This is a genomic window from Streptomyces sp. 3214.6, assembly GCF_900129855.1.
Taxonomy (GTDB): domain Bacteria; phylum Actinomycetota; class Actinomycetes; order Streptomycetales; family Streptomycetaceae; genus Streptomyces; species Streptomyces soliscabiei.
Window position 1 is genome coordinate 6,222,134 of sequence record NZ_LT670819.1, and the last position, 230,686, is coordinate 6,452,819.

The window sequence follows — 230,686 nt, forward strand, 5'->3', positions numbered from 1 at the left end:
TGAGCTGGCCACCAGGGGTGTACTCGTACAGCGTGCGGGTGTAGTCGGTGCCCGTCGGGACAGGGCCGCCGTACTCGCGGCGTTCGGTTACTCGGCCGCGGGCGTCGACGATCGTCATGAGGCCGGTGCCGCCCTCGGCCGCGGTGACGGCGGTTTGATCACCCTGTTCGTCGGTCTTGGTACGCCACTTCTCCTGGCCGTAGACCCGGAAGATGCCTTCGGTGGCACGGCCGGCCGCGTCGAAGACGGTTTCGGTGGAGGCGGGGACGGAGCCGGGGTAGGTGTTGGCCAGCGTGCCCGAGGGTGCGACGTCGTCATGAATCTGGCTGTTGGAGAGGTACGCCAGGCCGCGGTCGTCGTAGAGGGTTTCGGAGATCACCCGGCCGCCGTTCGGCGCGGGGACCTGCTTTTGGCGGGATCGCAGCAGGCTGTCGAAGATTTCGTAGGCGCTGTTGTAGGTCTTTCCGTCGTTCTTGAGAGCGTCGGTGCGGACCCAGGTCTCTTTGTCGTTGTTGACGCTGTAGGCGTAGACGATGCTGGCGGCGTCGCCGAGCGTGCGGGAGCGGTTGGGCTTCCAGACCGAGACCAGGCGGCCGAGTGCGTCGAAGGCCCACTCGGTGACGTTGCTGTTGGCGTCGGTGGTCTTGGTGGCCGTGCCCCAGGCCGGGTCCACCACGCTGGTGGTGGTGTAGAGCTTGGGGTCGGTGGTGGTCTTGGACGTCAGAGGACCGTAGCCGGTGTCGTCAGGGACGTAGGTGGTCTTGATCGTCTGGTTGAGGGCGTTGGTCGCCGTGGCAGGGCGGCCCAGCTTGTCGTAGGTGGCGCTGGACACCTGCTGGTAGACGGGAGTCTTGTCGACCGGGTCGTAACTTGCGACCCGGTAGGAGGCGGTGTTCTCCCCCTTGGTGGGGGCCGCCCCGACCGCCTGGCCGTCGTAGGCCGTCGTGACGTCGGAGACGACGTCGTCGGGTACCACCGGAGCGGCGGCGCAGCCGACGGCGTAGGTCTCGGTGCGCGACACGGTGTTCACCAGCCAAGCCGCGGTGTTGCGGGCGTAGCTGGTCCGCACGCATGATTCGTCGCCGGTCTTGGCGATGTCGCCGCTGTCCTCCACGCTGATCGGCATGCCGTAGGTGGTGTCATACGTGGTCTTCTGCTTGACCGTGCGCGTGCCGGTGGAAATCTTGGTGCGCGTGGCGGTCTCGCCGGCCTGGACGATCCAGGAGTCGGTGGTGCCCCAGCTGTAGGCGTGACTGCCGGTCTTGTACGACCAGGGGGTGTTGATGGTGCCGCTGAGTTCCTCGGCGCCGTTGTAGACGATGGTCTCGCGGACGAAGCCGGCGTACTGGCGGGCGTCGTCGACGGCGGTGCCGGCGGAGTCGGTGACCTTCTCCACGCGGGCGGTGCCGTCGAGTTCCTTCTCTCCGTTCAGGCCGCGCATGTACAGCGTGGACTTCTTGGAGCGCGGGCCTTCGGAGTCGCCGGAGGTCTGCACGACCTTGCCGTAGCCGCGCCACTGCGACCACGTGCGGTTGGACGACTTGGTCAGGCCCTCGTCGTCGGCGTAGGCCCAGCCGGCGCCGCCCTGGTAGTCGTAGTAGGTCTCCCCGGTGTCGCCGTGGCCGTAGGGGTCGTCCTGGAAGACGGAGGTGACCACGTACTTGTGGAACCAGTCGGTGACCGGGGTCGCGCCGGACTGGGACCACTTGACCGGGAAGCAGCGGCGGGTGTTCTTGTCGACGTTCGCCGGCATGCTCGAGCCCCAGATGCAGTCGGGGTCGGAGTAGTTGGCGGTGAGGGTGGAGCCGGTCTCGGACTTGATGGTGCGTACGCGCCACTTGATGTAGCGCAGGGTGTCCGGGCCGCTGCCCTCGACGTGGTTGGGCAACTGGATGCCACCGAAGACGACCGGCGGCATGGCGGCCGCGGTGGTGTTGGCCTTGCCGGTGTTCTGGATGGACTTCAGCCACAGGCTCGCCGAGGAGGCGTCACCAGTGTCGGGGAAGCTCTGGTCCAGGTGCCAGCTGTCGACGTTCCGGCGGGTGGTGCCGGTACCTGTCCACACCGAGGTGGTGACGTCGGTCAGGCGCTTGCGCGTGAAGAAGGACGGCCCGATCTGGGTGGCGCACTTGGTGCCGGACGCGCAGATCATGTCGAAGGGCACGTCGGGCCAGTCGGCCTTGGTGTCCTTGGTCAGGCTGGAACAGCCGCCGGAGGTGACGCAGCGCTCGGCGTAGGTGAAGTGGACCTGCTGGGCGGCGGGCTTGGCGTAGATCAGGTCGCTGCGCAGACCGTAGTCGATGCGGTTGAGGTAGCCGCCACGGATGTAGGCGGTCCCGTTGACAGTGGTGTTGGCGTTCTTCGAGTAGTAGTTCGTCTCCGGGGTGTACCAGTAGGTGGAGGCGTTGGCGTGGGGGTCCACGACGTAGTCCAGGTTCCAGCGCCAGGCCTGGTTGCAGGACGAGTCGGCGAAGCCGGTGGACTTGTAGCAGGGCTCGCCGGAGTCATCGCCGAAGACGGGTACGGTCCAAACCGAGTTGGTGACCGGGTCGTCGTCGGCGGTGGAGGTGGTGCCCTTGTCGCTCCAGCCGGGCAGGCGCTGCTTGCCGAAGAAGTACTGGACGCCGGACGCGTCCGTGACCTTCCAGTACTCGGTGTTGTCGTCGCCGTTGCCGGTGGCTCCGGTCAGGTGCTCGACGCGGGTGCCGTCCTCGTTCTTCAGCTTCCAGGCGCCGCCGGATGCCTGGGACAGGGCAGCGGTGTCGCAAGCCGCCTTGTCGGAGCAGGCGTTGACGAGTTCGACGGCCTTTCCGTTGAGGACCAGGGTGGCGTTGGCGTACTTCCAGCACAGGTCGCCCTTGCCGGACTGGCCGTCGTCCTTGCAGGAGCCGTACTTGCGCTCGATGTAGGACTCGGTGATCGAGAAGCCTTCGCCGACCACGGAAGTCTGGTTGTTCTCCCCGGCCGTGCGGCCGTCCACTGACGCGGAGTTGTAGGAGATGGACAGGTTCGGGGACGGGCCGGCCGTCGCCGGGGGCACCCGCAGGGGGTAGTTCCAGGTGAAGTCACCCGTGCTCCCGCCGGCTTCCCAGGTCGCGGTGGGGGACAGCGAGGTGGCGCTGTAGTCGCTGCCGCCGCCCGAGCTGTCTGCTGCCGCCGCCAGCAGCATCGGGGTGCCGGCCGCGAGAGTGCGTGCGGAGAGGGTTCCTGTCAGGGTCTGGGACTGCGCGTCGTTGTCCGCCCCCGCCAGGGGGGTCTGCGTGCGGCAGGACTTCTTCGACGGGGTGGTCAGCGCACACGCCGGGAGCGTCACCAGGTTCAGGCGGGGCCCGAAGTTGCCGCCGTAGACGTCGTTGAAGGAGGAGTAGTCCAAAGCGAGTCGGAGCGTGTCGCTGTCACCGGCGGCTGCGCCGGCGGAGTGGCCGGCGGCTCCCGCCGGGTCGACGGTGAGCAGGACGCCGTTGACGCCGGCCTCCTGTGCGGCGAGCCGTGAGTGGACGCTGAGCGCCACCTCCTCGGCCGGGCCGGTGGCCTTCGCCGTTGCCTTGCCCTTCGCCGGTTTGGCTGCCGCGGCGGCGGGCTCCTGGGCCAGCTCCACGCCGAGTCCGCCGACGGTGACCGGGGTCTTGCCGGTCGCCCCGACCTCGGCCGTGGCCTTGCCGGGCTTGGGCCAGGCCGCTTTCTCCGCGCGTTCGCGGGTCTTCTGGGAGGCGGGAAGGGCTTTGTCCTTGGGGGCTTTGGACGTGCCGGGCTTGAGCACGCCCACCTTGTCGGTCTTCGCGTCGGCCGGGTCCTCCAGCTGCTTACGGGCTGTCGAGGGCTGGGCCTGGGCGGCGAAGTCGTAGCCCGAGGGGACCACCACTTGCGGAAGGACGGAGAGAGCGGCCACGAGCGCGCCACGGCCGAGCCAGCGGCGTACGACCGCCCCTGACGCACGTGTGCGGAAGGGTCTTGAAGACAAGGTGATTCCCTGCGTTCGATTCGAAAACGGGCAGGAGCTCCGGAGGCAGCACTGATACCGGAGCGCACTTCTGAGCGATGCGAACAGCCCGGGTGGCCGGGCAACTGCCCGGCCACCCAAGAGGCTTACTGCTCGGTGTTCCAGCGGTCGGCGATCACAGCGGTGGACGTCGCGCCAGACCAGACGCGGACGCTGTCGACCGTTCCGGGGAAGTAGCGCGCGGCAGCGCCGTCGATCTTCGCCCGGCCGACCTCGAACGCCCCCGTCCCCTGCCACGGAGCGGGGAAGGACACGTCGTCGTCGTTGCCCATCCGTGCGCTGTTGACGTAGAGGCTGAGCGAGCCGAGCTTCGGGCCGCTGGACGTGTCGACTGTCGCCTGGGCGTCGTAGACGACCGTCAGCATGACGGGAGCGCCATTGAGTTCAGCAGTGCTGATGGCATCGGACTCGTTCTTCGTCCAGGTCGCACCGGTGCCGTCCTTGTCGGGGCGGCCGAAGGTCCAGCGTCCCCGGCTGCTGCCTGCCGGCTGCTCGTACCAGAGGCCCCAAGACGACTGCGTCGCTCCGGACTGCCCGAACACCTGCACCGCATACGACTTGGTGGTGTCGGTGAACTTGGCGGGGTCCAGCGTCACCCAGGCGGTCGCCGTGAACGAACCGGTGTCGTCCACGATCGGCCCGATCGCCGAGGCATAGGCGCTGGCGCCGTTCAGCTGCATCGTCTGCCTGGTGGTGCCGGTCTCACCGATGTCCGGGTCCGCGCCGGTCGTGATCTGGGCCAGCGTTGCCCCACTGAGGCTCAGAGTGCGGCCGAAGCCGCTGGTGTCCTTGACCGTGGTGCCGGTCGCGTTCACCGTGTCCGTGGCGCTCCACTTGGCGACGAGCGCCGGCGTCGGAGCGTCAGCATCGCCGTCACTGATGTCCTCGTCCTCCAGGCGGGCGTCCTGGACGACCTCTGCATCGGTGAGCACCCGGGACCAGACGTGTACCTCGTCGATGAGCGCGCCGGCGTATTCGACGTAGCCGGTGCTGTTGTGGAACCTGCCGATCTGGAGTGGCCCGGTCGCCGCCCATGGTGTGGTGAAGGCTACGGGAGCCCCCTGGGGTCGGCCGTTCACATACAGCTGCACGGTCTGACTCACGGCGTCGTAGACGCCGGTGAGGTGGGTCCACACGCCTGCCACGGGGGCGGTGAGGGAGGTGGAGCGGCTGGCGGTCGGAGCAGCCACGTCACTTTGGTAGCGGGAGAAGGCGAACCGTTTGCTGGTGGCCGAGTAGTGCAGTGCGAATCCCGACAGCGTGGTGGCCTGCTGCGAGATGATGGTCTGGCTGCGGGAGACGTCCGAGAGCCGAACCCAGGCGGAGAGGCTGAACGACTTGGTCGTGTCCACCACCGGTCCCGACGACTGGGCATAGCCAGCAGTGCCGTCGAGTTTCAGCGAAGCCGTTCCCGCACGACCCGGGCCGTCGTAGGAGGCTCCTGTACCCATGGACAGTGCGTGGGGTGTGGGAGCTGTCGTGGAGTCGTTGCCGTCGCCGTCGAAGTGCCACACGCCCGAGGGCTTCGCGCCGGGGTTGACGAGGAAGTTGTAGTAGCCGGTGACGGAGCTGTGGCCGGCGGCGTCAAAGCCCCAGACCTGGATGGTGTTCTCGCCGACCTGGTTCGGGGTGATGTTCGCTTTGCCGGCCGTGCCCTTCGCGACGGTGATCGGTGCGGACACCGGGCCGCTGTTCAGCCGCCACTTGTAGCTGACGACGTCGGACTGGACGCCGGCAGCGGTGGCATCCGCGTCAGCCGGCGTGAAGAGGAACGCGCCCGTCACGCCCACGCCGTCTGCGGTCAGCGTCGTGTCCGCAGGCTGGTAGCGCCCGTCCGAGCTGGACACCATCGGAGGCGGCGGAAGATCGGTGTCGACCCGGAAATAGCACCAAGCAGACCAGGCAGAGTCGAGAATCCCCGTCGCACCACGGTCGGTCATGTAGTAGGCCTGTGTCTTGACCCTCAGTCGGTAGTCCGTCTGCGGGGTCAGTGCGGGGGACGTGGCGTCGCGCACTGCGTTGTCCGCTACCCAGGCGCTGGGGGGAGAGTTCGCCGCCCAGGCACGGCTGGTGCCGTCCGCCTTCCAGATCTCGAACGCCGCACGCAGTTGTGCCTGTGATCCGTCCACTGACTGCACGGTGCCGTACACCTTCGGCGTGGTGTCGCCGGTGGCCTGCGGCACAGCGGAAGTCCCGCACGCCTTGCCGCTGGTGCCGTCCTGGACCTTCGCCTCGGTCGGCGCAGAGGGGTAGGAGACGTAGGTGACCGACAGCTTCGCGTCGTTGCGGAACCGCGCCCAGGCGGCCGCGTCGGACTCGTCGTGCGCGGTCAGCGAGAAGGTGATCTCAGCCTGCTTGTTCGCTGCGTAGGACGCGAGCGTGGTCGTCAGGTTCTCGTTGGTCTCCCCGCCGGAGACGTTGTCGCTGAAGCGGACCCAGTTCGCCGGCTGCGACGGACTGCACAGGGTGCCCCGCCCGTAGGCCACTTCCCGGTCGCCCATCAGGTCCACGCCGGCGGGCTTGGTCGACCAGGTGGTGCTGGAGGAGATGCCCTTGTCCACGCGGGTCAGGTCGTACAAGTGCGGAGTGCAGGTGAACGTCCACAGCTGGTACACCTCCATCGTCGCGTCCAGGATCTTCTTGCCGTGGATCGACGACAGCGGGTACTCGAAGTACATGCGTTGGGTGTACGGGGTGTTGGCGCAGAGGTAGCCGGCGTAGTTGGAGCAGCGCCCGACGCCCTTGTCCCCGTCGAACTCCCAGTACTTGGTGCCGTTGGAGGCCAGGGCCGTCCAGTCGCCCAGCGCGATGCCCTTGGTCGGCGGGTCGATGTACAGCGGGAAGACCGTGTCCTTGCCATGGAGCAGGGCCGGATCGGGCGTGATCTCCAGAGCGGTGCCGGTGACCTTGAGTGGAAGCGCAGCCGCCGCGTCACCGCTGCCGGGACCCTCTGACGGGGACGGCTCGCCCCCGGCGGCGGGCAGCGGGGCGGACTTCGTCGTCTCCGGCTCGCCTTCGGCCGCCGCCGGAGCGGTGCGGGCGAGTTGCGTCGTGACGCCTGCCGCGGCGGTGCTCGTTGCCGGAGTATCACCGGCTGAATCCCACATCCGCCCCGCCGGGCTCTCGAAGACCGGGCTGCCGTCGCCATCGCGCGCGACGAAACCGCCGTCGGCCGTCTGGGCGATGTCCAGGCCACCGCCGGAGACGGTCATCCTGATCGTCGCGAGCGCCGGGTTCTTCGCCGCCTCCGCTGTTTTGACCACGAGCACCGACGTGTAGCCCGAGCTCAGCGCCGTCAGCTTCAGATCGACGTCCGGGAAAACTTCGGCGTAGGTGGCGGCGGCGCCGTCGAGCTGGGGCTCAGGGAGCGCGGTCGGCCAGCCGAGCCTCAGCTCGTGCCCCCCCCCCGTCCTCCAGGGTGACCAGTCCGGCCCCGCTGCCGCCGCCCGAGAAGGTGAGGCCGGCCGTCGTGTTCTTCGCCCGCACCGAGCCGTCGGTCTTGCGCACGAGGGTGGTGTCGATGGGGGCCCAGGTGCCGTCGTCCTTGCGGGCACGTACCGGAGCCGCGTTGCTCTCCTGTGTAAAGGTGCCGTCCGGGTTGGCGAAGACCTGGGACGACTCGGTGGTCGCCGCATCCACGGCCACCCGCTCACCGGTCTTTGCCGCGAGAGCACTGGCCTTCGACTCCGGAGTTCCGTCAGCCGCTGCCGAGGCTGCCCCGTCATCGGCGAGGGCTGGAGTCGTCCCAGCCCCGATCATCGGTACCGCGCCCGCGAGAAGCGCGACGGCTATCGCCCAACTCCGCACTGCTTGGTGCCAGCCGTGCCGCCGTCTTCGCGTAAACACGTCCCCACCCGCCCCCTTAACTTTCTCTTACATAAGCTGTGAAGATCATGTGTCAATCGAACATGCTGGTCAATGGTGTCAGGTGTCACGTTTAAGTCCCTTCAACTCGGCACTGATGCCTGCCAGTTGAAGTCGGTCGGTGGCAGCGAAGAGGCCTGATTCTCGAGGCGTGAATCGATGGTCTCGGTCAGCCCAGCAGATGGCTGATGCCGCCCTGGCCATCCGTCCCGTTCCAGACGACGGCCGCGAGCCAGAATGGGTACCAGGCCGCGCGCTCCGGCAGGAAGCGTGCTCCGAAGAACCACGCGAGGGTCAGGGCGGCGGGGAACAGGCAGCAGCACCATCCGCGCACGCGGGGGGCGGGGACTGGGGCTGGGCGTTCGGGGTTCTCGGGCACCCTGGGCACGCTAGGCGGGGGCGGTGACCTGCACATGAGTACCGGTACCTACACGTCATCCCGGTCGGTTCCAGCGGGCGGCAGACCTGGTCGGCGATACTTGCCGGGTGAATCCGCCGCCAGATGGTCTGCCCGTCTACCGTGTCCTGACCGGCCCCGACGATGTGTCGTTCTGTCACCGCGTCAGCGACGCGCTTGCCCTGGGGTACCGCCTCCACGAAGGTCCGGCGGTGACGTTCAACGGCAGCCGCGTCATCGTTGCGCAAGCGCTGCTCTGGCCTGGTGGTCACGCACCGGGTGCCGTGGGCGAGTAGGTGGAGCGGGAGTTGTCGTCTTGTTCGGTTGAAAGGGCGCGGCTCCGCCCTGACCTTCGTTGGGTACGGTCCCGCCATGTCTGAATCAAGTGGATCATCAGGTCCCGCCCCCGTCACCGCCGATGACGTGCAGTACGCCGTCCGGCTGGCCGTCGCCGTGCTCCGGAGTGCGGAGGGGGCCGACTGGGACGCCAACGCAGGGTCGGTGGAGTGGAGTTGTTGGGAGACCGTCGAGCATCTCGCCGATGATCTGTTCGCCTATGCCGCTCAACTCGGGCCCGAGCAGCCGCCGTTGGACGCCGAGGTGCCGTTCGTCTGGAGTCGGAAGAAGCCAGGGGCGCCGGCGAACGTGATCTTTGCCGATCGTGCGGCCGGGCCGGGCGGGCTTGCGCAGGTGCTGGATGCCTGTGGGGCGATGCTGGCGGCCGTGGTGCGGACGGCGCCGGCGAGCGTGAGGGCTCATCATGTCTTCGGGGTTTCCGACCCCGAGGGCTTTGCCGCCATGGGGGTCGTCGAGACGCTGGTGCACCTGTACGACGTCGCCGAGGGGCTCGGGGTCGAGTGGGAGGAGCCGGATGCCGGGCTCTGTGACCGGGTGCTGGCCCGGCTGTTTCCCGATGCGCCGACCGGCACCGACCGGTGGCCCACGCTGCTGTGGGCCACCGGTCGGGGGGAGATCCCGGGGCATGCGCGTCTCACGCAGTGGCGGTGGTACGGCGTTCCCCGGGGTGAGCGGTAGGAGGCCTCAGCAGGCGCCCGGGCCCACTCCGTCGATCCTGCCGCCGAAGTCGCCCTGGTAGCGCGAGCGCCAGTCGCCGTTGAAGACGTCACGCTTCTCGACCGGCCCCCAGTTGATGAAGCAGGCGCGGGTGCCGGCGACGAAGGAGCCGACGTGGTCGTGGAGGTAGGGCGGCATGTCGCGGTAGCCGCTGCGGGCGGTCCACTCCCAGCTGCTGCCGCCGAAGTCCTCGCCGCTGTAGAAGCAGACCGAGCCGTCGGGACAGGACGGCGCCGCCGCGGCCGAGGCGTCCTGGGCCGGCAGGACGAGAGCGGTCAGGGCGAGGGCGGCGGCGCAGGACCAGGCGCGAAGTTTCATGAACGTCTCCGGAGGAGGAAATGGGCGTGCTCAGCGCCTCGGCGGACCGTCGTGGCCGCCTTCATACTTCCGGCCCGGCCCGCGACATGCCCGGGGTGAAGATCCACATCGCCGATGTGAGGGAAGTGGTCAGCTGATATGGAAAGTGGCTTGAATCAGTAAAGGAAGTCCCATACGTTCTCCCTCGCCCCTGCGGTACTGCATGGGCACATCAACTTCATATTCGTCAGAGGGAGCTCTGGGGAGAGCTCCAAGGGGGAGACAAGGGAATGACCAACCCTTGGTTCCGGCGGCTTCGTCGTACCCGGACGCTCGGTGTGCTGCTCGGCAGCGCCGTCGTCCTGGGCACGTTGCCCGCCGTCACCAGCGCGGCCGAGGCCGCCGACGCCGTAATCAGCAGCTCGGCCGGTACCACCGCCGAGGTGACCGCGTTCGCCGAGGCCGCCGCCACCGGCGAACCGGTGGAGATCGTGCCGCGGCGCACGGAGGACGAGCTCGTCTTCGCCAATCCGGACGGCTCGCTCACCAGTGAGACCAGTGTGCAGCCCCAGCGGGTGCACCGGGCGGACGGCAGTTGGGCCGCCGCCGATGCGACGCTGGAGCGGCGGGCCGACGGAACCGTAGGACCCAGGGCCGCCGTCGTCGACCTGGCCTTCGCGGCCGGCGGCTCGCAGGACTTCGTGACCCTGGGCGAGGACGGCAGGTCCTTCACCCTGCGCTGGCCGAAGCCGCTGCCCGAGCCCGTGCTGCGGGGCGACACCGCCGAGTACCGCGAGGTGCTGCCCGGCGTGGACCTGCTCGCCTCCGCCTCGGTCACCGGGTACGCCTACGTGCTGGAGGTGAAGACGCCCGAGGCAGCCCGCAACCCGGAACTCGCCCGGCTGCGGCTGCCCGTGCGGGTCGACGGGCTCGACCTCAAGGCCGCGGCGGACGGCGGGCTGGAAGCCGTCGACGCCTCCGGCGCGCGCCTCTTCGGCGGCCAGGCCCCCAAGATGTGGGACTCCGCGACCGCCGCCCAGCAGCTCCCGGCCGAGGCCGAGGCGGGTGCCGAGGCCGGTGCCGGTGTCGAGGCCGTGGCCGCCTCCGGGGCCGCCGCCCCCGTCCAGGACGCGCCCGGCGCGGCCGCGAAGGTCGCCGACATGGGCCTCGACGTGTCCGCCGACGCGGTCACCGTCGTTCCGGACCGCACCGTACTGACCGCCGCCGACACCGACTTCCCGGTCTATCTCGACCCGGAGGCCGGCATGTCCAAGAGCGAGTGGCTGTACGTCTCCAGCGCCCACCCGGGCACCGAGTTCCACAAGTTCAAGGACGACGAGGGCGTCGGCCGCTGCTCGTACAAGTCCATCGGCGGCACGTACTACGTGTGCAGCTCCTCGCCGTACACCAACCGCATGTACTTCCAGTTCTCCACCGAGGGATGGAAGAACCGCACCATCTCCAAGGCGGTCTTCGAGGTCTACGAGACGTTCTCCTTCTCCTGCCAGGCGAGCACCGTCAACCTGCATCTGGTGGACGAGGCCGGCGTCGACTCCGCCACCAACTGGAACAACAAGCCCAAGGACGGCGACCTGATGGTCGACCGCACGGTGGCCTACGGCCGCGGCAGCAGCTGCAGCCCCGACGCGCCCGCCAGCTGGGTCGACTTCCAGGACAGCAGCAAGGAGGACAACGAGAACCTCACCCCCACCGTCCGCAAGAAGGCCGCGGCCGGCGCCCCGATCGCCTTCTCGCTGCGCGCCGCCGACGAGGACGACGCGAACTCCTGGAAGCGGTTCCGCGGCGACAACGCCAAGCTGGTCGTCACCTACAACACCACCCCGGGCAAGCCGTACAACGAGCGGCTGAGCAACCCGGAGGAGAAGACCTGCACGACCGACAACACCAAGCGGCCGTGGATCCGTGACGACACCCCGACCATGGCGGTCAACGGCACCGACGCCGACTCCTACACCGACGGCACCGGCCAGAACCTCACCGCGACCTTCCGCGTCTGGGACCAGGTCGACGGCCGGCCCATGGTGTACGAAGGCAAGGACGGCCCGCAGAACGAGGGCGTGTTCGAGAAGGGCATCCCGATCAAGGAGCTGGCGCACGGCCACGGCTACAAGTGGCACGCCCAGACCTACGACGGCTCCACCGGCAAGCTGAAGGACTCCGGCTACTCGGACTGGTCCGACTGGTGCGAGTTCGTCGTCGACACCGAACGGCCCGACACCAAGCCGCTGGTGACGCCGGCGAACGGCGAGGCCGACCTCCCGGCGGGCGCCAAGCGGCACTTCACCGTCTCCGCCAACGGAAACTCCGACTCGGTCTTCAAGAACGACGTCGAGTACTACGAGTGGGACCTCGGCAACGACACCCCCGGCCGCCACGCCACGCCCGCGAGCCTGGGCGGCAACGCGACCATCGAGGTGGCGCCGTCCACGTTCGGCCCGAACGTGCTCTACGTGCGCAGCGTCGACCGGGCCGGCAACCGCGGCCCGCTGGAGAAGTACATCTTCACCGCCGACCGCGCCTGCGCCGACGCCCTCGCCGACTCGTGCGCGGCGGCCGTCTACGGCCTCGACCAGAGCACCGGCGGCACCGCGCCCGACGCCTCCGGCCACGACCGCACCCTGACCGTCAAGGGCGCCGACTGGGTCGCGGGCAACCACTCCGCCGACCAGCCCGCCGACAAGGCCCTGCGGTTCAACGGCAGCAGCGACTACGCCACCGCCGCCTCCGCCGTCCACACCGGGCAGGCGTTCACCGTGTCGGCATGGGTGCGGCCCACCTCGCTGAGCGAGAACATCGCGGTGATCGGCCAGTCCGGCGGCCAGGGCAACGGCTTCAACCTCTACTACTCGACGGCGTTCAAGCGCTGGATCTTCGGCCGGCACATCTCGGACACCGCCGACTCCGACATCATCCGCGCCATGGCGGCCAGTGAGAAGCCGGCCGTCGTCGGCAGGTGGACGCACCTGGCGGGCACCTACGACCCGGCCGCCCGGAAGTTCACCCTCTTCGTCGACGGCGAGGAGCAGGGCAGCGCCGCCGTCACCGACGTCTGGAACGCCACCAAGGGCCTGAACATCGGCCGCGCCCAGTACAAGGGCGAGTGGCACGACTTCTTCGCCGGTGACATCGACGACGTCCGCCTCGTGCCCGGCCTGCTCTCCGGCACGGAGATCTACCGGCTCGCGAACAGCTGATCACCCGGTGATCACCGGTTGATCAACCGGCTGATCACCGGCTGCACTTCGACGCTCCTGACCAGAGCGTCCGCCACATCACAAACGGGAGGAGCGCGCATGCGCTCAACACGGAGACATCACGCCCGAAGGTGGGCGAAACCCCTGGCCGCGACCGTGTCCGCGGCCCTGACCCTGACCCTGCTCCAGGCCGTCCCCGCCCTCGGCGACGACGACACCCGGGAGCAGCGGCGGCCCAAGACGCAGGACGTGGCCTCCACCCCCGTGGAGGAGGCCGACGGCCCGCGCACCCCGCTCAAGCACCTCACCGGATACGGCGTCACGCCCCGCCCGAAGGCCGCCTGGCCCGAGCCGGGCAGCGCCACCGTCACCCTGGGAGCGAGCGGGGCGAGCGGGGCGACCGCGGCGGTCCGCAAGGGGCTGCGCGCGGGCGGTCTCCCCGTCCGCCTCGCGGCTCCCAAGGCGGCCGCCTCGCGGGCCGCCGCGCCCACTCGGGCCAAGGTCGACGTCCTCGGTCACGCCGCCGCGCGCAAGGCCGGCATCGACGGCCTGCTGCTGAAGGTCACGCGCGCGGACGGCCGTACGACGGTCGGGGGCAAGGTCTCCGTCCAGGTCGACTACGCCTCCTTCGCCCAGGCCTACGGCGGCGACTGGGCGCAGCGGCTGCGGCTGGTGCAGCTGCCCGCCTGTGCGCTGACCACGCCGAACGCGGCCGCCTGTCAGGGCGTCACGCCGCTCGCCACCAGCAACGACGTGCGCGGACAGAAGCTCACCGCCGACGTCCCGGCGGCCGTCGCGGGCGCCAAGGCGCCGCTGCTCGCGGTGTCCGCGGCGCCCGCGGGCGGTTCCGGCTCCTACACCGCGACCTCGCTGGCGCCCTCGGCGTCCTGGCAGGTCGCGGCCCAGACCGGCGCCTTCACCTGGCAGTACCCGCTGCGCGTGCCGCCCGCCCTCGCGGGCCCCTCGCCGCAGCTGGGCCTGGCCTACAACTCGGCGTCCACGGACGGCCGTACGGCCTCCAGCAACAACCAGACCTCCTGGGTCGGCGAGGGCTTCGACCTCAGCGCCGGCTACATCGAGCGCGCCTACCGCTCCTGCACGGAGGACGGCCACGACGAGGCCGGCTCCCAGAAGTACGACCTGTGCTGGCACTCCGACAACGCCACCATGAACTTCGGCGGCCGGGCCGGCGAGCTGGTGAAGAAGTCGGCCAACGAGTGGCGGCTGAAACAGGACGACGGCACGAGGATCGAGCGGAGGACCGGCGGCTTCAACTCCGACGACAACAAGGAGTACTGGGTCGTCACCACCACCGACGGCACCCGCTACTACTTCGGCAAGGGCAAGCGGGAGTCCGAGGCCGCCGACGCCGAGAACACCGGCTCCTCCTGGGAGGTCCCGGTCTTCGGCGACGACAAGGACGAGCCCTGCCACAAGGACACCTTCAAGGAGTCCCGCTGCCAGCAGACCTGGCGCTGGAACCTGGACTACGTCGTCGACGTCCACGGCAACACGATGACGTACTACTACGGCACCGAGACCAACAAGTACGACTCGGTGCGCGGCGACAAGGTCGTCTCCTACGACCGCGGCGGCTGGCTCAAGCGCGTCGAGTACGGCGAGCAGCAGGGCAAGGAGAACACCACCGCCGCCCCCGCGCAGGTCGTCTTCACCACCGTCGAGCGCTGCACGGGCGCGGCGGCCGACTGCGAGCCGGGCGATCTGAAGGAGTCCACCGCCACGCGCTGGCCGGACGTGCCGTTCGAGCAGATCTGCACCTCCGACACCGAGTGCAAGGACCAGTGGTCGCCGACCTTCTTCAGCCGTAAGCGCCTGTCGAAGGTCACCACGCAGGTGCTGGGCGCCGACGGCAAGACGTACACGGACGTCGACGTGTGGGACCTGGCGCACAAGTACCAGAGCGCCGACACCACCCACTCCCCGGCGATGTGGCTGGAGTCCATCACCCACTCCGGCAAGGACGGCGCGAACAAGCTCCCGAAGCTGACCTTCTTCGAGCGGCAGGACGCCAACCGCGTCGACACGGGCGCCGACGACCGGCTGCCCATGTACAAGTGGCGCATCCGGGCGATCCAGTCGGAGACGGGCGGCACGATCTCGGTCAACTACAAGCCGAACGAGTGCACCCCGGCCAACCTGCCCACCCCCGAGACCAACACCAAGCGGTGCATGCCGTCCTTCTGGTCGAAGGAGGGCACGGTCGGCGAGAAGGAGGACTGGTTCCACAAGTTCGTCGTCGACACGGTGATCGAGGACGAGGTCACCGTCACCGGCCCCAACAAGGTCACCTCCTACGACTACTCCGGCGCGGCCTGGGCCTTCGACGACAGCGAGCTCGTCAAGACCAAGAACAAGACCTGGAACCAGTGGCGCGGATTCCGCTCCGTCACCATGAAGACCGGCGAGGCGGGCTCCAGGCAGCTGCGCACCGAGACCACCTACCTCCAGGGCATGGACGGCGACCGGGAGAAGGAGTCCGGCGGCACCAAGTCCGTCACGGTCACCGCCTCCGACGGCACCAAGGTCCGCGACGACGAACGCCACCAGGGCTTCCAGCTGGAGCAGCGCACCTTCGACGGCGCCGACGAGATCAACGCCACCGTCAGCACCCCCTGGAAATCGGCCCCGACGGCCACCGAGGGCAGCGACGAGGCGACCTACGCGGCGGTCAAGTCGACCAAGACCCGCACGGCCCTGGACGGCGGCAAGGTCCGCCGCGCCGCCATCGAGCACTTCTACGACTCCTACGGCATGCTGGAGCGCTCCTCGGACTCCGGCGACCTCGCCGACCCCGACGACGACACCTGCACCACGAACGCCTACAACCGCAACACCGACATCGGCCTGCTCACCCTGCTGAAGCGGGTGACGGTCGTCCCGGTGGCGTGCGACGACGGCCCGCCGTCCTACCAGGGCGAGGCGATCAGCGACGTCCGCACCTGGTACGACGACCCCGACACCTACGGCGCCACGCCCACCAAGGGCGACGTGGTCCGCAGCGAGAAGGTCAAGGGCTACACGGCCGACGGCACGCCCCAGTACGTGACGACGTCGACCGCGAAGTACGACGCCCACGGCCGGGTGACGGACTCCGCCGACCAGCAGGGCAACACCACGAAGACGGTGTACACGCCCACCCTCGGCGGCCCGGTCACCGGCATGAAGGTGACGGACCCGGCGGGCAACTCCACGACCTCCACGGTCGACCCGCGCTGGGGCCTGGTCACCGCGACCGTCGACGCCAACAAGCAGCGCACCGACCTGGAGTACGACGGCCTCGGCCGGCTGCTCAAGGTGTGGCTGCCGGGCCGCGCCAAGGCCTCTCAGACCCCGAGCCTGGAGTACGGCTACCTGGTCCGCAACAACGCGCCCGTCGTCACCACCACCAAGTCCCTGCTCCCCAACGGCTCGGTGGCCACCAGCCACCAGCTCAGCGACGGCCTGCTGCGGCCGCGCCAGACCCAGACGCCGGCGGCGAACTCGGGCCGGGTCGTCACGACCACCGAGTACGACAGCCGGGGCCTGGCCGTGAAGGAGATCGGCCCGTTCTACAACTCGGCGGCCGTCAGCACGAGCTTCGTGAACGTGGTGGACGCCTCCGAGGGCACCCCGCGCGAGACGGAGACCGTCTACGACGGCGCCGGCCGGCCCACGGACGAGATCTTCCGGGTCGCGGGCGCGGAGAAGTGGCGCACGAAGGCGTCGTACCACGGCGACCACACGACCGTGGATCCGCCGGCCGGTGAGACGCCGACCGCCACCTACAACAACGCGCAGGGACTGACGACCAGACTCCTGCAGTTCAAGGGGTCCTCGCCGACCGGTGACGCCGACACCACCACCTACGCCTACGACACGGCGGACCGCCTGACCGAGGTCAAGGACCAGTCCGGCAACGTCTGGTCGTACGAGTACGACGTGCGCGGTCGCCAGACGGTGGCCAAGGACCCGGACACCGGCACCACCCGCATGACGTACAACGACCTGGACCAGGTCCGCACGACGACGGACGCCCGCGGCACCGTCCTCACCTACGACTACGACAAGATCGGCCGCCAGCGCTCCCTGTACAACGGCTCGACGAAGCTGGCGAGTTGGGAGTACGACAGCGCGACGGTGGCCAACGGCAAGGGGCGGCTGGCCTCGGCGACCCGGTGGATCGGCGCCGACGCCTACACCACGTCCGTCGACTCCTACGACGTGGCGGGACGCCCCACGAAGTCCTCGGTCACCATCCCGGCCGCCGAGGGCAGGCTGGCGGGCACCTACTCCGTCACCGCCTCCTACAAGCCGGACGGCTCGCTGAACGACGTCGACCTGCCGGCCGCCGGCGACCTTCCCGCGGAGACCGTCACCACCGGCTACACCGCGACCGGCCTGCCGTCCTTCACCCTGGGCGACAAGACCGACTACGCCCGCGAGACCCGCTACTCCAACTACGGCGAGGTCCTCCAGCTGACCCTGGGCACCGCCAGCGCCGACAAGTACACCTGGCTGACCAACACCTACGAGGAGGGCACCCGGCGCCTGGAGCGCGCCCGCATCGACCGGGAGATCGTGAAGACCCCGGACGCGGACCTCACCTACGGGTACGACCCGTCCGGCGAGATCAGGAAGATCGCGGACACGCCGGAAGGCAAGACGGCCGATGTCCAGTGCTTCCGTTACGACTACCTGCGCCGGCTGACCGACGCCTGGAGCCAGACCGCCACCGACTGCGCCGCGTCCGGTGAGACGGCCACGATCGGCGGCCCGGCCCCCTATTGGCACTCGTACGCGTATGACGCCGCGGGCAACCGCACCGGCGAGACCCGCCACGCGACCGGAGCCACCGGTACGGCGGCCATCACCCAGACGACGTCCTTCACCCCCGGCGGCACGGACGCCAAGGGCGGGGTCCACGTCCACGCGCCCAAGTCCGCCGAGGCGCGCACGGTGACGTCCGCCAAGGAGGTCACGGCCGCCCAGTCCTTCGCCTACGACGAGTCCGGCAACACCGTCCGCCGGACGAAGGCGGCGACCGACCTGGCGCCGGCCGTCGACCAGAAGCTGGACTGGGACGACGAGGGCCATCTGGCCGCCGTCACCCCGTACACCTCCGGCGCCCTCGACGAGGCCCAGAAGACCGGCTTCGTCTATGACGCCGACGGGAGCCGGCTGCTCCGCAAGGAGAAGGGCGCGGTCACCCTCTATCTGGGCGACCAGGAGATCCGCCTCGACACGGCGAAGAACACCCTCACCGGCACCCGCTACTACTCGCACGGCGGGCAGCAGATCGCCGTGCGCACGGCGGCCGGGGTGACCTGGCTGGTCGGCGGGCAGAACGGCACGGCGGAGATCGCCGTCCGGGCGGCCGACTCGGCGATCGTCCAGCGCCGCACCCTCCCGTTCGGCGAGGTGCGCGGGGCGAGGCCGGCCACCGGGGCCTGGCCGGGCGACAAGGCCTTCGTGGGCGGCACCGCCGACGCCACCGGCCTGATCCATCTCGGGGCACGCGAGTACGACCCGGCGACCGGCCGGTTCGTGTCGGCCGACCCGGCGCTGAACTTCGACGACCCGCAGCACCTCAACGCCTACGCGTACGGGCGCAACAACCCGCTGGCCTTCCCGGACCCGACGGGCCTGTACTGGGGCGAGTCCTGGATCAGCCCGATCGGCCACGGCGTCCTCGACGTCGCCGGTCTGGTGCCCGGTTTCGGCGAGCCCGCCGACCTGCTCAACGGCCTCTGGTACACGGCCGAGGGCAACTACATCGACGCCGGTCTGTCGTTCGCCTCGGCCATCCCGATCGCGGGCTACGGCGCGAGCGCGGCCAAGGGCGCCCGGTACGTCAACAAGGCCGTGGACGCCGTCGACACCGCGACCGACGCGGCCAAGGCGGCCGACAAGGTCAAGGACGCCAAGAAGGTCGCCGACGACATCACCCCGCCGGCCACGCCGAAGCCCAAGCCGAAGCCCGAACCGGCCCCGCCGGCCAAGGCCAAGGAGGCGCCCGAGGTCAAGAAGGGCGACTCGGGCGGCAAGAAGGGCGACGGCGCGGGCGAGAAGGGCGGCACGACCGGCAAGGCCGACGACGCCGACGCGCCCGGTCCCTCCTGCAAGGTCGGCAACAGCTTCGTCCCGGGCACGACCGTCGTCATGGCGGACGGCACCGAGAAGCCGATCGAGGAGATCGAGCCCGGCGACGAGGTGCGGGCGGTGGACCCGGAGTCCGGCGCCGCGCAGGCCGAGCCCGTCACCGCCGCCATCACCGGCCACGGCGTGAAGAACCTGGTCGAGATCACCGTCGACGTCGACGGCGACCGCGGCGACGCCACGGCGAAGGTGACGGCGACGGACGGCCACCCGTTCTGGGTGCCCGAGCTGCACGAGTGGGTCGACGCCAAGGACCTGAAGCCGGGGCAGTCCCTCACCACCGACAAGGGGGCGCGGGTCGAGGTCGTGGCCGTCGTGAAGACGGTCCGTACCGCCACGGTGCACAACCTGACGGTCGCCGACATCCACACGTACCTGGTCCGGGCCGGCGCGGTGCCGGTGCTGGTGCACAACTGCGGGAACGCGGAGAGGGACCACGGGGTCCAGGGGGCGCATCCCAAGGACCACATCGGCAAGACCGACCAGGAGCTGGCCGACCGTGCCGCGCACGACCCGACGGCCGGCGGACGGGCCTCGTCCCTGAATGCCGGTGATGCCCAGGCCAACATCGACACGGCGGTGCAGGCCAACCTGAGCAAGATCAACGAATGGATCCGCAAGCAGTCCACGCCGGTGAGCGCGCGCAAGGAGTTCACCCATGACTTCGGCGCGACCGTGATCGGCAGGAAGGCGGACGCGAGCGGAGTCCATGACGCCACCAAACTCACCCTGGTGGTCATGAAGATCAACAAGGGAACCGGCGGACACAAGGGGGCCTGGGTGCTGTTCACTCTTAAGGCCAACTGACCGCCGTCGCCGCCGTGTCCCACCTCGTCGTTCATGAACCCAGGAGCTTCCAAGTGCCCACTGCCGAGGAGCAGTTCGCCGGTTTCCTGCTGTCGCTGGACCGTTTCCAGAAACAGCTTGCCGAGTTCATGCTCGGGAGGTTCCTGTCGTTCGACTTCAGCGGCGACCGCACGGACGACGAGACGGAGCTTCTCCCGCAGGTCCTGCTCGATGTCGTGGACGGGGTACCGCAGGTGACTCTCCATCACGGCATCACCTGGCTGGACCTGACCCGGGACCAGGAGCCCCACGAGTACCGGCTCGCCGTGATCCTCGCCTTCACCGGGGCGGGGATCACGGTGGAGGCGTTCGTCCGGCTCGACCTGGAGCGGGACATGGGCGAGTGGCCGGCCGGGGTGCATGTCCCCTATCGGGAGCGGGCCGAGGGGCTGGACCTCGACGAGGCGGTCGCCTACGTCGAGGCCCGGGTCGAGGAGATGTGCCGCAGGCACGAGGACGCGGCCCGGCTGGGCCTCGCCCGGCGCTGAGCCGAAACGACGCTGAGCCGAAACGACGCTGAGCCGAAACGACGCTGAGCCGAAACGACGCAGGGTCCTCCCGGGACATTCCGGGAGGGCCCTGTGCTTTGTGCCTGTGGTGATGGCTGTGCTGTGTCCTACCAGATCGCGTCGACCCACTCGGGGTGGTCGATGAACGGGTTGCGGTTGTGCTGGTAGGTGTCGTAGATGACCTGGTTGCGCTTCTCCTCGAAGGCGCTCGGCGGGTCCTCGTCGTTCCACTGCTTGAGGACGGAGAGCTTGCCGATGTACGGGGCGCTGCCGTTGTTGACCTTCTCGTTGGGCTCCAGGTCGGCGAAGCCGTCGCCGCCGTCGTAGCGGACCGCCATGTAGAGGATCATGCGGGCCACGTCGCCCTTGTCGGCGTCGCGCGGCTCGAAGGAGTCGGAGTCGGTGAGGCTGCCGCCGCCGCCCGAGACCGTGCTGCCGCCGTTGTCGAAGTCCTTGTTGCCGCGGATGCTGTTGACCGTCACGTCCGCGGGCCGCAGGTGGTGCAGGTCGGTGCCGGGACCGGTCACCTCGCCGAAGTCGCCGTGGGACTTGGCCCACACGTGCTCGCGGTTCCAGTCGCCGACGTCGCCGCCGTTGAGGGACTTGCTGCGCGAGACGCCGCTGTACAGCAGGATCACGTTGCTGCTGTTGTTCGGGTCCTGGTCGGTGACCTTCAGCGCGTTCCAGACGGCGGAGTACGAGATCTTCGAGACATTGGCGCTGATGATCGTGTGCAGGGACGATTTCAGGCTCGTACCCGTCTTGCCGACCGCGTTCTTGTAGTACGTCGAGTCGTACGCCGTGGTGGTCGCGGCGGCGGGGGTCGCCGTGAGCGCGGGCGCGGAGAGGCCGACCAGGACGGCAGTGGTGGCAAGCGCCACCGACTTCCATCGGCGTATGCGTGTCGCCAGCATGTGGGGTGTCCGATCTACGCGGGTTGACAGGAGGCGGCAATCGGGAGAGTGACATGCACATGCAGTCATGGCAATGAATCTGACATGTCCATCAGATGACGGGAACCGGCAAAACGCCCTTTGTCTACGCGAGTTGACGTGCGGAAACGGCCCCCGACAGGAGAGTCGGGGGCCGTTGGGGGCTGTGCGCGTCAGCTCACGTCGGAGGCGTCCAGCCGGTAGACGGTGGAGGTGTTGGAGGTGTTGGAGGTGTCGGCCTCGGAGGTCGAAGTCGAGCTGTACGCACTCTTCTTCACCGCCGTGCCGTTCTTCTGCACCCAGGTGGTGATCTCGGAGAGGAGGCTGTTGTTGCCGCCGCCGGGGCCGCCGCCGCTGCCGAGCTGGATGTAGTGCAGTTCGCCCTTCTTCACCAGTTCCTTCAGCTTGGCCAGCGTCATCGCGTTGTCGGAGCCGGTGAAGCCGAACATCGAGATGACGGGCTTGCCGGTGCTGAGGATCAGCTGGCCCGCGCTCTGCGAGTTGGACACCGCGATCAGCCACTTGGCGCCGTCCTGGTGCTTCTCCAGGTACGAGACGAGCCCGCTGTCGGCGCCGCCGCCCATGCCGGCACCGCCCATGCCGGCACCGCCGGGTGCGCCGCCGGCCCCGGTCCCGCCGGGGAACTCGCCGTTGCCGCCGCCCGGGGTCATCTGCCCGTTGCCGCCCCCGCCGGGGAACTCGCCGTTCGCCTGGCCGCCCTGCTGCGTACCGCCCTGCTGCGTACCGCCCTGCGGCGTACCGCCCTGCTGCGTACCGCCGGGCAGCTGTCCGCCGGAACCACCGTTGCCGCCGCCGAAGCCGCCCCGGCCGCCGCCTCCGCCGGGACCGCCCATGCCGCCTCCGGTGGAGGGGCCCGCGGTGGGGTTGGTGCCGCCCATCATGCCCGCGGAGGAGCCGAAGGCCGGCGAGGCGGCGTACGCCGTCGGACCCGCGAGGGCCGCCACGATCGCCGCGGCGACGGACACACCGAGCAGCCGGACCCTGGTGCCCGAGCTCGCGGACCGCAGGACGAACAGCCCCACGATCGCGAGGACCATCACCACCCCGACGGCCGGCCACAGCCAGGTGTTCCAGCCGGTGGCCCGGCGCAGCAGCACGATCGCCCAGACGCCCGTGACGGCCAGTCCCGCGGGCAGCACCCACGACCAGCGGGCGTCACCGCCGCGGAAGGCGCGCCACAGCATGACGCCGCCGCCACCGGCGAGCGCCGCGATGCCCGGGGCGAGCGCGGTCGTGTAGTACGGGTGCATGGTGCCCTCGGCCATGGCGAAGGTCAGGTAGTGCAGCACCAGCCAGCCGCCCCACAGGACCAGCGCCGCGCGGGTGACGTCGGTGCGCGGGGCGCGCCCGCACAGGACCAGGCCGGCGACGAGCGCGATGCCCGCGAAGGGGATCAGCCAGGAGATCTGGCCGCCGAGGATGTCGTTGAACATCCGGCCGATGCCCGCGGTCCCGGCGAAGGTACCGCCCCCGCCGCCCCCGCCGCCTCCGCCGTTGCCCTCGCCGCCGAGGACGCGGCCCAGGCCGTTGTAGCCCATGATCAGGTCCCAGGCGCTTCCGTCGGTCGAACCGCCGATGTAGGGGCGGTCGTCGGCGGGCACCAGGGACACGGCCGTCGCCCACCAGAAGCTGGAGACGGCCAGCGCCACGGCCGCGAGCAGCAGGTTGACGGCCTTCTTCCGCCACCCCAGCCTCGACGCGTACACGTAGACGGCGAAGACGGCGGGCAGGGCGATGTAGCCCTGGAGCATCTTGGTGTTGAAGGCGAGCCCGAAGCACACGGCGGAGCCGATGAGCGGCAGCAGCCTCTCGTCACGTGTGGCGCGCAGCGCGAGGGCCGCGCCCGCGACCATCAGCAGTACCAGGACGGTGTCCGGGTTGTTGTCGCGGTTGATGGCGACGGTGATCGGCGTCAGCGTGAGCACGAGCGCCGCGACGGCTGCCGCCGCATGCCCGAACACCCGCTTCACGGACGCGTGCAGGATCCAGATCGTGCCCAGCGCCGCCGCGACCTCCGGCGCCATCATCTGCCAGGTGCCGAAGCCGAAGATCCGGCAGGACAGGCCCATGATCATGAGCGCGAACGGCGGCTTGTCGACGGTGATGAAGTTCCCGGCGTCCAACGAGCCGAAGAACCACGCCTCCCAGCTCTTCGTGCCGCTGTAGACGGCGGCGCTGTAGAAGCTGTTGAGGCTCGAACCGGACAGGTTCCAGGAGTAGAGCACGCCGGCCAGGAGCATGATCGCGATCAGCGCGGGGAGCGACCAGCGCGGCGCCTTGTCCGGCGGGGGCGCCGTGGGGGCCGCCGTCGGCGGGGGCCAGTCGGGGGAGACGGTCGTCTGGGGATGCGGATCGGTGGCTGATGTCACTCGGGCATCGTGCAAAGCGGAAGTGGGTGCGCGCTGTGCCGTAGCTGGCGCTCAGCTGTGGAAACGCAAAAGGGATCCGCAAAGAGACCTGTACCCCGCGCCCGACGAGAGACCTCGGCGTATCGGGACTAGCCTGAAAAAAGGTCCTGTACCTGCCCCCGTACAGGAGGAAAGGCGATGCCCGAGCACAGGGTCGGCACACCGGAGAAGTTCGAGGCAGCCCGGCAGGAGCTGCTCGCCGAGGAGAAGGAACTCACCCGGCGGGGCGACGAGCTCGCGCGCAAGCGGAGGGAGCTTCCCTGGGTGCCGGTCGACAAGGACTACACCTTCGAGACCGAAGGCGGGACCAAGTCCCTCGGGGACCTCTTCGACGGGCGCTCGCAGCTGCTCGTCTACCACTTCATGTTCGGTCCGCCGTACGAGGCCGGATGCCCGGTCTGCTCCTCGATCGCGGACACCCTCGACCCCAACGCGGTCCATCTCAAGGCCCGTGACGTGACTCTGATCTGCTCTTCACGGGCGCCGGTCGACAAGCTCCTCGCCTACCGGCAGCGGATGGGCTGGAGCTTCGACTGGGTCTCCGCGGGCGGCGGCGACTTCCACCGCGACCTCGGCTTCACCTACTCCGAGGACGAGTTGAAGCCCTTCCTCGAGGGCGGGATCCCCCCGACGGTGAGTCAGATGGCGCAGGCGTGCGGCACGGACGTCCTCCAGTACGTCACCGAAGGTCCCGGTCTCAGCGCCTACGCGCTCTCGGAGGGCACCGTCTACCGGACGTACGTCACCACCGCCCGAGGCCTCGAGCCCGCCATGGCCTACTACGGCCTCCTCGACCGCACCCCGATGGGCCGCCACGAGGAGGGCGAGGACACCCACTGGCTGCGCCGCCACGACGAGTACGGAAGCTAGTGGCTCGTCTCGCATCGTTGACCAAGTAATCGACGTGCCGCCCGGCGGCCAGCAGACTATCTCGCCGAGCCGAAGAAGCTCCGCTACCGGCTGCTGCATGCAGCCGCTCGCATCACCCGGGGCGGTCGCCGCTTCCATCTGCGCATCTCCGCAACCTGGCCCTGGTGAAACGAGCTGACCAGCGCATTCGTAGGCCTCACAGCCCTGCTCCGGCCAGCCACCTGAAGCATGACAGCGCCCCTGCCCGCCCACCACCCGAGGAACCCTGGAGCACCCGACTTGCGCGTCGGGCCACGGCCATGCCCGCCGACGAAAAGCAACCGAACCACCACTGCACACCAGCTCAGACCCGCTCAGCCACTCGAAGCGAAACAGGGAGGCTAGGCGGATTTTTCGCCCGGCACCTTAGCGAGTTGCACACCACGCAGGCTGAGCAGCACCAACCCAGCGCACCCGCAGACGAGCGCGATGTCGGCGACGTTACCCACGAACGGGCCGTAGTCGATGAAGTCCACAACATGCCCGCGGCCCAGGCCGGGCTCGCGGAAGAGTCGGTCGCCCAGGTGGGATACCGCACCGCCGAGCAGCGCGCCCAGTACGAGCGCCCAGCCCGCCGAGGCCAGTCGGCGTGCGGTGTAGAGAATGCCGACCACTGCCGCTGCCGTTGCCAGGGTGAACACCCATGTCGCCTCGATGCCTATGGAGAACGCGGCACCAGGGTTGTACAGCAGTCGGAAGTAGATCAGAGGCGGGATCACGGCGACGCGCTCGCTGTCGGACAGCGCGGAGACCGCCCACAGTTTGGTGAGCTGGTCCGCGAGCAGGACTACCGCCGCCAGTATGAGCATCACGCCGTACAGTCGGCTTGAACCCCGCGCCAACCGCATCATCATGGCCTCCGTGCGTAGCGATATCCGAACCAAGATTCCCTGAGACTATCGGCCCCTTCGCCGTGGCAAGGTGCACGTTGCCGCCGTGGGGCAATCGGCTGAGCGCGTGGCTTGTCACGCAGCCTTGGCCGGGTATGCGGTCCACTGACGGATCGATGACTCGGGCGCGAAGCGGGTCTTCGGCTCGGCCCGGCTGTTCCGCCAGCGGATGTAGGCGGCGATGGCGGCGTTCTGCTCGTCGTGGGTGCGATGATCGGTGCCGTTCAGCGCGAAGTAGCGCAGGGCTGCGAACTCGGATTCGATCCAGTTCAGCCAGGATCCGTAGGTCGGCAGGAAGACCAGCTCGACGTCGTTGTCGGCGGCCCAGGCGCGTACCTCGGCGTGCCGGTGCGGGGAGAAGTTGTCGAGCACGATGTAGAGCTTCTCCCCAGGCCAGCGCTCTCGCAGGGCCTTGAGCAGGCCGAGGAACTCGCGCGCCGTTTGCGCTTGCGGATCCGGTAGTAGATCTGGCCGTCTCACTCTGTGAGCGGATCGCTACAGAACGCGAGACCCCCGCGACCGAGCGACCGGTCCGGGGGCGTGGCCATCAACGAACCCAACGGAGTTGACGACATGCGTCACCGTATCGCCCGGCTCTTCGAACCGCTGCTGCGACTTCTCCTTCCGGGAACCGGGCGCCGTCGCCGCGCGGTCACCGCGACGGCGCCCCTGTGCGCCTGCCCCACCTGCTCGTGCGCCGAGGACAACGCGATGGTCCGCCCCTACCTCGTCGCCCACGAGCGCCACGGCATCGGCCCGCGTGGCATCCACGGTGTGGAGGTGACCGCGTGATCGGGAGTCAGGACGGAGGGTTGCGGCTGTTGCCATGGGTCGGTCCGGAGGGCAAGCCGTGTTATCTCGTCGGTGACGGGATCGGGCGTCTCTCCCGGTTCGCCGACACGGTCGAGTTCGTGCAGCTCGGCATGGCGTGCGAACTCCTCGACCACGCCGCCGACATGCTCGCCGATCGCAAGGCCACTTCCGCGCAGTTGCATTTCCTGGTCGCCCGCATGGCCGAGGCGCTGCGGGATGTCCACCGCATCGCGGAGAGCAGGGGAGCCCGCCTTGCCTCGCCCGAGTACGACGATTCCGGTGTACGCGACGAGACCGACGGCGACGACATCCCCGTACCGGGGTCCTGAAGTCACGATTCACGCGGCGGATTGAGGCTCAGTCATGTCCGTGGCTCTGTGCTGTTACAAACGCACTCTCCAGAACGTGAGTACAACCTTCGTTCACCTGTGTGTGTCAACGAGGCATGACTCACCGGACCACAAGAAGCAGAAGACTGCTCGGCGCCGGGCTCACCGCCGGCGTCCTCATAACCGGCGTGGCCGCCGCCGCACCCGCCGCGGCCGCCGCCGCCCCGACGGTCAGCTGTACCTCCGCACGAGCGGGCCTGGCCGCCAAGTTGCAGAAGGACATCACCGCGGCGCTGGCGAACCGCGCGGGCACCGTCGCGGTCGGCCTCTACGACCGCACCACCAACACCACGTGCACCCTGCGCGCGACTTCGGCCTACGACTCCGCGAGCGTCGTCAAGGTCACCGTCCTCTCCGCGCTGCTGTGGGACGCCAAGAAGCACAACCGCTACCTGACCACCAGGGAGACCACGCTCGCCAAGGCCATGATCACGCAGTCGGACAACAACGCGACCACGACCCTGTGGAAGCAGCTCGGCATGACGAAGATCAAGGGCTTCCTCACCGCCGCCGGCATGACTCGGACCGTGCCGGGCGCGAACGGCTACTGGGGCCTGACCCAGATCAACGTCACCGACGAGCAGAAGCTGCTCAAGCTGATCACCGCCAAGAACACCGTGCTGAGCGACAACTCCCGCGCGTACATCCTCAAGCTGATGAACCAGGTCATCTCCTCGCAGCGCTGGGGTACGCCGGCCGGGGCGCCCTCGACCGTGACGGTGCACGTCAAGAACGGCTGGCTGCAGCGCTCCACGCACGGTTGGCGCGTGCACAGCGTCGGCACGTTCAATGGCGGCGGCCACGACTACATGATCACCGTGCTCACCCACGGCAACAGCACCATGAGCTACGGCGTCACCACCATCCAGAACGTGGCCAAGGCCATCCACAAGGACCTGGTGCCGACGACGACCGCGAACAGTGCGACCATCCAGCGGTACGTGCCGACGGACAGGCCCCAGGAGGCGATCCCGGCGGTGCCTTCGAGCGGCTGACGCTCTCCGCCGTCGACCGTCGGCCTTCGGCCTTCGACAGGCCGACGCTTTACGCGGCGGCCGCCTCCGCGTCACCGGCCCGTTCTACGGTGACGGCAATGCGCCTGCGAACCGTACTCGCCGCCCTCACCGCCGGCCTGGCGGCGGCCACCGCTCTGACCGCCGCCGGGCCTGCCCACGCCGCCCCTGCCACGAACACGGCCATCAACCAACGTGAAGACGGCCGCCGGACTGGCGGTGTCGGCCTGCGGAGCGCCGGTAAGACCGGGAGCGATCCCGGCACAGCGCGAAGAAACAGGAAGCCACGGATTCCCGACCGAACCCCGTGCCGCGTAGCGGCACAGCAACCAGTCAGGGAAGGCCAGAATCCTCGGGCTTCAGCCCGAGGAGCAAGTCAAAGCCGCGACGGCCGGATCCTGGACCGTCTCCCGGTGCCGTCGTCGCTGCTCGTCGCGCCCGCCGGCCGCGCCACGTCCAACCAGACCTTCGAGGGCCTGACCCTCCTGCCCGGCGGCCGCACGCTCCTCGCCTCCATGGAGTACGCGATAGCCGGGGACAGCGCGGGCATCGTCCGCTTCCAGACCTGGAACCGGACCAAGGGCGGCCGCTTCGAGCGCGGCGCCCAGTACGCGTACCGCACGGACTCCGGCCTCGGCGTCCCCGAGGTCCAGGCCACCCCCGACGGGCGCCTGCTGGTCCTGGAGCGCGGCTTCACCGCCGGCGTCGGCAACACGGTCCGCCTCTACCTGGCCGACCCGCGCCACGCGACGGACACGAGCGGCGTCGGGAACCTCACCGGCCAGGACGGCGTACGCCTGGTCAAGAAGACCCTGCTGACGGACCTGGTGACCTGCCCGTCACTGGGAGCGACCGCCAAGCAGCCCCAGCCGAACCCCCTGCTGGACAACATCGAGGGCATGGTGATCACGGGCCACGCCAAGAACCGCCTCAGGGTGCTCCTGGTCAGCGACGACAACCAGAACGCGGCACAGACGACCCGCTTCTACGACCTGCGTGTACGCGTCTGACCGACGCCCCCGTTTTGTTGCGGCGGGATGAAATCCGCCCCGTTCGGCGTTGGTGCCTTCCGGAAGATCAGCTCTGTTCGAAGTCGGAAGGAAGGCATCCGCGTGGCAGCGCAGCAGGGGGAGACATCGCGAGGCTGGGCACGCCGCCTGGCAGGCTACGCATGGCGTCACCCGACGGACGTCGTTCTCGCGCTCGGCTCCTCCCTGGCCGGCATGGCCGTCATGGCCCTGGTCCCGCTGGTCACCAAGGTGATCATCGACGACGTCATCGGCGATCACAGCCGTGACATGGCCCCCTGGGCGGGAGCCCTCCTCGGCGCCGCGCTCCTCGTCTACGTCCTCACCTACATCCGCCGCTACTACGGCGGCCGGCTCGCCCTCGACGTCCAGCACGACCTGCGGACCGAGATGTTCGAGACGATCACCCGGCTCGACGGCCGCCGCCAGGACGAGCTGTCCACCGGGCAGGTCGTGGGCCGCGCCACCAGCGACCTCCAGCTGATCCAGGGCCTGCTGTTCATGCTCCCGATGACGATCGGGAACCTGCTCCTCTTCCTGATCTCCCTGGTGATCATGGCGTGGCTGTCGCTGCCGCTGACCCTGGTCGCCCTCGCCGTGGCGCCCGCGCTGGCATACATCGCCAAGCGCAGCCGCACCAAGCTGCACCCGGCGACCTGGTACGCACAGGCGCAGGCGGCGGCGGTCGCGGGCGTGGTCGACGGCGCCGTCAGCGGCGTCCGCGTGGTGAAGGGCTTCGGGCAGGAGGACCAGGAGACGGGCAAACTGCGCGAGGTCGGCCGCCGGCTCTTCGCGGGCCGGCTGCGCACCATCCGACTCAACAGCGCGTACACCCCGGCCCTCCAGGCAGTCCCCGCGCTCGGCCAGGTCGCGATGCTGGCGCTGGGCGGCTGGCTGGCCGTGCGCGGGCACATCACCCTCGGCACGTTCGTCGCGTTCTCCACCTACCTCGCCCAGCTCGTCGGCCCGGTCCGGATGCTCGCCATGGTCCTCACGGTGGGCCAGCAGGCCCGCGCGGGCACCGAACGCGTCCTGGAGCTGATCGACACCGAGCCGTCGATGACGGACGGCGCCAAGGAACTCCCCGCCGACGCCCCCGCCACCGTCGAGTTCGACGACGTCTCCTTCGGCTACGACCCCGACCGCCCCGTCCTCGACGGTCTCACCTTCGAGATCCGCCCCGGCGAGACCCTCGCGGTCGTCGGCTCCTCCGGCTCCGGGAAATCGACGGTCTCCCTCCTCCTGCCCCGCTTCTACGACGTCACCCGGGGCGCCGTCCTCGTCGGCGGCCACGACGTCCGCGAGCTCACCCAGGACTCCCTGCGGGCCGCGATCGGCCTGGTCCCTGAGGACTCCTTCCTCTTCTCCGACACGGTCCGCGCCAACATCGCCTACGGCCGTCCCGACGCCACCCAGGACGAGATCGAGGCCGCCGCCCGCGCCGCCCAGGCCGACCGGTTCATCGCCGAACTGCCCGACGGCTACGACACGACGGTCGGCGAGCACGGCCTCACCCTCTCCGGCGGCCAGCGCCAGCGCGTCGCCCTCGCCCGCGCGATCCTCACCGACCCGCGCCTGCTGGTCCTCGACGACGCCACCTCCGCCGTGGACGCTGCCGTCGAGCACGAGATCCACGAGGCGCTCAGGCAGGTCATGCAGGGCCGCACGACCCTCCTCATCGCCCACCGCCGCTCCACCCTCAACCTCGCCGACCGCATCGCCGTCCTCGACGCGGGACGCCTCGCCGACCTCGGCACCCACGAGGAACTCCAGGAACGCTCCGCGCTCTACCGCCGCCTGCTCACCGACCCCGACGGCCTCGGCGGCGTGTCGCCCGGGCACGCCCAGCCGGTCGCGCCCGGCGAGGACACCTCCGTCCGCGACGAGCTGGACGCCGAGTTCGACGCCGAGCGCGGTGTGACGCCCCGGCTGTGGACCGGCGACCGCGAGCCGAAGGACACCGCCCTGTCCGGGATGCCCGCCACTCCCGAACTCCTCGCCCAGGTGGAGGCGCTGCCCCCAGCCGTCGACACCCCCGGCATCGACGAGGGGCGGGCCGTCCAGCCGGAGGAGTCGTACGGCCTGCGCAGGCTGCTGCGCGGCTTCGGCGCGCCGCTGCTGGTCAGCCTCGGCCTGGTCGCCGTCGACGCCGGGATGAGCCTGCTGCTGCCGGTGATGATCCGGCACGGCATCGACCAGGGGGTGACGAGGATGGCGCTGGGCGCCGTCTGGGCCGCCTCGCTGCTGGCGCTGCTCGCCGTGCTGGTGCAGTGGTTCGCGCAGACCGGTGAGATCCGGATGACCGGCCGCACCGGCGAACGCGTTCTGTACACCCTCCGCCTGAAGATCTTCGCCCAGCTGCAGCGGCTCGGACTCGACTACTACGAGCGGGAGTTGACCGGCCGGATCATGACCCGGATGACGACCGACGTCGACGCCCTGTCCACGTTCCTGCAGACGGGGCTGGTCACCGCCTTCGTCTCGGTCGTCACCTTCTTCGGCATCATGGTCGCGCTGCTGGTGATCGACGTACAGCTCGCGCTGGTCGTCTTCGCGACGCTCCCGCCGCTGGTCATCGCCACCTTCTTCTTCCGCCGGGCGAGCGTGAAGGCGTACGAGCTCGCCCGCGAGCGGGTGTCGTCGGTCAACGCCGACCTCCAGGAGTCGGTGTCCGGGCTCAGGATCGTGCAGGCCTTCCGGCGCGAGCGGGACGGCGGGGCGCGGTTCGCGGAGCGCAGCGACAGCTACCGCCAGGCCCGTATCAGGGGCCAGTGGCTGATCTCGGTCTACTTCCCGTTCGTGCAGCTGCTGTCGTCGGTCGCGGCGGCGGCGGTGCTGATCGCGGGCGCGGGCCGGATCGAGGCGGCGACGCTGACGACCGGCGCCCTGGTGGCGTATCTGCTGTACATCGACCTTTTCTTCGCGCCGGTCCAGCAGCTCTCCCAGGTCTTCGACGGCTACCAGCAGGCGACCGTCTCCCTGGGCCGCATCCAGGAGCTGCTCCAGGAGCCGACGTCCACGAAGTCCGCCGACGAACCGCTCGACGTCCTCTCGCTGCGCGGCGAGATCGCCTTCGAGGACGTGCACTTCAAGTACGGCGATGAGGAAGAGGCCCTGACCGGGATCGAGTTGAGCATCCCCGCGGGCCAGACGGTCGCGTTCGTCGGCGAGACCGGCGCCGGCAAGTCGACCCTCGTCAAGCTGGTGGCCCGGTTCTACGACCCCACCGGCGGCCGGGTCACGGTCGACGGCACGGATCTGCGTTCGCTCGACCTCACGTCGTACCGCCATCGTCTGGGCGTCGTACCGCAGGAGGCGTATCTCTTCCCCGGCACCGTCCGTGACGCCATCGCCTACGGTCGGCCCGAGGCCACGGACGCCGAGGTGGAGGCGGCGGCGCGGGCGGTCGGCGCGCACGAGATGATCGCGACGCTCGACGGCGGCTATCTGCACGAGGTCGCCGAGCGCGGCCGCAACCTCTCCGCCGGTCAGCGTCAGCTGATCGCGCTGGCCCGCGCGGAACTCGTCGACCCGGACGTCCTGCTCCTCGACGAGGCCACGGCCGCCCTGGACCTGGCGACGGAAGCCCAGGTCAATCAGGCCACGGACCGTCTCGCAGGCCGCCGTACGACCCTGGTGGTGGCCCACCGCCTGACCACCGCAGCCCGCGCGGACCGCGTCGTGGTCATGGACCACGGCCAGGTCGTGGAGGACGGCACCCACGACGAGCTGCTCGCCCTGGACGGGCGCTACGCCCGCCTGTGGCGGACCTTCGTCGGCGAGGTCGAGCCCGAGGAGCCGGTGGGCGCGTCCCGGTGACGACCGTGCAACCATCCGACACACGTCCTGCGTCCGTACATCTGTACGGCAATCGCGAGTGAGGCCGGGGGGACGCGGCCGTCGCGTACGGCGAACGTGGGAGGGGACGGGGACCGTGGGCAAAGGTGCGAGGAGTGCGGCGGCGCGGCGGCTGGGGGTGGGACTGGCCGTGCTGATCGCGGGCGTACTGCTGGCCGTCGTGGCGCCGGGGAGCGCCCAGGCGGCGCCGTCCACGACCTGCGCGGGCCACAAGGTGCGCACCCTGTCGTTCTCCACCGGCTCGGTGCTGGTCTACAGGAACAACAACCTGCTCTGCGCCGTCACCGTCCAGAAGCACCCCGGCACGGTGCGGCTGATGTCGGTGAGCGTGCAGGCGCGCGGCCATGTCGCCGTCACCAAGTCCTGGAAGCACACCCGTACCTCCCCCTCCGTGACCGTCTACGCGGGACACCGGTGTGTGCGGGTGACGGGTGCGGTGGGGGCCGGCAGATACAGCTCGGGCTGGCTCCTCTGCTGACGTTGATCCATCAAGTCCCTCTGGTGTGACGGGTGTTGTCGACGATAGTTTCCGGCGACGCACATCTGTCTCACAGGGAGGGTGCACGCGCATGCGCAAGGCGCTCAGATGGCTGCTGGCGCTCACCGTGCTCATAGGCACGTTGAGCACGGCGGGCGCGGCCACCGCCGCGGAGCCGGAGCCGGCCGACATCAAGGACCGGCTTCTCTCGATCCCCGGCATGAGCCTGATCCAGGAGAAGCCGTATCCCGGCTACCGCTACTTCGTCCTGAACTACACCCAGCCGGTCGACCACCGGCACCCGTCCAAGGGCGTTTTCCAGCAGCGGATCACGGTGCTGCACAAGGACGTCAGCCGCCCCACCGTCTTCTACACCGGCGGCTACAACGTCTCCACCACCCCCGGCCGCCGCGAGCCCACCCAGATCGTGGACGGCAACCAGGTCTCCATGGAGTACCGCTTCTTCAATCCCTCCCGCCCCGACCCGGCCGACTGGTCCAAGCTGGACATCTGGCAGGCGGCGAGCGACCAGCACCGCATCTTCCGGGCGCTGAAGAAGATCTACAGCAAGAACTGGATCTCCACCGGCGGCTCCAAGGGCGGCATGACGGCGACGTACTACGAGCGCTTCTACCCCAAGGACATGGACGGCGTGGTGGCCTATGTGGCCCCCAACGACGTCGTCAACGACGAGGACTCGGCGTACGACCGCTTCTTCGCCGGCGTCGGCACCAAGGAGTGCCGCGACCGTCTGAACGGCGTGCAGCGCGAGGCGCTGGTGCGCCGGGAGCCGCTGGAGAAGAAGTACGCGGCGTACGCGGCGGAGAACGGCTACACGTTCACCACCATCGGCACCCTGGACCGCGCCTACGAGGCCGTCGTCCTGGACTACGTCTGGGGCTTCTGGCAGTACAGCCTGCTGTCCGACTGCGACACGATCCCCGCGAACGCGGCGACGGCGACGGACGACGAGATCTGGACGTCGGTCGACACGATCTCCGGCTTCTCCGCCTACACCGACCAGGGCCTGGAGACTTACACCCCCTACTACTACCAGGCGGGCACCCAACTGGGCGCCCCCACCATCCACTTCCCGCACATCGAGAAGCAGTACATCCGCTACGGCTACCAGCCCCCGCGGAACTTCGTGCCGCGCTCGATCCCCATGAAGTTCCAGCCGTGGGCGATGCGTGACGTCGACACCTGGGTCCGGCACAACGCCCACCACATGCTCTTCGTCTACGGCCAGAACGACCCGTGGGGCGCGGAACGCTTCCGCCTGGGCAAGGGCGCGAAGGACTCCTACGTCTTCACGGCCCCCGGCCTGAACCACGGCGCGAACGTGGCGGCCCTGGTCGCGGACCAGAAGTCCCTGGCGACGTCCCGAATCCTGGACTGGGCAGGCGTCGCACCGTCGGCCGTGTCCCAGGCCAAGCCCCTCGCGAAGTTCGACGCAAAGCTGGACGTCCGGGACGTGGAACGGGAGCCGGCGCTTCGTCCGTGACCTCAGTGACGTGACCTCAGTGAGTGGGGCAGACCGGACCCACTGACTCGTTGGGGAGGTAGGCGGCGCGTTCCTGTGGGGTGAGATCGCGGTGGACGACTCGGCAGATCCTCTGGATGGCCTCGGAGGGTTTGGCGGCGGTGTCCGCGTCCCACAGACGCGCCGTCTTGTCGTCGCTTGCGGTGGCGACGGTGTGGCCGTCGGGGCTGAACGCCACCGCGTTCACCCAGTCGGCGTGGCCGTTGAGCGGGGCGCGGGTCCTGCCGGTGTGCGCGTCCCACACACGGGCGGTGAAATCGGTGCTGGCGGTGGCGATGAGGCGGCCGTCGCTGCTGAAGGCGACCCCGAAGACTTCGGCGGTGTGCCCTTCGAGGGTGGCGCGTGGCGTTCCGGTGTCCACGTCCCACAACCACGCTGTCTTGTCGTCGCTTGCGGTGGCGACGGTGTCGCTGTCGGGGCTGAAGGCCACCGCGTTCACCTCGTCGATGTGTCCCTTGAGGACGGTACGTGGCTTGCCGGTCTTCGCGTTCCACAGGCGAGCGGTCTTGTCGGCGCTCGCGGTGGCGATGGTGCGGCCGTCGGGGCTGAAAGCGACTCCGTACACGGTGTCGGTGTGCCCCTGGAGAGTGCGGCGGTAGGCACCTGTGTCCGCGTTCCACAGGCGCACGGTCGTGTCGTCGCTTGCGGTGGCGATGGTGTGGCCGTCGGGGCTGAAGGCGACCGCTTCCACCGCGGCGGAGTGTCCTTTGAGGGTGCGGCGATACGTGCCGGTGCTGGCGTTCCACAGGCGCACGGTCGTGTCGTCGCTTGCGGTGGCGATGGTATGGCCGTCGGGGCTGAAGGCGACCGCTTCCACCGCGGCGGAGTGTCCTTTGAGGGTGCGGCGATACGTGCCGGTGCTGGCGTTCCACAGGCGCACGGTCGTGTCGTCGCTTGCGGTGGCGATGGTATGGCCGTCGGGGCTGAAGGCCACCCCTCTCACCGCGCCGGTGTGCCCGGAGAGGATGGGCCCGGGCCGGGCGACGTTCGTGTCCCAAAGGCGTACGACCGTGTCACGGCCGGCTGTGGCGAGGATGCGGCCATTGGGGCTGAAGGCCACCGCAAAGACGCTGTCGGTGGCGCCGTTGAGGGCGTTCCGGGGCGTCCCGGTGGCCACGTCCCACAGCCGTACCGGGCGTTCGAGGCCGACGGTGGCCAGGGTGCGGTTGTCCGGGCTGAAGGCAACCCCGACGACCTGTTCGCCGTATCCGCTGAGAGCGATGCGGGGTTTGCCGGTCGCGTCCCAGAGCTGAGTGACGGAGTCGAATCCGACGGTGGCGATAGTGCGGCCGTTGGGGCTGAAGGCCACCGCGACCACCTGCGCAGTGTGTTTTCTGAGCACCTTGCGTGGCTTGTGGGTTTCCGCGTTCCACAGAATCGCCGTCGTGTCGTCGCTTGCGGTGGCGATGGTGTGGCCGTCGGGGCTGAAGGCGACCGCGTTGACGGCGGCGGTGTGCTTGTTGAGGACGGCGCCGGGTCTGCCGGTGTCGGCGTTCCAGAGTCGGATCGTCTTGTCGTCGCTTGCGGTGGCGATGGTGTGGCCGTCGGGGCTGAAGGCGACCGCGTTGACGGCGGCGGTGTGCTTGTTGAGGACGGCGCCGGGTCTGCCGGTGTCGGCGTTCCAGAGTCGGATCGTCCTGTCGTCGCTTGAGGTGGCGATCGTGCGGCCGTCGGGGCTGAAGGCCACGGACCACACCTTGCCGGAGTGTCCTTTGAGGATGCGGCGGAGCTTGCCGGTGCCCACATCCCACAGCCGTACGGTTTTGTCCGCGCCGGCACTGGCGAGGGTGCGGCCGTCTGGGCTGAACGCCACCCGGTACACATCGCGGGTGTGCCCCGACAGGCGCCGATGCGTCGACAGAAGCGCGGCCATGGTCCGCAGGTCTTCCACGGCCGCGGCGGTGTGATCGCTGCGATATGCCTGGATCGCCAGCAGCGACGCGAGATCGGAGTTCGTGCCGCTGACCTCGTTGGACTGCGCCGCCAGCTGCCGGGACAATGCCGCCTGCCGCGCCTCGTTCACCGACCGCCACTGCCACACCGCACCCCCCACCGCCAGCAACGCCAGCACCAGCAGCCCCCCGAGCACCGCGTTCAGTCGCCTGCTCCTTCGGATCACGGCCCGTTGCCGCTGTCGGCTGGCCGTGAGGAACTCCGCGATGTCGGACGGCAGATGGCGTCGCCGTGACCATTCCAGTCCCTCCGCGAGTGCCGTCCCGCTGAGCAGGTCCCCGGGATCCTTCTCCGTGGACCACCGGGCCTGCCGCTCGCGGATGTGTTCGAGCCACTCCTGGAAGCGGTGGTCCTGGTCGACCCATTCGCGCAGTGCGCCCCAGTCGCGGATGAGAGCCTCGTGGATCAGCTCGGCGACCGGTTCCCCGGGAGGAGCGCCGGGGTGTTGCGGCGCCCGAAGCGTCTGGGTGGTGATGATGCGATGACGCGCCAGCATGGCGATGACGTCGTCGACGGCCGCGTTCTCCCCGTCGGACGTGTCGCTCGGGTCGGCCGCCAGGTCGCGCAGTTCGTCGAGGGGGACCTGTGTGCGGACGGCCGTGATGTGGTGGCTGGGGTCGGCTGGGTGCACCAGGGAGGTCAGCGTCCGCCGGGCGATGGCCCGTTGCTCTGTGGACAGTTCGCTCAGGGCGCTGTCGCACCACGTCGTCACGCTTCCGCTGACCGCCCCGATGCGCCGGTACGCCTCGTGGGTCAGGTATCCGTCCTGCCGCCGCTGCCACAGCTGGCTGAGCGTCATCTCCAGCAGGGGCAGCACGGTGACAGGCGCCTCACGGGTGACGGCCGCTTCGGGCGTGATGTCCAGGACGTCGCCGATGATCCGCTCGGGCAGTCCCGGCTGGAAGCGGAGCCCCACGTCCAGGGCGGGCAGGACGATGATGTCGTGCAGGTCCTGCTGGCTCAGGGTGCCCGGCACGTTCAGGAGTCCCGGCATCGCGGCGTCCAGCAACCGAGGTGCCAGGGCCGCCAGTTGAGGATAGAAGTCGTCCCGCATGATCAGGATCACGGTGATCTTGGTGTACGCGTCGGCGGCCGAGGTGACCTCGTCGATGACGGCCAGGAGCTCTCGCAGCCGGCCGTTGCCGGTCTGGACGAGGAGCTCCTCGAACTGGTCGATGACCAGCAGGACGCGCTGGTAGGAGGCCTCGGCCGCCAGTCTGCGGTTGACCGCCGCCACGATCCCGTCCTCGCTCGCCCCCGGCAGCCCCGCCCGCTCGATCTCCGCCAGCATGTCCTGCCTCGGCCGGGTGAGAACAGGCAGCCACCGATCACTCCCCGCCACCTCCCCCTCCGCCAGCGCCCGCAGCACCCCCGCCTGGATCAGCGATGACTTGCCCGACCCCGACGGCCCCAGCAGCAGGGTCAGCCGGCGTTGCCGGGCGAGGTTCGTCACGACCTGCCGTACCGCCTCCGCCCGGCCCTGGAACCAGCGGGCGTGCTCCGCGGTGAACGGCTCGAGGCCCCGGTACGGGCACACGTCCTGCTCGGTCAGTTCCGGCAGGATCTCGCGGAGGACCTGGGTCGGCGTGACGTACGCGATGCCCTGCCCCCGCTCGAACTCGTCCGGCGCGGTGATCTCCGTGAGCATGCCGATGACCAGGCCGCTCACCTCGTCCAGGACGGGCCCGCCGCTGAAGCCGGTGGTGAGGTCGTTCGCGGCGGTCAGTTGCAGGTGCGGGCCCCTGCCGTCCGTGCCCGGCAGCAGGCCGCCGGTCACGGCGTAGCCGAAGTGGCCTTCCGGCGGGGCCTGCGCCGGGAACCCGTACGAGTGCACCCCATGGCCCCGGTGTCCCTCCGCCGAGCCCAGCGGCACCGGCCGCGCCCCGGCCGGCATACCGTCCCTCAGCCGGATGAACGCCACGTCCCCGGCCTCGGCGGCACGCCACAGGTCGACCGGGACGTCACCCTCGACGCGTCCCGCTGCCTCCAGATGGGGAAACGACAGCAGGGCCGCGGCCCCCGGTCCGCCGCCGGCGGCCTCGACGACATGCGCGCAGGTGACCAGGATCCCGTCGGCCACCAGGAACCCCGCCCCGGCCACCGACCCGTCCGGCCCGAGGATCCGGGCGACGGCGGTCAGCAGATCGGATGCGATCCCGCCCCCCGGCGGACCGTCCGGCGTCCGGTTCTCCGCGGCGCTCACGCGGAACCGTCGCTCTTCCAGCACATGGTCACCTTCAGATGGCAACCGGCCTGGTTCTTGGTGATTACGGCCCCCGCCTCCACCGCGAGATCGATGCCGAACTCGACGGTGATCTCGTCGGGGCGCGCCTTGCGCAACTGGTCGAGGGTGGCTCGGGCGGCCTGAGTGATCGGCTCCAGCGCCCCTTGCAGGGTCACCGGCAGCTCGCGCACCGCGTCGCCGACCCGGCCGGCCTTCACCGGCCCGTCCCACGCGGCGGCCGGCTGCTCGACCAGAACGGAGCCGCCGCCGTCCAGCGGAATCCGGGTCAGAGGAGTCACCATGCCACCAGCCTCCTCGGCACTGGCATATGCCGCATGCCGGGTGGGCTGTACGGGGGAGGCGGCGTCCCGACGGGGGCGCATGTCACACCGGTCGGGCGCACCCCACCGGGTTCGGGGCTCCGCCGAGTTGGACGTACAGGGCCGTGGACGGTGGGCAGTTCGCGCGGGTCGGTACCGCCTTCGTCACCTTGTACTGGGGGCTTCGCGTGCCCGAGCCGTCGCAGGCCGTCTCGCGGACCCGGCCCTGGCCCGCGCCGTACACGCAGTCGCCGACGATCGTGCGGGGGCCGCCGCCGGCGCCCGGGTCGCCGGGGTGGGGCGGCTGGAGGGTGCGCATACAGGCGTAGCCCGGCAGGATGGAGCCGGTGCCGGTCTCGGCGGGCTGTTCGCCGATGTGGAGGACGAAGTCCGTGGTCGGCGGGCAGGGCGGGCCCTCGGCGGCCGTCCCGTCGTGCCGGGCGACGACCCGCGCCGCCGCCCGTTCCCCGCCGCACGGCACCTCGGTGAAGCTGGTCGTCCCGAAGGAGCTGCACTCGCCGACGGCGAGGAAGAGCGGCCCGAAGCCGGAGACGGGGGCCAGCGAGGAGGGAGGCGTTCGTGCTGTCGTCGGCGCACGGTCCACAGCCCCGTCGTCCGAAGACAGGATCTGGCAACCCGTCAGGGCGAGGGCGGCGGTCAGCATCCAGCACGCCACCCCCACGGATTGGCTCCCGCGCATCGGCATCCCCCACCCGCCCCGGCGGACAGGGCCTGACCAGCGTGACCCGCGACGCCGGGCGCACGCCAGCCGCATGGAGGGCTTTGCGCGTGGTGCGGGGCGCACGCTCGGCGGTCGGCGTACGTCTAGTACGTCAGGCCGTGCCCGATCGGGTACAGCACCTGCGTCGGATCGTCCGCCCGCCGCACGGGCACCGGCAGCTTCCCGCGCGGCGCGACCGCTCCGGCGATCACCCGGGCGGCGGCCCGCAGTTCGACGTCGGTCCAGGAGTAGGCCGCCAAGTAGGCCTTCACGGAGGGGAGTTGAGCCACGTCGTACGGGTTGCGGATCGCCAGGCCGATCACCGGACGCCCGGTCGCCGCCAGTTGTTCCACCAGCGTGCGCTGCCCGCCGTCCGCCGTCACGTTGTACGTCGTCACCACCACGGCGTCGGCCGTACCCGCCGCCGTGACCGCCTGGGCGATCGTCTCGGGCGGCGGGGCCGTGCCCGTGGACAGGGCCGTCGCTGTGAAGCCCAGTTCGGTGAGGGCGGCGGCCAGAACGCCGGTGGGCGGGCCCGTGGTGCCGGTGGGGGAGGCCGGGTCGGCGCCGACGACCAGGACGCGGGGGTGGGTGCGGGGGGACAGGGGCAGCACCTGCCCCTCGTTGGCCAGCAGTGTCGTCGTCCGCTCCGCCATCCCGTCGGCCGCGGCGAGGTGCGCCCGCGTGCCGACCGTCCGTCCGACCTCGGCCGGGTCGACGTACGGCTCGTCGAAGAGCCCCAGCCGGGCCTTCAGCCGCAGGATCCGCAGGACCGACTCGTCGAGCCGCCGCTCGGTGAGTTCCCCGTCCTGGACGGCCTTCAGGACGGCGTTGAAGGCCACGTCCAGCCTGGGCGGGTTGAGGAGCTGGTCGACGCCCGCCTTGAGGGCGAGCACGGGCACCCGGTCGTCGCCGTACTTCGTGCGCACGCCCGCCATGTCGAGCGCGTCGGTGACCACGACCCCGTCGTAACCGAGCTTCTCGCGCAGGAGGCCGGTGACGATGGGACGGGACAGGGTGGCGGGGTCGCCGGAGGGGTCGAGGGAGGGGACCAGGATGTGGGCGGTCATGAGGGAGTCGACGTCGGCCGCGATCGCCGCCCGGAAGGGCACCGCGTCCAGCGTCTCCCACACCTTGCGCGTATGGGTGATGACGGGGAAGCCGGTGTGGCTGTCGACGGCCGTGTCCCCGTGCCCGGGGAAGTGCTTGGCGGTCGCCGCCACCCCCGCCGACCGGTAGCCCTCGATCTCCGCCGCGACCAGCGCGGCCACCGCGTCCGGGTCGGCGCCGAAGGAACGCACGCCGATGACCGGGTTGGCCGGGTTGACGTTGACGTCGGCGACGGGGGAGTAGTCCTGCCGGATGCCCATCGCCCGCAGCTCGCGGCCCGAGAGCCGCCCGAGCGTGCGGGCGTCGGCGCGCGAGCCGCCGGCCCCGATCGCCATCGCGCCCGGGAAGAGGGTGGCGGGCCTGCCCACCCGGCAGACGGCGCCGTGCTCCTGGTCGGTGGAGATCAGCACCGGCAGACCGCGCGGCTGCCCGAGCGAGGCCCGCTGGATGCCGTCGGAGAGCTCCGCGAGCTGCCGCGGGTCACGGATGTTGTGCGCCCACGTGAAGTAGATGATCCCGCCGAGCCGGTAGCGGGCCAGCAGCTCGGCGGCGGTGCGTACGCCCAGTTCGGTGCGGTTGGCGTCGACGTCGGCCTGGTCGGGGGCGGTAGCCGAGTGGCCGTACACCCGCGAGACGAAGACCTGGCCGACCTTCTCCTCCAGCGTCATCCCGGCGAGGAGGGCGCTCGGGTCACGGTCGCTCGCGGACGCCGCCGCGCCGACGGTGAAGGCGGCGGTGAAGGCGGCGGTGAAGGCGGTGGTGAAGGCGGTGGTGACACCTGCGGTGGCGGCGAGCACGGTGCGTCGGGAGGGCATGTGCGTTCCTTACCGGAGGCCGAAGGCCGGGAGGGGGGGTCCGGGAGGGGGTCCGGGTGGGGGTCCGGGTAGGGGTCCGGTGGCGCACGCTACCTGGAGCGGCGCCGCCATCGGCGCATTGGAGGGGGGGCGCGCCGATGACGGCTCGACTGCCGGTTCGCGGTGCGGCGGAGAGGGTGGGTCAGCGATCGCAGCCAGTGGCGAGGGCCGACACCGCACCGAGGTGACTCATCCGACAGCCTGCGAGTTGGACGAGCGGGCCTCGGACAGGGTTCCCGCTCACACCCGGATTTCCGGAAGTCGGTACGGGCGGGACGTGAGCGGACTTCCGGGACTCAGTGGGCCGACACCCGCGGCCACTGCTCGCGCAGCACCCGCACCGTCTCCGCGATCGCCGGCCGCCGCGCCGCGCCCGTGCGCCACAACGCGTACAGCCGCCGTACGGGAATCGGGTCGAGCGGCACCTCCACCACCCCGGGCGGCAGCGGGCCGCGCCCGAGCCGGGGGATGAGGGCGACGCCGAGGCCGGCGGCGACCAGGGCGACGAGGGTGGGGTTCTCCTCGGCGGTGTGGACGACGTCCGGCTCGTGCCCGGCCGCGCGCAGGGTGCGCATCAGCCAGTCGTTGCAGACCCGGCCGGGCGGCTGGCAGATCCAGCGCTCACCGCCCAACTCCTCCCGCCGTACCGCCGTACGCCCCGCGAAGGGGTGATTCTCGGGGACCAGCAGGTCGCACAGGTCGTCCCCGATCACGGCCTGCTCGACGCCCGCCGGGGCCGGCAGCGGGGCGATGTCCCAGTCGTGGGCGACGGCGAGGTCCACCGCGCCCTTCGCGACCAGGTCCACCGACAGGTGCGGGTCGACCTCGCTGAGCCGGGCGTCGAGGGCGGGGTGCGCGCGGGCCAGTTCGGCGAGGACGGACGGCAGCAGGCCGCGGGCCGCCGAGGGGAACGCCACCAGGGTCAGCCGCCCGGCCGGCACCCCGCGCCGCTCCTCCAGCTCGGTCTCCGCACGCTCCACGATCGCCAGCAACTCCTTTGCCGTGGCGGCGAGTTGGAGCGCCTCGTCGGTGAGCCGGATACCGCGCCCCTCCCGCTCCAGCAGCACCGTCCGGGTCTCCCGTTCCAGCTTGGCGATCTGCTGGGAGACCGCCGACGGGGTGTAGCCGAGGGCGGCGGCCGCGGCGCCGACCGTGCCGTGGACGGAGACGGCGTGCAGGGCGCGGAGGCGTTGGAGATCAAGCACCGCAGGTCCAATCGGTAGTGTCGCTTCATCCAACCATGCAGTAATCATCGCTGGTGCTTCACGGTCCGCACCAGTGATCCTCGACGTATGCGACCCGCCCACGTCCTTCTCGCCGTTCTCGTCGCCGCCGTCTGGGGCGTGAACTTCACCGTCGTCGAGATCGGCCTCGACCACTTCCCGCCGCTGCTCTTCTCGGCGCTGCGCTTCCTCACGGCGGCGCTGCCCGCGGTGTTCTTCGTGGGCCGCCCGAAGGTGGCCTGGAAGTGGATCGTGGCGGTGGGCCTGGTGCTGGGCGTGGCCAAGTTCGGGCTGCTGTTCGTCGGCATGGACGCGGGCATGCCGGCCGGACTGTCCTCCCTGGTCCTGCAGATACAGTCCGTCTTCACCGCCGTCATCGCCTTCGCCGTACTCGGCGAACGCCCCACCCCGGTCCGGGTGCTGGGCATGGCCGTGGCCCTCGCCGGCATCGCGGTGGCGGCCGTCGACGAGGGCGCCTCGGGTCCGCTCGGCGCGTTCGCGCTCGTCATCGCGGCGGCGGCCTGCTGGGGCGTGTCCAACGTCCTGACCCGCAAGGCGTCCCCGCCGGACTCCCTGAACTTCATGGTCTGGGTGAGCACGGTCCCGGTGCTGCCGCTGCTCACCCTCTCCCTCCTCACGGAGGGCCCGTCCAGGGACCTGGCCGCACTGCGCGGGCTCGACTGGCAGGGCGTCGGAACGGTCGTCTACGTCGCCTGGGTCACCACGGTCTTCGGCTTCGGCGCCTGGGGCCGGCTGCTGCACCGCCACCCGGCGTCCACGGTGGCCCCCTTCTCCCTCCTCGTGCCCGTCTTCGGCATGACGTCCGCCGCGCTGTTCCTCGACGAGTCGGTGAGCGGGCTGCGCTGGTGCGCGGCCGCGCTGCTGGTGGGCGGGGTCGCACTGACGGCACTGGCGCCGGCGAAGAGGGCTGTTCCCCCGGCGGTTCGCTTGCCTGTTCCCCCGGCCGTTCCCCCGTCTGTTCACCCACGGGACACCGCCCCGACCGTCGTCCATCCCGTGGACGTACCGGCAGCGGGGCGCACCGGCGCGGGATCATGAGGGGCATGGCCCTCGTCGACATCCCCGGTTCCAAGTCCATCACCGCCCGCGCCCTGTTCCTGGCCGCGGCCGCCGACGGCGTCACCACCCTCCAGCGCCCCCTCCGGTCCGACGACACCGAGGGGTTCGCCGAGGGCCTGACGCGGCTCGGCTACCGCGTCGGACGGACCCCGGGCGCCTGGCAGGTCGACGGCCGCCCGCAGGGGCCGGCGCTCGCCGAGGCCGACGTCTACTGCCGGGACGGCGCGACCACGGCCCGCTTCCTGCCGACCCTCGCCGCCGCCGGCCACGGCACCTACCGCTTCGACGCCTCCCCGCAGATGCGCCGCCGACCCCTCCTCCCGCTCACCCGCGCCCTGCGCGACCTGGGCGTGGACCTGCGGCACGAGGCGGCGGAGGGCCACCACCCGCTGACCGTGCGGGCGGCCGGAGTCGAGGGCGGCGAGGTGGTGCTGGACGCCGGCCAGTCCTCCCAGTACCTGACCGCCCTCCTCCTGCTCGGCCCGCTCACCCGCACCGGCCTGCGCATCACGGTCACCGACCTGGTCTCGGTCCCGTACGTCGAGATCACGATCGCGATGATGCGGGCGTTCGGGGCGGAGGTGGGCCGCGAGGGGAACACATACGTCGTCCCGCCGGGCGGCTACCGGGCCACGACCTACGCCATCGAGCCCGACGCGTCGACCGCGAGCTACTTCTTCGCGGCGGCCGCGGTGACCGGCGGCGAGGTGACCGTGCCGGGCCTCGGCGCGGGCGCGCTCCAGGGCGACCTGGGCTTCGTGGACGTCCTGCGGCGGATGGGCGCCCGGGTGGACGTCGGCGCCGACCGTACGACCGTGGCCGGGACCGGTGAACTCAACGGCGTCACCGTCAACATGCGGGACATCTCCGACACCATGCCCACCCTCGCCGCGATCGCCCCGTTCGCCTCCGGACCCGTACGCATCGAGGACGTGGCGAACACGCGCGTCAAGGAGTGCGACCGGCTGGAGGCCTGCGCGGAGAACCTGCGGCGGCTGGGCGTGGAGGTGGCCACGGGCGACGACTGGATCGAGATCCGCCCCGCCGCGGACGGCTCTCCCACGGGGGGCTCTCCTACGGACGGCTCTCCCACGGGCGCCGACATCAAGACCTACGGCGACCACCGCATCGTCATGTCCTTCGCGGTGACCGGTCTGCGTGTCCCCGGAATCTCGTTCGACGACCCCGGCTGTGTCCGTAAGACTTTCCCCGGTTTCCACGAGGCGTTCGCGGAGCTGAGGAAGGACTTGATCGGGTGACGTTCACACTGCGGGGGCCGGTCCTCGAGGGCACACTGGTCCGCCTGGAGCCGCTGGAGCGGCGGCACACGGCCGAACTGGCGGCGGCGGCAGAGGAGAACCGGGAGACGTACGGCTACACGCAGGTCCCCACGGCCGACGGGATCGTCCGCTACGTCGACGACAAGCTGGCCGCGGCGGCGGCCGGGCGGATCGTGCCCTACGCGCAGATCTCCCTCGCCTCCGGCCGCGTGGTCGGCACCACGGGCTACTGCGAGCCGCGCCGCTGGCGCTCCGACGACCGTCTCGACGCCGTCGAGATCGGCTTCACCTGGCTCGCCGCCTCCGCCCAGGGCACGGGTGTGAACGCGAACGCCAAGCTCCTGCTGTTCCGGCACGCCTTCGACACGTGGGGCGTCTCCCGCGTCGACCTCAAGACGGACGCCCGCAACACCCGCTCCCGGGCGGCCATAGAGAGCGTCGGCGCGCGCTTCGAGGGCGTCCTGCGCAACTGGTTCCACTCCTGGGCCCCGGGCGAGGACGGCCGCCTCCGCGACTCCGCGATCTTCTCGATCACGGCGGACGAATGGCCCGAGCGCCGGGCACGGCTGGAGGAACGGGTGGCGTCGAAAGCACGGCAAGTACAGCAAGTACAGCAGGCACAGCAGGCACAGCAGGCACCGAAAGCAGTGGGGTCATGACCACACGTTCCTTCCTCATCCTCCACGGCTGGCAGAACCACCGCCCCGAGGACCACTGGCAGCACTGGCTCGCCGACCGCCTCACCGAACTCGGCCACGACGTCGTCTACCCGCAGCTGCCCGACCCGGACGACCCCGGCCTACCGCAGTGGCTGGGCGAACTGGAGCGGCGGCTAAGGGAGTTGCCGGACGCCGACGACCGTGTGGTGGTCGCCCACAGCCTTTCCGTCCCCCTCTGGCTGCACGCCGTCGCGCGGAAGACACCGGGGGTCGGCGACGTGGACCGCGTCCTGCTGGTGGCTCCGCCGTCCGGCCCGGTGCTCGCCGGCTACCCCGAGGTCGCGGAGTTCGTGCCCCCGCCGCTCGACGCCCTCGAACTCCCCACCCCCACCCGGCTCGTCGCCGGCGACGACGACCCGTACTGCCCGGAAGGCGCCCAGACGGTCTACGGCGACCCGCTGGGCCTCACCGCCGAACTCCTCCCCGGCGCAGCCCACCTCGACCTGGACGCGGGCTACGGCCCCTGGCCCTCGGTGCTGGAGTGGTGCGCGGACGGGGAGGCGAAGTTCAGGTTGCGGTAGCTCGTGGGTGCTGCGCTCACGCGGAGTCGTTGAGGAGTCGTCCGAGATGCTCGCGTCCGCCGCCCAGCAGCTCCGGCAACGGCTGGGCGGCCTCGTACCACCGCTTCTCGTACTCCCAGCACAGCCAGCCGTCCCAGCCGTGCCGCGTCAGCACCTCCACGCACTCGGCGAGCGGCAGCACCCCGGCGCCGAGCGCCAGCGGGGTGGTGTCCTCGGCCGAGGCGATGTCCTTGACCTGCACGTACCCGAGATACGGCGAGAGCGCCGCGTACGTCTCCAGCGGCTGCTCGCCGCCCAGCCAGGTGTGCATGACGTCCCACAGCGCACCGACCTGCCGATGCCCGACCAGCCCGAGCACGCGCATCGCGTCCGCTCCGGTGCGGTGGGAGTCGTGGGTCTCCAGCAGGATGCGTACGCCGAGGTCGGCGGCGTACTCGGCGGCGGTGCCGAGCCGCCGGGCGGCGACGGCGTCCGCCTCGCCGGGGGCCTGCTCGTCGGTGCCGCCGGGGAAGACGCGGACGAAGGGCGCACCGACCGCCGCGGCGAGCTCCACGAGCGCCCGGATCTCCTCGATCACCGGCTCGTCGTCCCTCGGCGCGGCGACCCGGGCGTACCCCGCGAGCCCCAGCACCTCCACTCCCGCCGCTTTGAAGGCGGCGGCCACGTCGTCCCGCTCGTCCGGACTCAGCCCCGGGTGAACCGGTTCCTCCGGGTGGGCGCGCAGCTCCACGCCGTGGTAACCATGCGCGACCGCGAGCCGCAGCACCTCGGAAAGGGCCAGGCCGGGAACACCGAGAGTGGAGAAGGCGAACTTCATGCTGTCCACTGTCGCCCGTGTGGGGGGTGCGGGTCCAGTGGGGCCGGAGATCGCTGATTTGCGGTGCGGTGTTGACCACGCGATCCTGAGATCGCGGCCATATACAGACCAGTCGGGTCATTGCATGTGCTGCCTTCGGCGAGCACCGCCAGGATCCAGTCCGCTTACCTGTTGTGGCACACCCATGCGCCGCAACACCCGTGTGACCGATGTGCCGCGACAAAGCGAAGAGGATGGAGAGGCCATGAGTTTCGAAGGAGAGTTCACGTTCTGCATGCACAGCTCCGGCCTGCCGACACCCGCGCAGGCCCTGGAGTCCGCTGGGGAGGTACTCGAGTTCCTCGAGGAAGTGCACCACGCGGCGGAGGCGGCAGGGGGAATGGAGATCACGCTGGAAGCCCTGGAGGCGGCCGGATTCACCGGGTTCGGTGGGCTCGTCGCGGATGCGGCCGCTGTGACGGCCGCTGCCTATGCCGGGGCGGTCGCCGGGTGTCTCGTCGCGGCGACCGGATCCACGATCTTCGATCTGCTGTCGCAAACGGATCACAGCTCGGCTGTGGCTCAGGATGTGGTCGTCGCGGCCAACGACAAGGGCGTGGCCGTGCCCGACGGTTTCGCGGTCGCGTAACCCACCAGAGCCGACGCTTACGAGGCAGCCGCCTGAGGGCAGCCCTCTGTGGAGCAGCTGTCGACGACGCAGCCGTCAGCGCCGTCGCCGGGGAGTCGGCGGAGCGGTCAACTCGCCACGCATGCACGGAACCGGCGCAGCAGCTCCCGACCGGCCGGGCTCTGCGCGTCGAAGTCCTGGCGCCGCAGTTCCTCCGGAACGTCGCGCCCCCATATGCGGGCTCCGTTGCACTGGAAGCAGAACGCGACCTCGAAGAGCGGATCGGGACCGGGATCGTCGATGTCGTAGGCGCGAATACCCCAACCGGGCAGGAAACAGCGGTACTTCGCACTGTCCGGCAGCTCGGCCGCCAAGCCCAGGGCCTCCCGCGCCTCATCCTCGACCCAGACCTCGACGACCTCGCCGCTCAGCCCCCGCGAGCCGAGCTGCCCGGCGGGATCGCCGATCCGCACCACCTCCACGAGCTCGGCCCTCTCGTGCGTCAGGGGCAGTATCAACCTCTCGGCGCCCCCGTGGACCCCCGCACCATCAACTCCCCCCGCACGGTGGCGATCCCGCCGGGTGGTGGTTCCTCGCGGCCCATGGCGATGCGGCCGGCGCGGGCGCCCGCCTCGGCCAGCGGCAGCCGCACCGTCGTGAGGGAGGGCACCGCGTCGATGCTGAAGGGGAGGTCGTCGAAGCCCGCCACCGACACGTCGTCCGGGATCCGCATGCCCGCGTCCCGCAGCGCCGCGCACGCGCCCAGCGCGACGGAGTCGTTCGCGGCGACGACCGCCGTCAGGGACGGGTCCCGGCGCAGCAGTTCCAGCGTCGCCTCGTAGCCCGCCCGCCGGTCGTAGCGGCCGTGCACGGTCCAGCGCGGGTCCTCCTCGATGCCGGCCGCGGCCAGCGCCGCCCGGTGGCCCTCCAGCCGGTGCCGGGTCGTCGTCCGCTCCTCCGGGCCCGCGATGTAGCCGAGCCGTCGGTGGCCGAGCCCGATGAGGTGCTCGGTCAGCTCCCGTCCGCCGCCGCGGTTGTCGAAGGTCAGCGCGATCGCCGAGGTCTCCGGAGCCGGCGGCCGGCCGCACAGCACGATCCGCGTCCCCGCCTCGCCCAGCCTGCGCAGCTTCGCCGCCACGGCCGCCGCGTGCGGCTCGTTCTCCATGGCCCCGCCGGTCAGCACCACGGCCGCGGCCCGCTGCCGCTGCAACAGCGTCAGATAGGTCAGCTCACGCTCGGGTGAGCCCCCGGTGTTGCAGACCACCGCCAGCCGCTCGCCCCCGGCCCGGCCGCCCGGCCCTCCGATCTCCTGCTGGATCGCGCTCGCCATGATCCCGAAGAAGGGGTCGGCGATGTCGTTCACCAGGATGCCGACGAGGTCGGACGTCGCCGCCGCCAGCGCGCTCGCGGGCCCGTTCAGCACGTAGTCCAGCTCGTCGACCGCCCGCAGCACCCGTTCCCGGGTGGTTGCGGCGACGGGGTAGTTCCCGTTCAGCACGCGCGACACCGTCGCGGGCGAGACCTGCGCGCGGGCCGCCACGTCCGCCAGGGTCACCGTCATCTTCGTCGTCCTCCGGTCGCGCGTCTCGTCATATGTCACACGTTGTCGTACGTCGTCGTACGTCGTCGTACGCCCTGGTAGACAGCCGCCGTGACGGCGCGGTTCCGGGCGTGTCGAGCAGACCTTACGGCCCCGCACCCTTGCTGTTCGCCCCCTCGAACAACTCAGGATGGACACGGTCTTGTCCGGACCACTGGTCAGAGGCTAGCTTCTCCTTGGATAGAAAGCGCTTGCTGTAACGCTGATCAGGAAGAGGCGTACGCGGCGCGCACAACCGCGTACGAATAGCGCAGGCACGCTGCGCACGACGCCTACGAAGGGATCGACGTGACACGCAAGACGGTGCGAATCGCCATGAACGGCGTGACAGGGCGCATGGGCTACCGCCAGCACCTCGTCCGCTCCATCCTGGCCCTGCGCGAACAGGGCGGCCTCGACCTCGGCGACGGCACCGTGCTGTGGCCGGAACCGATCCTCGTCGGCCGCCGCGAGTACGCGCTGAAGGCGCTGGCCGAGCAGCACGGCCTGGACCCGCAGAACGTCTCCACCGACGTGGACGCGGTCCTCGCAGACCCGACCGTCGACATCTACTTCGACGCCCAGGTGACGTCCGCCCGCGAGGAGGCGATCAAGAAGGCGATCGCGGCGGGCAAGCACATCTACACCGAGAAGCCGACGGCCACGGGCCTCGACGGCGCCTTGGCGCTCGCCCGCCTCGCGAACGAGAAGGGCATCAAGCACGGCGTCGTCCAGGACAAGCTGTTCCTGCCGGGCCTGCTCAAGCTGAAGCGCCTCATCGACGGCGGCTTCTTCGGCCGGATCCTGTCCATCCGCGGCGAGTTCGGCTACTGGGTCTTCGAGGGCGACTGGCAGACCGCCCAGCGCCCGTCCTGGAACTACCGCGCCGAGGACGGCGGCGGCATCGTCGTCGACATGTTCCCGCACTGGGAGTACGTGCTCCACGAGCTGTTCGGCCGTGTGAAGTCCGTCCAGGCCCTCACCGCCACCCACATCCCGCAGCGCTGGGACGAGCAGGACAAGCCCTACGACGCCACCGCCGACGACGCCGCCTACGGCATCTTCGAGCTCGACGGCGGCGCGATCGCCCAGATCAACTCCTCCTGGGCGGTCCGCGTCAACCGCGACGAGCTGGTGGAGTTCCAGGTGGACGGCACGGAGGGCTCGGCGGTCGCCGGACTCCGCAACTGCCGTGTCCAGCACAGGTCCGCCACCCCCAAGCCGGTCTGGAACCCCGACATCCCCGCCACCGAGGTCTTCCGCGACCAGTGGCAGGAGGTCCCGGACAACCAGGACTTCGACAACGGCTTCAAGGCCCAGTGGGAGCTGTTCCTCAAGCACGTCTACGCCGACGCCCCCTACCACTGGGACCTCCTCGCCGGCGCCCGTGGCGTCCAGCTCGCCGAGCTGGGCCTGAGGTCCTCGGCGGAGGGCCGCCGCCTCGACGTCCCGGAGGTCACGCTGTGACGATCCGACTCCCGGACCTCACCGGGGCCCTGCGGTCGTACGAGCCCCGCACGGAACCCCTCGCCGTCACCACCGGCGCCCCCTTCACCTCCCGCACGGTCTTCTCCGCTGCGCACGTCGTGGCCGACCCGTTCGCGGACGTGTCGCCGGACTCCCCGGCCGCCGTCGACTGGGACGCCACCCTCGCCTTCCGCCGTCACCTGTGGTCCCACGGCCTCGGCGTCGCCGAGGCGATGGACACCGCCCAGCGCGGCATGGGCCTGGACTGGGCGGGCGCTGCCGAACTGATCCGCAGATCGGCCGCCGAGGCCAAGTCCGTCGGCGGACTCGTCGCCTGCGGCGTCGGCACCGACCAGCTCACCGCCCCGGCCTCCCTCGCCGAGGTCCGCGCCGCCTACGAGGAGCAGCTCGCCCTCGTGGAGGAGTCGGGCGCCAAGGCGATCCTGATGGCGTCCCGGGCCCTGGCGGCGGCCGCCGCCGGCCCCGAGGACTACCTGGACGTCTACGGCCACCTGCTGCGCCAGTCCGCCGAGCCGGTGATCCTGCACTGGCTGGGCCCGATGTTCGACCCGGCGCTGGAGGGCTACTGGGGGTCGTCGGACCTGGACGCGGCGACGGAGGTGTTCCTGGAGGTCATCGCGGCCCACCCCGACAAGGTGGAGGGCATCAAGGTCTCCCTGCTGGACGCCGGCCGCGAGATCGACATCCGCCGCAGGCTGCCGCAGGGCGTCCGCTGCTACACGGGCGACGACTTCAACTACCCCGAGCTGATCGCGGGCGACGAGAAGGGCTTCAGCCACGCCCTCCTCGGCATCTTCGACCCCCTGGGCCCCCTGGCGGCGGAGGCGGTGCGCGTCCTCGACACGGGAGACGTGGCGGGTTTCCGCTCGTTGCTGGACCCGACGGTCGACCTCTCCCGCCACCTCTTCCAGACCCCCACCCGCTTCTACAAGACGGGCGTGGTCTTCCTGGCCTGGCTGGCCGGCCACCAGTCCCACTTCACGATGGTCGGCGGCCTGCAGTCGGCCCGTTCCCTCCCGCACTTCGCCCGCGCGTACGAACTCGCCGAAGGTCTGGGCCTGTTCCCGGATCCGAAGCTGGCGGAGGAACGCATGAAGAACCTGCTGTCGCTGTACGGGGTGAACCAGTGAGCGCTCTCGGGGACCTGTCCCGCTTCTCCATCAACCAGATGACGGTCAAGCAGCTGTCGATGCCCGAACTGGCCGTCGCCTGCCGTGAGTTGGGCGTGACGAACGTCGGCCTGTGGCGTGAGCCGGTCCGGAGTCACGGTCTGGAGGCGACCGCGAAGCTGGTCCGCGACGCGGGCCTGACGGTGACAACGTTGTGCCGGGGCGGCTTCTTCACGGCCATCGACCCGGCCGAGCGGAAGGCGGCCCTGGCCGACAACCGCCGGGCCATCGACGAGGCCGCGACCCTCGGCACCGAGGTGCTGGTCCTGGTCTCCGGCGGCCTCCCGGCCGGCTCGAAGGACCTGCACGGCGCGCGGGAGCGCATCGCGGACGCCCTGGGGGAACTGGGCCCGTACGCGGAGCGGCACGGCGTCCGACTGGCCATCGAGCCCCTCCACCCGATGTACGCGTCCGACCGCTGCGTGGTCTCGACCCTCACCCAGGCCCTGGACCTCGCGGAACGCTTCCCGGCCCACCAGGTCGGCGTCGCGGTCGACACGTACCACATCTGGTGGGACGACCGGGCCCCCGCCCAGATCGCGCGGGCCGGCGCGTCTGGCCGCATCCACACCTTCCAACTCGCCGACTGGACGACCCCGTTGCCCGAGGGCGTCCTGAACGGTCGCGGCCAGATCGGCGACGGCGCGATCGACATGCGCGCATGGCAGGGCTACGTGGAGGCGGCCGGCTACACCGGCCCCATCGAGGTCGAACTCTTCAACGACGGGCTGTGGGCCCGCGACGGCCGCGAGGTCCTCGCGGAGACGGCGGCCCGGTTCCTGGAGCACACGGCGTAGGGCTCGGCGGCGGTGGCCGGAGAGGGGAGACGGGGGATGGCAGGCCGCCCTCTCTCCGGTCACCGAACGGCGCGGGGGACGAGCCGGCCAGGACCTGTCCGGTCGATCAAGTCGCAGGGGTCCCTCCTCTGGGGGTCGGGCCGCCCGCTCGTGGAGTGTGCGGGCCGCGCCGGCCGGTCAAGGAGGGGTGCCGGTCACCAGGAGGGGGGCTGCGACGGCTGTGCCGGGTGCTGTGCGTAGAAGGCGGTGCTGGGGGTCTGAGGTTGGACCGCCGACCGGCCCTGTTCGTCGTCACCGAGAATCATGTCCGGGTCGAACATGACGATCACAGCGGCGACCAGCAGGACCACGAGCGGGCCGGCCAGCATCACCAGGAGGAACGACAGCAGGCTGGTGGACGACTCGGAGACCCCGGCCTGGCCGGTGAGCTGGACGGAGACGGCGGCCATGCCGGTGTAGTGCATGCCGGTCACAGCCACCCCCATGACCAGGCTCGCGCACAGGCTGGACCACAGGGCGTGAATGGAGACGGCCGCCCACAGGGCCGCCGTCGCGGCGGCGACGGCGATCACGATGGACACGGCCACCGTCGTGGCGTCATAGCGCAGGGTGCCGTTGGTGTGGATGGCGGCCATGCCGAGGTAGTGCATCGCCGCGACTCCGAGCCCGGTGACCGTGCCCGCCACCGCCAGGTTCGCAGGAGTCCCGCCCCGGTAACCGACGAGGAACACGCCCACCGCGACCACGGCGATCGCGACCACGAGGCTGAGGAGGGTTCTGACGGTGTCGTAGCGGACCAGGGCGCCCTGGACGTTGAAGCCGATCATGGCGATGAAGTGCATGGTCCAGATGCCGCAGCCGATCGATATCGCGCCCAACGCCAGCCATCTCGCCCTGCGTTGCGGGTGGCGCAGTGAGCGTGTCGTGCACCGTAGGCCGAGGGCCGCGCCGAGGCAGGCCATCAGATAGGCGGCCACGGGGGTGGCCGCGCCGTAGTAGAAGTTGGAGACGGTGGCGGTCATGAAGTTTCCCCTTCGCATACGTGACGGCCGGCGGCACCGCGGACGCGGCGCAACGGCGCGGCGACACGGCACTCGGATCCGCCCGGCGGACGGGACCCGAGCGCGGCAGCGCCGCCGGGGATACGAGGGGACGGCAAGCCGCGTCAGGCCGGATCAAGCCATGTGGCCGAGTTGCATGTGATTCAAACACATAAGGCACACATAAAATCCACACTTCGCAATCTTCCGCCGAATCGATACACCGCCACTCTTCACCCCAAAACCCGGCCAGCACTGCCCGTGCCCCTGCAGTGGCGCCCGTCCGCAGGTCAGCTCGCCGTGGGTGCGGAGACAAGGTGAGCAGGTCTGGGGAACCTCTGAGACCGGGGCGGGGAAATTCAAGGCTCTGGCCGCGGTTCGATGTCGGCCTGCCCGTCGACGCAGTACTCGATCACCCGGACCAGCGCCGGCGGAGCCTTGACGGTTTGTCGGACCCGGGCGGCGCGCCTCCTCTCCTCGGCCGCTGGGGTGGAACCGCTGGCGCGTCGGTGCATCGCACGGCATCGCGCGCGGTCGGCCCGGGGATCCTCGGACGGTGATCCGTCCTGGCTGGTCCGCGCCCCGCCGTTTGTGTGTGCTTGTGCTGCTTCTCTGCCTCGCTCTGCCCGCGATGGGAAAGGCCGACGCTGCCGAGGAGGCCCCGACGGACTGCCGAGCCGACCAGCTCAAGACGGCCGAGGTCACGGCACTGGCTGAGTTCAAACACCGCGGCAACGACTGGAGCATGGTCACGAGCACCATGGACATCAGCGTGCCCGCCGCTTGGACTCACGCCTCCGACCTGCTCCTGGACACCCATGCGCCGGCTTATCGGTTGGCGCTGGCGTGCCTGGTGGGCAAACCCCTGCAAAATCAGATCGACTTCCGTGATTACGAGTTTCGGTCCAAGCCGGTGACGGTGAAGGCCGACGGCCGGAGGGTCAAGGTTCACTACGAGGCTGCCACGTGGGTCCAGTTCTCCTCCTCCGACGCTGTCGGCCCCTGGGTACTGACGGTGTCGAAGGAGAACTGGCGCATCGCGTTGCGTCCTTCTCCTGCCCTGACGGGCGCCGACTGGGACAAGGTGCAGGTCGACCTGGGCGGACGGGGCGCCCTGACGGCCACCCCTCGGCCGGCCTTCGGCGAACGTGGAACCAGACTGAACTGGCGGCACAAAGAGCCGGACCAGAATCCCACGGTCACTTTCCGCCCACCCACGTTGCAGTATTGGGACTTCATCACGACCTCGCCGGAGAAAACCTGGCAGGCCTGGGAGCCGTGGGGCATCTATAGCGCCACGGCAGCGTTCTGGTACGCCGCCTCAGGTGCGTTGTTGCTCGTCGCGGGTCGCCGGCTGAGGCGCAGTCTCGCCGATACGACGACGCCGGAAGAGTCGAGCGCGCTGCACTACCTGCGGTGGTGGGCGCTCCTTTTGATGTTCCTGGGCGTGCTCGGCTACATGGACGACAACGTCTACTTGTGGTTCCAGCGTCTGGTGGGCTGGCATCACGACTACGAATGGACGGTCGCGGTGTTCGTCCTGGCGTTCCTCGGGCCTGCGCTGTGTCTGTTCGGCAGCCGGTCGAAGCGCCTCCTCTTCAGCGTGGGCGGAGTCGTCCTGGGCCTGCTCGGCTGGTACGTGGTGTCGGAGATGTTCGACTTCACCTTGCTCCCCACAGCCGACCGGCTCTTGTCTACTCCGGGCTGGACCATGGCAGCCGTGGCGTGCACCGCACTGACGGCAGTGTGCTGGATCGGCCTGATCACAGCTGGGCAGCGGATACTGCTGATCAGAGAGACTCGGATCCCCACTCGCATGATGGTCGCCGCCGCCCTTGCAGCAGCGACGGCGACCGTCCTGTGGGCCTACCTCGCCTTTGACCGCTACTGGGAGCGAATCAGCTGGCTCGCCAACCCACGCTCGGCTGATTTTCAAAAGTTCCGAGGGGGAGAGCTCTCGTGGTGGTGGTTGACCTTCCCGACAAACGTTCTGGATCCGCTGCTGGTCGTCGTCAGCATCCTGGCGCCGCTGCCCGTGCTGGGCGTTCTGCGGGTCTGCCGGGTCGAACAGCACGAGCAGGGGGCGTTCACACCCGCGCCTGCGGAGAAGTTCCTGCTCGTGGCCCTCTTCGCCATCACCTTTGCACCTGACGCGTACTACTTCGGCTTCTCCGCATACGCGCTCACCCTGGTGCTGTGCCTGTGCACGGCCTGGGGAGTGCTCGTCCTGGGCTCGCACTTCTCCGTGCTGGAGCAGCCCTTCGCCGACAACGCCCCGCTGGGAAGGACGATCTCGCTGACCGACAGGGCCGACGTGCTGCGCCTGGCGCGCCGGTTCAGGGAACGCCAGACCCGCCTGAGTCAGCTCAGTACGTCGAACCTGGGCGAGCGTTCCGCCGAGCGGCAGTCGATCGAGGCCGAGATCGACCGAATGGACCAGGCCTTGCCGGCAGGAGTGAGACCCGCCGACCTTCCCTTCGCCTGTGGCCCGATGGCCACATGGTGGGGCAATGCTCGCAGGGGGGCCCTCAACGCGTGTCTCATCGGCCTGCCCGCGACCGGCCTGATGTACTGGGTCGACGTCGTGAAGGGCGACTCCTGGATGCTGTACGCGGAGAATGCAGCAGGGTTCGTCTGGATCGTGGGCGAGATCCTCACCTGGCAGGTCTGGTGGATCGTCGGGGGATTCTTCCTCGGGGCGCTGTGGCGGGATCTGCCGGGCCGTCACGGGCCGACGAAGGCGCTCTTCGTCACGCTCGCGTTCGCCATCCCGGCAACGGCCGATTTCCTCATCGTCCAAGCCATCGGCGGGACCGTGCCCCAGCTGATCGGCCAGATCGCCGCATTCGGCTCGGTGACGACGTGCACGGGCCTGATGATGGATCTGCAGACCTTCCAGAACGAGCGCCGCTACTGGCCGACCAATGCCAGTCTCGTCGCTTACGTCTACCAGATGCGCTTCGCCACGATCGCGTTCTTCATGGCACAGCTGCTTGCGCTCGTCACCCTCTGGAAGACGTTCGCAGACGTCAGCGCAAAAGGGCCCGGCCGGTAGCCGCCAATACCTTCTTGATTGGCCCCCAATGGGGTTCCCTGCCTCCGGGCCCGGTATGACTTTTGCCCCTGTCGAAGGCAGACAATGCCGTTGCCTTTGGGGGTTCAAGCGGGTGAAGCGGTGTGTCGATATCGCGGCTGGAGCGATTGGGGTCCGGGGTCCTGACTCGGTCGTGTCGGCCTGAGCCGGTGGATCGAGTGGTGGGTGAGGCAGGGTTTTCGGAGAAGCGCTCCGCAGCAACGGCATTGGGGTCCCCCCTCTGGGGGTGGGGGTGCCCCCTACGGGGGAGCGTGCCACACCCCGCGTCTGCGGCATGATCGGCCGGACAGGTCCTGGCTGTGCCGTCTCATGACATTGGTTCCTCGCTGTCACGCTCGGCGGGCAGAGGACGTGAGGCGATCCGCGAGCGCGATGACGAGGTCGCGCAGTTCAGCGGGGCGCTCGATGACGAACGGCCGGTCGAGTGCGGCGAGTACCGGAGGCAACCAGTCGAGGCGCTCCGCCCGCAGCTCGACGCGCAGCCAGGGCTCGGCCGCCGGGTCCTGGCCGGCCGCGGGCTCGTGCTCCTCCAGGCTCGCGACGCCGGCGGGGAGGTGCGCGCGGATCTGCTCGACTGTCCCGTGGATCCGCAAGGTCACCTCATGCCGGTACTCGGCTGTGGCGAACCCTGACAACACGCGCTGTGCCGGAGCGGGGCCGACGGGCGCTTCGAACGAGCCGGGCAGGGTCCTCGCGTCCGCGATGCGATCGAGCCGGAAGGTTCGGTCCTCGCCGACCTGGGCGTCCTTGCCCGTGACGTACCACCGGCCCGCATGGGCGACGATCCCGTACGCGTGCAGGGTGCGTTCGCTGCGCCGTCCGTCACGGCCGGTGTAGCGGATTGAGGCCGGCCGACGGTGGCGCACCGCATCGGCGATCGTGAGCAGGACCCCGGCGTCCGGGGTGTCGAACTCGCCGGGCTGATCCGTGAAGGCGAGAGCTTCCAGGAGGGTGTCGAGCCGGCCGGCGAGGTGCTTGGGCAGCACCCGTCGGATCTTCGCCGACGCCGTCTCGCTCGCCGTGCGCTGCGTCGTCGTCAGCCCTGCCCGGCGGCCCGCGACCAGGCCGAGCAGCACGGCCAGCGCCTCGTCGTCGCTGAGCATGAGCGGAGGCAAGCGGTACCCGGGGGCCAGCCGGTACCCGCCGTAGCGGCCGCGCACCGACTCCACAGGCACGTCGAGGTCGATCAGCTGGTCCACGTACCGGCGCACGGTGCGCCCCTCGACGCCGAGCCGGTCGGCGAGTTCGGCCACCGTTCGGGTGCCGCCCGACTGCAGCAGCTCCAGGAGTGTCAGCACGCGGCCGGTGGGTCGAGACATGTCCGCAGCCTAACGCGAATACTGGACCGATTCTGTCCACTATTTCTCCTAGCCTGCGCAGTGCACGCCTCCAGCACAGCCAAGGAGATTCCCATGGACTTCGTCTCGATCCGCATCATCACCAGCGACGTCGCACGCCTCGTCGACTTCTACGAGCGAGCCACAGGAGTGCGGGCGACGTGGGCCACCGAGGACTTCGCCGAACTCAGGACCGCGGGCGCGACCCTCGCGATCGCCGGCACCCGCACCGTCCCGCTGTTCGCCCCGGGCTCTGCCCGCCCGGCGGACAACCACAGCGTGATCACCGAGTTCCTCGTCGACGACGTGGACCGCGTTCACCAGAACCTGACCGGCTTCGTCACCGACTTCGTCACCGAGCCCACCACGATGCCCTGGGGCAACCGGTCGCTGCTGTTCCGCGACCCCGACGGCAACCTCGTCAACTTCTTCACCCCCGTCACCCCGGCGGCCATCGAAAAGTTCGCACGCTGACCAAGGTCCCGAGACGCCACAGCTAGCGCGCCACGCGGTAGCGGAGGTAGACGAATTTCGAGCCGAAGGTGCGGGTCTCGACGAGTTCGAGATCGACCCGGCGCTCGTTTCGGGCAAAGAACGGAATGCCGCCGCCGACCAGCACCGGGTGGACCATGACCCGGTACTCGTCGATCAGACCCGAGGCGGCCGCCTCGGCGGCGAGAGTCGCGCCGCCGATCGCGATCTCGCCCTCGCCCGGCTCGGCCCGCAACCGCTCGATCTCCTCCGCCAGGCCGCCGGAGGCCAGGCGGGCATTGCCCTGCACCGCCGACAGCGTGGTCGAGAACACCACCTTCGGGAGCGGCTTCCAGAGCGCGGTCCACTCGAGCTCTGCGGCGTCGAGCGACCGATCCTGCTCGGCGGTCTCCCAGTACAGCATCGTCTCGTACAGCCGCCGTCCCATCAGGTGGACGCCGACCTCTCGAATGTCGTCGATCCAGAAGCGAAAGACCTCCTCGTCGGGCGCCGACCAGTCGAAGCCGCCGTCCGGTCCGACGATGTAGCCGTCGAGCGAGACACTCATCGAATAGGTCACGCTGCGCATCAGAAGGCCTCCTCGATAACGGGCTTCGACGGTACGACTGCCGGACACCCCCGAACTCATCGCGACTCGCCGGATCCCCCGATCCCATCCTGGATACCGGCGTCCCCGCAGACACACCGGACGCCCCGCCGGTTCGCCTGCCCGGCGGGGCGTCCGCGCGCGGTGGGAGACTGCCCGTGGGCTCGGACAGCCCCTGGCGCATGGTCAGCCGGGGAGGCGTTCCATCAGCCAGACGTGCCGCCGGGCGCTCCGTCCAACTCGGGAGGACCGTCCTACACCTGGGGTTGCCGGCCGGAGCGGCTGTCTGCGGGAGTGCTGCGGTTGTAGGCGTGGTGGGGGCAGGTGCAGCGGTGCAGAAGCAGAATCCCGCTGCTGTGGGGGAGCGGAACGTCCTTGGTCTGGCGACAATCCTGGTGCACGTCGGCATAGCCGGGCTGCTGGGCCAGGGCGCATTCGGCGGACATGCTGTCCGTGCTCACCGGATGGTCCCGCCGCTGCTCGCCGCGTTGAGTGCGTGCGTGCGCTCCTGCACGGTCCGACGACGCTCATCGTCAGTTGCCCGGCGGATGCAAGCAGGGTCGGCGTCCCACTCGCGTCCGCCGGTCACCGGCCTGAGCTGCACAGCCGTCCCCACTCGGCCCATGACGTACCCGAGTTTGTCTGTCTCGGTGTCGACGACCAGGGTTCCCTGAGGCTCCGTCACTGCTGCCCTCCTCGCTGGAGCGCTTCGGTCAGTCGGGCAGCCACGTCGGACCCGACCCGCCCCAACTCGACGAGCCGCAGTTGAGGAGATGCGAGATCGACCCGCAGGGAGGGCAGGACGATCCCGACTTCGGTAAGCGCTGATCTCAGGGTCTCCATCGCCACGTACGGGTCGACGTCCTGTCGCTTCTTGGTCGCCATGAACGCGACGCTAGAAGCCGCGAGTGGCCTGCCGGTATGGTGTTTTCTCGATATTGCTCGACGAGTCGCCGGAATTGCTTGTGTTTGCTCCTTGGGTCAGCCAGACCCCATGGATCCGAGCCGGGCCCGCGGCCATGCTGTTGGATCTACACCCCTGAAACGGAAGGCGATCATGGCTCGTCAGCTACGTTTCACCGGCACAGACAGCAAGGTCGACGGCTGCCCCGCCCTGCACACGGACACCGACACCGGCGAGGTCATCGTGCAGGGCACGTCCGTCACCGACCCGGACGAACTCGCACAGCTCCAACACTTCGGTCCGGACGAGGCAGCGGTGGTCGTACCGCGCGAACTGCTCGTGAATTGGGGGCCGAAGGAGATGCAGCGGGTGCCCGAATTCGTCGACCGGGCCGCCTTCCGCCGTCTCTTCGAGACCTTCAAGCACACTGCCTGGCGTTTGGAGACGCGGCGCGGTTATGCGTCGGACCGACAGGACCCCGACTTTCAGGCGTTCCTGGCCACCGGCTCCTCTCCCTGCGACCCTGACGAACCCTGGTTCGTCAACATCAGGGCCCAGACGGACGCCGGCAAGCGCGTCGGTCGGGTGCGCGTCGCCGACCGTCCGCCCACCACCGAACAGCGGTTCTTGCTCGACTACGCCCGGCACAACGCGGCGGTCGGCGAGGACATCCGCTACCTGTGGCGCGAGGACGCCATTAACCTGCCCGCCGAAGATTTCTGGATCTTCGACTCGCGGTTGGTCGCGCTGCTGCACTTCGATGACGCCGACAACTTGCTGAACATCGAGCTGATCACCGAACCGGCCGGGGTCGTGCGGTACGCCATGGTGCGTGACGCGGCGATGCACCACTCCGTGCCGTTCGACCAGTTCGCCGCGCAGGTGGCCGACACCGAATGACGCGTGTGACCGGTGAGCACTGACTACCAGCAAGCCAGGGTGGCCCTGGGAGCGCGAATGCGTGAGCTGCGGTTCACGTGTCCTGGTGGTCGGCTCACCGGTCAGCAGCTGGCCCAGCGGCTCGGCTGGCCCGGCTCCAAGGTCAGCAAGCTGGAGAACGGCAAGCAGACCGCCACCCCCGAAGACCTCCAGGCGTGGGCCGACGCGACCGGCCAGCCGGGCGTGTACCCCGAGCTTGCCGCCCGGCTGGCGGGGTTCGAGTCGCACATCAGATCATGGCGTCGGGCCCTGGCGAACGGCTTCAAGCCGCTGCACGAGGGGCTGAGCGCTGAGATCGACCGCACCTCGGAGATGTGGGTGTGGGAAGAGTCGGTGATCGCCGGTTTGGTGCAGACACCCGAGTACGCGCGTCACGTCATCCAGCGATATGCGGAGCTGCTGGGCGGAGCCAGCGACATCGAGGCCGCCGTGCGCTCACGGGCGCAGCGGCAGGAGTGGCTGTACCGGCCTGGCCGCAAGCTGCACGTCCTGATGTGGGAGGCCGCGTTGCGGTCGCTGATTTGCCCGCCCTCGGTACTGGCCGCCCAGCTCGACCGCCTTACCGGCATGCTCGGTATGGACACGGTCGAGCTGGGCATCGTCCCATTCACGGCTTCCGTCAAGCTCGTGCCTGCCAACGGATTCTGGGTCCTTGACGACCGTCTGGTGGTCGCCGAGGACTGGCACGCCGAGATGTGGTTGGACGACGCCGACAACGTCGTCTTGTACAAGAAGGTCTGGCGCACCCTGCACGAGTCGGCCGTCTACGGGGCCGACGCTCACAACGTCATCAACGCGGCGCGGCGGTCACTGAGCCGGGATTAGAGGCTGCCGTCCTTGACCGCGCCGACGAACGCCGACCAGCCGCGCCCCGAGAAGACCACCGCCGGGCCGGGGACGGACTTGCTGTCACGGACGGGGACGCCGGCGCAGCCGCGGGCGACCTCAAGGCAGTCGCCTTGACCGCCGCCGCTGTAGCTGGACTTGTACCACCCGGTGAGGATGGACGAGTCGGAGACGGTGTGCTCACTGCTGACCATGTCCGTGTTCCTCCGCTGCCGACCTGACGAGGGCCAATGACTCCTGCTGCGACAACGCGTCGCTCAGCGCAAGAGCGTAGGCGGTCTGACTGGCGGCCACCAGCGCCGGGTCGTCCATCAAGTGGCCGGTGAGAAGGCCCTCGACATAGGCCACCGGGGCGGAGTCCTCGAAGCTCATGAGCGTGAGGTAGCTCTCCATGAGCGCGTGCGCCCCGACGCCGTACGGCAGCACATGCAGGCGCAGCCGTCCGGCCTCCGCCATGTCGGCGATCTTGTGTAGTTGTTCGGCCATGACCTGTGGCCCACCGACGCAGCGCCGCAGCACGGCCTCGTCGAGCAGCGTCCAGACGACCGGCTGCAACGACCCGTCGAGGATTCGGGCACGCTTTGTTCGAATGACAACTGCTTCGTCAAGTTCCTCCGCCGTGTGGTTCGGTCGGTACGCGCGGAACAACGCACGTGCGTAACCATCGGTCTGGAAGACGCCTGGAACCAATGAGAGCGCGAACTGCTGGATCAGCGTGGCCTGTTGCTCCAGCTCGGCCACGGCCGCGAAGTGGTCGGCGTACTTGGACTCCAGGTCCTCCAGCCAGCGGACGAAGAACCCGTCGGCGCCCAGCACCCGGTCGATCCGCTGTGCGTCAGCGGGCTTCGGGAGGCGCCTGCCCGCCTCGAAGTGACTGATCAACGTGGACGAGCACACGACCTGGTCGCCCAGTTCCTCCTGCGTGAGGCCAGCAGCCGTCCGCCGCAGCCTCAACTCCTCCCCGTACTTCTCCCGTTGCGTCCGAGGTGTTCGAGGCTTGGTCATGCTCACGGCTCCCAACTTGACGAGTGCGTTGTCAACCTCCGGGCACTAGCAGCGTAGCCATCGCCGACCGCACGCTGTGAGTGATTCACAACAGAGTGAAGTCGCCGCAGGTGAAAGGAAGACTGACGGTGAGACATCTGATCGCCCGGTTCCTCAAGTCGTTCAGGAGCCGGCCCCTCTGCCCGTGCTCGTGCGCCTACGCCGCCGGCCCGACGGGCTACGGGACGGGTGAGCGCCCGCCGCCTGTTGTGTCGCGTGACGTATCGCCTGACGTGTCGTCCGCTGTCCGGGGTATCGGCGTCGGCTCCCTGTTCTGGCCTCGCGTGGGGAGTGACGGGTGAGCGCCACGGAAAACGAGGGGTCGTCCGCTCGCCTGCTGCCCTGGACGAGCCCTGACGGCAAGCCCTGTTACGTCGTGGGCGACGGAACGGGGTACGTGTGGCGCATGGCGGACGACGTCGAGTGCGTGCAACTCGGCATGGCGGACGACCTCCTCGGCCACGCCGACGCCCTCCTCGCGGAGGACCGGGCGACCGGGGCCGAACTCCGCTACCTGGCTCGGCGTCTCGTCGAGTCTCTGAGGGACGTCAGGCGGGTGGCGGAGAGTCGGGGAGGGCGGCTCGCCCGGAGGAGTGAGGACGGGGCCTCCCTCCGCCGGGTGTGAGCGGATGAGCGGCCCCGGTGGCGTGAGGCGGGGGATCAGGCAGGGAGGCGGTCCAGGAGCCAGGTGCAGAGTTCCTCGGTGATGGCCGTGTGGGCGGTGGTCGTGGACGAGCAGAGGAATTCGTCCAACTCGCTTTCGTCCGGCGGGAGTTCGTCGATGTTGGTGTACAGGTCCGGCTGGCGTTCGACGTCGCGGACGGCGACCGCGCTCACCGACGGGACGAAGCACACCTCCCCGTGCCGCAGGTCCACCGTGCCGCCGAGCTTCCGCAGCGTCTCGGCGAGGATCTCGTACGTGTGCAGCGTGCCGCCGGGCGCGCCGTCCAGCTCCGGGAAACCGCTGGTCGTGATGGTCTTTTCCGCCTTGGGAAACCTCCGGTTGAGGTAGGCGACCGTCACGTCGTCGCCCTGGGCCTGGGTGTAGAAGGTGGTGCCGGGGTAGATGCGGTCGATGCGCAGCGCGACGTCGCCGGGCGGGACATCGGGCAGACCGATCCCGTCGCCGCGACCGTTGGCCACGGCGACCCTGAGCGGGATCTGCGGCCAGCCCCCGAGCCGCTCCAGTGCGGCCAGGAAGTCCGTGCGCTCCTTGGCGACCCCGATCTTCCCGGTCTCCTTGTCGTAGTGCCGCCACAGCATCTGGCGCGCGGCCGGGCTGTCCATCTGCTTCGCGAAGTCGTTCGGGAACGGGATGAAGTACGAGAACGCCTGCACGCCGACCGGGATGGAGGCCCCCCGGTGCGGGCTGTCGTAGGAGAAGTACAGGCCGGTCCGGTGGTCCATTCGCTGGGCCTCCATCCTGGCCAGCGTGTAGCGGGTGACGATGCCGCCCATGCTGAAGCCGCCGACCACCAGCCGGGCGCCGCCGAACTGCTCGGCGGCGGCCCGCACGATCGCGGCCTCGACCGCGTGCGCGTTGTCCAGGATGGACGCGCTGCGCTCCTCGAAGCCGAGCAGGATCACGTCCCTGCCGCGCCGCCGCAGCTCGGTGACGAACGGGAAGCCGCCCTCCAGTCCCTGGTAGAGCTTGTCGAGCTCGCTGCGGCCGAGATTGAAGCCGTCGGCCATGATCACGGGCCGGACGAGACGGCCGTTGTTGCCCTCGCCGGGGAACACCCAGGCGAAGCCGTTCGGCAGCGTCCATTCCTCGTGCTCCGGTACGTCGACCGGGTGGGCGGGTTCGACGGTCAGCGGGTCGCCGAGGGTGAACGCGCCGATGTTGGGTTCGGTCGTCTCGGACATGGTCGTACTCCTCGCGGAAGAAGTGGCAGAGACGACGTCAGCATGCGGGACGAACCGGGCGAACCGCCCCTACGGTCAGGGGTGTTCACCACAACTGATGGAATATGCGCAGAAATAGTTTGATGCGTCCGGCATGTGCCATTGGCCTGTTCTCTTCGCTTACCTGTTCCTCGCCGAGCCCATGCCGAATTCCCTCCGAAAAATATCCCGCGGATCGCGCAACCCTTACCGTCCTGTGGCTGTCGTACATGGCATCAGGACTTCTGGAGGGGGATCCGGGGGGATCGCGGGGGTTCTGGTACGGAGGGGAAAAGCCGAGGGGGCCTGGTCGACGGACCAGCCCCCTCGAAGCTTCTCCGGACGCCTCGACTCAGCAGTGCGAGAGCTGCTGCTTCCAGGTGCTCGGGCCCCCGGTGTCCAGGTACCAGTCGTTGACATAACCGGTGACGACCCCGGTGTCGACCTCCATCCAGTACCGGTAGCCGTGGCCGTCCGCGTCCGGGTCGCCCGTGGTCCAGCAACTGACGCCGAGTTCCTCGCCGTTGTGCCACTGCTGCCCGGGAAGCTTGGCGGCCCCGTAGCTGGGAGCGGTGCGGATGGCCAGGTAGGAACCGGCGTTGATGCCGGTGACGTACGCGCAATTGGTTCGGTCGCCCGAGATGTAGCACTGGTGGATCGCGGCGCTCGCCGAGCCCGCTCCGGCGAGGACGGTCGAGACCGTGGCGGCGAGCACGGCTCCCGTCGCGACCGCCGCACGCAGCCGCCGCTGCGACCGTGTGGATCGCGTCGGCCGGGTCGAGTCGTTCATGTGGGCGTCCTCCCCTGGGTGGGTGTGGGTGAGAGGGCCGGTGGCACGGTCAGCACGGCGGGAGGATCTGCTTCCAGGTACCGGGTCCGCCCGTGTCCAGGTACCAGTCGTTGACATAGCCCCAGGCGCGGGCGGTGGAGACGCGCATCCAGTACCGGTAGCCGTGGCCGTCCGCGTCCGGGTCGCCGGTGGTCCAGCACTCGACCTCCAGCCACTGCCCGTTGTCGTAGCGGGCCACCGCCGTCGAGCCGTAGCGCGGCTCGGTGCGCATCACGAGGGCCGAGCCCGGGTCGATGCCGATCACCTGGGCGCAGCGGGCCGGGTCGCCCTCCCCGGCTCCGGGACAGGGCCGCGGAGCGGCCTGGGCGGGCGAGGCCGCGAGGACGCCCGCGCCGGCGAGAAGGACGGTGGCCGCCCCCGCGACGGCCGCCGATCTGAGTCGGGAGTTCACTAGGCGTGACATCTGCATCGGTTCCTCCGTTCGATTGCCACGGTCACCGACCCTGGCAGCGAACGGCACGCCGCACATCCTGTGAAGTCTCAGGGTGCCGCGTGCGGCCGAGGCTTCCGCGGGTGCTGGGCCTGCGTCAGAAGAACACCCCGCACCGCAGCAGCACGTTCGCGTAGGGCCGCGCCTCACCCGTGCGCACCACCAGCCGCGCGCCCGCCGACAGCCTCTTCAGCTCCTCGTGCGAGACCAGGGCCAGCTCGGGGAAGTGCCCGTCCAGCAGCGCGGCCGCCGCCGGATTCGCCGCCCGGACCTCCGTCGCCGCCGTCGCGCCCTCGACGACCAGCTCGGCGAGCAGCCCCTCGACCACCTCCGCGAACGACGGCACCCCCGCCCGGAACGCGAGGTCCACAACCCGGGGACCGTCCGGTATCGGCATGCCGGCGTCGCACACCAGCACCCCGTCCCCGTGCCCCAACTCCGCAAGCGCACCGGAGAGCTGACGGTTGAGGATCCCGGCTTTCTTCACAGCGACTCACCTCCCTGGGGCTCTCCGGCCCCGCTGCCCGACTCCCGGCCCAGCGACGCCACCTCCTGCGCCGTCGGGAACGACTCCTGCGCGCCGCGCCGGGTCACGGCGACCGCCCCGACCCGCGCCGCGTACGCCGCCGCCTCGGCCAGGGACGCGCCCGCGCCCAGCTTCCACGCCAGCGCCGCCGTGAAGGAGTCACCCGCACCGGTCGTGTCCACGGCCGTCACCTTCACGGACGGCACCCGCACCACGCCCTCCGCCGAGGCCACCAGCGCGCCCTCCGCGCCCAGCGTGACGACCACCGACTTCGGTCCCTTCGCGAGCAGCACCCGCGCCCAGTCCTCCGGCCGGTCGCCGGCCTCCGCGTCCCCGAGGAGCACCTTCGCCTCGTGCTCGTTGACGATCAGCGGGTCGCAGGCCGCGAGCAGCACGGCGGGCAGCGGGCGCGGCGGAGAGGGGTTCAGCACGAAGCGACTGTCCGGCGACAGGCTCGCCGCCACTGCAACGACCGTCTCCAGGGGGATCTCCAGCTGCGCCGACACCACCCGGGAGGTCTGGAAGAGGCAGCCGGCGGCGCGTACGTCGTCCGGTGTCAGCCGGCCGTTCGCGCCCGGCGACACCACGATGCTGTTGTCGCCCGACGGGTCTACGGTGATCAGCGCGACGCCGGTCGGCGCCCCGCCCACCAGCACGCCCACCGTGTCGACACCGGCCGCCCGCTGCGAGTCGAGCAGCAGCCGGCCGTTCGCGTCGTCGCCGACCCGGGCCAGCAGGGCCGTTCGGGCCCCGAGGCGGGCGGCCGCGACGGCCTGGTTCGCGCCTTTGCCGCCGGGGTGGACGGCCAGGTCGGAGCCGAGGACGGTCTCCCCGGCCCCCGGCCGCCGCTCGACGCCGATCACCAGGTCGGCGTTGGCCGACCCTACGACCAGCAGGTCGTAGTCGTACATGAAGCAACTCCCCTGATAGGTGGCCCGGTACGTGGCCTGATACGTGCCTCGGGGCGGGCGCCCCCTCACCGAGGTGACCGCCCGCCCGTCCGCCGAACACCGGCCGACTGCCGGCCGAATGTCAGCCGCTGAACCCGGTCACGTTCTCCTTCGTGACCACCTTCACCGGCACCTTCACCGTCTGCTCGACCTTCTTGCCCTGCAGCGCCTTCAGCGCGTTGTCCACAGCGATCCTGCCCAGCTGGGACGGCTGCTGCGCCACGGACGCGTACAGCGTGCCCTGTTCAACGGCCTTGAGACCGTCGGGGGTTCCGTCGAAGCCGACGACCTGGACCGACTTGCCGGCCCTGGAGCCGAGCGCCTTGATCGCGCCGAGCGCCATCTCGTCGTTGGCGGCGATGACGCCCTGGACGTCCGGGTGGGCCTGGAGCAGGTTCGACATCACGTCGAGTCCCTTGGTGCGGTCGAAGTCGGCCGGCTGCTGGGCCACGACCTGGATGCCGGGGTAGGCCTTCAGCCCCTTGGCGAAACCTTCCGCCCGCTCCCGCGCGGCCGACGTGCCCGCCTGGCCCTGCAGGATCACGATCTTGCCGGCGCCGCCCAGCTTCTCGGCGACCGTCTTGGCGGCCAGCTCGCCGCCCGCCACGTTGTCGGAGGCGACGAGCGCGTCCACCGTGGCCTTGTTCACGCCCCGGTCGACCGCGATGACCGGGATCTTCGCCTTGTCGGCGGCCTTCACCGAGTTGCTCGCCGCATCCGAGTCCACCGGGTTGACGATGATGGAGTCGTAGCCGGAACTGGTGAAGTTCTGCAGCTGGTTGGCCTGCTGGGAGGCGTCGTTCTGCGCGTCGGTGACGGTCAGGTCCACGCCCAGCTTCTTCGCCTCGGCCTTCGCGCCCGACTGGATCTGCACGAAGAACGGGTTGTTGAGGGTGGACAGCGCGAGCCCGACCTTCGGGTTCGCGGTCGACGAGCTGCCGCTGTGCAGGAAGGAGGTCGCGCCGACGATCGCCACGGTGACCACGGCCGCGAGACCGTACGTCGCCGCCTGCTTCCCCTTGCCGCCGCCGATGCCGACCCCGGCGCCGGCCGCCGCCGGGCTCGCCCCCGCCTTGCGGCGCAGGGTGTCGAGCAGCACGGCCAGCGCGATGACGACACCGATGACGACCTGCTGCCAGAAAGCGGAGACGGACAGCAGGTTCAGGCCGTTGCGCAGCACCGCCAGGATCAGCGCGCCGATCAGGGTGCCCGACGCCTTGCCCGTACCCCCGGCGAGGGAGGCGCCGCCGATGACGACCGCGGCGATCGCGTCCAGCTCGTAGCCGTCGGCCGCCTGCGGCTGCGCGGAGGACAGCCGGGAGGCGAGCACGATGCCCGCCGCGGCGGCGAACACACCGGACAGCGCGTAGATCGCGAGCTTCTGCCGCTTCACCCGCAGACCGGACAGGCGGGCCGCCTCCTCGTTGCCGCCGATGGCGTACATCGAACGGCCGATGTACGTCCGGCCGAGCACGAACGCGGCGATCAGGCCCATGACGACCATGACCAGTACCGGCACCGGCAGCCAGCCGCCGAGCGTGTCGCCGAGGTGCGAGACGGAGTCGGGGAAGGCGATCGGCGAGCCCTCGGAGATCACCAGCGACAGACCGCGCCCCACCGACAGCATCGCGAGCGTCGCGATGAACGGCGGCAGCTTGCCGTAGGCGATGAGGAAACCGTTCACCAGACCGGCCGCGACACCGGTGGCGACGGCCAGGACCACCGCTATGACCACCGGCACGCCCTGCTGCGTGGCGCTCCACGCCAGCACGGTCGCCGACAGCGCCGCCACCGAGCCGACCGACAGGTCGATGCCCGCCGAGACGATCACGAAGGTCACGCCGAAGGCGAGGATGGCGGTCACGGCCGCCTGGACACCCACGTTGAGCAGGTTGTCCGTGGTCAGGAAGTCGCCCGACAGCGCCGACATGGCGATGACGAGGACGATCAGCGCGGTCAGCGCGCCGTTGTCGAGCAGCAGACGGCGGACCGCCGCGGCGCCGCCACCGGCGCCCGTCGTGCTCAGATGCGTGTCAGCGGCCACGGCCGGCCTCCACTTCAGTGATCGGAGGGGTGTCAGGGGAGTCAGGGGTGCTGGAGGTACTGGAGGTACTGGAGGTACTGGGCGTACTGGGGGTGCTCACGGCCAGGGCCATCACGGCGTCCTGGGTCGCGTCCTGCGCCGACAGCTCGCCGGCTATCCGGCCCTGCGCCATCACCAGCACCCGGTCGCTCATGCCGAGCACCTCGGGCAGATCGCTGGAGATCATCAGGACGGCGGCCCCGGCGGCCGTCAGCTCGTTGATCAGCTGGTAGATCTCGACCTTCGCGCCGACGTCGATGCCGCGGGTCGGCTCGTCGAGGATCAGCACCCTGGTGTCGGCCAGCAGCCACTTGCCGATGACGACCTTCTGCTGGTTGCCGCCGGACAGGGTGCGCACCTGCTGGCCGAGCCCGGCCATCCGCACGCCGAGCTGTTCGGCGATCCGCGCCGCCGCCTCGTGCTGGCCCCTGAGGTCGACGAGTCCGCCACGGGTCGCGGCCCGCATGGTCACGAGCCCGAGGTTCTCCTCGACCGACTGGTCGAGCACCAGCCCCTGGCCCTTGCGGTCCTCGGGCACGAGCCCGATCCCGGCGGCCATCGCGGCCGGCACGTCGTAGCCGGGCAGCCGGTCGCCCCCGACCCGCACGGCGCCCTGGTCGTACGGGTCCGCCCCGAAGACGGCCCGTACCACTTCGGTACGGCCCGCGCCGACGAGCCCGGCGATGCCGACGACCTCACCGGCGTGCACCTCGAAGCTGACGTCGTGGAAGACGCCGTCCCGGGTCAGCCCCTCGACGGACAGCAGCGCGGCCCCCGTCTCGGCGCGCTCCCTCGGGTACTGCTGCTCGATGGAGCGGCCCACCATGAGCCGGACGAGCTCGTCCTCGGGCGTCGAGGCGGGTACCTGGCCGACCGACTTCCCGTCCCGGATGACCGTGACCCGGTCGCCGAGGGCGGCGATCTCCTCCAGGTGATGCGTGATGAAGACGATGCCGACGCCGTCCTCGCGCAGCCTGCGCACGATGGCGAAGAGCTTCTCGACCTCCTCGGAGGTCAGCACGGCGGTCGGCTCGTCCATGATCAGCACGCGCGCGTTCAGGCTGAGCGCCTTGGCGATCTCGACCATCTGCAGCCAGGCGATGCCGAGTTCACGCACCCGCGCGCGGGGCGACACATTCACCCCGACCCGCTCCAGCAGGACGGCGGCGTCCGCCTCCATCGTCTTCCGGTCGATCATCCCGAAGCGGCGCGGCTGCCGTCCCAGGAAGATGTTCTCGGCGACCGTCAGATCGGGTACGAGGTTGAACTCCTGGTAGATGGTGGCGATCCCGAGGCGCTCGGAGTCCTGCGCGCCATGGATGCGCACCTCCTCGCCACCGGCCAGGATGCGCCCGGCGTCGGGCGTGTAGGCGCCGGAGAGCATCTTGATGAGGGTGCTCTTGCCCGCGCCGTTCTCACCGAGCAGCACATGCACCTCGCCCCGGCGCAGGTCGAAGTCGACGCCGTCGAGCGCGACCACCCCGGGGAAGGACTTGCGTATGCCTTCGATGCGCAGCAACTCGTCCGCGTTGCTCACGTCTGGCTCCTGTTCGTTACGGGGGACTCGCCGCACGACCGGCGTGCGACGAGACGGGCGGCGAAGGTCACGGACTGCGGGGGGCGTCCCTCGATGCGGTCGACCAGGGCCCGTACGGCGGCCCGGCCCAGCTCGCCCGTGGGCTGGGCGATGGCGGTGACCGGCGGATCGGTGTGCACGAACCACGGGATGTCGTCGAACGCGGCCAGCGCGAGATCCTGCGGAACCCGCAGCCCACGCGCGCGTACGGCGTCCAGCGCGCCCAGTGCCATCAGGTTGTCGGCCGCGAAGACGACCTCGGGCGGCTCGGGCAGGTCGAGGAAGCCCTCGGTGACCCGGCGTCCGCTCTCGGCCTGGAAGTCGCCCTGCCCTATGTAGGCGTCCGGGAGGGGAAGCCCGTACTCGGCCATGGCGGCCCGGAAGGCCTCCACGCGCTCGCTGCCGGTGGTGGTGGCGGCCGGGCCCGCGATGATGGCGAGCCTGCGGTGCCCGAGCCCGTGCAGATGCGCGACGAGATCCCGTATGGCAGCCCGTCCGTCGGCACGCACGACGGGCACGTCGACACCCGGGATCCACCGGTCGACGAACACCATCGGCGTCCCCCCGCGCGCGGCGTCCAGCATCAGCGGGGAGCCGCCGTCCGTGGGGGAGACCAGCAGGCCGTCGATCCGGCGGTCCAGCAGGGTCCGTACGTGATGGTCCTGAAGGTCGGGCCGCTCGTCGGCGTTGCCGATGATGACGCTGTAGCCGAGCGCGCGGGCCTCCTCCTCGACGGAGCGGGCCAGCTCGGTGAAGTAGGGGTTCATCACGTCGCTGATGACCAGACCGAGGGTGCGGGTCTGGTCGGTGCGCAGCGACCGGGCGACGGCGTTCGGGCGGTAGCCCAGCGTCTCGACGGCGGTCAGCACGCGCGTGCGTGCGTCCTCGCTGACCGACGGATGGTCGTTCAGGACGCGCGACACCGTGGCGACGGAGACCCCCGCCTCGGCAGCGACGTCCTTGATGCTCGCCATCGCCGCTCCACCTCCTCGTGGACTCGGTTCATGAACGTCGAGGAGTCGTGATCCCTCGTGGAATCGATTACATCGACGTGTATGGAGGATTGGAATCGATTACATGGGGGTTAATCAAGCCTCGGGCGTGGCTGAAACCGGATCGTGATGAACGCACCCGCGAAGCGATCTAGGCTTCCCCTGTCCGTCACGGGTGGCATGCCCGTGCCAATCAACAGGGGAGATTCAGTTATGCGCGTTGGGCGGATACTCGGTGCGTCCATGGGTGCGGCCGCCCTGGTCGGGACCTCGTTCGTGGCCGCCACCCCCGCAGCGGCGGCGGGCTGCACGGCCAAGGCCCTCGAGACCGTGATCATTCGGTCCACGACGAGCACCAGCGGCACGGCCCTCGCCCAGATCAACAAGGGTTCGAGCGCGCCGGCGTCCTGCCTGGACTACAACGGCACCACCACGTACGAGAAGTGCGGCATCGTCAGCAAGCGCTGGGTGAAGGTCACCAGGAGCGGTGTCACCGGCTATGTGGTCGGCACCTGCGTGATTCTCGACCAGGTCTGATCGGACTCCCGGCGCGGAGCCCTCCGGCGCGGAGCCTCCCGGCGCCGACAGGACCGGCCACGGGGTGGGCCTGTCGGTGCCGGGAGGTACCGTCGGATCATGACCGATCAGGCGGGGGCCTCCCAGGCGGGAGAACGGCGACTGGCCACCCTCGAAGGCGTGCTCGAACGCATCACGTACGCCAATGAGGACAACGGTTACACGGTCGCCCGGGTCGACACCGGCAGAGGCGCCGGCGACCTTCTCACGGTCGTCGGCGCGCTGCTCGGCGCGCAGGTGGGGGAGTCCCTGCGTATGGAGGGCCGCTGGGGTTCGCACCCCCAGTACGGCAAGCAGTTCACCGTCGAGAACTACACGACCGTGCTGCCCGCCACCGTCCAGGGCATTCGCCGCTACCTGGGATCCGGCCTGGTCAAGGGCATCGGCCCGGTCTTCGCCGACCGCATTACGCAGCACTTCGGCATGGACACCCTGAAGATCATCGAGGAGGAGCCGAAGCGCCTCATCGAGGTCCCCGGCCTCGGCCCGAAGCGCACCAAGAAGATCGCCGACGCCTGGGAGGAGCAGAAGGCGATCAAGGAGGTCATGCTCTTCCTCCAGACCGTCGAGGTGTCCACCTCCATCGCCGTGCGCATCTACAAGAAGTACGGCGACGCCTCGATCTCCGTGGTGAAGAACCAGCCCTACCGGCTGGCGGCCGACGTCTGGGGCATCGGGTTCCTCACCGCCGACAAGATCGCCCAGTCCGTCGGCATTCCGCACGACAGCGCCGAGCGCGTCAAGGCGGGCCTGCAGTACGCGCTGTCCCAGGCCACCGACCAGGGCCACTGCTATCTCCCCGAGGAGCGGCTGATCGCCGACGCGGTGAAGCTGCTGCAGGTCGACACCGGCCTCGTCATCGAGTGCCTGGCCGCCCTCGCGACGCCCCCGGAGGAGGGCGAGGACCCCGGAGTCGTCCGGGAGAAGGTCCCGGCACCGGACGGCGGGGAGCCTGTCACGGCCATCTATCTGGTCCCCTTCCACCGTGCCGAACTCTCCCTCTCCGCCCAGCTGGTGCGCCTTCTGCGCACCGGCGAGGACCGGATGCCGGCCTTCCGTGACGTGGCCTGGGACAAGGCGCTGGCCTGGCTGAAGACCCGTACGAAGGCCGAGCTCGCGCCCGAGCAGGAGGCCGCCGTCAAGCTGGCGCTGACCGAGAAGGTCGCCGTGCTCACCGGCGGCCCCGGCTGCGGCAAGTCCTTCACCGTGCGTTCGATCGTGGAGCTGGCCCGCGCGAGGAAGGCCAAGGTGGTGCTGGCTGCCCCCACCGGCCGCGCCGCCAAGCGCCTGGCCGAGCTGACCGGCGCGGAGGCCTCCACCGTGCACCGTCTGCTGGAGCTCAAGCCCGGCGGCGACGCGGCCTATGACCGCGACCGCCCGCTGGACGCCGACCTGGTGGTCGTCGACGAGGCGTCGATGCTGGACCTGCTGCTGGCCAACAAGCTGGTCAAGGCCGTGCCCCCGGGCGCGCACCTGCTCTTCGTGGGGGATGTGGACCAACTCCCCAGCGTCGGCGCGGGCGAGGTGCTGCGCGACCTGCTCGCTGACGACAGCCCCGTCCCGGCCGTGCGCCTCACGCGCGTGTTCCGTCAGGCCCAGCAGTCGGGCGTGGTGACCAACGCGCACCGGATCAACGCCGGGCAGCATCCGGTCACCGACGGCATGAAGGACTTCTTCCTGTTCGTCGAGGACGACACGGAGGAGGCGGGCCGCCTCACGGTGGATGTGGCGGCCCGCCGCATTCCGGCCAAGTTCGGCCTCGACCCGCGCCGGGACGTGCAGGTGCTGGCGCCCATGCACCGCGGTCCGGCGGGCGCCGGCGCCCTCAACGGCCTGCTCCAGCAGGCTGTCACGCCCGGCCGCCCCGACGTTCCCGAGAAACGGTTCGGCGGCCGGGTCTTCCGCGTCGGCGACAAGGTCACCCAGATCCGCAACAATTACGACAAGGGGAAGAACGGTGTCTTCAACGGCACCGTGGGCGTGGTCACCTCGCTCGATCCGGTCGACCAACGCCTCACGGTGCTGACCGACGAGGACGAGGAGGTTCCGTACGAGTTCGACGAACTGGACGAACTGGCCCACGCGTACGCGGTGACGATCCACCGTTCACAGGGAAGTGAATATCCCGCCGTGGTGATCCCCGTCACCACGGGAGCATGGATGATGCTCCAGCGGAACCTGTTGTATACGGCCGTCACCCGCGCGAAGAAGCTGGTCGTGCTCGTCGGGTCACGCAAGGCGATCGGCCAGGCGGTACGCACGGTGTCCGCGGGCCGTCGCTGCACGGCCCTGGACTTCCGGCTCGCCGGTCAATGACCGGCGACCACAAAAAATGATCGATCAAATGAGTCACAAAGGTCACAGGGCACTACCGCAACCGTGACCAAGGCGTCAGGATGGGCTAGTTGGCGGCACTGAGTGCCGCCGATAAGCCCAATGGTCGACCCCGAGTGCACTCTCCTGCGCCAAATGGGGGATGGTAGAGACAGTCAGGGCAACCTCGAAGAAGAGGCACAACGTCGGTGAGGGATGACGTGAGCGACAACTCTGTAGTACTGCGGTACGGCGACGGCGAGTACACCTACCCGGTGATCGACAGCACCGTCGGCGACAAGGGCTTCGACATCGGGAAGCTTCGCGCCCAGACCGGTCTGGTGACCCTGGACAGCGGCTACGGCAACACCGCCGCCTATAAATCCGCCATCACCTACCTTGACGGCGAACAGGGCATCCTCCGGTACCGCGGCTACCCGATCGAGCAGCTGGCCGAGAGTTCGACCTTCCTCGAGGTCGCCTACCTGCTGATCAACGGCGAGCTGCCGACCGTCGACGAGCTCTCCGTCTTCCAGGACGACATCACGCAGCACACCCTGCTGCACGAGGACGTCAAGAACTTCTACCGCGGCTTCCCGCGCGACGCGCACCCGATGGCGATGCTGTCGTCGGTCGTCTCGGCGCTGTCCACGTTCTACCAGGACAGCCACAACCCGTTCGACGAGAAGCAGCGCAACCTCTCCACGATCCGGCTGCTCGCCAAGCTTCCGACGATCGCGGCGTACGCCTACAAGAAGTCGATCGGTCACCCGTTCGTCTACCCGCGCAACGACCTCGGCTACGTCGAGAACTTCCTGCGCATGACGTTCTCGGTGCCGGCGCAGGAGTACGACCTCGACCCGGTCGTCGTCTCCGCGCTCGACAAGCTGCTGATCCTGCACGCGGACCACGAGCAGAACTGTTCGACGTCCACGGTCCGCCTGGTCGGCTCGTCGCAGGCGAACATGTTCGCGTCGATCTCGGCCGGCATCAACGCCCTGTGGGGCCCGCTGCACGGCGGCGCCAACCAGTCCGTCCTGGAGATGCTGGAGGGCATCCAGGCGAACGGCGGCGACGTCGACTCCTTCATCCGCAAGGTGAAGAACAAGGAAGAGGGCGTCCGCCTGATGGGCTTCGGCCACCGGGTGTACAAGTCCTTCGACCCGCGCGCGAAGATCATCAAGGCGGCGGCGCACGATGTCCTCTCGGCCCTCGGTAAGTCCGACGAGCTGCTGGACATCGCGCTGAAGCTGGAGGAGCACGCGCTCTCCGACGACTACTTCGTCTCGCGCAACCTCTACCCGAACGTCGACTTCTACACCGGTCTGATCTACCGGGCCATGGGCTTCCCGACCGAGATGTTCACGGTCCTCTTCGCCCTGGGCCGCCTCCCGGGCTGGATCGCCCAGTGGCACGAGATGATCAAGGAGCCCGGTTCCCGCATCGGCCGCCCGCGCCAGATCTACACCGGCGTGGTGGAGCGCGACTTCGTGCCGGTCGAGCAGCGCTGACACCTGCCGGTGGGGGCGCCGCGCCACGGGGTGCCCGTCACTTGGTTTTCCGACTGCCCGGGACCTGTGTCCCGGGCAGTCGCGTGTGTGGGTATCGGGGTATGTCTTCGGGTGCGGGTGGGTGGGGGCTGGTCGCGCAGTTCCCCGCGCCCCTGGGGTTGGGGCGGTCGGCCCGTCTTGAGGGTTCCTGGGTGCGGGCATACGGAAGGCGCCCCGGCGCCAGTCCCCCCACGGGCCGACGACCAGGGCGCCTTCCCATGTCCCGGTGCGGATTCCCCCCACGGGATCCGGCCGGGCGTTGTGAGGACAGCGCCTGAATTCGCTGTTTTCGTAACCGTCTTCGGTTGTCGTGCCTGTGGTGAGCAGAACGAGCAGAACTCGCCGTACCACCGCTGTGTGCGATCTGCCGGGACAGCGCACGCTGGGAGGGCCGCTCAAAGCTTCCCGGTGTACTGCCCCGGCAACGCATCTCTGAGGAAGTCCCCCAAGACATCCCCAGATGTCAGGTCACGCCCCCCAAGACGCTTCCTGACAACCGTCAACTTAGACCTTCGAGCCCCTTCGATGGTTACGTTCGCATCACTGTGATCTGTGTCTCTTGCATATGTCCGTTAAATGCGCAAGAGACCGGATGCAGCGATCGGGGCCCACGCGTAAGGATGATGCGCGAGCCTTGTGAAGAGCTTATGTGAGGCTCGCGCAGGACTCCAGGGGGTCTCTCCTAAAGGCGCGGTATTAGTCGTATGACTCGTTACTCGGCGGTTACTTGAAGGCGCGCAGCCGAAGGCTGTTCGTCACGACGAAAACCGACGAGAACGCCATCGCCGCCCCCGCGATCATCGGGTTCAGCAGCCCGGCCGCGGCCAGCGGCAGCGCGGCCACGTTGTAGCCGAACGCCCACACCAGGTTGCCCTTGATCGTCGTCAGGGTCCGCCGGGACAGCCGGATCGCGTCCGCGGCCACCCGCAGATCCCCGCGTACCAGGGTCAGGTCGCTCGCCTCGATCGCCGCGTCCGTGCCCGTCCCCATGGCCAGGCCCAGGTCGGCGGTGGCGAGCGCCGCCGCGTCGTTGACCCCGTCGCCGACCATCGCGACGACCCGGCCCTCGCCCTGCAGCTCCCGCACGACGTCGACCTTGTCCTCGGGCAGCACCTCGGCGATCACCCGGTCGATTCCGACGGCCTCGGCGACCGCTTCCGCGACCGCCCGGTTGTCCCCGGTCAGCAGCACCGGCGTGAGCCCCAGCGCCCGCAGCTCCCGCACCGCCTGCGCGCTGGTCTCCTTCACCGCGTCGGCGACCGCGAGCACCCCGCGCGCCTCGCCGTCCCACCCGACGAGGACGGCCGTACGACCGCCCCGCTCGGCCTCGTCCTTGGCGCGCGCCAACGCGTCCGGGACGGTCTCGAAGAGGCGCCCCACGGCGACCTCCCGGCCCGCCACCCGGCCCCGCACACCCCGCCCGGGCACGTTCTCGAACCGCTCGGCCGCGGGCAGCTCCCCGACCCGTTCCTCGGCGCCGGCCGCCACCGCCCGCGCGACCGGATGCTCGGAGGCGTGCTCCAGGCCGCCCGCGAGCCGCAGCAGCTCCTGCTCGTCGGTGCCGTCGACGACCGTCACGTCCTGGAGCGTCATGCGGCCCGTGGTGACGGTCCCGGTCTTGTCGAGGACGACCGTGTCGACGCGGCGCGTGGACTCCAGCACCTCGGGGCCCTTTATCAGGATGCCGAGCTGCGCGCCGCGGCCGGTGCCGACCATGAGCGCGGTCGGCGTGGCGAGCCCGAGCGCGCACGGGCAGGCGATGATCAGGACGGCGACGGCCGCGGTGAACGCGGCGGCCGTGTCACCGGTGGCGATGAGCCAGCCGCCGAAGGTGGCGAGCGCGATCAGCAGCACCACCGGCACGAAGATCCCGGAGATCCGGTCGGCCAGCCGCTGTACCTCGGCCTTCCCGGTCTGCGCCTCCTCGACCAGCTGCGCCATGCGCGCGAGCCGGGTGTCCGCGCCGATCCGGGCGGCCTCGACGACCAGCCGGCCGCCGGCGTTCACGGTGGCCCCGGTGACGGCGTCGCCCGGTCCGACGTCGACCGGCACCGACTCGCCGGTCAGCATGGAGGCGTCCACGGCGGACACGCCCTCCACGACCGTCCCGTCGGTGGCGATCTTCTCCCCGGGCCGCACCACGAACCGGTCCCCGACCGCCAGCCGGTCGACGGGGAACCGCACTTCCCGCCCGTCCCGCAGTACGGCCACGTCCTTCGCGCCCAGCTCCATCAGCGCCCGCAGGGCCGCCCCGGCGCGCCGCTTGGAGCGGGCCTCCAGGTAGCGGCCGAGCAGGATGAAGGCGGTGACGCCGGCGGCGACCTCCAGATAGATCGTCGACGCGCCGTCCGTGCGGGAGACCGTGAGCTCGAAGGGATGGCGCATGCCGGGCATGCCCGCGTCGCCGAAGAACAGCGCCCACAGCGACCAGCCGAGCGCGGCCAGCGTGCCGACGGAGACCAGCGTGTCCATGGTGGCCGCGCCGTGCCGCAGATTCGTCCAGGCGGCCTTGTGCAGCGGGCCGCCGCCCCAGACGACCGCGGGTGCGGCGAGCGTCAGCGAGAGCCACTGCCAGTTGTCGAACTGCAGCGACGGGATCATCGCGAGCAGCACGACGGGCGCGGCGAGCAGCACGGAGACGAGCAGCCGGTGCCGCAGGGAGGCGAGTTCGGGATCCTGCGGGGCGTCCTTCGGGTCCGGTTCCGGCGCGCGCACGGGCGCGGGCTCCTCGGCCGTGTAGCCGGTCTTCACGACGGTCGCGATCAGCTCGGCGACCTGGATCCCCGCCGGGTAGCTGACCTTGGCCTTCTCGGTCGCGTAGTTGACTGTCGCGGTGACGCCGTCCATGCGGTTGAGCTTCTTCTCGACGCGGGCCGCGCAGGAGGCGCAGGTCATCCCGCCGATGAGCAGTTCGACCTCGGAGGTCGAGGCCGCTATCGGCGTCTGAGCGGTGGCGGTGCTGGTCATGTCCGTACTCCAGGAAGCGGACCGGACCGTACGGAACCAGTATCAGCTGGTCGGCACGGCCCGGTGGGTGGAGGAAGGGGGGTGTCGAGGGTGCCTCAGGCCTGGCCGACCAGCTCGAAGCCGGCCTCGTCGACGGCGGCGCGGACGGCCTCCTCGTCGAGCGTGCCGACGGAGACGACCGTGACCTCGCCGGTCGAGGCGACGGCCTGCACCGAGGTGACCCCGGAGAGCTCGGAGAGCTCGCCGGAGACGGCGCCCTCGCAGTGGCCACAGCTCATGCCGCTCACCTTGTAGACGGTGGTGACGGAGCCCGGGGTGTCGGTGTGCGCGGTCATGTCGTTCTCCTCGTTGCGGCGCAGGCGGTAGCGGCAGGTGGGGCGGGTGGCGCCCGGAGGGGCCTCCCATCCGTCAACACTATACCCCTAGGGGGTATTTCCCTAGGAGGGTCGGCCGTGTCGACGAGCGCGACCGGCGACGATGTACCCGAACAACAGGGCGGAACCCGCGGACGAGAACGGCGATGGGAGCACAGATGCGAGCGGTGGTCTTCGAGCAATACGGTGAACCCGCCGAAGTACGTGACCTGCCCGACCCGCGACCGGCCCCCCACGGCGTGGTCGTGCGCGTGGAAGCCACCGGCCTGTGCCGCAGCGACTGGCACGGCTGGATGGGCCACGACCCGGACATCGCACTCCCGCACGTGCCGGGACACGAACTCGCCGGCGTGGTCGAGTCGGTCGGCGCTCGCGTCAGCCAGTGGCAGCCCGGTGACAGGGTCACCGCCCCCTTCGTGTGCGCCTGCGGAACCTGTGGAGCCTGCGCCGCCGGCGACCACCAGGTGTGCGAGCACCAGACCCAGCCCGGGTTCACGCACTGGGGCTCCTTCGCCCAGTACGTGGCCCTGGACCACGCCGACGTGAACCTCGTCGCGATCCCCGACGACCTGTCGTACGCCACCGCCGCCTCCCTCGGCTGCCGGTTCGCCACCGCGTTCCGGGCGGTCGTGCAGCAGGGCCGGGTCGCCGCGGGGGAGTGGGTGGCGGTGCACGGCTGCGGGGGTGTGGGCCTGTCGGCGGTGATGATCGCGGCGGCCTCGGGAGCACGGGTGATCGCCGTCGACGTCTCCCCGACGGCGCTGGACCTGGCGCGGAAGTTCGGCGCGGCCCAGTGCGTGGACGGGGCGCGGGTGCCGGACACGGCGGAGGCGGTCCGCGAGCTGACCGGAGGCGGCGCCCACCTCTCCCTCGACGCCCTCGGCTCCCCCGCCACCAGCGCCGCCTCGGTCAACGGCCTGCGCCGCCGGGGCCGGCACGTCCAGGTCGGCCTGCTCCCCTCGACGCACGGCACGACCCCCGTCCCGCTGGCCCGCGCCATCGCCCTGGAACTGGAGATCCTGGGCAGCCACGGCATGGCCGCGCACGCCTACCCGCGGATGCTGGAACTGGTCCGCACGGGGGTACTGCGCCCCGACCTCCTGGTGACGTCGACGATCACCCTGGACGCCGCCCCGGACGCCCTGGCGGCACTGGGGACGGCGCCCGGAGCGGGGGTGACGGTCGTCGAACCGTGGAGCTGAGGGCCGACCGCCGTCCCCGGGGCCTCCCGGTGGAGGTCAGTCGAAGCTGCGGCCCCGGTTGCCCGGCCGGGAGGCGACCCAGGCGCGGACGGTGTCGACGTACCAGAAGGGCTTGCCGCCCTCGACACGGTCGGGCGGGGGCAGCAGCCCGTGCTTGCGGTAGGACCGTACGGTGTCCGGCTGCACCCTGATGTGAGCCGCGATCTCCTTGTAGGACCAGAGCCTTCGGTCGGTCATGAGCTGCACCTCCCTGCGCGCGAAGGGGCGGCGGCCGGGAGGCCGCCCGGGGGAGCCCGGCGCGCGCTGGCGATCACCAAGCCTGTGCCCCGTGAACGACGCTCGGTGACGGTGAGGAAGCGGCTGTTGACCATGTGTAACGCAAGACCCGCGGATACGGGACATGTGTGACGAGAAAGGGGTTTTTGTGACACGAGTGACGCAAAGGCGTACGTGGTGCCCGTCGACAGGAGACGGGCCGGGCCCGCTGCGACAGGCCCGGCCCGACCCCGTTCCCCGCCGTCCCCCCGGAGCAGCCGGAGCAACCGGATCAACTGGCAGGACCCCAGCGTGTATTCAGCCGGCGCGCAGGGTCTTGGAAAAATGCGCACCCGGTCCGGACCAATCGTCGTGCGGGGCCGGCAGGACCAGACTCGTCGCCTCGCCGCTCACCCGGTCCGCCACCGGCGACGCCGCCGCGGGGAGCCGCCTGGCCTGCGTGAACTCCCTGGGCGTGCATCCCGTCATCGCCTTGAACTCACCGCTCAGATGCGCCTGGTCGTAGAAGCCGCAGAGCGCCGCGGTCTCCGCCGCGCTGTGCCCCTGCGCGAGCAGCCGACGGGCGCGTTGCAGTCGCAGCACGCGGGCCGCCGCCTTCGGGCCGAGCCCGATCTGCTCCCGGAAACGGCTCTCCAGCTGCCGTACGCTCCAGCCGACCTCCTCGGCCAGCCGCGGAACCGGCATCACGCCGTCCGTGCGCACCAGTAGCGACCAGGCCCGCGCCACCCGCTGCGAACCCGGCGTCCCGGCCTGCTGCCAGCGGCCGAACACCTCGTCGAGTAACGCGAACCGCCGCTCCCAACTCGGCAACGCGGCCAGCGCACCGGCGAGTTCACCGAGGGGCGAGCCCAAGGCGTGCGGCAACTCGTCAGGATCCACGGTGCGGTTGACGAGTTCGTGCTGCGGGGTGCCGAACAGCGTGAACGCGGCCCAGGGCGCGAGCAGCACCTCGATGCCCGACATCCGCCCCCCGTGCTCACCCACGGCCGGCGTGGTCGTCGGCCCGCAGTACACGGACACCAGCGTGTCCGGGGACCGCCCCGCGCGCGTGATGCGAACGGGTTCCCCGAACCCCAGCAGCAGGGTCGAGGCCCCGATCGGCGTCTCCAGCCGACGCCGGGGCCCGTTCATGGCAAGCCGGACCCCGCGATAACTCATCACCCCGGGCCGCAGCCGGGGATGGGGCAGGGCGAGGGCGAACTCCCAGGACCCGCCGGGCCCTTGTCCCGCCCGCACGTGCACGGCGCTGACAACCATGGGTCCCCATGCTAGGAGCGGCGAGCGCGGTTCCCCAGGGGCGCGGCGCCTACGGGGGCGGGGGCCTCGGTCGTGGCCCTCGCGCGCGTGGGTCTGCTCGGGGTCAGGGCTTTCGGATGGCCCGGTGTACGAAAGCGGGTGGCAGGTTCGGCCACACCACCTTTGAGCGCTCCAACCGGCCGAAACGGCAGGCCAGGTCGGCGGTGAGGTGACGGGCGGGCGGAGTCCAGGCCGCATGCAGATACGCGAAGGTGGTGAACCGGCCGCCGGGCGCGAGGACTTCGGTCACGGCGTCCAGGATGCGCCCGCGCTGTTCCCGGGGCATGACCGTCCACGGCAGCCCGGAGACCACCGCGTCGACCGGTTCGCCGACCGCGGCGGCCAGCTCGGCGGCCGAACCCCGCACCACGGTCAGCCGTGTGTCACGGCGGGTGTCCGACAGCCGTGCCGCGAGCACCGGGTTGAGCTCGATCGCGACGACTCGTGCGTCGGGCGCGAGCCGGGCGAGGATGGCGTCGGTGAACACCCCGGTTCCCGGGCCGAGTTCGGCGACGATCCGGGCCCGTTCCAGACCGATGCCTTCGGTCATCGCGTGCGCCAGCCGCCGTGAACTGGCCGCCACGGCCCCGGTCATGAGGGGCCGCCTGAGGAACTCGGTGGTGATCGACATGGCGGCCATGCTGGAAGTGCCGCGGGGAGCCGCGCGTCGTATCCCCGGCCGGTGCGTGTACGACCGCGGGAGGACCCCGTGACGCCCCGCAGGACGATGTGGGGGAGCGGGCCCCGGCCGTAGCGTGAGGTGGTGCATCGGCTGATGGAGACCCTGCCCCGCTTGCGCCGCGGCCACCCGTGGCTGACGGACCTCCTGCTGGTCGTGCTGGTGGCCGTGCCCCCGGTGATCCGCCCGCAGCCGGGCTGGCGGCCGGTCTGGGTGCAGGCCGGCGTGTACGTGGCTCTGGTGCTGCCCCTGCTGTGGCGCCGCCGTCGGCCGGTGCTCGTCGCGGCGCTGGTGACGGCGGCGTTCTGGGCGCAGTATCTCGGACAGGTGTGGGGACAGGAACCGGGACGGGGCGCCGTCGCCCTGGCCGCGGTCCTGGCCACCCTCACCGTGCGTGGTCTGCGCCGCGCCGCCGCGGCGACGGTGCTCTGCGCCGCTGTCTGCGTACTGCTGTGGATTCCCGCGTGGCAGCGGGACTACGGGGGCCCGGGCGCCCGCGGTGCCTGGCTCACCCCGCTCGCGGTGGGGCTTCTGCTGGCCGGGGCCTGGGTGTTCGGTGAGTACGTCCGGGCCCGGCGGGCCTATGTCGCCGAGTTCGAGCGGCGGGCCGCGCTCGCCGAGTCGGAGCGCATCGCCCTGGCCCGGGTCGCCGTCGCCGAGGAGCGGGCACGCATCGCCCGCGAGATCCACGACGTCCTCGCGCACAGCATGAGCGTGATGGTGTTGAACGCCGAGGGCGGCAGGCTGATGCGGCATGTCGACCCCGCCGTCGTCGACCGCACGCTCGGCGTCATCAGCGCGACCGGCCGTGAGGCCCTGGGCGAACTGCGTCGGCTGCTGGAGGTACTGCGCACACCCGACGCGGACGCCTCGGCCGACGGCCCCGGCCCCGGTTCCGGCCCCGGTCCAGGACGGGCCACCGATTCCATCGAGTCCGTCGGGTGCATCGAGTCCGACGGGTCCGGCGAGTCCCTCTCGGCCGATCTGCGGCGGCTGGTCGGGCGCCTCAACACGAGTGGTACGCGCGCCCGGCTGGACCTTCGCGGAGAGCGCGGCGGCCTTCCGGCGGATCTCACCGTGCAGACGTACCGCATCGTGCAGGAGGCCCTCACCAACGTCGTCAAACACGCGCCGCCGGACGCCATGATCCACATACGGGTGGACACCGGGACCCAGGGGCCCGGACGGCTGGTCCGCGTCCGGGTGGAGAACTCGGCCGGAGCCGGGCGAGGAGCCGCCGCCGCAGAGCACCCCGCGCCGCTGCTCTCCTCCGGTCACGGACTCACCGGCATGCGCGAACGCACCGCCCTGTACGGCGGGAGCGTCGACGCGGGGCCCACGCCCGACGGCGGCTACCGGGTCGCCGCCACCCTGCGCCCCACCGAGCCCGAGCCCACCACGGCGACCTCATGACCGACCCGACCCCGACCCCGACGCCTGCCCCGGCCTCCGCTCCGCCCTCGTCATCGTCCCGTGTGCTGATCTGCGACGACCAGGAGCTGATCCGGATGGGGCTGCGCATGGTCGTCGACAGCCAGCCCGACCTCACCGTGGTCGGCGAGGCCGCCGACGGCGACGCGGCGATCGCGGGCGTGGCCGCCCTGGAGCCGGACCTCGTCCTGATGGACGTACGCATGCCCGGTCTGGACGGGCTCGCCGCGACCGAGCACCTGTGCGCGCAGCCCCATGCGCCCCGGATCCTCGTCGTCACCACCTTCGACCTCGACGAGTACGCCTACGCGGCGTTGCGGGCCGGCGCGGGCGGCTTCCTCGTCAAGGACGCCCCCGCCGAGGAGATCCTGGTGACCGTCCGGGCGGTGCTGCGGGGCGATGTCATGGTGGCGCCCTCGCTCACCCGGCGCCTGGTCGAACGGTTCGTGCTGAACGCCCCCGCGTCCGTGCCCGCCCAGCGCAGCCGCCTGGCGGCGCTCACCGAGCGGGAACGAGAGGTCCTCGCCCTGGTCGCCCGGGGACTGGCCAACGGCGAGATCGCCGACCGCCTGTTCGTCGGGGAGACTACCGTCAAGACCCACCTCGGCCGCGTCCTGACCAAACTCGGCCTCCGCGACCGTGTCCACGCGGTGATCTTCGCCTACGAGAGCGGACTGGTACGGGTCGGGGACTGACCGGCGCCGGGGTCCAGCAGCCGGCGGATGCGCTCGTACTCGGCGGCCATCTCCGGTGTCGCGAGGAAGTCGTCGAGATCGGCGGAGACCTCGTAGTCGACATCCTCGATGGAACGGATCGCGAGTTCGTAGAGCTCACCGCGCAGGTTCTGCTCCAAGAAGCTCTTCCAATGCTCCAACGCGCTGATGACAGTGAGGATTTCGGTGTCCAGGCCGTCATCGACCAGGATGCCGTCATAGACCGTCGCCAGCTTGTCGTGCAGCTCGGCGGCGCTGATCGTCAGGACGTTTGCGCAGACGGCGGCGAGTGTGGCCCGGGCCTCATCGGTGAGTTCGTCCTCGGCCGCATCGCCGAGCAGCTCCGGCCGCACCAGACGAGTGACCGTCTCCTCTCCGAAGGCGCGCAGGCCGTCCTCGGTGGCTCCGACGATCAGCTGATGTATGTCTGCCTCGAGTTCGCTGTAGTTCACGCCCGCAGGCTAGAAGGCTCATGAAGATCTTGGGGTTCTGGCCCCGCCGCGTGAGCGGTGGGGCCAGACTCGTTTCGTGGTGATGGGGGAATGGGCCGGGGACACGGTCGGGCCGGATGTGTGGGAGACGTGCCGGGAGTTGATTCCGGCGGGGAGTGTGTTCGCGTTTCTGGCCGAGCACCGTGGTGCTCTGTTCCCGGCTCATATGTTCGCGGACATGTACCCGTCGGCGAATGGACGGCCGAGCATGCCGCCGCAGATCCTGGCTGCGGCGATCACGCTGCAGGCCCTGCACGGGCTGTCGGACTTCGAGACGGTGCAGGAGCTGCGGTGTGACCTGCGGTGGAAGGCCGCGTGCGGGCTGGGCCTGAACGACCTGGCGTTTGACCCGTCTCTGCTGGCCTACTTCCGCCGCCGTCTGGCCTGCTCGGCCCGGCCCAACCGCGTCTTCGAGGCCGTGCGCGAGGTGGTGAAGGCCACCGGTGTCCTGGGCGGCAAGCACCGGCGGGCCTTGGACTCGACGGTGCTGGACGACGCGGTGGCCACCCAGGACACCGTCACCCAGCTGATCGCCGCCGTCCGTGCGGTGATCCGCGAAGTCCCCGGCGCCGCCGAGGTCGCGGCCGTGCAGTGCACCGCGCACGACTACACCGATCCCGGCAAACCCCGCATCGCCTGGAACGACGAGCAGGCCCGCGCGGAACTCGTCGACGCCCTGGTCACCGATGTGCTGCGGCTGCTGGGCCACCTGCCCGACCAGCAGTTGGACGAGAAGGCCGCGAACGCCCTCGGCATCCTGGCGCTGGTCGCAGGACAAGACGTGGAGCCGGCCGAGGACTCCGACGGCCGCGACGGACGCTGGCGCATCAGCAAGGGGACCGCTCCGGGCCGCGTCGTGTCCACCGTCGACCCTGAAGCCCGCCACATCCACAAGACCCGCACCCACCAGCAGGACGGATACAAAGCCCACCTGGCCATCGAGCCCGAGACCGGCTTATACACGGCCGTGGCTCTGCGGCCCGGCGCCGGAGCCGAGCACCACGAGGCCACCGTCGGCCTGGATCTGCTGGCCGACGAGGAGAGTCCGGTGGACGCCTTCGGCGACACCGCCTACTCCGCCGGCGACATGCGCCAAGCCCTGCACCAGGCGGGGCACCGGCTGTTCTTCAAGCCCGCCCCACTGCGGCCCGCCGTCCCCGGCGGCTTCACCCTGGACGACTTCGCCATCGACACCGCCGCCTCCGCGGTCACCTGCCCCGCCGGGCATACGGTTGCCCTGTCGGGCCCCGGCGGACAGCACAACCAGCGCAAGGCGGCCTTCGGGAACCTGTGCACCGGATGCCCCCTCCGCGAGCGGTGCACCAAGGCCAAGGCCGGCCGCATCCTGACCATCCGCCCCCACCACGACCTGCAAGCGGCCGCCCGCCGCCAGGCCGCCACCGACCCGGACTGGCAAGCCGACTACCGCCGCTGGCGACCACCAGTCGAACGCGCCGTCGCCTGGCTCGTCCAGCACGGCAACCGCAGACTCCGCTACCGCGGAACCATCAACAACAACACCTGGCTTCACACCCGAGCCGCCGCCCTCAACCTCCGCCGACTGATCAACCTCGGACTCACCCACACTGGCGGCCGCTGGCGACTCACCCCGGCCACCACATAGCGAACAGGGGCTGCCCGGCCTCCGGCCGGACAGCCCCTCACCAAGATCTTCATGAGCCTTCTAGGGCCTGTCCTAAGCAGTCGGGGCCTGTCCGGTGGATCGGGCGTCGCTGCTTTTTTCGCGACCCGATCCGTCGGACAGGCCCCAGGTGGCTACGCCCCGCAGGAGCGGAGGAACGCCCGGGTCCGCTGGGCGATCGGCAACGGCTTGTCCGGCTCGCACGGGTACATGTCCTGCTCGACGATCGCGAACAGATCGACGTCCAGCTTCTGGGCCGCCTCCAGGACGGGCCCGAGGGCCGGCACGCCCGCTGGCGGCTCGCACATCACGCCCCGCGCCACCGCCGGCCCGAACGGCACCTGGTTCGCCCGCACGTCCGCGAGGATCTCCGGGTCGACCTGCTTGAGGTGCAGGTATCCGATCCGCTCCCCGTACGTCTCGATCAGCTTGACGCTGTCGCCGCCGCAGTACGCGTAGTGCCCGGTGTCCAGGCACAGCGAGACCAGGTCGGAGTCCGTGCCGTCCAGGAACCGGACGACGTTCTCCTCGCTGTCGATGTGGGTGTCGGCGTGCGGGTGGACGACGATCTGCAGCCCGTACCGCTCCCGCACCTCCTTGCCCAGCCGTTCGGTCAGCGAGGTCAGGTTGCGCCACTGCTCGGGCGTCAGCGTGTCCGGCTCCAGCACCTCACCGGTCTTGTCGTCCCGCCAGAAGGACGGGATGACGACGAGATGCCTGGCGCCCATGGCCTGGGCGAGCACGGCGTTGTCCGCGACGTGCGCCCAGGTCTTGTCCCAGACGGCCTCGCCGTGGTGCAGCCCGGTGAAGACCGTGCCCGCCGACACCTTCAGGCCACGCCTCGACGTCTCCTCGGTGAGGACTGCGGGATCGGTCGGCAGGTACCCGTAGGGGCCGAGCTCGATCCACTCGTAGCCGGACTGCGCGACCTCGTCGAGGAAGCGCTGCCAGGGAACCTGGGCGGGATCGTCCGGGAACCAGACGCCCCAGCTGTCGGGGGCCGAACCGACCCGGATACGGGAAAGTGAGGACTGAGGTGACAACGACGTCATGGGCGTCAGGGTGCGGTCTCCCCGAAGGGGGTGTCAAGGGCTGGTCCGAATGTCTGGACAAAACATTGACAGGGTCGGCCGACCGGGGCTACAAAGCCGTGAGAGCCGATACGGGGACGTGGGCCGGGACGCGCCACGAGCGGCGTCACGAGCGGCGTCATGAGCGGCGTCACGGGGACGAGCCGATACGAAGGGAACTCGATGGCGTACGACCTGATCACCATGGGGCGGATAGGAGTGGACCTCTATCCGTTGCAGACGGGCGTCCCACTCCCGCAGGTCACGTCCTTCGGGAAGTTCCTGGGGGGATCGGCCACCAACGTCGCCGTCGCCGCCGCGCGGCTCGGCCGGGACACGGCGGTGATCTCCCGTACCGGCGACGACCCCTTCGGCGTCTACCTGCACGAGGCGCTGCGCGGCTTCGGCGTCGACGACCGCTGGGTCACCTCGGTGCCCGGCCTGCCGACACCCGTCACCTTCTGCGAGGTCTTCCCGCCGGACGACTTCCCGCTGTACTTCTACCGGCAGCCCAAGGCGCCGGACCTGGAGATCGACGCCCATGAGCTCGACCTCGACGCGGTCCGCGAGACCCGCGTCTTCTGGGTCACCGGCACCGGCCTGAGCGAGGAGCCGAGCCGTACGGCGACCCTCGCCGCCCTCGCTCACCGGGCCAAGGCCGGCACCACGGTCTTCGACCTCGACTGGCGGCCGATGTTCTGGTCCGACCCGGACGCGGCCCGCCCGTTCTACACCGAGGCCCTGAAACACACCACCGTCGCCGTCGGCAACCTCGACGAGGTGGAGGTCGCCACCGGTGTGCGCGAGCCGCGGGCGGCGGCGCAGGCGCTGCTGGACGCGGGAGTCGAGCTCGCCGTCGTCAAGCAGGGACCCAAGGGCGTCCTGGCCGTCAACAGCAAGGGCGAGTCCGCCGAGGTCCCGCCGCTGCCGGTGACCGTCCTCAACGGCCTCGGCGCGGGTGACGCCTTCGGCGGCTCCCTCTGCCACGGCCTGCTGGCCGGCTGGGACCTGGAGAAGACCATGCGCCACGCCAACGCGGCCGGCGCCATCGTCGCCTCCCGGCTGGAGTGCTCCTCCGCGATGCCGACGCCCGTCGAGATCGAGGACGCGATCGCCGCCGGAGCGGTCCTGTGAAGCGGCGTCGTGGGGCCACGGACGAGATCGACGACACGGGGTGTGTGGGCATGACGGTGGGACCCCGCCGGAGCGACTTGCCGACGGTGGACGTCGCCGAGCTCGTCCGGCTGCGCACGCGGCACCCCGAGGCCATCGCCAAGGCGGCCGCCCGCCGCCCGCGCAGGCCGCTCGTGGGCGACTCCGGCCGGCTGATGATCGTCGCCGCCGACCACCCGGGGCGGGGCGCGCTCGGCGTCGGCGACCGCAAGCTGGCCATGGCCAACCGCGCCGACCTGCTCGAACGCCTGGTCCTCGCGCTGTCCCGCCCCGGCGTGGACGGCGTCCTCGCGACCGCCGACATCCTGGACGACCTGCTGCTCCTGGGCGCCCTCGACGGCAAGGTCGTCATGGGCTCGCTGAACCGGGGCGGCCTCCAGGGTTCCGTCTTCGAGCTGGACGACCGCTTCACCGGTCACCGCCCCGAGGACATCGAGCGCCTGAACTTCGACGCGGGCAAGCTGCTCCTGCGCATCGACTACGACGACCCGGGCTCCCTCACCACCCTGGAGTCCACGGCCCGCGCCATCGACGACATGGCCGCCCGTAAACTCCCCCTCTTCGTCGAGCCGTTCATCAGCCGGCGCACCCCCGACGGCAAGGTGCGCAACGACCTCAGCGCCGAGGCCGTCACCAGATCGATCGCGATCGCCTCGGGTCTGGGCGGCACCTCGGCCTACACCTGGCTGAAGCTCCCCGTCACCGACAACCCCGACGACATGGCCGAGGTCATGGAGACCTCCACGCTGCCCGCCGTCCTGCTGGGCGGCGAGGTCGGCGGCGACCAGGACGGCGCGTACGAGAAGTGGCGCGGCGCGCTGCAACTCCCCACCGTCCGGGGCCTGGTGGTCGGCCGCTCGCTGCTGTACCCGGCGGACGGGGACGTCGCCGCCGCCGTGGACACCGCCGTAGGACTGCTGTGAGGGCCGCATGAGCAACGACCTGTACGTGCCGAAGGGCACCACCGCCGACGCCGACCACGTCCTCGACATCGACCCGAAGCGGGCCGGCTGGACCTACAGCAGCCTGCGGATCATCGAGCTGGAGCCCGGGGGCACACACCTCTTCACCACCGGCGACAGCGAGTGGATCGTGCTTCCGCTGGAGGGCGGATGTACGGTGCAGACCGCGAATGAAGAGTTCCAACTCCTGGGCAGGGAAACGGTGTTCGCGTCGGTCACCGACTTCGCGTACGTTCCCCGCGACGCCCGGGTCACGATCGCCTCCGGCGCGGGAGGCCGCTTCGCCCTGGCAGGAGCGAAGTGCGAGCGACAACTCCCCGCCCGCTACGGCCCCGCGCCGGAGGTCCCCGTCGAAGAGCGCGGCAGCGGCACCCAGTTGCGCCAGGTGCGCAACTTCGCCTCCGCCGACGCCTTCGACTGCGACAAGCTGATCGCCGTCGAGGTGATCACCCCGGGCGGCAACTGGTCCTCGTACCCGCCGCACAAGCACGACGAGCACCGGCCGGGCGAGGAGGCCGAGCTCGAGGAGATCTACTACTTCGAGATCGACGGCCCGCACGGTTTCGGCTACCAGCGCGTGTCCCCCTCGCGCGAGGGCGGCGCCGACGTCCTCGCCGAGGTCCGCTCCGGCGACGCCGTCCTCGTCCCCGACGGCTGGCACGGCCCGTCGATCGCCCAGCCCGGGCACGCCATGTACTACCTGAACGTCATGGCCGGACCCGGCGAGAACCGGGAGTGGCGGATCTGCTTCCACCCGGACCACACGGAGGGTTACCGATGACCATCAGGCTTACGGTCGCCCAGGCGCTCGTCCGCTTCCTCGCCGTCCAGCACACGGAGCGCGACGGCGTACGGCAGCGGCTGATCGGCGCGACCTGGGGCATCTTCGGCCACGGCAACGTCGCGGGCCTCGGCCAGGCGCTGATCGAGTACGGCGACGACATGCCGTTCCACCAGGGCCGCAACGAGCAGTCGATGGTGCACGCGGCCGTCGGGTACGCCCGCCAGTCCAACCGCCTGTCCACGCACGCCGTGACGACGTCCATCGGCCCCGGCGCGACCAACCTGGTCACCGGCGCCGCCCTGGCCACCGTCAACCACCTGCCGGTCCTGCTCCTGCCCGGCGACATCTTCGCGACCCGCGTCGCCGACCCGGTCCTCCAGCAGCTGGAGGTCCCCTACGCGGGCGATGTGTCGGTCAATGACTCCCTGCGCCCGGTGTCGAGGTACTTCGACCGGATCACCCGGCCCGAGGCCCTGATCCCGGCCGCCCTGCAGGCCATGCGCGTCCTCACCGACCCCGTGGAGACGGGCGCGGTCACCCTGGCGATGCCCCAGGACGTCCAGGCCGAGGCGTACGACTGGCCCGAGGAGTTCTTCGCCGAGCGCACCTGGGCCGTACGACGTCCGGGCGCCGACCCCACCGAACTCGCCGAGGCGGTCCGGGCGATCAGGTCGGCCAGGCGTCCGCTCGTCGTCGCGGGCGGCGGCGTGCACCACAGCCGCGCCGAGGAGGCTCTCGCCGAGTTCGCCGAGGCAACCGGCATCCCGGTCGCGTCCACCCAGGCCGGCAAGGGCTCCCTGCGCTACGACCACCCGCAGGACGTGGGCGGCGTCGGTCACACCGGCACCGCCACCGCCGACGAACTCGCCCGCACCGCGGACCTGATCATCGGGGTGGGCACCCGCTACACCGACTTCACCACGGCGTCGGGCACCCTGTTCCAGGGCGACGGCGTCCGCTTCCTCAACCTCAACATCGCCTCCTTCGACGGCCACAAGCTCGGCGGTCTGCCCCTCGTGGCGGACGCCCGCAGCGGCCTGGGCGAGCTGACCGAGGCCCTCCAACTGCACGAGCACCGGGTCACGGACGCGTACGTCAGCGAGTACTCCGAGGACAAGGAGCGCTGGGAGCAGCGCGTCGACGCCTGCTACGAGGCCGACGAGCCCGACGTCCGTCCGACGCAGTCGCAGGTGCTCGGCGCGCTCGACGCCCTCGCCGACGAGTCCGACGTGATCATCAACGCGGCCGGTTCGCTCCCCGGCGACCTGCACAAACTCTGGCGGACGCGCTCCCGGGACCAGTACCACCTGGAGTACGGCTACTCCTGCATGGGGTACGAGATCCCGGCCGCGATCGGCGTGAAGCTGGCCGCTCCCGAGCGCAACGTCTGGGCGCTGGTCGGCGACGGCACCTATCTGATGATGCCGACGGAGATCGTGACGGCCGTGCAGGAGGGGATCGCGATCAAGATCCTGCTCGTGCAGAACCACGGCTACGCCTCGATCGGCGGGCTCTCGGAGTCCGTCGGCGGTGAGCGGTTCGGCACCGCGTACCGCTTCACCTCCGAGGACGGCACCTTCACGGGCGCGCCGCTCCCCGTCGACCTGGCCGCCAACGTGGCGAGCCTGGGCATGCGTGTGCTGCGCGCGAAGACCGTCCGCGAACTGCGCGAGGCCCTCGCCGAGGCACGCCACGCCGACACTCCCACTTGTGTCTACGTCGAGACCGAAACGGCCGACACTGTGTCGGGCCCGCCGCCGGCGCAGGCCTGGTGGGATGTACCTGTCGCCGAAACCGCGACCCGACCGTCCGCGGTGAAGGCACGAGAGCTGTACGAACGGCACGTCTCTACCCGACGCCACCATCTGTGAAGGAGTACTCGGTCATGACGAAGATCGTCAACCACTGGATCGGCGGCAAGCCCGTCGAGGGCGCGTCGGGTACCTACGGACCCGTCACCGACCCGGCGACCGGCGCGGTCACCACGAAGGTCGCGTTCGCGACCGTCGACGAGGTCGACGCGGCCGTGGCCGCCGCCAAGGACGCCTACGCCACCTGGGGCACGTCCTCGCTGGCCAAGCGCAGCACCATCCTGTTCAAGTTCCGGGCGCTGCTGGACGCCAACCGGGACGCGATCGCCGAGCTGATCACCGCCGAGCACGGCAAGGTGCACAGCGACGCGCTGGGCGAGGTCGCACGCGGCCTGGAGATCGTCGACCTGGCGTGCGGGATCACCGTGCAGCTGAAGGGCGAGCTGTCGACCGAGGTGGCCAGCCGCGTGGACGTCTCGTCCATCCGCCAGCCGCTGGGCGTCGTCGCCGGCATCACGCCGTTCAACTTCCCGGCGATGGTCCCGATGTGGATGTTCCCGATCGCCATCGCGTGCGGCAACACGTTCGTGCTGAAGCCGTCCGAGAAGGACCCGTCGGCCTCCCTCAAGCTCGCCGAGCTGCTGGCCGAGGCGGGTCTGCCCGACGGCGTGTTCAACGTCGTCAACGGCGACAAGGTGGCCGTCGACCGCCTGCTGGAGCACCCGGACGTCAAGGCGGTGTCCTTCGTCGGCTCGACCCCGATCGCCCGCTACATCCACACCACGGCCTCCGCGAACCACAAGCGGGTCCAGGCCCTCGGCGGCGCGAAGAACCACATGCTGGTCCTCCCGGACGCGGACCTGGACGCGGCCGCCGACGCCGCCGTGTCCGCCGCCTACGGCTCGGCGGGCGAGCGCTGCATGGCGATCTCCGCGGTCGTGGCGGTCGGCGCGATCGGCGACGAGCTGGTGGAGAAGATCCGCGAGCGCGCCGAGAAGATCAAGATCGGTCCGGGCAACGACCCGACGAGCGAGATGGGCCCGCTGATCACCGCCGTCCACCGCGACAAGGTGGCGTCGTACGTGACGGGCGCGGCGGCCGAGGGCGCCGAGGTCGTCCTCGACGGCACCGGCCACACGGTCGAGGGCTTCGAGGACGGCCACTGGATCGGCATCTCGCTCCTCGACAAGGTGCCGACGACCGCGAAGGCCTACCAGGACGAGATCTTCGGCCCGGTGCTGTGCGTGCTCCGCGTGGACACCTACGAAGAGGGCGTGGCGCTGATCAACAGCTCCCCCTTCGGCAACGGCACCGCGATCTTCACCCGGGACGGCGGCGCGGCCCGCCGCTTCCAGCTGGAGATCGAGGCCGGCATGGTCGGCGTGAACGTCCCGATCCCGGTCCCCGTCGGCTACCACAGCTTCGGCGGCTGGAAGGACTCGCTCTTCGGCGACCACCACATTTACGGCAACGACGGGACGCACTTCTACACCCGCGGCAAGGTCGTCACCACCCGCTGGCCCGACCCGGCCGACGCCCCCGCAGGCGTCGACCTGGGCTTCCCGCGCAACCACTGAGGCGGTACGGTGCCCTGCCTCTCCGAGGGGAGGCGGGGCACCGTCGTGTCTGTCGTCGCCGAGGGCGTCCTTGAACTTCCCCATCCGGGACTGGTCGATTGTCGCCCTGTGACCCGGCGACTCTAGCGGGCCACACTGACATGTCCGCGTCCTGCGCAGGTCCGGTACTGCGGTTGGAGTACGCAGACGGGGGCGCCTACGCCCCGGGGAGGGCCCGCGGTTCGGTCCCCGGTCGACAACTCCCCGACAGTTTCACCCCGTACCGTTGAAGCATGGATCTTCGACCGCCCCGTCTGCGAGGGCTGCTTCGGGGGCCCCGGAGGCTACTGGCCGCCGGGGCCGCCGTCGTCGTACTCGCCGGCGCCGGCACATGGACGGCGGCCGTCGCCTCCGACGACGCACCGCAGGTACACCGCGCCGACCGGCTGATGGCCGTGGACGGGGTGAAGCTGGACACCTCCTACTTCACCGCCGGCGGCTCGGGGCGCCGCCCCGCCGTCCTCCTCGGGCACGGCTTCGGCGGCAGCAAGGACGACGTCCGGCAGCAGGCCGAGAAGCTCGCCCGCGACGGATACGCGGTGCTGACCTGGTCCGCGCGCGGCTTCGGCGAGTCCACCGGCAAGATCGGCCTGAACGACCCGAAGGGCGAGGTCGCCGACGTCTCGAAGCTGATCGACTGGCTGGCCGAGCAGCCGCAGGTCCAGCTCGACAAGGCCGGCGACCCGCGCGTCGGTGTGGCCGGCGCCTCCTACGGCGGCGCGATCTCCCTGCTCGCCGCCGGGTACGACGCCCGCGTCGACGCCATCGCCCCCTCGATCACCTACTGGAACCTCGCGGACGCGCTGTTCCCCGACGGCGTCTTCAAGAAGCTGTGGGCCGGCATCTTCTTCAACACCGGCGGCGGCGCGACCCACTTCGAACCCGCGCTGGCCGCGATGTACGACCGGGTGGCCGAGTCCGGCGCCCCCGACGCCGCCGCCCGCAAGCTGCTCGAAGAGCGCTCCCCGTCGGCCGTCGCCGACCGCATCAAGGTCCCCACCCTCCTCATCCAGGGCCAGACCGACTCCCTCTTCACCCTCGCCCAGTCCGACGCCGCCGAGAAGGCGATCCGCGCGAACGGCGCGCCCGTCGACGTCGACTGGATAGCGGGCGGCCACGACGGCGGCGATCTGGAGGCGAGCCGCGTACAGAACCGGGTGCGGTCCTGGTTCGACCGGTATCTGAAGGACGACAAGTCCGCCGACACCGGCCCCGCGTTCCGCGTCACCCGCACCGGAGGAGTCGACTCCACCGACGGCGCCGCCCTGCTCAGGGGCGCGAGCGCGGACAGCTACCCCGGCCTGGAGAGCGGCGGGCGCACCTTCGAGCTGACCGGCCGCCGCGAGGAGCAGTCCTTCGCCAACCCGGCCGGCGCGAGCCCGCCCGCCGTCTCCGCCCTGCCCGGCCTCGGCGGCGGCGGCCTCTCCCAGCTGTCCTCCCTCGGCGTCGGCGTCTCCCTCGACTTCCCCGGCCAGTTCGCCGCCTTCGACTCCGCGCCGGTCACCGGCGACCTGCGCGTCACCGGCTCCCCGACGGTCACCGTCCACGTGAGGTCGACGTCCGACCAGGCCGTCCTCTTCGCCAAGGTCTACGACGTCGGCGCCGACGGCACCCAGCAGGTGCTGCCCTCCCAGCTCGTCGCCCCGGTCCGCGTCGAGGGCGCCAAGGCCGGCAAGGACGTCACGATCACGCTCCCGGCGATCGACCACAAGGTCGACGACGGCCACCGCCTGCGCCTGGTCCTCGCCTCCACCGACCTCGGCTACGCCTCCCCGGTGACCCCAGCGACGTACACCGTGTCCCTGAAGGGCGACCTCAAGGTCCCGACCGCCCCGGCCGTGACGACCGCGGCCGCCCCCCTCCCGTCCTGGGTGTGGTGGCTGCCCCTCGCGGGCGCGGCCGTAGCGCTGGCCCTGCTGCTGACGGCCCGCCGCCGCACCGCCATGCCCGCCCCCGACCCGGCGCTCGCCGAGGTCCCGCTGCAGATCACCGACCTGAGCAAGAAGTACGCGAACGGCGACCGCTACAGCGTCCGCGACCTCTCCTTCCGCGTCGAGAAGGGCCAGGTCCTCGGCCTGCTCGGCCCGAACGGCGCGGGCAAGACGACGACGCTGCGCATGCTGATGGGCCTCATCAAGCCCGACGACGGCGAGATCCGCGTCTTCGGCCACGCCATCCGCCCGGGCGCCCCCGTCCTGTCCCGCGTCGGCTCCTTCGTCGAGGGCGCCGGCTTCCTCCCGCACCTCACCGGCCGGGAGAACCTGGAGCTGTACTGGCAGGCCACCGGCCGCCCCGCCGAGGACGCCCACCTCGCGGAAGCCCTGGAGATCGCCGGCCTCGGCGACGCCCTCGCCCGCGCGGTGCGCACCTACTCCCAGGGCATGCGCCAGCGCCTGGCCATCGCCCAGGCCATGCTGGGCCTGCCGGACCTGCTCATCCTCGACGAACCGACCAACGGCCTCGACCCGCCGCAGATCCGCGAGATGCGCGAGGTGATGATCCGCTACGCGGCCGCCGGCCGCACGGTGATCGTCTCCAGCCATCTCCTGTCCGAGGTCGAGCAGTCCTGCACGCACCTCGTCGTCATGGACCGCGGCAAACTGGTCCAGGCCGGCCCGGTCGCCGAGATCGTCGGCTCCGGCGACACCCTCCTCGTCGGCACCGCCACCCCCGTGGACGAGCCGATCGTCGAGAAGATCGCAGCCCTGCCCGGCGTGGCCTCCGCGGCCCCCGCCGAGGAGGGCCTGCTGGTCCGCCTGGGCGCCGACGGCACCGCCCAGCGCCTGGTCGCCGAACTCGTCCGGCTCGACGTGCCGGTCACCTCGGTCGGCCCGCACCGCCGCCTGGAGGACGCCTTCCTCACCCTGATCGGAGGTTCCGCATGAGCACGCTCACCGAGGTCGCCTCCGGCTACCAGGCAGGCCGCACCCTGCCGCTGCGCGTCGAACTGGTCCGCCAGCTCAAGCGCCGCCGCACGCTGGTCATGGGCGGCATCCTCGCCGCCCTGCCGTTCGTCCTGCTCATCGCGTTCGCGATCGGCGGCGAGCCCGGCGGCCGCAACGGCCAGGTCACCCTGATGGACACGGCCACCGCGTCCGGCGCCAACTTCGCCGCGGTCAACCTGTTCGTGTCGGCGGGCTTCCTGCTCGTCATCCCGGTCGCCCTGTTCTGCGGGGACACGGTCGCCTCGGAGGCCGGCTGGTCCTCCCTGCGCTACCTCCTCGCCGCGCCCGTGCCCCGGGCCCGCCTGCTGTGGTCCAAGCTCGTCGTGGGCCTCGGCCTCAGCCTGGCCGCGATGGTGCTGCTGCCGGTCGTCGCCCTCGCCGTCGGCACCGCCGCCTACGGCTGGGGCCCACTGGAACTCCCCACGGGCGGCTCGCTCGACTCGGGCACGGCGGCCGGACGGCTCGTGGTCGTCGTCGGGTACGTCTTCGTCTCCCAACTGGTCACCGCGGGGCTGGCGTTCTGGCTCTCGACGAAGACCGACGCCCCCCTCGGCGCGGTCGGCGGCGCGGTCGGCCTGACCATCGTCGGCAACGTCCTGGACGCCGTCACGGCCCTCGGCGACTGGCGCGACTTCCTGCCCGCCCACTGGCAGTTCGCCTGGGCCGACGCCGTCCAGCCCACCCCCGAGTGGTCCGGCATGATCCAGGGCACCGCCGTCTCCGTAACGTACGCCCTGGTCCTGTTCGCCCTGGCCTTCCGCGGTTTCGCCCGCAAGGACGTCGTCTCCTAGGTCACCGGAGGATCACCCACCGGTCTCGAAGGCGGGCCTTCGTGCCCACTTCGAGACATATCCGAAACACCCCGTGGCGCACGTTCCGGCCCCCTGCCCCGTCACAGTCACAGTCACAGACGTCGACGGAAACAGGGGGCACAGGACATGAAGACGCACCGCACGCCACGACTGCTCGCGTTCACTGCGGCCGCCGCCCTGCTCCTCACCGGCTGCGGCGCGGGCGACTCCAGCGGCAGCAAGGCCTCGGACGGGGCGCGGGGCGGCAAGGCCTTCCCCGCGCCGAGCGCGCCCCGCGGCACCGAGGACGACGCGGCCGAGAACGACAAGGTCGACACCGACCACCTCTCCACCTTCGCCCTCGACGTCGACACGGCGTCCTACGGCTACGCCCGCCGCACCCTCGCCGACGGCCGCCGCCCCGACCCCTCGACCATCCGCCCCGAGGAGTTCGTCAACAGCTTCCGCCAGGACTACGAACGCCCCGACGGCAACGGGTTCTCGGTCACCGTCGACGGCGCCCGCACCGGCGACGACGACTGGTCCCTGGTCCGCGTAGGCCTCGCCACCCGCACCGCCAAGAAGCAGGGCGAACGCCCGCCCGCCGCCCTCACCTTCGTCATCGACGTCTCCGGCTCGATGGGCGAACCAGGCCGCCTGGACCTGGCCAAGTCCTCCCTGGACACGATGACCGACCGCCTGCGCGACGACGACTCCGTGGCGATCGTCACCTTCAGCGGCGAGGCCAGGACCGTCCTGCCCATGACCCGCCTCGGCGACCACGGCCGCGACCGCGTCCATGACGCCGTGGGCGGCCTGGAACCCGACGACTCCACCAACCTCGGCGCCGGCGTAGAGACCGGCTACGCCACCGCCGTCGAGGGGCTGCGCAAGGGCGCTACCAACCGCGTCGTCCTCATCTCCGACGCCCTCGCCAACACCGGGGACACCGACCCCGACGCCATCCTGGAACGCATCGACACCGCCCGCCGCGAACACGGCATCACCCTCTTCGGCGTCGGCGTCGGCAGCGACTACGGCGACGCCCTGATGGAACGCCTCGCAGACAAGGGCGACGGCCACACCGCCTACGTCGCCACCGAGGACGACGCGACCAAGGTCTTCTCCACCGACCTCCCGCAGAACGTCGACCTCACCGCCCGCGACGCCAAGGCCCAGGTCGCCTTCGACCCCGAGACGGTCGCCGACTTCCGCCTCGTCGGCTACGACGACCGCCGCGTCGCCGACGACGACTTCCGTAACGACCGCGTCGACGGCGGCGAGATCGGCCCCGGCCACACGGTCACCGCCCTCTACGCCGTCCGCACCAAGCCGGGCGCCGACGGCCACCTCGCCACCGCCACCGTCCGCTGGCTCGACCCCGACACCCGCACCCCGCACGAGACCACCGGCCAGCTGGAGACCGGCGCCCTGCACGACGACCTCGCCGACGCGTCCGCCCGCTTCCAGGTCACCGCCACCGCCGCCTACTTCGCCGACGCCCTGCGCGAGGGCGACCACCGCCTCCCGGACGCCCCCGGCCTGTCCGAACTCGCCGACCGCGCCGACGCGTTGGCCAGGAAAACCGAGGACAAGCAGGTGAGCGACCTCGCCGCCGCGATCGGCCGCGCACGCCGACTCGGCGTCTAGGGCCGCACCCACGACGACACGCGAAACGGCGGGCCGCCGGAGAACCGGTGACCCGCCGTCGCGGTACGTCAGGGGGTGGCTCAGTGGTTGCCCGCGCCGTTGCCCGCCAGGACCGAGATGTCGTCCAGGATGTGCGACAGCGGCTCGTCGCCCTTGGCCTGGGTGCTGTTCTCGACACACTGCTGGTTCTGCGGGGAGGACAGGACGTTGATGTCCTGGACGTTGATCGGGACGGCGCCGACGAGGCCCTGCAGGCCGATCTTGGCGGGCAGGCCGATGCACGGCTTGTTCAGCGAACCCTGGACTAGCGAGAGCTGCGGGCTCTTGTTGCCGAAGGTGGCCGAGTTGCCGAACTCCGACGAGGCGCCGTTGCCGCTGGCGGACGTGGTGCCGCTGTCGTCACCGATGGCGAGGGCCTGGGGCGCGCTCACCACCGCAAGACCGGCGACGGAGACGGCGAGGGCCGCGGTTGCCCACAGCTTCTTCATGTTCGTTCCCTTCGAAAAGGCGGACTCCGGGGGAGGAGCTGCGTGATCACCAACGCGCCGCCGCCGCCCGGGGTTGCGTGCTGTGCCCCGATCGGCCCAGCGCATGGCGTGCGACGGCGGCGCGCCCCTCACGCGCACGCGTACGAGCTCCCGCGCACCGCCACCGTGCTGCCCAGGACGGTCGGCGGGTCGTTCGGCACCGGGTCCGCCCCCTTCGCCACCAGCGGCCGGTCCTCGCGCACCTGCGCGAAGAGCGCGTCCGTGCGCTTCCGGTCCCAGACCAGCGCCGCGCCGATGCCCAGCTCGGGCGGGGTGAACCCGGAGATCGGCACGGTCGTGAACTCCGTCGCCGAGGCCGGCACCCTGCGCAGTACGGTCGCCAGCTTCACCAGCTCGGCGACCTTGAAGCCCTGGGGGCCCGACCCGAGCAGCGTGCGCACCAGGTGCCGCGTGCGCGCCGGGTCGGTGAGCAGCCTGCCCGCCTGGAGCCCCCGCAACGCCTGGACGAGGAACCGCTGCTGACGCTGGATCCGGCCCAGGTCGGCACTGTCGTCGACATGGCGCGAGCGGACGTACTGCAGAGCCTGCCCGCCGCGGAGCCGGTGCGTGCCGGGTGCGAGGTCGAGCTTGGTCGCGGAGTCCTTGAGCCGCCGCGGTGTGCACACCTCGACGCCGCCGGCCTCGTCCACGCTGTCGATGAACCGCCGGAAGTCCACCTGGACGAACCGGTCGATGCTCAGCTTGGTCATCGACTCGACGGTCCGGATCGCGAGCTCCGCGCCGCCCTCCTGATAGGCCGCGTTGATCTTCGCCGGATGGGCGGGCCGTTTCACGCCGCCCGCCCCGGCGCGGTACGGCGGGATCTCCGCGGCGGAGTCGCGGGGCACACCGATCACGCTGACGCGGTCCCGGCGGGCCGAGAGATGGACCAGCATCAGGACGTCCGAGCAGCCGCAGGGCTGACCGCCGGCGTGGAACTCGTGATGCTCGGCCGCGCTGGTGGTGTCCCGTTCGTCGGTGCCCATCAGCAGGATGTTCATCGCGCGCGGAGCGGGTTCCCGGCCGGGCAGCGCCGAACTGCCGAGCAGCCCGCCGGCGGCGGCCAGGACGATTCCGGGAATCGCCAGCCGACGTGGCCAAAGGTTTCTCTTCCTCGTCATCCGCCGCACGCTAGAACAGCGGGCCGCCGATGATTCGGCGGCCCGCTGTCCGGGCGGAGAAACCACCCCGGGGCTCAGGAAAAGAACCCGTTCAGCGCGTCGGCTCAGCGGTTGGCCGCACCGTTGCCCGCGAGCACGGCGATGTCGTCCAGGATGTGCGAAAGGGCCTCGTCGCCCTTGGCCTGGGTGGAGTTCTCGACGCACTGCTGGTTCTGCGGGGAGGACAGGACGTTGATGTCCTGGACGTTGATCGGGACGGCGCCGAGGAGGCCCTGCAGGCCCACCTTGGCGGGCAGGCCGATGCACGGCTTGTTGAAGGAGCCCTGGATGAGCGCCAACTGGGGGCTCATGTTGCCGTACGTGGCGGAGTTGCCGAACGCCTGGTACGCGCCGTTGCCGCTGGCCGAGGTGGTGCCGCTGTCGTTGCCGATGGCGAGCGCCGGGGCTGCTACGACGGCGGAGGCGCCTACGGCGGAAGCGGCGACCGCAGCGGTGGCCAGTACCTTCTTGATCACTTGTAAGTCCCTTCGTGAGAACCCCGTCCACCGGAGCGTGCTGATTAACTCCCTGCCCCCTGTCTGGTTGCCCCTTTTCACTCCGATGGCCTATTGAGGCGAACCCCCCTTCGGCCGGATGGGGAAAACCGATCGGGTGAAGGACCGCAACCAATCCGGGCGCGCCCGGTTGGTTCGGTGGCAGGCACATGGTCCTGGCCGGGAGCCAGGACAGGGAAAGGAATAGCGAAATGCTGAAGAAGGCAATGGCCGCGGCGGCGGTCGCCGCTTCCGTCGTCGGTATGTCCGCGGCGGTCGCCCCCCAGGCGCTTGCCATCGGGGATGACGCGGGCACCACCTCCGCCAGCGGCAACGGGGCGCACGAGGCGTTCGGGAACTCGGTGACCAAGGGCAACATGAGCCCGCAGGCCACCCTGGTCCAGGGTTCGCTGAACAAGCTGTGTGTCGGTCTGCCCCTCAAGGTGGGCGTGCAGGGCCTCGTCGGCGCCGTCCCGATCAACGTCCAGGACATCAACGTCCTGTCCTCCCCGCAGAACCAGCAGTGCGCCGAGAACTCCACCCAGGCCAAGGGTGACGAGCCGCTGTCGCACATCCTGGACGACATCTCCGCGCTCTCGGGCAACGGTGTGGCCAACCGCTGACGTTCGCCGCTGCTGTCCGTCGGACCGCCCGTTCGTTTCCGGCGGGCCGTCCGGCGGCGGTCTGTGCGGAGAAGCGTTTCTTCTCCAGTGGGCCTGACGCATCAATCATGTGAAGGCGTTCGAGTGAATTCCTCGGCGACGCGCGTTCCTGAGTTTCTTCGAATGTCTATCTCTCGTTTGCAGCCTGCGAGTCATGGTGCGAGCCGTTCCAGTCGTCTCGCTCAGTTTCGACCGTCATCCAGGCGTGACCGCAGAGAAGGGAAACTCATGAAGCAGAGCGCTGCTGTTGTCGCGGGTCTGATCCTGGCGCTGGGCGTGGCCGCTCCCGCCTTCGCCGACGCGGATGCCAACGGTGCCGCCATCGGCTCTCCCGGCGTGCTGTCGGGCAACGTCGTCCAGATCCCGATCCACATCCCGATCAACGTGTGCGGCAACTCGATCAACGCCATCGCGCTGCTGAACCCGACCGGTGGCAACGTCTGCATCAACGACTGACGACGCGACACACCAGCTGTACGGCTGGGGCGAGGGCCGGTCTTGGACGACTCCGTGTGGTCCGAGGCCGGCTCTTCCCACTTCTCCGAGCAGGAAGACAACGAGATTGCGACAGACCCTGAGCAGGGGAATGGTCGCGGCCGCAGCCGCGACGAGCGTTCTGTCCCTGTGCGGGGGCGGCTACGCCCTCGCCGACTCGCAGGCCGACGGCGCCGCCAAGGGTTCGCCCGGAGTCCTGTCGGGCGACACCGTCCAGGCGCCGGTGGACATCCCGGTGAACGTGTGCGGCAACTCGGTCGACGTCGTCGCCGCACTCGACCCCGCCTTCGGCAACACCTGCGCCAACCACTCCGGCGACCACAAACCCCGCCCCCACGAAACCCGGCACAACGACGACGCCCCGGCCCCCGCGACCCCCGGCCAGAGCGACCAGGCGCACGACGACTCCGGGTATAGGGACCAGGGGTATGGCGACTCCGGGTATGGGGACTCCGGGTATAGGGACTCCGGGTATAGGGACCAGGGGTACGGGGACTCCGGGTATGGCGACTCCGGGTACGGGGACTCCGGGTATGGCGACTCCGGGTACGGGGGCCACGGTCCGGGTGAGGACTGCGGGGGCTATGGCGATACCTGCGGCGGCGGGGGACACACGACTTCGCCGCCGGGCGGCGGTCACGTGACGCCCCCGCCCGGTGGCGGTCACCCGACCCCGCCTCCCGGCGGAGGGCACTCGTCTCCGCCTCCCGGCGGCGGTGGTGGTGCTCCGCCCGGTGGGGAGCACTCGTCCCCGTCTCCCGGCGGCGGCACGCACACCCCGCCGGAGTTGGCGCACACCGGCGGTGACAGTGCGGCTCTGCTGGGCGCCTCGGGTGTCAGCGCGTTGCTCATCGGGGGCGGCGCCGTCCTGTACCGGCGAGGCAGGGCAGCGTCCCGTCGCTGAACGTGCCGGGTGCCGGACGCCCTCGCGGCCGGCACCCGTGCGCCACCTCGCTCAGCCCCGTACGGCCTCCGTCGCCCCGTGCCGGCCCGGCGCCGGGATCGCGCCGCTCGGCACGCCCGTGCGCAGCCGGCGCCGGACGCCTCGGACAAGAGCGCCCGCGGTGAACGTCGCGCCGTGGACGAAACGCATCGCCGGGCCGAAGCCCGCCGCCGTCACCAGGCCGGCCATGAACAGGCCGGGGTGGGACGACTCGAAGTCCCGGCCCACCTCGGGGGAGCCGTCGGCCACCGTGGCCAGCGCGCCGCGCAGCTCGCCGGAGAGCAGTCCGAGCCGGTCGCGGGTCGCCTTGAAGCCGGTGGCCGCGATCACATGCTCGGTCTCGAAGGAGTCCGCTCCCGTCACCTCCAGCCGTACCCCGCCCGGCACGGCCCGCGCCCCTGTCACCTCGTGGTCGAGGCGCACCTCCACGGAGCCCTCGACCCGGTCCCGCACCCACCACGCGCCGGCCGGTCCGAGCGCCGTCGCCGCGATCCGCGCCCGGGTCGGCTCCGGGAGCCGGCGGTACAGGCCGGGCCGCTCGGCGTAGAACCAGTTGCGCCAGCCGGGGCCCAGACCGCTGTGCGGGGAGCGGGCCGACTGCCACCACGGGCGCTCCCAGGGCGGCGGCACATCGTTCCAGGACAGCCGGTCGGCGCGGGCCAACACCCTTACCCGGGTGTCCTGTTCGGCGAGCAGGGCGGCCGTCTCCAGGGCCGCCTGGCCGCCGCCGATCACCGTGACGTCCCGGCCGCGGAAGCGCCCGAGGTCGCCGTGGTGGCTGCTGTGCGTGACCAAGCCGGGGGTAAGGCCGCGCAGGGCGGCCGGGATCTCGACGAACGGCATCACACCGACGGCGAGGGCGACCGTCCGGGCCTGGACGCTCTCGCCGTCCTCGGTGACCGCCTCGAAGCCGCCCGGCACGGCGGTGATCCGGGTGACCGTGCGCTCGTCGACGTCCGGGACGGCGTTGCGGGCGAACCACAGGCCGTACTCGGCGAACATCTCGACCGGGATGGGCTCCCCGTGCCGGGCCGTGACGCCCTGGGTCTCGCAGTAGACGTCGAGTCGCCAGCGGGCCGCGGGGTCGGAGAGGTTGGAGGCCCATGGCTCGGACTTGAGGAACATCCCGCCCGGCATGTTGTCGCGCCAGGAGGCCATCGGCCGGCCGAAGACGCGCAGGCTCAGCCCGGCGGCCGCGGCGTGGGACGCGATGGACAGGCCGTACGGGCCCGCGCCCACCACCAGCAGGTCGTACATCAGCAACTGCTCGCTTTCTCGTCGTCGGTCGGTTCGATCGGTTCGGTCGTTTTGGCCAGGTCGGCCAGGTCGGCCAGGTCGGTCAGATCAGCCAGGTCGGTCAGGTCGGTCCGGGACGCCGGGGGCGGGGGTGCCTGGCGGATGACGCGGGGGCCCGCTCCGACCGTGCTCGGCGGGCCGAGCCGACGCGCCCGGTCGAGCAGTCGGCGGGCGACATGGGAGCCCCACAGGCCCCACATGGCCCGGCCCGGTGCGGTGTCGTCGGTCGCGTGCCAGGCCAGCTCGCGGCCGGCGCGCGCCGGCCGTAGCGCGGCCAGCGGCGCGTAGTTCTCCACCACGAACGACCGCCCCGGCAGCGGCGCCCCGGCGGGCAGCGGACGGTGCGTCAGATCCAGATGCTGGGCGCGTACGACGTCCAGCCCCGCGCCGTCGGCGAAGAGCCGGAACTGGGCGCCGGGGCGCGGGTTGAAGTCGAGCAGGTGGTAGTCGCCCGTCTGGCCGCAGCGGCGGAAGTCGAGGTCGAAGATGCCCCGGTAGCCGAGGTGGCCGGTGAGCCGCTCGGCCAGCGTCCGCACCTGCGGGTTCTCGGTCCACTCGCCCACCGCGGTGAGGCCCGCGCCGCGCGGCCAGGCGCACAGCTTGCGGCCCGGGCCGCCGCCGCCGACCGCGCCGGAGCGGTCGACGTACCCGTGGAAGAACCAGTCGCGGTCCGGCCCCGGCGGCAGGAAGGTCTGCAGCAGCAGCCGGCTGCCGGCGTCCTCGGTGCGCAGGAACAGATCGCGCGCCTCCTGTGGGGAGCGCACCACGACCGTGCTGCGCAGTCCCGAGTCGGCGGGCAGCAGCCAGGGGCGGCTCCACTTCGCCACCACCGGCAGGCCGAGCCGCCAGGCGGCGGAGGCGGCCTGCGTCGCGCTGTCGGGGACGACCGTGAGCGGGTGCGGCACGTCCGCCGCCGCGCACAGATCGGCCAGTTCGGCTTTGTCGGCGACCCGTTCGGGCACCGCGCCGGGCTGTTGCGGCAGCAGGTAGGCGGGCGCCAGCTCCGCGCGCAGTCGGCCCACCGCGACCGCGCCCGCGTCGTCCATGGGGATCAGGACGGCGGGCCGTTCGATGCGGGCGGCCACCCGCATCAGGACGGCGGCGATGTCGTCGGGGGTGGCGCCGGGTGGCGGCGGGGGATGCAACTCGCGGACGAAACGGGATGTGCGTACGGGGCTTCCCGTGGCGTCGGCGACCACGTGCACGTCGATTCCGGCTCTGCCGAGCGAGCGCACGGCACCCAGCGTTCCGTGGTGAAAGGGATTCCGGTCGATCCGCAGGAGAACGGCGGGGACGCGGGTGTCGAGCAGCGACTCGGGCATTTTTCTCCGGGTCCTTCGGTTCGGTTCGGTTCACCGATTCGGGCGATCGAGGCGCTCAAAAGCCCTAACGGGGGTGGCGAGATTCCTTTTCTTGTGACTTTCATATGACAGAGTGTCAGTAATGCGCGGGCAGTGCGCGTTACGCGAGAGTGGAGAAAGGAGCAGGCATGGCCCCACAGCAGCGACGCGCGCGCACCCGGCGGCTGGCCGTCGTCACGGCGGCGGTCGCGGCCTCGGCCGCCCTGGCGTCCGGACCTGGATTCGCCGCGGGCGCGGGGGTGGTGCGGGTCGCCGATCCTCCCGCTCCCACCCCGACCGTCCCGACCGTCCCGAACATCCCGGCGCCCGCGGTCGTCGCACCGGCGCCCGTGGCGTCCGACCCGGTCGTCCCCGTGCCGAGTACGACGCCTGCGGCCCAGGTCACCCCGGCCGTACCGGCCGCACCGGTGACGCCGGTGGCCCCGGCGTCCGTGTCCCCGCAGGCGTCGGCGTCCCCGGCGGAGACCTCCACCCCGGTCCCCACCGCCACCACCCTGCCCGCGAAGGTCACCCCCGCCTTCGGCGCCTACCTCGACTACGGAGCCCGGGGCGTGGCCCGTATCGCCCAGCTCAGCAACTGGCTGGGCGGCGCCGAGCTGCGCGTCGGCCACACCTACCTGCCGGGCGACCGCTGGCGCAACATCGAGGGCCAGCCCGGCTTCCTCGACGCGTGGGCGCGCTGGCGGCTGGCGAAGGACGACCGGATGTTCGTCCTCAACGTGCCCATGATGCAGCGCAACGAGGAGGGCGTGTCCGACACCGAGGTGGGCAGGCTGCTGCGGCTGGGCGCGGCCGGGGAGTTCGATCACCACTTCAGGACTCTCGCCGAACGGCTCGTCGCGCTGAAGGTGCCGGACACGGTGATCGTGCTCGGCTGGGAGATGAACGGCATCACGTACACCCATCGCTGCGGGCCGGACCCGGAGGCCTGGAAGAAGTACTGGAACAGGATCGTCTCCACGATGCGTTCGGTGCCGGGCCAGAAATTCAGGTTCGACTTCACGCCGAGCCGCGGCAAGGACGCCGTTCCCTGGACCCAGTGCTATCCGGGGGACGACACCGTCGACATCATCGGAATGGACTCGTACGACCAGCCGACCGGGCTTTCCTTCGACGAGCAGGTGAAAGAACCCTACGGGCTCCAGGAACACGTGGAATTCGCCAGAACCCACGGCAAGCCCATTTCCTATCCCGAATGGGGACTCTTCCGCAACGGTGACAACGCCGAATACATGCGGCGCATGCTCGCCTGGATGGACGAGCACAAACCGCTGTACAACACGCTGACCGACTACTGCCCGCACGGCGTCTGGCAGTGCCGGCAGAACCCGCAGTCGTCCGCGGTGTACCGCTCGCTCCTGTCCGGCCGCACCGACGACCCGACCACGACGACCCCGGTGCCCACGGACCCCACCACGCAACCGCCCACGACCGAACCCCCGGTGAACTGCGCGCCGATGGACCTCGGCGACTGGGTCGAGTACTGGCTCGGCGGCAAGCTCTGCGTCCGCCTGGACTGGTTCTCGCGCAGCCGGTGAACCGCGGTGCGGTGGCGGCCGGCCCACGTCAGGACCCGCCGCCACCGTCACGCTCCTTCCGCTGCTCCAGGCGGAGCAGCAGCTCCTTGCCCCGCCGCCGCGCGGCCACGTCGCAGACGACCGCCGACAGCAGCGGCGCGGTACGCCGACGGGCCAGCAGCAGCCGCTGGTTGACGACCGGCTCGGGCCGCCAGTGATGCTTGTACGGCTCGTTGCCGCGCAGCAGGCTCAGCGCGCCGCGGCCGCCGCCCCGGGTGTGCTCGGCGCAGGCGTCGAGCAGCATCACCGCCACGTCCGCCTTGCGTTCCCGCAGCCGTGGATGGGCGCCGTAGAGATAGCCCCCGGCCAGGCGGCGCGACAGCAGCGTCAGATCGACGGCCACCACGTCGTCGTCCAGCCGGAACTCGGTGACCACCGCGTCCCCGGAACGCACCATCGGGCCGACCGAGCGCACCAGGTGCTCACAGAAACGGGAGCGCAGGTGCTCGCCGGTCACCTTCCGGCCCTGCCACTGCAACTGGTGCAGTTCCAGGAGCCGGCGCAGCGCCGAGTCCACGTCCTCCGGGCAGACGACCCGACGCTCCACGCCCAGCGCGGTCAGCTTGCGCAGCTTGGCGCGCACCCGCTGGGCCTTCGCCGACGGCAGCCGGGCCACCAACTCGTCCATGGGGACGGCCGGCAGCTCCAGGCACACCGAGTCGCTCACCCGGCGCCGCGGACCGTGCCAGCGCTCGTAGACCTGCTCCACCGCGCCGCCCGGCCGCACCTCGCGGAAGTCGATCAGCGCGGTGCGGGCGGCCGTCGCGAGGCCCTCGGTGAGCGCGGCGACGGCCCGCTCGCCGTGTGCGTCGTCGACGAGGACGTCCCCGTAGTCGGAGATCGCCCCGCCGAGCGGCACCAGCGCCGGCAGCGGCCGACGGACGGCCGTCAGCGGGGCGGCGGCGACGAGGTCACCGCCGTCGCGGACCAGCAGCAGACGCAGTCGCCCGCGCCTGCCGTACGACAGCCACCACGAGTGCAGCCAGGCGTGACTCTGGAACGGTGTGGCCGTCGCGCACCTCTGGTACAGGCGCCCCCAGGCGGGCGCGAGGGCGGCGAAGGCCTGTTCGTCCGTGACGAGTTCGGTGGTGAACGTCGGTTTCACAGCGTTCCGTGTGCGTCGGCGGCGACGGCCGGGCCGGGGACGGCGGCAGGACGCGCGGCCTCCTCCTCCCGGGCCCGCTTCGGCCGCACCAGCAGCACCAGCCCGCCGAGCAAACCGCCCGCGCTCGCCCCCACCAGGGCCGTCACCGCCCAGGACGCCGAGGAGGGGGCGGTCGGCTCGACCGCCCGGGCGAACTGCTGGAGCTCGACGTTGGTGGTGGCCTGGGAGCTCTTCGCGTGCTGGGTCAGCGAGCGGGAGACCGCGTTGGCCATGTCGGCGGCCAGGTCGGGACGCGAGGAGGTCGCCGTGATCGAGACCATCGGGGCGTCCGGCGAGGTCGCGGTCTGCACGCTCTGCTGAAGCGTCTTCACCGGCACGCCCGCCCAGACCTGGGCGTCCCCGAGTACCGCGAGCTGGGTGGCGACCCGGCCGTAGGCCTGCGCGAAGCCGAGCGCGGACGCCGGGTCGGACTTCTCGGTGGGAACGGCGACGACATAGGCGGTGGCCGTGTACACGGGCGGCTCGACGGCCCCGTACGCGCCGCCGAGCAGGCCGCCGGCGACGGCGCCGGCCGCGAGCAGGGACCACGGCGGGAGCGTCCTGGCGCGGCGCAGGGCGGCAGGACGACGGGGGTTCTCGGTCATGGGGAACTGACTCCCTGGGGTGTCGGGGTAGTTGGGGAGAGCAGGGATGGTCCGGAAACGGTGGCCGCGTACACGTCCATGAGTCGGGCGGCGCTGCGGGTGATGTCGTAGTGGCGGGCCGCCTCGGGCGCGCTGCGCGGGCCGGCGGGACGCGCGCGTTCCTCGGTGAGCGCGCGGACGAACGCCTCGGCGCCGCCGCTCACCCGGCGGGCGCCCGCCGTCGCCCCGGCGGGCAGGTGTTCGATCGCGGGGCAGGAGGCGTAGAGCACGGGCAGCCCGCAGGCCAGCGCCTCCACGATCGCCAGGCCGAAGGTCTCCTCGGGGGAGGGGGAGACGAACAGGTCCATGGCGCAGATGAGGGAGGGCAGATCGGGGCCGGGGGTGCCGTCCGGGACGCTGGGGCGTTCGCCGGTGAACAGGACGCGGTCGGCGACCCCCGCCTCGTGCGCGGTGCGCCGCAGCACGTTCTCCTCGGGGCCGCCGCCGACCAGCAACAGCCAGTGGTCGGCGGGGAGCCGGGCGAGGGCATGGAGGACGACGTCGAAGCGTTTGGCGGCCGTGAGGCGTCCGATGCCGCCGATGACGCAGGCGTCGTCGGGCAGGCCGAGACGCCGGCGGGTGCGGTGCCGGGCTTCGGGGTCGAAGCGGAAGCGGGCCAGGTCGATGCCGTTGGGGACGACCTCGATCCGGGGGGCCGGGACGCCCCAGCTGCGCAGCCGGTCGGCGACGGTCGGGGAGACGGCGACCGTGGTGCGGCCCAGCCGCTCGCTGGCGAGGTAGAGCGCACGCACCCCGGAGGTCAGCTTCCGCCCCTCCAACTGCGAGGCGCCCAGGGAGTGTTCCGTGGCGACGACGGCGCGCACCCCCGCGAGCCGCGCCGCCAGCCGACCGTAGACGCAGGCCCGGTAGAGGTGGGTGTGGACGAGGTCGTAGCCGCCGGAGCGGATGAGCCGGACCAGCCGCGGCAGCGCGCCGAGGTCGCGGTTGCCGGCCATGCCGAGGTGCACGACCCGCACCCCGTCCGCGGTCAGCCCGTCGGCGACCGACCCCGGGTTCGTCAGCGTCACCACGTCGCAGTCGACCGGAAGGTGGCGCAGCAGCAACCGCAGTTGCTGCTCGGCGCCGCCGACGCCCAGCCCCGTGATGATGTGCAGCGCCTTCACCGCAGCTCCTCGACGGGACGCCGGCGCAACCGGTGCAGCCGGTACTTCAGCAGCAGGCGCAGCGCGTTGTCGTTCTCTCCGATGTGCACGCGGGGCAGGGCGTGCAGGCCGTTCAGCTTTCCGGGGTCGATCGCGCAGGCGTAGCTGTAACCGGCTTCCCGTACGGCGTCCATGGCGCGCCGGTCGATCGTCCCGTACGGGTAGCAGAAGCCGGCGATCTCGGTGCCGAGAAGTGCGGTGAGGGCGGCGCGGCTCTCGACGGTCTCCGCCTTGAGGGTGAGGTCGTCGGCCCGGGTGAGGTCGATGTGGGTGAGGCCGTGCGAGCCGATCTCGACGCCCTCGTAGGCCGCGCGGCAGATGCCGTCGGCGGTCAGCAGGGGCTTGCGCGGGCCCAGCGGGTCCCAGGCGTTGTCGCCGCCGAGCCGGCCGGGCAGCACGAAGAGGGTGGCGTTGCAGCGGTGGCGGCGCAGCACCGGCAGGGCGTCGGTGAGGAAGTCGGCGTAGCCGTCGTCGAAGGTGAGACCGACGAGATTCTGGCCCTTGCCCTCCGCGCGGGCGGCGAGGAGCCGGCTCATGGAGACGCCGCGCAGTCCGTGCCGGCGCAGCCACATCAGCTGCTTCTCCAGCCGTTCGGGGGTGACGGTGATCTGGTACGGGTCCTCGGGGCAGTCGTCGACGGAGTGGTACATCGCCACCCACGGGACGGAAGTGCGTCTGCTGGTGTCAGAAGCGGCCATGGGAGAGCCTTCGGGTCGCGGAACGTACGGAACGGAGGGCGGAGACGATGCCCTGGGCGCCCAGGGCACGGCCGAGCAGCAGATAGACGGCGGTCACGGTGAGCCCGCCGGCGGCGAGACCGGCGAGCGGGTCGGCGAACCGTGCGGCGGCGAAGCCCCCGGCCAGGGCCGCCGCCAGGGCCGCCGACACCGGCCGGCTCAGCTCGCGCAGCACGCCCGGGACACTGACCGGGACGCTGCGCGGACCCATCCCGGCCAGCAGCACCAGCGCGGAGACGGTGATGCCGGTCGCGTTGGCGGCGGCGATCCCGTACACGCCCCAGGCGTGGACGCTCAGCGCGCCGATCAGGGAGGTCACGGCGATCCCGGCGGCCATCGAGCCCACCGGGTACCAGGAGCCGCGGCCCGCCGAGAAGTAGGAGCGGACCAGGACGCCCACCAGGGTCTGGCCGAGCAGCCCGAGCGCGTACACGCGCATCACGCCGGCCGTCGCCGCCGTGTCCCGCGCGGTGAACGCGCCCCGCTGGAACAGCACCTCGACGATCTGCGGCGCGCACGCCACCACGGCGGCCGCGCCCAGCAGCACGATGCACGCGGCCAGCGCCAGGTCCCGCTCCACGCGGCCGCGGGCCCGCTCGGTGTCGCCCTCGGCCAGCGCCCGCGCGACCACCGGGAAGGTGACCGTGCACACCATCACCGACAGGATCATCGGCATCTGCGCGACCTTCTGCGCGTAGTTCAGGTGCGAGATGGCCCCGGCCGGGAGGTGCGAGGCGAGGAAGCGTTCGATGAGGACCTGGGACTGCCGGCACAGGGCGAACAGGAGCACGGTCGTCAGCAGCGCGGTGTCCAGCGGCCGCGGCTCCGCCTGCCCCGCGGCCCCCTCCCCGGCCGCCGCCCCGCCCGCCTCCGCGCCCACCGCCCGCTTCCTCAACTGCCCGAGCAGGGACGGCAGTTGTACGACGGCCATCAGCAGTCCGCCCACCGCGACCCCGACCGCCGCCGACCGCACCCCCCAGCGCCCGCCGAGCACGAACATCCCGGTGATGATGCCGACGTTGTAGGCCACGTAGATCGCCGCGGGCGCCAGGTACCTGCGGTGCGCGCGCAGGGCCGCGCTGCAGTACCCGGCGAGTCCGAAGCTCACCACGCAGGTCGCGGTGAGCCGGGTGCAGTCGACGGCGAGCGCGGGGTCGGGCAGGCCGGGCGCGAGGGCCCCGACCAGCTGCGGGGCGATGCCGATGAGCAGGGCGCCGACCGCGACGAACGCCAGCGACAGCCGGGGGAGCGTGTCGGCGACCAGCGCGCGGACCGGGTCGCCCGGGGCGCCCTGGGAACGGCGGGCCAACGCCATGCTGAACGCGGGGATCAGAGCGAACGCCAGCCCGTCCTCGATGAGCAGCGTGGCCGCGAACTCGGGCACGGTCCACGCGACGAGGAACGCGTCGGTGTCCCTGCCCGCCCCGAACAACCGGGCCAACGCCTGATCCCGCACCAGCCCGAGCAGCGCCCCGGCCACGGAGAGCACAGCGGTGACAAGAGCGGCCCTGGCGAGAAAACCCCGCGACGGCGAGGAAACATCGGCACCGCCCCCACCCACGGCCTCGCCCACGCTCCCGCCCACGACCTCGCCCATGTCGCCGCCCACGACCTCGCCCGCGTTCGGGTTCCCGAGTACCTTCGCGGCCGCTTCTTCGGCGGCCACACCGACCGGGCTTCCGATCGTCCGGGGGGCGGGTCGTGCCGGTGGGACGGGGGTGGGGTCGGCCGGGTGGGGGAGCCGGGGAGGCGTCGGGTTCATCGGGCGCGGGCCTCCTCGCGGGGGCTGCCGTCGGCGTCGGCGCCGACCAGCGCCCACCAGGCCGCCACCCCGAAGACGACCGCGGTCAGGACGGTGGAGGGGCCGCCGATGTCGGCGTACATGAAGTCGATCAGCTGCCAGATCAGCAGGCCGCAGGCGACGAGCGCGCAGTCGAGGCCGGGGCCGCAGCGCCGGACACGGAACCAGCCGCGCAGCCCGCACGCCAGCAGCGCCAGCCAGCCGCCCGCGAGGGCGAGCAGTCCGATCAGGCCCTGCTCGGCGAGGACCAGCAGGTACATGTTGTGCGGGGAGAGCAGCGGCTGCCGTACGAAGGCCGAGCCCGCGCCCTCGGTGTCGCTGCCGGAGGACAGCGCGAGGGAGGCGTGCGTGTCGCGGTGTTCGGGGAAGTCCTTCAACCCGACGCCGGTGAGCGGCTGTTCGCGCCACATGCCGACCGCCGCCGCCCACATCGTGTACCGGTCGGTGACCGACTGGTCGGGAGCGTTCGCGACCTGCGTGATGCTGCTGACGCGCTGCTGGAGCATCGCCGAGCCGACGCCGAAGCCGCCGACCAGGATCACGCCGGCCGCGACCGCGACCGCGCCCACCTTCAGCGCGCGCCGCAACCCGGCGAGGGCCAGCTGGATCGTGCAGGTCAGCGCGGTCGCGATCCACGCGCCCCGGCTGAAGGACAGCGCGAGCGGCGTCAGCAGCGCGAGCGCGCAGCCCGCGGCGATCGCCCGCTGCCGCGGCGAGGTCCGGCCGAGCGCCAGCCCGACCGCGCAGATCAGCCCGAACGACACGACGGTCGCCATGCCCATCACGTCCTGCGGTCCGAACGTGCCGACCGCCCGGATGTCCTCGCCCTGGTAGGAGGCGCCGGTCCCGGTGACGAACTGATGGACGCCGACCGCCCCCTGCCACCCCGCGAGCCCGACGAACGACCAGGCCAGCACCCGGAAGTCGGAGCGGTCACGGACGAGGAGGACGACGGCCGCGGGGACGAGCACGAAGATCTGCAGATAGCGGCCGAGCCCGGTGAGCCCCGCGCCCGCCGGGGTCGCGCCCAGCGCGGCGAGCGCGACCCCGACGACCGGCAGCCCGAGGATCACGGCGGCCCTCCGTGACAGGGGGCGCCGCCGCTGCCGCAGCAGCCGTACCGCGCAGAACAGCACGACCAGCGCGGACAGCGCGTCGGCCGGCCCGGCGCCGCCCTCGGCGCCGGGGGTGGGCGGCAGCCCGAGCAGGGCGACCACCACGATCAGGGGCAGGACCGGTGACAGGGCCCGGGCGCGCGGCGCGGACAGGGCGAGGGTCATCGGCGGGTCAGCTCCCGGTCGGTCGCACGAGGGAGGCCGCTGTGCGCAGCAGGATGCAGACGTCCTGCCACAGCGACCAGTTGTCGATGTACGCGTTGTCGAAGCGGGCCCGGTCCTCGATGGAGGTGTCGCCGCGCAGTCCGTGGACCTGGGCGAGACCGGTGATGCCGGTCTGCATCCGGTGGCGGGCCGCGTAGCCCGGGTAGGTCTGGCTGAACTGGCCGACGAAGAAGGGGCGTTCGGGTCGCGGCCCGACCAGGCTCATGTCGCCGCACAGGACGTTGAACAGCTGGAGCAGCTCGTCCAGCGAGGTCCGGCGCAGAAAGCGGCAGAAGGGGCTCATCTCCCGCTCGCCGGCCACGCTCCAGCGGGTCGCGGCCTCGTGCTCGTCGACCGGGCGGTGGGTGCGGAACTTCAGCAGCGTGAAGGGCCGGCCGTCCTTGCCGATGCGCTCCTGCCGGAACACGATCCCCGGCCCGTCCGTCAGCCGCAGCACCGCCGCGCACACCAGCAGCAGGGGGCTCACCAGCAGCAGCAGCGTCCCGGAGGCCGTGACGTCCAGCAGTCGCTTGCCGAGGCTGCCCCGGCGCCGGGCGCCCAGGTCGAGGCGGCGGCAGGAGAACCCGGCGAGCAGCTCACGGCTCGCGTACGGGGGGATGTCGGCGTCGACCTCCCACACCGTGCAGCCCGACTCGGCGAGCGCCCGCAGCAGCGGGCCCTGCTCGGTGCGCACGGCCGGGTGGACGCACAGGACGTCGCGGACGCCGTTTTGGATGAGGGCCCGCTGCACCTCCTGACCAGTGGTCAGCACCGGAAGTCCGTCGGCGCCGTCGGAGCGCTCGGCGACAATCCCCACCGGCCGTACCCCGCAGCGCGGGTGGCGCAGCACGGCGGCGGCGACGCGCTGCGCGGTCGTGGCGGGGCCGATGACGAGCGCGGCGTGCGGGCGGCGCAGCAGCGCCCGGCGGCGGCGCCGGTGGACGAGCGCGCGGCCGGCGCACGCGGCCACGGCCTGCGCCGTGCACCCGAGGAGCAGGGTGTGGGCCGAGAGCGCGTGCGCGGGGATCCACGCCGCGACGAACGCCCCCAGCGCCAGCCAGGCAACGGCGATCCGGCCGCAGACGGCGGGCAGTTCGTCCAGCACCCCCGTCACCGGGCGCGGACGCTGCGGGCGCAGCAGCATCGTGGCGGCGACCAGCAGGGCCACCAGTAACGGGCGGCGCTGCGCCCCGGTCAGTGCCAGGGCGCCCAGCGACGCGGCGAGGCCGTCGGCGAGCAGCAGCGGCAGCGGCGACACGGGCCGCGCGGAGGGCCGTCGGGTGGGGAACCGGAATCCCGCTGCGCTCTCCAGCCGCGGAATGACCGAGACAGGTGAGTATCCGGGCTGCGCGCCCGGGGAAGGGACGGTGCTTTCCGCAGTCACGAGTGGATGGACTCCCTGCACTCGGGGGGCGCGACGCGCGCCCCTTCCGTGGTCGTGAGCAGCTCTCGGTACACGTCCGCGACCGCCTCGGTGGTGCGCCGCACGTCGTGCGCGGCCAGGACGTGAGCGCGTCCCTGGTGGCCGAGCGACTCGCGCAGCAGCGGGTCGAGGAGCAGTGCGGCTACGGTGTCGGCCAGCGCCGCGGGGTTCTCGGCGGGCACCAGACAGCGGGTGGCGAGCGGGTCGGGCAGGCTCTCCCGGGCGCCGTCCACGTCGGTCACCACGACGGGCCGCCCGCAGGCGAGCGCCTCGAGCGGGGCGAGCGCCATGCCTTCCCAGCGCGAGGGCAGTACGACGAGGTCGGCGGCCTGGTACCAGGGCACGGCGTCGGCGACGGCGCCGGTGAACAGCACGGACTCCGGGGCGCGGGAGCGCAGTTGTTCCCCGTCCGGTCCGTCGCCGACCAGCACCAGCCGGGCGCCGGGCACCTTCCGTGCCACGTCCGCCCACGCCGCCAGCAGCACGTCCTGCCCCTTCTGCCGGCACAGCCGCCCCACGCACACCACCAGGGGTGCGGCCGGGGCGAGCAGCGGGAGGAGGCCGGCCCGTACGGTGTCGACGGGGGCCGGGTGGAAGCGCTCGGGGTCGATGCCGTTGGGGACGACGCTCCACCGCCCGGCGATCCGGGCGCGTTCCCCGGTCGCGCGCTCCGCCTCGCTCACACAGAGCAGCCGGTCGGCCCAACGGGCCCCGTACCGTTCCCAGGTGAGCGCGAGGGCCGCGGTGGGGCCGCCGACCGCCTCGAAGGACCAGGCGTGCGGCTGGAACACGGTCGGGATCCGCCCGCGCACCGCGAGCCGTCCGGCGAGTCCGGCCTTGGCGCTGTGCGCGTGCAGCAGATCGGGGCGTACCTCGTCGAGCAGGCGTCCGAGCCGCCGTACCTCACCGGGGAGCGAGGGTCCCGGGGCCCGCGTCGCCGCCCAGTGCCGTACGTTCGCGCCCAGCGCGCGCAGGTTCTCGGAGAGGGGGCTGTCGGGGCAGGCCACGGTGAGGTGCAGGCCGGCCGCGAGCTGGGCCCGGGCCAGGTCTGTGACGACCCGGGCGACCCCGCCGTCCACGGGCTGGGTGAGGTGCAGGACCCGGGGTCTGTCGTCGGGTTCTGGCTGGTGCATGGCGCGGTTTCCTCGCTCACGGTGGCGCTTGGGACGTGCGGGAACGCGCTTGGCTACTTCTTTCGTGTGTCGACGGCGACGAAGAGCGCCCCGGCCCACGCCGCGTCCCGGGTTGAAACGAGCCGAACGGCAAGCTGGTCACCGCCGCGCCGCAAACCCCGGCCGAGATCGAACACGTCGGAGTCGTAGCCGAGGGTGTTGACGTACGCCGGTACACGCGCCGCCGGAGCCGCCCCCGGCTCGCTGATCGTGGAGTTCAACACATCGTCAGATGGATTGACCGGGTTCGTGAGCGCGGTGGCCGCCCGTCCACCGGTCGAGAACATGAGCGAATCACCCGTTCGGTCGCGGTCGCCGTCGTACCCGACGATCCCGGCCCGGCCGCCCGCACCCGCGGGGATGTCGAGCCCGCGCAGCCGGATCTCCTTCGCGGCGGTGGTGCCGGAGGGGGAGCCGAGGGTGTCGAAGCCGTCCCACAGGGCCAGGTGCCGCAGCGGCTCCGCCGGGTTCTCGTACGCCACCACCAGCGTCCAGCCGCCCCAGGCGCCGGCCGCCGATCTGCCCATGGCCACGTTGATCTGAGCGACCGTGTACAGGCCCTGGCCGCTGTCGCGCACCAGGTCGGTGACGTCGGCGGAGGCCTGGAAGGCGTCGGCGCCCTGGGCCACGCGGTGGCCGACGACGGTGTCCGCGAGCACCGCCTTGTACTGTCCGCCCGGCTCGGCGATCAGCACGCGCGCGTTGTCCGCGGGCGGCTTCTGCTCGCCGACGCGCAGGTTGCCGCCCCAGTACAGCCGCGCGTACGACACCCGCGCGTCCCGGGGGAGACGGACCTCGGCGCTGGAGGAGTTGTAGGTGTTGGGGTCGTCGTCGACATCGACGTAGAACATGTCGAAGTCGCTGTTGACGGCTGCGGCGCCCTGGCGCACGGAGGGGCAGGAGGGCGCCGCCCCGGCGGCCGGCGTCGCGCGGCAGCTGATCGCGGTGTTGGCGGCGCGGACGATCCCGCCGTGCTGGGTCGCGCGGTAGCGCGGTGCGAAGGCGAGGCGCTCGGCCTCGGACGCGGGCGGCGCGCCGGCCGCGCGGGCGCTGCCCGGCGCACAGAGCGAGGTCAGGGCGAGGACGCCGGCCGTCGCGTGGCGCAGCAGCGGACCCAGGGAATTGCGCATGACCGGCGGTGCCCTCTCGTGCGATTTGCTGGCTATAGACGTGCATCGGGAGGGTCGCAACTCTAATCACTATCCGGATTAATCCATTGAAACCGGACATCCGTGTCGGAATTGTGAAGCGTGTTCGTTCGTGACATCACCCATTCGGCGGCACAACCCCCGTGTGCCCGGCGCGTTGACTTCAGCGCCGGGCATCCCCGCCCGGGTGTTTATTTTCAAAACCCCCCAAGGAGCACCTCTCCATGTCGCGTATCGCGAAGGGCCTGGTCCTGACCTCTGTTGCCGCCGCGGCCGTCGCCGGCGCCTCCGGCATCGCCACCGCCGACAGTGACGCGAACGGCGTCGCCGCGCACTCCCCGGGCGTGCTGTCCGGCAATGTCGTCCAGGTCCCGATCCACATCCCGATCAACGTGTGCGGCAACACGGTCAACGTCGCCGGGCTGCTGAACCCCGCCTTCGGCAACACCTGCATCAACGACTGACGTCACCTCCCTGCGGGGTCACGACACGTCTTCGCGCAGCGGCCGCTCCCCTGTCAGGGGGCGGCCGTTCGCGTTGCTGGAGGTGTTGCCCCGAATGGGCGGCCGGCGGCGCGACACGCTCAAGGGGCCTTGACAGGCCGTCTCACCAGGGACGATGCGGACGGCGCGGACCACGGATGATTACGTAGCGCGGTCGAGCGGTTGCGGAGTGCTATGGCTGTTTGCACCGTGGGCACGAGACCCGACGCAACCGAAAGGATTTCCCATGCGTCCCCTGCCCGTCCGGCGTATCGCTTCCACCGCACTGTGCGCCACCCTCGTCCTCGGCATCACCGCCCCCGCCGCCATCGCGGTCGACGGAGCCGCAGCCCGTGAGCGCACTGCCGCGGCATCCCGTACGCCCGTCGCCGGCGTCGACGCGCTGCTCGCCCAGGCCAAGGGCCTCGGTGATTTCGGCACCGTCCTCACCCCGGTCACCGACCTGCTCAACGCCGTCCTCAAGGCCGACGACGGTCAGCTCACCGCCGACCAGGCGACCAAGCTCGCCGAAGCGGTCAAGACGGCCGTAACCAAGATCACGGCAGCCGCCCCGGTGACTCCCGCCACGCCCGCCGACCCGGCCGCCGCCGACCCGGCCGCCGACCAGGCCGCCGCCGTCACGCCCGCCGACCCCGCGGCCGCGCTGCCCGCGGACCCGGCCGCCGCGGTCCCCGCCACGCCCGCCAAGCCGGCCACCCCGGTGACCCCGGCCACGCCCGCGAAGCCCGCCACCCCGGCCGCCGCGGCGACCCCCGCGACGCCGGACAAGCCCGCGGCCCCGGCCGCCGCGGCCACCCCCGCGACGCCCGACAAGCCGGCCACCCCGGCCGAGCCCGCGACCCCCGCCGAGCCCGCGACCCCGGCCAAGCCCGCCGCTCCGGCGCTCGCGGCCACCTCGGTGCTCGCGCCTCCCGCGCTCACCAGGATTCATGACCACAAGGCGAAGGCCGCTGCCGCCGACCCGGTGTCCGACGCCGTCACGGCTCTGCAGCAGGCCGTCGACGCCCTGCTCGAGGCCGCGACGTCCCTCGACGTCAGCCAGATCGTCTCGGCCGCCAGCGGCGTGGTGGGCGACCTGCTCGGTCTGCTCTCCGCGACCCTGTCCGGGGCCGGTCTGACGCTGCCGGCCGCGGCACCCGCGGCTCCGGAGACCCCGGCGGAGGCCGCCGCACCGGCGGCACCGGCGGCACCGGCGGCGCCGGTAGTGCCCGCGAGCTGACGGCCGTTTCCGCGACGTTCGCACCATGATTTCTGCACCCCGGCATTCCGCCGGGGTGCAGAAATTTTCTGCGTACACGGTTTCCGCGTCCGACGGTGCTCGTTAGGCACGACGTCAGAATTTCCCCTGGTGACTTGAGTTGCCGAGTTGCCGAAGAAAGGAATCCGATGAAGTCCCTGAAGGCTGCTGCTGTCGTTGCCGGATCCGTGGTTCTCGCCGGTGTCGCCGCACCCGCGTTCGCCGCCCCCGCCGACCTCACGCCCACCAGCCTCAACGGCGCCGTGGACACCCTCGGCAGGGGGCCGATCAACCTGGAGGACGCGCTGCCGCTCCAGCACCAGTCGGACGCGCTCGACACCGAGAACAAGGACTCCGTGCTCAGCACCGTCAAGGGTGCGGCCGGCGCCCTCAACGCGCACAACCCGCTCCTCGGCGGACTGCCGCTGCAGGGCTGAGACGCCCCTGAAGGCTCCCGTGCGAGGGCCGGTCCCGTCACCGACGGCACCGGCCCTCGGCGCTGTTCGAGGCGGGGCGAGCGGCCCGTCCCTCGTTCGTGTGGAGCAAGGGACCGGCGTCCTCCCATCGGGTGAGAACGCGTCAGGCAGGCCCACGGCGCGCCGATAAGGTCGCGCGGTGACCTCAACCCCAAGCGCAACCCGACCCTTCCGCGTGGCCGACCTGGGCACCCTCGTCGTGATGCCGTGGAGCGGCGAGGCCCCCGACGGCAGCGACATGCCCTACCTGCTGGCCTACTCCCTCGGGGACACCGAGGACGGCCCCGAGGGGACCGCCGTCGCCGTCGAGCGGCTGCTCACCGACAACGGCATGTCCGTCGGCGGGGACGTCGTCGACGGCACCGAACGGCCGAGCCTGCCGTTCAGCCTGCTCGTCGAGTCCGGCGCGGCCGTCCTGAACATGCCGGGCCTCAACGCCCAGTGCCTGCCGCCTCAGGAGTGGCTCGCCGCCGTCGACGAGCGCGGCTACGCCTACCTCGTCTTCACCACCCGCGCCTGGCCGGAGGCCACGCCCGGCCGGGCCGTCACCCCCGAGGCGCTGACCGCGTTCGCGGGCGCCGCGCAGACCCTGACGGCCGCGGCGCACATCGTCCTGCCCGCCCGCCGACTGCGCGGCTGATGAGCCGGCCGCGCCCGGCGCCCGCGGGGGCCGGCCGGGCGTACGCCCTGCTGCTCGTCCTCACCGGCGCGGCCGGGCTGCTGGCCGCCTGGGTCATCACTCTGGACGAGTTCAAGCTGCTGGAGGACCCCGGGTTCACGCCCGGGTGCAGCCTGAACCCCGTCGTGTCCTGCGGCAGCGTCATGCAGAGCGACCAGGCCTCGGTGTTCGGGTTCCCCAACCCGATGCTGGGCCTGGTGGCCTACGGGATCGTCGTGTGCGTCGGCATGAGCCTGCTGGCCCGTGCCGTCTTCCCCCGCTGGTACTGGCTGACCTTCACCGCGGGCTGCCTGTTCGGCGTCGGGTTCGTGTCCTGGCTGCAGTTCGAGTCGCTGTACCGGATCAACGCGCTGTGCCTGTGGTGCTGTCTGGCCTGGGTCGCCACGATCCTCATGTTTTGGTACGCCGTCTCCTTCGACGTACGCCACGGATTCCTGCCCGCCCCGGCCGGCGTGCGGATTTTCCTCGCCGAATTCACCTGGGTGCTCCCGCTGCTGCACATCGGAGTGATCGGCATGCTGATCCTCACCCGATGGTGGGATTTCTGGACGAGCTGATGATGCGGACGATTACGGCACGCGGGCGAATTGTGAACTGATGCCGTTTTACGGCTCGTTACCGGGTACGGAGCAACGCCTCGCGGACTCCCCGTCCCGCCGTACCCCCTGTCCCCCCCCCGTACCCCCGTCCTCCTTCGAAAGGGCCCGTACCGAGATGAAGTCGACCACCCGAGGAACCCTCGCCGCAGTGATCACGTGTGTGGCGGCTGCGGCCGGCGCCGCCGCCTCCGTGACCCCCGCCGCCGCCATCGGCACGGTCCCCGTCCCCGTACCGCTGGACGGCGTCGAGAAGTCCCTCGACGTGGAACTGCCCACGATCGGCGGTGAGATCCCCCTGCCCACGCCGGGGGCGCCCGAGGGGCCGCGCTTCGTCGAGGGCCGTCTCATCCCGGAGCGGGTGGTCCCGCGGCTGCCGGTCGCCGCCGGACTGCCCGGCGTGGGCCTGCGCGCACCCCTGCCGGAGGTCCTCGGGGACGAGTTCAACCACGTCGGCCTCGACGCCCCCACCTCCGACCTGCGCACACTCGGCCCCGGCCTGACCCTGGACGCCCCGCTCACCGCGCCCAACCCCGACCACCTCGGTCTGCCGGACCTGAAGCTGCCCGAGGCGGGCGTGGTCACTCCGGTGCTCCAGGCGGTGCCCGGCGCCGACGTCGGTCTGAGCAAGGGGCTGTAGCACCCGCCGACCGCCACGACCACGGGCCCGGACGCCGCCGTCCGGGCCCGTCGCCGTGCCCGGTCCGCGTCCTCCGGCGGACTGTTCGGACGGCGGCGGTGACCCGGCGGGCCGCCGGACGGTTACTCCCACGGAGAACCGAACCGGACGAGGAGCACACCATGGTCGTCAGCATCGACGGAGCAGCCGTGACCGCAGTGCCGGTGGGCGCGGGCGGAACCGGCCCGGCCCGCGCCGCCCGGCGACGGGACCTACTGCGCGGGCTGCTCGGCGGCGCCGTGGCCCTCGCGATCGCGCCCGTCGTCGCCTCCTCCCGGCCCCCCGGCCGGGCGGACGCCGGCTCCGCGGACTCCTCGTTCGACGAGACCTACCGGGGCCGGCACATCCGCGGGGTCCTCACCCCGACGGGACCGGCGGCCACGGCCGACGCCGAGTGGGAGGTCACCGTCGACGGCCGCCCGCTGCACCTCATGCGCCGCGCCGACGGCACCTGGCTGAGCATGGTCGACCACTACAGCTCCTACGCCACACCGCTGGCGGCGGCCCGCGCCGCCGTCGACGGGCTCGGGCCGGACGAGCGGCTGCGCACGGCGGGCCCGGTACACGATCACACACACATGGGGGGACACCATGGCCTACACGCGTAAGGACGTCAGCACCCTCACGAGCGCCGAGCGACGGCGCTTCGTGAAGGCGCTGCTGGAGATCAAACGGACAGGGGAGTACGACGAGTTCGTCCGCATGCACATCGACCACTACGTCTCGGACGGCGACGGCGGCCTGCGCACCGCCCACATGGCGCCCTCCTTCCTGCCCTGGCACCGCAGGTTCCTGCTGGACCTGGAGCAGGCGCTGCGCCGGGTCGACTCCTCGGTGACGGTGCCGTACTGGGACTGGACGCGCGACCGCACCGCGGCCTCCGCGCCCTGGACCGGGGACCTCCTCGGCGGCAACGGCCGGCGCTCCGACCACCAGGTGACGACCGGGCCGTTCGCCTACGCCACCGGCAACTGGACCCTCAAGGAGAACGTGACCGACGGGGAGTTCCTCACCCGGGACCTCGGCCGTGCGTCCGGTCCGATCGACCTGCCCACCAGGAGCGAAGTGGAGGGGGCGTTGCAGGACCCCGTCTACGACACCCCGCCCTGGGACTCGACGGCCGGCCGGGGCTTCCGCAACAAGATGGAGGGCTGGGGCGCCGGCTCGGGCAGCGGCGCCTGGCGCACCCACAACCGGGTGCACCGGTGGGTCGGCGGGGTCATGCTCGGCGGCGCCTCCGTCAACGACCCCGTGTTCTGGCTGCACCACGCCTTCGTCGACCTGCTGTGGACCCGCTGGCAGAGCCGCCACCGCGACCACCGCTATCTGCCCGCCGAACCGCCCGCGCCGGGCAGCCCCCAGTACCGCCGGGTCGTCGCCCGGCACGAGAAGCTGCCCCCGTGGGACGTGAGCCCGGACGAGCTGGAGGACGCGTCCCGGATCTACCGGTACGCGTGACCCCGCCACGGGGGAGAGCCCCGGCGCTCGAGGTGCCGGGGCTCTCCTGGTGGTGCGTACGGGAGACTGCTCAGTCGCCGTAGCCGTTGTCGCCGTGCTTGTCGCTGTCGTGGTGCTTGTCGTAGCCACCCTTGTCGTAGCCACCCTTGTCGTGGTCGCTGACGTTGGCGCAGGTGTTGCCGAAGGCCGGGTTCAGCAGGCCGGCGGCGCTGATGGTGTTGCCGCAGATGTTCACCGGCACGTGGATCGGAACCTGGACGACGTTGCCCGAAAGGACGCCCGGCGAGCCCACAGCCGCACCCTGCGCGTCCGCGTCCGCCATGGCCAGGCCGGCTCCGCTGATCACGACGGCGCTGGTGCCGAGGGCAACAGCGGCGATCTTCGCGATGCGAGACATCACGTTCTCCTTAGTGACTCGGTTCGCACGGCGGCAAGGGGCGCCACCGCACTCCCCGTTCAACGCCGCCGCCGTGAGCGGGTCACGGCATGTCCGTACGGATCACCCTTTTTGAACAGCAGGGACGTACAGACGGGTGGTTAGAGCGGTTGGAGGTGTGTCGTGACGAATTCGCTGAGGGTGGCGATGGACTGGAGGCTGTCCAGGCTCAGGTCCAGGGCGGCCACGTCGACGCCGTAGCGTTGGTCGATCGTGCCGAGCAGGGTCACACCGGCCAGCGAGGTGAGACCGATCTGCGGGCCGAACAGGTCGGTGTCGGCGGGGAGTTCGGCGACGACCGCCTCGTCCAGACGGGCGGCCTCGGCGATCAGCGAACGGAGCTCCTGTTCCACCGTCGCCCGGTCTCGGGTCTGCGTCACGCGTCGGCGTCCTCTCGGTCGGATACGTGCAGCCAGGCCGGCGGCGCCGGCAGGTCGCCGTGGAGGGTCCTGCCCAGGACCGCGGAATCGGCGTGGGCCGTATGGGTGTCGTCCGTGCGGCGCAGGCCCGCCTGGCGGAGCAGGATGCGCATCTCCAGGTTGGCGTCGGTCGGGCGCAGGGTCACCCGGAACTCCTCGGCGCCCGCCGCACGGGCCCGCTCCATCAGCCGGAACAGGAAGGCCGCCGCCGCGCCCCGGCCGGCGACCCGGCAGGACAGCGCGAGCAGCGGGATGGACCGGACGGCGGGGGCGGTGCGGTCGACGAGGGCGGCGCCGATGATGCCGTACGCGCCGAAACGGTCCGTCATGCGGGCCGTGTACAGCTCGTGTCCCGCCGAGGCGGCCAGCTCGCGCAGCCCGTCGGGGGTGAGGCCGGAGGAGTTCAGACGGTGGGTGCGGGCGGCGAGTTCCAGGGCGCGGGGGATCTCGTCGGGCGTGGCCAAGCCGACCGTGAGGCGCATGTCGCACCAGCGCAGGAACTCCTCGCGTGAGCCCTGGAAGCGCTCGCCCTCGGCCCGGCGGGTCTCCTCGGTGCGGTAGCGGTGCACGCGCTCACGGGACTCGGGGGTGACCTCCCGGCCCTCGAACGCGGCCGCCAGCGCGGGCACGTCCTCGGGGGCGAGGGTGCGCACACCCGGCAGCAGGGCCTCGACCTCGGCGCGCTCGTAGGGGGAGTCGTCGACCAGGACCAGGGCGTCCACCGCGATACCGAGGTCCTTCGCGATCCTGCGCAGCGACTCGCTCTTGTCCTGCCAGGACACCTGTGGGGCGAGGAAGCGCGCACGCAGCTCCGGTACGGCGTCCAGCCGGTCGAGCACCGACGGCGCGCTGCGGCTCGCGATGCTGCTGAGTACGCCGTGGGCGGCCAGCGCGTCGACCGCGGCGAGCATCCCGGGGCGGGGCGTGGGCAGCTCGTCGGTGGGGGACTCGACGGCGATCTCGTCCCACAGGGTGCCGTCGAGGTCCCATACGACGCACTTGACGCGGTCGGGGTCGAAGGCGGTCACCGGTCCCCCTCGGGCAGGAACAGCTTCATGGACAGGCTCGTGGGGTCGAAGCCGAACTTGCGGTAGACCGTGCGCATCGGGACGTTGCCCACATGCACCCGGCCGACGACCTCCGTGATGCCGTTCGTCAGGCAGAACTCCAGGCCCGCGGTGAGCAGGAGTTCCGCGACGTCACTGCGGTTGTCGACCGGGGAGACGGCCAGGGAGCGGAAGTTGGCGTAGCGGTCGCCGGTCATCGCGTTCTGGTTGATGCTCACCCAGCACCAGCCGACGGGCTCCTCGCCCGGACCGTGGGCGACGATCATGCCCTCCTTCGACTTCTCCATGGCCCGGCCCAGCCGGGACGCCCACCGCTCGGGGTCGTCGATGGCGTCCTCACCGAAGGAGACCCGGGCGATCTCGGCCTCGAACCGCCCGATGGCCGGCAGATCACGCTCGTCGGCCTGACGGATGACGTACGGCCGCGCCCGCTCGGCGAGAGCGGCCCGGTCGGCGTCGGACGGCGCGTGCCAGCCGGGGGTGCGAGGGGCGGGAGCGGCGGCGGGAGCGGCGCTGGGAGTGGGGGCGGGCGTCCTGACGGGGGCGGTGGGGGCGGGGGCCGGGGTCGAAGGCTGCTGGGCCGCCGGGGGCGTCGGTTCGTCCGCCGGGACCAGGCGGCCCGGGCGGAAGGGGCCCTTGCCGCAGTTCGGGCAGCCGTCGGCGCGCAGGGCGGCGACCGAGGTCCAGCGGGCGCCGGGGCCGACGCGCAGCCGCGCCTCGCACGCCACGCACGTGTACTCGCGCTGCCGGGTCCGCTTGTCGCCGGTGTAGAGGGGGCCGCTGAACTCGCCCTCGTGGGAGGGGGCCGTCGAGGTGGTGGTGAGGAGGTGCTGGAAGAAGCCGACCCCGCCGAGGATGCCGCTGCCCTCGTACTCGTTGAAGTTGCGGATGTAGCCGTTGGTGACCAGGCCGAGCGCCATGATCTCCCGCTGCACCTCCAGCATCTCGTCCGGGCTCTTGCCGCCGAAGGAGAAGAAGACGCTGTGCGCGGGGCCGGGCCGCAGGCCCTCCACGGCACGGGAGAGGAAGAGCCGGGCGCCCTCGGGGGTGTACGGCGGGTCGGTCATGGCCACGTCGTGCTGCTGGTGCAGTTCGGCGGGCAGCGGCAGCCGCAGGTCGTGCCGGACCGTCTCCACACGGGTGCCGAGACCGGCCGACACCTTCTGGATGTAGTGGAGGATCTCCGGCGAGATGTCCACGACGGTGACCCGCTCGACGATCGGGGCGCCCAGCACGTCGCCCACCACGGCGACGGCGAGGGAGACGAGGTCGTCGTCGCCGATCAGCAGCAGCGAGCCGCCCGGCAGCGCGCCCGCCGTGAGCAGCGCGAGCACCCGGCGCACCTTGGTCTCGGCCGTGCAGTGCGACTGGTCGATCGCCATGTCGGCGGCGGGGCCCGCCTCCATGAGCGCCCGCAGCCGCGGCACGGCCTCGTCCAGCACGTCGGGGACGACCAGCTCGCGCCCGTCACAGGTGCGGCAGGTGGCGTCGAGGGCGAGGTCCATGCCGAGCCGGGCGACGAGGTCCCGGCCGGTCTCCGTCAGCCGGGACGGACGCTCCTTGGTGACGAGGCCCCGGCGGCGCAGCTCGTTGCCCAGGGCCGCCACGATCGGGACGGGCAGGCCGGTCGCGCGGCTGAGGTCCTTCGTGGAGGCGGGAGCGAGGCGGCGCAGGGCGCGAAGGACCGACCGCACTCCGGGCGGGCCCTCCTGGAGCCGGACGGCGTCCGCGACTTCCGTGAGCACAGAATCGGCGGTGGTACTCCGAGGGTGCCGACGCGCGTTCGTCACAATGCTGCTCCAGGCAAGCTGATTGATGGATTCCGGGACTATCGAGTATACGGGCTGGTGGGGAGCCGTCCGGACCCGCTCGGGCGGCCGGGAAAGAGCGGGAATTCGGATGGAATTCCAGTGCATGAAAATAAATGCCGCGATATTCGTTCCGGAAGGCTTTTCCTAAAGGGTTTGCGTGCCGCGGTGCGGCCCGGATGCTACTCTGGGCACCACCGAGCGCCTATGTGAAAGGAGACGGGGGCAGCGGTTCGCCACCCCCGGTTCCCCATGACCAACTCCGCCAACCTCGCCACCGAGGGTATAAACGTCGACGATCTGTGCTCTTATGCCGTCGACGTATGGGTGAGCGACCACAGCATCCTGACCGACGAGGAGCGCCTCCTCCAGGTGCTGCGCACGGCCGCCGAAAAGGGAAACGCCACGGTGCTCGGTGAGGCGTCGCACGTTTTCCCGAACGGCGCTGTCACCGCGATTCTCCTGCTTTCCGCCTCGCACCTGAGCATTCACACCTGGCCCGAATTCAGCCTGGCCAACGTGGATCTGCTCGCCTACGGCCGGCTGAACGGCGAGCGCATGATGCAGAGCGTCGAACTCGGCCTGTCGCCCACGCGCATCAACGTGACGCGCATGCTGCGCGCCGTGCACTGACCGTTCCCTCCGCCAGTCCCCGGGCCGGTCTCGTGTTCTCCGTGCAAGTCTCGTGGGCGCGTCTCGGCGACGCCCACGAGGGCCTGCTGCGGCTGCTGGACCCCCGGGAGCGCGGCCGCCACGACGCGACCGTCCGCCCCGACGACCGGGCCCGCTTCCTGGTCGGCTGCGCCCTGAGCCGGCTGCTGCTGGGCGAACTGCTCGGCGTGGCCCCGGCGGACGTGCCCCTGCGGCGCGTGTGCCCGCGCTGCGGCGGGCCGCACGGGAAGGCCCGGCTGGACGCCGCGGACCCGCCCGCGCCCTACGACTTCTCCGTCACCCACAGCGGTGCGGTCATCGGCGTCGCCGTGTGCCGGGGCGGGCAGGTCGGCCTGGACGTCGAGGAGGACGGCACTCCCCTCGACGTCGACAGCGCGGCGCGGGCCGCTCTCTCCGACACCGAACTGGCCGCCCTGAACGCCCTGCCCCCGGCCGAGCGGCGGCCCGCCTTCCTGCGCGTCTGGACCCGAAAGGAAGCCGTCCTGAAGGCCCTCGGCGTGGGCCTCACCGTGTCGCCGCGCGAGCTGGAGGTGTCGGCGCCCGGCCTGCCACCGGCCGTGCTCACCTGGCCCGACCGGCCGGCCGTCGTCCGGCCCGAAGCGGGCCTCGCGGACCTGGTCGTCGCCGGGAGGCATCCCGCGGCGGTGGCCGTCACGGGGGCGGGCGCGAGCCGGGTGCGCGTCGAGCAGCGCGAGCGGTCCGGCCTGGTGGCCGGGTACGGCAGCTGACCCGCACGACGCCTCCGCCCTCGTGCGGGCCGCCGTCCTCACGCCGCGGCTACGGCGCCGTCCTCGGGACCCGTCGGCATCGTGCGCAGTCTGCCCACCGGGGACAGGATGATCGGGACGAGCATCGCCGCGGAGACCACGCCCGCGATCCACAGGGCGCCGTGCAGTCCCGCCACCGCCGCCAGCAGACCGCCCACGGGACCGCCCAGCGCACCGCCGCCGTACAGGAGCATGCGCATCGCCGCCGTCATCCGGCCCATCAGGGCCTGCGGGGTGATGGTCTGACGCAGGCTCACGATGAGGACGTTCGAGACGCTGCTGCCGAAGTACTCCAGGAAGAACGAGGCGACGAACAGGATCATCAGCATCCAGCGGGGACCCGTCGCCGCCGGGATCAGCAGCGGACCCAGGAAGATGATCGAGACCGACACCTGGTAGGCACGGCCCACCGTCAGCCGGCGCACCACCATCCCGGACACCAGCGCGCCCAGCAGACCCCCCACGGCCGCCGCGCCCATGACGAAGCCGACCGCGGCCGCCGACAGGTCCTTGTCGCGCACGGCGTACAGCAGGAACAGCGACTGCACCATCGTCAGCAGGAAGTTGCAGGAGCAGCCGACGAGCCCGATCGCGCGCAGCCAGCGGTTGCCGAACACCCAGCGCAGGCCCTCGGCGAGTTCGGCCCGCAGCGGCCGCTTCTCGCGAGGCGTCTCCGGGGCGGGCTCGGGGGTTCTGATGATCAGCAGGGAGAGCACCGACACCGCGTAGGAGAAGGCGTTGGCGGTCATCGCGAAGGGCGCCGAGAACGCGCTCACCAGCGTGCCGGCCACCCCCGGCCCGGCGATGTCCGCCGACGACAGCGTGGCGTTGAGCTTGGTGTTGGCCTCCAGCAGACTGCGCCGGTCCTTCACCAGCACCGGGACGTACGACATCCAGCTGACGTCGAAGAGCACCGACGCCACCCCGACGCCCAGCGCCAGCGCGTACAGCAGCGGCAGGGTCAGCAGGTCGACGTGGTAGAGGACCGGGACCAGGCCGATCAGCACCATCCGCACCAGGTTGGCGCCCAGCATCACCGGCCGCTTGCGCACCCGGTCCACCCACACGCCGAACAGCAGAGCCAGCCCCAGGAACGGCACCAGCTGCGTGAACCGCAGCAGCCCGAGCTGCTCGGCCCCCACGTCGAAGACCAGTACCGCGGTGAGCGGAAGCGCGAGGTTGGTGATCTGGGTGCCGTACAGGGAGAGCGCCTCGCCCGTCCAGAACACCATGAAGTCCCGGTGGTGCCAGAGCGAGCGGGGCGGACTGTCCGGCTCGGCCTCGGCGACCGTCTCGGCGTGGGTGCCGTGCTCCGTCATTCTGGCGTCGCCTCTCGTAGGGCCTGGTCGACGATGGCGCTGATGGCGGTCAGCCCGGGCTCCTGCCACACGGAGTGGTGGTCGCCGGGCACGGTGTGCTCGGTCAGCCTGCTCAGCCTGGGACGCCAGTCGAGCAGTCGCTCCTGAGACTCCGCGGCCTTGATCAGGATCGCGGGCCCGTCGTGGACCGACGCCACCGAATGCTGCCGCAGGGCCACGACATGCGTGCGGAAGAGGGCGTAGCGCTCCAGCAGGAACTCCGCGTCGAACTCCTCGGGCACGACCCCGTCGCGCTCCACCACCTCGAAGATCTCGGCCGGCTCCGCCCCCGGCCGCATGCCTGCCAGGGCGGTGTCGACGCCGGGCGCCCGGTCCCGGGTCACGCCGAGGAAGTCGTACAGGAAGTAGCGGGCGAGCTGGTCCTCGGGCGGCACCTGTTGGGTGCCGGGCAGTGCCGCGTCGACCATGACGAGCACGGGCACCTCTTCGCCCGCGGCGGCCAGCAGTCGCGCCATCTCGTAGGCGACGACCCCGCCGAGCGACCAGCCGAGCAGCAGGTACGGGCCGTGCGGGCGGGCCGCTCGCAGGGCGGCCGTGTGCAGCTCGGCCAGCTCCTGGATGGAGCGGGCGGGTTCGGAGACGCCGTCGAAGCCGGGTGCCTCGAAGCCGAACACGGGGCGTTCGGGGTCCAGTTGATGGGTCAGGCCCGCATAGCAGTAGGGCGAGCCGGAGACCGGATGGACGCAGTACAGAGGGGGCAGGCCACCCGCCGCGCGGAGGGGGACGATGCTGTTGACGGAGAGTTCGGTCACTGCTCCGGAGCTCCGTTCGTGGTCGGTGCCGACCGCGCGAGCCGCTGGTCGATCTCGGAGGCGATGCCGCTGACGGTGTTCCCGCCGTACAGCAGCCGGACGTTCACCCTGACCCCGAAGTGCTTGGTGAGCCGGGTGACGGCACGCATGGCCTGCAGCGAGTTGCCGCCGACCGCGAAGAAGCTGCTGTCCGCGCCGACCCGGGACACCGACAGCACGGTCGCGAAGACCTCGGCCACGGTCCGCTCGGTCGGCGTGACCGGCGCCGCATACGTCCCCTCGGGCTCGCCGACGGGCTCCGGCGGGGCCGGCAGCGCCTTGCGGTCGACCTTGCCGTTGGGCGTCAACGGCAGCTCGGCCAGGACGAGCACGGTGCTCGGCACCATGAAGCGCGGCAGGGACCGCGCGGCGTGCTCGCCGACCGCCTCCGGCGACACGGTCCGGCCCGCCGCGGCGACCACATGGGCGACCAGCCGCTGGTCGCCCGACCCGTCGGGGTGCGCGGTGACGACCGCCTCCCGGACCGTGTCGTGGGCGCGCAGGACGGCCTCGATCTCGCCGAGTTCGATGCGCAGCCCGCGCACCTTCACCTGGAAGTCGGACCTGCCCAGCAGCTCGATCAGACCGTCGGGGCCGTAGCGGGCCACATCGCCGGTCCGGTAGAGGCGCTCGTCCGTCACCTCGCCGCAGGACCAGGTGAAGAACCGCTCCGCGGTCTGCTCGGGCCGGCCGAGATAGTCCCGGGCGAGCCCGATGCCCGCCAGGTGCAGCTCGCCGGGCACACCGGGCGGCACCGGGCGGCGGGAGTCGTCGAGGATGTAGGTGCGCTGGTTGGCCATGGGACGCCCGTACGGGATGCTCGTCCAGCGCGGGTCGGTCTTCTCCACCTCGTAGATGGTGGAGTGGATGGACGACTCGGTGGCCCCGCCGAGGGCGATGAAGCGCACCCCGGGAGCGACCGCGCGGGTCCGGTCGGGCAGTGACACGGGGATCCAGTCGCCGCCCAGCAGCGCCAGCCGCAGGTCGTCGAGCGGCGGCGCGCCGACGCTGTCGAGGTGGGTGACGACCAGGTCCAGGAGAGCGGGCGCCGAGTTCCAGACGGTGACCTGGTGCGCGGCCAGCAGCTCCGCCCAGTGCTCGGGGTCCTTGGCCCGCTCCGGGTCCGGCAGGATCACGGTGCCGCCGGCGGCCGTCAGCCCCAGGAACTCGTAGACCGACATGTCGAAGCTGGGCGAGGACAGCGCGAGGACGCGGTCGCCGGAGCCCACGCCGAAACGGGAGTTGAGGTCCGCGATGTTGTTCATCACCCCGCGGTGGCGCAGGGCGATCGGCTTGGGGGCGCCGGTCGACCCGGAGGTGTGGATGACGTAGGCCAGGTCGTCCGGACCGGCGCCCCCCTGCGGGTTGTGAGCCGGGCGGGCGGCGAGGAGGGCCTCGTCGCGGTCGAGGAGCACCACGGGACCGCCCGGCGTGGTGTCCGGCAGGGGGAGGCCGGCGGCCGGGCCGCTGCGGCTGATCACCGCCGTGCAGGAGGTGCCGGTCATCATCGCGGCGAGCCGCTGCTCGGGGTAGTCGGGGTCGAGCGGCACATAGGCGCCGCCCGCCTTGAGCACGCCCAGGACGGCGACCAGCAGGTCCCAGGAGCGCTCCAGGCAGATGCCGACCCGCCGGTCGGGACCCACGCCCAGCTCGCGCAGATGGTGGGCGAGCCGGTTCGCCGCCTCGTTGACCTCGCGGTACGTCCACGTCCGGCGGCCGCTGTCGTCGCTGTCGCCGCCGCCGATGAGCGCGGGGGCGTTGGGCGACTCGGCGGCGTGGGCCTCGAACGCGGTGTGCAGGCACACGTCGTGCGGCAGGTCCGTGTCGGTGGCGTTCCAGTCGACGAGGACGCGCTGCAGCTCGGTCTCCGGGAGCAGACGCAAGCGGGAGACCGGACGGTCCGGGGCGGCCAGCCCGTCCGCCAGCAGGGTGCGGTAGCAGGCGAGCAGCCGGACCAGGGTGTCCTGGTCGAACAGGGCGGGCGGATACCGCAGTTCGGCGGTGCGCGGGCCGTCGTCGGGCTCGCCCGGTGGGTGCAGTACGAGCTCGAACTCGTCCGACTGCGCGGGGTCCGTGGCCGGTGTGCGGCCGGCGGCGGTGCCGCGGGCCAGCCCGGCGAGGGTGGACGCCGTGGTGACGACGCAGGCCAGACGGACCGCGCCCGTCGTGGGGGTCCGCGCGGCGAACGCGAACTCGGACTGGCCCGTCCAGCGGTGCAGCAGCGCGGTGAACGCGGCCAGGAGGACGTCGTCCGGGGCGGTGCGGGCCGAGCCGTCGAGCCGCACCCGGGCGGAACCGGTGCGGTCCGGAGTGGTTCCGGGCAGCCGGGGCCGATCCGTCGGCAGCAGGGCCGGGGGCGCCGAACGCGGAGCGGCCGAGGAGGAAGCCGGGGCGGAAGCCTGGGAGGAAACAGATGAAAGAGCGGGGGAGGAGCTGTGGGGGGAAGCGTTCAGGGTCAAGGCCTCTCTCCTGGGGCGAGGGCGGGGACGTCGGCCGTGGGGACGGCGGCTCCGAAGGGCAGCGGATGGATGTGGCACAGGGCGGCCACCTCGGCCCGCACCCGGTCGCGCACGGCCGGGTCGGTGCGGAACTCGGTGTCCGACAGCACGGTGGTGGCGCTGAGCACCTCGTGCAGGAGACCGGCGCAGACCCGCATCTCGGCGGGCCCCATGCCGCGCTGCGCCAGGACGTTCGTGCCGAGCCGCAGGCCGCCGGCGACCAGCGGGGGCTTGTCGTCGCCGGGGATGCGGTTGCGGTTCGTGAGGATTCCGCAGTCCTCAAGGGCTCGTTCGGCGACCACGCCGGTCATGCCGCGCCCGGCCATGTCCAGCAGCACCATGTGGTTGTCGGTGCCGCCGGTCAGGACCCGGTGGCCGAGCCCCGCCAGATCGCCGGCGAGGGCCGCGGCGTCGTCGACGACCAGCCGCATGGTCTCCTTGAACGCCGGTTCCGCCACCGCCTTCAGGGCGTGCGCCTTGGCGGCGATCGAGGCCGGGCTCGGGGTGCCCTGCGACTGGGGGAAGACCGCGCGCTGCATCAGCCGGTCGAGAGGGGTGCGGCCGTCCGGGCCCGGGGTGCGGTGCTCCCGTCCGATGAGGATCAGGCCCCCGCGCGGGCCGCCCAGCTGCTTGTAGGTGCTGGTGGTGGTGATGTGGGCGAGGTCGATGGGGCTGGGGTGTTCGCCGGCGGCCACCAGACCGGCGATGTGCGAGATGTCGGCGACCAGAAACGCCCCGACGGAGTCCGCGATCGCCCGGAACCTGACGAAGTCGAGCGTCCGTGGATAGGCGCTGGCCCCCGCGATGACCACGGTGGGGCGGTGGACCCGGGCCAGTTCGGCCGCCTGGTCGTAGTCGACGAACCCACGCTCGTCCAGGCCGTAGTGGACCGCCCGGTAGTGGCGCCCGGTCACCGAGGCCGAGGACCCGTGGGTGAGATGGCCCCCGGCGTCCAGGTCAAGGGCGAGCAGGGCGCCGCCCGGGGGCAGTAACGCGGCCAGCACGGCCTGGTTCGCCGAGGAGCAGGAGTGCGGCTGGACGTTGGCGTAGCGGGCGCCGAAGGCCTGCCGGGCCCGGTCGGCGGCCAGCCGCTCCACCCCGTCGAAGCGGCTCGCGCCGGGGTGGTAGCGGGCCCCCGGATAGCCCTCGGCCGTCACGTTCGACAGCGCGGCACCGCCCGTGGCCAGGACCGACGGGCTCGCGACGCTGGCGGACGCCACCATCGCCAGCGTCGCGGTCTGCTCCTCCACCTCCCGGTCGAGCAACCCGGCCAGCTCGGGATCGGTCCGGGTCAACAGCTCCGCGCCCCGCCGCAGCAGCAGAGCCTGCGCGGAGCCGGAGCCGGAGCCGGAGCCGGAGTCGGTGCCGGGGGCGGTGTTGGGGCCGTTCTGTTGACGGCCCGGGGCCGCGGTCGCGGCCCGCGGGGTCTCAAGCATGCGTACCCGCCGCCTTCTTGGCCTGCGTCAGCCCGTCGACGGCCGAGGCGATGGTGGCGACCGTGGCCCCGCCGTACAGCAGACGGACGTTGACCTTGACGCCGAAGTGCTTGTTCAGCCGACTCACCACCCGCATCGCCTGCAGCGAGTTGCCACCCAGCTCGAAGAAGCTGCCGTCCGCTCCGACCTGCTCCATGGACAGCACGGCGCCGAAGACCTCGGCCACCTTCTCCTCCGTGGCGGTCCCCGGGGCGACAAAACTCGCCGCGCCGTCCGTCGCGGACACCGGAGCGGGCAGCGCGCTCCGGTTGATCTTGCGGGCCGGGGTCAGCGGGAACTCCGCCAGCTCCACCCAGGCCGTGGGCACCATGTACTCGGGCATCGTGCGACCCAGGTGCTCGCGCAGCTCGGCCACGGTCGGCGAGGCGTCACCGAGCACCGTGTAGTAGGCGACGAGCTGCTTCTCCCCGCCGTCCTCCCGCAGCAGCACCAGAGCCATACGGATCTTCGGGTGCGTCAGCAGCCCCGACTCGATCTCGCCGAGCTCGATCCGCAGCCCGCGCAGCTTCACCTGGTTGTCCAGGCGGCCGATGAAGTCGATCTGCAGATCGCGCGTCCAACGCACCAGGTCACCCGTGCGGTACACCCGGCCCTCGCCCAGGAACGGGTCGGGGACGAACTTCTCGTCCGTCATCTCCGGCAGGTTCAGATAGCCGCGGGCCAGGCCCTCGTCGCCGCCGATCAGCAGCTCGCCCGGCACACCGACCGGCACCAGGTTGAAGTCCTTGTCGACCACGTAGTGCAGCCGGCTGAACTCGGGCCGGCCGATGGGCGGCGACGACAGCCACTCCTTGTGCTCGCACAGGTATTCGGTGGTCGCCACCGATGCCTCGGTCGGACCGTAGAGGTTCACGAACTTGCGGCCCGGCAGGTTCCACTTGTTGACCAGCTCGGCCGGCAGGGCCTCCGCACCGCCCATGATGTACTTCAGATCCGGGTACGGCCCCGCCTCGACCACGGAGAGGATCGCCGGCGACAGACCGGCGTACGTGACCCGCTGGTCCCGGATCAGCGCGCCCAGGGACTCAGGCGAGGAGGCGTCCTCCGGCGCCACCAGCACCATCGCCGAACCGCTGATCAGACCGGCGAAGATCTCACCCTGAGACATGTCGAAGGTCAGCGCCGGCAGCTGCAGCAGCCGGTCCTCGTGGGTCCACTCGCCGAAGCTGCGCCGGTAGGCCTCGATGAACATGCGCAGACCGCGCTGCTCGATCATCACGCCCTTGGGACGCCCGGTCGAGCCCGAGGTGTAGAGGACGTACACCAGCGACGTCGGCTCCGCCCACTCCTCCAGCGGCACGTCGTCCGACTGCGCCTCGATGACGTCCCAGTCGGCGTCGATCCGCAGGCTCTCCCAGCCGCAACTGTCCGGCAGATCGCCCAGCGCGGCCTGCCGCGTGATGACCAGCGGTGTTGCGGTGTCCCGCAGCATGTGGTCCAGCCGGGCGTTGGGGTGCGAGGGGTCGATGATCGTGTACGCGGCGCCGGACACCATCACGCCCAGGATCGCCACCAGGGCGTCCAGGTCGCGGTCCATTGCGATGGCCACGACCTGCTCGCGGCCCACGCCCCGGGAGCGGATGTACCGGGCGAGCTTCCCGGCCCGCCGCATCAGCTCGCCGTACGTCATCTCCACCCCGCGGCAGACCGCCGCGACCAGCTCCGGGTGCTCCTCGGCGATCCGCGCGATCGTCGCGTGGACCGGCTCCGTCGGGTACTCGAAGTCGGGGCCGCGTCCGACCGCGAGCAGTTCCTCGCGCTCGGCTCCGGACAGCAGCGGCAGCGCGGAGACCGGGGTGTCCGGGGCGTCCGCCGCGGCCGCGAGCACGGTCTCGAAGTGCCGGACCAGGGCCTCGACGCGCCAACGGTCGTACAGGTCGGTCGCGAACTCGACGATCAGCCGCAGCCGTTCGGCGCCCTCGACGAAGCTGAAGGACACATCGAACCGGGAGCGCGTCCCCGCCACCGTGATCGTCTCGGCCGTCAGGCCCGCCAGCTGGAACGCGTCGCCGGTGGTCGTCTCGCCGAGCAGCTGGCAGGCGATCTGGAACAGCGGGTTGCGGCCCGCGTCCCGGACCGGCTGCACCCGGTCCACGATACGGTCGAACGGCACGTCCTGGTTGTCGTACATGTCGAGGTTGGCGTCGGTGATGCGCTCCAGCAGCTCGGCGAAGGTGACCCCGCCGGACAGGTCGGACCGCAACACCGTCATGTTGATGAACAGGCCTACGACGTCCTCGAGTTCGGGGTCCGTACGGCCGAGCATGGGCACCCCGAGGGCGATGTCGTCCTGGCCGCTGTACCGGCTCAGCACGACGTTCAGTGCCGCGGCGACCACCATGTACAGGGACGCGCCCTGCTCCTGCGCCAAGGCACGTGCCTTGGTGAGCAGTTCGGTGGGGAAGTCGACTACGAAGGTCTCGCCGCTCTGGGTGGGCTCCGCGGGCCGCAGCCGGTCGGCGGGCAGTTCGAGCGCCTCCAGGCCGGCCAGCCGCTCCTGCCAGAACTTGAGCTCCTCCTCCCAGACACCGTCGGCCTGCTGCCGACGCTGCTCCTGGACGTGGTCGCCGTAGCCGACCGTCAGCTCCGGGAGCGCGGGCGTGCGGCCCGCCGTCAGGTCCCCGTAGGCCTGGGAGATCTCACGGCTGATCACACCGCCGGACCAGCCGTCGGTGACGATGTGATGGAAGCCGAGGCAGAGCACATGGTGGTCGGCGGCCAGCCGGAACAGCAGGAACCGGGAGAGGGGCCCCGCCGTCAGGTCGAACGGCGTGTCGGCCTCGGTCTGCAGCGCCTCGCGCAGCGCGCTCTCCGCGTCTTCGGGGTCCGGCCGGGAGAGGTCGCGAAGCGGCAGCGGCCGGTCCTGCGCCGGTGCGACGACCTGGTAGGGCACACCGTCCGCCGAGTGGAAGGTCACCCGCAGCTGCTCGTGGCGCGCCACCAGCACGTTGAGGGCCTGCTCCAGCGCGGGCACGTCCAGCGGACCGCGCAGCCGGTAGGCCTGGATGACGTTGTAGGTGGTCTCCCCGGGACTCATCTGGTCCAGGAACCACAACTGCTCCTGCCCGAAGGACAGTTGGATGCGTGACTCGTCGGGGAGCGAGGCGCTCATCGTCACAGGACTCCAATCGGCTGTACACGGTGGTGTTCCAACGGGGGCGTTACGGGGACGTCAGTGGTTCGGGGGCGGTGCAGTCGTGCGGGCGTCGGGCCTGAGGACGCTCTCCACGCGGCGCAGTCCTTCGGTCACCGCCTCGGGTGAGCGCGCGAAACAGATCCGGAAACCGTCGCTGGCGCCGAGGGTCTCGCCGGGCATCAGCAGAACGCCCAGGTCCAGCGCCCGGCGGCACATCGCCAGCGGCTCCTCCCCGGTCCGGAGCCAGAGCCAGGCGAACGGCGTGCCCTCCGGTTCCACGAGCTCCACCGCGTCCGCGTTGCGCCGGGCGAACTCCCTGACCAGGGACAACCCCTGCCCGGTGAGTTCGTGATAGGACCGCAGATGGCGCTCACGGTCGGCCAGCACCTCACGGGCCAGCGTCTCGCACAGCACCGAATTGGAGATGGTGGACAGGAACTTGCGCTCGGCACAGCCCGCCACCACGGACGGCGGACCGTACAGCCAGCCCACCCGCAGCCCCGGGAAGCCGTACACCTTGGACAGGCTGGACACGGAGATCACCCGGTCGCCGTCGAGCGCGGCGGAGCGGGACAGATCGAGCGCGTACTCCTCGTCGAGCAGCAGACGAGCGCCCGTGCGCGAGGCGAGGGCCACCAGGGCGCGCAGGTCCCGCTCGGCTATGCGCCGACCGGTCGGATTGCACGGGCTGTTGGCCACGATCAGCTTCACGTCGGGCCCGGCGACGGCCTCGGCGGCCTCGACGTCGAAGCTCAGATCCGGGCGGAACCCGACGAGATCGACCCGGCAGCCGAGCGCGGCCGGCACGTCCCAGGACTGCTGCCAGCCCGGCCGGAAACCGATCACCCGGTCCCCGGGGCTCAGCAGCGACGCGTACACGAGGTAGAGGGCCTGTTGGGCGCCCTGGGTGATGAGGACCGAGTCGGGCGACCCGCCGTAGAGTTCCGCCACCGCCTCGCGCAGCGCGCCCAGGCCGTGGTCGTGGCCGTAGTCCAGCTCCAGGCCGGCCGGCAGGGTGAGGTCGTCGAGGTGTCCGGGGAGCATGTTGCTGTCGCCGAGGTCGATGTCGAAGCGCCCCGCGGCGTCCTCGAACACCCACCGCTGCATCGGATAGTCGCGGGCGCGCTCGACGGAGACGGTCACAACGCCGCCCCGGCCGTCGCGGCTCTGGCCCCGGTCGCCGTCGCCAGCAGGCCGAGCCTGGCGCGCAGCGCGGGCGCGAAGGCGCCGACGGCCACCTGCTCGGCGTCTCCGGTCATGGTGACCCGGCCGTCCGCCCCGACGCTGATCTCCACACTGCCCCCCGGCATCCTGACCTCCACCCGCTCGTCGCACAGTCCGAGTTCACGCGCCGCGGAGGCCGCGGCACAGGCGCTGCTCCCGGACGCCGTCACATAACCGGCGCCCCGCTCGAAGACCTCCAGCTCCATGACGTTCCGGCCCGCCATGCGCGCGAACTGCACATTGGTGGCCTGGGGGAAACGGGGGTGCCGGGCGATCTTCGGTCCGAGCAGGCGGGCCAGCCGCGCAGTCGGGTCGTCCACCAGCACCACGGTATGCGGGTTGCCGTTGTACACACAGGTGACGATCAGCCGATCCCCGTCCACCGTCAGCGGCACGGACACCGCCCGGCCGCGGTACGGCGTGTCGTCCTCGTCGAGCAGCGGCAGATCGGCCGCGTCGAAGCTGGGGCGGCCCATGCCGACCTCCACGCGGCCCGCGGCGGCGTCGAGGATCCGCACCGGACACTCGCCCGCGGCCGTACGCAGCGTGAACTCCCGCCCGTCCGCCCAGCCGCCGGGCTCCTGCGCGGCCAGGTGCAGGGCGAACATCCGCAGTCCGTTGCCGCTGCGGCCGCAGTCGGAACCGTCGGAGTTGTACAGGGCGAGCGGCACCGGCGACCCGGCGCGGGGCTCCTCCAGCGGCCCGTACAGCACACCGTCCGCCCCGATCCCCCGGTGCCGGTCGCAGACCAGCCGGATCGTCTCGGGGCTGACGGTGAAATCGGTGTGGCGCGGATCGATCACCAGGTAGTCGTTGCCCGCCGCCTGGTACTTGAAGAAGTCGGTCACGGCTGGTCTCCCTCCGCTGCTGGGCGCGGCGGAGCGCCGGGGCGTCGCGTCATGACGGCCCCGGGGCTCCACGGCGTTCCGGTCTACTTCTCGGCGAGCGCGGCGGCGTCGTGCTCCTCGCCGTACCACTTCTCCGCCCACCGCGAGAACGCGACGATGACGATGTCCCGGTGGCCCGGGCCGCCGTCGGCGGAGAGCACGTCGGTGACGTCGTGGGAGAGCGCCCGGTCGTCCAGCAGGACCGCCTGACCCGGTTCGAGCGTGCCCGTCCAGAAGGGCTGGTCGGCCCCCTCGTGCCACAGGCGCGTGGTGCCGCCGGCCACGTTCACCTTGTTGAGGATCGCGATCATCACGAACTCGTGCCCGTCGTGGTGCACGCCCTCCGGGGTGAGCGGGCCCGGCTTGCCGCCGTCCGCACGGGTCCGGTTCTGGTGGACGTTGATCTGCCAGTCCTCGGACCGGTCGAGGCCGAGTTCGCGGATGCCCGCCTCGATAAGCGGCGTGAAGTCCACCTTGATCGGCTCGTAGACCCGGCGGATGCCGCCGCCGACCGAGTTGAACTTCTTGTACGTCGTGTAGTCCCGGTGCGCGAGCCGCTCGAACGACCACGCCTGGTCGCCCTGCGGGCTGAGCCGGTACTGGGAGAACCGTTTGAAGCGGGTGCCGTTGCCCATGTACTCGTCGACCGGGCAGTCGTCGTAGCTGGGCAGGATGTCGGGCGAGACATCCGGCAGGTCGATGATGACGAACCCTTCACTGCCGAGCGGCATGTTCTGTCCTCCAGACGGAGTGGATGGTGGGGCGTCAGGCGGCGGACGGCATGCGCTCGTCCAGGTATGCGGCGGAGGAGTTGAGCCGCCACAGGATGCCGCGCGCGATGGCGCGGCGCATGTGCGCCGATTCGGCGGCGGGCAGCACCACGTTGTGGAACCATCCCTGGGCGTGCTGGGAATCGATGGTGATGTGCAGCCGGTGGTAGGTGATGCCCACCTCCGGCAGCCCGAGGCGCTCCCAGGCGTGCACGACCTGGACGAACCGGTCCGGAGCCATCCACTCGGTCATCCCCAGGAAGCCCACGGCCTCCGGGTACAGCGAGCGGTAGCGGCACAGCATGACCGCGAGGTTCCCGTTGAGCAGCGAGGTGGCGGTGAGCGAGCGCTCCAGCTCCTCCTCCGAGATCTCGAAGACCTCGAAGATCTTGTTGAAGAGGGTGGTGTGGACCTCGGCGGGCTTGCCGTTGCCCATCTCGTCCCAGAAGTTGGAGGCGATCTCCAGCTTGGCCTCGCCGGCGGTGCCCACCTGCATCAGCGCCAGCAGGTCGTCGAAGCGGCCGTCGACCACCGACTCCTGCATCACGTAGTTGCGCAGGTCGCTCTCGGTCGCCGTGTTGCGGATGAACTCGTGGTAGTAGGGGTGCTTGTACACCCGGTGGCCACGCGCCATCTGCTTCAGCCAGGACAGGTACTCACGCGGGTCCGTGGGAGCCTCGTCGAGCAGGGCCGGATCGATGAGCCGGTCCTGGGCCTCGGCGGTGGCGGTCTCCAGCAGCCGGCCTATCTCATAGACGGCGACGGAACCCTCGGCGTTCTCACCCTGCGGGATCTTGGTGTGCAACTGGTAGATGCGGTCGAGCAGATACTGCTGCGCGTACAGGGCGCTTCGATCGCCCAGGGCAGCGGCTCTGTTGATGTCGGCGACCTCGCCCAGGACGCGGTCCCGCTCGCTGCCCGACAGGACGGAGTCGACCTTCCCGGGTGCGGAACCGAGCCATGCGCCGATCGTGTCCACCGTGGACAGGAACGGGTCACCGGTTGCCGCCCGACCCTTGGCGCTGCCGACTTGTGGCATGAGTTTCCCCTTGGATTCACTGGACGAATGAAGTTTCGTCATGAAGGCATTCACCGTCGTCCGGAAGGCAGCGGGCTCCCTTCCCCCTTTGTCACGCATGCCGTTCACGTGACGCCGGCCTGCCGATCACGCGAAGCGGGAGAGCGTTCGACGAGGCGGAAACACAAGGGCGCGAACCGGCCTTTCTTTCCGTCTCTTATGTGTCGCCCGAGCCCGGACGGGGCGGCAGGCCTCGGCTATTCTGCGGCGGCCTCACTGGATGAAGTCTGTATACCTTCTGGATGCCCGGAGGCCGTCGTGGACGGCACCATGACGAAGGGCGGGGAGGCCGCCGGTATGTGACGTTCTGTCACCCTTTGGTGGGGTTCAGAAAAAGTGCGGAGCGAATCATTCCGCCCACTTTTGGAGGGAGTTGTCATCACGGTGAATTACCATCGAGGCGAACGTGAAATACAGGAGAGGCTGGGCCGTTCGGCCGAGGCCGAACGATCGGCCAGAGTGATCCGGAAAGGTTTGACAGACATTTTAGCGGCCTTTATCGGAATGCAGACTCTGGCAGTGACAGGATCAACCGATTCCGACGGCCTCGTCTGGGTCTCAGTCCTGAGCGGTCCCCCAGGATTCGCCAGGGGCACCGGCCCCCATTCACTCTCCTTGGCCGCCGAACCGGAGCGGCTTCCATTGCCTCTGCGGCTGGAGGGCGGCTGGGCCGGTACGAGTTGGTCGGGAGGCGGTGGGGCTGGGGGCGGTCGCTCTGAGGTCGGTCCGCTTGAGGTCGGGTCCGGGGCCGGTCGGTCTGAGGTCGGTCGCTCTGAGGTCGGTCGCTCTGAGGTCGGTCGCTCTGAGGTCGGTCGGTCCCAGTTCAGTCCGCTGGAGATCAGGCCGTTCGAGATCGGCGTGCTCTTTCCCGACACGCGCAGGCGGCTGAGGCTCAGGGTCAACGGGATCGCCCGCCCCACCCGGCGAGGGCTCGCGATCGACACCGCCCAGGTCTTCACCAACTGCCCCGGCCGCCTGCGCCACCGCAGCGGTGAGGCCCGCCCTCCCCTCGCCTCCGGACCGACCGCCTCCGGCGAGTCGCTCAGCCCGGCCCAGCGGGCCTGGATCCGGGAAGCGGACACGTTCTTCATCGCCACGGCCTCGGACACGGGCGCGGCCGACGCCAGTCATCGGGGCGGGGAGCCCGGCTTCGTCGAGGTCGTGTCGCCGACCGAGCTGACCTGGGCGGAGTATCCGGGAAACTCGATGTTCATGACACTCGGCAACCTCGTCCTCAACCCGCGCGCCGGAGTGCTGTTCCTCGACGAGCGCAGCGGCGTGACGCTCCACCTCACCGGCACCGCCCGCGTCCGCCTCAAGGCCGCGCAGCCGACCGTCCACTTCACGATCACACGGGTCGTGCAGGTGGGAGAGGTGGGACAGGTGGGAAGGGTGGGGCGGGACTGAGGCCGGCCCGGCCGGTCGGCGGGCGACAGCCGACGGTCTGCCGACGCAAGGGCCGGCAGACCGTCGTTGACACATCGCTCAGGTCAGGGCGCGATGTCCCACTGCTGGCAGGTGTTGTCGAGCTGCTGCCACTGGCGGACCGCGGTCCCGTTGGCGGTGCCGCAGTTCGCGACGTCCAGCGTCATGCCGGTGTTGACGTTGGTGATGGTGTAGTGGCTGCCGACGTTGGTGACGTCCCACTGCTGGCAGCGGTTGCCGAGCGAGGCCCACAGCTGGACGGCCGTGCCGTTGCTCTGCCCGCAGTTCTTGTCGTCCAGGACCGTGCCGCTGTTGACGTTGGTGATGGTGTAGTGGCCGTTGCCCGCGGCGGCGAACTTCCACTGCTGGCAGGTGTTGCCGAGCGAGGCCCAGATGTCGATCGAAGTCCCGTTGGCCGTCCCACAGTTGACCGCGTCCAGGACCTTGCCGGAATTGGTGTTGGTCAGGCGGTAGGCGGTGCCGGCGACGGGGAAGGTGGCGGCCGGGGTCGCGTAGCCGACGGAGGTGATGTTGGCCTGCACGGCGTTGTCGGCGGCGTTGGTCGGGTAGCCGGAGGTCATGACGCCTTCGAAGAAGGATCCGTCGGATCCGTTGCTGTTGTCACCGCCGGTGCCGAGGACGATGGCGCCCTCCAGGTGCATGGGGGTGTATCCGCCGAGGTTGGGCAGGGCGCCGTCGTACCAGGTGGTCAGTGAGCCCGATTGCGCGTTGCCGCCCTTGATCGCGTAGGTCGTCGTGCCGTTGTTCTTCTCCATGGCGGTGACGTATTCGCTGGAGATGCCGGTGTTGGCCGAGTTGGCGCCGTTCGCTCCGAAGAACAGCCCGTTCTCCAGGTCCGCCTCGACCCAGGGACCGGATCCGGCACCGGAACACGAGAACCAGCACTCGGTGCCGAAGTTGATCGCGTCCATGTGACCGTTTCCGGTGTCGTTGCCGGACGTCTCGGCGTTGCCGTAGTCGAAGCAGCAACGGTTGTTCACGTGGTGGCCGCTGGTCACCATGTAGGCGCCCTCCGGATTGCTGCCGGTGGCGATGCCCGTGGTGCTGTTGTCGCGGTAGCCGACGCCGGCCGACACCCAGATGCCGTATGCCTTGTGGCCGCCGACCATGACCGGCAGGGCGTTCGCGATCGCGCCGACATCCTGGCCGCCGTTGCCGCCGGGCCCCTCGACGGTCAGGTCGTTGTGGTTCGGGCTCTGGTCGTAGACCTTGGTGATGATGCAGGTCGTGCCGGAGCAGAAGGAGTCCTGTGCCGCCGCGTTGGCGTAGCCGCCGGCGCTGAGCGTGCCGATGTCGGTGGTCGAGGCGTCCGAGGCACGCTTGACCTGGTAAAGACCGCCACTGTAGGAGGCGTAGAGCGCCCGGGTCGTGCTGTGCGCTGCGGCGCACGGCGTTCCGGCGGCGGCGTAGACGTCGCAGGGCAGGGACGAGGCCGCCTGCGCTGTGCCCGCGGTACCCACCAACCCGACCAGGATGCCGGCGAGAAGCGTGAGGACCGCGCCCACTGACAGCGGGAGCCCTCTCAGGTGTCTACGTATCACTGTGAACCTCTTCCGTCGTGCGTTCTTCTCGACCCCGGCGCCGTGTGCGCAGGGAGGCTGGGCAAGTGATGTGCGGTGCGCGGTGATGCGCGGACACGGGCGGCTGCTGCCAGGAGACGGAGTCGGGGGCGCTCGGCGCTGCCTCGGTATCGCTCGGCAGACATTTGTTAACGCTCACATGCGTGGGCGCTTGGGTGACGCCGCTAATCCGGAGCTGCGGGGAATCGGGTACGTGCGCTCGGCGGACGCTCTGTTCGAGCGCGGCAGCCGAACGCGAATGCGTCACCGCGCAGCGGTGACCGGTCCTGAGATGAAACGTCGTGCATGCGCCGATCTGACGCGGTAAAAGATGATCTTCTGCTATTGCGGCCCTGCCTTTTGTACGCTGGCCTCTGGGGATGGTCAACACGGTGGGACGGTCAAGACTGTGGAAACAAACGGTCCGCTTCCGCTTTCGAGACGTGTGACGCGGGGGGTTCCGGCGCCGTCCCCGACGGCGACTTCCTGAGCGGGGCACCCCGAGTTCCATGACTGACTGGGCCGGTGAAAGAGCCTGCGAGCCGTGGGCATCGACGTCTCTCGTCCCTCTTCAAATGTGTGCGCTAACAACCGCCGGCGGTGAGGTCGCTGAGGCCTGCTGGGTCGGCCGAGCGGTCGCACGGGGTCGACGGCGTTGACGGCGTCGACGGCGTCGGATGCGGCCAACGGGCCGTCTCTGCCTGACTTCGCATCAGGTATCAGGGTTCGACCAGGGTGTGCTCAGGGGCGTTCCCTGATGAGCCGGGCAGCCGGTGCGGAAGAGACTCGTGGTCGGGTCGGTCGATCACCGGTCCGACCACAACGATTACGGAGAGCCCATCGTGAACAGCTGTGCCCGTCGGACCCGTTGGACCACCCTGGCTGTCTGCGGCAGCCTGCTTTTGACCCTGGCCACGGGGGTGGCCGCGCCCGCCTCCGTCGCCGCTCCAGGCCCACCACACGCTGCCGCAACCGCGCCGTTGCCCGGGCTGGATCCGGTCGCGCTCAAGGCGGCCATCGGCGGCCTGCCCGATGCGGACGTCACCGGTGCGCTGCTCCGGATCACTGGTCGTGCGGGCCACTGGTCGGGCACATCGGGGGTGGGCAACCTGGAGACCGGTCAGGGCGTGCCGCCTGACGCGCACATCCGGATCGGCAGTATCTCCAAGGTGTTCACGGCCACGATCGTTCTCCAGCTCGCTGCCGAGCACCGGATCGATCTGGACGAGCCCGTCCAGCGGTACCTGCCGGGCGTCCTGCCCGCCGACCTGCCGCCCGTCACGATCGGCCGGCTGCTCAACCACACCAGCGGCCTTCCCCGCGGCGCCGACAGCCCGGACTTCGGCGACGGCAGTCCCGAATGGTTCGCCGCCAACCGCATGAAGAGCTTCACTCCGCAGCAGGTGATCGACTTGATGGCGGGCCAGCCGATGCAGTTCGCGCCGGGCACCGCGCAGCAGTACAACGGGATGAACTACTACGTTGCCGGCCTGCTGGTCGAGAAGATCACCGGGCACAGCTTCGCCCACGAGGTACGGTCCCGGATCACCCGGCCTCTCGCCCTGCACGACACCTATGTCCCCGACGCCGACGATCCGCGGCTGCCGAGCCCGCACTCCGACGGCTACCTGACGGTCAAGTCCTCGGACGGCACCACGCATCCGGTGGACGTCACCGAGCAGAGTCCCTGGCCCTGGGCCGAGGGCGGCATGATCTCCACCCCCGCCGACCTCGACCGTTTCATGACCGCACTCTTCCGTGGCCGCTTCCTACCGCCGGCCCAGCAGGCCGAGCTCTTCACGGTCCCCGACGTCCCCGGTTTCCACAGCAGCCAGTGCCGTACCGAGGCCGACGCCGGCCGGGCCTGTATGTCCATGGGGCTGACGCGGGTCAAGGCCTCCAACGGTGTCGTGGTCTGGGGCAAGACCGGCTCCCGCCCCGGCTACACCAGTGGTGTGTTCGCCACCCGCGACCTCTCCCGCAAGATCGTCTACTCCGTCAACCCCACCAACGTCAACGGCACCGAGATCCGCTACGTCCTGCAGATCGCCGCCGCCTCCTTCGGCACCGTGATCCCGGCCAAAAGCTGACCCGCGACGAACCGACCGCCCTCGACACCGGCCCCGGGGAACGACGTAACCCCACCCGCCCAGGTGGCCGAGCGGGCCGGGAACAGCATGCCGAGATGGGCATGGATCCTGTTGCTGTACCTTGTCGGCTCAGCCTCTACCCAGGGTGCGGCGCGGCGGCACTGGCCCTCGGTGGCTGACAACTGCGGCGTCCTATGCGCGTACCGCGGCAACCGCCTCATCGAAGGCCAACTCCATGTCGACCGTGCCGTTGCTGCGGACCCAGGTTTCCGTTGCGGCTTCGGAGCACGCCAAGGCGCAGGCGACGAGCGCGCGGGCCCGCAATTCGTTCATGGTGTCCGCCGTGGCGCCCAGTCGTCTGGCGATGTCCGGCAGCAGTAGCTCCGTCCACTGCTGACGTTTCTCCAGCTGACGCCCCCGGAGAGAGGGCGACGCGTGGAGCATGCCGGTGATCTTGAGGAAGTCCTCCGGTGTATAGGGAAGAGACTCGACGAGCGCCTTGAGGGCCGCCCGGAGTGCTTCCCACGGGGGCTCGTCTGCCGGACGGGCTTCCAGCGCGGCCCGCAGCGTCCGGCCGTTTTCGGCGTGGTCGCCGAGCACGATGTCTTCCTTCGTGCCGAAGTAGCGAAACAGCGAGCGCCGCGAGATGCCGATCTCGCCGGCGATCTGTTCCATGGTGGTGGCTTCGAAGCCGTGCTCGAGGAAGAGCCGCATCGCTGTGGCGGCGATCTCGGCCTGCACTGCCCGCCGGGTGCGCTGCCGTAGCCCGGACGGGCCGCCTTCGCGATCGTTCATGACCCCCAGCCTACCGCGTTGTGCACCCGGTACCCGTTTGGCACTGAGTGACAAGATAGGCTTACAGTGCCACATCTGAGTGCAGCCGCCGTCTCCCGGGAGTAGCCCATGAACGCCGTCGACTACCGCGGCCAGACCACCCTCATCACCGGTGCCAGCGCCGGCATCGGAGCAGAGTTCGCCCGCCAGATCGCCGCGCGTGGCTCACACGTCATCCTCGTCGCCCGGCGCCGGGAACGGCTCGACAAACTGGCCGCCGAACTCACCGCGGCTCACGGCGTCCAAGCCACGGCCATCCCTCTCGACCTCAGCCAGCCTGCGGCAGGCCAGACCCTCGCTGAGGAAGTGGCGCGGCGCGACCTGACCGTGACGAGCGTCGTGAACAACGCAGGCTTCGGCACCTTCGGCCCGTTCCACACCGAGGACCCGCAGCGCCTGCGGGAGGAGATCTCCGTCGACGTCGCAGGTGTGGTCGACATCAGCCGGGCGTTCATCGAGCCGCTGCGGACCGCCGGCACCGGGGTGCTGATCAATGTCGCGAGCATGGCCGCGTACGTTCCCACTCCGAACATGGCCGTCTACGCGGCAGCCAAGGCGTTCGTGCTGAGCTTCACCGAAGCCTTGTGGCAGGAGTCACTCGACACCGGGCTGCGCGTGCTCGCCCTGTCCCCCGGCGCGACCAGCACCGAGTTCTTCGACGTCATCGGCACGGACTCCGCGGACGGCGGCACCAAACGCCAGTCCCCCCAGGAGGTCGTGACGACGGCACTGCGGACGCTCGACCGTCGCACGCCACCACCGAGCGTCATCTCCGGCCGGCTCAACCGCATGATGGCGAGCCTGGGCCGGGCAGTCACCAGACGCCGCGCGGTCCTGCTCATGGGATCCATGACCGCCGCCCGCTAGAAACCGGCTTTTCGATCAGACAGGTCGCTGTTGCGGTCATGCTCAGCAGGGGGGATCTGACCGACGAGGAGTGGGCGGTGCTGGAGCCGCTGCTGCCGAAGAGCAACAACCGGTGCGGCCGGTGGCGGGACGATCTCGCAGTGAGCCGCGGGCACCACGATGTCCGCCGTCTCCACGGGCCGCCCGTCGTCGCTGTAGTACGTCCGCCGGGTGTGCGTCACGAGTGCTGCCTTCTGGACGCCCAGTAGCGAAGCCTCCTCGGCGGTCGCCTGCCGCGGCTCCGGCTGCTCCACGGCGTGACCGACGGTGATCCCGATCGCGGCCATGCGGTTCACGACGCCCGCTCCGGCGTGCGGCCCTCTCTCGGGGAGGACGACGAGAGTGCCGGCCGTGCGGTCGTACGGCTCCCAACTCGTCGACAGCTGCACGGGCCTGCCGTCCGTCAGGAACCCGTACGTCGTACGACGCACAGCTCGCCCTCGGGGATACCCAGCGCCGAAGTCCCCCGGGCGGGGCCCAACCCTGCCCGGCATGGCACCATGCCCCCTCCAGCACACAGTTCCATGGGGGGACACATGCGCACCCGCGCCACCATCACGCTCACCGCCGCCCTGCTCGCCACCCTCGCCGCCTGCTCCTCGTCCAGCGACGACAAAGCCGACACCCCGAAGACCAGCCCCACCACGGTCGCCGGGACGCCGAGCACCACCGCGACGCCGCCCGGCGCCACCGAACTGGAGCGCGTCGCGGACACGTACGTGAACCTCTACTTCGGAGGGGCTGGGGAGGGGGCGTACGCCTTCCTGTCGAAGCGCTGTCGCGCCAAGGCAGACCCGGCCACGTACGCGGCCACCGTGGAGCAGGCCGCGAAGGACCACGGGCCCGACCACCCGGCGACGGACGTGCACGTCACCGTCTCAGGGGACATGGGCCGCGTCTCGTACAAGGTGAAGGGCCTGCCGAAGTTCGACCAGCAGGGCCAGCCGTGGACGGTTGAGGGCGGCGCCTGGAAGTACGACGCCTGCTGACCCCGCGTCACCCCGGGCCCCGTCGACCGGCGTCGGCGGTGGCCCTGTCGTGCCCTGCGGATCGCGGCCTCAAGATCCTGCCGCACCAAAACCGCCGCCGATACGGGCTCTTCAGCGGCATGCTGGTGGCAACTGCTCCGCCCATCAATGTGGCTGGCCATTGCCCGAGGAGTTCGATCGCGCAACCGGGCGGCCGGCTCCGGCTCGCGCACTGGGTGGTCCGGAGCCCAGTCCAAGTCGCTGAGAGCGGTCCCCGTCTGGCGACGTGATGTCATCTGGTGATGTCAGGCCGTGGGGTATTCGTTCGGCAGAGGAGCGCGTACGAATTTGGTGCGTCGCTCGTCGCTCGCCCCCAGAGCACGGAAATTACTTCGGGCTTCCGTGAGGCTGAGCCGGCCGTTGGGACCGCCTCGCACCCGGTCGGCATCGTCGTCGTCCTGGCCGTCATCCTCCCAGAAGCACACGGGGCAGATCTCGAAGCAACCGCGCTCCTCGAGCGTCAGGAAGCCGCAGCAGGGGCAGGGGTACGGGCCGTCCTCGGCCTTCCCCTGGTTGTCGACGAACGGAGTGACCACCATGACATCCTGCCCTGCCGTGCCGTCAACCGCGAGCGAGTACACAGGCACTGCTCAGCCGGGCCACGAGCTTGGCAAGCCGTGACGATGGAGAAGGGGTTGCCCGAGGCCCAGCACGTTCTGGCACGACCTCTACGTCACGAACTGCTGAGTCCGTAAAGCCGGCGAGGGAAAGTCGCCCGCGCAACGGTTGTCTTTCAGGCAGGCTTGTCCAATGAGCCAACGAACGGCCTTCGAGGGGTTCCGTCTGAGCACGGAGGCGCAAATCAAGACGTTTTGTCATGACACGGTTGCCTCCTGGGTCGAACTGCACCCCGAAGCGTCTATTGATGAGCTTTTGCAACACTTGGCCGCTGATGCCGCTGCTGCCCGCGAGGCACACATGGGCTACACGATGGAGCGGCACGGCTTGACGAGAGACGAGGTCGCCGTACTTGGTGAAATCAGCTATCGCGACCAACCAACCTTGTAGGCCATCGTCTCGGAGGGCCCGCCTGACGGACTCGTAGCGCTGCCGGCCACGGGTGTCGTCCGCCGTCACTGCCGGTTTGTGACCCGCAAGACGCTCCTCGCCCTACCGCCGACCGCTCCGGAATCAACCGATCCGCTGCCGGCCGTGCCGGCTCACCCGGCCTACCAGCAGCCCACGTAACCCGAGGTGACTGGTCTATTGCGCCCAGCGTCCCAAGGTCGGCGCGGTGCCGATCAGGCACTCGATGTCGGTCGGGAAGCCAACGAGGGCGTAGGCGGTCAGACGCAGGTGGCCCTCAAGGCGGACCAGGTTGTCCTGCCTCTCGCCGACGAGGATGAGCGGCGGAAACCGCTCGCCTCTGATGAGCGCCTGGGCTGCGTCGACGAACGGTTCGTTGGGCACGTCGAACGCCCGCAGCCCTGCCTTGATGCGTGTGGCCGCGTAGGGCCGTGCCGAGGGCGAGACGCGCACCGTGCCGGGGCATCCCGCCCTGACGCGCATCCTGCGGCAGCACATCGAGGACGAGCAGCTCAAGCCCGGTGATCTGCTGTGCCAGGGGGACACGGGCGGCATTCTCGCCGGTTCGGTCATCCGCCGGGCTTGGCGCAGTGCGCCCGCCCAGGTGGCGGAGTGGGCCGGGAACAGCGTGCCCGTGCTGCCGGCCCCGCACGCCCGGTGCGTCGAGGGGCAGCTTCCTGACCTGAAAAGGCGACTGGAGGCGGCGGGTGACCTCCCCGAGCAGCCCGACGGGGGCTGAGTCTTCTCGCCTGGAACTTCGACACGTATTCGACTGGGTCACCCGCGAAAACCCGGTGACAGCCGGAGAGCCCCGGAACCTCCCCTTGATCGTCGGGGAGCGTCCGGGGCGTTGCCGTGTCACGCGAAACGTGCTCTGAGCAGCAAAAATGCCCTCCCGGAGGGAGGGCGGAGACTTGCGCCCCCGGCAGGACTCGAACCTGCGGCCAAGCGCTTAGAAGGCGCCTGCTCTATCCACTGAGCTACGGGGGCCGGGTGTGGTGGCCTCGTACGTGCTGCCCGGGTGTGGGCTGATCCGTGACGTTGCCGGGGACAAGGATAGGGCTCCCGGTTCCTTGTCCCGGTTGCTTCGCCTCCGTGGCTCAATGTGGAGGTTCGGTGAAGCGGTCCTGATAATCGCAGGCAGGTACGAATCGTGCATCGCTTTTGGCCTCCGCGGCCACGGGTGTTGTGTACTCGTTATGCCTGGGCTGCGCCTCTGTCCCAGTCGCGCCTTCCGTCCCTTGTGTCCTATCGGCGCGCAGACATGCCTATATGCTTCATAAATCCCCTAAAATTGGGCATTCTTCGCATGTGGTGACCTTGGACGTACGGCCTCAGCTGCTCGACGCACTCTCCGCCCTGCGCGACCGTGTCGCCGCCGCACGCTTCCCGCTGCCCCTCTCGGGGGCCCCACGCGCGCGTGCCAACCGCGACGAACTGCTCGCCCAGCTCGACGACTACTTGGTGCCCCGCCTCAGGCAGCCCGAAGCGCCACTGCTGGCCGTCGTGGGCGGCTCCACCGGCGCCGGCAAGTCGACCCTGGTCAACTCTCTGGTAGGACGGCGCGTCAGCGAGGCGGGCGTGCTGCGGCCGACGACACGGACACCGGTGCTCGTCTGCCATCCGGAGGACCATCACTGGTTCAGCGGCATGCGGGTGCTGCCCGGCCTCACGCGCGTGTGGGCGCCCCATCAGGAGTCGGCCGACGACCTGTTGCTCCCCGGCGAGGACGGCAGACGCGTGCTGCGCATCGAGACCGCCGACAGCCTTCCCCCGGGCCTCGCCCTCCTCGACGCACCCGACATCGACTCCCTCGTCGCCGACAACCGCGTCCTGGCCGCCGAGTTGATCTGCGCCGCCGACATCTGGGTGATGGTCACGACGGCCGCCCGCTACGCCGACGCCGTGCCCTGGCATCTGCTCCGCACCGCCAAGGAGTACGACGCCATGCTCGTGACCGTCCTGGACCGGGTGCCCCACCAGGTCGTCGGCGAGGTGTCCCGGCAGTACGGCGCCCTGCTCACCAAGGCCGGGCTGGGCGACGTACCGCGCTTCACGGTGCCCGAGCTGCCCGAGTCCGCCTGGGGCGGCGGGCTGCTCCCGGCGACCGCCGTCGCGTCGCTGCGGACCTGGCTCGTCCACCACGTCCAGGATCCCAACTCCCGACGCTACGCCCTGACCCGCACGGCACACGGCGTCCTCGACTCCCTCAAGGCCCGGCTGCCCGAGCTGGCCGGGGCCACCGCCGCCCAGTACGCGGCCGCGCTACGGCTCACGTCGGCCGTCGACGGGGCGTACGACAGCGAGTACACGCGCGTGCGGGGCCGTCTGCAGAGCGGCGCCGTGCTCGCCGGCGACGCGCTCAAACGCTGGCGGGCCTTCCCGCTGGACTGCACCGCCGCCGAACTCCTCGACGCCCTGGTGGAGAGCCTGGGTGCGCTCCTGCTGTGCGCCGTCACCGCCGCCGACGAGCGCGTCGACGAGGCCTGGCGGCGCGAACCGGCGGCGAACGCTCCCTCCCTGACCGACCGGGACACCTCGCCGGAGAACGCCGAGCACCGCATCGGCCTGGCGGTACGACGGTGGCGGCGCGAGCTGGAGGAGTACGCCGAGGACGAGGTGCGCGGCCTGGAACGCGGTGTCGCGCCCGATCCGGAGTCGGTCGCCGCCCTCGTCGCCACCGCCGTGCTGGGCGGACGCAGGGCGCGCTCCGCGGGCGAGGGGCTCGCCGAGCGGATCGGCGCCCATGGGGCGCTGCGGCTGCGCGACCGGGCCGGACGACTGCTCGCCGAGCATCTCGACCGCGTGATGCACAACGAACGAGAGCGCCGCCTCGCCCCCCTCGACGGACTCGACGTCCACCCCGAACCCCAGGCCGAACTAATCGCCGCGCTGTCCGTACTGCAGAAGGAGAGGTGACCGGTGACCGCCGTCACTGACCAGGACCACACGGACAACAGGGACCAGCAGCCACAGCAGGAGCACCAGGAACGCCAGAAACAGCAGGAACAGCACGCACCACAGGAGGAGAGGGAGAGCGGCACGCCGGGGGAGGAGAAAACGGTGTCGAAGGACGCCGTCGGAGCCTGGGACGACGGGCTCATCGCTCGCCGCGTGAACGAGGCCACCGCCGTGGACAGCAGGATCGGTGGCGGCGGCGGTGGCGGCGGCTTGGGCGGTGGCGTGAGCGGGGGCGCCGGCAGCGCCCTGCCCGCGCCCCCGCTCACGTACGACGGCCCCCTGCGCTCCCGGCTCGACGCGCTGCGCGAGCTCGTGGGGCTGTCCCGCGCCCGGGTCGACAGCACGACCCTCGCCGAGGCCGGCCGGGTCCTCGACGAGGCGGTGGCCCGGCGCAGGCTCTCCGGGCAGCACACCGTCGTGGCCCTCGCGGGCGCCACCGGGAGCGGCAAGTCGCAGCTGTTCAACGCCCTGGCCGGAGTGAACATCTCGGAGACGGGCGTACGCCGTCCGACCACCGCCGCGCCCATCGCGTGCAGCTGGAGCGACGGCGCGGCGACCCTCATCGACCGGCTCGGCATTCCGGGCCGGCTGCGCAGACGGCCGGTGCAGAGCCCGGAGGCGGAGGCGCAGTTGCGCGGGCTCGTGCTGATCGACCTGCCCGACCACGACTCGGCGGCCGTGCAGCACCGCGAGCAGGTCGACCGGGTGCTGAGGCTCGTCGACGCCGTCATCTGGGTCGTCGACCCGGAGAAGTACGCGGACGCCGTCCTCCACGAGCGCTATCTGCGGCCCATGGCAGGACACGCGGAGGTCATGTTCGTCGTCCTCAACCAGGTCGACCGGCTGCCCGGCGAGGCCGCCGAGCTGGTCCTCGACGACCTGCGACGCCTCCTCGACGAGGACGGCGTCGCGCTCGGTGAGTACGGCGAACCGGGCGCGACCGTGCTCGCCCTGTCCGCGCTCACCGGGGACGGGATCGGCGAACTGCGTGAGCTGCTCGGCCAGTTCGTGGCGGAGCGCGGCGCCGCGGCACGGCGAGTTTCGGCCGATCTGGAGGCCGCCGCGTGGCGCCTGCGGCCCGTCTACGCCACCGGTCGGCGCACCGGACTCAGCGAGGAGGCGCGGGAGGCGTTCGCCGACCGGCTCGCCGACGCCGTGGGCGCCACCGCGGCGGGCGAGGCCGCCGAACGCGCCTGGCTGCGCCATGCGGGCCGCGCGTGCGGGACGCCGTGGCTGCGGCTGTGGCGCTGGCAGCAGGACCGGCGCGAGCCTCCCACCGGACGGCTGTCGGTCCGTGCCCAGGCCGACGAGGAGGCCACGGCACGGCAGCGCGTCGAGCAGGCGGTGCGCACCGTGTCCGAGCGGGCCTCGGCGGGGCTGCCCGCGCCGTGGGCGCAGGCTGTGCGGGAGGCGGCCGTACGCGGGGCGCAGGGGCTGCCCGAGGCGCTGGACGAGCTGGCGGCGCGGGCCGGGTTGCCGCCGGGGCGGCCGCCGCGGCCGGGCTGGTGGCCGGTGGCGGTGCTGGCGCAGGCGTCCATGACCCTGCTCCAGGTCGTCGGGGGGCTGTGGCTGGTCGGACAGATCGTCGGGGTCATGGCGCCGAACCTCGGGGTTCCGGTGCTGCTGATGGTGGCGGGCATCATCGGCGGCCCGCTCGTCGAGTGGAGCTGCCGGATGGCGGCACGGGGACCGGCCCGGCGGTACGGGCAGGACGCGGAACGCCGGCTGCGGGAGGCGGCGGCCGGGTGCGGCCGGGCACGTGTGCTGGATCCCTTGGCCGCGGAGCTGCTGCGGTACCGGGAGGTACGGGAGCAGTACGGGCGGGTCACGGGTGCGGGCGCGGGGGCGGGGGCAGCGACGGGGGCGGCGACGGGGACGGGGGCGCGGTGAGCCGGAGAGCAGTGGGGGCGGATGTGGCAGGCATGGCTGGTGTGGCGGGTGTGGCGGGTGTGGCGATGAGTGGGGAGGCGGTTGTGGAAGTGGGGTGTGGCGGGAGGGGGCTGTGGGACGAGGGGTGATCCACAGGGAGGGGGGAGGGTGGTCACTCGTCCGGGTGGCGGAGTTTTCCACAGGCGGACGGTGATCCACAGGGCTCGGCGGGCTCGGCCCGAACGGAGGCAGTCTGGATTCACGGCGATCGCGGCGATCACGACCGTGACCGTCGCGACGGACGCAGCCGTACGGGACGGACCCGTGCGCGCATCCGGGCGGTACGACCGTCCGGCGAGGGAGGGGTTCGCATGAACGAGACGATGGTCTGCGCGGTCGGCAACGTGGCGACACGGCCGGTCTACCGGGACCTGGCGGCGGGCGCTTCGGCGAGGTTCCGGCTGGCGGTCACCTCGCGCTACTGGGACCGGGAGAAGAACACCTGGACCGACGGGCACACCAACTTCTTCACGGTGTGGGCCAACCGGCAGCTGGCCGCGAACACGATGGCCTCGCTGAACGTCGGCGACCCGGTGATCGTGCAGGGCAGGCTGAAGGTGCGCACGGAGCAGCGCGAGGGACAGCAGAACTGGACGTCGGCGGACATCGACGCAGTGGCGATCGGCCACGACATCGCGCGTGGCACGTCCGCGTTCCGGCGCTCGGGCCGCCCCGAGCCGATGGCCACGGGCGCACCGGCGCAGCCCGAACCCAACTGGGAGACCCCGGCAGCGACTTCCGCGGAACGGGTATCGGAGCGAGAGCGAGAGCGAGAGCGAGAGCCGGGCGGTTCGCCGCGACGCGAACCGGTGGGAGTGACCTGAGCAGACCGGCTGGTGACGGGGCGTCATCGACGCCTGGGAGCCGTCACTGACCGAACTACGGCTTATCGACGGATGCACTCCGAACGACCGAGTGGATTTGTCGATAGGCCGGGTTCGCGAAATCCCCCGTAGACGATCTTGGGGATAACGATTACGAGTCGGATCGGTGATCCGATGAGATGACCGGTAAGCGTGGTGCGCGGCGTCTCTAGGATGCCGGACGTGGTTCACGGGGCTTCTGATTCTGCTGGTGGGACCGTACCCCCCACATCAACGTGTCCTGCTCGAAGGGGAATTGCGTGATTTCTTCGTTCTCCGCGCCGTTCGCACGCGGGCGAGGGGTGGTCCGCCTCGCCGCGGCGACGTTGGTGTCCGGCCTCGTCGCCATGGGCGTGATCGCCGGCGCGGGCACGGCCGTCGCCACCGAGATGACACAGAGTCAGGGCGGAGCCACCGCGACCATAGGCGGCCTCAAGACATACGGCGCCGCCGTGATCCACGCCGAGACCGGGGACCAGGAGGTCCCGGCCGGTCTGTTCGAGATGTCCGTCGAGGGCGGCGGCACCCTGCAGACCTACTGCGTCGACCTCTACAACCCGACGCAGAAGGACGCCAAATACCACGAGACGCCATGGAGCGGCACCTCGCTGGGCGCCAACAAGGACGCGGGCCGCATCGGTTGGATCCTGCGGAACTCCTACCCCCAGGTCAACGACCTCGCCTCGCTCGCGGACAAGGCCGGCATCGACGGCGGCCTGACCGAGCAGGACGCGGCCGCCGGCACCCAGGTGGCCATCTGGCGCTACTCGGACGGCGCGGCCGTCGACGCCCTCGACCCGCAGGCCGAGCGGCTCGCGGACTACCTGCACAAGGCCGCCCGCGCCGTCCCGGAGCCCGCGGCATCGCTCACCCTCGACGCGCCCGCAGTCTCCGGCCACCCCGGCGAACTGCTCGGCCCGGTGACGGTGCACACCGACGCGAGCGGCGTGACGGTGACGCCGCCGCTGGACGCCGCCACCAGCGGGGTGCGGATCGTCGGCAAGGACGGCAAGGCGGTCACGTCCGTGACGGACGGCAGCCAGCTCTTCTTCGACGTGCCCGTCGACGCGGCCGCCGGCTCGGCCGAGCTGACCGTCCAGGCCTCGACCACCGTCCCCGTCGGACGGGCCTTCACCTCCGAGAACCGCAGCCAGACCCAGATCCTGGCCGGCTCCAGCGAGTCGACGGTATCGGCGACGGCGAGCGCGACCTGGGCCAAGCAGGGCGCCATACCGGCGCTTTCCGCGGCGAAGAACTGCGCCGGGAGCGGCGTGGACATCACCGCCGCCAACCAGGGCGACGCGGACTTCACCTTCGAGCTGATGGGCATCCGGCACACCATCCCGGCCGGAGCGTCCCAGAGGGTGACGATCCCGCTGCAGGAGGACCAGGCCTACGACTTCACGATCAACGGCCTGCAAGGCGTCGAGTACCGCTTCACCGGCGTCCTGGACTGCAGGACGCAGGCCGACGAGACCGCCGGCCTGACCACCCAGATCCTCAGTGAGCCGAGCCCGGCGACGGTCGGCGGCACGTCCGCCGCGAACGACACCGATCTCGCCGCGACGGGCGGCACCAGCGCCACCCCGCTCATCGCGGGCACCGCCATCGGCCTGGTCGTCATCGGCGGAGCGGCCCTGATCCTCGTGGGCCGAAAGGAGAACGGCGCGCGGGACTGACCGGACTTCCGCCCACCGGTCGGCCGATGCCGTTTCGTGATCGTCCGGGCCAGGTCCGGTCACATTGCGAGCCCAGCCTTGCTCACCACGGCCTCTCAGGGGCGGGTACTCGATCATGGGGAGCAAGCATGCGACGGCTCGGAACCACACTGTCGGCGCTCGCGTTGGCGGGCGCCGGGCTCGCGGGAACGGTGGGTACGGCGCAGGCCGCCACCACTGCGTCGGCCACCGCCGCGTCGACGCAGCCGGCGGTGTGTGAGACCGGGTGGGGAAGCCTCGAGAAGCACCTGTGGTCCGCGGACGACCACAAGCCCCCGCTGACGAACATCAGGACCGGGCAGCACGAGTGCTTCGACCGCATGGTCCTCGATTTCAAGGGCGGCTCGACCGGCTCGACCGGCTACCAGGTCAAGTACGTCGACAAACTGACGACGCCCGCCACGGGAGAGATCCCCATCGAGGGTGGGGCGATCCTGCAGATCGCCGTGGACCCGAACTACGACCCGGCCACCGGCACCAAGTCCTACCCCGGGCAGCACGGCCAACCGCTGCCCGGAGTGGACGTCACCGGCTACAAGACCTTCAGGGACACCCGCTACGCGGACGCCCTGGAGTCCGAGGCGCGGGTGGGAGTCGGCGTCCGGGCCCGGCTGCCGTTCCGGGTGACGCAGTCGGGCGATCACCTGATCGTCGACGTCGCCCACTCCTGGAACGCCACCTCGTAAGCCCGGCGCCTCGCCCCTGTACAAAGCCCGGCCGGGCTGCTCGCGAGACTCCCGGCCGGGGGGATCACTTGTGTGGGCCTGTGAGCGTCGCGCAGATGGCGAAAGCGGTGAGCGTCTGGTTTGTCTGGCTTGTGTTGACGGCCACGGCCCTCCACGTGTCCGGCCCCCCGGGACCATCCGGCCCCGCGCCATAGGACCCGGTCACTTCCAGAGCTGGGCTGATCGTTCCGAAGCCGCCGCCGGTGAGAGTGGTTCCTGCCGGGCAGGGGGCGTCAGCGCTGCCGAACGAATTGGGCGGCACTACGACGGCGGGCCCCTCAACCTGCTGCGTGGTGAAGCCGACTCCGCCTCCGCCTCCCCCTCCGCCTTCTCCGGCGGCTGCGACTCCAGCGCTCGCGGCGAGCAGGACGCCGACAGCGGCGCCAAGAGCGACGATCTTGGGCATGCGGAACATGTTGACTCCCTCACAGTGGGTCGCATGGTGGGTCGAGACTGCAAGAGAATCGTGTGCGCCCCGGCACCCAGCCGCTTGCCGGAAGACCTGTCCGAGTGACAGCCCTGTCCCGGTACAACTGCGGCCGACGCGTTCAACACGGCTCAAGGTCAGGAACTCGGTCGCGGGGTCGATCGTGGCGCCGCGAATGACCGCAGCTTCCCGAGCTGAGAACCCAGGCCACCGGAGCCAACGGGTACGTTGCGGGGATGCCGACGGAGTCCGTGCCAACCTGTCCCCAGTGCGGTGGCCCGTTGAAGGCCGGCGCGGTGGCGCTTTGTCGCCGCGAGGAGGACGACCGCCGCACCTGCCGGGTGGTCTGGGGCTGCTCCAACCAACACATCTGGTGGAAGTGGGCCGACCGGCCGACCGCCCCGCTGGAGCTCTGTCCCTACCCGGGGCTGATGGGCGGCTGACATCCGCGCCTGACATCAAGGACGCCGGACAGGGGTGTCCATCAGTAGCCTGTTGAAAGCCCAGGTCAGCCGTTGTCGGGCAATCGGGTTTCCCCCGAGGGGTGGCAGTCCGGCAAGATGGGGTGTATCTGCCCACTGCCTGATTTCAAGCTGCCGGACGGTTTCTCTTGGCTGAGTACATCTACACCATGCGCAAGACGCGCAAGGCACACGGCGACAAGGTCATCCTTGACGACGTAACGCTGAGCTTCCTGCCCGGCGCGAAGATCGGTGTGGTCGGGCCGAACGGCGCCGGTAAGTCCACCGTTCTCAAGATCATGGCGGGGCTCGAGCAGCCCTCCAACGGTGACGCGTTCCTGTCGCCCGGTTACACCGTCGGCATGCTGCTGCAGGAGCCGCCGCTCGACGAGTCCAAGACCGTGCTGCAGAACGTGCAGGACGGCGCCGCCGAGGTCATGGGCAAGCTGAAGCGGTTCAACGAGGTCGCCGAGCTGATGGCGACCGACTACTCGGACGCGCTGCTCGACGAGATGGGCAAGCTGCAGGAGGACCTGGACCACGCCAACGCGTGGGACCTGGACACCCAGCTGGAGCAGGCCATGGACGCCCTGGGCTGCCCGCCCGGCGACTGGCCTGTCACCAACCTCTCCGGTGGTGAGCGCCGCCGGGTCGCGCTGTGCAAGCTGCTGCTGGAGGCCCCCGACCTGCTGCTGCTCGACGAGCCCACCAACCACCTGGACGCCGAGTCCGTGCAGTGGCTGGAGCAGCACCTCGCCAAGTACCCCGGCACCGTCGTCGCCGTCACCCACGACCGGTACTTCCTCGACAACGTCGCCGAGTGGATCCTGGAGCTCGACCGCGGTCGCGCCCACCCCTACGAGGGCAACTACTCCACCTACCTCGACACCAAGGCGAGCCGTCTCAAGGTCGAGGGGCAGAAGGACGCCAAGCGTGCGAAGCGCCTGAAGGAAGAGCTCGAGTGGGTGCGGTCCAACGCCAAGGGGCGTCAGGCCAAGTCCAAGGCGCGTCTCGCTCGCTACGAGGAGATGGCCGCCGAGGCCGACAAGATGCGGAAGCTGGACTTCGAGGAGATCCAGATCCCGCCGGGTCCGCGGCTCGGCTCCATCGTCGTCGAGGTCGACAACCTCTCCAAGGCCTTCGGCGAGAAGGTCCTCATCGACGGTCTCTCCTTCACGCTCCCGCGCAACGGCATCGTCGGGGTCATCGGCCCGAACGGCGCCGGCAAGACCACCCTCTTCAAGATGATCCAGGGACTCGAGACTCCGGACTCGGGCTCGATCAAGGTCGGCGAGACCGTCAAGATCTCCTACGTCGACCAGAGCCGCGAGAACATCGACCCGAAGAAGACGCTGTGGGCCGTCGTCTCCGACGAGCTGGACTACATCAACGTCGGGCAGGTCGAGATGCCGTCCCGCGCGTACGTCTCGGCCTTCGGGTTCAAAGGGCCGGACCAGCAGAAGCCGGCCGGGGTGCTCTCCGGCGGTGAGCGCAACCGGCTGAACCTCGCGCTCACCCTCAAGCAGGGCGGCAACCTGCTGCTCCTCGACGAGCCGACCAACGACCTCGACGTCGAGACCCTCAGCAGCCTGGAGAACGCGCTGCTGGAGTTCCCGGGTGCGGCCGTGGTCGTCTCCCACGACCGGTGGTTCCTCGACCGGGTCGCCACGCACATCCTCGCCTACGAGGGTGATTCCAAGTGGTTCTGGTTCGAGGGCAACTTCGAGTCGTACGAGAAGAACAAGATCGAGCGACTGGGGCCGGACGCCGCGCGTCCGCACCGCGCCACCTACAAGAAGCTGACCCGGGGCTGATCGGTCTTGCGCCACCTCTACCGTTGCCCGCTGCGCTGGTCGGACATGGACGCGTACGGTCACGTCAACAACGCGGTCTTCATCCGCTACCTGGAAGAAGCCCGCATCGATTTCCTGTTCCGCCCGGAGAAGGACTTCAAGCAGGGGTCCGTGGTGGCGCGCCACGAGATCGACTACAAGCGGCAGCTCGTCCACCGGCACACACCCGTGGACATCGAGCTGTGGATCACGGAGATCAGGGCGGCGTCCTTCACGATCACCTACGAGGTGAAGGACGACGACCAGGTCTACGTCCGGGCCTCGACGGTGGTCGTGCCGTTCGACTTCGAGGCTGAGCGGCCGCGTCGGCTCACCGCCGAGGAGCGCGAGTTCCTCGCCGAGTACCAAGACGACGACAAGGATGCCGACAAGGAGGCCGTCGCCGCATGACGGTGCTCCACCTCGCCGACGAGGGGGAGGCGGCGGACCTCGCGGCCTTCCTCTCCCGGCTGCTCCACTACGACCGTGGAGCCGCGGTGCGCCTGCAGGCGGCCGGCACCGCGCTCGCCGTCTTCGGGCGTCCGCCGTCCTTCGAGGTGCTCGCGATCCGCGCCGTCCGGCTGGCCAAGCCGTACGAGAACGGCCTCGATGTCACGCTGGACGTGACGGTGTCGGCGGGTGAACTGCTGGAGTCCGTCGACGAGAGCGCCGCCACGGCCGCCGTCCCTGAGGCCGTCACCGGGCCGCCATGGGCCGGAGTGCTGCCACCGCGCGGCGGCTGGCGGCCCGAGCCGGGACTGCCCGCCCCGGACGCGCTGCGGGCGATGGTCGGGGCGGCCGTCGGCGAATTCCGGTCCCGTACCGAGGAGTTGGCGGACGAGCTGCGCACGCGCGCCGAACTCGACCGGATCGGCCGGGAGATCTGGTCCCGGACGGTCGGGGACACCGGTCTTCCCGTGCGGGCCGTGCACGCGGCCCAGTCGCTCGGATTCCTGCGGCCCTCGGCGAGCGCGGGCGACCTCGCGTTGCTCTCGCTCGGCGGCTGGCTGCGGCTGCGCACCCCGTACGGGTCGATCGCCGTACGGCGCACGGGACGGCTGGGGATGCTCGACGTCAGCGTCCGCTGACCCGGCCCCGGGCCGACCCCGGCAGACATCGGCCGAAACCGGGCCGCACCGGCCGAAACCGGCCCACGCACGCCGAGGCCGTCACTCCGGGGTGTTCACCATCGATGCCGCCGCGTACGTCAGGTAGTTCCACAGCGTCTGCTCGTGCTCCTCGGACAGGCCGATCTCGTCGACCGCGTCCCGCATGTGCTTCAGCCAGGCGTCGTGCGCGGCCCGGTCCACGACGAACGGGGCGTGACGCATGCGCAGGCGCGGATGGCCGCGGTTGTCGCTGTACGTCGTCGGACCGCCCCAGTACTGCATGAGGAACAGCGCGAACCGCTCCTCGGCCGGACCCAGGTCCTCCTCCGGGTACATGGGCCGCAGGATCGGGTCCTCGGCGACTCCCTGGTAGAAACGGTGGACCAGCCGGCGGAAGGTCTCCTCCCCACCGACCTGCTCGTAGAAGGTCTGCTCCTGAAGCGTGCCGCGCCGAATCTCTTTCACGTCTCCCATGGTCTCAGACGGGTGGACGGAGGACTGAAGGCTTAGGACCACGGGGCACGGCACGGCACGGCACGGCACTGCACTGCACTGCACTGCACTGCACTGCACCGCACCGCACTGCGCGGCCCGGTCCCACCACGTTCGCCTCGGGGCGGGTTCCGCCGCACAGTGGAGGCATGGGCGCCCACGTGGTGGACAGGGAACTGGAGGACCTCGCCGTCTCGGCGCGGGCCGCGCTGGTCCGTGAGATCGAGGCGAGCGGGGCGTTCGCGGCCGACCCGGGCTGGCGGGCGGCCTTCGCGACGGTCCCGCGCCACCTCTTCGTGCCGTACTACTACGTCAGCGGCGGCGGCGTCGTCGGCGGCTGCGACCGGCGCTGGGGCGAGAGCCCCGACCCGCGCACCAGGGAACGCTGGGTGCGCGGCGCCTACGAGGACGTGCCGCTGGCCACCCGGCTGCGCGACGGCGTGCTGCTCTCCTCCAGCAGCCAGCCCTCGCTGATGGCGCTGATGCTGGCCGAGCTGCGGGTCGAGGGCGGCGACCGGGTCCTGGAGATCGGGGCGGGGACGGGGTACAACGCGGCGCTGCTGGCGTACCGGCTCGGCGAGGAGAACGTCACCACCGTCGACCTCGACCCCGAGATCACCGAGTCCGCCCGCCGGCACCTCGCCGCCGCCGGATATCGGCCGACCGTCGTCACCGGGGACGGGGCGCGCGGAGTTCCCGAACGCGCCCCCTTCGATCGGATCATCGCGACCTGCACGTTGACGTCGATCCCGCGCGCCTGGCTCGCCCAGTGCACCCCCGGCGCCCTGATCCTGGCGCCGCTGGCCACCGGGCTGATCGCGCTGACCGTGCGGGACGCCGGATACGGCGAGGGGCGCTTCCTGCCCACCGCGGCCTACTTCGTGCCACTGCGCGGATCGGAGCGCCCCGAGCCGGAGCCGGTGGCGCTCGCCGGGGTGCCGCGCCGGGCCCGGGAGAACGAGCTGTTCCGCTTCCTGCTGACCCTGACCCGGGGCACCCTCGACCCCCAGGAGGCCTTCGCCCTGTGGGAGCGCGAGGGCAGGCCGGGACGGGAGCGCTACGGCATCACGGTCGCCGCCGAGCACGCGTGGGCGTGGTTGGACGAACCGGAGGGCCCGTACGCGTGGCCCCTGCCCGGTTCGTCGGCCCCCGGCCTCGTCGAGGTCTAGGTGTCCCGACCCGCAGCGTTGTTCACCCGCAGCGTTGTTCACGCGGCTGATCGGTGGCAGACCACCGGATGCCGGGAACGTGGCTCAGCCGCGGCGGATCGTGATCGTCGTCCAGGCGCCCACGTGCACCTGGTCGCCGTCCTGCAGCGGTACCGGTACGAACGGCTGGATCGGTTCTTCCGAGCCGTTGACCGTCGTGCCGTTCGTCGAGTTCTGGTCGACGACCGCCCAGCTGCCGTCCGGCTGCTGGACCAGCACCGCGTGCTGGTGCGAGACGCCCGGGTCCTCCGGCGGCACCGACAGGTCTATGTCGGGGGTCTCGCCGGTGGAGTGACGGCGGCGGCCGATGGTGATCTGGTTGCCGGTGAGCGTGCGCTGCTGCTCGGGCGAGTACGCGGGCAGGTTCAGGCCCGCGGCCTCGGGGCCCGAGCGGTGCATCATCGCCATGAAGTACGAGCGGTCCGGGCCGATGGTCGCCGTCCAGGTCGCCGGCTGCTGCGGGAACGCCGGACCGGGCGGGGGCGGGGCCTGTGTGGCGCCGGGCTGCGGGTAGCCGTAGCCACCGCCGCCCTGGGCGTTGCCGGGGCCACCGGGGCTTCTGGGGTCGCCCTGCCCGGGGCCGGTGTTCGACGGCGGGGAGATCACCCAGTCGTCGTCACCGCCGCCGAAGGGCTGACCGCCCTGCTGCGGACGGCCCGTCTCCTGCGGGTACCCGGACGGGGCCGACGGACCGGACGGCTGGAACGCCTGCGGAGCCTGAGGCCCACCCTGACCTCCGGGCCCACCCTGCCCTCCGGGACGCCCCTGACCCCCGGGGCCACCTTGACCCCCAGGACCCCCAGGACCTCCGGGGCCGCCGAAGCCTCCCTGGCCCGGGAAGCCGGGGCCGGCCGTGGGCGTGGGTCCGGGCGGCGGCGGAACCGGCCGCGACGGGTCGCCGCCGAAGCCGGACGGACCACCGGGCCCCCCGGGACCTCCAGGGCCACCGGGACCCGACGGGCCGGGGCCGGGCGGGCCCGGAGGGCGGCCACCGGGGCCGGACGGCTCGCGCCCGAACGGGTCGCCGGACGGACCCGAAGGCTCGCGTCCGAAGGGGTCGGAGGACTGCCCGTTCTGCTCACGCCGGTAGGGATCCCCGGGCGGGCCGGGGGGACGGCCACCAGGACCGGAGGGCGGCCCGAAGGGGTCGCCGCCCGGACCCGCCGGACCGGAAGGGTCACGTCCGAAGGCACCCGGCGGGGGACCGCCGGGCCTGCCCTGGCCACCAGGACCGCCCTGGCCACCAGGACCGCCCTGCCCGCCAGGACCCCCGGTCCGCCCCGACGGGTCGCCGCCGAACGGCGGGCCCGACGGGATCGGCTCGGCGGGACGATTCACCTGTGACGGACGGGAGCTCTGGTAATCGAACGCATCACTGCCCCCGTACGACGGAGGCGGCGGCTGGAAGCGCGCGTCAGGACCGCCGCCACCCCCGGGCCCGGGGCCGAAGCCCTGCCCCGTACCAGGACCGGCACCCGGACCCGGCGCGGGCGGGCGCGGTGCGGCCGGGGTGTACGAGGTCGCCGTGTTGGTCAGGAAGTTCCACCGGCACTCCTCGCAGAACGGCGCACCGCCCTCACGGGGCGTACGGCACTGCGGGCAGAGCTCGGGCTCGTGGTCCGGTACGGAGGACAGGTGCCGTCCGCCGGGCGGGCCGGGCTGGCCGCCCTGGCCGGGGCCCTGCGGGGGCGGCGGGAAGCCGTAGCCGCCGCCGGCGGTGGGGGGCGGCGGGGGAGGGGGCGGAGGTACGGCACCGGCCATGCGGTGACCGCAGACCTCGCACCAGTCGTCGGAACCCGACTGGTGTCCGTTCGGGCAGGTCGGCATGTCGGCGCGTCCCCCTCTCTGCTTCGGTGTCCCAAAAGCGCTTTCAGGTCACTTCTTTACACGAACAGTCTTTGTGGACCGGGTCTCGAGCGTCATCTCGTCGGCGTCCGCGACCTTCGCCTTCAGTCGCACAGTACCTGTCGTGGCATCGACCACGTCCACCACCTTCGCAAGCAGTTTCGCAGTATCCGCGTTCCCCGAGACGCTCGCGAGCTGAACGGCCCGGCCCAGTTTGGCCGTTGCTCCATCCATATCGCCCGCTTTGCGCAGGTCGAGCCCCTGTTGGATGACCTGTGCCAGTTCGGCCTGGCCCGTGTAGTGGGCGACCTGCGGGTTGATCGAAGTGGAGGCGGCCATGTCGTCGGTCCACACGGCCCGTACGAGACCCTGCGCGCCCAGGTTCTGGACGCCGCCGTCGGACTGCGGAATGACCAGGGACACCCGTGCGGCCAGCATCTCCTGGCCGATGTTCGCCGTCGGGACCTCGACGCACACGTGGTAGTCGCGGGACTCGTCGCCCCAGGATCCGGTGGGGTAGTCGCCCGCGCGCGGGCCCGCCTCTGTGCGGCGTCCGGTCAGTTCCTCGACCGTCGGCGCGACCTGCTTGACGAACTTGATGGTGGTGCCGACCGGGGTCCACAGCCGCAGGGCGACGTCCGCGACCTCCTTGCCCATCGCCGTCTCCATCATCTGCGTGAAGTCGGCGGCGAGGCCGGCCGGGTCGGCGACGATGTCGGCGGTGCCGAGCAGCGCGGAGGCGATCCCTGTGACTTCTTTCACTTCCCAGTCGGTGCCCACGCCACGGGCGTCACAGGTGAAACGTCCGGCGCAGTCGTCGAGGGCGGCCTTGAGGTCCTGCGGCGCCTCGTGCTCGTTGCGGCCGTCGGTGAGCAGGATGCCGTGCCGGATGGCGACGTCGGCGGTGGACAGCAGCCGGTCGGCCAGGCGCAGCCAGGTGCCGATCGCCGTGCCGCCGCCCGCGCTGAGCCGGCGCAGCGCCTGCTTGGCCTGCTCGCGGGTGGTCGCGTCGGCCACCGCCAGCCGCCCGCCGCCCGGGTAGACCTCCTTGGCGACGTGCGTTCCGCCGATCACCGCGAAGTGCACGCCGTCGCGCAGCGTGTCGACGGCGGCGGCGGTGGCGTCGCGGGCGTTGCGCATCTTGGCCGGCGGGTAGTCCATCGAGCCGGAACAGTCCACCATGATCGCCACGGCGGCGGACGGGCCCTGGCCCGGCGAGTAGAGGTGCGGCGCGGCGACCGCGCTGCCCACCGTGCCGCCGCCGGTGGCGGTCACCGTGACGATCGCGTTGACCTCGCGCCCGCCCTCCGGCAAATACTCGTTCTGATAGACGTCCATCGAGAACTGCGGCACGTTCGACTTCGAGAAAATGGCCATGCCTGCTCAAATCCCCCTCGGAAACCCCACCCTCGTGGAGTGATGTCTGGATACGGACCGGTCCCCACCGGTCCGTAGCGTGCTTCCCCGTGTTGCCTGTGTTTTCCCGTGTTTCCGGTTTGCGGCCCTCAGGCCGATCCTGCCCCCTGTGCGGGGGCGGGGAACGGCACGACGGCCACTGTTACGTTGTCGTGGCCCCCGCCGTCCAGGGCGTGACCGACGAGAACGCGTGCGCTGTGCAGGGGGCGTACGGAGGCGTCCGGCGGGACGACCTCGGCCATCTCCTCCGCCGCCTCGGCGTAGTTCCACAGGCCGTCCGTGCAGACCACCACCACACCGGGCCGGTCGGGTTTGAAGGACGCGGTGTGCGGCTCCAGTTCGTAGGCGTCAGCGCCGAGCCAGCCGGTGATCGCGTGGGCGCGCTCGTCGGCGTAGGCCTCCGCCTCGCTCATCAGTCCCGCGGCGACCATCTGCGCGGCCCAGGAGTCGTCCTCGGTGAGCCGGGCGGGCGGCGAGGTGCGGTCTTCCGGGACCCAGTAGGCGCGGCTGTCGCCGACCCAGCCGACGACCAGCAGCCCGGGCGTGACGACCGACCCGACCAGGGTGCAGGCGGGGGCGTTCTGGTGCGGGGCGTGCTCGCGGGCGGTGGCAGGCTCGTCGGCCAGTGCGTTGACCGCGTACGAGGCGGCGACGATCGCCTCGTGCATGGCCTGCTGCGGGTGCGTGCCCTGTGGCAGGGCCGCGAGCAGCGACTGGCTGGCCGCCTTCGACGCGGCGAGGGAGGCGTCGTCGGGGCGGGTCGCGGAGGACACGCCGTCACAGACGATCGCGACGAGCGCGGGGGAGCCGTCGGGCAGGGCGGTGCGGCCGAGACCGAAGGCGTCCTCGTTGCGGTGGTGGCGCAGTCCGCGGTCGCTGACGGCGGCCAGCGGGCCCGACTCCAACTCCATGTGGTCGCGTTCGCGGGGCTGGGCGTGCCCGCAGTTCTCGCAGTACCCGTCGTCGTCGACGCGGCCCGCGCGGCAGGCCACGCACACCTTGGAGGTCTCGGCCACCGCGGCGGCCTCGGCGGCCACCCGGGGGTCCGGCGCCTGAAGGGCGTACTCGTCCGGCTCCGAGGGTCGATCGAACCGCACCCCGGAGACACCGCCGGCACCGCTGCCACCGCCCGCGCCGGAGTCACCACCGACGCCGGGCACGGCACCGACGCCGGGCACGGCACCGACGCCAGGCACGCCGCCCACGCCGGGGACGGTGCTCACACCGGTGCCCGACACGGTCGTACCGCTCACCGGGGTCCCCTCCGCGGGAGCCGGCTCGGTCGAGCCGTTCATCGTGAGGGTCGGATGGTCGTCCGGTCCGGGCGGCACGGTGGACAGGTCGTATCCGCACGCACCGCAGAAACGGTCAGCCGCGTCGAGCGGCTCCGCGCAGCTCGGACACGTCGGCAGGGCGGCCTGCCGGGGCATCTGCGACATCAACTACACCCACGTCCGGGGGCGGTAACGATTGGCACGTTCCACCAGGTCGATCCTCTCCTCGCCGCCGGTCGCCAGCCGGGCCAGCGTGCGGTACGAGCGCTCCAGGCCGAAGCGCAGCCCCCGCTCGTCCAGTTCGCTGCCGAGCAGCGCCCGCCGGGCGTCCGGTCCCGCGCCCCGGCCACCGGAGAGTATCCAGTCGAGGGCACAGCCGAGGACTTCGGCGGACAACTGCTCGCGCCGCTTCGGATCCAGACCGTACGCGTCCAGCGCCTCGACCTGGGCCGCGGCGGCGGTGAGGTCCTCCAGGAAGGGTACGTCGGAGGCGAGCGCCGTCCGCTGCCGGAGCCGGGCGCGCACGGCCGCCACCCGGGCCGCCGTGTAGTGGATGGAGGACTCCGGCACCGACTCCAGCGTCCGTACGGCGCTCTTGCGGTCCCCGGCGGCGAGCTGGACGCGCGCCAGGCCGAACGCGGAGCTCACATAGCTGGGGTCGGTCGACCACACCAGGCGGTAGTACTCGGCGGCGTTGTCGAGCTGGCCCAGCACCTCCGCGCACAGGCCGAGCGCCAGCTTGGGCGCGGGTTCGCCGGGGAAGGCGTCGTAGATCGCGTCGAAGGCGAGCGCGGCGCCCTCGTGATCGCCGGTGACCAGCGAGGCCACGCCCCGGTACCAGACCACCCGCCAGTCGTCGGGCCGTTCGTCCTCCAGTTTCTGAAGGGACATGAGGGCGGCCTGGTGGTCGTCGTTCTCCAGCCAGGCGCGGATCTGCCGCAGCCGGGTCTCGACCGACGGCGCCGGCGCGGCGGTGAGCGCCGTGATCAGCTCGCCGGGCGCGGACGTCAACAGGCCTGCGAGGAAGCCCGCGTTGGGGTCGGAGGGGTCGACGTGCGGGACGGGCAGCGCGAGGGCCGCGGCGGGCGCCGGGACGGTCTTCACCAGGCCGCCGGGAACGACACCGGACCCACCGCCGGACGACACCGGGACACCGCCGGTACCCGTACCTGTGCCCGCACCCAGGCCCGTACCGGCCGTCGGCAGCGCGCCGCCGGGGGTGCCCGCGAAGGCGAGGGCAGGGACGGCCCCGCCGGACGGCGCAAGCGCACCCCCCGAACCCCCCGAACCACCGGCACCACCGGTCCCGCCCGTGCCGCCGCCGAGGGCCGTCGTGGCTCCCGAACTCCCGAACAACCGCCCGGACTTGACCGCGACCCGGGCCCCCAGCCGGGACACCTCGCCGTCCAGCTTCGGGAACAGCTCGGTGTCCGTGACCTTGATCTCGGGTCCGAACAGGGTCGACAGCGCGGGCCGCGCCCGGCCGCTCTGCAGCGAGACGACCTCGCGCAGCACGCCCGTCAGCTGCTCCGCCATCTCCTGCGCCGAGGCGAACCTGCGGGCCGGGTCGGGGTCGGTGGCGCGGACGAGAAGCCGGTAGAAGGACTCGTACTGGCGGAAGACCTCGATGTTGTCGGGGTCGGGCAGGGAGTCGACGAAGACGGTCGTGTAGCCCTGGAAGTCGAACGTCAGGACGGCGAGCGTACGGCCCACCGTGTACAGGTCGGACGCGACGGACGGGCCGACCTCCGCGACCTCCGGGGCCTGGTAGCCGACCGTGCCGTAGATGGCCGACTCGTCGTCGTCCATGCGCCGGACCGCGCCCATGTCGATCAGCTTGAGCTCGTCCTGGCTCTGGATCGCGTTGTCGACCTTGAAGTCGCAGTACAGCAGGTTGCGGCTGTGCAGGTGGCCGAGCGCCTCGAGCGCCTCGATGCCGAACGCGCAGGCCTGCTCGACGGGGAGCGGATCCCGCTTGCCCTGCGGTGTGCGGCGGTCGTTGGCGATCTCCTTCAGGGACTTGCCGCCGATGTACTCCATGACGATGTAGCCATCGAGCGAGCCGGTGCGCTGGTCGAGGTGCTCGACGAAGCTGTAGATCCGCACGATGCTGGCGTGCTCGATCTCGGAGAGGAAGCGCCGCTCGGAGATGGCCGCGGCCATCGCGTCCTGGTCACCGGTGTCCAGGAGACCCTTCAGGACGACCCACCGGTCGCCCACCGGGCGGTCGATGGCCAGGTAGATCCAGCCGAGACCGCCGTGCGCGAGGCAGCCCACGACCTCGTACTGGCCGTGCACGACGTCGCCGGCCTTCAGCTTCGGCACGAAGGAGTACGGCTGACCGCACTTGGTGCAGAAGCCCTCCGTGCGCCCCTTCTGCTCGCCGCGCGAACGCCCCACCGGCGCGCCGCAGTCGGAGCGCGAGCAGAACCGCTTGCGCTCGGGCACCTCGGGGTTGTCGAGGACCATCGCGCGCGGGTCGGGACGCGGCACCTGCGGCACCGAGACCAGGCCGGCGCCGAGCCGGGCCCGCCCGGAGGAGCCGGCCGCGGAGCCGGAGGAGCGCACCGACACCGAGCGGCCCGTCGACTTGCCCGACAGCGAGCGCGACAGCCGCCCCGACACCGAGCGCCGCGACTTCGCCGACTGCGACGACGTACGGGAACTGCGGGAACTGCGGGCGCTGTGCGCGCCGGAGCGTGAACTCCCGCTGTCCGACGAGCCCTTGCCGCCCGCGGTCACCCCGGTCGGCGGTGAGCCGACCATGCCGCTCTTGGAGACGACCGGGGCCAGACCGCAGGTGTCGCAGTACAGCTCACCGCCGCCCACGTCCTCGTACGACCCCTCGCAGCCCGGCCGCTGACACGACTGCCCTGCCTGACTCATGGCTACTGCTCCCCCCTACGGTCCTCGAAGCCGCCCTGATCCGGCACGCGCGGGGCGGCCAGCAGTTCGGCGGCGGCCTGCTGGTAGCGCAGGACGGCCTGTCCGGCGACGCGCAGATCGCAGGGCGCGCTCCACAGCATGCGGCGCGCCGCGTCGTAGCGCTCGATGAGGAACGGGTCTTCGGCGAGCCCGTGCCGGGCGACCTTCGCCTTGTACGCGTCGAGGCGGCCGCGCAGCTCCGCGCGGACCGCCAGCGGCTGGGTGACCGCGGTCAACGACTCGCGGGCACGCAGCAGTTCGTCCTCGGCCTTCTGCTCCAGGGTCTCCAGGAGCGGCGACAGACGGTGCCACTGGGCCTGCCTGCGGTACTCGGCGGCCGTCGCGAGCTGCTCCTGGAGCACGGTCGGCGGGCCGCTGACCACCGGCACCTCGGTCGCGGCGATCTTCGCGAGCACCTCGCCGCGCGCGGTGCGCGCCTCGGCGAGTGTGCGGTCGGCGCGGCTGAGGATGTCCCGCAGCTTCACCAGCCGCTGCTCGGCGTCCTGACGGACCGTCAGGACAGCGTCGATCTCCCGGCGTACGTCCTCCAGGGCGCGCGCCTCACGGTCGTACACCGTGGTGTCGGGACGGCCACCGCCCGGTGCCGAACTGCCCTGCGCGCGCACCCAGTACGCGAGCGGGTCCGACACCACCTGCTCGCGCAGGGCGGTCAGCGTGTGCGTGATGCGTTCCAGGTCGTCGCCCGCCGGGTGCTCGCCCGGGCGCACACCCACGGAGTGGGCGAGCCGGCGGGTGCGCTGGAGCTCCGCGGCCAGTAAATCTATCCGCGCGGGCAGCGCCGACCACACCGCGTCGGCGGCGACGACCATGTCCAGCGACGAGGCGTACAGCTCGTTCATGCGGTCGACGAGGGTGGTGAGGGAGAAGCTCTGGCTGAGCTTGCCCGAGCCGTGCAGCGTCGGCGCGCCGGCCAGGGCGGCGGCCGACCCGGCCAGCGGCCCGGCGACCGATCCCGCGATCGATCCGGCGACGGTGACGGACTCCCCGCGCAGCAGCTCCGTCAGCTCCGCCAGGTCCTCACGGCTGGACCAGCGGCGGCGCGAACGGATCTCGCGGGCGCCGCGCAGCGCGTCCGTGTACGCGTCGAAGTACGCCCACAGCAGCGTGATCGACGCCTCCGCGGACGCCCAGCGCTCCTTGGTGACGCCGGTGAGTTCGGCGCCCTCCAGCAGCCTGCGGCCCGCGTGGTCCTGCAGGGCGAGAAGCGAGGTCTCGATCGCCTCGTGCTCCGCGCCGAGCCGCGCCAGCGCACGGTCGACCTCGTCCCGGTCCATCACCGGCCCGGGGGGTCCCGTGACGCCCATCGATCACCTCTCGCTGCCTTGTCGGTTCTACGCTCGGTACTCTGCCTGCCCGTCGGTCCGTCAACTCGTGCGCAGGTACTGCGGCGGCGTGGGCGGCTTCGACGTCGTCGCGTCAGTGCCCAGTGTCGCCGACAGCCACTTGTCGTACGAGGCCTGCCAGCCGCTCGCGCGGTACTCCACCAGGATCTGGTTGACCCGGCGTACCAGATCGCTCGCGTCCTTCTTCATCGCCACGCCGTAGTACTCGACGGTGAATGGCGCGCCCTTGAGCTCGACTGTTGGGTCCTGGGCCGCCTGACTGGCCGCGAGCGCGCCGTCGGTGACGACCGCGTCGACCTCGCCGAGCTGCAACCGGACCAGACAGTCGAGCTGGTTGGGGACGGTGGTGGCGATGTCGACGGTGGCGGGCAGCCGGCTCGCCTTCTTGTCGTCATCGAGCTTGGTGTTGGCCGTCGAACCGGTCGCCGTGCAGATCCTCTTCTTCGCCAGCGTGTCGTTGTAGCCGGTGATCGTCGAGGACTTGGGGGCGAGGACCTGCTGGCCCGTCTTGAAGTACGGCGCGGAGAACGCGACGTCGGAGAGACGGCCGCAGGAGATCGTCATCGTGCGCACGACCATGTCGACCCGGCCCTCCTGGATGGCCGGGATGCGCTGATTGGTCGGGATGGCCTTGAACTGGACGGCTTCCGGGTCGCCGAGGATGTCCTGGGCGATCCGGTGGACCAGGTCGATGTCGAAGCCCTCCAGCTCCGCGCCGGTGTTGTTGGGGTCGCGGTAGCCCCAGCGGTAGCTGTTCTGGTCGACGCCGACGATCAGCTTGCGCTTCTCGCCCTGCCGGGCCTTGATCGCGGCGATCGTCGGCCCGTCCGCGCTCGACGGCGCCAGCGTCTGCTTCTCGGGAGCCGTGCAGGCCGCGTCGGCCACCGGGCTGCCCTCGGCGGCGCCCCGGCCGCCCCGCCCCGCACTGGCGTCGCCGTGGGAGTGCGCCCACGGCAGCAGCAGCACGAAGGCCAGCGCGAGGGCGCAGACGGCCGCCATGGCCCCCACGCCGCCCCAGCCCTTCAGGCCGTCCCGCATACGTTGCGCACGCATCGCCACGCCCCCTTTCACCGGTACTCCGACAGCCTGCGGCCGATGCCGAGGACCGCGCCCGCGGCGCCCAGCACGGCGAGCACGGCGGCGCCGACCGCCAGGCCGGTCATCGCGTCCAGACCGTCCCCGGCCGCCTGCTGGAACTCGACCTGCTCGTGCGCCAGCGCGTCCGCGAGGTTCTGGTCGACGTTGTCGAAGCAGGCACCGGTCGCGTCCTTGCCGCCTATGACCAGGGCCAGCGCCTGCTCGTAGTTGCCGTTGTCGTCCTGCGAGCGGGCCGCGGTGTGGCGCTTCTTCCACTCCGCCATGTTGCTCTCGGCCGAGGCGACCGGCTTCTCGCCCGACTGGTCGTCGGCGAGCTTCGCCGCCAGGGTGAGGCCCTTGCCGAGGGCGGTCATGTCGGTGGCGAAGTCGTGGTCGTACTTGTCGAGCGTGACCTCTGCGCCGTCGGCCGACACCTTCACCGTCTCGGCGCCGCGGGCCACCAGCGTCAGGTTCTCGTTGCCGCGCGCCTTGAGGGAGGCGATCCGGGCGTCGTGCAGGACGTTCAGCGAACGGACGCCGTTGTCGTAGGAGTCGTTCAGACCCGCGCGGGCCACGCTGTGGCCGACGACCAGCCAGAGCAGGACGACAGCGGTGGCCCCCGACGCGGCGACCAGGCCGTGGTTCAGGACCCGGTTCGTGCGGCGGTAGTTGCGGTGCTGCGCCCAGGCGAGACCGGCCAGCGCGAGGACGCCCAGCGCGATCGCCGCCCACGGGTAGGGGGTGGCGTGGCCGTAGTCGTCCTGGAGGCGCTGGTTCTCCTTCTTGTAGAGATCCTCGGCCGCCGGGAGCATGTCCTGCTGCATCTTCTGGTTGGCGTACCGCAGATAGGCGCCGCCGACCGGGAAGCCCTGCCGGTTGTACGTCCGCGCGCGCTCCACCAGGCCCTTGTACTCGGGCAGCAGCTTGTTCAGCTTGGTGATGACCGCCGTGGAGGGGGAGCCGGGGTCGGCGTTGTTGGCCGCGGTGACGAGCTTGGAGGCGGCCTTGTCGATGTCGTCCTCGTAGCGCTGCCGGGACGCCGCCGTCTCCTGGCCGCCCGCCAGGAAGCCGCTGGAGGCGGCCGTGTTGGCGTCGGCGAGGGAGCGGTAGATGTCGGCGGCGGCCGCGCTGAGCGGCTGGCTCTTGTGCAGCACGTCGTCGGCGGCGGCTTCGCGGTCGGTCGTCTGCCAGGCCGTCACGGCGCCGAAGGCGAGGACGAGGAGCGCGAGGAAGGCGCCGATGATGCGCAGTCGGCCCGGCTCCGTGGTCGCCGCGGCGCGCGCCTTGTCGACGCCCTCGGCGAATGCCGTACGGCGTGTCGGCGGTGGTGTCGTACTGGTCGGCGGGTTCGCCAGGCTTGCCACTGTTTGACCTCCCCCATGGTCAGCTCCCGCCGGTAAGTATCGCTGGCGGGAGGTGTTGTGCGCACCGGCCTTCACTGGATCTTGATCAGATCGCAGTCACCCCTGTTCATGAATACGTCGTGGGCGCACATTCGGTTCCCTGGGGGCGGCAGGGCCGGGCCGCTCGAAGTAGGCCCGCACCGACCGCTGCACCTGAACCCCGGCGCCGAGTCGGTCGAGACCCAGCAGGGCCGCCCCCAGCACGGGACGTGCGCGCACCACGTTCGGCACCGCCTTCGGCGCCCTGGCCGCGAGCAGTTCCCGCACCCGGTCGTCCAGTTGCTCGTGGCCCGCCGTCAGGACTCCTCCGCCCAGCAGCACCGGCGTTTCCTCCTCCAGGAGCTCCAGACGGGTCAGCGCCACCGTCGCCATGGTGACCACCTCCTCCGCCAGGCGGTCGACGAGCGAGCGGGCCACGGAGTCGCCCGCGGTCGCCGTCGCGAACAGCACCGGGGTCAGTTCGTGGCGGCGGGACGGCGGGATGTGCTCCAGGTGCAGGGACTCGATCAGTGCGTACATGGACGGCAGGCCGAAGTGGGCCGGGAGCGTGCGGGCCAGGGCCGTGGGGGCGCCCCTGCCGTCCTCCGCGCGTGCCCCGTGCCAGACGGCCTCCTCGGCCAGGCCCCAGCCGCCGCCCCAGTCGCCGGAAAGGCGGCCCAGCGCCGGGAAGCGGGCGGTGCGGCCGTCGGGGCGCATGCCCACGCAGTTGATACCGGCGCCGCAGACGACGGCCACGCCCAGGGGGTCGGCCACGCCCGCCCGCAGGATCGCGAAGGTGTCGTTGCGCACGTCCACGGACCCGCCCCACGCGCGCGCGTGCAGGGCGGCCGCCAACTGTTCCTCCTCGACCGGCAGGTCGGCGTTGGCCAGGCAGGCGGAGACATGGGTCGCCGTGTTGACGCCGGCTGTCCGGTACGCGCGCGTGACGGTGTCGGCCAGGGCGTCGACGGCCGTCTCCACGCCCACCGCGGGCGGGCGGAAGCCGCCGCCGCGGGCCGTGCCGAGGACCTCTCCGTCGGCCGCCACGACCGCTACGTCGGTCTTGCTGTTGCCCGCGTCGATGGCGAGCACACTTGCCGTCAGGCCCACGCGAGGTGCTCCCGGTTGTGTGCGATCAGTCGGTCGGTCAGCTGCTCGGCGTACTCGTACTGGGCGACCAGCGGGTGGGAGAGAAGCGCCTTGAAGACGCGGTTGCGGCCGCCGTGCAGGGCCGCGTCCAGGGCCAGGTCCTCATAGGCCGTCACGTTCGCCATCAGGCCCGCGAACAGGGGGTCCACCGGCGTTACGGGGAGGGGGGAGGCGCCCTTGGGGCCCACCGCCGCCTGGACCTCGATCACCGCGTCGTCCGGGAGGAAGGGCAGCGTGCCGTTGTTGCGGGTGTTGACCACCTGGTACGGGCTGCCGGAGCCGGTGAGCAGGGCCGCCGCCAGATCCACGGCCGCCTCCGAGTAGTACGCGCCGCCGCGCTTCGCCAGCAGCGCCGGCTTCTCGGCCAGCGCCGGGTCGGCGTACAGCGCCAGCAACTCGCGTTCCATCGCCGCCACTTCGGCCGCCCGCGACGGCTTGGTGCGCAGTTCCCGTACGACCTCGTCGTGCGCGTAGTAGTAGCGCAGGTAGTACGACGGGACCACGCCGAGGCGGTCCAGGACCTCGCGGGGCAGCCGCAGGTCGGCGGCGATCGCGTCGGCGTGGGTGGTCAGGAGGTCCGGCAGGACGTTCTCGCCCTCGGGGCCGTCCAGGCGGACCCCCGTCTCCCAGGTGAGGTGGTTGAGGCCCACGTGGTCCAGGTGGAGGTCGGCCGGGGTGACGTCGAGCAGTCCGGCGAACTTGCGCTGCAGGCCGATCGCCACGTTGCACAGGCCGACCGCCTTGTGGCCGGCCCCCAGCAGGGCCCGGGTGACGATGCCGACCGGGTTGGTGAAGTCGATGATCCAGGCGTGCGGGTTGGCGCGCCGGACGCGTTCGGCGATGTCCAGGACCACGGGGACGGTGCGCAGCGCCTTCGCCAGGCCGCCCGCGCCGGTCGTCTCCTGTCCTACGCAGCCGCACTCCAGGGGCCAGGTCTCGTCCTGCTCGCGGGCCGCCTGGCCGCCGATACGGAGTTGCAGCAGGACGGCGTCGGCGCCCTCGACGGCCGCGTCCAGGTCGGACGTCGTGACGATCCGGCCGGGGTGGCCCTGGCGGGCGAAGACGCGGCGGGCCAGCCCGCCCACCAGCTCCAGGCGTTCCGCCGCCGGGTCGACGAGGACCAGCTCCTCGACGGGGAGCGTGTCGCGTAGGCGTGCGAAGCCGTCGATCAGTTCGGGTGTGTAGGTCGAGCCGCCGCCGACCACGGTGAGTTTCATGCCTTGTTAACCCTTCACTCCGGTGAGGGTGACACCTTCGACGAACGCCTTCTGGGCGAAGAAGAACACGAGGATCACGGGGGCCATGACCAGCACGGTGGCCGCCATGGTGAGGTTCCAGTCGGTGTGGTGCGCGCCCTTGAAGGACTCCAGGCCGTAGGACAGGGTCCAGGCGGCCGGGTTCTCCGAGGTGTAGATCTGCGGGCCGAAGTAGTCGTTCCAGGCGGCGAAGAACTGGAAGAGCGCGATCGCCGCGATGCCGGGCTTGGCCATCGGCAGGACCACCTTCAGCAGGGTGCGCAGGTCACCGCAGCCGTCCACCTTCGCCGCGTCCACGTACTCGTCGGGGATCGTCATCAGGAACTGGCGCAACAGGAAGATCGAGAACGCGTCGCCGAACGCCAGCGGGATGATCATCGGCCACAGGGTGCCCGACAGGTCCAGCTGCTTCGCCCAGAAGAGGTACATCGGGATGACGACCACCTGGGGAGGCAGCATCATCATCGAGATCACCAGCATCAGCGTCAGATTGCGGCCCCGGAAGCGGAACTTGGCGAGCGCGTACGCGACGGGGACCGAGGACACGACGGTAAGGACTGTTCCCAGTCCGGCGTAGATCAGCGTGTTCTTCCACCAGGTCAGGAAACCGGGGGTGTCGAAGACCTTCCGGTAGTTGGCCCATTCCCAGGTGTGCGGGATCAGATCCCGGCTGAGCGCCTGCGAGTCGCTCATCAGGGAGGTCAGGAAGACGAACACGAAGGGGAGCGTGAAGAACAGGGCCGCCGCGACGCCGAGGGAGTGGACCGCGATCCATTCCAGGAGCGCCTTGCGGCGGGCCGTGCGCTCGGCGGGCGAGGCGGGCGCCTTCGACTCCACCTGCCCCGGTACTCGGGCCGTGCGCCGGGTCGCGCCCCGGGCCGTGTCGTGGGGCATGTCGTGGGCCGTGTCCTGGGCCATGTCAGTCACCTGCCTGGATGAGACCGCCCCGGCGCCGCATCAACAGCGCGGTGAACGCCATCGACAGGGCGAACAGGACCAGGGCGACGACACAGGCTGAGCCGTAGTCGAAGCGCTGGAAGCCGAGGTTGTAGACGAGTTGGGGGAGGGTGAGCGTGGAGTGCTCGGGATAGCCGGGCTCGAACAGGGTGCCCGCGCCCTGGATCACGCCCGAGGCGACCTTTCCCGCGACGAGCGGCTGCGTGTAGCACTGCATCGCCGCGATCACCCCGGTGACGACCGCGAACATGATGATCGGCGAGATGTTGGGAAGGGTGACGAACCGGAACCGCTGCCACGCCGACGCGCCGTCCAGCTCCGCCGCCTCGTACTGCTCTTTGGGCACGTCGAGCAGCGCGGCCATGAAGATGACCATCAGGTCGCCCACGCCCCACAGGAACATCAGCGTGAGGGCCGGCTTGGACCAGTTCGGGTCGTTGAACCAGGCCGGCGCCGGGATGCCGATCTTCTCCAGGATCGAGTTGACCGGGCCCGTACCGGGGTTGAGGAGGAACGCGAACGCCATCGTCGCGGCGACCGGCGGGGCGAGGTAGGGCAGGTAGAACAGGGTCCGGAAGACACCCGTACCCGTCTTGATCTTCGTGATCAGCATGCCGATCCCGAGTCCGAACAGGACCCGCAGGGTCACCATGATCACGACGAGCCAGAGGGTGTTGCGCAGGGCCGGCCAGAAGAACGGATAGTGCTCGAAGACGTACGTCCAGTTCTTCGTGCCGCTCCACGTCGGCGGCCGGAAGCCGTCGTAGTGCATGAACGAGAAGTAGACCGTCGAGATCATCGGGTACGCGAAGAAGACCGCGAAGCCGATCAGCCAGGGGGAGAGGAAGGCGAGGGTGCGCAGCGTCGAGCGACGGTGCTTCGCCCGCAACGTGTGGGTGGCCGCCATCGCTACTTCGCCTGCGCGATGTCCGTGTCGATCTGCGCGGCCGCCTTCTTCAGGCCCGCCTGCAGGTCGGTGACCTTGCCGCTCTCGTAGTCGTAGCCGAGCTGCTGGACGGTGGCGAGGTAGACGCCGCCGTTGATCGAGGCCGGGGAGGTGGTCGAGTTCGGGTTGGCGGCGATGTCGAGGAAGGTCTTGAAGCGCGGGTCGTACTTCAGGTCGGGGGACTTCAGGGCGGCCAGCGTGGAGGGCACGTTGTGGATGGCGTTGGAGAAGGCGACCACCGCGGACGTGTCGGTGGTCATGTACTTCACCAGTTCCCAGGCCGCGTTCTGCTTCTTGCTGGTGGCGGCGATGCCGGCGATGGTGCCGGTGATGTAGCCCTTGCCGTACTGGGCCGCCTGGTCGTCAGGGACGGGCAGCGGGGCGACGCCGATCTCGAAGTCCGGCTTGGCGTCCAGGGCCATGCCCAGGCGCCACTCGCCGTCGAGCTGCATGGCGACCTGGCCGGTCTGGAAGGGATGCTTCGGGCCCCACTCGTCGCCGAGTGTCGACCGGAAGGTCTCCAGCTTCTTGAAGCCGCCGAGCTCGTCGACGAGCTTCTTCTGGAGGGTGAAGGCGGCTGCCACGGCCGGGTCGGTGGCGATGGTCGACTTGCCCGCCGTGTCGAAGTACGTCGGGGAGAACTGGCCGAGGTAGTGCTCGGTGGTGGTCTCCCAGCCGTGGTAGTCCGGCATGAAGCCGAGCTGCTTGAACGTGTTCCCCTTGGGGATCGTCAGCTTCTTGGCGTCGGCCTCGAACTCGGTCCAGGTCCTGGGCGGGGAGGTGATGCCCGCCTTCTTGAACGCCGTCTTGTTGTAGTACAGGCCGTACGCGTCGCCCAGCAGGGGGACGGCACAGCGGTTGCCGTCGTACTGGGTGTACTGGTTCATCGCCTTCGGGAAGGTCGTGGACGGGTCGATGTCCGCCTTCTTGAAGTACGGGTTGAGGTCGATCAGGGCGCCCGACGAGCAGAACTTGCCGACGTTGTTGGTGGTGAACGACGAGATCACGTCCGGCGCCTTGCTGCCGCCCGCGCGCAGCGCCTGGTTGATCTTGTCGTCGGTCATGTTGCCGACGACGTTCACATGGATGTTGGGGTGCGTCTTCTCGAAGCCCGAGATCAGCGACTGGACGGCCTTGACCTCGTTCGGCGCGCTCCAGGCGTGCCAGAAGGTAAGGGTTGTTTCCTTTGACGCGTCGTCGTCGGCGCCGGCCGCGGACTGGCCGGTGCAGGCGGTGGTGCTCAGCAGGAGGGCCGTGGAGGCGGTGAGGGCAAAAGCCGCCTTTCGGACGACTTCGGATATGCGTGTGGGCATGGCGGAGCCTTCCAGGGACAGGGCAGGGCAGGACAGGGTGAGGTGTGAGGTGGGTGTGACGTCAGGTGACGTGCGGGGGCGAAGGGGAGGTGCGGGAGCGGGTGCTGCTAGCGCGAGGTGTCGAAGACCTCGTCGCGGGTGGCGGCCAGCGCGCTCTCCAGCGCGCCGCGCAGGACGGGCTGTTCGGTGACGTCGCCCATGACCAGCTTCGGCCGGGACGCGGCCAGCTCCTCCAGCTCGGCCTGGACGAGGGCGCGCAGTGTCTCGCCGCCGGCGGTCAGGCTGGCGCCGCTGAGGACGACGAGTTCGGGGTCGAGTACGGAGACGAGCGAGGCGAGACCGGTCGCGAGCCGGGTCGCGTACGTCTGGAGCAGCAGCCGGTTCAGGACCGTGTCCTCGGCGGCGGCCCGCTCGACGAGCCCGGCTGCGACCTCGGCGTACGGTCCGGACGGGATGCCGGTCATGCCGAGCTCCCGGGCGAGCTGGGGGATGGCCTGCGAGCCCGCCAGTTCCTGGTAGCCGCCGCTGTTGGCTTTGGTCACCTGCCGGACCAGGGGTGCGCCGGGAACCGGCAGGAAACCCACCTCGCCCGCGCCGCCGGTCCAGCCACGGTGCAGCCGGCCGCCGAGGACGAGGGCCGCGCCGAGACCGCCCTCGTTCCACAGCAGGACGAAGTCCTCGTGGTCGCGGGCCGCGCCGAGCCGTTGTTCGGCGACGGCGGCGAGGTTGACGTCGTTCTCGTACTCGACCGGCATCGGCAGGGCTGCGGCGAGGTCGTCGAGCAGCGTCGGGGAGTGCCAGCCGGGCAGGTGGGAGGCGTAGCGCAGACGGCCGGTGGTGGGGTCGAAGGCGCCGGGGGTGGCGACGACGAGCCGCCGTACGTCGTCCCGGGTGAGGTGTGCGGCCTTCACCGCGCCGTCGAGGGCGTCGGTGACCTGCCGTACGACGGCCCCCGCGGTCTTGCGGCCGGGCGTGGGCACCTCGTACGTGCCCACGGTGCGGCCGGTGACGTCGGCGACGGCGGCGAGGACGCGTTCGGGGGTGACGTCCAGACCGGCGGCGTACGCGGCGGCCGGGTTGACCTCGTACAGCTGGGCGTTGGGGCCCGGGCGTCCCTCGGTGGTGCCGGTGGCCAGAACCAGTCCCGCCGCCTCCAGGCGGGCCAGGAGCTGTGAGGCGGTGGGCTTGGACAGGCCGGTGAGCTTGCCGATGCGGGTGCGCGACAGGGGGCCGTGCGCCAGCAGGAGGTCGAGGGCGGCGCGGTCGTTCATGGCGCGCAGGACGCGCGGCGTGCCCGGCGTACCGGCGGTTCCTGCCATGGGTCGACACCTGCCTTTCTGAACTGCACAGCTTTTCAGTGACGCGGGACACAAGTCCACTTCCGGTCACTGTTAGGAAAGTTTCCTATCGGCTGGCAGGAACGTAAGCCCGGCACGAAGGGGGCGTCAAGGCGCGAAACGGCAAACGCCCCCGAGGCAACAGAGTCGTTACCTCGGGGGCGTGCGGCGGATGCTGGCGTGCGTTGCCTCTTACTTCGCCTGAGGCGTCGTCGCCCGCTGCGGAGTGATCGGTGTCGCCGCCGCGTGCTGCGGGGAGTCCGCGTTGGAGAACACGGACGGCGCCGCGACCGCCTCCGTGGGGTCGGCCGGGTCCGCCGTGAGGGGGACGGTCTCGCCGCCCACGATGCGGATGTCGGCCGCGTCGAAGGCGCGCTTGACGCGCCAGCGCAGCTCCCGCTCGACCGAGAGGGCCTTGCCCGGCATCGTCTTCGCGGAGACGCGGACCACCATCGAGTCCAGCAGGACGCTGTCCAGACCGAGGACCTCGATCGGGCTCCACAGGAGCTCGTTCCAGGGCTCTTCCTTGCTCATCTTCTCGGCGACCTCGTCCAGCGTGGCCTTGACCCGGTCGAGGTCCTCCGACGCCTTGACGGTGACGTCGACGCCGGCCGTCGCCCAGCCCTGCGACAGATTGCCGATCCGCTTGACCTCGCCGTTGCGGACGTACCAGATCTCACCGTTGGCGCCGCGCAGCTTGGTCACGCGCAGGCCCACCTCTATGACCTCGCCGGTGGCCACGCCCGCGTCGATCTGGTCACCGACGCCGTACTGGTCCTCAAGGATCATGAAGACGCCGGAGAGGAAGTCCGTGACCAGGTTGCGCGCGCCGAATCCGATCGCCACGCCCGCGACACCCGCGGAGGCCAGCAGCGGGGCGAGGTTGATCTCGAATGTGGCCAGAACCATCAGTGCGGCCGTGCCGAGGATCAGGAAACTCGCCACCGAACGCAGCACCGAGCCGATCGCCTGCGAGCGCTGACGACGCCGCTCGGTGTTGACCAGCAGCCCGCCCAGCGCCGTCCCGTCGACCGACGCCACGGTGCGGTTCATCCGGTCGATCAGCTTGGTGATCGCCCGCTGCACCACCACTCTCAGCACCACGGCGATGGCGAGGATCAGCAGGACCCTCAGGCCGATCGCCAGCCACGTCGACCAGTTCTGCTCGACCCAGCTGGCCGCGTTCGTCGCGCTCTCCTGGGCGTCCTGAAGGGACGGGACCGTCACCGTGGTCGGCGACTCCGAGGGAGTCGGCGACGGCGAGGCGTCGGCGGCCAGTAGGACGGCGGGCAAGGACACGGCAGGTACCTCCAGGTGCTGCACTGCTCCATCCGGTGTGGCGGTCAAGGGCGACACGCGCTGCAAGGTCACGGAAAGGTCACCGGAAAGGCAGAACCACCACACTAACGGGGCATTGTGAGTGGTTCGGCGAGATACGTGAAGGAGAGACGGTCCTCACCTGCGCTTGAACCGGCCATGATCCTGGGGAGAAAACAGGGTGTGGTCGAAAACACTCCCAGCCCGTTACCGGGACATGGTGGCGCGTCCACCAGCCCAGAGGAGAGACTGACTGCAGATCGTCCCGGCGCGAGCCACGCGCCGCCGACGCCCAAGGAGGCATCCGTGCCGCATGTCCTGGTCCTCAACGCGTCGTACGAGCCGCTCGGCGTCGTACCGCTCCGCCGCGCGCTCATCCTCGTCCTGGAGAACAAGGCAGTCTCCCTGGAGGAATCCGGCGCCTTCATGCACAGCGCGACCGTCACAGTCCCCGCACCCAGCGTGGTCCGGCTCAAGCGATTCGTCCGGGTTCCCTATCGGGGGCCCGTACCTCTCACCCGTCGGGCGCTGTTCGCCCGGGACGGGGGCCGGTGCATGTACTGCGGTGGCGTCGCAACCAGCGTCGACCACGTCATCCCGCGCAGCCGCGGGGGCAAACACGTGTGGGACAACGTCGTGGCGTCCTGCCGCCGCTGCAACCACGTCAAGGCCGACCGGCACCTCGTCGAGATCGGCTGGCGGCTGCGCCACAAACCCGCTCCCCCCTCCGGCCTCGCCTGGCGCATCATCGGCACGGGCCATAGGGACCCGCGCTGGCTGCCGTACTTGCAGCCGTACGGCGCGGACGACGCCCTGGCCCGGATCGACGGCATCTCCGCCTAGCGATCCGGGCTTTTGCATGCCCCGTGGCGCCGCCCACAGACCGGCACAGCCACGGGGCCCTTCGGGACGGACCGGTCGCGCAGCGGGGGAGACTATCGGGGAGCGCCGCCTCAGCCGAACCAGCTCACCTTCAGTCAGCCACCGGCGACCTCGCGGTGCGCCGCGCGGACGATGTCACCGGCCTCGCGGATGGCACGGTCGCGTACGTCGGGGTCCGGATCGCTGACGGCCTGCTCGGCGGCGTGCAGGCGGCGAGCGGTCTCGGGGTACCTCTCGATCTCGACGACGACGCCCCACTCCGTCTCGCGCGGGACCGGCTGCCGCTCCCCGCGCGGGTCGCTGACCTCCACTCGGAGAGTCTCGGCGGTGGCGGTGAGGCGCACGCGGATGAGCCGGTCGCGCAGGCTGCCGTGCAACAGGGCGTGCGCCTGGCCTGCGCAGCAGCGTCAGGGTCCGGTGCTTGTCCCAGGCCGTCGCACACGGCGCGCTCCCGGCGCCGGTGAAGACGATCCCGGACGTCTCCAGGAGCCCTTGGCGCCGTCCGTCGCCGCCCCATCCGCCGTGCAGGGCGGGAAAGACGAGATCGGCCCGGCGCAGCAGTGAGAGCACCCGGCCGGTGGCGACGGCGTCGGCCGTCAGCTTGCGCCGCGCGTCTTCGTCGAGCTCCTCGGGCGACAGCTCCGCCCCCGTGCGCGGGAGGCCCGTCCGGTCGCGGACCGGGCCGGTCGGCACGGGGCCGGTCGCGGCCGGATCGATCACCAGGACCTCGTGGCCGAGCTCGATCAGCGCTCCTGCCACGGCGAGCCCGGAGTCCAGCGACATGCCGCGCTCCGCACTCTCCCCGCCGGACAGCACGGTGATCTTCATGATCGGATTCTGACCCGGCCCGCGCGCCCGGAACCGGAGATCATCCCGGTGTGCCAATGGAGGGCAGCAAGGAATGCGGTGAAGTTGAATGACGTCAAGACATCTGTCGGACGTCTGCCATCGCGCTCACTGGGTAGGCCTGCGGTAGCCGACGCAGTACCACGCCATGATCCATCAGGAGGTCCCCGTGATCGCACCGGCCCACTCCAAACGCCCGGCGGAGCCTTCCGCCGATGCACCCGTCGCCCTCGCCGACCCCCACCTGTGCGCGTTCAGCGCCGAAGGGACGTGCGTGGAACCCCCGCTGACCAGCGAGCCTCCGCTGCCCGACGCCGAGCCCCTGACCAGTGAGCCGCCGCTCGGCGTCGTGGACTCCGACTCCACGAGGCCGTAGCGATGACCGCGCCACCCGGAGAGGAACTCGCCCGGCTCGCCGCGCTGCACGGCGTCGGCACGTCCTACCAGCCCTCCCCGGACCGTACGGTCACGGCCTCGGCCGCCGCCGTCACCCGCGCCCTGGCCGCCCTCGGCGTCGGCGCGGACACCCCGCAGGCCGTCCGAGCCGCGCTCGCCGCCCGGGAACGGGAACTGCGCGAGCGACTGCTGCCGCCGACGGTGGTGTGCTGGAGCGGCAGCCCGTGCGAGGCGCTCACCGCCCTCCCCGAGGGCAGCCGACTCGACGTCGAGACCGAGCAGGGCGAGAGCCACCACGCGATCGGCCACGCGATCGGCCAAGCGATCGACCACGCGATCGATCAACTCCCGCTCGGGGTCCACCAGTTGACGGTCACCGCACCCGACGGGCGGACCGGCGGCGCCCACCTCGTCGTCGCCCCGCCCCGCCTGCCCACGCCCGCGCCCACGGGACGCTCGTACGGACTCCTCGTCCAGCTGTACTCCCTCCTCTCCCGCCGCTCCTGGGGCATGGGCGACCTCGGCGACCTCGGCGAGCTGACCGCCTGGGCCGGACGGGCGCTCGGCGCCGGGTTCGTGCAGGTCAACCCGTTGCACGCGGCCGTGCCCGGCGCCCCGACCGACCCCTCGCCCTACCGGCCCTCCTCGCGCCGCTTCCCCGATCCGGTGCACTTGCGCGTCGAGGACGTCCCCGAGTACGCGTACCTCGTCCAGGAGCAGGCCGACCGGATGGGATCGCTGTCCGAGCGCGCCGGGCGGTTGCGGGAAACCGTGCTGGAAAAAGGGGAGTTGATCGACCGGGACGCCGTGTGGGAGCTCAAGCGGGAGGCCCTGGAACTTCTCGCCCGAATGCCGCTCGGGCCCGGCCGGCGCGCCGCCTACTGCGACTTCCTCGCCGAGCAGGGCCAGGCCCTGGAGGACCACGCCACCTGGTGCGCTCTCGCCGAGGTGCACGGACCGCGGTGGCGGCAGTGGCCGTCCGGTCTGCGTGACCCGCGCTCCGCCGAGACGGACCGCGCCCGCGGGGAGTTGATGGACCGCGTCGACTTCCACTCCCGTCTCGCCTGGCTCACCGACACCCAGCTCACCGCCGTCCAGCGCGCCGCGCGCGAGGCGGGCATGCCCGTCGGGATCGTCCACGACCTGGCGGTCGGCGTGCATCCCGAGGGCGCCGACGCGTGGGCGCAGCAGGAGTACTTCGCGGCCGGGATGTCGGTCGGCGCCCCGCCGGACGCCTTCAACGCCCGCGGCCAGGACTGGGGCCTGCCGCCCTGGCGCCCCGACCGGCTGGCCGCGTCCGGCTACGCCCCCTACCGGCGACTGCTCAGGGCCCTCTTCCGCTACGCCGGGGCCCTGCGCATCGATCACGTCATGGGCCTGTTCCGCCTCTGGTGGGTCCCGCAGGGCGAACCGCCCACGGAGGGCACATACGTCCGTTACGACGCCGAGGCCATGCTCGCCGTCCTGGTGCTGGAGGCCTCGCGGGCCGGTTCGGTGGTGATCGGCGAGGACCTCGGCACCGTCGAGCCGGGCGTCCGGGAGGCGCTGCGTGAACGCGGGGTGCTCGGCACGTCCGTCCTGTGGTTCGAGCGGGACTGGGACGGCGACGGACGCCCGCTGCCCCCCGACCGCTGGCGCGCCGACTGCCTGGCGACCGCCACCACCCACGACCTGCCGTCCACCGCCGCCCGCCTCACCGGCGAGCACGTCGAACTCCGCGACCGGCTGGGCCTGTTGACCCGGCCCCTGGAGGAAGAGCGCGCCGAGGCGGCCAATGACACGGCGGAGTGGCTGGCCCTGCTCACCCGCCTCGGACTGCTGGCCGGCACCGGCGGCGGCAGCGACCGCGCCTCGGAGGAGGCCCAGGTCCAGGCCGTCCACCGGTTCCTGGCGAGCACCCCCGCCCGCATGATCGGCGTCTGGCTCCCGGACGGCGTCGGCGACCGCCGCCCGCAGAACCTCCCCGGCACCTGGGACCAGTACCCGAACTGGCGTCTGCCGATCGCGGACGCGGACGGCCGTCCCGTCACCCTGGAACAGCTCGCGGCCTCGCCGCGACTGCGGGCGCTGATCGACGTCCTGCGGGGGTAGGACCACGCGTCGGGCGCCGCCCAGCACACGGCGCCGCGGCCGAGGACTCATCGGTCATGTCCGGTCCGGCCGCGTCTGGTCAGCAGGGCCAGCGCCGCCAACAGCACGCACCCTGCGGCTTCGACAGCGAGGGTGGGCTTGACCAGGTTCGCGTCGAGAGTCTCCTGGAACCCGAAGAGACCGGCGGTGAGGCTGACGATCAGGGCCGCCAGGGTGCCGGCCGTGAAGAGCGCTCCCAGCGTCGCGAGGACGGGCAGGAGGCGCGTGGGTGTGATCAGCAGCGACAGCGCGAGCAGCCCGGCCCCGATCGCGTTGAGCAGGAACAGCGGGCCGATCATGTCCAGATGGCGGTAGCCGTCGTACCAGAGGCGCAGGTGGATCGCGCCCATGGCCGCGACCGTTCCCGCCGCGGCCGACCGGAGGGCGACGAGCGCGATCGTGCGCTCAGTAGCCATTGCCGTTGGTCGTGTTGGTGCCGTGGCCCGTCGAGGCGGTGCCGCCCACGGTGAGCTCGGTCTTCATGCCGAGGTCCTTGTGGCCGTCGACGGGGCAGTAGACCTGGAACCGGCCGTTCTTCAGCGAGACGGTGAGGTTCGCCGACTCTCCGGGCGCCAGCGTCCGCGTCCGCTGTTCCGTCCCGGAACCCTCGATCTCCATGGCGTGGTCGTGATGGCCGTCGTTGTGGACGACGAACGTGTACGTGCCCGCCTTCAACGTCCTCGTGGACAGCTCCATCCTGAAGTCGACCAGCTTCACGGTCACCCGGCCGGCCGCCGGCTTGCCACTCTGGTCCGGGGCCGACGGTGACGAGCCACCCCCGCCTCCGCCTCCGCCCCCGCACGCCACGAGGAGGCCCGCCAGTGCCCCGGCGGCCAGCCCGGGCCCGGCGGTCCTGCGCACGAATGTCATGAGCGTCGTCGCCATGTCTCGGCCCTCCGTGAGAAATCGTTCCTGACCAGACATACGGACGGACCACGCCAGGAGATTGCCCACAAGGAAGTCGGAGAATGGGGATATGGTCCCGCGGGGAACGGGGGGAATCCGTTCGGCGAGGTTCGCCGTATCCACTGGTATGCGGAGATTGGGCCTACCACTCGGCCGGCTCTCGGACGAGGCGCTGCTCGCGGGAATGGCGACCGGTGCCCCGGAGATCGCCCTCGCGTTCGTCCGCCGGTTCCAGCGGATGGTCTTCGGCATCGCGGTCGCGGTCGTCGACGACCCCCAGCTCGCCGAGGACATCGCCCAGCAGGCCTTCGAAAGGGCGTGGCGTCATGCGCAGGTCTACGACTCCCGGCGTGGATCGGTGAAGACCTGGCTGGCGACCATCACGCACAACCTGGCGATCGACGCCGTCCGGGCGCGCAAGGCGACCCCGGTGGCCCCCGAGGACCTCGACGCCCTGCTCGGCATCGTGACCCGGACGCCCGAACAGTCGGCACTGGCCGACGAGACGGCGTCCCGGATCAGGGCCGCGGTGGCGGACCTGCCGCGCCAGCAGGCGCGCGCCGTGGTCATGGCCGGGATCTACGGGATGACCGCACGACAGATCTCCGAGTTCGAGGGGATCCCCCTGGGCACGGCGAAGACACGGATCAGGACGGCGATGGGAAAACTACGGACGGTTCTGGGACCCGAGCGAGCCGATCATGACTGACAGGGACTGCGCGTGGCTGAGGGCCGTCGCCGACGAGCTGGCGTTGGGCATCCTCCCCGGTCAGGAGCGCGCCGAGGCGATCGCCCACCTGGACCGCTGCCCCGTCTGCCGGGAGCACGTGGAGCAGCTGACGCTCGTCGGAGACGGACTGCTCTCCCTCCTTCCGGACAGCGAGCCGCCCGTCGGCTTCGAGACCCGGGTGACGGAACGGCTGGGCCTGAACCGGCCGGCGCGCCGACGGCGACCACGGGCCGGCGTGGCGGTCGCGGCCGCCGCCGCGATCGCCCTCGGGTTCGGCTTCGGCGGCTGGGCCGTCGGTACGGCCATCGAGGGAGCGTCGGCTCCCTCCTCGCGGAGTTCGCAGCCGCCCGGCTCGGAGCACGGCCTGGTCGCGGCGTCCTTGCTGACCCCCGACCACCGCCCGGTCGGCCGGATCTTCGCCTACACCGAATCCCCGGGCTGGGTCTACATGTCGGTCCACCTCGGCCGGGCCGAGGGCGGGTCCCGGGCCACGGGCTCGGGCGACGGATATCCGGAGGCCGTGAAGGTCAGCTGCCGACTGGAGCGTACGGACGGCACCTCGGTCCGCATCGGGGAGTTCTCCCTCGACGACGCCGGCCAGGGTTACTGGGGAGCCCCCATGCGTGTCGACCCGGGCACGGTGTCGGGCGCCCGGCTGCTGGCCGCGGACGGCTCCGTGGTGGCCACGGCCCACTTCACGGGCGCGTGATCGCGGCCCCGGCCCTCATACGGCACCCCGGGCGCGCGCCCTCCGACACCGTTCGCTAACTTGGGCACCGTGGACAAGAAGAACGCCCTGCGCGCCGGCGCCCTGGCCGCCGGTACGACGCTGATGATGCTGCTCATGTCGTCCCCCGCCCTCGCGCTGACCCGCGACGACGGCGACGACCCCGGCCCGGGTCTGAGCGTCGGCGAGACGCTGGGCCTCTACGTCCTGGCCCCGATCGCGATCTTCGCGGCGATCGCCGGACTGGTGTGGGTCCTCGACCGGTCGAAGGACCGGGCCGACACCACCAGCTCCAACATCGCCGTCAAGGCCAAGGAGCAGGCCAAGGCCTAGACCTAGGCCAAGGCCTAGACCTGAGTCTGGGCTCGACTTCTCTCCGAGGGCGTCGGCCTCACTCCCGTACGCGCATGCCGTACGTGGTTGAGGCCTGTGCCCTCGGCGTGTTCCCGGGGGCGGGGGCCGGCCAGGCGCGGCTGCGGTAATTCCGTCGACAGGGCGCGAGCCCGGCTGGCAGGCTGCCGCACATGACCTACGGAATCGAGTTCCTCACCGCTCGGTGAGCGCCCAGGAAGAGCGCGCCGCACGTGCCGCGCTCCGCCTCCCGCCCGCCCTGTACGACCACGCCCTGCACCTGGTGCACGAGTCCCCGGACGGCCTCCCGTCCGGCCGCGGCTTCGACCTCCCCGACGTTCCCGACTCGCCCGCCCCGTCCGGCGAGGACAAGGCGCCGCTGTCCCGCCGGGAAGCGGCGGCCGTCATCGCGGAGGCGTTGCACCCCCTGCCGGACGACCCGGCCGCCCTGCACCGCCGTTTCGCGGAACTCGGCGTGTGGAGCTGTCACCGGTACCTGATCCGGTCCACCGTCGCCGACCTGCCGCTCACCGCCGACCAGCACGCCGCCGCCCGCACCCTGGCCAGACGGCTGACCCGGACCGGCACCACCGTGCCCGCCGTCACCGTGGGCCTCGCCCTCCTCACCCGCCTCGGCGAGCCCGAGGACGTCCCGTATCTGTTCACCCTCGGCCTGCTCCGGTCGCTCCACGGCCCGGCGGTCCAGGCCCTCGACACGCTCGACCGGCGGTCCGCCGCCGTCGTCGACCTCGTGGTCTCCACCCGCCGCGCCGAACTGCGGTCGCTCGTCCGCGCCCTGGCGGTGGGGGACGGGCAGGCCGTCCGCAGGGAGCTGGTGGCCTTCCCCGCCGAACCCCGTCACCTCGGCCCCGCGACCGCCCGCCGTGTCGCGGAAGCCGCCCTGCTGCCCGACCTGCTCGCCGAACACCCCGCCGACACGGCCCTGCTCGCCCGGGCGGGCCGCCTCCTCGTCCGGATGACGTCCGCCCGCGACGAACCGACCGAGCTCCTCGCCTACCGCGACGCGACAGGCGTGTACGAAACCGTCGTCAGCCGGGCCGGTCTCCTGCCCCCGACCCTTGAACACCACGCCATGCTTCTTTCCCTCGCCCTCGGCCTGAGCAGCGGAACCGGAGCGCTGCTCGACTGGCCCACCGGCTCCGGTCGCCGCGAGACACTCCTCGCCTCCCTCGGCCGACTGCTGGCCGAGCCCTCCTGGACCCGCCCGACCGACCTCGCCACGCATGCCACGCACGCCACGCACGACGCGCTCGAGACGGGCGCGGCGGCCCGACGGTTGTGGGCCGGCTGGATCCGCCGTACCGGGCGGCGGCCCTTCAGCCGCCCGGCCGGCGGCAGGCTGCGCATCGAGGTCGTGGCCGGCGACCCCGTGGACCGCGAACCCGTCGAGACCCGCATCCTCCTCGACGGACGTCCGCTCGTCCCGGCCGTCTTCCCGCACGGCCCCGCGCACAGCCCCGAGCGTCTCCTGGACGACGGTCTGCTGCGGGCCGGTCCCGAGCCCCGCCGGGTGCAGCTCGCGGAGGCCTCCTGCACCGAGGGATGCTGTGGCGCGCTCCACGTCACCATCCGCCGCGACGGCGACCAGGTGGTGTGGGAGAACTGGCAGCGACCGGCCCTGCCGGGCGCCCGTGGGCCCGCGCCCGAACTGCCCGCGCGACGGTTCGACGCCGCCGCCTACGACGCGGAGATCGCCCGCGCCGAAGCGGACCGGGAGTGGTCCTGGCCGGCCCGCACCGTGGCCCGGCTGATCAAGGCGGGCCTGGCCGAACGGCCGGAGCTGCTCGCCCGGTGGGACGCGCGCCCGGGTTGGACCGGCAGCGGCTTCCTCGACCCGGACACGGCCGTGGTGACCTTCTGGTACGCGCCGGGACTCGGCACCGGGAAAGCGGACGGCGACGCGCTCCAGTTCCGCTGGATCGTCCCGGACGACGGCGCCCCACCCGAGGCACAGGCGGCCGCCGCCCTGCACCGGCTGGCCGAGGAGGACCCGAGGACCTACGCCCGCTTCAGCGGCGGCACCCGCGAACGCGCCGAACAACTCGGCTACCCCTGGCCGCCGGAAGACGGGATATGACAGGCGCTGAGGGCGCCCGGTGCGACACCGGGCGCCCTCAGACTCAGACTCGCGGAAGCGGTCAGCGCGCGTCCGCCGCCTGGGCCCGCAGCGCCCGCTCCACGCCCGAGCGGGACTCGGAGACCAGGCGGCGCAGGGCCGCGTTCGGCTCGGCCGAGGCCAGCCAGGCGTCCGTCTTGTCCAGAGTCTCCTGGGAGACCTGGACCGTCGGATAGAGGCCGATCGCGATCTGCTGCGCGATCTCGTGCGAACGGGTGTCCCAGATGCCCTTGACGACCTCGAAGTACGTGTCGGCGTAGGGCGCGAGCAGCTCACGCTGGTCGGTCTGGACGAAGCCGCCGATGACGGCCTCCTGCACGGCGTTCGGCAGCTTGTCGGAGTCGACGACCGACGCCCACGCCTCCGCCTTGGCCTCCGGGGTCGGCCGGGCGGCCCGGGCGGTCGCCGCGTGACGCTCACCGGCGGCCGTCTTGTCGCGCTCGTACTCGCCGGCGATCTCCGCCTCGTCGAACCGGCCGACCGCCGCGAGACGCTGCACGAACGCCCAGCGCAGCTCGGTGTCGACGGCCAGGCCCTCGACCGTCTGCGAGCCGTCCAGCAGGGCCTCCAGGAGGTCCAGCTGCTCCGGGGTGCGGGCCGTGGCCGCGAACGCCCGCGCCCACGCCAGCTGGTGGTCGCTGCCGGCCGCCGCGGACCGCAGGTGGGCCAGCGTGGCGTCCGTCCAGCGGGTCAGCAGGGCCTCGCGGGCGCTCGGGTCGGCGTACAGGTCGACGGCGAGCTTGACCTGCCGCTGCAGCGACTGCACGACGCCGATGTCGGACTCCTTGCCGATGCCGGACAGCACCAGGGACAGGTAGTCGTGAGTGGGCAGTTCGGCGTCCCGGGTCATGTCCCAGGCCGACGCCCAGCACAGGGCACGCGGCAGCGACGACTCGAAGTCCCCGAGGTGCTCGGTCACGAACGCGAGGGACTGCTCGTCCAGGCGGACCTTGGCGTACGACAGGTCGTCGTCGTTGAGCAGGACGACGTTCGGACGGCGCTTGCCGACCAGCTGCGGGACGGCCGTCAGCTCGCCGTCGACGTCCAGCTCCACGCGCTCGTCGCGCACCAGCTTGCCGCTGTCGTCGTCGAGGTCGTACAGGCCGACCGCGATGCGGTGCGGGCGCAGCGTAGGCTCGCCCTTCGCGCCGACGGGGAGCGCGGGGGCCTCCTGGCGGATGGCGAAGGAGGTGATGACGCCGTGGGCGTCCGTCTCGATCTCCGGGCGCAGGATGTTGATGCCGGCGGTCTGCAGCCACTTCTGCGACCAGGTGCCGAGGTCGCGGCCGGAGGTCTCCTCCAGGGCGCCCAGCAGGTCGGACAGGCGGGTGTTGCCGAAGGCGTGCCGCTTGAAGTAGGCCTGCACGCCCGCGAAGAACTCGTCCATGCCGACGTACGCCACGAGCTGCTTCAGGACGGACGCGCCCTTGGCGTAGGTGATGCCGTCGAAGTTGACCAGGACGTCGTCCAGGTCGCGGATCTCGGCCATGATCGGGTGGGTGGACGGCAGTTGGTCCTGCCGGTACGCCCACGTCTTCATGGAGTTGGCGAACGTGGTCCACGAGTGCGGCCAGCGCGACTGCGGGGAGTACGCCTGGCAGGCGATGGACGTGTAGGTGGCGAACGACTCGTTCAGCCACAGGTCGTTCCACCACTCCATGGTGACCAGGTCGCCGAACCACATGTGGGCCAGCTCGTGCAGGATCGTCTCCGCGCGCAGCTCGTACGACGCGTCGGTCACCTTGGAGCGGAACACGTACTGGTCGCGGATGGTGACCGCACCCGCGTTCTCCATCGCGCCCGCGTTGAACTCCGGCACGAACAGCTGGTCGTACTTCTTGAACGGGTAGGCGTAGTCGAACTTCTCCTGGAACCAGTCGAAGCCCTGCCGGGTGACCTCGAAGATCGCGTCCGAGTCGAGGAACTCGGCGAGGGAGGGCCGGCAGTAGATGCCCAGCGGCACCGACTGCCCGTTCTTCTCGTACACGCTGTGGACGCTGTGGTACGGGCCGACGATGAGCGCGGTGATGTAGGTGGAGATCCGCGGGGTCGGCTCGAACACCCAGACGTCGTCCTTGGGTTCCGGCGTCGGCGAGTTGGAGATGACGGTCCAGCCGGTGGGGGCCTTCACCGTGAACTGGAAGGTCGCCTTCAGGTCCGGCTGCTCGAAGGACGCGAACACGCGACGGGCGTCCGGCACCTCGAACTGCGTGTACAAATAGGCCTGTTCGTCGACAGGGTCGACGAAGCGGTGCAGGCCCTCGCCGGTGTTGGTGTAGGCGCAGTCGGCGACCACGCGCAGGACGTTACGGCCTTCCAGCAGTCCGGAGAGCGCGATCCGGGAGTCCTTGAAGACGTCTTCCGGCTCCAGCGCGTCCCCGTTCAGCGTCACCTCGTGGACGGTCGGGGCCACCAGGTCGATGAAGGACTCGGCGCCGTTCTCTGCCACGTCGAAACGCACCGTGGTCACGGACCGATAGGTACCGCCCTCCTGCGCGCCGGACAGGTCGAGATCGATCTCGTACGAGTCAACGGTGAGCAGCTTCGCCCGCTGCTGCGCCTCTTCGCGAGTCAGGTTTGTGCCAGGCACGCGGTCATCTCCTCGATTTGTGTCGGTTGCGCCATCCTTCCATGGCATCCGCGGGGAACGCGATGTCCGTTTACCGCCGGTGGGCGGGGCCCGCGCGCGCGACGGTGGACCCATGACGACCTACCTCGCACGACCCATAGCCCCGACGGTCCTGAAGGAACTGCGCACCGCCGACGACGCCGGCCGGCCCACCGCCGCGTTCACCGACGAGGAGGGCGGCGCGCCCCTGCGCTGCTGCCTGCGCCACAGCAGCCCCGGCGAGCGCATCGCGCTCGTCTCGTACGCGCCGCTGCGTCGCTGGGCCGCGGAGACGGGCGCCTGCCCCGGGCCCTACGACGAGCAGGGCCCCGTCTTCGTCCACGCCGAGGAGTGCGCGGGACCCGAGCTGGACGGTCACCCGTTCGCGAACGCCCACCGGACCGTTCGCCGCTACTCGGCCGACGGCCACATCCTGGGCGGCGAGCTGGTCGAGGCCGCCGACGGCTTCGACGCCGCCTTCCGAAACGCGTTCGACGACCCGGCCGTGGCGTTCGTCCACGTCCGGGCCGTCGAGTACGGCTGCTTCCTCTACGAGGTCAGTCCTTGAGCGAGGTCAGCCCTTGAGCGTGGTCAGCCCTTGAGCTCGGCCGCCACCAGCTCCGCGATCTGCACCGCGTTCAGCGCGGCGCCCTTGCGGAGGTTGTCGTTGGAGATGAACAGGGCGAGGCCGTGGTCGACGGTCTCGTCCTGGCGGATGCGGCCGACGTAGGACGGGTCCTGGCCGGCGGCCTGGAGGGGGGTCGGGATGTCGGAGAGGGCGACGCCCGGGGCACCCGCCAGAAGCTCCGTCGCCCGCTCCACCGACAGGGGACGCGCGAAACGGGCGTTGACCTGGAGGGAGTGGCCGGAGAACACCGGGACCCGCACACAGGTGCCGGAGACCTTGAGGCCGGGGATCTCCAGGATCTTGCGGGACTCGTTGCGCAGCTTCTGCTCCTCGTCGGTCTCGTGTCGACCGTCGTCGACGATCGAGCCGGCCAGCGGGATCACGTTGAAGGCGATGGGACGCTTGTAGACGCCGGGCTCGGGGAAGTCGACCGCGCCGCCGTCGTGCGTCAGCTTGTCCGCGTCGGCGACGACCTTCTGCGCCTGGCCGTGCAGCTCCGCCACGCCCGCGACACCCGAGCCCGACACCGCCTGGTACGTCGCGACGACCAGCGCCTCCAGGCCGGCCTCCGCGTGCAGCGGCTTCAGGACCGGCATCGCGGCCATCGTCGTGCAGTTCGGGTTGGCGATGATGCCCTTGGGGCGGTCCGCGACCGCGTGCGGGTTCACCTCGGAGACGACCAGCGGGACCTGCGGGTCCTTGCGCCAGGCCGACGAGTTGTCGATCACGACCGCGCCCTGCGAGGCGACCTTCTCGGCCAGCGCCTTCGAGGTCGCGCCGCCCGCGGAGAACAGGACGATGTCCAGGCCCGAGTAGTCGGCCGTCGCCGCGTCCTCGACCGTCACGCCGTCCAGGGTCGAGCCGGCGGAGCGGGCCGACGCGAACAGACGCAGCTCGGTGACCGGGAAGGCGCGCTCCTTGAGGATCCTGCGCATGACCGTGCCGACCTGACCGGTGGCTCCGACGATTCCGACCCTCACGGCGACTCCTCTGTGTCTCTTGCGTGGCTCTTTACGTGCATGTTGCCTGGCCGAGGCTTTTCCATCATGCGGCCGACCCCGGCCCGCCTGTCCAATTTTTTGTCCCGCATGCCCGAGGAATGGGACGCGACGGGCGACAGTGTGACGTACGCCTCCACACGATTCCCCGGCGTCCCGCCGAACGTTTCCGCGCCCTGCGGCGTCGTAGATACAGCGTCGGGAGGGGAGGGGTGGCTTTGCTGCGTGGAAGGGCCCGCCGCGCCCAGGGGAACGGGGTCGTGCACGGCGACGATCCTCTGGACGCGGCGCAGGAGCGCCGGGTGCGGGCGGTGCTCGCGCTGGGCGGGGTTCCGCAGTCGGACCTGCCGGACGGGGTACAGCAGGTACGTCTGCGGCTGCTGGAGCGCGCCGCGAAGGGCTACGAGGCCCCGCGCGACGTCTCCGCGTGGGCGGCGGTCGTCGCCTCCAACCTCGCCATGGACTGGCACCGCGCCAAGCGCCGCCAGGAGCGGCTGGGGGAGCGGCTGGCCTCACTGCGCCAGCACGAGCACCCCTCCGGCGAGGACACCAGCGTGCTCTCCCTCGCCGTCGCCAAGGGCCTGGACGACCTGCCCGACGCCCAGCGTCAGGTCGTCGTCCTGCGCTTCTACGCCGACCTGCCGGTGCGCTCGATAGCCCAGGAGCTGGGAGTTCCGGAGGGCACGGTCAAGAGCCGCCTGCACACGGCGGTACGGGCCCTGCGCGCCCGCCTGCACGAGGACGAGGTGGTGTGACGTGACCGCGGAACACGAGGACCGCGCCGGAGACGAGAGCGGCGGCGCCGGGCCGGACGCGCTGATGGCGGCGATCACCGACGAGCGGCTGTCCGAGGAGAGTCTCGCGGACGCCGCGTTCATGGCGGAGTACCGCTCGGCGACCGCCGACCTCGCGGTGCTGCGCGAGCAGCTCGGCCTGGTCGCCGGCACCCTGGTCGCGGACACCCCGACGGAACCGTCCCGGGAGCCGGCGGCCGAGCAGCCCCCCGCACCCGTACGGCGACTGCCCGCACCGCGCCGGCGCCGCCCTCTGGCCCTGCGCGCCGTGGGCGTCGCCGCCGCCGGTGCGCTGGTCCTCGGGGCCGGCTGGGTGGTCGTCCAGGTCGGGCACGGGGTGAACGGCGGCGCCGACGACAAGGCCTCCGCCGGCGACGCCTCCGCCGCCGAGGCCGACGGCGGCGACGCGGGCGCCAAGGCGTCCTCGGGCGCCGGCAGCCCCCTGCGCGACCCCGGTTATCTCGCCTGCGCCCGGCTCGTCGTGGAGGGCGACGTGACGGACGTCCGCCGGCTGCCCGGCACGGCCCGCGAACGCGTCACCCTGCGTGTCACGCACGCGTACAAGCCCGCCAAGAGCGCACCCCAGGTCGGCTTCGTCGTGGAGGAGGGCATGGATCCGCTGCTCGACAAGGGCGACCACGTCCTGGTCGCGCTGGCGAAGGGGGCCGACACCCCCGAGGTCTGGGCGGTCGGCGAATCCGAGATCGCCACCGAGCGGGAGGCACTCACCGAGACACTCCCCGACACGGCGGGCGTCGCCTGCGAATAGGACCTGTCCTGCGCCGCGAACGAACGAAGGGCGGGCGCCCGGATGGACGCCCGCCCCTGGTGCTCGGCTCAACGTGTTACGGCGTGACCTTCTCGATCGTCACCTTGCCGAGGCCCGCGACGGTGCCCCGCGCGTTGACCAGCTGGACCTGGCCGAACAGCACCCGGCCCGCCGGCGGGACGGACGCGGCGGTGACGGTCGCGGCGACCGTCGTCGAGGCGCCCGTGGCCAGCTTCACCGGCGTCGACTCGTCGACGGTGACGGTGCCGAGCGTGGGCGACAGGAACGCGTCCACGTAGTCGTACGCCGTCGTGCCGGCCGGGACCGAGTAGCCCGCGACCTCGATGGTGTACGTGCCGGCGGCGGGCGACGGGATGGAGACCGCCTCCTCCGCGTCACCGTCGGCCTGCTGCGCGACCTGGTTGCCGTTCGCGTCGTAGACCGTCAGGTCCAGGTCGGCGGAGGCGTCGGAGACGTTGCCGATGGAGACGTCCAGCGACTTGGCGCCGGCCGGGACCTCGACCGTGGTGGTCTGGGTCGCGCCGTTGGCGATGGTCGGGCGGGCCGTCTTGGACGAGCCGAGCGGGCCGCCGGCCGGCTTGCCGTCGAAGGCGGCGAAGTTGTTCTTCACCTTCCACGAGGCGGCGGTCGGGGCGCCGACCTTCGCCTCGGGCACGGTCACGGTCTCCGGGTCGAAGGCCACGCCGTAGACGGTGGCGTCCAGCTTGTACGGGTTGTCGAGCAGCGGCGAGGTGCGACGCGACTCGACCTCGATCTCCCAGACCCCGGCCTGCGGGTTCTGGTACGAACGGGCGTCGGGCCGGCACCCGTTGGTGTTGGGGTAGTTGCTGTAGCAGTAGATCGTGGAGGTGTCCTCGACCGCGACGCCGTAGGGGTGGATCGAGATGAAACGGGTCTGGCTCTTGTCCTTCAGCCCGCCGATCGCGACCTCGAAGGACTTGGCGCCCTCCGGCACGGTCAGGAAGTACGACTGGAAGCTGTTGCGCTGCACGGTGTTCGACACGTGGAACGTGTGCTTCACCGGCGTCGAGACGACGACCGTGTTGAGGATCTGCTTGTCGAGGCCCTCGGTCTTCGGGTCGTCGACCTCCAGGATGGCGCTGGCGATGCCCGCGGCCTTCGGCTGGGCCTGGATCCTGACCGTCACCGGCTTGTTCAGCGGCAGCTTCACCTCGTCGGAGCCGAGGATCCTGAAGGTCCCGGCCGCGTTGTTCTCGAGGTGCAGCTTGTGACGGACCGCCTTGTCGGCGCCGGACGTACGGGTGATGGTGACGTCGTACGTCTTCTTCTGCCCGGCCTTCAGGCCGCTCTCGCGGTCGTAGATGCCGGTGCCGAAGCCCGGGGTCTTCAGCGCCTGGTCGAGCGCGGTGTCGACCGGGGCCTTCACCGTGTAGTCGGACGTCACGGCGTCGCGGGCGGCGGCGCCCTTCCTGATGGACTTCCAGGCGTCCACGATGTTGATGGCGCCCGAGCCCTCCTCGTAGGCCTGCAGACCCTTGATGTGGTCGGCGGTCGAGGTCAGCGCCGTGCGCAGGATCGCCGGGGTGAGCGCGACCCTGGCCTGCTTGGCGGCGGAGATGAGCAGCGCCGAGGCGCCCGCGGCCTGCGGGGAGGCCATCGAGGTGCCCTGCAGCATGGAGTAGCCGGCCGGCAGCGGGTAGCCCGCGTCGGCGACCGGGGCGCCCGGCAGCCAGGTCTGGGTGGTGTTGATCGCGGCGCCGGGGGCGACGAGGGTCGGCGTGAAGCCGCCGTCCTCACGCGGGCCGCGCGAGGAGAACGGCAGCAGCGCGTACTTCTTCGTCACCTGCGAGCCGTAGTTGGAGGCCCAGGTCTCCTTGGAGATGGCCGCGCCGACCGAGATCACCTTGTCGGCAAGACCGGGGTCGCCGATGGTGTTCGCGCCGGGGCCCTCGTTGCCCGCGGAGATCACGAGCTGGACGCCGTAGGTGTCGATGAGGCGCGTGTACAGCTCGGCGCGCGCGTTGTTGCCGTCGTTCAGACCCGGCAGACCGCCGATCGACATGTTGACGATGTCGACGCCACGGTTGACGACCAGGTCGATCATGCCCTCGGTGAGGGCGACGTTGGTGCAGCCCGCGCCGAAGATGCAGGCACGGGAGGAGACGATCTTCGCGCCGGGCGCGGCGCCGTTCATCTTTCCGCCGAACAGGCCGTTCGCGGCGGTGATGCCGGCGACGTGCGTGCCGTGCTCGCTGGCGATGAGACCGATGTTGGCGAAGTCGGCCTTCTTGCCGACCCAGTCGCCGCCGAACGGGTCCATCGGCACGTCCTTGCGGATCTGCACGACGAACGGCTGCCGCTCGGCGACGTCGGTCGCCGGGTTGTCGGTGCCGAAGTACCCGATCTGGTAGCCGTCCTTGTACGGCTTCATCGCGGTGTCGTCGGTGAAGTCGCCGTTGTTGTTCACGTCGACGGTGACCGTGCCGGCCGCGGCGTCGTACAGGACGCCCCACGCGTCGGTGGTGTCGCCGTCGCGGTTGACGTCGCCCTTGGCGTCGCCGCCCGCGGTGGCGGACTCCCGGAAGAGGTTGATCTGGTACGAGCCGGCTTTCGCCGTCCAGGTGCGGCCCCCGAAGGTGAAGCTGGGCCCGGAGACCGAGGTTGTCATCGGGCGCCACGAGGCGTCGCCGTCGAGGATCGGGTCGGTGGACGTCACCCAGTCGACGATCTTGCGCTCGCCGGTGGTGGTCTTCTGCAGCGCGGGGTGCGCCAGGTCCACACCGGAGTCGAGGATGCCGATGGTGACACCGCGGCCGTCCGCCTTCGGGTTCTTCTTCACGAAGTCGACGGCGCCCGTCTCGAAGGACGGGTTGTACGGGTTCTTGGCGGGGGTGTTCTTGTTCGGCGCCGCGTAGGTCTTCGTCTTCGACGCGGACCGCGCGGACTTGGCGCCCGTCGAGGCCTTCGCGTCCGGCGTCGGGTCGTCGAGGACGATGTCCTGCTTCAGGTCGATGGCGTGCACCGAGGTCAGCTTCGCCGCGGCGGCGATCGTCGAGTCGGCCTTGGCCGTCGGGACGGTGGCGCGGACGTAGCCGACCTTGTCGTAGGACTCGCCGACCGAGCCGCCCTTGACCGCGTCCAGCTCCTTGGCGACCTGCTCGGTCTGGCCGGGGGCGGTCGCGATCATCAGCGTGACGTTCTTGTCGCCGGCGGCCTTCGCCTCGGCGAGCAGGGTGGCGTCGTCGGAGCCGAGCTTTTCGGGGGCGGACTTCACGCCCGGGTCGGCCGAGACCGGGGCCTGGCCGACGTCGCCGGCGAAAGCCATGGGTATCGGCCCGGCCGCGGACAGCGCGGCCACGAGGCCCGCGGCCACGGCTATGCGGGCCACGCGTCTTGTGCCCGATATCGGTTCACGCTGGGGGGTGAGGGTCATCGGCATCCCTTGTAGGTAAAGGAACGAGCAGCACACGACCAGGACGTTCCTGCCTGATCACGGCCGTCCGGAACACGGTCCCGGATGACCGCAAAGCTTTACCCAAGGGACTGGTGTTTGGGGAGAGTTGACCGAATCGATATGGATGTATGGGGAAAACCCTCTACGCGTCACCGGTGGGGAATCTTCGTGGAGGGTGTGGGCGGGATGTGGGCGATATTGCCCGTCCTGATCCGCGTCGAACGGCTAACGTCCCTGTATGCGCAAGAAGTTGAGGGTGGCGGCCTACGCCGTCTGTGTCCGCGACGGCCAGGTTCTGCTCGCCCGCTCACCGGCCCCCGACGGCACCCGCGAGTGGGTGCTGCCCGGCGGCGGCATGGAGCACGGTGAGGATCCCCTCGACACCGTCGTGCGTGAACTGGACGAGGAGACCGGTTACCGCGTCGAGGTGACCGGCCTCCTCGGCATGGACTCCTCCCGCCGTGTCTTGCGCCGCGAGGGTCTGCGCGGCCCCCGGGACCACCACGGTCTGCGCATCGTCTATGAGGGTCGGATCATCGGCGGCGAACTGCGCTACGAGGTGAACGGCTCCACCGACCTCGCCGCCTGGCACGACCTGGACGCGGTCGCGGACCTCGCCCGGGTGCGCCTGGTCGACGTGGCGCTCAGGCTGTGGCGCGAGCGCCCGGTGGACGGACGGGTGTCCGTGCCGCCGCAGGCGTGACGGTCGCGGCGCCCGCGACCGGCCGACGGGTGACCTGCGCGTCACACAGCATGCGCGGACATGTGACGTCGTGTTCATCCGTACGAAATGTCCGTACCGCCTCATATCGGCTAACCCGCACTTCACGGGGATGGCTTGATATCGGTGCAAGGCGGGTGATCGTGTGCGCAGGGGAAACGGACTGCGGGTGCTCTCGGTGTACGAGGGGTTCTTCTCCGGAGGGGCCCGGATCGTGCACAGCGATGTGGTGCTGGGACTGCGTGAGGGCGGCCAGCACCATCGGGTGCTGAGCGTCCACGGCGAGGTGCATCGCGAGGCCACCCGTCAGCGGATGGAGGACGACGCCTGCTACCGCAAGCTGACGGCGGCCGACGTGGGCGTGACGTCCCTCGGGCGTACGTTCGGAACGGCGGGTCTGGATCCGGCCGTCTTCACCGGTCCCGAGCTGGCCGATACCGCCAGGGCGACGGCCGACGCGGACGTCATCCTCTCCCTCAAGGAGCAGCCCCTCGCCCTCCTGCGTCAGGCGGGCCTGCCGCGGCGCCCGGTCGTGGTCTGTCTGCACCGCTCCGACCCCGAGAACCAGGGCCGCGCCCTCGACGACCTCAAGGCCGCGATCGCCGACGGCACCGTCGCGGCCGCCGTGTGCTGCGCGGAGTCGACCCGGGCCGCGTACGAGGCGGCCGGCGTCCCGTCCGCCCTGCTCCACGTGATCCCCAACGGCGTCGACCTGATCCGCTTCCGCCCGGACGCGGCCCGACGCCTCGCGGTCCGCACCTCCCTGGACATCCCGGTCGCTGCCCCGGTCGTCGTCTTCGCGGCCCGCTACGACGGCATGAAGAACGTCCCCCTGTTCCTGGCCGCGGCCAGGGCGTGGCTGGCCGCCGTGCCGGACGGACACGTCCTGATGTGCGGGGCCGGCATGACGGCGGCGAACCCGGGCCTGGACGCGGACATCGCGACGGCGTTCGGCGACGAGGACCACGGGCGGCTGCACCGGCTCGGCGTACGCCAGGACATGGAGGCGGTCTACGCGGCCGCCGACGTCGTCGCGCTCACCTCCGCCTGGGGCGAGGCGGCCCCGCTGTGTCTCATCGAGGGCATGATGTGCGGGGCCGTCCCGGTGGCCACGGACGTCGGCGACAGCGCGGCGATCGTCGCGGGCCACGGCCTCGTGACCCCGCCGGCCCCGGACGCCATCGCGGCGGCCTGGACGGAGGCGGTGGCGAACCGTTCCGTCTACACCCCGGCCCTCACCGCGAGCCGCGAGCGCTTCAGCCGGACGAGAATGATCGCTTCCTACGCGGCCCTGATCGACCGCGTCTACGCGGGAGCCCCCCTCAGCCTCACCTCCCCGGAGGACAACCCGAACTACGGCTGACTACCGGGGCAGTACCACGACGTACGCGGCGGGGTCCCTGTCGTTCGAGGCCATCAGGGCCGTGCGGACCACCGCCGCCTGCTGCTCCATCGAGTGCCTCAGCTTCTTCGGCGTGATGTACACGACCGTGATGCCCAGGCGCTCCAGGTGCTCGCGCTTGCGTGCGTACTCCGACCACAGGGCGTCCTCGTCCTGGCGCGGCGCCCGCGTGTCCAGCTCCACCGCGACCGCCTGTTCCGGCCAGTACGCGTCCAGGCCGCCCAGGTGGGGGCCGCCGGGCAGCCGGAGGTCGACGTTCCACACCGGGTCGGGGAGGCCGTACTCGCGCACCATCGTGTAGAGGCGGTTCTCCGCGATCGCGCGGCCCTCCGCGAGCAGGGAGTCCACCGCGTCCACCACGTGCGGTCGGCTCAGCAGCTTCGCGTCGTTCAACTCCCGTACCACCGAAGCAGGTTCGCAGTGGCCGCCGCGCACCGCCTCCGACAGCAGCCGGCGAACCACCCCCGCGTCCGTCAGCTGTGCCACCGCGTCGGCCAGCGCGCGCGGCACCGGCGCCACCTGGACGCCCGTGGCCAACTCGCACGCCGGCAGGTCCGCCGTGCGGATGACGTGCGCGCAGCCCGTCGAGCGCAGTCGGCGCCGGCGCGGGACCAGGACGTCGATGTGCTCCAGGGACAGCAGCGGCGGAGCCGCCGACAGACCGTGCAGGTTCAGGGCCGCCAGACCCGTGATCATCGCCTCCTGGTACACCGGCCGGTGCGGTTCCCCGGCGCCCGGCTGGGCCGGCACGGCGGGCGCCGACGCCTCGCGGCCCGCGTACATCAGCACCGCGTGCAGCCGCTCCTCGCTGGTCGGCGGGCCCGGGTGGAGCAGGTACACGCCGGGGAGGAGCTGCTGCCAGGGGCCGTCGGGGCGGCACTGCTCGTTGGCCTCGGCCTGCGAGACGCCCTGCGCGCGGAGCTGGGCCGCCGTCGAGACGCGGCGGTGGACGTCCGACAGATGGCGGACGGGGCGGGGGGACGCCGAGGGAAGGTGGGGGAGCGGGGTGTTGGGGTTCATGCAACGGGGATTCCGCGCCCGGCCGGCGTCCTAACCGCTGTTACACGCCCGTCGACAAACCCGGACAAGCTCACCCTAAAGGACGGGTGTTCGGGTGCCGATTAGGGACCGAAAACCCCTGGTCCCGAATGGGCGGGCCAGGGGTTACGGTTCCGATTGACTGAATTCCGTAACGGTGACCGTCGACGGAATTCATGGCCAACGATTCAGTCGGCCTGAGCCCCCGTCCCGGGCTCCGCCTCCGCCCCGGCCTCCGCCGCACACGCCTGCGCCCGCAGCGACCGCGCCAGATCGTCCTGCGCCTCCAGCACCAGCCGCCGCAGCGCCGGGGCCGCCGACTCGTGCGCCGCCAGCCACGCGTCCGCCGCCTCCAGCGTCGCGGGGGAGTCCTGCAGCGACGGGAACAGGCCCTTGACGACGTTCATCGCGATCTGGATCGAGCGCTCCGACCAGATGCGCCCGATCGACGCGAAGTACTTCTGCGCGTACGGCGCGAGCAGCTCCCGCTGCGAGGGCTGGGCGAACCCCGCGATCGTCGCCTCCACCAGCGCGTTGGACAGCGCGTCCGACTCCACCAGCTGGGCCCAGGCCTGCGCCTTGACCGCCGCCGAGGGGCGGGCGGCGAGGCAGCGCACCTGGTGCCGCTTGCCGGACGCCGTGTCGTCGCGGGCCAGTTCGGCCGTCAGCGCCTTCTCGTCGGCGAACCCGTGCGCGACCAGCGGCTCCAGGAACACCCAGCGCAGCTCCTGGTCGACGTCCAGCCCCTCGATGGCGGCCGTGCCGTCCAGCAGGCCCTGGAGCAGGTCGAAGCCGGCCGGGTCCTGCGCCGTCTGCGCGTAGAAACGCGCCCACGCCAGCTGGTGCTCGCTGCCCGGCTCGGCGGCGTACAGCTCACGCTCGGCGCCCTCGGAGAGCAGGGAGCCGCCGCGCAGCCGCCAGTCCGGCGCCGCGTAGTGCACCAGCGCCGAGTCCGCCCACGCGTGCAGCATCTGCAGCACCCCGATGTCGGACTCGCGCCCCGCGAACCGCAGCACCAGGTCGACGAAGTCCTGCGCGGGCAGCAGCGCGTCCCGGGTCAGGTTCCACAGCGCCGACCAGCACAGGGCGCGGGCCAGCGGGTCGGTCATCGAGCCCAGGTGCTCCCGCAGCGTGGCCAGCGAGGTCGCGTCGAACCGGATCTTGCAGTACGTCAGGTCGTCGTCGTTGACCAGCACCAGCTCCGGGGCCGCCTCGCCCACCAGCTCCGTCACGACCGTACGCGGCCCGTCGACGTCCGTCTCGGCGCGCGCATACCGCACCAGAGCGCCCTCCTGGAGGCGGTACAGGCCGATCGCCACCCGGTGCGGGCGCAGCTCCGGGTGCGACTCCGCCGCCTCCTGGACCACCGCCAGCTCGCTCACGCGGCCCTCCGGGTCCAGCAGCACCTGCGGGGTCAGCGCGTTCACGCCCGCCGTCTGCAGCCAGGACCGCGCCCAGGCGCCCATGTCCCGGCCGCTGGTCTCGCCGAGCACCGACAGCAGATCGCCGAGGCGCGTGTTTCCGTACGCGTGCCGCTTGAAGTAGCGGCGGGCGCCTTCCAGGAACGCGTCCTGCCCGACGTACGCCACCAGCTGCTTCAGGACCGACGCACCCTTGGCGTAGGTGATGCCGTCGAAGTTGAGCTTGGCGTCCTGCAGGTCGCGGATGTCGGCGGTGACGGGGTGGGTCGAGGGGAGCTGGTCGGCGCGGTAGGCCCAGGCCTTGCGGCGGTTGGCGAAGGTGATCCACCCGTCGCTGAAGCGGGTCGCGCCGACGAGGGCGAACGCGCCCATGAAGTCCGCGAAGGACTCCTTCAGCCACAGGTCGTCCCACCACTCCATGGTGACCAGGTCGCCGAACCACATGTGGGCCATCTCGTGCAGGATGACGTTCGCCCGCGCCTCGTACGACGCCCGCGTCACCTTGCCCCGGAAGATGTACTCCTCCCGGAAGGTCACCAGCCCCGGGTTCTCCATCGCGCCGAGGTTGTACTCGGGGACGAACGCCTGGTCGTACTTCCCGAAGGGGTACGGGTAGTCGAAGTGGTCGTGGAAGAAGTCCAGGCCCTGCCTGGTGATCAGGAACACGTCCTCGGCCTCGAAGTACGGCGCCAGACCCTTGCGGCACATCGCGCCGAGGGGGATCTCCAGGGTCGTACCGTCCGCGAGGACACGGCTGTAGGAGTCCGTCACGTAGTGGTAGGGGCCGGCCACGACACAGGTGATGTACGTGGAGATCGGCTTCGTCTCCGCGAACCGCCACACCCCGTCCGCGCGCTCGCCGACGCCGTTGCTCCACACCGTCCACTCCTGCGGCGCGCGCACCTCGAACCGGAACGGGGCCTTGAGGTCGGGCTGTTCGAAGTTCGCGAAGACCCGGCGGGCGTCGGCCGGCTCGTACTGCGTGTACAGGTACACCTCGCCGTCCTCCGGGTCGACGAAGCGGTGCAGGCCCTCGCCGGTGCGGGAGTAGGCGCACTGCGCGTCGACGACCAGCTCGTTCTCCGCCGCGAGGTCCTCCAGGAGGATCCGGACGCCGTCGAAGACCTCGCCGGGGTCGAGATCACGGCCGTTGAGGGAGACGGACGTCACACTCGGCGCGATCAGGTCCGCGAAACTCGACGCGCCGGGCTCGTTGCAGCGGAAGCGGATCGTGGTGACCGACCGGAACGTGCCCGGCTCGCCGTTCCCGTCGGCGATCGCCGAACGCACGTCGAGGGACACGTCGTACCCGTCGACGGACAGCAGGGCGGCCCGCTCCCGGGCCTCGTCGCGGGACAGGTTCTCACCGGGCACGGGCGGTACTCCCTCGTTAGCGGCCTCAAGGCTGTGGACAGGAGCGATCCTGCCACGCGCTCCTGACCTCGGGCAGCAGGGAATGCGCGGCACGGACGGCGGTGTTGTGCATGGGAAGCCCTTTTCTTGCGGATCTCTTGAGGAGAGACATGTCCGAGAAGACCCCCGTCGACTTCTGGTTCGACCCGCTGTGCCCCTGGGCCTGGATGACCTCCCGGTGGGTTCTGGAAGTGGAGAAGGTCCGTGACATCGAGGTGCGCTGGCACATCATGAGCCTCGCCGTCCTCAATGAGAACAAGCTCGACGAGCTGCCCGAGGAGTACCGGGAGATGCTCGAGGTCAAGGCGTGGCAGCCGGTCCGCGTGGTCACCGCCGCCTGGCAGAAGCACGGCGCCGACGTCCTCGGCCCGCTCTACACCGCGCTCGGCACCCGCATCCACAACGGGGGCGAGGGCCCCACCCTGTCGGCCATCGCCGGCGCGCTCGCCGACGTCGGCCTGCCCGCCGACCTGATCGACTACGCCGAGCAGAAGGACTTCGAGTTCGACGCCGAGCTGCGCGCCTCGCACAAGGAGGGCATCGACAAGGTCGGCCAGGACGTCGGCACCCCGGTCATCGCCGTGCCCGGCGCCGACGGCGAGCAGATCGCCTTCTTCGGCCCCGTCGTCACCCCCGCCCCCAAGGGCGAGGAGGCCGCCCGCCTCTGGGACGGCACCCTCGCGGTCGCCTCGGTCCCCGGCTTCTACGAGATCAAGCGCACCCGCACCAAGGGCCCCGACTTCAGCAACCTGTAACACCGGCCCGCGGGGCCGTCTCACGGCCGGCGCAGCAGTCCCCGCTCCATGGCCACCACCACCGCCCGGGTCCGGTCGTTCACGTCCAGCTTGGCGAACAGACGCAGCAGGTGCGTCTTGACGGTGGCCTCGGAGATGACGAGGCGTCGGCCGATCTCGGCGTTGGTCAGCCCGTCGGCGACCCCGCCGAGGACGTCGGTCTCCCGGGCGGTCAGCGCCTCCTGCACCGGGCGCCGCATCCGGGCGACCAGCTTCTCCGCCACCCGGGGTGCGAGCACCGTCTCTCCGCGCGCCGCCGCCCGGATCGCGTCGACGAGCTGCTCGCGCGTGGTGTCCTTCAGCAGGTAGCCGATGGCGCCGGCCTCCACCCCGCGCTCGATGTCCGCGTCCGTGTCGTACGTCGTCAGGATCAGCACCCGGGTGCGGGGGTGCCGGGCGACGATCTCGGTCGTCGTCGTGACCCCGTCGAGGACCGGCATCCTCAGGTCGACGAGGGCCACGTCCGGGGCGTGCCGCTCGACGAGGTCGAGGGCGGCCCGGCCGTCGCCCGCCTCGCCGACGACCTCGATGCCGTCCTCGCCGGCCAGCAGGGCGATCACCCCGGCCCGCATGACGGTGTGGTCGTCGACCACCACGACCCGCAGTGCTGCCGCGTCGCCGCTCATACCGGAATCACCGCCAGGATCCTCGTGCCGTCCCCGATCGAACTGGTCACCGTCAGCCTCCCGCCCAGTTCCGCCAGTCGCTTGCGCATTCCGTCCAGCCCGAAACCCACCGCGTCCCCCACCACGAACCCGGTGCCGTCGTCGGTGATCTCCAGTTCCACCCCGTACGGCCGTTGGGCCAGCACCAGCCCCACGGTCGACGCGCGGGCGTGCTTGCGCACGTTGGCCAGCGACTCCTGGGCGCAGCGCAGCAGCGCGATCCGGGTCCGCTGGTCGCAGTCGAGGTCGGCCAGGTCGGCCGCCACGGTGAGCCCGGTGTCCTCCGCGAACCGGTCCAGGACCCGGCGGAGCGTCCGGGCCAGGGACGCCGACCCGTCCGGGGGGTGGCCCGAGCCGACCAGCTCCCGTGCCTCCGCCAGGTTCTCCCGGGCCGTCGACTCGATCGAGCGCAGCTGGCGCGCGGCGCGGCCGGGGTCCACCACGAGCTCCGTGCGCGCGGCCTCCGCGAGGACCACGATCGAGGCGAAGCCCTGCGCGAGGGTGTCGTGGATCTCCCGCGCCAGCCGCTCCCGCTCGTCCGCCGCGCCCTGCCGCTGGTGCGCCTCGGACAGCTGGGCCTGCGTCTGCTCCAACTCCTCGATCAGCCGGGCCCGTTCGGCGCTCTGCTCGACCACCGAGTGCGCCCACAGCCCGATCAGCACCCCCACCGCGACGACGATCAGAGTGGACACGGCCGTCTCGCCCAGGAACTCCGCCGTCCAGCCCTGCTGGAGCCAACTCCCCAGCAGGGTCGAGGCGGTGGCGAGCCCGAGGAACCCCATGGAGATTCTCGGGGTCCGCCCGAACATCCAGTAGTGCGGCAGCGTCACCATGAACAGCGCCGCGTAGCTGGTGCGCAGATACGCCAGCCCGCCGAGCGCGAGCACCAGCACCGTGAGGTAACCGTGCGGCCGGACGACGGGGTTGCCCGGGAAGCGGTCCAGCAGCGCGTAGCTCAGCACCACACAGCCCAGCAGCGCCAGCGCCTCGTACATGCCCCCGCCGGGCCTGCGCTGCGCGACGATCCCGGCGGCCATCGCGGCGAACAGCACCCAGCAGATCGTGTTCCAGCGGCGCAGCGAGGTGGCCCAGAAGGTGTCGGCGGAGGGCCCGGCGAGAACGGTCATACCGATCAACGTACGTCGACCACGGGCCGGTCGGGGGGCAGTTGGGCCTGCGGAGCGGCCGCCTGGCGGACCGGCGGCCGCGACGGCCACCAGCTGCGCTCGCCCAGCAGCAGCATCGCCGACGGCAGGATCAGGATGCGCACGACGAAGGCGTCCAGCAGGACGGCCGCCGCGAGCACGAACCCGATCTGCTTCATCTCGATGATGTGCAGGAAGACGAAGCTGACGAACACGGTCGTCATCACGACCGCCGCACTGGTCACCACGCTCGCCGACCGGCGGACCCCGTCGAGGACGGCCTGCCGGGTCGGGGTCCCGGCCAGCACGGCCTCCCTGATCCGGCTCACCACGAACACCTGGTAGTCCATGGACAGCCCGAAGAGGATCACGAACAGGAACAGCGGCACCCGCGAACCGATCGAGCCGGTGGAGTGGAAGTCCAGCGGCCCCTCGGCCCAGGTGTGCTGGAACACGAGCACCAGCAGCCCGAGCGCGGCCGCCGCCGACAGCAGATTCAGCGCGACGCCGATCAGACCGAGGGCGACGGAACGGAACGCGTACAGCGTCATCAGGAAGGTCACCAGCAGCAACGCCCCGAGAACGAGCGGGAGTTTGCTGTTCTGGTGCGCCGGATAGTCGGTGTACCGGGCGACGTCACCGCTCACGCCGTACTCCGCGCCGGTGATCCGGCCGACGGTCGCGGGCAGGTAGTCGTCGCGCAGATGGTCGAGGGAGTCGTGGGCCTGGTCGGAGTCGCCCAGGTAGGGCACGTGCAGTTCCAGGGTGCTGATCCGGTGGTCGGCGGAGGTGCGCAGTTCGTGGGCGCCGGTGAACAGGGGGTCGGCCTGCGCACGCCGGGCCAGCTGCCGCAGGGCTTCGCCGACCGCCCCGGTCTGCGCGGCCTCGGCGCGTACGACGACCTGGTGGGTGACCCGGTGCTCCGGGAACGCCGCGTTGAGCCGGTCGTACACCCGCATCGCGGGGATCTCACGGGAGTGGGTGTCCCGGCTCATCTCCGTGAGGTGCAGTCCGGCCAGCGGGACGACGAGCGCGAGCAGGGCGAGGACGGAGACGCAGAGGGTGGCGAGCGGGTGCCGGGAGGCGGGAGCCAGCAGCGCCGTCCAGACCCGGCCGCCGCCCTCGCCGCGGGTGCGGCGGGCGGGCTTGCCCCGCTCGGCCCGGCGGGCCGCCCTGCGCTCGGCCCGCCGTCCCAGCACGGTCAGCAGGGCGGGCAGCGCCGTCAGGGAGCTGGCCATCGCGACCAGGACGACCACGACGGTGCCGGTGGCCAGCGAGGAGAAGATCACGTCCGAGGCCAGATACAGGGTGGCCGTCGAGGCGACGACCGCGAACCCGGAGACCACCACCGCCCGGCCCGAGGTGGCCGCGGCCAGCTCCACCAGCGCCTCGGAGCTCAACCGCCCCCCGCTGCGGGCCCGTTCCTCACGCTCGCGCTTCAGATAGAAGAGCGTGTAGTCGACGCCGACGGCGAGTCCGATCATCAGGATGACGTTGGTGCCGACGCCGGTGTCGGGGGAGAGGTGCGAGGCCACCATCGACAGTCCGACGGCCGCCGCGATCGAGGACAGCGCGAGCAGCAGCGGCACGGCGGCCATGGTGAGCGAGCCGAACACGACCAGCAGGGTCAGCAGCGTGACCGGCAGGGTGATCTTCTCGGAGAGCGCGAGATCGTCCCCGCGCTGCTCGTCGACTCCCTTGCTGATGGAGGGACTTCCGGTCTCCTGGAGCAGGAGTTCCGGGTGGGCCCGCTGGACGGCCCCCGTCTGCGCGGTGAGCGCGTCGACCTTGTCCTTGGCGTCCCGCTCCTCGCCCTTCAGGGCCACCTCGACCATGAGGATCCGTCCGTCGGCGGACCGGACCGGCGCGGCGACCTCGGCGACCTCGGGCAGCCGTTCCATGCGCGCGGTGAGCTCGCGGACGGCCGTCTGCGCGGCGGACGCGTCAAGGGCCCCGGACCGCGCCGAGACCAGCACCTGCTCGGTGGACCTGCGTTCCAGTTTCCCCTCGGCCGCCATGGCCTCGGCCCGCCCGGCCTCGCCGACCCGGTAGTCGGCTGTCCTCGCGCTGTTCATCCCGACGGCACTGCCGACCGCCAGACACAGCGCCACGAACACCAGCCAGCCGACGATCGCCCGCCAGGGGTGCCGCGCGCTGGAACGCGCCATGCGCACAGTGAGTGAGTTCATGCCCAAAAGCCTGGTTGACCAGGGCAGTTGCCGGACAGAGGTACCCGGTTGAACTTCCCGTCCACCGATCGGTGGACGGGAAGCTGGGGGAAAACCCCCCGGGGGGAAGGGGGAAACCCCCTGCCGAGCCCGGCTAGGCGGCCACGGAGGTGTAGTGTGCCGCGTCGCCCTCGATCGAGTAGCTCTCCTTGCCGTCGATGCCGACCGGGATGTCGCCGGCGACCGTCACCCGGTGCAGCCGACGGGGGCGGCCGTCGTAGTTGTCGACCGCGTAGTGCTGGGTGATGCGGTTGTCGAACAGGACCAGCTGGTTCTCCGACCAGCGGTGGCGCAGGATGTTCTCCGGCCGGGTGACGTACGACTGGAGCAGGTCGAGGATCCTGCGGGACTCGGCCACCGACAGGCCCACGATGCGCTGCGCGAACCCGCCGATGAACAGGCCGCGTTCGCCGGTCAGCGGGTGCACGCGGACCACCGGGTGGACCGTGCGGTACTTGATCGAGGTGAACTGGGCGCGCGCGGCGGCCTGCTCCTCGTCGACCGTCTCCTGCGGCACGGCGTAGTCGTAGTCGTTGGTGTGCTCGGCCCACAGGGTGTCGGCGAGCTGCCTGAGCGGCTCCGGCAGCTGGCGGTAGGCGGCTGCCGAGCTGGTGATCAGGGTCTCGCCGCCGTACGGCGGGAGGACCAGGCTGCGCAGGGTGCTGGCCTGCGGCGGGTTGAGGACGAAGGTGACGTCTGTGTGCCAGTGGTTGGCGGCGCGGCCGCGCTCGCTGTCGACGGGGAGCACGTTCGGGGCGCCGTCGACGGCCGGCACGGTCGGGTGGGCGGTGGTGAGGTCGCCGAAGTGGCGGACGAAGGCCTGCTGGCCCGCGTCGTCCAGGTTCACGTCGTCGAAGACCAACGCCTTGTGGACGTTGAGCGCCTCGCGCAGGGCGGTGTAGGTCTCTTCGTCGAGGGGCTTGGCGATGTCGACGCCCGAGACCTGGGCGCCGATGTTCGCGGTGACCTTGCGGATCTCGATGCTCATGGCAGGGGCCTTTCGGAGGAGGATCAGAAGAGGGCGGGTGCGGGAGCGGTCACGTACTGGTTGGCGGGGCGCGGGAGGCCGTATCTCTCGCGGAGGGTCGTGCGGGGGCGGTCGTCGTACTCCGCGCGCAGCAGGCCGCGGGCGCGCAGGAGCGGGACGACGTGGTCGACGAAGGCGTCGAGGCCGGAGGGCAGGACGGCGGGCATGATGTTGAAGCCGTCGGCGGCGCCCTGGGTGAACCAGGCCTGGATCTTGTCGGCGACCTGCTCGGGCGTGCCCGCGAAGGTGAGGTGCCCGCGCCCGCCGCCGAGCCGCCCGATCAGCTGCCGCACGGTGAGCCGTTCGCGCCGGGCGAGCTCCACCACGAGGGTGTAGCGGCTCTTGGCGCCCTCGATGGCGTCCTCGGAGGGCAGTTCGGCCGGCAGTTCGCCGTCCAACTCCAGGGAGCCGTCCGGAAGTTGAAGCAGCCGCTCCAGGTTGGCGACCCCGTGGCGGTGCACGATGTGGTCCTCCAGCAGCTGCTCGGCGGCCCGTGCCTCGGCCTCCGTGGAGCCGAGCACCGGGACGATGCCGGGCAGCACCTTGAGGTGCTCGGGATCGCGGCCGGCCGCTGCCGTACGTGCCTTGAGGTCGGCGTAGAAGGCCTGCGCGTCGGCGAGCGTCTGCTGCGCGGTGAACACCGCCTCCGCGTACCGGGCGGCGAACGCCTTGCCGTCCTCGGACGATCCCGCCTGCACCAGCAGCGGGTAACCCTGCGGTGAGCGGGGGACGTTGAGGGCGCCCTCGACGCTGAAGTACGTCCCCCGGTGCCGGGGCGGATGGATCTTGCCGTCGTCGCCCCAGACCCCGGACGCCTTGTCCGCGACGATCGCGTCGTCCTCCCAGCTGTCCCACAGCTTCAGCGCCACGTCGAGGAACTCGGCGGCCCGGGCGTACCGCTCGGCGTGCGCGGGCTCGGCGTCCAGACCGAAGTTGCGGGCGGCCTCCGCCCCCGCCGTGGTGACGATGTTCCAGCCCGCCCGGCCACCGCTGATGATGTCGAGGGAGGCGAACTTACGGGCCAGGTTGTAGGGCGAGTTGTAGGAGGTCGACGCGGTGGCGATGAGACCGATGTGCCGGGTCGCCGTCGCCAGCGCGGTGAGCAGGGTGAGCGGCTCCAGGGCGCCGGCGGGGCGCTGCGCGAGGTTGCCCCACAGCTGCGGGCCGTCGGCGAGGAAGAGCGAGTCGAAGGTGCCGCGCTCGGCGATCCGGGCCAGGTGGACGTAGTGGTCCAGCTCGACATGCGCGTACGGATCGCTCTCCGGGAGCCGCCAGGACGCCTCGTGGTGGCCGGTGTTCATGAGGAAGGCGTTGAGATGGAGTTGCCGGGTCATATCAGGGTCCTTCGGAGGGTCCTTGGAGTGTTTTCCGCATGAGGGGAGCCGGCGTTCACCCGACGTCCTCCGTCACGCCCAACGCGCCGAGCAGCCGCAGGCGGTACTCGCCGAGCAGCGGATCCCGGTACGAGCGCGGGTGCGGCCGGTCGACGGCGAGGTCGAGGCCGATCCGCCCCTGCTCGAGGACGAGCACCCGGTCCGCGAGCACGATCGCCTCGTCCACGTCGTGCGTGACGAGCAGCACCGAGGGCCGATGCCGCTCCCACAGCTCGCGCAGCAGCCCATGCATCTTGATCCGGGTCAGCGCGTCCAGCGCCCCGAACGGCTCGTCGGCGAGGAGGAGTTCGGGTTCGCGAACCAGCGAGCGGGCGAGCGCGGCACGCTGCGCCTCGCCGCCGGACAGCTCTCCCGGCCAGGCCCGCTCACGGCCCGCGAGCCCCACCTCGGCGAGGGCCGCACGTCCCTTCTGCTCGGCGTCCCTGCCGTCCAGCCCGAGCAGTACGTTGTCCAGCACCCGCCGCCAGGGCAGCAGCCGGGAGTCCTGGAAGACGACCGACACCCGCTCCGGCGCGGTGAGCGCACCGCTGCCGACGACCTCGTGGTCGAGGTGGGCGACGGCCCGCAGCAGGGTGCTCTTGCCGGACCCGCTGTGCCCGAGGAGCGCCACGAACTGTCCGTCGGGGATGTCGAGGTCGATGCCGTCGAGGACCGTCCGTCCGCCGAACGACCGGGTCAGGCCGCGCAGTTGGACGGCGGCGGGGCGGGTCAGCTGCTCAGTGTGCGGCGCCATGACAGTGCCCTCCTTTCGATGAGACGGACCGCGCTGTCGGAGACGAGACCGAAGACGCCGTAGATGAGGAGGCCGACGAGGATGACGTCCGACTGGCCGTAGTTCTGGGCCTGGAACATCAGATAGCCGAGGCCGCTGGTGGCGTTGATCTGCTCCAGGACCACCAGTCCCAGCCAGGAGCCGGTCACTCCGAGCCGGAGTCCCACGAAGAATCCGGGCAGGGCGCCCGGGATCACGATCTGCCGGATGAACCGGACCTTCGACAGGCCCTGCACCTCGGCGAGTTCGACGAACCGGTGGTCGATGCCGGACAGCGCGGCATGGGTGTTGAGGTAGATCGGGATGTAGACGACGATGGCGATGATCGCGATCTTGAAGGTCTCGCCGATGCCCAGCCAGAGGATGAACAGCGGGATCAGGCCGAGCGTCGGGATCGCCCGGTTGAGCTGCACCGTTCCGTCGATCAGTGCCTCCCCCGTCCGGGTCAGCCCGGACGCCAGCGCGAGTGCCACCCCGGCGACCAGACCGATCGCGAAGCCGTAACCGGCTCGCTCCAGCGAGGTGAGGACGTCGGTGGGCAGCGTCCCGTCGGTCCACAGATGGACGCCGGTCCGCACCACCGTCCAGGGGGCGGGGACCGCCCCGGTGTCCAGCCGGCCGGCGGCCGACGCGGCGGCCCACACCGCGATCAGCAGCAGGGGTCCGGCGAGGCGGGCGGCGGGCAGCCGTTTGCCGGGGGCGAGCCCGCGGCGCCGGCGGCGAGGGGCGCGGGGGCTGTCGTCGGCGGTGACGACGGGGACGGCTGTGCTCACGTTCGCGCTCGCGCTCGCGTTCGCGCTCGTGTCCGTGTCCGTGTCCGTGGTCGTGGTCGTGGTCATGACGGTCACCTCCTGTACTCGGCCGCCACGGACTTCGCGGCGATGCCCTCGAAGCGGTGGTCGAAGAGCGAGGAGACGTCGAACTTCTTCACGAAGCCGCCCTCCGCCAGCAGATCCGCGGTCTCCTGCTCCCATGCGATCGCCTCGTCCCAACTCGGCGGGAACAGTGGCTTGTTGGCGAGGGCGGTGATCGACCTGGCCTGGTCGAGGGTCAGGTTCTGGGTCTTGACGTAGAACTCCTCGTTCCAGACGTCCGGGTTCTCGAACTGCCACACCTGGCCCTGCGCCCACTGCGGGATGTACGCGGCGACCGCGGCCGCCTTCGCCCTGTCGTTCAGCACGGACACCGGCGCCCACAGCAGGTTGAGCAGGTCGACGACGTCGGTGGTGATCGCGTGGGCGCCCTTGGGCCCGTACTGCTTGAGATAGGCCGGGGCCTGTTGGTTGGCGAGCGGGGCGATGTCGACCTGGCCCGACTGCAGGGCGGTGAGGAACTGGTTGCTGGTCAGCGGCACCAGCTTCACGTCGTCGTACTTCAGGCCCGCCTTCTTCAGTGCCCGCAGCAGGACGACACCCTGCGCCTGCCCCTGCGAGAACGCCAGCTTCTTGCCCCGGAAGTCCGCGACGGTGTGGATGTCACTGCCGGGCTTGGTGGCGAAGAGATAGTTCGGCTTGCGCGTGATGTTGATCGCGACGATCTTCGCGTCGAACCCCTGGTAATGCGCCTGGATCGGCGGAATACCCGCGTTGTTGGCGAGGTCCAGGGACTTCGAGCGGAAGGCGTTGATGACATCGGGACCGGCCCCGATGTTCACCCAGCTCGACACCGTGAACGGCAGCTCGGGCAGTTTCGCCAGCTTGAACTGCAATTGCTGGACGTTCTGGTAGGAGGCGACCTTCAGGCTGGTGCCGGCCGGCACCTTGGCGGCGAGCGGCGCGGCCGAGGCGCCCTCGTCACCGGTGGCGGCACTGCTCTCGGCGCAGCCGCTGAGCCCCGCGGCACCCGCGGCGGCGCCGAGCAGAGAAGCGAGGAAGAGACGCCGGTCATAGGACGAAGGCATGGGAGGACCCCCAAGGGAAAGCGGCGAAAAAGGCAGGCGGAATTCCGGGCACGACAGGGCCCGAGAAAACGAATTCACGAGGAATTCACACAGGGAAAGGCGCGAGAAGCGGGAGATGCAGGAGAAGGGGCGCGCTCCCGGCGCACCGGGGCGTCAGCAACAGAGAGTGCGACAGCTCATGGAACGATGTTCCTGTTCTCGTGCAGGGCCTGTCAACATTCGGAGTTTCTGAATTAACTCGGCTCAGGTGAGACGCCCGGCGACGAGGTCAGCGGATCCCGGTAGAGCACGTCCAGCGCCACCGCCCCGCCCGCCACGGCGAGCACGGACTCCGGGAAACTGCTCCGCGAGACCGCGGCGGAACGCCCCGCCCCGACCTCCTCCCGCAGCGCGGCCAGGCAGTCCTCCCGGAACAGCACCCCCACCTCGGCGACGACGACCCGCTCCGGATTGAGCACGTCCAGCAGCAGCCCGGCCGCCCGCCCCACCATCCGCGCCCGCTCCCGCAACAGCCGTACGGCCACCGGGTTCCCGGCGTCCGCCGCGGCGAGGACATGCATCGGGTTCACCCCGTCGATCACCCCCGCCTCGCGGGCCCGCCGGCACAGCGTCCGCTCGCTCAACTCCGCCTGGAGGCAGCCGACCCGACCGCAGTCGCAGCGCTCCGTGCCGCCGGCCAACGGCAGATGCGCGATCGCGCCCGCCTGCGAACGCGGCCCGTGATGCACCTCGTCATGGGTGGCGAACGCCGCGTCGACCACGTTCCCCACGAACAACTGCAGCACACTGCGGCTGCCGCGCGCCCGCCCGAACAACCGCTCCGCGTTGACCAACGCCCGCGCGTGCCCGTCCACATGGACCGGCAGCCCGGTGCGCGCACCGACCGCCTCCCGCACCGGCACGTCCCGCCAGCCCAGCAGCGGATGCTCGACCACGACCCCCGAATCCCGGTCCACCCAGCCGCCCACGGCGACCCCCACCCCGAGGGCCCGGCAGCCCGGAGCCTCGCCCAGCAGCGCACCGAGGCCGTCGCAGGCCCGCGCCAGCACCGCACCCGGATCGAGACCGCGATGCTTCAGCTCCCGCCGCGCCACCACCCGTCCCCGCAGATCAAGCAGCGCGACGGTCGTGTACGGCACCGCCACATGCACCCCGCCCACCAGGAACCGCGAGTCGTCCAGATCCACCGGAAGGTGCGGCCGGCCCACCCCGTTGCGGCGCAGGGGCACGGCCGCCTCCCGGATCAGGCCGAGTGCGGTGAGGCGGGCGCAGTGCTCGGTGACCGAGGCGGGGGACAGCCCGGTCAGCCGGGCGATGGTGGAGCGCGCGACCGGCCCGTGCTCCAGCACGGACCGCAGGATCACGCTGGCGCTGGTGCGTCGCCGGTCACTGTCGGCGAGCCGGGGGACGGAGGAGGCAGGCAGGAGTGGTGCCGCGGTACGGGGCATGGGGAACTTCCTCGGAAGTCGGGAGCCGGTCCGACACTGCGCCGTCTGTGGAGCGCGGCGCGCCGGATGATCGGCTCCGCCCGCCTCACACCGGAGGGCGACAGGCGGCAGCGCCCACGCGCCGCAGGTCGACATGGCGACGCGACGAGAAGTTCAGGGCCTGGGCCTGGGCAACCATGGCTCGAAGCTAGCAAAGCGGACCAGCGCTGCCCAGACGGCGACCGACGGGCGAGACGGCCGCCGCTCGATCGTGCTCGATTGGCGAAACCCTACAGAGCCCGCTCACGGCGCTTCCGTATCCCGAGCCACCCCACCTCAGTGACCAGGGTCACCTCGAACCGCGTGTAACTTCCACGCTTTGTCCGGAGCCCACCAAGCTACCGAACGCCCGTTTGTCGACTACTGACGGTGAGCGGCCGCATGCCCCTGGGATAGCGTCACCGTGTCCCGCTCCACCCCGACCCCGCGGAGTCCCCATGAGCAGCACCGCCGCCGCACCCGGCCGCCCCGGGCAGGTCCTCGCCGACCTGCTCCCCGCCTCCCGTGTCCGGGACATCGCACTCGTCCTCGGCGGCGCCGCGCTCACCGGCCTTGCCGCCCAGATCGCGGTCCCGGTGCCCGGCACCCCGGTCGCCGTCACCGGCCAGACCTTCGCCGCGCTGCTCGTCGGCACGTCCCTCGGCGCCCGCCGCGGGTTCTCCGCCCTCGCCGTCTACGCGCTGGCCGGTCTCGCCGGCGTGCCCTGGTTCGCCGACGGCGCCTCCGGCGTCTCCGTCTCCTTCGGCTACATCCTCGGCATGATCCTCGCGTCCGCCGCCGTGGGCGCCCTCGCCCGCCGCGGTGCCGACCGCTCCATGCTGCGCACGGCCGGCGCGATGCTGCTGGGCGAGGCGATCATCTACGCCGTCGGCGTCCCGTACCTGGCCTACGCCGCCGGCCTCTCCGCCTCCGCCGCGATCGCGGCCGGCCTCACGCCGTTCCTGATCGGCGACGCGATCAAGGCGATCCTGGCGATGGGTCTGCTGCCGACGGCCTGGAAGCTCGTCAAGCGGTGACGGACTTCAACGGATCTCGGCCCGGCTGTTCCTGAAGATGACGGCCGGTCGACCTGGCGCATGGCCCGGTCGACCGGCCGTCATCTTCTTCGTCCTGCCCCTACCTCCTCGTTTCCTCGGGGGCGGGCTCAGCTCTCCGGCCGCCGCCGGGACCACCACAGGCCGGCAGTGCCCGCCGCGAGCAGCATTGCTCCGGCCGCGCCGAGTGGCAGCAGATCCCGTCCGACGCCGGTCTTCGGCAGCTCGTCGCCGCCGGGAGCCACGGGCGTGTTGTCGGTGCCGAGGAGCAGCGGGGTGGCGGGCGCGTTCGGCGACGGGTTCGTCGTACCGAACGGCACCGGGCCCTGCTGCCAGAACGTCTTCTTCCCGTCACTGCTCTGGACGGGCAGACAGATCTTCCCGGACTTGCTCAGATCGAAGGTCGCGTCGACGGCGTACGACTTCGACGCCCCGGCCGCGAGATTGTCGATGGGGCAGGAGAAACCGCTGTTGGATCCTTTCGGGAGATCTTTCTCCGCTATCGCGGAACATCCCTGAACGCTTTTGACCGTGAGCCCGTCGAACCCGACGACCAAAAGCCTTATCTGTCCGCTGTCCTTGGTCCCCTCGTTCTTCACCGTGGCAGTGATCGCCGTTTTCCTGGAACTGTTGTCGACCGAGATCCGCTCCGGTAGCAGTGTCGTCGTCTTCACGCCCGCAGGCGCCTCGTCGACGGGCTTTCCCCCCTTGCTGCTGCCGGGTCCCTGGTCGTCCGCCCCGGCAGGGAGGGAAAGGATCAACACTGCCGAGAAAGATGCCATGACCAGCGAGCCGGCGATGGTTGTCGCACGACGAGAACTCATGTTCGCCCCCCTTGGCTGCGCCTGAATTCGCAGTACTTGAAGAGGTACCACAAGATTTCTCCACACTATGCTGGTACGGCACTAAGTGTGACTATTGTGTTTCAGGGGCCGGGCAATGCAGAGCAGTCGAGGGGGTGCAGCGGATTGCCGGGAAATTCGGGAAACACAGGGAATCCGGAGAACTCGGGGAACGGCGGTTTTCCGGGGTTGCTGGTGACGGGGCGCTATCGGCTGGTCGAGAGTATCGGCCAGGGGGGAATGGGGCGGGTGTGGCGAGCCGCCGACGAGGTGCTCGACCGGCAGGTCGCGGTGAAGGAAATGCGTATCGACGGGCTCGACCCGGAGGACACCCGCACCCGCCGTGAACGCACCCTGCGCGAGGCCAGGGCCACCGCCCGCATCGACCATCCCAACGTGGTGCGCGTCTACGACGTCGTGGACGAGGGGGAACGCCTCTGGATCGTCATGGAGTTGGTCGCCGGCCGTTCCCTGGAGCGGATCATGGCGGAGGAAGGACCACTGAGCCCGGCCGAGACCGCCCGCATCGGCCTCGGCCTGGTCACGGCCCTGCGCCAGGTCCACGCGAGGGGGGTCCTGCACCGCGACATCAAACCGGGCAACGTCCTGGTGGAGGAAGGGGGGAGCAGGGAGCGGGGCGGACGGCGCATCGTCCTCACCGACTTCGGTATCGCCGCGATCCAGGACGCGAAGGCGTTGACCATGGTCGGCATGCTGGTCGGCTCCCCCGACTACATGGCTCCCGAGCGCATCTCGGGCCGCCCGCAGGGCCCGCCGTCCGACGTGTGGTCCCTGGGCGCCACGCTCTGCGCCGCCCTGGCCGGCCACTCGCCCTTCTCCCGCGACACCACGCTGGCGACCCTGCACGCCGTCCTCTACGAGGAGCCCCAACTCCCCTCCAACGCGGGCCCGTTGCGCGACATTCTCGCCTCCCTCCTGGAAAAGGAACCCACGGTCCGCGCGGCCCTCACCGATCTGGAGTCGACCCTCGCCCCCATCGCCCACCCCCCTCCCACACCGACACTGACGGTGGACGGAGCGGAAACGGAGGGGCGGGACAGGCGGGAGCAGGCGCAGGGGCTACAGGCGCCCGGTGGTGAGGGCGCTGAGAGGATCCACGGCGCTGAGGGAGAGCCACCGACCCGCGCACTCCTGAACACCGCCAGGCCGCCCGACCCCCGTGACCCCAGGCGACCGGAACCCAGGCGACCGGAACCCGGGCAACCCGATGCGGAGCGACCTGAGGACGCGCGTCCCGGGCCTGAGAGGGCCGGGGGTGCGGCCTCATCAGCACCGCCCGAACCGCCCATCGCATCCACTCCTCCCACTCCTCCGACTCCTCCCACTCATCTCGCTCCTCCCGCCCTTCCCGAGCCCTCCGAAGCGTCCACCGAGGCGGCCTCGGAGCTGCGTTCGGAGTCCGGCTCGGAGCCCCCGTCTCCCAGCCCGTCGCCTTCGCCTTCGCCGTCGCCGTCGCCTCCGCCGTCACCGCGCCCGCGCCCGGGGGTCTCCCTCGTCCGAGCCGACGCGCTGACCGAAAGCAGGCCGGGACCGGACGGCGCCCCCGCCCGGCAGGCCGACCCCGTGCCGCGCGCCCACCCGCACACGGATCCGCACGCACAAGTCCGTCCGGACGCGGAGACCCGGCGGCGCGCGATACCGCCGGACGGTGAACTGCCCGGCCCGCCCGTCCCGTCCGGGGCCCGGCGACGCAGGGGCAGCCGCCGCCCGGGTCACCGTGCGCCGTTCCTCACCGGCCGCCGTACCGGTGTGCTGGCCGCCGTCGGGGTTGTTGTCGTGGGCGCGGTCGTCGCGATCGTGCTGACGTCGGCCCCCGGCTCGCACGACGTCGGCGACCAGGCCGGCGGCTCCTCGCCGATTCCGTCCCCCGCCACAGCGACGGCCACCACCACCCCTACGTCCACCCCCTCGACCCCTTCAACCCCTTCGACCCCTTTGTCCTCGCCGACGGTCGAGGGGACCTTCAGGCCGCCGAGCCTGCCGCCGGGCGCGCATCAGGAGGCCGGCGGGTTCGCCTGGGCGACGCCCAGGGGCTGGCGGCGGGACGTCAAGACGGGCGCCGAGGTGCACTACACGTCCCCCGACGGCACCCAGGAACTCGTCGCCAAGTCCTCCCTGGCCCGCGGCGACCTCATGGACACCTGGCGGACCTCCGAACACAACGCCCACCAGGGTCAGGACTACCGCAAGATCCGTCTGGAGGAGACGACGTTCCGAGGCAGGCCGGCGGTCGTCTGGGAGTACACCTTCACCCTCCAGGGCACCCCCTGGCACGCCCGGCTCCTCGGCTTCGACGACAGCGGGAAGTCGTACCAGATCAACACCTGGTACCAGCCCGAGGCCGAGACGACGGCCCTGAAGACGTACGAGAAGGTCAAGGACAGCTTCACCGTGAGGTGACCGCTCCACTGTCATGTGACGGCGCGGGCAGGGGAGAAGCGCGAAAGGGGCCCGCTGCAGCGGACCCCTTTCACATCGGCTCCCGAGAACTACTCGACCTTGCCCTCGACCTTGTTTTTGGCCTGGGCCTGGGCCTGTGCCATGGCCTCGCCCGCGCCGACGGCGGAGGACCGCCGTCCTTGCCGCCCGTCCCACTCCTTCACGAAGGCGATGAGGACCACGACCGCCGCGACGAGCAACGACAGCAGCACGGTCGTCCGCCCGCTGCTCTCCCCCTCCGTGTCGGTCAGCATGTAACCGAGCACGAAGACGATCAGTGCGGCCGTCGCCCAGGTCAGGTACGGGTACAGCCACATCTTCACGACCAGCTTCTCCGGCGCCTCGGCCTGGATGATCTTCCGCATCCGCAGCTGCGAGAAGCAGATCACGAGCCAGACGAACAGGGCCACGGCCCCGCTGGAGTTCACGAGGAACAGGAAGACCGAGTCCGGGAACCGGTAGTTGAAGAAGACGGCGACGAACCCGAACACCACGGAGGCGACGATCGCCGCGAGGGGAACGCCACGGTTCGTCGTCCGGGCGAAGACCTTCGGCGCGTCGCCCCGCTCACCGAGCGAGAAGGCCATGCGGGAGGCCGTGTAGAGGCCGGAGTTGAGACAGGACAGCACGGACGTCAGCACGATGAAGTTCATGATCTGACCGGCGTGCGCTATCCCGAGGGAGTCGAGGGCGGCGACGTAGGAGCCCTGCTCCTTGATGGACGCGTCGTCCCAGGGCAGCAGCGTGACGACGACGAAGATCGACCCGAGGTAGAAGACGCCGATCCGCCAGATGATGCTGTTCGTGGACTTGGTCACGGCCCGCTGCGGGTTCTCGGACTCGCCGGCCGCGAGGGTGGCGATCTCGCTGCCCATGAAGGAGAAGACGACGAGCAGCACGCCGGTGAGGATGGCGCCGGGCCCGTTGGGCAGGAAGCCGCCGTGGTCCGTGAGGTTGCCGAGACCGGCCTTGTCGCTGTCGACACCGGGCAGCACGCCGAAGACGGCGAGACCGCCGATGACGATGAACGCGCCGATCGCGACGACCTTGATCCCGGCGAACCAGAACTCGAACTCGCCGTAGGACCCGACGGAGACGAGGTTGGTGGCGGTCAGCACCACCATCACGATGAGCGCCCACCCCCACTGCGGGACGGCGGGGATCCACCCTTCGAGGATCTTGGCGCCGGCCGTGGCCTCCACGGCGAGCACGACGACCCAGAAGAACCAGTACAGCCAGCCGATGGAGAATCCGGCCCAGCGTCCGAGCGCTCGGTCGGCGTGCGCGGAGAACGAACCGGAGGTCGGATTGGCCGCGGACATCTCCCCGAGCATCCGCATCACCAGCACCACGAGCGTGCCGACGAGGGCGTAGGAGAGGAGGATGCCGGGTCCGGCGGTGGCGATTCCGGAACTGGAACCGACGAACAGTCCGGCGCCGATGACGCCGCCGATGGCGATCATCGACAGATGCCGGTTCTTGAGCCCTGCCTGAAGTCCGGGACCGGGTTCTCCGGGACCTCCGGGGCCGCGGTCGGCCTGGGTGAGGGTCGGCTGCGAAGTCATGGGGAGGGTCTTCCTTTGCGCCGCGTGGAGGGAAACGGGGGAAACAGCGGAATACGGGGGAAGCAGCGGAATCAGGTGAATCGTGGGGGCGGGGGGCGTACGAGAGGGTGGGGGGGCGTACGAGCCGGTCCAGTGAATCTGAGGTGAATGGATTCGGGAACCTTTGATTCCGTATCGTTACCTGAGGTTTTCCTGAGCTTCTGTAGCAGTGCTCACAGTTTTCGGACGCGGCACCCGGCGCTGCTACCCCGCGACACCCGTGTCACACTCATCCCATGCGCGTGTATCTCGGCTCGGACCATGCCGGCTTCGAACTCAAGAACCACCTCGTCGAATGGCTCAAGGCGGCGGGTCACGACCCGGTCGACTGCGGCCCGCACATCTACGACGCCCAGGACGACTACCCGCCCTTCTGCCTCCGCGCCGCGGAGAAGACGGCCGCGGACCCCGACTCCCTCGGCATCGTGATCGGCGGCTCCGGCAACGGCGAGCAGATCGCGGCGAACAAGGTGAAGGGCGTCCGTGCCGCCCTCGCCTGGAGCGAGGAGACCGCGTCCCTCGGCCGCCAGCACAACAACGCCAACGTCGTCGCGGTCGGCGCCCGCATGCACACCCAGGACGAGGCGACGAAGTTCGTCGAGACCTTCCTGGCCACCCCGTTCTCCGAGGACGAACGGCACATCCGCCGCATCGACATGCTCGCGGACTACGAGACGACGGGTGACCTGCCGGCCATTCCCGCGCACCACCCGCAGCAGGACTGACCGCCCCCCGCGGGCTGGAAGGAACACGCGCCGTGCCAGAGGGGCACACGATCCACCGGCTGGCGTCGGACTACGCCGACCGCTTCTCCGGCACGGCATCGCGCGTGACCAGCCCCCAGGGCAAGTTCTCCGACGCTGCCGAACTCCTCAGCGGAGCGGAACTCACCCGCACCGAGGCCCACGGCAAGCACCTCTTCCTCGGCTTCCGCGACACCGACTGGGTCCACATCCACCTCGGACTCTTCGGCAAGGTCGCCTTCGGTGACGCACCGGCGCCCCCGCCGACGGACACGGTCCGACTACGCCTCGCCAACGCCACGTCGTACGTCGATCTGCGCGGCCCGACGACCTGCGCGCTCATCACGGACGCCGAGAAGCAGGCGATACACGACCGTCTGGGCCCCGACCCCTTGCGCGAGGACGCCGAACCGCGGAGGGCGTACCAGCGGATCTCCCGCAGCCGTACGACGATCGCCGCCCTCCTCCTGGACCAGAAGATCATCGCCGGCGTCGGCAACGTCTACCGCGCCGAAGTCCTCTTCCGGCACCGCATCGACCCGTACCGCGCGGGCAGGACCATCACTCCCGCCGAGTGGGACGCGATCTGGACCGACCTCGTCGCCCTCATGCGCGAGGGCGTCCGCAACAACCGCATCGACACGGTCCGCCCGGAGCACACCCCGGAGGCGATGGGCCGCCCGCCCCGCGTCGACGACCACGGTGGCGAGGTGTACGTCTACCGGCGCACCCACCAGCCCTGCCACCTCTGCGGCGACACCGTCCGCACCGCCGACCTGGCCGCCCGCAACCTCTTCTGGTGCCCGACCTGCCAGAAGAACTGACGCTCAGAACCCGTGCGGCAGCCAAGGCGCCGCGCCCGCCCCGAACCCCACCGCCGCCTCGGCCAGCGCCCCCCGCCGCAGTTCCCGTACGCGCCCGGCCGCCCCGAGCGCCCCGAGGCTCACCCCGCCGAGATACGCCGCCCCCAACTCCCGTACGGACAGAGCGAGATCGGCGGCGTCGGAGGTACGCCCGCACACCGCGCCCTTGGCGTCCCCCGACAGCCGCCAGCGCCCCGAGTTCCAGGGACAGAAGGCGTCCTCGACCTCCAGCACCACATCCACCGGCGCCTGATACGTCCGCGCCTCCAGCGCCGCGCCCACCTCCACCAGCCGCACGTACAACGAGTCCCGCATCCGCAGCTCGCACCGCCGGATGTCGGAGACGAGATGCTGCCACCCCTCGTCCAGCGGCCGCCCCCGCACCTTCAGCGAGGTCGTGAGGTCGATCCCGAACAGGAACCGCCACAGCGCCGCCTCCGACACGGGATCGAGCCCCGCCAGATCCTGGAGCAGCACCTGACCGTTGTGCCCGCTGTCCCGCCACTCGGGCCGTATCCGGAAGCGGGCGTACCCGGTCACCTCGCCGTCCCGCTCGGCGAGCACGCACTGCAGCGGCGACGCCCCGCCCCGCCCGCTCTCCGGATCGAGCAGCGCCAGCCGCTCCCACCCGGGCTGCCGCGCGAGCATCCCGGCCCGCCGGGGCACGGTCCGCGCGTACACCGCCTCGCACACGTCCAGCTCCGCGCCGGGATCGACGTACCGCAGCCGTACGTCGTCCGTACCGGCCGGGACGGACAGTGCCACCCGGCCGGTGTCGATCTCGGCGTGCAGTCCGAAGCTCGCCGCCCCGTACCCGAACCGCCCGTAGATCGCCGGCTCCGAGGCCGTGAGGACGGCGACCGCCTCGCCCCAGGCCCGCACGTCGTCCAGCTGCCGCCGCATCATCGACGTCAGCAGCCCGCGCCGCCGGTGCGTCGCGCTCACGGAGACCATCGTCACGCCCGCCGCCGGCACCGACGCCCCGCCCGGCACGGTCAGCCGGAAGTCGTACGCCCCGGCCGTCGCCACGCACGCGCCGCCGTCCCACACCCCGAGGGAGCGCTCGTACGGGGTGAGCGCCCTGAACAGCTCCCGCTCCTCGGTCGGCTCCTCG

193 protein-coding genes, 1 tRNA gene and 3 pseudogenes (2 of these 197 cut by a window edge) are annotated in these 230,686 nt (G+C 71.1%); 88 read left to right on the forward strand and 109 right to left on the reverse strand.

Annotated elements, in window-relative coordinates; genetic code table 11:
• From B5557_RS28195 to B5557_RS43920, 4 genes are all read right to left on the reverse strand, one after another.
• Positions 1–3,961, reverse strand: the 5' portion of a protein-coding gene (locus B5557_RS28195) for an RHS repeat domain-containing protein (protein ID WP_231976054.1). The gene continues 2,573 nt to the left of window position 1, outside the view; only the first 3,961 of its 6,534 coding nucleotides appear in the window; it begins with the start codon at positions 3,959–3,961; the stop codon falls past the left edge of the window.
• 125 nt (positions 3,962–4,086) lie between these two features.
• Positions 4,087–7,263: a LamG domain-containing protein gene (locus B5557_RS28200; protein ID WP_231976055.1), complete on the reverse strand. Its 3,177-nt coding sequence runs from the start codon at positions 7,261–7,263 to the stop codon at positions 4,087–4,089.
• Positions 7,264–7,360: 97 nt separating this feature from the next.
• On the reverse strand, positions 7,361–7,639 hold the full coding sequence (locus tag B5557_RS45350; RefSeq protein WP_231976056.1) for a hypothetical protein: 279 nt from the start codon (positions 7,637–7,639) through the stop codon (positions 7,361–7,363).
• 394 nt (positions 7,640–8,033) lie between these two features.
• Positions 8,034–8,198: a hypothetical protein gene (locus tag B5557_RS43920; RefSeq protein ID WP_159424439.1), complete on the reverse strand. Its 165-nt coding sequence runs from the start codon at positions 8,196–8,198 to the stop codon at positions 8,034–8,036.
• Between the two features lie 209 nt (positions 8,199–8,407).
• Between B5557_RS43920 and B5557_RS28205 the strand changes: the two genes are divergently transcribed.
• Both B5557_RS28205 and B5557_RS28210 read left to right on the forward strand, forming a co-directional pair.
• Positions 8,408–8,557 (forward strand): DUF1737 domain-containing protein, encoded by a 150-nt coding sequence (locus B5557_RS28205; RefSeq protein WP_231976480.1) that lies wholly within the window; start codon positions 8,408–8,410, stop codon positions 8,555–8,557.
• 76 nt (positions 8,558–8,633) lie between these two features.
• On the forward strand, positions 8,634–9,296 hold the full coding sequence (locus tag B5557_RS28210; RefSeq protein WP_079665043.1) for a maleylpyruvate isomerase N-terminal domain-containing protein: 663 nt from the start codon (positions 8,634–8,636) through the stop codon (positions 9,294–9,296).
• Between the two features lie 6 nt (positions 9,297–9,302).
• Here the strand turns inward: B5557_RS28210 and B5557_RS28215 are convergent, their stop codons facing one another.
• Entirely contained in the window at positions 9,303–9,653 is a 351-nt protein-coding gene (locus tag B5557_RS28215; protein WP_079662086.1) for a peptidase inhibitor family I36 protein, read from the reverse strand.
• A gap of 269 nt (positions 9,654–9,922) precedes the next feature.
• Between B5557_RS28215 and B5557_RS28220 the strand changes: the two genes are divergently transcribed.
• From B5557_RS28220 to B5557_RS28230, 3 genes are all read left to right on the forward strand, one after another.
• Positions 9,923–12,847, forward strand: coding sequence for a LamG-like jellyroll fold domain-containing protein (locus tag B5557_RS28220; protein ID WP_079662087.1), 2,925 nt, complete (start codon positions 9,923–9,925; stop codon positions 12,845–12,847).
• Between the two features lie 99 nt (positions 12,848–12,946).
• Entirely contained in the window at positions 12,947–19,810 is a 6,864-nt protein-coding gene (locus tag B5557_RS28225) for a polymorphic toxin-type HINT domain-containing protein (protein WP_079662088.1), read from the forward strand.
• Positions 19,811–19,863: 53 nt separating this feature from the next.
• Entirely contained in the window at positions 19,864–20,337 is a 474-nt protein-coding gene (locus B5557_RS28230) for a hypothetical protein (RefSeq protein WP_079662089.1), read from the forward strand.
• Positions 20,338–20,465: 128 nt separating this feature from the next.
• Here the strand turns inward: B5557_RS28230 and B5557_RS28235 are convergent, their stop codons facing one another.
• Positions 20,466–21,272 carry an endonuclease I family protein gene (locus B5557_RS28235; RefSeq protein WP_079662090.1) on the reverse strand — a complete coding sequence of 269 codons (807 nt, stop codon included), beginning with the start codon at positions 21,270–21,272 and terminating at the stop codon, positions 20,466–20,468.
• A 191-nt stretch (positions 21,273–21,463) separates the two neighbouring features.
• Positions 21,464–23,680 (reverse strand): ArnT family glycosyltransferase, encoded by a 2,217-nt coding sequence (locus B5557_RS28240; protein ID WP_079662091.1) that lies wholly within the window; start codon positions 23,678–23,680, stop codon positions 21,464–21,466.
• A 177-nt stretch (positions 23,681–23,857) separates the two neighbouring features.
• Between B5557_RS28240 and B5557_RS28245 the strand changes: the two genes are divergently transcribed.
• Positions 23,858–24,589, forward strand: coding sequence for a DUF899 domain-containing protein (locus B5557_RS28245; protein WP_079662092.1), 732 nt, complete (start codon positions 23,858–23,860; stop codon positions 24,587–24,589).
• Between the two features lie 380 nt (positions 24,590–24,969).
• On the opposite strand, the gene B5557_RS28250 is transcribed toward B5557_RS28245, so the two are convergent.
• Together B5557_RS28250 and B5557_RS28255 are read right to left on the reverse strand one after the other, a co-directional pair.
• On the reverse strand, positions 24,970–25,437 hold the full coding sequence (locus B5557_RS28250) for a signal peptidase II (protein WP_231976481.1): 468 nt from the start codon (positions 25,435–25,437) through the stop codon (positions 24,970–24,972).
• 156 nt (positions 25,438–25,593) lie between these two features.
• Positions 25,594–25,998: a transposase gene (locus tag B5557_RS28255; RefSeq protein WP_197697262.1), complete on the reverse strand. Its 405-nt coding sequence runs from the start codon at positions 25,996–25,998 to the stop codon at positions 25,594–25,596.
• 93 nt (positions 25,999–26,091) lie between these two features.
• Between B5557_RS28255 and B5557_RS28260 the strand changes: the two genes are divergently transcribed.
• The 7 genes and pseudogenes from B5557_RS28260 (at position 26,092) to B5557_RS28290 (ending at position 34,601) form a co-directional block, all read left to right on the forward strand.
• A complete protein-coding gene (locus tag B5557_RS28260; protein ID WP_099936832.1) occupies positions 26,092–26,310 on the forward strand; it encodes a hypothetical protein in 219 nt (72 codons plus the stop codon).
• Positions 26,307–26,660: a hypothetical protein gene (locus B5557_RS28265; protein ID WP_443031278.1), complete on the forward strand. Its 354-nt coding sequence runs from the start codon at positions 26,307–26,309 to the stop codon at positions 26,658–26,660. Before B5557_RS28260 ends, B5557_RS28265 begins: the two co-directional genes overlap by 4 nt.
• Before the next feature lie 116 nt (positions 26,661–26,776).
• Positions 26,777–27,715 (forward strand): serine hydrolase, encoded by a 939-nt coding sequence (locus B5557_RS28270; RefSeq protein WP_079662093.1) that lies wholly within the window; start codon positions 26,777–26,779, stop codon positions 27,713–27,715.
• A gap of 398 nt (positions 27,716–28,113) precedes the next feature.
• Positions 28,114–28,743 (forward strand): annotated as a pseudogene (locus B5557_RS28275) (esterase-like activity of phytase family protein); the annotation flags it as partial.
• A 102-nt stretch (positions 28,744–28,845) separates the two neighbouring features.
• Entirely contained in the window at positions 28,846–32,580 is a 3,735-nt protein-coding gene (locus B5557_RS28280; RefSeq protein ID WP_079662095.1) for an ABC transporter ATP-binding protein, read from the forward strand.
• Between the two features lie 115 nt (positions 32,581–32,695).
• Positions 32,696–33,097, forward strand: a complete 402-nt coding sequence (locus tag B5557_RS28285) for a hypothetical protein (RefSeq protein ID WP_079662096.1) — start codon at positions 32,696–32,698, stop codon at positions 33,095–33,097.
• 91 nt (positions 33,098–33,188) lie between these two features.
• Positions 33,189–34,601 (forward strand): S28 family serine protease, encoded by a 1,413-nt coding sequence (locus B5557_RS28290; RefSeq protein ID WP_079662097.1) that lies wholly within the window; start codon positions 33,189–33,191, stop codon positions 34,599–34,601.
• A 16-nt stretch (positions 34,602–34,617) separates the two neighbouring features.
• Here the strand turns inward: B5557_RS28290 and B5557_RS28295 are convergent, their stop codons facing one another.
• From B5557_RS28295 to B5557_RS28315, 5 genes are all read right to left on the reverse strand, one after another.
• Positions 34,618–38,820, reverse strand: coding sequence for an nSTAND1 domain-containing NTPase (locus tag B5557_RS28295; RefSeq protein ID WP_231976057.1), 4,203 nt, complete (start codon positions 38,818–38,820; stop codon positions 34,618–34,620).
• Entirely contained in the window at positions 38,793–39,119 is a 327-nt protein-coding gene (locus B5557_RS28300) for a CU044_2847 family protein (RefSeq protein WP_269460186.1), read from the reverse strand. Before B5557_RS28300 ends, B5557_RS28295 begins: the two co-directional genes overlap by 28 nt.
• An 82-nt stretch (positions 39,120–39,201) precedes the next feature.
• Positions 39,202–39,801: a hypothetical protein gene (locus B5557_RS28305; RefSeq protein ID WP_231976058.1), complete on the reverse strand. Its 600-nt coding sequence runs from the start codon at positions 39,799–39,801 to the stop codon at positions 39,202–39,204.
• A 161-nt stretch (positions 39,802–39,962) separates the two neighbouring features.
• Positions 39,963–41,783, reverse strand: coding sequence for a glycoside hydrolase family 3 protein (locus tag B5557_RS28310; protein WP_079662100.1), 1,821 nt, complete (start codon positions 41,781–41,783; stop codon positions 39,963–39,965).
• A gap of 335 nt (positions 41,784–42,118) precedes the next feature.
• Positions 42,119–43,027 (reverse strand): LysR family transcriptional regulator, encoded by a 909-nt coding sequence (locus B5557_RS28315; RefSeq protein WP_079662101.1) that lies wholly within the window; start codon positions 43,025–43,027, stop codon positions 42,119–42,121.
• 87 nt (positions 43,028–43,114) lie between these two features.
• Here B5557_RS28315 and B5557_RS28320 point away from each other — a divergent pair, with 87 nt between their 5' ends.
• From B5557_RS28320 to B5557_RS28335, 4 genes are read left to right on the forward strand one after another with little or no spacing between them, the layout of a single operon-like run.
• Positions 43,115–44,104, forward strand: a complete 990-nt coding sequence (locus B5557_RS28320) for an EamA family transporter (protein WP_079662102.1) — start codon at positions 43,115–43,117, stop codon at positions 44,102–44,104.
• 5 nt (positions 44,105–44,109) lie between these two features.
• Positions 44,110–45,384 carry a 3-phosphoshikimate 1-carboxyvinyltransferase gene (gene aroA / locus B5557_RS28325; protein WP_079662103.1) on the forward strand — a complete coding sequence of 425 codons (1,275 nt, stop codon included), beginning with the start codon at positions 44,110–44,112 and terminating at the stop codon, positions 45,382–45,384.
• Positions 45,381–46,064 carry a GNAT family N-acetyltransferase gene (locus tag B5557_RS28330; protein ID WP_079662104.1) on the forward strand — a complete coding sequence of 228 codons (684 nt, stop codon included), beginning with the start codon at positions 45,381–45,383 and terminating at the stop codon, positions 46,062–46,064. Before aroA ends, B5557_RS28330 begins: the two co-directional genes overlap by 4 nt.
• Complete coding sequence (locus tag B5557_RS28335; protein ID WP_079662105.1) at positions 46,061–46,645, forward strand: RBBP9/YdeN family alpha/beta hydrolase; 585 nt, start codon at positions 46,061–46,063, stop codon at positions 46,643–46,645. The genes B5557_RS28330 and B5557_RS28335 overlap by 4 nt, the downstream gene beginning before the upstream one ends.
• Positions 46,646–46,661: 16 nt before the next feature.
• On the opposite strand, the gene B5557_RS28340 is transcribed toward B5557_RS28335, so the two are convergent.
• Entirely contained in the window at positions 46,662–47,462 is an 801-nt protein-coding gene (locus tag B5557_RS28340) for a sugar phosphate isomerase/epimerase family protein (RefSeq protein ID WP_079662106.1), read from the reverse strand.
• A gap of 184 nt (positions 47,463–47,646) precedes the next feature.
• On the opposite strand from B5557_RS28340, the gene B5557_RS28345 reads away from it, so the two are divergent.
• On the forward strand, positions 47,647–48,090 hold the full coding sequence (locus tag B5557_RS28345) for a hypothetical protein (protein WP_143688238.1): 444 nt from the start codon (positions 47,647–47,649) through the stop codon (positions 48,088–48,090).
• 107 nt (positions 48,091–48,197) lie between these two features.
• On the opposite strand, the gene B5557_RS28350 is transcribed toward B5557_RS28345, so the two are convergent.
• Entirely contained in the window at positions 48,198–48,587 is a 390-nt protein-coding gene (locus tag B5557_RS28350) for a hypothetical protein (RefSeq protein ID WP_079662108.1), read from the reverse strand.
• Complete coding sequence (locus B5557_RS28355) at positions 48,584–49,630, reverse strand: LacI family DNA-binding transcriptional regulator (RefSeq protein WP_079662109.1); 1,047 nt, start codon at positions 49,628–49,630, stop codon at positions 48,584–48,586. The genes B5557_RS28350 and B5557_RS28355 overlap by 4 nt, the downstream gene beginning before the upstream one ends.
• A gap of 327 nt (positions 49,631–49,957) precedes the next feature.
• On the opposite strand from B5557_RS28355, the gene B5557_RS28360 reads away from it, so the two are divergent.
• From B5557_RS28360 to B5557_RS28370, 3 genes are read left to right on the forward strand one after another with little or no spacing between them, the layout of a single operon-like run.
• Entirely contained in the window at positions 49,958–51,115 is a 1,158-nt protein-coding gene (locus B5557_RS28360) for a Gfo/Idh/MocA family protein (RefSeq protein WP_079662110.1), read from the forward strand.
• On the forward strand, positions 51,112–52,266 hold the full coding sequence (locus B5557_RS28365) for a dihydrodipicolinate synthase family protein (RefSeq protein ID WP_079662111.1): 1,155 nt from the start codon (positions 51,112–51,114) through the stop codon (positions 52,264–52,266). Before B5557_RS28360 ends, B5557_RS28365 begins: the two co-directional genes overlap by 4 nt.
• 38 nt (positions 52,267–52,304) lie before the next feature.
• Positions 52,305–53,102: a sugar phosphate isomerase/epimerase family protein gene (locus B5557_RS28370; RefSeq protein WP_079665047.1), complete on the forward strand. Its 798-nt coding sequence runs from the start codon at positions 52,305–52,307 to the stop codon at positions 53,100–53,102.
• A 194-nt stretch (positions 53,103–53,296) separates the two neighbouring features.
• Here B5557_RS28370 and B5557_RS28375 read toward each other — a convergent pair whose 3' ends face one another.
• Positions 53,297–54,124, reverse strand: coding sequence for an MHYT domain-containing protein (locus B5557_RS28375; protein ID WP_079662112.1), 828 nt, complete (start codon positions 54,122–54,124; stop codon positions 53,297–53,299).
• A gap of 649 nt (positions 54,125–54,773) precedes the next feature.
• Between B5557_RS28375 and B5557_RS28380 the strand changes: the two genes are divergently transcribed.
• The gene (locus tag B5557_RS28380) at positions 54,774–57,197 is read left to right on the forward strand and encodes a DUF6185 family protein (protein ID WP_159424440.1); all 2,424 of its coding nucleotides are present in this window, start codon (positions 54,774–54,776) and stop codon (positions 57,195–57,197) included.
• A gap of 368 nt (positions 57,198–57,565) precedes the next feature.
• Here the strand turns inward: B5557_RS28380 and B5557_RS28385 are convergent, their stop codons facing one another.
• Positions 57,566–58,555, reverse strand: coding sequence for a helix-turn-helix transcriptional regulator (locus B5557_RS28385; RefSeq protein ID WP_079662114.1), 990 nt, complete (start codon positions 58,553–58,555; stop codon positions 57,566–57,568).
• 93 nt (positions 58,556–58,648) lie between these two features.
• Here B5557_RS28385 and B5557_RS28390 point away from each other — a divergent pair, with 93 nt between their 5' ends.
• Positions 58,649–59,047 carry a VOC family protein gene (locus B5557_RS28390; RefSeq protein ID WP_079662115.1) on the forward strand — a complete coding sequence of 133 codons (399 nt, stop codon included), beginning with the start codon at positions 58,649–58,651 and terminating at the stop codon, positions 59,045–59,047.
• 22 nt (positions 59,048–59,069) lie between these two features.
• On the opposite strand, the gene B5557_RS28395 is transcribed toward B5557_RS28390, so the two are convergent.
• The 4 genes from B5557_RS28395 to B5557_RS28410 form a co-directional block, all read right to left on the reverse strand.
• Complete coding sequence (locus tag B5557_RS28395; protein WP_079662116.1) at positions 59,070–59,633, reverse strand: dihydrofolate reductase family protein; 564 nt, start codon at positions 59,631–59,633, stop codon at positions 59,070–59,072.
• 272 nt (positions 59,634–59,905) lie between these two features.
• Positions 59,906–60,112 (reverse strand): hypothetical protein, encoded by a 207-nt coding sequence (locus B5557_RS28400; protein WP_231976059.1) that lies wholly within the window; start codon positions 60,110–60,112, stop codon positions 59,906–59,908.
• Positions 60,109–60,336, reverse strand: coding sequence for a hypothetical protein (locus B5557_RS28405; RefSeq protein WP_079662117.1), 228 nt, complete (start codon positions 60,334–60,336; stop codon positions 60,109–60,111). The genes B5557_RS28400 and B5557_RS28405 overlap by 4 nt, the downstream gene beginning before the upstream one ends.
• The gene (locus B5557_RS28410; RefSeq protein WP_079662118.1) at positions 60,333–60,536 is read right to left on the reverse strand and encodes a hypothetical protein; all 204 of its coding nucleotides are present in this window, start codon (positions 60,534–60,536) and stop codon (positions 60,333–60,335) included. Before B5557_RS28410 ends, B5557_RS28405 begins: the two co-directional genes overlap by 4 nt.
• A gap of 172 nt (positions 60,537–60,708) precedes the next feature.
• Between B5557_RS28410 and B5557_RS28415 the strand changes: the two genes are divergently transcribed.
• Entirely contained in the window at positions 60,709–61,455 is a 747-nt protein-coding gene (locus B5557_RS28415; protein ID WP_079662119.1) for a DUF6879 family protein, read from the forward strand.
• Positions 61,456–61,467: 12 nt separating this feature from the next.
• Positions 61,468–62,319 carry a helix-turn-helix domain-containing protein gene (locus tag B5557_RS28420; protein WP_079662120.1) on the forward strand — a complete coding sequence of 284 codons (852 nt, stop codon included), beginning with the start codon at positions 61,468–61,470 and terminating at the stop codon, positions 62,317–62,319.
• Here B5557_RS28420 and B5557_RS28425 read toward each other — a convergent pair.
• Together B5557_RS28425 and B5557_RS28430 are read right to left on the reverse strand one after the other, a co-directional pair.
• The gene (locus B5557_RS28425) at positions 62,316–62,534 is read right to left on the reverse strand and encodes a DUF397 domain-containing protein (RefSeq protein ID WP_079662121.1); all 219 of its coding nucleotides are present in this window, start codon (positions 62,532–62,534) and stop codon (positions 62,316–62,318) included. The two genes, B5557_RS28420 and B5557_RS28425, sit on opposite strands and share 4 nt — an antisense overlap.
• Positions 62,521–63,345, reverse strand: a complete 825-nt coding sequence (locus B5557_RS28430; protein WP_079665049.1) for a helix-turn-helix domain-containing protein — start codon at positions 63,343–63,345, stop codon at positions 62,521–62,523. The genes B5557_RS28425 and B5557_RS28430 overlap by 14 nt, the downstream gene beginning before the upstream one ends.
• A 337-nt stretch (positions 63,346–63,682) precedes the next feature.
• Between B5557_RS28430 and B5557_RS28435 the strand changes: the two genes are divergently transcribed.
• On the forward strand, positions 63,683–64,009 hold the full coding sequence (locus B5557_RS28435; RefSeq protein WP_079662122.1) for a hypothetical protein: 327 nt from the start codon (positions 63,683–63,685) through the stop codon (positions 64,007–64,009).
• A 35-nt stretch (positions 64,010–64,044) separates the two neighbouring features.
• Here B5557_RS28435 and B5557_RS28440 read toward each other — a convergent pair whose 3' ends face one another.
• From B5557_RS28440 to B5557_RS28475, 8 genes are all read right to left on the reverse strand, one after another.
• A complete protein-coding gene (locus tag B5557_RS28440) occupies positions 64,045–65,250 on the reverse strand; it encodes an esterase/lipase family protein (RefSeq protein WP_079662123.1) in 1,206 nt (401 codons plus the stop codon).
• Positions 65,251–65,620: 370 nt separating this feature from the next.
• The gene (locus B5557_RS28445) at positions 65,621–66,058 is read right to left on the reverse strand and encodes a hypothetical protein (protein ID WP_079662124.1); all 438 of its coding nucleotides are present in this window, start codon (positions 66,056–66,058) and stop codon (positions 65,621–65,623) included.
• A gap of 49 nt (positions 66,059–66,107) precedes the next feature.
• Complete coding sequence (locus tag B5557_RS28450; RefSeq protein ID WP_159424441.1) at positions 66,108–66,521, reverse strand: hypothetical protein; 414 nt, start codon at positions 66,519–66,521, stop codon at positions 66,108–66,110.
• A gap of 124 nt (positions 66,522–66,645) precedes the next feature.
• Positions 66,646–67,035, reverse strand: coding sequence for a D-ribose pyranase (gene rbsD / locus B5557_RS28455; protein WP_079662126.1), 390 nt, complete (start codon positions 67,033–67,035; stop codon positions 66,646–66,648).
• Positions 67,032–67,985: a ribokinase gene (locus B5557_RS28460; protein WP_079662127.1), complete on the reverse strand. Its 954-nt coding sequence runs from the start codon at positions 67,983–67,985 to the stop codon at positions 67,032–67,034. The genes rbsD and B5557_RS28460 overlap by 4 nt, the downstream gene beginning before the upstream one ends.
• 121 nt (positions 67,986–68,106) lie before the next feature.
• Positions 68,107–70,068, reverse strand: coding sequence for an ABC transporter permease/substrate-binding protein (locus B5557_RS28465; protein WP_079662128.1), 1,962 nt, complete (start codon positions 70,066–70,068; stop codon positions 68,107–68,109).
• On the reverse strand, positions 70,058–71,644 hold the full coding sequence (locus B5557_RS28470; RefSeq protein ID WP_079662129.1) for a sugar ABC transporter ATP-binding protein: 1,587 nt from the start codon (positions 71,642–71,644) through the stop codon (positions 70,058–70,060). The genes B5557_RS28465 and B5557_RS28470 overlap by 11 nt, the downstream gene beginning before the upstream one ends.
• Positions 71,641–72,657, reverse strand: a complete 1,017-nt coding sequence (locus B5557_RS28475; protein ID WP_079662130.1) for a LacI family DNA-binding transcriptional regulator — start codon at positions 72,655–72,657, stop codon at positions 71,641–71,643. Before B5557_RS28475 ends, B5557_RS28470 begins: the two co-directional genes overlap by 4 nt.
• A gap of 261 nt (positions 72,658–72,918) precedes the next feature.
• On the opposite strand from B5557_RS28475, the gene B5557_RS28480 reads away from it, so the two are divergent.
• From B5557_RS28480 to B5557_RS28490, 3 genes are all read left to right on the forward strand, one after another.
• Positions 72,919–73,212 carry a hypothetical protein gene (locus B5557_RS28480; protein WP_079662131.1) on the forward strand — a complete coding sequence of 98 codons (294 nt, stop codon included), beginning with the start codon at positions 72,919–72,921 and terminating at the stop codon, positions 73,210–73,212.
• Between the two features lie 99 nt (positions 73,213–73,311).
• On the forward strand, positions 73,312–75,567 hold the full coding sequence (recD2, locus tag B5557_RS28485) for an SF1B family DNA helicase RecD2 (RefSeq protein ID WP_079662132.1): 2,256 nt from the start codon (positions 73,312–73,314) through the stop codon (positions 75,565–75,567).
• 218 nt (positions 75,568–75,785) lie between these two features.
• The gene (locus tag B5557_RS28490) at positions 75,786–77,075 is read left to right on the forward strand and encodes a citrate synthase (protein WP_079662133.1); all 1,290 of its coding nucleotides are present in this window, start codon (positions 75,786–75,788) and stop codon (positions 77,073–77,075) included.
• 762 nt (positions 77,076–77,837) lie between these two features.
• Here the strand turns inward: B5557_RS28490 and B5557_RS28495 are convergent.
• Together B5557_RS28495 and B5557_RS28500 are read right to left on the reverse strand one after the other, a co-directional pair.
• A complete protein-coding gene (locus B5557_RS28495) occupies positions 77,838–80,081 on the reverse strand; it encodes a heavy metal translocating P-type ATPase (RefSeq protein ID WP_079662134.1) in 2,244 nt (747 codons plus the stop codon).
• 95 nt (positions 80,082–80,176) lie between these two features.
• Positions 80,177–80,416: a heavy-metal-associated domain-containing protein gene (locus B5557_RS28500; protein ID WP_079662135.1), complete on the reverse strand. Its 240-nt coding sequence runs from the start codon at positions 80,414–80,416 to the stop codon at positions 80,177–80,179.
• A 197-nt stretch (positions 80,417–80,613) separates the two neighbouring features.
• On the opposite strand from B5557_RS28500, the gene B5557_RS28505 reads away from it, so the two are divergent.
• A complete protein-coding gene (locus B5557_RS28505; RefSeq protein ID WP_079665050.1) occupies positions 80,614–81,657 on the forward strand; it encodes a zinc-dependent alcohol dehydrogenase family protein in 1,044 nt (347 codons plus the stop codon).
• 36 nt (positions 81,658–81,693) lie between these two features.
• On the opposite strand, the gene B5557_RS28510 is transcribed toward B5557_RS28505, so the two are convergent.
• From B5557_RS28510 to B5557_RS28520, 3 genes are all read right to left on the reverse strand, one after another.
• Positions 81,694–81,894, reverse strand: a complete 201-nt coding sequence (locus B5557_RS28510) for a helix-turn-helix transcriptional regulator (RefSeq protein WP_079662136.1) — start codon at positions 81,892–81,894, stop codon at positions 81,694–81,696.
• A 336-nt stretch (positions 81,895–82,230) separates the two neighbouring features.
• A complete protein-coding gene (locus B5557_RS28515; RefSeq protein WP_079662137.1) occupies positions 82,231–83,190 on the reverse strand; it encodes a helix-turn-helix domain-containing protein in 960 nt (319 codons plus the stop codon).
• A gap of 103 nt (positions 83,191–83,293) precedes the next feature.
• Entirely contained in the window at positions 83,294–83,860 is a 567-nt protein-coding gene (locus B5557_RS28520) for a class I SAM-dependent methyltransferase (protein WP_079665051.1), read from the reverse strand.
• A 144-nt stretch (positions 83,861–84,004) separates the two neighbouring features.
• Here B5557_RS28520 and B5557_RS28525 point away from each other — a divergent pair, with 144 nt between their 5' ends.
• Both B5557_RS28525 and B5557_RS28530 read left to right on the forward strand, forming a co-directional pair.
• On the forward strand, positions 84,005–85,321 hold the full coding sequence (locus B5557_RS28525; protein WP_159424442.1) for a sensor histidine kinase: 1,317 nt from the start codon (positions 84,005–84,007) through the stop codon (positions 85,319–85,321).
• Entirely contained in the window at positions 85,318–86,034 is a 717-nt protein-coding gene (locus B5557_RS28530) for a response regulator (protein ID WP_079662139.1), read from the forward strand. The genes B5557_RS28525 and B5557_RS28530 overlap by 4 nt, the downstream gene beginning before the upstream one ends.
• Here the strand turns inward: B5557_RS28530 and B5557_RS28535 are convergent.
• Complete coding sequence (locus B5557_RS28535) at positions 86,001–86,504, reverse strand: hypothetical protein (RefSeq protein ID WP_079662140.1); 504 nt, start codon at positions 86,502–86,504, stop codon at positions 86,001–86,003. The two genes, B5557_RS28530 and B5557_RS28535, sit on opposite strands and share 34 nt — an antisense overlap.
• Before the next feature lie 82 nt (positions 86,505–86,586).
• Here B5557_RS28535 and B5557_RS28540 point away from each other — a divergent pair, with 82 nt between their 5' ends.
• A complete protein-coding gene (locus tag B5557_RS28540) occupies positions 86,587–88,167 on the forward strand; it encodes an IS1182 family transposase (RefSeq protein ID WP_079657897.1) in 1,581 nt (526 codons plus the stop codon).
• Positions 88,168–88,319: 152 nt separating this feature from the next.
• Here B5557_RS28540 and B5557_RS28545 read toward each other — a convergent pair whose 3' ends face one another.
• A complete protein-coding gene (locus tag B5557_RS28545; protein WP_079662141.1) occupies positions 88,320–89,237 on the reverse strand; it encodes a sugar phosphate isomerase/epimerase family protein in 918 nt (305 codons plus the stop codon).
• 201 nt (positions 89,238–89,438) lie between these two features.
• Between B5557_RS28545 and iolC the strand changes: the two genes are divergently transcribed.
• The 8 genes from iolC (at position 89,439) to B5557_RS28585 (ending at position 100,987) form a co-directional block, all read left to right on the forward strand.
• Entirely contained in the window at positions 89,439–90,389 is a 951-nt protein-coding gene (gene iolC / locus B5557_RS28550; protein ID WP_079665052.1) for a 5-dehydro-2-deoxygluconokinase, read from the forward strand.
• A gap of 50 nt (positions 90,390–90,439) precedes the next feature.
• Positions 90,440–91,351: a Cgl0159 family (beta/alpha)8-fold protein gene (locus B5557_RS28555; protein ID WP_079665053.1), complete on the forward strand. Its 912-nt coding sequence runs from the start codon at positions 90,440–90,442 to the stop codon at positions 91,349–91,351.
• Positions 91,352–91,358: 7 nt separating this feature from the next.
• On the forward strand, positions 91,359–92,171 hold the full coding sequence (iolB, locus tag B5557_RS28560) for a 5-deoxy-glucuronate isomerase (protein ID WP_079662142.1): 813 nt from the start codon (positions 91,359–91,361) through the stop codon (positions 92,169–92,171).
• Positions 92,168–94,045 carry a 3D-(3,5/4)-trihydroxycyclohexane-1,2-dione acylhydrolase (decyclizing) gene (gene iolD / locus B5557_RS28565; protein WP_079662143.1) on the forward strand — a complete coding sequence of 626 codons (1,878 nt, stop codon included), beginning with the start codon at positions 92,168–92,170 and terminating at the stop codon, positions 94,043–94,045. Before iolB ends, iolD begins: the two co-directional genes overlap by 4 nt.
• 14 nt (positions 94,046–94,059) lie before the next feature.
• Complete coding sequence (gene mmsA / locus B5557_RS28570) at positions 94,060–95,562, forward strand: CoA-acylating methylmalonate-semialdehyde dehydrogenase (protein WP_079662144.1); 1,503 nt, start codon at positions 94,060–94,062, stop codon at positions 95,560–95,562.
• A gap of 272 nt (positions 95,563–95,834) precedes the next feature.
• A complete protein-coding gene (locus B5557_RS28575; RefSeq protein ID WP_079662145.1) occupies positions 95,835–98,486 on the forward strand; it encodes an alpha/beta fold hydrolase in 2,652 nt (883 codons plus the stop codon).
• Positions 98,483–99,337 carry an ABC transporter permease gene (locus B5557_RS28580; RefSeq protein ID WP_079662146.1) on the forward strand — a complete coding sequence of 285 codons (855 nt, stop codon included), beginning with the start codon at positions 98,483–98,485 and terminating at the stop codon, positions 99,335–99,337. The genes B5557_RS28575 and B5557_RS28580 overlap by 4 nt, the downstream gene beginning before the upstream one ends.
• Positions 99,338–99,484: 147 nt before the next feature.
• Entirely contained in the window at positions 99,485–100,987 is a 1,503-nt protein-coding gene (locus B5557_RS28585; RefSeq protein WP_079662147.1) for a vWA domain-containing protein, read from the forward strand.
• A gap of 80 nt (positions 100,988–101,067) precedes the next feature.
• Here the strand turns inward: B5557_RS28585 and B5557_RS28590 are convergent, their stop codons facing one another.
• From B5557_RS28590 to B5557_RS28600, 3 genes are all read right to left on the reverse strand, one after another.
• The gene (locus B5557_RS28590; protein ID WP_079662148.1) at positions 101,068–101,475 is read right to left on the reverse strand and encodes a rodlin; all 408 of its coding nucleotides are present in this window, start codon (positions 101,473–101,475) and stop codon (positions 101,068–101,070) included.
• A 128-nt stretch (positions 101,476–101,603) separates the two neighbouring features.
• Positions 101,604–102,635: an LCP family protein gene (locus B5557_RS28595; RefSeq protein ID WP_079662149.1), complete on the reverse strand. Its 1,032-nt coding sequence runs from the start codon at positions 102,633–102,635 to the stop codon at positions 101,604–101,606.
• A 104-nt stretch (positions 102,636–102,739) separates the two neighbouring features.
• Positions 102,740–103,150: a rodlin gene (locus B5557_RS28600; protein WP_079662150.1), complete on the reverse strand. Its 411-nt coding sequence runs from the start codon at positions 103,148–103,150 to the stop codon at positions 102,740–102,742.
• Positions 103,151–103,380: 230 nt separating this feature from the next.
• On the opposite strand from B5557_RS28600, the gene B5557_RS28605 reads away from it, so the two are divergent.
• The 3 genes from B5557_RS28605 (at position 103,381) to B5557_RS28615 (ending at position 105,229) form a co-directional block, all read left to right on the forward strand.
• The gene (locus tag B5557_RS28605) at positions 103,381–103,791 is read left to right on the forward strand and encodes a rodlin (protein WP_079662151.1); all 411 of its coding nucleotides are present in this window, start codon (positions 103,381–103,383) and stop codon (positions 103,789–103,791) included.
• A gap of 267 nt (positions 103,792–104,058) precedes the next feature.
• Complete coding sequence (locus tag B5557_RS28610) at positions 104,059–104,286, forward strand: chaplin (protein ID WP_079662152.1); 228 nt, start codon at positions 104,059–104,061, stop codon at positions 104,284–104,286.
• Positions 104,287–104,416: 130 nt separating this feature from the next.
• The gene (locus tag B5557_RS28615) at positions 104,417–105,229 is read left to right on the forward strand and encodes a chaplin (protein ID WP_173877865.1); all 813 of its coding nucleotides are present in this window, start codon (positions 104,417–104,419) and stop codon (positions 105,227–105,229) included.
• Between the two features lie 51 nt (positions 105,230–105,280).
• Here B5557_RS28615 and B5557_RS28620 read toward each other — a convergent pair whose 3' ends face one another.
• Complete coding sequence (locus B5557_RS28620) at positions 105,281–106,525, reverse strand: FAD-dependent oxidoreductase (protein ID WP_079662154.1); 1,245 nt, start codon at positions 106,523–106,525, stop codon at positions 105,281–105,283.
• Positions 106,525–107,886: a carboxylate--amine ligase gene (locus tag B5557_RS28625; protein ID WP_079662155.1), complete on the reverse strand. Its 1,362-nt coding sequence runs from the start codon at positions 107,884–107,886 to the stop codon at positions 106,525–106,527. The genes B5557_RS28620 and B5557_RS28625 overlap by 1 nt, the downstream gene beginning before the upstream one ends.
• 167 nt (positions 107,887–108,053) lie before the next feature.
• Between B5557_RS28625 and B5557_RS28630 the strand changes: the two genes are divergently transcribed.
• Positions 108,054–109,463: a glycoside hydrolase family 26 protein gene (locus B5557_RS28630; protein ID WP_173877744.1), complete on the forward strand. Its 1,410-nt coding sequence runs from the start codon at positions 108,054–108,056 to the stop codon at positions 109,461–109,463.
• Between the two features lie 28 nt (positions 109,464–109,491).
• Here B5557_RS28630 and B5557_RS28635 read toward each other — a convergent pair whose 3' ends face one another.
• Genes B5557_RS28635 through B5557_RS28675 form a run of 9 tightly spaced genes read right to left on the reverse strand, consistent with a single transcriptional unit; the run spans position 109,492 to position 120,035 of the window.
• The gene (locus B5557_RS28635; RefSeq protein ID WP_079662156.1) at positions 109,492–110,607 is read right to left on the reverse strand and encodes a GNAT family N-acetyltransferase; all 1,116 of its coding nucleotides are present in this window, start codon (positions 110,605–110,607) and stop codon (positions 109,492–109,494) included.
• Positions 110,604–111,251, reverse strand: a complete 648-nt coding sequence (locus B5557_RS28640; protein WP_079662157.1) for a lipopolysaccharide biosynthesis protein — start codon at positions 111,249–111,251, stop codon at positions 110,604–110,606. The genes B5557_RS28635 and B5557_RS28640 overlap by 4 nt, the downstream gene beginning before the upstream one ends.
• Positions 111,248–112,414, reverse strand: coding sequence for a glycosyltransferase (locus tag B5557_RS28645; protein ID WP_079662158.1), 1,167 nt, complete (start codon positions 112,412–112,414; stop codon positions 111,248–111,250). The genes B5557_RS28640 and B5557_RS28645 overlap by 4 nt, the downstream gene beginning before the upstream one ends.
• Entirely contained in the window at positions 112,411–113,151 is a 741-nt protein-coding gene (locus B5557_RS28650) for a polysaccharide deacetylase family protein (RefSeq protein WP_231976060.1), read from the reverse strand. The genes B5557_RS28645 and B5557_RS28650 overlap by 4 nt, the downstream gene beginning before the upstream one ends.
• On the reverse strand, positions 113,138–114,952 hold the full coding sequence (gene murJ / locus B5557_RS28655; RefSeq protein ID WP_443031279.1) for a murein biosynthesis integral membrane protein MurJ: 1,815 nt from the start codon (positions 114,950–114,952) through the stop codon (positions 113,138–113,140). The genes B5557_RS28650 and murJ overlap by 14 nt, the downstream gene beginning before the upstream one ends.
• Complete coding sequence (locus tag B5557_RS28660) at positions 114,949–116,271, reverse strand: O-antigen ligase family protein (protein ID WP_079662160.1); 1,323 nt, start codon at positions 116,269–116,271, stop codon at positions 114,949–114,951. Before B5557_RS28660 ends, murJ begins: the two co-directional genes overlap by 4 nt.
• A 7-nt stretch (positions 116,272–116,278) precedes the next feature.
• Positions 116,279–117,694, reverse strand: a complete 1,416-nt coding sequence (locus B5557_RS28665; protein ID WP_079662161.1) for an exopolysaccharide biosynthesis polyprenyl glycosylphosphotransferase — start codon at positions 117,692–117,694, stop codon at positions 116,279–116,281.
• Positions 117,691–118,866: a glycosyltransferase gene (locus B5557_RS28670; RefSeq protein ID WP_079662162.1), complete on the reverse strand. Its 1,176-nt coding sequence runs from the start codon at positions 118,864–118,866 to the stop codon at positions 117,691–117,693. The genes B5557_RS28665 and B5557_RS28670 overlap by 4 nt, the downstream gene beginning before the upstream one ends.
• A 53-nt stretch (positions 118,867–118,919) precedes the next feature.
• Complete coding sequence (locus tag B5557_RS28675) at positions 118,920–120,035, reverse strand: DUF3344 domain-containing protein (protein WP_079662163.1); 1,116 nt, start codon at positions 120,033–120,035, stop codon at positions 118,920–118,922.
• 242 nt (positions 120,036–120,277) lie between these two features.
• On the opposite strand from B5557_RS28675, the gene B5557_RS28680 reads away from it, so the two are divergent.
• The 8 genes from B5557_RS28680 (at position 120,278) to B5557_RS28715 (ending at position 125,681) form a co-directional block, all read left to right on the forward strand.
• The gene (locus B5557_RS28680; protein WP_079662164.1) at positions 120,278–120,517 is read left to right on the forward strand and encodes a chaplin; all 240 of its coding nucleotides are present in this window, start codon (positions 120,278–120,280) and stop codon (positions 120,515–120,517) included.
• A 265-nt stretch (positions 120,518–120,782) separates the two neighbouring features.
• On the forward strand, positions 120,783–121,775 hold the full coding sequence (locus tag B5557_RS45360) for a hypothetical protein (RefSeq protein ID WP_079662165.1): 993 nt from the start codon (positions 120,783–120,785) through the stop codon (positions 121,773–121,775).
• A gap of 167 nt (positions 121,776–121,942) precedes the next feature.
• The gene (locus tag B5557_RS28690; protein WP_079662166.1) at positions 121,943–122,230 is read left to right on the forward strand and encodes a hypothetical protein; all 288 of its coding nucleotides are present in this window, start codon (positions 121,943–121,945) and stop codon (positions 122,228–122,230) included.
• Between the two features lie 178 nt (positions 122,231–122,408).
• Positions 122,409–122,909: a DUF5949 family protein gene (locus tag B5557_RS28695; protein ID WP_079662167.1), complete on the forward strand. Its 501-nt coding sequence runs from the start codon at positions 122,409–122,411 to the stop codon at positions 122,907–122,909.
• Positions 122,909–123,505 (forward strand): vitamin K epoxide reductase family protein, encoded by a 597-nt coding sequence (locus tag B5557_RS28700; protein WP_079662168.1) that lies wholly within the window; start codon positions 122,909–122,911, stop codon positions 123,503–123,505. Before B5557_RS28695 ends, B5557_RS28700 begins: the two co-directional genes overlap by 1 nt.
• 157 nt (positions 123,506–123,662) lie before the next feature.
• Positions 123,663–124,184, forward strand: coding sequence for a hypothetical protein (locus B5557_RS28705; protein ID WP_079662169.1), 522 nt, complete (start codon positions 123,663–123,665; stop codon positions 124,182–124,184).
• A 161-nt stretch (positions 124,185–124,345) separates the two neighbouring features.
• Positions 124,346–124,831 carry a tyrosinase family oxidase copper chaperone gene (locus B5557_RS28710; protein ID WP_079662170.1) on the forward strand — a complete coding sequence of 162 codons (486 nt, stop codon included), beginning with the start codon at positions 124,346–124,348 and terminating at the stop codon, positions 124,829–124,831.
• Positions 124,815–125,681 (forward strand): tyrosinase family protein, encoded by an 867-nt coding sequence (locus B5557_RS28715; protein WP_079662171.1) that lies wholly within the window; start codon positions 124,815–124,817, stop codon positions 125,679–125,681. The genes B5557_RS28710 and B5557_RS28715 overlap by 17 nt, the downstream gene beginning before the upstream one ends.
• 70 nt (positions 125,682–125,751) lie before the next feature.
• Here the strand turns inward: B5557_RS28715 and B5557_RS28720 are convergent, their stop codons facing one another.
• From B5557_RS28720 to B5557_RS28735, 4 genes are all read right to left on the reverse strand, one after another.
• Entirely contained in the window at positions 125,752–126,078 is a 327-nt protein-coding gene (locus tag B5557_RS28720) for a chaplin (protein WP_079662172.1), read from the reverse strand.
• 140 nt (positions 126,079–126,218) lie between these two features.
• Complete coding sequence (locus B5557_RS28725) at positions 126,219–126,497, reverse strand: acyl carrier protein (protein WP_079662173.1); 279 nt, start codon at positions 126,495–126,497, stop codon at positions 126,219–126,221.
• Positions 126,494–127,564 carry an HAD-IIIC family phosphatase gene (locus B5557_RS28730; RefSeq protein WP_079662174.1) on the reverse strand — a complete coding sequence of 357 codons (1,071 nt, stop codon included), beginning with the start codon at positions 127,562–127,564 and terminating at the stop codon, positions 126,494–126,496. Before B5557_RS28730 ends, B5557_RS28725 begins: the two co-directional genes overlap by 4 nt.
• Positions 127,561–129,348, reverse strand: a complete 1,788-nt coding sequence (locus B5557_RS28735; protein WP_079662175.1) for a GNAT family N-acetyltransferase — start codon at positions 129,346–129,348, stop codon at positions 127,561–127,563. Before B5557_RS28735 ends, B5557_RS28730 begins: the two co-directional genes overlap by 4 nt.
• Before the next feature lie 315 nt (positions 129,349–129,663).
• On the opposite strand from B5557_RS28735, the gene B5557_RS28740 reads away from it, so the two are divergent.
• Positions 129,664–130,044 carry an S-adenosylmethionine decarboxylase family protein gene (locus B5557_RS28740; protein ID WP_079662176.1) on the forward strand — a complete coding sequence of 127 codons (381 nt, stop codon included), beginning with the start codon at positions 129,664–129,666 and terminating at the stop codon, positions 130,042–130,044.
• A 41-nt stretch (positions 130,045–130,085) separates the two neighbouring features.
• Positions 130,086–130,811 carry a 4'-phosphopantetheinyl transferase family protein gene (locus tag B5557_RS28745; RefSeq protein ID WP_079665056.1) on the forward strand — a complete coding sequence of 242 codons (726 nt, stop codon included), beginning with the start codon at positions 130,086–130,088 and terminating at the stop codon, positions 130,809–130,811.
• Positions 130,812–130,849: 38 nt separating this feature from the next.
• Here B5557_RS28745 and B5557_RS28750 read toward each other — a convergent pair whose 3' ends face one another.
• From B5557_RS28750 to B5557_RS28790, 9 genes are all read right to left on the reverse strand, one after another.
• The gene (locus B5557_RS28750; RefSeq protein ID WP_079662177.1) at positions 130,850–132,169 is read right to left on the reverse strand and encodes an MFS transporter; all 1,320 of its coding nucleotides are present in this window, start codon (positions 132,167–132,169) and stop codon (positions 130,850–130,852) included.
• On the reverse strand, positions 132,166–132,981 hold the full coding sequence (locus tag B5557_RS28755) for a thioesterase domain-containing protein (protein ID WP_079662178.1): 816 nt from the start codon (positions 132,979–132,981) through the stop codon (positions 132,166–132,168). The genes B5557_RS28750 and B5557_RS28755 overlap by 4 nt, the downstream gene beginning before the upstream one ends.
• Positions 132,978–135,479, reverse strand: coding sequence for a non-ribosomal peptide synthetase (locus B5557_RS28760; protein ID WP_231976061.1), 2,502 nt, complete (start codon positions 135,477–135,479; stop codon positions 132,978–132,980). Before B5557_RS28760 ends, B5557_RS28755 begins: the two co-directional genes overlap by 4 nt.
• Positions 135,476–136,954, reverse strand: coding sequence for a serine hydroxymethyltransferase (gene glyA / locus B5557_RS28765; protein WP_079662179.1), 1,479 nt, complete (start codon positions 136,952–136,954; stop codon positions 135,476–135,478). Before glyA ends, B5557_RS28760 begins: the two co-directional genes overlap by 4 nt.
• A complete protein-coding gene (locus tag B5557_RS28770) occupies positions 136,947–140,126 on the reverse strand; it encodes a non-ribosomal peptide synthetase (protein WP_079662180.1) in 3,180 nt (1,059 codons plus the stop codon). Before B5557_RS28770 ends, glyA begins: the two co-directional genes overlap by 8 nt.
• 60 nt (positions 140,127–140,186) lie before the next feature.
• On the reverse strand, positions 140,187–141,293 hold the full coding sequence (locus B5557_RS28775; protein WP_231976062.1) for a pyridoxal phosphate-dependent aminotransferase: 1,107 nt from the start codon (positions 141,291–141,293) through the stop codon (positions 140,187–140,189).
• Positions 141,290–142,222 carry a diaminopimelate epimerase gene (gene dapF, locus B5557_RS28780; RefSeq protein ID WP_079662181.1) on the reverse strand — a complete coding sequence of 311 codons (933 nt, stop codon included), beginning with the start codon at positions 142,220–142,222 and terminating at the stop codon, positions 141,290–141,292. The genes B5557_RS28775 and dapF overlap by 4 nt, the downstream gene beginning before the upstream one ends.
• A gap of 83 nt (positions 142,223–142,305) precedes the next feature.
• Positions 142,306–142,992, reverse strand: coding sequence for a 2OG-Fe dioxygenase family protein (locus B5557_RS28785; protein ID WP_079662182.1), 687 nt, complete (start codon positions 142,990–142,992; stop codon positions 142,306–142,308).
• A 34-nt stretch (positions 142,993–143,026) separates the two neighbouring features.
• Positions 143,027–144,070, reverse strand: a complete 1,044-nt coding sequence (locus tag B5557_RS28790) for an iron-containing redox enzyme family protein (protein ID WP_079662183.1) — start codon at positions 144,068–144,070, stop codon at positions 143,027–143,029.
• A gap of 897 nt (positions 144,071–144,967) precedes the next feature.
• On the opposite strand from B5557_RS28790, the gene B5557_RS28795 reads away from it, so the two are divergent.
• Positions 144,968–145,516 carry a pyridoxamine 5'-phosphate oxidase family protein gene (locus B5557_RS28795; RefSeq protein ID WP_159424445.1) on the forward strand — a complete coding sequence of 183 codons (549 nt, stop codon included), beginning with the start codon at positions 144,968–144,970 and terminating at the stop codon, positions 145,514–145,516.
• 83 nt (positions 145,517–145,599) lie between these two features.
• Here B5557_RS28795 and B5557_RS28800 read toward each other — a convergent pair whose 3' ends face one another.
• Positions 145,600–147,096: an arabinofuranosidase catalytic domain-containing protein gene (locus tag B5557_RS28800; RefSeq protein WP_231976063.1), complete on the reverse strand. Its 1,497-nt coding sequence runs from the start codon at positions 147,094–147,096 to the stop codon at positions 145,600–145,602.
• An 860-nt stretch (positions 147,097–147,956) separates the two neighbouring features.
• Here B5557_RS28800 and B5557_RS28805 point away from each other — a divergent pair.
• Positions 147,957–149,204, forward strand: coding sequence for a serine hydrolase domain-containing protein (locus tag B5557_RS28805; protein ID WP_079665059.1), 1,248 nt, complete (start codon positions 147,957–147,959; stop codon positions 149,202–149,204).
• Positions 149,205–149,396: 192 nt separating this feature from the next.
• On the opposite strand, the gene B5557_RS28810 is transcribed toward B5557_RS28805, so the two are convergent.
• Complete coding sequence (locus B5557_RS28810; protein WP_079662186.1) at positions 149,397–149,999, reverse strand: TetR/AcrR family transcriptional regulator; 603 nt, start codon at positions 149,997–149,999, stop codon at positions 149,397–149,399.
• A gap of 108 nt (positions 150,000–150,107) precedes the next feature.
• Between B5557_RS28810 and B5557_RS28815 the strand changes: the two genes are divergently transcribed.
• Complete coding sequence (locus B5557_RS28815) at positions 150,108–150,905, forward strand: SDR family NAD(P)-dependent oxidoreductase (protein ID WP_079662187.1); 798 nt, start codon at positions 150,108–150,110, stop codon at positions 150,903–150,905.
• Here B5557_RS28815 and B5557_RS28825 read toward each other — a convergent pair.
• Positions 150,902–151,401 (reverse strand): annotated as a pseudogene (locus tag B5557_RS28825) (UTRA domain-containing protein); the annotation flags it as partial. The gene B5557_RS28815 and the pseudogene B5557_RS28825 sit on opposite strands and share 4 nt — an antisense overlap.
• Before the next feature lie 79 nt (positions 151,402–151,480).
• Here B5557_RS28825 and B5557_RS28830 point away from each other — a divergent pair.
• A complete protein-coding gene (locus tag B5557_RS28830) occupies positions 151,481–151,933 on the forward strand; it encodes a hypothetical protein (RefSeq protein ID WP_079662188.1) in 453 nt (150 codons plus the stop codon).
• A 284-nt stretch (positions 151,934–152,217) separates the two neighbouring features.
• On the opposite strand, the gene B5557_RS28835 is transcribed toward B5557_RS28830, so the two are convergent.
• Positions 152,218–152,553 carry a CPCC family cysteine-rich protein gene (locus B5557_RS28835; protein WP_231976064.1) on the reverse strand — a complete coding sequence of 112 codons (336 nt, stop codon included), beginning with the start codon at positions 152,551–152,553 and terminating at the stop codon, positions 152,218–152,220.
• Positions 152,554–152,722: 169 nt separating this feature from the next.
• Here B5557_RS28835 and B5557_RS28840 point away from each other — a divergent pair, with 169 nt between their 5' ends.
• On the forward strand, positions 152,723–152,980 hold the full coding sequence (locus tag B5557_RS28840) for a hypothetical protein (RefSeq protein ID WP_079662189.1): 258 nt from the start codon (positions 152,723–152,725) through the stop codon (positions 152,978–152,980).
• Between the two features lie 195 nt (positions 152,981–153,175).
• Here B5557_RS28840 and B5557_RS28845 read toward each other — a convergent pair whose 3' ends face one another.
• Positions 153,176–153,451, reverse strand: coding sequence for a hypothetical protein (locus B5557_RS28845; RefSeq protein WP_231976065.1), 276 nt, complete (start codon positions 153,449–153,451; stop codon positions 153,176–153,178).
• A 1-nt stretch (position 153,452) separates the two neighbouring features.
• Between B5557_RS28845 and B5557_RS45365 the strand changes: the two genes are divergently transcribed.
• A complete protein-coding gene (locus B5557_RS45365; protein ID WP_231976066.1) occupies positions 153,453–153,737 on the forward strand; it encodes a hypothetical protein in 285 nt (94 codons plus the stop codon).
• A gap of 178 nt (positions 153,738–153,915) precedes the next feature.
• Here B5557_RS45365 and B5557_RS28855 read toward each other — a convergent pair.
• A tRNA-Arg gene (locus tag B5557_RS28855) sits at positions 153,916–153,988 on the reverse strand.
• 321 nt (positions 153,989–154,309) lie between these two features.
• Here B5557_RS28855 and B5557_RS28860 point away from each other — a divergent pair.
• The 9 genes from B5557_RS28860 (at position 154,310) to B5557_RS28900 (ending at position 165,002) form a co-directional block, all read left to right on the forward strand.
• Positions 154,310–155,917: a dynamin family protein gene (locus B5557_RS28860; RefSeq protein ID WP_079662191.1), complete on the forward strand. Its 1,608-nt coding sequence runs from the start codon at positions 154,310–154,312 to the stop codon at positions 155,915–155,917.
• A gap of 3 nt (positions 155,918–155,920) precedes the next feature.
• Positions 155,921–157,849 carry a YfjP family GTPase gene (locus B5557_RS28865; protein ID WP_079662193.1) on the forward strand — a complete coding sequence of 643 codons (1,929 nt, stop codon included), beginning with the start codon at positions 155,921–155,923 and terminating at the stop codon, positions 157,847–157,849.
• Between the two features lie 350 nt (positions 157,850–158,199).
• A complete protein-coding gene (locus tag B5557_RS28870; RefSeq protein ID WP_079662194.1) occupies positions 158,200–158,712 on the forward strand; it encodes a single-stranded DNA-binding protein in 513 nt (170 codons plus the stop codon).
• A gap of 299 nt (positions 158,713–159,011) precedes the next feature.
• The gene (locus B5557_RS28875) at positions 159,012–160,430 is read left to right on the forward strand and encodes a thioester domain-containing protein (protein WP_079662195.1); all 1,419 of its coding nucleotides are present in this window, start codon (positions 159,012–159,014) and stop codon (positions 160,428–160,430) included.
• A gap of 128 nt (positions 160,431–160,558) precedes the next feature.
• Positions 160,559–161,155, forward strand: coding sequence for an AMIN-like domain-containing (lipo)protein (locus B5557_RS28880; RefSeq protein ID WP_079662196.1), 597 nt, complete (start codon positions 160,559–160,561; stop codon positions 161,153–161,155).
• Positions 161,156–161,857: 702 nt separating this feature from the next.
• The gene (locus B5557_RS28885; protein ID WP_079662197.1) at positions 161,858–162,064 is read left to right on the forward strand and encodes a dehydrogenase; all 207 of its coding nucleotides are present in this window, start codon (positions 161,858–161,860) and stop codon (positions 162,062–162,064) included.
• Positions 162,065–162,231: 167 nt separating this feature from the next.
• On the forward strand, positions 162,232–163,896 hold the full coding sequence (ettA, locus tag B5557_RS28890; RefSeq protein WP_079662198.1) for an energy-dependent translational throttle protein EttA: 1,665 nt from the start codon (positions 162,232–162,234) through the stop codon (positions 163,894–163,896).
• A gap of 6 nt (positions 163,897–163,902) precedes the next feature.
• Positions 163,903–164,325: an acyl-CoA thioesterase gene (locus tag B5557_RS28895; RefSeq protein WP_079662199.1), complete on the forward strand. Its 423-nt coding sequence runs from the start codon at positions 163,903–163,905 to the stop codon at positions 164,323–164,325.
• Positions 164,322–165,002: a hypothetical protein gene (locus B5557_RS28900; protein WP_079662200.1), complete on the forward strand. Its 681-nt coding sequence runs from the start codon at positions 164,322–164,324 to the stop codon at positions 165,000–165,002. Before B5557_RS28895 ends, B5557_RS28900 begins: the two co-directional genes overlap by 4 nt.
• 81 nt (positions 165,003–165,083) lie before the next feature.
• On the opposite strand, the gene B5557_RS28905 is transcribed toward B5557_RS28900, so the two are convergent.
• Positions 165,084–165,497, reverse strand: coding sequence for a globin (locus B5557_RS28905; RefSeq protein WP_079662201.1), 414 nt, complete (start codon positions 165,495–165,497; stop codon positions 165,084–165,086).
• Positions 165,498–165,664: 167 nt separating this feature from the next.
• Between B5557_RS28905 and B5557_RS28910 the strand changes: the two genes are divergently transcribed.
• On the forward strand, positions 165,665–166,684 hold the full coding sequence (locus tag B5557_RS28910; protein ID WP_079662202.1) for a methyltransferase domain-containing protein: 1,020 nt from the start codon (positions 165,665–165,667) through the stop codon (positions 166,682–166,684).
• Between the two features lie 84 nt (positions 166,685–166,768).
• Here the strand turns inward: B5557_RS28910 and B5557_RS28915 are convergent, their stop codons facing one another.
• From B5557_RS28915 to B5557_RS28980, 14 genes are all read right to left on the reverse strand, one after another.
• Positions 166,769–168,550: an FHA domain-containing protein gene (locus tag B5557_RS28915; RefSeq protein WP_079662203.1), complete on the reverse strand. Its 1,782-nt coding sequence runs from the start codon at positions 168,548–168,550 to the stop codon at positions 166,769–166,771.
• A gap of 48 nt (positions 168,551–168,598) precedes the next feature.
• A complete protein-coding gene (locus B5557_RS28920; protein ID WP_079662204.1) occupies positions 168,599–169,945 on the reverse strand; it encodes a vWA domain-containing protein in 1,347 nt (448 codons plus the stop codon).
• A 128-nt stretch (positions 169,946–170,073) separates the two neighbouring features.
• The gene (locus B5557_RS28925) at positions 170,074–171,423 is read right to left on the reverse strand and encodes a PP2C family serine/threonine-protein phosphatase (RefSeq protein ID WP_079662205.1); all 1,350 of its coding nucleotides are present in this window, start codon (positions 171,421–171,423) and stop codon (positions 170,074–170,076) included.
• Between the two features lie 3 nt (positions 171,424–171,426).
• A complete protein-coding gene (locus tag B5557_RS28930; protein WP_079662206.1) occupies positions 171,427–174,144 on the reverse strand; it encodes a serine/threonine-protein kinase in 2,718 nt (905 codons plus the stop codon).
• Between the two features lie 2 nt (positions 174,145–174,146).
• Positions 174,147–175,508 carry a hypothetical protein gene (locus B5557_RS28935; protein ID WP_079662207.1) on the reverse strand — a complete coding sequence of 454 codons (1,362 nt, stop codon included), beginning with the start codon at positions 175,506–175,508 and terminating at the stop codon, positions 174,147–174,149.
• A gap of 60 nt (positions 175,509–175,568) precedes the next feature.
• Positions 175,569–176,600, reverse strand: coding sequence for a glutamate ABC transporter substrate-binding protein (locus B5557_RS28940; protein ID WP_079665061.1), 1,032 nt, complete (start codon positions 176,598–176,600; stop codon positions 175,569–175,571).
• Positions 176,601–176,614: 14 nt separating this feature from the next.
• Positions 176,615–177,988 (reverse strand): hypothetical protein, encoded by a 1,374-nt coding sequence (locus B5557_RS28945; protein ID WP_079662208.1) that lies wholly within the window; start codon positions 177,986–177,988, stop codon positions 176,615–176,617.
• 96 nt (positions 177,989–178,084) lie between these two features.
• Positions 178,085–179,116, reverse strand: coding sequence for an N-acetylglucosamine kinase (locus B5557_RS28950; protein ID WP_079662209.1), 1,032 nt, complete (start codon positions 179,114–179,116; stop codon positions 178,085–178,087).
• Entirely contained in the window at positions 179,107–180,372 is a 1,266-nt protein-coding gene (locus B5557_RS28955; protein WP_079662210.1) for a 6-phospho-beta-glucosidase, read from the reverse strand. The genes B5557_RS28950 and B5557_RS28955 overlap by 10 nt, the downstream gene beginning before the upstream one ends.
• Before the next feature lie 6 nt (positions 180,373–180,378).
• Positions 180,379–181,305 (reverse strand): carbohydrate ABC transporter permease, encoded by a 927-nt coding sequence (locus B5557_RS28960; protein WP_231976482.1) that lies wholly within the window; start codon positions 181,303–181,305, stop codon positions 180,379–180,381.
• A gap of 25 nt (positions 181,306–181,330) precedes the next feature.
• Positions 181,331–182,275: a carbohydrate ABC transporter permease gene (locus B5557_RS28965; RefSeq protein WP_079662211.1), complete on the reverse strand. Its 945-nt coding sequence runs from the start codon at positions 182,273–182,275 to the stop codon at positions 181,331–181,333.
• Between the two features lie 2 nt (positions 182,276–182,277).
• Positions 182,278–183,627: an ABC transporter substrate-binding protein gene (locus B5557_RS28970; protein WP_079662212.1), complete on the reverse strand. Its 1,350-nt coding sequence runs from the start codon at positions 183,625–183,627 to the stop codon at positions 182,278–182,280.
• 107 nt (positions 183,628–183,734) lie between these two features.
• A complete protein-coding gene (locus B5557_RS28975) occupies positions 183,735–184,946 on the reverse strand; it encodes an ROK family transcriptional regulator (protein ID WP_079662213.1) in 1,212 nt (403 codons plus the stop codon).
• A 210-nt stretch (positions 184,947–185,156) separates the two neighbouring features.
• Entirely contained in the window at positions 185,157–186,263 is a 1,107-nt protein-coding gene (locus B5557_RS28980) for a mechanosensitive ion channel family protein (protein ID WP_079665063.1), read from the reverse strand.
• Between the two features lie 324 nt (positions 186,264–186,587).
• Between B5557_RS28980 and B5557_RS28985 the strand changes: the two genes are divergently transcribed.
• Entirely contained in the window at positions 186,588–187,124 is a 537-nt protein-coding gene (locus B5557_RS28985; RefSeq protein ID WP_069772758.1) for an HNH endonuclease, read from the forward strand.
• Positions 187,125–187,258: 134 nt separating this feature from the next.
• Here the strand turns inward: B5557_RS28985 and B5557_RS45990 are convergent, their stop codons facing one another.
• A complete protein-coding gene (locus B5557_RS45990; protein ID WP_079662214.1) occupies positions 187,259–187,540 on the reverse strand; it encodes a hypothetical protein in 282 nt (93 codons plus the stop codon).
• Positions 187,541–187,628: 88 nt separating this feature from the next.
• Positions 187,629–187,991, reverse strand: a pseudogene (locus tag B5557_RS46330) (D-alanine--D-alanine ligase); the annotation flags it as partial.
• Positions 187,992–188,157: 166 nt separating this feature from the next.
• Between B5557_RS46330 and B5557_RS29000 the strand changes: the two are divergent.
• Both B5557_RS29000 and malQ read left to right on the forward strand, forming a co-directional pair.
• Positions 188,158–188,385, forward strand: a complete 228-nt coding sequence (locus B5557_RS29000; protein ID WP_079662215.1) for a hypothetical protein — start codon at positions 188,158–188,160, stop codon at positions 188,383–188,385.
• A 2-nt stretch (positions 188,386–188,387) separates the two neighbouring features.
• A complete protein-coding gene (gene malQ / locus B5557_RS29005) occupies positions 188,388–190,496 on the forward strand; it encodes a 4-alpha-glucanotransferase (protein WP_079662216.1) in 2,109 nt (702 codons plus the stop codon).
• A 47-nt stretch (positions 190,497–190,543) separates the two neighbouring features.
• Here the strand turns inward: malQ and B5557_RS29010 are convergent, their stop codons facing one another.
• Both B5557_RS29010 and B5557_RS29015 read right to left on the reverse strand, forming a co-directional pair.
• On the reverse strand, positions 190,544–190,951 hold the full coding sequence (locus tag B5557_RS29010) for a hypothetical protein (RefSeq protein ID WP_079662217.1): 408 nt from the start codon (positions 190,949–190,951) through the stop codon (positions 190,544–190,546).
• Positions 190,941–191,420 (reverse strand): cupredoxin domain-containing protein, encoded by a 480-nt coding sequence (locus B5557_RS29015; RefSeq protein WP_079662218.1) that lies wholly within the window; start codon positions 191,418–191,420, stop codon positions 190,941–190,943. Before B5557_RS29015 ends, B5557_RS29010 begins: the two co-directional genes overlap by 11 nt.
• Before the next feature lie 148 nt (positions 191,421–191,568).
• Between B5557_RS29015 and B5557_RS29020 the strand changes: the two genes are divergently transcribed.
• From B5557_RS29020 to B5557_RS29035, 4 genes are all read left to right on the forward strand, one after another.
• Positions 191,569–192,150 carry an RNA polymerase sigma factor gene (locus tag B5557_RS29020; protein ID WP_079662219.1) on the forward strand — a complete coding sequence of 194 codons (582 nt, stop codon included), beginning with the start codon at positions 191,569–191,571 and terminating at the stop codon, positions 192,148–192,150.
• A complete protein-coding gene (locus tag B5557_RS29025) occupies positions 192,143–192,880 on the forward strand; it encodes a hypothetical protein (RefSeq protein ID WP_079662220.1) in 738 nt (245 codons plus the stop codon). Before B5557_RS29020 ends, B5557_RS29025 begins: the two co-directional genes overlap by 8 nt.
• A 69-nt stretch (positions 192,881–192,949) precedes the next feature.
• Entirely contained in the window at positions 192,950–193,231 is a 282-nt protein-coding gene (locus B5557_RS29030; RefSeq protein WP_079665064.1) for a hypothetical protein, read from the forward strand.
• Between the two features lie 223 nt (positions 193,232–193,454).
• Positions 193,455–195,347 (forward strand): hypothetical protein, encoded by a 1,893-nt coding sequence (locus B5557_RS29035; RefSeq protein WP_107472644.1) that lies wholly within the window; start codon positions 193,455–193,457, stop codon positions 195,345–195,347.
• Between the two features lie 61 nt (positions 195,348–195,408).
• On the opposite strand, the gene pepN (B5557_RS29040) is transcribed toward B5557_RS29035, so the two are convergent.
• The gene (gene pepN, locus B5557_RS29040; protein WP_079662221.1) at positions 195,409–197,976 is read right to left on the reverse strand and encodes an aminopeptidase N; all 2,568 of its coding nucleotides are present in this window, start codon (positions 197,974–197,976) and stop codon (positions 195,409–195,411) included.
• Positions 197,977–198,088: 112 nt separating this feature from the next.
• Here pepN (B5557_RS29040) and B5557_RS29045 point away from each other — a divergent pair, with 112 nt between their 5' ends.
• A complete protein-coding gene (locus tag B5557_RS29045) occupies positions 198,089–198,562 on the forward strand; it encodes a DUF1203 domain-containing protein (protein ID WP_079662222.1) in 474 nt (157 codons plus the stop codon).
• A 23-nt stretch (positions 198,563–198,585) separates the two neighbouring features.
• Here B5557_RS29045 and B5557_RS29050 read toward each other — a convergent pair whose 3' ends face one another.
• Positions 198,586–199,602 carry an aspartate-semialdehyde dehydrogenase gene (locus tag B5557_RS29050; protein ID WP_079662223.1) on the reverse strand — a complete coding sequence of 339 codons (1,017 nt, stop codon included), beginning with the start codon at positions 199,600–199,602 and terminating at the stop codon, positions 198,586–198,588.
• Between the two features lie 236 nt (positions 199,603–199,838).
• On the opposite strand from B5557_RS29050, the gene B5557_RS29055 reads away from it, so the two are divergent.
• Together B5557_RS29055 and B5557_RS29060 are read left to right on the forward strand one after the other, a co-directional pair.
• Positions 199,839–200,375 carry an RNA polymerase sigma factor gene (locus tag B5557_RS29055; RefSeq protein WP_079662224.1) on the forward strand — a complete coding sequence of 179 codons (537 nt, stop codon included), beginning with the start codon at positions 199,839–199,841 and terminating at the stop codon, positions 200,373–200,375.
• Position 200,376: 1 nt separating this feature from the next.
• Positions 200,377–201,183 (forward strand): hypothetical protein, encoded by an 807-nt coding sequence (locus tag B5557_RS29060; RefSeq protein ID WP_231976067.1) that lies wholly within the window; start codon positions 200,377–200,379, stop codon positions 201,181–201,183.
• Between the two features lie 76 nt (positions 201,184–201,259).
• Here B5557_RS29060 and B5557_RS29065 read toward each other — a convergent pair whose 3' ends face one another.
• Positions 201,260–204,598 (reverse strand): S8 family serine peptidase, encoded by a 3,339-nt coding sequence (locus B5557_RS29065; protein ID WP_079662225.1) that lies wholly within the window; start codon positions 204,596–204,598, stop codon positions 201,260–201,262.
• Between the two features lie 259 nt (positions 204,599–204,857).
• On the opposite strand from B5557_RS29065, the gene B5557_RS29070 reads away from it, so the two are divergent.
• Both B5557_RS29070 and B5557_RS29075 read left to right on the forward strand, forming a co-directional pair.
• Positions 204,858–205,322, forward strand: a complete 465-nt coding sequence (locus B5557_RS29070) for an NUDIX hydrolase (protein WP_173877745.1) — start codon at positions 204,858–204,860, stop codon at positions 205,320–205,322.
• A 187-nt stretch (positions 205,323–205,509) separates the two neighbouring features.
• Entirely contained in the window at positions 205,510–206,703 is a 1,194-nt protein-coding gene (locus tag B5557_RS29075) for a glycosyltransferase (RefSeq protein WP_079662226.1), read from the forward strand.
• Here the strand turns inward: B5557_RS29075 and B5557_RS29080 are convergent, their stop codons facing one another.
• Positions 206,704–207,762, reverse strand: coding sequence for a hypothetical protein (locus tag B5557_RS29080; RefSeq protein WP_079662227.1), 1,059 nt, complete (start codon positions 207,760–207,762; stop codon positions 206,704–206,706).
• Between the two features lie 206 nt (positions 207,763–207,968).
• Complete coding sequence (gene pepN, locus B5557_RS29085; RefSeq protein WP_079662228.1) at positions 207,969–210,575, reverse strand: aminopeptidase N; 2,607 nt, start codon at positions 210,573–210,575, stop codon at positions 207,969–207,971.
• A 149-nt stretch (positions 210,576–210,724) separates the two neighbouring features.
• Between pepN (B5557_RS29085) and B5557_RS29090 the strand changes: the two genes are divergently transcribed.
• Positions 210,725–211,369: a mycothiol-dependent nitroreductase Rv2466c family protein gene (locus B5557_RS29090; protein ID WP_079662230.1), complete on the forward strand. Its 645-nt coding sequence runs from the start codon at positions 210,725–210,727 to the stop codon at positions 211,367–211,369.
• 20 nt (positions 211,370–211,389) lie between these two features.
• Here B5557_RS29090 and B5557_RS29095 read toward each other — a convergent pair whose 3' ends face one another.
• The 9 genes from B5557_RS29095 to B5557_RS29135 all read right to left on the reverse strand — a co-directional run bounded on the left by B5557_RS29095 (position 211,390) and on the right by B5557_RS29135 (position 221,987).
• The gene (locus tag B5557_RS29095; RefSeq protein ID WP_079662231.1) at positions 211,390–212,034 is read right to left on the reverse strand and encodes a response regulator; all 645 of its coding nucleotides are present in this window, start codon (positions 212,032–212,034) and stop codon (positions 211,390–211,392) included.
• Positions 212,031–213,200: a sensor histidine kinase gene (locus tag B5557_RS29100; protein WP_173877746.1), complete on the reverse strand. Its 1,170-nt coding sequence runs from the start codon at positions 213,198–213,200 to the stop codon at positions 212,031–212,033. The genes B5557_RS29095 and B5557_RS29100 overlap by 4 nt, the downstream gene beginning before the upstream one ends.
• A gap of 5 nt (positions 213,201–213,205) precedes the next feature.
• Complete coding sequence (locus B5557_RS29105; protein ID WP_079662234.1) at positions 213,206–215,407, reverse strand: MMPL family transporter; 2,202 nt, start codon at positions 215,405–215,407, stop codon at positions 213,206–213,208.
• 133 nt (positions 215,408–215,540) lie between these two features.
• Positions 215,541–216,434: a TauD/TfdA dioxygenase family protein gene (locus B5557_RS29110; protein WP_079662236.1), complete on the reverse strand. Its 894-nt coding sequence runs from the start codon at positions 216,432–216,434 to the stop codon at positions 215,541–215,543.
• A 23-nt stretch (positions 216,435–216,457) separates the two neighbouring features.
• Entirely contained in the window at positions 216,458–217,807 is a 1,350-nt protein-coding gene (locus B5557_RS29115) for an LLM class flavin-dependent oxidoreductase (protein ID WP_079662237.1), read from the reverse strand.
• Between the two features lie 55 nt (positions 217,808–217,862).
• Entirely contained in the window at positions 217,863–218,600 is a 738-nt protein-coding gene (locus tag B5557_RS29120; protein WP_079662238.1) for an ABC transporter ATP-binding protein, read from the reverse strand.
• Positions 218,576–219,478, reverse strand: coding sequence for an ABC transporter permease (locus B5557_RS29125; protein WP_079665068.1), 903 nt, complete (start codon positions 219,476–219,478; stop codon positions 218,576–218,578). Before B5557_RS29125 ends, B5557_RS29120 begins: the two co-directional genes overlap by 25 nt.
• Positions 219,479–219,483: 5 nt before the next feature.
• Complete coding sequence (locus B5557_RS29130) at positions 219,484–220,539, reverse strand: ABC transporter substrate-binding protein (RefSeq protein ID WP_079662239.1); 1,056 nt, start codon at positions 220,537–220,539, stop codon at positions 219,484–219,486.
• Between the two features lie 233 nt (positions 220,540–220,772).
• The gene (locus tag B5557_RS29135; protein ID WP_079662240.1) at positions 220,773–221,987 is read right to left on the reverse strand and encodes an ROK family transcriptional regulator; all 1,215 of its coding nucleotides are present in this window, start codon (positions 221,985–221,987) and stop codon (positions 220,773–220,775) included.
• Between the two features lie 476 nt (positions 221,988–222,463).
• Here B5557_RS29135 and B5557_RS29140 point away from each other — a divergent pair, with 476 nt between their 5' ends.
• Positions 222,464–223,042 carry a biotin transporter BioY gene (locus B5557_RS29140; protein ID WP_079662241.1) on the forward strand — a complete coding sequence of 193 codons (579 nt, stop codon included), beginning with the start codon at positions 222,464–222,466 and terminating at the stop codon, positions 223,040–223,042.
• 128 nt (positions 223,043–223,170) lie between these two features.
• On the opposite strand, the gene B5557_RS29145 is transcribed toward B5557_RS29140, so the two are convergent.
• A complete protein-coding gene (locus B5557_RS29145) occupies positions 223,171–223,884 on the reverse strand; it encodes an LPXTG cell wall anchor domain-containing protein (protein ID WP_079662242.1) in 714 nt (237 codons plus the stop codon).
• Positions 223,885–224,097: 213 nt separating this feature from the next.
• Between B5557_RS29145 and B5557_RS29150 the strand changes: the two genes are divergently transcribed.
• Entirely contained in the window at positions 224,098–226,323 is a 2,226-nt protein-coding gene (locus B5557_RS29150; protein WP_079665069.1) for a serine/threonine-protein kinase, read from the forward strand.
• Between the two features lie 89 nt (positions 226,324–226,412).
• Here B5557_RS29150 and B5557_RS29155 read toward each other — a convergent pair whose 3' ends face one another.
• Entirely contained in the window at positions 226,413–227,927 is a 1,515-nt protein-coding gene (locus B5557_RS29155; RefSeq protein ID WP_079662243.1) for an amino acid permease, read from the reverse strand.
• Positions 227,928–228,202: 275 nt separating this feature from the next.
• Here B5557_RS29155 and B5557_RS29160 point away from each other — a divergent pair, with 275 nt between their 5' ends.
• Together B5557_RS29160 and B5557_RS29165 are read left to right on the forward strand one after the other, a co-directional pair.
• Positions 228,203–228,691 carry a ribose-5-phosphate isomerase gene (locus B5557_RS29160; protein WP_079662244.1) on the forward strand — a complete coding sequence of 163 codons (489 nt, stop codon included), beginning with the start codon at positions 228,203–228,205 and terminating at the stop codon, positions 228,689–228,691.
• A 32-nt stretch (positions 228,692–228,723) separates the two neighbouring features.
• Positions 228,724–229,533, forward strand: coding sequence for an Fpg/Nei family DNA glycosylase (locus tag B5557_RS29165; RefSeq protein ID WP_079662245.1), 810 nt, complete (start codon positions 228,724–228,726; stop codon positions 229,531–229,533).
• Positions 229,534–229,536: 3 nt separating this feature from the next.
• Here the strand turns inward: B5557_RS29165 and B5557_RS29170 are convergent, their stop codons facing one another.
• Positions 229,537–230,686 carry the 3' portion of a GNAT family N-acetyltransferase gene (locus B5557_RS29170; protein ID WP_079662246.1) on the reverse strand. The gene runs 113 nt beyond the window's last position, so 1,150 of the gene's 1,263 nt are visible here — the last part of the coding sequence; the start codon falls outside the window, past its right edge; its stop codon occupies positions 229,537–229,539.

Bases quoted from the DNA above. Each gene is read 5' to 3' on its own strand.
- B5557_RS28675 (WP_079662163.1), bottom strand. From the start codon at position 120,035: ATGCGCAATTCCCTGGGTCCGCTGCTGCGCCACGCGACGGCCGGCGTC.
- B5557_RS28710 (WP_079662170.1), top strand. From the start codon at position 124,346: ATGGTCGTCAGCATCGACGGAGCAGCCGTGACCGCAGTGCCGGTGGGC.
- B5557_RS28830 (WP_079662188.1), top strand. From the start codon at position 151,481: ATGCGCACCCGCGCCACCATCACGCTCACCGCCGCCCTGCTCGCCACC.
- B5557_RS28525 (WP_159424442.1), top strand. From the start codon at position 84,005: ATGGAGACCCTGCCCCGCTTGCGCCGCGGCCACCCGTGGCTGACGGAC.
- B5557_RS29105 (WP_079662234.1), bottom strand. From the start codon at position 215,407: ATGAACTCACTCACTGTGCGCATGGCGCGTTCCAGCGCGCGGCACCCC.
- B5557_RS28590 (WP_079662148.1), bottom strand. From the start codon at position 101,475: ATGAAGAAGCTGTGGGCAACCGCGGCCCTCGCCGTCTCCGTCGCCGGT.
- B5557_RS28880 (WP_079662196.1), top strand. From the start codon at position 160,559: ATGCGACGGCTCGGAACCACACTGTCGGCGCTCGCGTTGGCGGGCGCC.
- B5557_RS28575 (WP_079662145.1), top strand. From the start codon at position 95,835: ATGGATCTTCGACCGCCCCGTCTGCGAGGGCTGCTTCGGGGGCCCCGG.
- B5557_RS28370 (WP_079665047.1), top strand. From the start codon at position 52,305: ATGACGGTCAAGCAGCTGTCGATGCCCGAACTGGCCGTCGCCTGCCGT.
- B5557_RS28920 (WP_079662204.1), bottom strand. From the start codon at position 169,945: ATGGCCATTTTCTCGAAGTCGAACGTGCCGCAGTTCTCGATGGACGTC.
- B5557_RS29080 (WP_079662227.1), bottom strand. From the start codon at position 207,762: ATGAACCCCAACACCCCGCTCCCCCACCTTCCCTCGGCGTCCCCCCGC.
- B5557_RS28335 (WP_079662105.1), top strand. From the start codon at position 46,061: ATGACCACACGTTCCTTCCTCATCCTCCACGGCTGGCAGAACCACCGC.
- B5557_RS28305 (WP_231976058.1), bottom strand. From the start codon at position 39,801: ATGCTGACCGCCGCCCTCGCCCTGACGGGTTGCCAGATCCTGTCTTCG.
- B5557_RS28960 (WP_231976482.1), bottom strand. From the start codon at position 181,305: ATGCCCCACGACACGGCCCGGGGCGCGACCCGGCGCACGGCCCGAGTA.
- B5557_RS28955 (WP_079662210.1), bottom strand. From the start codon at position 180,372: ATGAAACTCACCGTGGTCGGCGGCGGCTCGACCTACACACCCGAACTG.
- B5557_RS28245 (WP_079662092.1), top strand. From the start codon at position 23,858: ATGCCCGAGCACAGGGTCGGCACACCGGAGAAGTTCGAGGCAGCCCGG.
- B5557_RS28475 (WP_079662130.1), bottom strand. From the start codon at position 72,657: ATGGCGAGCATCAAGGACGTCGCTGCCGAGGCGGGGGTCTCCGTCGCC.
- B5557_RS28445 (WP_079662124.1), bottom strand. From the start codon at position 66,058: ATGAACGACTCGACCCGGCCGACGCGATCCACACGGTCGCAGCGGCGG.
- B5557_RS29140 (WP_079662241.1), top strand. From the start codon at position 222,464: ATGAGCAGCACCGCCGCCGCACCCGGCCGCCCCGGGCAGGTCCTCGCC.
- B5557_RS29110 (WP_079662236.1), bottom strand. From the start codon at position 216,434: ATGAGCATCGAGATCCGCAAGGTCACCGCGAACATCGGCGCCCAGGTC.
- B5557_RS28640 (WP_079662157.1), bottom strand. From the start codon at position 111,251: ATGACCGAGAACCCCCGTCGTCCTGCCGCCCTGCGCCGCGCCAGGACG.
- B5557_RS29145 (WP_079662242.1), bottom strand. From the start codon at position 223,884: ATGAGTTCTCGTCGTGCGACAACCATCGCCGGCTCGCTGGTCATGGCA.
- B5557_RS28500 (WP_079662135.1), bottom strand. From the start codon at position 80,416: ATGACCGCGCACACCGACACCCCGGGCTCCGTCACCACCGTCTACAAG.
- B5557_RS28670 (WP_079662162.1), bottom strand. From the start codon at position 118,866: ATGCACCAGCCAGAACCCGACGACAGACCCCGGGTCCTGCACCTCACC.
- B5557_RS28965 (WP_079662211.1), bottom strand. From the start codon at position 182,275: ATGGCGGCCACCCACACGTTGCGGGCGAAGCACCGTCGCTCGACGCTG.
- B5557_RS28385 (WP_079662114.1), bottom strand. From the start codon at position 58,555: ATGTCTCGACCCACCGGCCGCGTGCTGACACTCCTGGAGCTGCTGCAG.
- B5557_RS28235 (WP_079662090.1), bottom strand. From the start codon at position 21,272: ATGCTGGCGACACGCATACGCCGATGGAAGTCGGTGGCGCTTGCCACC.
- glyA (WP_079662179.1), bottom strand. From the start codon at position 136,954: ATGCTTGAGACCCCGCGGGCCGCGACCGCGGCCCCGGGCCGTCAACAG.
- B5557_RS28320 (WP_079662102.1), top strand. From the start codon at position 43,115: ATGCGACCCGCCCACGTCCTTCTCGCCGTTCTCGTCGCCGCCGTCTGG.
- B5557_RS28395 (WP_079662116.1), bottom strand. From the start codon at position 59,633: ATGCGCAGCGTGACCTATTCGATGAGTGTCTCGCTCGACGGCTACATC.
- B5557_RS28815 (WP_079662187.1), top strand. From the start codon at position 150,108: ATGAACGCCGTCGACTACCGCGGCCAGACCACCCTCATCACCGGTGCC.
- B5557_RS28810 (WP_079662186.1), bottom strand. From the start codon at position 149,999: ATGAACGATCGCGAAGGCGGCCCGTCCGGGCTACGGCAGCGCACCCGG.
- B5557_RS29070 (WP_173877745.1), top strand. From the start codon at position 204,858: ATGCGCAAGAAGTTGAGGGTGGCGGCCTACGCCGTCTGTGTCCGCGAC.
- B5557_RS28530 (WP_079662139.1), top strand. From the start codon at position 85,318: ATGACCGACCCGACCCCGACCCCGACGCCTGCCCCGGCCTCCGCTCCG.
- B5557_RS28440 (WP_079662123.1), bottom strand. From the start codon at position 65,250: ATGTCCGAGACGACCGAACCCAACATCGGCGCGTTCACCCTCGGCGAC.
- B5557_RS28620 (WP_079662154.1), bottom strand. From the start codon at position 106,525: ATGTACGACCTGCTGGTGGTGGGCGCGGGCCCGTACGGCCTGTCCATC.
- B5557_RS28380 (WP_159424440.1), top strand. From the start codon at position 54,774: ATGGGAAAGGCCGACGCTGCCGAGGAGGCCCCGACGGACTGCCGAGCC.
- B5557_RS28425 (WP_079662121.1), bottom strand. From the start codon at position 62,534: ATGGTCAGCAGTGAGCACACCGTCTCCGACTCGTCCATCCTCACCGGG.
- B5557_RS29065 (WP_079662225.1), bottom strand. From the start codon at position 204,598: ATGACCCTCACCCCCCAGCGTGAACCGATATCGGGCACAAGACGCGTG.
- B5557_RS28900 (WP_079662200.1), top strand. From the start codon at position 164,322: ATGACGGTGCTCCACCTCGCCGACGAGGGGGAGGCGGCGGACCTCGCG.
- B5557_RS28770 (WP_079662180.1), bottom strand. From the start codon at position 140,126: ATGAGCGCCTCGCTCCCCGACGAGTCACGCATCCAACTGTCCTTCGGG.
- B5557_RS28930 (WP_079662206.1), bottom strand. From the start codon at position 174,144: ATGAGTCAGGCAGGGCAGTCGTGTCAGCGGCCGGGCTGCGAGGGGTCG.
- B5557_RS28870 (WP_079662194.1), top strand. From the start codon at position 158,200: ATGAACGAGACGATGGTCTGCGCGGTCGGCAACGTGGCGACACGGCCG.
- B5557_RS28610 (WP_079662152.1), top strand. From the start codon at position 104,059: ATGAAGCAGAGCGCTGCTGTTGTCGCGGGTCTGATCCTGGCGCTGGGC.
- B5557_RS28840 (WP_079662189.1), top strand. From the start codon at position 152,723: ATGAGCCAACGAACGGCCTTCGAGGGGTTCCGTCTGAGCACGGAGGCG.
- B5557_RS28740 (WP_079662176.1), top strand. From the start codon at position 129,664: ATGACCAACTCCGCCAACCTCGCCACCGAGGGTATAAACGTCGACGAT.
- B5557_RS28375 (WP_079662112.1), bottom strand. From the start codon at position 54,124: ATGACCGCCACCGTCTCCAACTTCTACTACGGCGCGGCCACCCCCGTG.
- B5557_RS28430 (WP_079665049.1), bottom strand. From the start codon at position 63,345: ATGACCAAGCCTCGAACACCTCGGACGCAACGGGAGAAGTACGGGGAG.
- B5557_RS28290 (WP_079662097.1), top strand. From the start codon at position 33,189: ATGCGCAAGGCGCTCAGATGGCTGCTGGCGCTCACCGTGCTCATAGGC.
- B5557_RS29025 (WP_079662220.1), top strand. From the start codon at position 192,143: ATGACTGACAGGGACTGCGCGTGGCTGAGGGCCGTCGCCGACGAGCTG.
- B5557_RS28580 (WP_079662146.1), top strand. From the start codon at position 98,483: ATGAGCACGCTCACCGAGGTCGCCTCCGGCTACCAGGCAGGCCGCACC.
- malQ (WP_079662216.1), top strand. From the start codon at position 188,388: ATGACCGCGCCACCCGGAGAGGAACTCGCCCGGCTCGCCGCGCTGCAC.
- B5557_RS28260 (WP_099936832.1), top strand. From the start codon at position 26,092: ATGCGTCACCGTATCGCCCGGCTCTTCGAACCGCTGCTGCGACTTCTC.
- iolC (WP_079665052.1), top strand. From the start codon at position 89,439: ATGGCGTACGACCTGATCACCATGGGGCGGATAGGAGTGGACCTCTAT.
- B5557_RS28595 (WP_079662149.1), bottom strand. From the start codon at position 102,635: ATGACGAGGAAGAGAAACCTTTGGCCACGTCGGCTGGCGATTCCCGGA.
- iolB (WP_079662142.1), top strand. From the start codon at position 91,359: ATGAGCAACGACCTGTACGTGCCGAAGGGCACCACCGCCGACGCCGAC.
- B5557_RS29125 (WP_079665068.1), bottom strand. From the start codon at position 219,478: ATGACCACGACCACGACCACGGACACGGACACGGACACGAGCGCGAAC.
- B5557_RS29160 (WP_079662244.1), top strand. From the start codon at position 228,203: ATGCGCGTGTATCTCGGCTCGGACCATGCCGGCTTCGAACTCAAGAAC.
- B5557_RS29020 (WP_079662219.1), top strand. From the start codon at position 191,569: ATGCGGAGATTGGGCCTACCACTCGGCCGGCTCTCGGACGAGGCGCTG.
- mmsA (WP_079662144.1), top strand. From the start codon at position 94,060: ATGACGAAGATCGTCAACCACTGGATCGGCGGCAAGCCCGTCGAGGGC.
- B5557_RS28715 (WP_079662171.1), top strand. From the start codon at position 124,815: ATGGCCTACACGCGTAAGGACGTCAGCACCCTCACGAGCGCCGAGCGA.
- B5557_RS28410 (WP_079662118.1), bottom strand. From the start codon at position 60,536: ATGGCGACCAAGAAGCGACAGGACGTCGACCCGTACGTGGCGATGGAG.
- iolD (WP_079662143.1), top strand. From the start codon at position 92,168: ATGACCATCAGGCTTACGGTCGCCCAGGCGCTCGTCCGCTTCCTCGCC.
- B5557_RS28700 (WP_079662168.1), top strand. From the start codon at position 122,909: ATGAGCCGGCCGCGCCCGGCGCCCGCGGGGGCCGGCCGGGCGTACGCC.
- B5557_RS28225 (WP_079662088.1), top strand. From the start codon at position 12,947: ATGCGCTCAACACGGAGACATCACGCCCGAAGGTGGGCGAAACCCCTG.
- B5557_RS28940 (WP_079665061.1), bottom strand. From the start codon at position 176,600: ATGCGTGCGCAACGTATGCGGGACGGCCTGAAGGGCTGGGGCGGCGTG.
- B5557_RS28215 (WP_079662086.1), bottom strand. From the start codon at position 9,653: ATGAAACTTCGCGCCTGGTCCTGCGCCGCCGCCCTCGCCCTGACCGCT.
- B5557_RS28975 (WP_079662213.1), bottom strand. From the start codon at position 184,946: ATGGCAGGAACCGCCGGTACGCCGGGCACGCCGCGCGTCCTGCGCGCC.
- B5557_RS28310 (WP_079662100.1), bottom strand. From the start codon at position 41,783: ATGCCCTCCCGACGCACCGTGCTCGCCGCCACCGCAGGTGTCACCACC.
- B5557_RS28605 (WP_079662151.1), top strand. From the start codon at position 103,381: ATGCTGAAGAAGGCAATGGCCGCGGCGGCGGTCGCCGCTTCCGTCGTC.
- B5557_RS29010 (WP_079662217.1), bottom strand. From the start codon at position 190,951: ATGGCTACTGAGCGCACGATCGCGCTCGTCGCCCTCCGGTCGGCCGCG.
- B5557_RS28270 (WP_079662093.1), top strand. From the start codon at position 26,777: ATGACTCACCGGACCACAAGAAGCAGAAGACTGCTCGGCGCCGGGCTC.
- B5557_RS28415 (WP_079662119.1), top strand. From the start codon at position 60,709: ATGGCTCGTCAGCTACGTTTCACCGGCACAGACAGCAAGGTCGACGGC.
- B5557_RS29090 (WP_079662230.1), top strand. From the start codon at position 210,725: ATGTCCGAGAAGACCCCCGTCGACTTCTGGTTCGACCCGCTGTGCCCC.
- B5557_RS28885 (WP_079662197.1), top strand. From the start codon at position 161,858: ATGCCGACGGAGTCCGTGCCAACCTGTCCCCAGTGCGGTGGCCCGTTG.
- B5557_RS28340 (WP_079662106.1), bottom strand. From the start codon at position 47,462: ATGAAGTTCGCCTTCTCCACTCTCGGTGTTCCCGGCCTGGCCCTTTCC.
- B5557_RS28220 (WP_079662087.1), top strand. From the start codon at position 9,923: ATGACCAACCCTTGGTTCCGGCGGCTTCGTCGTACCCGGACGCTCGGT.
- B5557_RS28460 (WP_079662127.1), bottom strand. From the start codon at position 67,985: ATGTACGACTACGACCTGCTGGTCGTAGGGTCGGCCAACGCCGACCTG.
- B5557_RS28750 (WP_079662177.1), bottom strand. From the start codon at position 132,169: ATGACGGAGCACGGCACCCACGCCGAGACGGTCGCCGAGGCCGAGCCG.
- B5557_RS29130 (WP_079662239.1), bottom strand. From the start codon at position 220,539: ATGCCTTCGTCCTATGACCGGCGTCTCTTCCTCGCTTCTCTGCTCGGC.
- B5557_RS28720 (WP_079662172.1), bottom strand. From the start codon at position 126,078: ATGTCTCGCATCGCGAAGATCGCCGCTGTTGCCCTCGGCACCAGCGCC.
- B5557_RS29100 (WP_173877746.1), bottom strand. From the start codon at position 213,200: ATGACCGTTCTCGCCGGGCCCTCCGCCGACACCTTCTGGGCCACCTCG.
- B5557_RS29155 (WP_079662243.1), bottom strand. From the start codon at position 227,927: ATGACTTCGCAGCCGACCCTCACCCAGGCCGACCGCGGCCCCGGAGGT.
- B5557_RS28355 (WP_079662109.1), bottom strand. From the start codon at position 49,630: ATGACGGTGACCCTGGCGGACGTGGCGGCCCGCGCGCAGGTCTCGCCC.
- B5557_RS28630 (WP_173877744.1), top strand. From the start codon at position 108,054: ATGGCCCCACAGCAGCGACGCGCGCGCACCCGGCGGCTGGCCGTCGTC.
- recD2 (WP_079662132.1), top strand. From the start codon at position 73,312: ATGACCGATCAGGCGGGGGCCTCCCAGGCGGGAGAACGGCGACTGGCC.
- B5557_RS28615 (WP_173877865.1), top strand. From the start codon at position 104,417: ATGGTCGCGGCCGCAGCCGCGACGAGCGTTCTGTCCCTGTGCGGGGGC.
- B5557_RS28585 (WP_079662147.1), top strand. From the start codon at position 99,485: ATGAAGACGCACCGCACGCCACGACTGCTCGCGTTCACTGCGGCCGCC.
- B5557_RS29135 (WP_079662240.1), bottom strand. From the start codon at position 221,987: ATGCCCCGTACCGCGGCACCACTCCTGCCTGCCTCCTCCGTCCCCCGG.
- B5557_RS28905 (WP_079662201.1), bottom strand. From the start codon at position 165,497: ATGGGAGACGTGAAAGAGATTCGGCGCGGCACGCTTCAGGAGCAGACC.
- B5557_RS28450 (WP_159424441.1), bottom strand. From the start codon at position 66,521: ATGTCACGCCTAGTGAACTCCCGACTCAGATCGGCGGCCGTCGCGGGG.
- B5557_RS28970 (WP_079662212.1), bottom strand. From the start codon at position 183,627: ATGCCCACACGCATATCCGAAGTCGTCCGAAAGGCGGCTTTTGCCCTC.
- B5557_RS28390 (WP_079662115.1), top strand. From the start codon at position 58,649: ATGGACTTCGTCTCGATCCGCATCATCACCAGCGACGTCGCACGCCTC.
- aroA (WP_079662103.1), top strand. From the start codon at position 44,110: ATGGCCCTCGTCGACATCCCCGGTTCCAAGTCCATCACCGCCCGCGCC.
- B5557_RS28680 (WP_079662164.1), top strand. From the start codon at position 120,278: ATGTCGCGTATCGCGAAGGGCCTGGTCCTGACCTCTGTTGCCGCCGCG.
- B5557_RS29045 (WP_079662222.1), top strand. From the start codon at position 198,089: ATGACGACCTACCTCGCACGACCCATAGCCCCGACGGTCCTGAAGGAA.
- B5557_RS28495 (WP_079662134.1), bottom strand. From the start codon at position 80,081: ATGACCAGCACCGCCACCGCTCAGACGCCGATAGCGGCCTCGACCTCC.
- B5557_RS28505 (WP_079665050.1), top strand. From the start codon at position 80,614: ATGCGAGCGGTGGTCTTCGAGCAATACGGTGAACCCGCCGAAGTACGT.
- B5557_RS28480 (WP_079662131.1), top strand. From the start codon at position 72,919: ATGGGTGCGGCCGCCCTGGTCGGGACCTCGTTCGTGGCCGCCACCCCC.
- B5557_RS28345 (WP_143688238.1), top strand. From the start codon at position 47,647: ATGCGCCGCAACACCCGTGTGACCGATGTGCCGCGACAAAGCGAAGAG.
- B5557_RS28915 (WP_079662203.1), bottom strand. From the start codon at position 168,550: ATGCCGACCTGCCCGAACGGACACCAGTCGGGTTCCGACGACTGGTGC.
- B5557_RS29015 (WP_079662218.1), bottom strand. From the start codon at position 191,420: ATGGCGACGACGCTCATGACATTCGTGCGCAGGACCGCCGGGCCCGGG.
- murJ (WP_443031279.1), bottom strand. From the start codon at position 114,952: ATGAACCCGACGCCTCCCCGGCTCCCCCACCCGGCCGACCCCACCCCC.
- B5557_RS28790 (WP_079662183.1), bottom strand. From the start codon at position 144,070: ATGCCACAAGTCGGCAGCGCCAAGGGTCGGGCGGCAACCGGTGACCCG.
- B5557_RS28650 (WP_231976060.1), bottom strand. From the start codon at position 113,151: ATGGCCGCTTCTGACACCAGCAGACGCACTTCCGTCCCGTGGGTGGCG.
- B5557_RS29095 (WP_079662231.1), bottom strand. From the start codon at position 212,034: ATGAGCGGCGACGCGGCAGCACTGCGGGTCGTGGTGGTCGACGACCAC.
- B5557_RS28250 (WP_231976481.1), bottom strand. From the start codon at position 25,437: ATGCTCATACTGGCGGCGGTAGTCCTGCTCGCGGACCAGCTCACCAAA.
- B5557_RS28910 (WP_079662202.1), top strand. From the start codon at position 165,665: ATGGGCGCCCACGTGGTGGACAGGGAACTGGAGGACCTCGCCGTCTCG.
- B5557_RS28690 (WP_079662166.1), top strand. From the start codon at position 121,943: ATGAAGTCCCTGAAGGCTGCTGCTGTCGTTGCCGGATCCGTGGTTCTC.
- B5557_RS28705 (WP_079662169.1), top strand. From the start codon at position 123,663: ATGAAGTCGACCACCCGAGGAACCCTCGCCGCAGTGATCACGTGTGTG.
- B5557_RS28545 (WP_079662141.1), bottom strand. From the start codon at position 89,237: ATGACGTCGTTGTCACCTCAGTCCTCACTTTCCCGTATCCGGGTCGGT.
- B5557_RS28925 (WP_079662205.1), bottom strand. From the start codon at position 171,423: ATGTCGCAGATGCCCCGGCAGGCCGCCCTGCCGACGTGTCCGAGCTGC.
- B5557_RS28510 (WP_079662136.1), bottom strand. From the start codon at position 81,894: ATGACCGACCGAAGGCTCTGGTCCTACAAGGAGATCGCGGCTCACATC.
- B5557_RS45360 (WP_079662165.1), top strand. From the start codon at position 120,783: ATGCGTCCCCTGCCCGTCCGGCGTATCGCTTCCACCGCACTGTGCGCC.
- B5557_RS28210 (WP_079665043.1), top strand. From the start codon at position 8,634: ATGTCTGAATCAAGTGGATCATCAGGTCCCGCCCCCGTCACCGCCGAT.
- B5557_RS28785 (WP_079662182.1), bottom strand. From the start codon at position 142,992: ATGCCGCTCGGCAGTGAAGGGTTCGTCATCATCGACCTGCCGGATGTC.
- B5557_RS29000 (WP_079662215.1), top strand. From the start codon at position 188,158: ATGATCCATCAGGAGGTCCCCGTGATCGCACCGGCCCACTCCAAACGC.
- B5557_RS28520 (WP_079665051.1), bottom strand. From the start codon at position 83,860: ATGTCGATCACCACCGAGTTCCTCAGGCGGCCCCTCATGACCGGGGCC.
- B5557_RS28540 (WP_079657897.1), top strand. From the start codon at position 86,587: ATGGGGGAATGGGCCGGGGACACGGTCGGGCCGGATGTGTGGGAGACG.
- B5557_RS28660 (WP_079662160.1), bottom strand. From the start codon at position 116,271: ATGACCCTCGCCCTGTCCGCGCCGCGCGCCCGGGCCCTGTCACCGGTC.
- B5557_RS28300 (WP_269460186.1), bottom strand. From the start codon at position 39,119: ATGGTGACTCCTCTGACCCGGATTCCGCTGGACGGCGGCGGCTCCGTT.
- B5557_RS29120 (WP_079662238.1), bottom strand. From the start codon at position 218,600: ATGGCGCCGCACACTGAGCAGCTGACCCGCCCCGCCGCCGTCCAACTG.
- B5557_RS28625 (WP_079662155.1), bottom strand. From the start codon at position 107,886: ATGCCCGAGTCGCTGCTCGACACCCGCGTCCCCGCCGTTCTCCTGCGG.
- B5557_RS28515 (WP_079662137.1), bottom strand. From the start codon at position 83,190: ATGGTTGTCAGCGCCGTGCACGTGCGGGCGGGACAAGGGCCCGGCGGG.
- B5557_RS28935 (WP_079662207.1), bottom strand. From the start codon at position 175,508: ATGGGCGTCACGGGACCCCCCGGGCCGGTGATGGACCGGGACGAGGTC.
- B5557_RS28555 (WP_079665053.1), top strand. From the start codon at position 90,440: ATGACGGTGGGACCCCGCCGGAGCGACTTGCCGACGGTGGACGTCGCC.
- B5557_RS29115 (WP_079662237.1), bottom strand. From the start codon at position 217,807: ATGACCCGGCAACTCCATCTCAACGCCTTCCTCATGAACACCGGCCAC.